This window comes from Streptomyces flaveolus (assembly GCF_044765825.1).
In the GTDB taxonomy this organism is placed as follows: Bacteria; Actinomycetota; Actinomycetes; order Streptomycetales; family Streptomycetaceae; genus Streptomyces; species Streptomyces flaveolus.
In genome coordinates this window covers 1-220,717 of sequence record NZ_JBIWKU010000007.1, presented here as the reverse complement: position 1 = coordinate 220,717, position 220,717 = coordinate 1, and the positions used below count along the sequence as shown (strand labels likewise).

212 protein-coding genes, 1 rRNA gene, 1 pseudogene and 1 riboswitch (1 of these 215 cut by a window edge) are annotated in these 220,717 nt (G+C 73.0%); of the genes and pseudogenes, 99 read left to right on the top strand and 115 right to left on the bottom strand.

The annotated features are described in order from the left end of the window. Positions 1 to 737: the 3' portion of an MBL fold metallo-hydrolase gene (locus ACIRG6_RS22650; RefSeq protein ID WP_403324268.1), read on the top strand. Its footprint begins 154 nt before the window's first position; the window shows 737 of its 891 coding nt (coding positions 155-891); its start codon lies beyond the left edge, outside the window; its stop codon occupies positions 735 to 737. A gap of 60 nt (positions 738 to 797) precedes the next feature. Here ACIRG6_RS22650 and ACIRG6_RS22645 read toward each other — a convergent pair. From ACIRG6_RS22645 to ACIRG6_RS22630, 4 genes and pseudogenes are all read right to left on the bottom strand, one after another. After that, positions 798 to 1,049, bottom strand: a pseudogene (locus ACIRG6_RS22645) (cytosine deaminase); the annotation flags it as partial. A gap of 75 nt (positions 1,050 to 1,124) precedes the next feature. Continuing rightward, positions 1,125 to 2,405 (bottom strand): amidohydrolase family protein, encoded by a 1,281-nt coding sequence (locus ACIRG6_RS22640; protein ID WP_364678431.1) that lies wholly within the window; start codon positions 2,403 to 2,405, stop codon positions 1,125 to 1,127. A 115-nt stretch (positions 2,406 to 2,520) separates the two neighbouring features. Continuing rightward, on the bottom strand, positions 2,521 to 3,687 hold the full coding sequence (locus tag ACIRG6_RS22635; protein WP_403324264.1) for an acyl-CoA dehydrogenase family protein: 1,167 nt from the start codon (positions 3,685 to 3,687) through the stop codon (positions 2,521 to 2,523). A gap of 44 nt (positions 3,688 to 3,731) precedes the next feature. Further along, a complete protein-coding gene (locus ACIRG6_RS22630) occupies positions 3,732 to 4,943 on the bottom strand; it encodes a CaiB/BaiF CoA transferase family protein (protein WP_364678426.1) in 1,212 nt (403 codons plus the stop codon). A 130-nt stretch (positions 4,944 to 5,073) separates the two neighbouring features. Here ACIRG6_RS22630 and ACIRG6_RS22625 point away from each other — a divergent pair, with 130 nt between their 5' ends. The 4 genes from ACIRG6_RS22625 to ACIRG6_RS22610 all read left to right on the top strand — a co-directional run bounded on the left by ACIRG6_RS22625 (position 5,074) and on the right by ACIRG6_RS22610 (position 9,253). Further along, entirely contained in the window at positions 5,074 to 6,027 is a 954-nt protein-coding gene (locus ACIRG6_RS22625) for a LysR family transcriptional regulator (RefSeq protein ID WP_350717640.1), read from the top strand. 119 nt (positions 6,028 to 6,146) lie between these two features. Then, the gene (locus tag ACIRG6_RS22620) at positions 6,147 to 7,517 is read left to right on the top strand and encodes an MFS transporter (RefSeq protein ID WP_403324261.1); all 1,371 of its coding nucleotides are present in this window, start codon (positions 6,147 to 6,149) and stop codon (positions 7,515 to 7,517) included. Between the two features lie 21 nt (positions 7,518 to 7,538). Next, positions 7,539 to 8,411 carry a hypothetical protein gene (locus ACIRG6_RS22615; RefSeq protein ID WP_364678420.1) on the top strand — a complete coding sequence of 291 codons (873 nt, stop codon included), beginning with the start codon at positions 7,539 to 7,541 and terminating at the stop codon, positions 8,409 to 8,411. Further along, positions 8,408 to 9,253, top strand: a complete 846-nt coding sequence (locus ACIRG6_RS22610; RefSeq protein WP_403324258.1) for an HpcH/HpaI aldolase/citrate lyase family protein — start codon at positions 8,408 to 8,410, stop codon at positions 9,251 to 9,253. Before ACIRG6_RS22615 ends, ACIRG6_RS22610 begins: the two co-directional genes overlap by 4 nt. A gap of 9 nt (positions 9,254 to 9,262) precedes the next feature. Here the strand turns inward: ACIRG6_RS22610 and ACIRG6_RS22605 are convergent, their stop codons facing one another. From ACIRG6_RS22605 to ACIRG6_RS22585, 5 genes are all read right to left on the bottom strand, one after another. Next, on the bottom strand, positions 9,263 to 10,822 hold the full coding sequence (locus tag ACIRG6_RS22605) for an APC family permease (RefSeq protein WP_403324256.1): 1,560 nt from the start codon (positions 10,820 to 10,822) through the stop codon (positions 9,263 to 9,265). Positions 10,823 to 11,057: 235 nt separating this feature from the next. Then, complete coding sequence (locus tag ACIRG6_RS22600) at positions 11,058 to 11,873, bottom strand: ABC transporter permease (RefSeq protein WP_364678412.1); 816 nt, start codon at positions 11,871 to 11,873, stop codon at positions 11,058 to 11,060. A 10-nt stretch (positions 11,874 to 11,883) separates the two neighbouring features. Further along, the gene (locus ACIRG6_RS22595; RefSeq protein WP_350717627.1) at positions 11,884 to 12,783 is read right to left on the bottom strand and encodes an ABC transporter permease; all 900 of its coding nucleotides are present in this window, start codon (positions 12,781 to 12,783) and stop codon (positions 11,884 to 11,886) included. A gap of 14 nt (positions 12,784 to 12,797) precedes the next feature. Further along, positions 12,798 to 13,994, bottom strand: a complete 1,197-nt coding sequence (locus ACIRG6_RS22590) for an ABC transporter substrate-binding protein (protein WP_364678410.1) — start codon at positions 13,992 to 13,994, stop codon at positions 12,798 to 12,800. A gap of 69 nt (positions 13,995 to 14,063) precedes the next feature. Continuing rightward, positions 14,064 to 15,101, bottom strand: a complete 1,038-nt coding sequence (locus ACIRG6_RS22585) for an ABC transporter ATP-binding protein (protein ID WP_239767789.1) — start codon at positions 15,099 to 15,101, stop codon at positions 14,064 to 14,066. A 114-nt stretch (positions 15,102 to 15,215) separates the two neighbouring features. On the opposite strand from ACIRG6_RS22585, the gene ACIRG6_RS22580 reads away from it, so the two are divergent. From ACIRG6_RS22580 to ACIRG6_RS22560, 5 genes are all read left to right on the top strand, one after another. Then, on the top strand, positions 15,216 to 15,971 hold the full coding sequence (locus tag ACIRG6_RS22580) for a FadR/GntR family transcriptional regulator (protein WP_365021104.1): 756 nt from the start codon (positions 15,216 to 15,218) through the stop codon (positions 15,969 to 15,971). Between the two features lie 32 nt (positions 15,972 to 16,003). Next, positions 16,004 to 16,795: a PDC sensor domain-containing protein gene (locus ACIRG6_RS22575; RefSeq protein WP_403324253.1), complete on the top strand. Its 792-nt coding sequence runs from the start codon at positions 16,004 to 16,006 to the stop codon at positions 16,793 to 16,795. Positions 16,796 to 17,084: 289 nt separating this feature from the next. After that, positions 17,085 to 17,540, top strand: coding sequence for a nuclear transport factor 2 family protein (locus ACIRG6_RS22570; protein WP_403324250.1), 456 nt, complete (start codon positions 17,085 to 17,087; stop codon positions 17,538 to 17,540). 81 nt (positions 17,541 to 17,621) lie between these two features. Further along, positions 17,622 to 18,242, top strand: a complete 621-nt coding sequence (locus tag ACIRG6_RS22565) for a dihydrofolate reductase family protein (RefSeq protein ID WP_364678397.1) — start codon at positions 17,622 to 17,624, stop codon at positions 18,240 to 18,242. A 134-nt stretch (positions 18,243 to 18,376) separates the two neighbouring features. Then, the gene (locus ACIRG6_RS22560; RefSeq protein ID WP_403324247.1) at positions 18,377 to 18,880 is read left to right on the top strand and encodes a MarR family winged helix-turn-helix transcriptional regulator; all 504 of its coding nucleotides are present in this window, start codon (positions 18,377 to 18,379) and stop codon (positions 18,878 to 18,880) included. A 60-nt stretch (positions 18,881 to 18,940) separates the two neighbouring features. Here ACIRG6_RS22560 and ACIRG6_RS22555 read toward each other — a convergent pair whose 3' ends face one another. The 4 genes from ACIRG6_RS22555 to ACIRG6_RS22540 all read right to left on the bottom strand — a co-directional run bounded on the left by ACIRG6_RS22555 (position 18,941) and on the right by ACIRG6_RS22540 (position 21,996). Then, positions 18,941 to 19,384 (bottom strand): anti-sigma regulatory factor, encoded by a 444-nt coding sequence (locus ACIRG6_RS22555; protein WP_364678391.1) that lies wholly within the window; start codon positions 19,382 to 19,384, stop codon positions 18,941 to 18,943. Beyond that, a complete protein-coding gene (locus tag ACIRG6_RS22550; protein ID WP_318217542.1) occupies positions 19,384 to 19,803 on the bottom strand; it encodes an STAS domain-containing protein in 420 nt (139 codons plus the stop codon). The genes ACIRG6_RS22555 and ACIRG6_RS22550 overlap by 1 nt, the downstream gene beginning before the upstream one ends. After that, positions 19,800 to 20,696, bottom strand: a complete 897-nt coding sequence (locus ACIRG6_RS22545) for an STAS domain-containing protein (protein WP_403324245.1) — start codon at positions 20,694 to 20,696, stop codon at positions 19,800 to 19,802. The genes ACIRG6_RS22550 and ACIRG6_RS22545 overlap by 4 nt, the downstream gene beginning before the upstream one ends. Before the next feature lie 127 nt (positions 20,697 to 20,823). After that, positions 20,824 to 21,996 carry a PP2C family protein-serine/threonine phosphatase gene (locus ACIRG6_RS22540; RefSeq protein WP_364678385.1) on the bottom strand — a complete coding sequence of 391 codons (1,173 nt, stop codon included), beginning with the start codon at positions 21,994 to 21,996 and terminating at the stop codon, positions 20,824 to 20,826. 184 nt (positions 21,997 to 22,180) lie between these two features. Here ACIRG6_RS22540 and ACIRG6_RS22535 point away from each other — a divergent pair, with 184 nt between their 5' ends. Next, the gene (locus ACIRG6_RS22535) at positions 22,181 to 22,618 is read left to right on the top strand and encodes a MarR family winged helix-turn-helix transcriptional regulator (RefSeq protein WP_239768571.1); all 438 of its coding nucleotides are present in this window, start codon (positions 22,181 to 22,183) and stop codon (positions 22,616 to 22,618) included. 344 nt (positions 22,619 to 22,962) lie between these two features. Then, positions 22,963 to 23,829: a LolA-like protein gene (locus ACIRG6_RS22530; protein WP_403324243.1), complete on the top strand. Its 867-nt coding sequence runs from the start codon at positions 22,963 to 22,965 to the stop codon at positions 23,827 to 23,829. Positions 23,830 to 23,868: 39 nt separating this feature from the next. On the opposite strand, the gene ACIRG6_RS22525 is transcribed toward ACIRG6_RS22530, so the two are convergent. Next, positions 23,869 to 24,399 (bottom strand): SRPBCC family protein, encoded by a 531-nt coding sequence (locus tag ACIRG6_RS22525; protein ID WP_403324241.1) that lies wholly within the window; start codon positions 24,397 to 24,399, stop codon positions 23,869 to 23,871. A 184-nt stretch (positions 24,400 to 24,583) separates the two neighbouring features. Between ACIRG6_RS22525 and ACIRG6_RS22520 the strand changes: the two genes are divergently transcribed. From ACIRG6_RS22520 to ACIRG6_RS22470, 11 genes are all read left to right on the top strand, one after another. Continuing rightward, on the top strand, positions 24,584 to 25,801 hold the full coding sequence (locus tag ACIRG6_RS22520) for a phospholipase D-like domain-containing protein (protein ID WP_364819100.1): 1,218 nt from the start codon (positions 24,584 to 24,586) through the stop codon (positions 25,799 to 25,801). Positions 25,802 to 25,852: 51 nt separating this feature from the next. Beyond that, positions 25,853 to 26,509 carry a maleylpyruvate isomerase N-terminal domain-containing protein gene (locus ACIRG6_RS22515; RefSeq protein ID WP_364678375.1) on the top strand — a complete coding sequence of 219 codons (657 nt, stop codon included), beginning with the start codon at positions 25,853 to 25,855 and terminating at the stop codon, positions 26,507 to 26,509. Positions 26,510 to 26,589: 80 nt separating this feature from the next. Next, positions 26,590 to 27,672 (top strand): DNA polymerase III subunit beta family protein, encoded by a 1,083-nt coding sequence (locus ACIRG6_RS22510; RefSeq protein ID WP_364678372.1) that lies wholly within the window; start codon positions 26,590 to 26,592, stop codon positions 27,670 to 27,672. 73 nt (positions 27,673 to 27,745) lie between these two features. Beyond that, positions 27,746 to 28,600 carry a DUF4132 domain-containing protein gene (locus ACIRG6_RS22505; protein WP_403324238.1) on the top strand — a complete coding sequence of 285 codons (855 nt, stop codon included), beginning with the start codon at positions 27,746 to 27,748 and terminating at the stop codon, positions 28,598 to 28,600. Beyond that, the gene (locus ACIRG6_RS22500) at positions 28,597 to 33,759 is read left to right on the top strand and encodes a hypothetical protein (protein ID WP_403324235.1); all 5,163 of its coding nucleotides are present in this window, start codon (positions 28,597 to 28,599) and stop codon (positions 33,757 to 33,759) included. The genes ACIRG6_RS22505 and ACIRG6_RS22500 overlap by 4 nt, the downstream gene beginning before the upstream one ends. A gap of 32 nt (positions 33,760 to 33,791) precedes the next feature. Further along, complete coding sequence (locus ACIRG6_RS22495) at positions 33,792 to 34,961, top strand: ATP-binding protein (protein ID WP_364678364.1); 1,170 nt, start codon at positions 33,792 to 33,794, stop codon at positions 34,959 to 34,961. A 5-nt stretch (positions 34,962 to 34,966) separates the two neighbouring features. Next, positions 34,967 to 38,515, top strand: coding sequence for a DUF5682 family protein (locus ACIRG6_RS22490; RefSeq protein WP_403324233.1), 3,549 nt, complete (start codon positions 34,967 to 34,969; stop codon positions 38,513 to 38,515). Further along, positions 38,512 to 40,443: a hypothetical protein gene (locus tag ACIRG6_RS22485; protein ID WP_403324231.1), complete on the top strand. Its 1,932-nt coding sequence runs from the start codon at positions 38,512 to 38,514 to the stop codon at positions 40,441 to 40,443. The genes ACIRG6_RS22490 and ACIRG6_RS22485 overlap by 4 nt, the downstream gene beginning before the upstream one ends. Positions 40,444 to 40,617: 174 nt before the next feature. Further along, a complete protein-coding gene (locus tag ACIRG6_RS22480; RefSeq protein ID WP_403324229.1) occupies positions 40,618 to 41,760 on the top strand; it encodes a GH12 family glycosyl hydrolase domain-containing protein in 1,143 nt (380 codons plus the stop codon). A gap of 179 nt (positions 41,761 to 41,939) precedes the next feature. Beyond that, positions 41,940 to 43,022: a lytic polysaccharide monooxygenase gene (locus ACIRG6_RS22475; RefSeq protein WP_364678354.1), complete on the top strand. Its 1,083-nt coding sequence runs from the start codon at positions 41,940 to 41,942 to the stop codon at positions 43,020 to 43,022. Positions 43,023 to 43,156: 134 nt separating this feature from the next. Next, positions 43,157 to 43,546, top strand: a complete 390-nt coding sequence (locus ACIRG6_RS22470) for a luciferase domain-containing protein (protein WP_364682249.1) — start codon at positions 43,157 to 43,159, stop codon at positions 43,544 to 43,546. A 49-nt stretch (positions 43,547 to 43,595) separates the two neighbouring features. On the opposite strand, the gene ACIRG6_RS22465 is transcribed toward ACIRG6_RS22470, so the two are convergent. Together ACIRG6_RS22465 and ACIRG6_RS22460 are read right to left on the bottom strand one after the other, a co-directional pair. After that, positions 43,596 to 45,191, bottom strand: coding sequence for an MFS transporter (locus ACIRG6_RS22465; protein WP_403324226.1), 1,596 nt, complete (start codon positions 45,189 to 45,191; stop codon positions 43,596 to 43,598). A gap of 129 nt (positions 45,192 to 45,320) precedes the next feature. Continuing rightward, the gene (locus tag ACIRG6_RS22460) at positions 45,321 to 45,794 is read right to left on the bottom strand and encodes a MarR family winged helix-turn-helix transcriptional regulator (protein ID WP_403324224.1); all 474 of its coding nucleotides are present in this window, start codon (positions 45,792 to 45,794) and stop codon (positions 45,321 to 45,323) included. Between the two features lie 120 nt (positions 45,795 to 45,914). On the opposite strand from ACIRG6_RS22460, the gene ACIRG6_RS22455 reads away from it, so the two are divergent. After that, complete coding sequence (locus ACIRG6_RS22455) at positions 45,915 to 46,283, top strand: DUF779 domain-containing protein (protein ID WP_189231236.1); 369 nt, start codon at positions 45,915 to 45,917, stop codon at positions 46,281 to 46,283. 34 nt (positions 46,284 to 46,317) lie between these two features. On the opposite strand, the gene ACIRG6_RS22450 is transcribed toward ACIRG6_RS22455, so the two are convergent. The 6 genes from ACIRG6_RS22450 to ACIRG6_RS22425 form a co-directional block, all read right to left on the bottom strand. Beyond that, the gene (locus ACIRG6_RS22450; protein WP_318217556.1) at positions 46,318 to 46,512 is read right to left on the bottom strand and encodes a hypothetical protein; all 195 of its coding nucleotides are present in this window, start codon (positions 46,510 to 46,512) and stop codon (positions 46,318 to 46,320) included. Positions 46,513 to 46,626: 114 nt separating this feature from the next. After that, positions 46,627 to 47,490, bottom strand: a complete 864-nt coding sequence (locus ACIRG6_RS22445; RefSeq protein ID WP_403324222.1) for a phosphatidylinositol-specific phospholipase C/glycerophosphodiester phosphodiesterase family protein — start codon at positions 47,488 to 47,490, stop codon at positions 46,627 to 46,629. A 182-nt stretch (positions 47,491 to 47,672) separates the two neighbouring features. Next, a complete protein-coding gene (locus tag ACIRG6_RS22440; protein WP_364682242.1) occupies positions 47,673 to 48,755 on the bottom strand; it encodes an acyl-CoA dehydrogenase family protein in 1,083 nt (360 codons plus the stop codon). Continuing rightward, positions 48,752 to 49,969 carry an acyl-CoA dehydrogenase family protein gene (locus ACIRG6_RS22435; RefSeq protein WP_364682240.1) on the bottom strand — a complete coding sequence of 406 codons (1,218 nt, stop codon included), beginning with the start codon at positions 49,967 to 49,969 and terminating at the stop codon, positions 48,752 to 48,754. The genes ACIRG6_RS22440 and ACIRG6_RS22435 overlap by 4 nt, the downstream gene beginning before the upstream one ends. After that, positions 49,966 to 50,937 carry an NADPH:quinone oxidoreductase family protein gene (locus ACIRG6_RS22430; RefSeq protein ID WP_403324219.1) on the bottom strand — a complete coding sequence of 324 codons (972 nt, stop codon included), beginning with the start codon at positions 50,935 to 50,937 and terminating at the stop codon, positions 49,966 to 49,968. The genes ACIRG6_RS22435 and ACIRG6_RS22430 overlap by 4 nt, the downstream gene beginning before the upstream one ends. A 90-nt stretch (positions 50,938 to 51,027) precedes the next feature. Continuing rightward, complete coding sequence (locus tag ACIRG6_RS22425; protein WP_403324216.1) at positions 51,028 to 51,600, bottom strand: helix-turn-helix domain-containing protein; 573 nt, start codon at positions 51,598 to 51,600, stop codon at positions 51,028 to 51,030. Between the two features lie 81 nt (positions 51,601 to 51,681). Between ACIRG6_RS22425 and ACIRG6_RS22420 the strand changes: the two genes are divergently transcribed. The 5 genes from ACIRG6_RS22420 (at position 51,682) to ACIRG6_RS22400 (ending at position 56,849) form a co-directional block, all read left to right on the top strand. Beyond that, a complete protein-coding gene (locus ACIRG6_RS22420) occupies positions 51,682 to 52,647 on the top strand; it encodes an NAD(P)/FAD-dependent oxidoreductase (protein WP_392146511.1) in 966 nt (321 codons plus the stop codon). Positions 52,648 to 53,130: 483 nt separating this feature from the next. After that, positions 53,131 to 54,669 (top strand): ATP-dependent DNA ligase, encoded by a 1,539-nt coding sequence (locus tag ACIRG6_RS22415; RefSeq protein WP_381685431.1) that lies wholly within the window; start codon positions 53,131 to 53,133, stop codon positions 54,667 to 54,669. Next, on the top strand, positions 54,666 to 55,124 hold the full coding sequence (locus ACIRG6_RS22410; protein WP_364682232.1) for an NUDIX domain-containing protein: 459 nt from the start codon (positions 54,666 to 54,668) through the stop codon (positions 55,122 to 55,124). Before ACIRG6_RS22415 ends, ACIRG6_RS22410 begins: the two co-directional genes overlap by 4 nt. 76 nt (positions 55,125 to 55,200) lie before the next feature. Then, positions 55,201 to 56,586, top strand: coding sequence for an NADP-dependent succinic semialdehyde dehydrogenase (locus ACIRG6_RS22405; RefSeq protein WP_403324213.1), 1,386 nt, complete (start codon positions 55,201 to 55,203; stop codon positions 56,584 to 56,586). Between the two features lie 26 nt (positions 56,587 to 56,612). Next, positions 56,613 to 56,849 carry a DUF6213 family protein gene (locus tag ACIRG6_RS22400; protein ID WP_161163792.1) on the top strand — a complete coding sequence of 79 codons (237 nt, stop codon included), beginning with the start codon at positions 56,613 to 56,615 and terminating at the stop codon, positions 56,847 to 56,849. Between the two features lie 11 nt (positions 56,850 to 56,860). Here ACIRG6_RS22400 and ACIRG6_RS22395 read toward each other — a convergent pair whose 3' ends face one another. Beyond that, positions 56,861 to 58,087: an acyl-CoA dehydrogenase family protein gene (locus tag ACIRG6_RS22395; RefSeq protein ID WP_350718178.1), complete on the bottom strand. Its 1,227-nt coding sequence runs from the start codon at positions 58,085 to 58,087 to the stop codon at positions 56,861 to 56,863. 169 nt (positions 58,088 to 58,256) lie between these two features. On the opposite strand from ACIRG6_RS22395, the gene ACIRG6_RS22390 reads away from it, so the two are divergent. Beyond that, positions 58,257 to 58,913, top strand: coding sequence for a TetR family transcriptional regulator (locus tag ACIRG6_RS22390; RefSeq protein ID WP_318217566.1), 657 nt, complete (start codon positions 58,257 to 58,259; stop codon positions 58,911 to 58,913). Positions 58,914 to 59,052: 139 nt separating this feature from the next. On the opposite strand, the gene def is transcribed toward ACIRG6_RS22390, so the two are convergent. Continuing rightward, the gene (def, locus tag ACIRG6_RS22385; RefSeq protein ID WP_350718180.1) at positions 59,053 to 59,592 is read right to left on the bottom strand and encodes a peptide deformylase; all 540 of its coding nucleotides are present in this window, start codon (positions 59,590 to 59,592) and stop codon (positions 59,053 to 59,055) included. 178 nt (positions 59,593 to 59,770) lie between these two features. On the opposite strand from def, the gene ACIRG6_RS22380 reads away from it, so the two are divergent. The 6 genes from ACIRG6_RS22380 to ACIRG6_RS22355 all read left to right on the top strand — a co-directional run bounded on the left by ACIRG6_RS22380 (position 59,771) and on the right by ACIRG6_RS22355 (position 65,965). Next, positions 59,771 to 61,009, top strand: a complete 1,239-nt coding sequence (locus ACIRG6_RS22380; protein WP_318217568.1) for a Mur ligase family protein — start codon at positions 59,771 to 59,773, stop codon at positions 61,007 to 61,009. A 23-nt stretch (positions 61,010 to 61,032) separates the two neighbouring features. Further along, positions 61,033 to 61,761, top strand: coding sequence for a type 1 glutamine amidotransferase (locus ACIRG6_RS22375; protein ID WP_350718183.1), 729 nt, complete (start codon positions 61,033 to 61,035; stop codon positions 61,759 to 61,761). Between the two features lie 166 nt (positions 61,762 to 61,927). After that, positions 61,928 to 62,953 carry a 6-phosphofructokinase gene (locus tag ACIRG6_RS22370; RefSeq protein ID WP_239770299.1) on the top strand — a complete coding sequence of 342 codons (1,026 nt, stop codon included), beginning with the start codon at positions 61,928 to 61,930 and terminating at the stop codon, positions 62,951 to 62,953. Positions 62,954 to 63,137: 184 nt separating this feature from the next. Next, positions 63,138 to 64,088, top strand: coding sequence for a cytochrome c oxidase assembly protein (locus tag ACIRG6_RS22365; RefSeq protein ID WP_318217569.1), 951 nt, complete (start codon positions 63,138 to 63,140; stop codon positions 64,086 to 64,088). A gap of 58 nt (positions 64,089 to 64,146) precedes the next feature. Next, the gene (locus tag ACIRG6_RS22360) at positions 64,147 to 65,781 is read left to right on the top strand and encodes a septum formation family protein (protein ID WP_403324208.1); all 1,635 of its coding nucleotides are present in this window, start codon (positions 64,147 to 64,149) and stop codon (positions 65,779 to 65,781) included. A 13-nt stretch (positions 65,782 to 65,794) separates the two neighbouring features. Continuing rightward, the gene (locus ACIRG6_RS22355; protein WP_225635017.1) at positions 65,795 to 65,965 is read left to right on the top strand and encodes a hypothetical protein; all 171 of its coding nucleotides are present in this window, start codon (positions 65,795 to 65,797) and stop codon (positions 65,963 to 65,965) included. Between the two features lie 16 nt (positions 65,966 to 65,981). Here ACIRG6_RS22355 and ACIRG6_RS22350 read toward each other — a convergent pair whose 3' ends face one another. From ACIRG6_RS22350 to ACIRG6_RS22335, 4 genes are read right to left on the bottom strand one after another with little or no spacing between them, the layout of a single operon-like run. Then, on the bottom strand, positions 65,982 to 67,187 hold the full coding sequence (locus ACIRG6_RS22350) for a sensor histidine kinase (RefSeq protein ID WP_364682224.1): 1,206 nt from the start codon (positions 67,185 to 67,187) through the stop codon (positions 65,982 to 65,984). Continuing rightward, positions 67,184 to 68,944, bottom strand: coding sequence for a sodium/solute symporter (locus ACIRG6_RS22345; protein ID WP_391984338.1), 1,761 nt, complete (start codon positions 68,942 to 68,944; stop codon positions 67,184 to 67,186). The genes ACIRG6_RS22350 and ACIRG6_RS22345 overlap by 4 nt, the downstream gene beginning before the upstream one ends. Further along, the gene (locus ACIRG6_RS22340; RefSeq protein WP_239770340.1) at positions 68,941 to 69,300 is read right to left on the bottom strand and encodes a hypothetical protein; all 360 of its coding nucleotides are present in this window, start codon (positions 69,298 to 69,300) and stop codon (positions 68,941 to 68,943) included. The genes ACIRG6_RS22345 and ACIRG6_RS22340 overlap by 4 nt, the downstream gene beginning before the upstream one ends. Before the next feature lie 2 nt (positions 69,301 to 69,302). Next, positions 69,303 to 70,061 carry a LytR/AlgR family response regulator transcription factor gene (locus tag ACIRG6_RS22335; protein ID WP_318217573.1) on the bottom strand — a complete coding sequence of 253 codons (759 nt, stop codon included), beginning with the start codon at positions 70,059 to 70,061 and terminating at the stop codon, positions 69,303 to 69,305. A 102-nt stretch (positions 70,062 to 70,163) separates the two neighbouring features. Here ACIRG6_RS22335 and ACIRG6_RS22330 point away from each other — a divergent pair, with 102 nt between their 5' ends. The 3 genes from ACIRG6_RS22330 (at position 70,164) to rocD (ending at position 72,850) form a co-directional block, all read left to right on the top strand. After that, the gene (locus tag ACIRG6_RS22330; RefSeq protein WP_189231215.1) at positions 70,164 to 70,667 is read left to right on the top strand and encodes an Lrp/AsnC family transcriptional regulator; all 504 of its coding nucleotides are present in this window, start codon (positions 70,164 to 70,166) and stop codon (positions 70,665 to 70,667) included. A gap of 126 nt (positions 70,668 to 70,793) precedes the next feature. Then, positions 70,794 to 71,633: a dimethylargininase gene (gene ddaH / locus ACIRG6_RS22325; RefSeq protein WP_403324204.1), complete on the top strand. Its 840-nt coding sequence runs from the start codon at positions 70,794 to 70,796 to the stop codon at positions 71,631 to 71,633. After that, entirely contained in the window at positions 71,630 to 72,850 is a 1,221-nt protein-coding gene (rocD, locus tag ACIRG6_RS22320; RefSeq protein ID WP_364819128.1) for an ornithine--oxo-acid transaminase, read from the top strand. The genes ddaH and rocD overlap by 4 nt, the downstream gene beginning before the upstream one ends. 9 nt (positions 72,851 to 72,859) lie before the next feature. On the opposite strand, the gene ACIRG6_RS22315 is transcribed toward rocD, so the two are convergent. Beyond that, positions 72,860 to 73,315: an RpiB/LacA/LacB family sugar-phosphate isomerase gene (locus tag ACIRG6_RS22315; RefSeq protein WP_364682215.1), complete on the bottom strand. Its 456-nt coding sequence runs from the start codon at positions 73,313 to 73,315 to the stop codon at positions 72,860 to 72,862. Between the two features lie 141 nt (positions 73,316 to 73,456). On the opposite strand from ACIRG6_RS22315, the gene proP reads away from it, so the two are divergent. Then, complete coding sequence (gene proP / locus ACIRG6_RS22310) at positions 73,457 to 74,971, top strand: glycine betaine/L-proline transporter ProP (protein WP_350718200.1); 1,515 nt, start codon at positions 73,457 to 73,459, stop codon at positions 74,969 to 74,971. Between the two features lie 69 nt (positions 74,972 to 75,040). Here proP and ACIRG6_RS22305 read toward each other — a convergent pair whose 3' ends face one another. The 6 genes from ACIRG6_RS22305 to ACIRG6_RS22280 all read right to left on the bottom strand — a co-directional run bounded on the left by ACIRG6_RS22305 (position 75,041) and on the right by ACIRG6_RS22280 (position 83,870). Beyond that, the gene (locus tag ACIRG6_RS22305; RefSeq protein WP_364682213.1) at positions 75,041 to 77,161 is read right to left on the bottom strand and encodes a PQQ-dependent sugar dehydrogenase; all 2,121 of its coding nucleotides are present in this window, start codon (positions 77,159 to 77,161) and stop codon (positions 75,041 to 75,043) included. Positions 77,162 to 77,545: 384 nt separating this feature from the next. Continuing rightward, the gene (locus ACIRG6_RS22300) at positions 77,546 to 78,763 is read right to left on the bottom strand and encodes a Gfo/Idh/MocA family protein (protein WP_364682211.1); all 1,218 of its coding nucleotides are present in this window, start codon (positions 78,761 to 78,763) and stop codon (positions 77,546 to 77,548) included. Positions 78,764 to 78,833: 70 nt separating this feature from the next. Beyond that, the gene (locus ACIRG6_RS22295) at positions 78,834 to 79,880 is read right to left on the bottom strand and encodes a substrate-binding domain-containing protein (RefSeq protein WP_364682209.1); all 1,047 of its coding nucleotides are present in this window, start codon (positions 79,878 to 79,880) and stop codon (positions 78,834 to 78,836) included. A gap of 100 nt (positions 79,881 to 79,980) precedes the next feature. Then, complete coding sequence (locus tag ACIRG6_RS22290; protein WP_350718208.1) at positions 79,981 to 81,015, bottom strand: ABC transporter permease; 1,035 nt, start codon at positions 81,013 to 81,015, stop codon at positions 79,981 to 79,983. Beyond that, positions 81,012 to 82,535: a sugar ABC transporter ATP-binding protein gene (locus tag ACIRG6_RS22285; protein ID WP_351136775.1), complete on the bottom strand. Its 1,524-nt coding sequence runs from the start codon at positions 82,533 to 82,535 to the stop codon at positions 81,012 to 81,014. The genes ACIRG6_RS22290 and ACIRG6_RS22285 overlap by 4 nt, the downstream gene beginning before the upstream one ends. 153 nt (positions 82,536 to 82,688) lie before the next feature. Continuing rightward, on the bottom strand, positions 82,689 to 83,870 hold the full coding sequence (locus ACIRG6_RS22280; protein ID WP_364682204.1) for an ROK family protein: 1,182 nt from the start codon (positions 83,868 to 83,870) through the stop codon (positions 82,689 to 82,691). Positions 83,871 to 84,111: 241 nt separating this feature from the next. Here ACIRG6_RS22280 and ACIRG6_RS22275 point away from each other — a divergent pair, with 241 nt between their 5' ends. Continuing rightward, the gene (locus tag ACIRG6_RS22275) at positions 84,112 to 84,834 is read left to right on the top strand and encodes a lysophospholipid acyltransferase family protein (RefSeq protein WP_239770339.1); all 723 of its coding nucleotides are present in this window, start codon (positions 84,112 to 84,114) and stop codon (positions 84,832 to 84,834) included. 67 nt (positions 84,835 to 84,901) lie between these two features. Then, positions 84,902 to 85,936, top strand: a complete 1,035-nt coding sequence (locus ACIRG6_RS22270; protein WP_364682202.1) for an NAD-dependent epimerase/dehydratase family protein — start codon at positions 84,902 to 84,904, stop codon at positions 85,934 to 85,936. Positions 85,937 to 86,006: 70 nt separating this feature from the next. On the opposite strand, the gene ACIRG6_RS22265 is transcribed toward ACIRG6_RS22270, so the two are convergent. The 7 genes from ACIRG6_RS22265 to ACIRG6_RS22235 all read right to left on the bottom strand — a co-directional run bounded on the left by ACIRG6_RS22265 (position 86,007) and on the right by ACIRG6_RS22235 (position 92,350). Further along, positions 86,007 to 87,638, bottom strand: coding sequence for an alpha/beta hydrolase (locus ACIRG6_RS22265; protein ID WP_403324200.1), 1,632 nt, complete (start codon positions 87,636 to 87,638; stop codon positions 86,007 to 86,009). A 112-nt stretch (positions 87,639 to 87,750) separates the two neighbouring features. Beyond that, a complete protein-coding gene (locus tag ACIRG6_RS22260) occupies positions 87,751 to 88,512 on the bottom strand; it encodes an urease accessory protein UreD (protein WP_239770281.1) in 762 nt (253 codons plus the stop codon). Continuing rightward, on the bottom strand, positions 88,509 to 89,186 hold the full coding sequence (gene ureG / locus ACIRG6_RS22255) for an urease accessory protein UreG (protein WP_239770280.1): 678 nt from the start codon (positions 89,184 to 89,186) through the stop codon (positions 88,509 to 88,511). The genes ACIRG6_RS22260 and ureG overlap by 4 nt, the downstream gene beginning before the upstream one ends. A gap of 138 nt (positions 89,187 to 89,324) precedes the next feature. Next, on the bottom strand, positions 89,325 to 89,999 hold the full coding sequence (locus ACIRG6_RS22250; protein ID WP_318217585.1) for an urease accessory protein UreF: 675 nt from the start codon (positions 89,997 to 89,999) through the stop codon (positions 89,325 to 89,327). 8 nt (positions 90,000 to 90,007) lie between these two features. Further along, a complete protein-coding gene (locus ACIRG6_RS22245; protein ID WP_318217586.1) occupies positions 90,008 to 91,729 on the bottom strand; it encodes an urease subunit alpha in 1,722 nt (573 codons plus the stop codon). Continuing rightward, a complete protein-coding gene (locus ACIRG6_RS22240) occupies positions 91,722 to 92,033 on the bottom strand; it encodes an urease subunit beta (protein ID WP_189231200.1) in 312 nt (103 codons plus the stop codon). The genes ACIRG6_RS22245 and ACIRG6_RS22240 overlap by 8 nt, the downstream gene beginning before the upstream one ends. 14 nt (positions 92,034 to 92,047) lie before the next feature. Next, positions 92,048 to 92,350, bottom strand: coding sequence for an urease subunit gamma (locus ACIRG6_RS22235; protein WP_189231199.1), 303 nt, complete (start codon positions 92,348 to 92,350; stop codon positions 92,048 to 92,050). Between the two features lie 828 nt (positions 92,351 to 93,178). Here ACIRG6_RS22235 and ACIRG6_RS22230 point away from each other — a divergent pair. Beyond that, complete coding sequence (locus ACIRG6_RS22230; protein ID WP_318217587.1) at positions 93,179 to 93,652, top strand: C40 family peptidase; 474 nt, start codon at positions 93,179 to 93,181, stop codon at positions 93,650 to 93,652. A gap of 523 nt (positions 93,653 to 94,175) precedes the next feature. On the opposite strand, the gene ACIRG6_RS22225 is transcribed toward ACIRG6_RS22230, so the two are convergent. After that, positions 94,176 to 94,679, bottom strand: a complete 504-nt coding sequence (locus ACIRG6_RS22225) for an ATP-binding protein (RefSeq protein ID WP_364682193.1) — start codon at positions 94,677 to 94,679, stop codon at positions 94,176 to 94,178. 213 nt (positions 94,680 to 94,892) lie between these two features. Between ACIRG6_RS22225 and ACIRG6_RS22220 the strand changes: the two genes are divergently transcribed. Next, entirely contained in the window at positions 94,893 to 95,753 is an 861-nt protein-coding gene (locus ACIRG6_RS22220) for a helix-turn-helix domain-containing protein (RefSeq protein ID WP_350718226.1), read from the top strand. A gap of 9 nt (positions 95,754 to 95,762) precedes the next feature. Continuing rightward, positions 95,763 to 96,002 carry a DUF397 domain-containing protein gene (locus ACIRG6_RS22215; RefSeq protein WP_189231194.1) on the top strand — a complete coding sequence of 80 codons (240 nt, stop codon included), beginning with the start codon at positions 95,763 to 95,765 and terminating at the stop codon, positions 96,000 to 96,002. Between the two features lie 42 nt (positions 96,003 to 96,044). On the opposite strand, the gene ACIRG6_RS22210 is transcribed toward ACIRG6_RS22215, so the two are convergent. Next, positions 96,045 to 97,172, bottom strand: coding sequence for an 8-amino-7-oxononanoate synthase (locus ACIRG6_RS22210; RefSeq protein WP_403324194.1), 1,128 nt, complete (start codon positions 97,170 to 97,172; stop codon positions 96,045 to 96,047). Positions 97,173 to 97,323: 151 nt separating this feature from the next. Here ACIRG6_RS22210 and bioB point away from each other — a divergent pair, with 151 nt between their 5' ends. The 4 genes from bioB (at position 97,324) to ACIRG6_RS22190 (ending at position 101,559) form a co-directional block, all read left to right on the top strand. After that, positions 97,324 to 98,505, top strand: a complete 1,182-nt coding sequence (gene bioB, locus ACIRG6_RS22205; protein ID WP_364819139.1) for a biotin synthase BioB — start codon at positions 97,324 to 97,326, stop codon at positions 98,503 to 98,505. Further along, positions 98,498 to 99,784, top strand: a complete 1,287-nt coding sequence (locus ACIRG6_RS22200) for an adenosylmethionine--8-amino-7-oxononanoate transaminase (RefSeq protein WP_403324192.1) — start codon at positions 98,498 to 98,500, stop codon at positions 99,782 to 99,784. The genes bioB and ACIRG6_RS22200 overlap by 8 nt, the downstream gene beginning before the upstream one ends. A 1-nt stretch (position 99,785) precedes the next feature. Then, a complete protein-coding gene (bioD, locus tag ACIRG6_RS22195) occupies positions 99,786 to 100,502 on the top strand; it encodes a dethiobiotin synthase (protein ID WP_403324190.1) in 717 nt (238 codons plus the stop codon). A gap of 364 nt (positions 100,503 to 100,866) precedes the next feature. Then, positions 100,867 to 101,559 carry a class I SAM-dependent methyltransferase gene (locus ACIRG6_RS22190; RefSeq protein WP_364682182.1) on the top strand — a complete coding sequence of 231 codons (693 nt, stop codon included), beginning with the start codon at positions 100,867 to 100,869 and terminating at the stop codon, positions 101,557 to 101,559. 16 nt (positions 101,560 to 101,575) lie between these two features. Here ACIRG6_RS22190 and ACIRG6_RS22185 read toward each other — a convergent pair whose 3' ends face one another. Next, positions 101,576 to 101,950 carry a fic family toxin-antitoxin system, toxin component gene (locus ACIRG6_RS22185; protein WP_318217595.1) on the bottom strand — a complete coding sequence of 125 codons (375 nt, stop codon included), beginning with the start codon at positions 101,948 to 101,950 and terminating at the stop codon, positions 101,576 to 101,578. Between the two features lie 4 nt (positions 101,951 to 101,954). Continuing rightward, entirely contained in the window at positions 101,955 to 102,182 is a 228-nt protein-coding gene (locus tag ACIRG6_RS22180; RefSeq protein WP_225634987.1) for a toxin-antitoxin system HicB family antitoxin, read from the bottom strand. Between the two features lie 132 nt (positions 102,183 to 102,314). Here ACIRG6_RS22180 and ACIRG6_RS22175 point away from each other — a divergent pair, with 132 nt between their 5' ends. From ACIRG6_RS22175 to mug, 7 genes are all read left to right on the top strand, one after another. Next, complete coding sequence (locus ACIRG6_RS22175; protein ID WP_364682180.1) at positions 102,315 to 103,208, top strand: LLM class F420-dependent oxidoreductase; 894 nt, start codon at positions 102,315 to 102,317, stop codon at positions 103,206 to 103,208. Between the two features lie 67 nt (positions 103,209 to 103,275). Further along, on the top strand, positions 103,276 to 103,701 hold the full coding sequence (locus ACIRG6_RS22170) for a GNAT family N-acetyltransferase (protein ID WP_403324185.1): 426 nt from the start codon (positions 103,276 to 103,278) through the stop codon (positions 103,699 to 103,701). A gap of 94 nt (positions 103,702 to 103,795) precedes the next feature. Beyond that, complete coding sequence (locus ACIRG6_RS22165; RefSeq protein ID WP_403324182.1) at positions 103,796 to 105,145, top strand: hemolysin family protein; 1,350 nt, start codon at positions 103,796 to 103,798, stop codon at positions 105,143 to 105,145. After that, a complete protein-coding gene (locus ACIRG6_RS22160) occupies positions 105,142 to 106,155 on the top strand; it encodes a hemolysin family protein (protein ID WP_318217599.1) in 1,014 nt (337 codons plus the stop codon). Before ACIRG6_RS22165 ends, ACIRG6_RS22160 begins: the two co-directional genes overlap by 4 nt. Positions 106,156 to 106,218: 63 nt before the next feature. Then, a complete protein-coding gene (locus ACIRG6_RS22155; RefSeq protein ID WP_364682176.1) occupies positions 106,219 to 106,998 on the top strand; it encodes an SGNH/GDSL hydrolase family protein in 780 nt (259 codons plus the stop codon). 88 nt (positions 106,999 to 107,086) lie between these two features. Continuing rightward, positions 107,087 to 108,529, top strand: a complete 1,443-nt coding sequence (purB, locus tag ACIRG6_RS22150) for an adenylosuccinate lyase (RefSeq protein WP_318217601.1) — start codon at positions 107,087 to 107,089, stop codon at positions 108,527 to 108,529. Then, a complete protein-coding gene (gene mug / locus ACIRG6_RS22145) occupies positions 108,526 to 109,077 on the top strand; it encodes a G/U mismatch-specific DNA glycosylase (RefSeq protein WP_364819232.1) in 552 nt (183 codons plus the stop codon). The genes purB and mug overlap by 4 nt, the downstream gene beginning before the upstream one ends. Positions 109,078 to 109,084: 7 nt before the next feature. On the opposite strand, the gene ACIRG6_RS22140 is transcribed toward mug, so the two are convergent. Genes ACIRG6_RS22140 through ACIRG6_RS22130 form a run of 3 tightly spaced genes read right to left on the bottom strand, consistent with a single transcriptional unit; the run spans position 109,085 to position 111,248 of the window. Continuing rightward, positions 109,085 to 109,525, bottom strand: a complete 441-nt coding sequence (locus ACIRG6_RS22140) for a hypothetical protein (protein ID WP_364819147.1) — start codon at positions 109,523 to 109,525, stop codon at positions 109,085 to 109,087. Positions 109,526 to 109,581: 56 nt separating this feature from the next. After that, a complete protein-coding gene (locus tag ACIRG6_RS22135; RefSeq protein WP_364682172.1) occupies positions 109,582 to 110,307 on the bottom strand; it encodes an ABC transporter permease in 726 nt (241 codons plus the stop codon). A gap of 2 nt (positions 110,308 to 110,309) precedes the next feature. Next, positions 110,310 to 111,248: an ABC transporter ATP-binding protein gene (locus tag ACIRG6_RS22130; protein WP_403324177.1), complete on the bottom strand. Its 939-nt coding sequence runs from the start codon at positions 111,246 to 111,248 to the stop codon at positions 110,310 to 110,312. A 108-nt stretch (positions 111,249 to 111,356) separates the two neighbouring features. On the opposite strand from ACIRG6_RS22130, the gene ACIRG6_RS22125 reads away from it, so the two are divergent. From ACIRG6_RS22125 to ACIRG6_RS22115, 3 genes are all read left to right on the top strand, one after another. Beyond that, a complete protein-coding gene (locus ACIRG6_RS22125) occupies positions 111,357 to 112,514 on the top strand; it encodes a sensor histidine kinase (protein ID WP_364819153.1) in 1,158 nt (385 codons plus the stop codon). Between the two features lie 14 nt (positions 112,515 to 112,528). Next, entirely contained in the window at positions 112,529 to 113,191 is a 663-nt protein-coding gene (locus ACIRG6_RS22120; protein ID WP_364682166.1) for a response regulator transcription factor, read from the top strand. A gap of 100 nt (positions 113,192 to 113,291) precedes the next feature. Next, complete coding sequence (locus tag ACIRG6_RS22115) at positions 113,292 to 114,446, top strand: ROK family transcriptional regulator (protein WP_239770256.1); 1,155 nt, start codon at positions 113,292 to 113,294, stop codon at positions 114,444 to 114,446. 394 nt (positions 114,447 to 114,840) lie between these two features. Here the strand turns inward: ACIRG6_RS22115 and ACIRG6_RS22110 are convergent, their stop codons facing one another. Further along, complete coding sequence (locus tag ACIRG6_RS22110; protein WP_239770255.1) at positions 114,841 to 115,602, bottom strand: GntR family transcriptional regulator; 762 nt, start codon at positions 115,600 to 115,602, stop codon at positions 114,841 to 114,843. 254 nt (positions 115,603 to 115,856) lie between these two features. Beyond that, positions 115,857 to 116,741 (bottom strand): RNA polymerase sigma factor SigJ, encoded by an 885-nt coding sequence (gene sigJ, locus ACIRG6_RS22105; protein ID WP_364682162.1) that lies wholly within the window; start codon positions 116,739 to 116,741, stop codon positions 115,857 to 115,859. A 179-nt stretch (positions 116,742 to 116,920) separates the two neighbouring features. Here sigJ and ACIRG6_RS22100 point away from each other — a divergent pair, with 179 nt between their 5' ends. Continuing rightward, positions 116,921 to 117,799 carry an alpha/beta fold hydrolase gene (locus tag ACIRG6_RS22100; RefSeq protein WP_364682160.1) on the top strand — a complete coding sequence of 293 codons (879 nt, stop codon included), beginning with the start codon at positions 116,921 to 116,923 and terminating at the stop codon, positions 117,797 to 117,799. On the opposite strand, the gene ACIRG6_RS22095 is transcribed toward ACIRG6_RS22100, so the two are convergent. Both ACIRG6_RS22095 and ACIRG6_RS22090 read right to left on the bottom strand, forming a co-directional pair. Beyond that, positions 117,751 to 118,620 (bottom strand): esterase/lipase family protein, encoded by an 870-nt coding sequence (locus ACIRG6_RS22095; protein WP_364682158.1) that lies wholly within the window; start codon positions 118,618 to 118,620, stop codon positions 117,751 to 117,753. The two genes, ACIRG6_RS22100 and ACIRG6_RS22095, sit on opposite strands and share 49 nt — an antisense overlap. A gap of 140 nt (positions 118,621 to 118,760) precedes the next feature. Then, positions 118,761 to 119,252: an SRPBCC family protein gene (locus tag ACIRG6_RS22090; RefSeq protein ID WP_403324440.1), complete on the bottom strand. Its 492-nt coding sequence runs from the start codon at positions 119,250 to 119,252 to the stop codon at positions 118,761 to 118,763. Between the two features lie 219 nt (positions 119,253 to 119,471). Between ACIRG6_RS22090 and ACIRG6_RS22085 the strand changes: the two genes are divergently transcribed. The 6 genes from ACIRG6_RS22085 to ACIRG6_RS22060 all read left to right on the top strand — a co-directional run bounded on the left by ACIRG6_RS22085 (position 119,472) and on the right by ACIRG6_RS22060 (position 126,031). After that, entirely contained in the window at positions 119,472 to 120,119 is a 648-nt protein-coding gene (locus ACIRG6_RS22085; RefSeq protein WP_364819156.1) for an HD domain-containing protein, read from the top strand. 49 nt (positions 120,120 to 120,168) lie between these two features. Beyond that, positions 120,169 to 121,926: an NAD(P)/FAD-dependent oxidoreductase gene (locus ACIRG6_RS22080; RefSeq protein ID WP_403324170.1), complete on the top strand. Its 1,758-nt coding sequence runs from the start codon at positions 120,169 to 120,171 to the stop codon at positions 121,924 to 121,926. Positions 121,927 to 122,075: 149 nt separating this feature from the next. After that, positions 122,076 to 122,600: an RNA polymerase sigma factor gene (locus ACIRG6_RS22075; RefSeq protein ID WP_350718274.1), complete on the top strand. Its 525-nt coding sequence runs from the start codon at positions 122,076 to 122,078 to the stop codon at positions 122,598 to 122,600. A 52-nt stretch (positions 122,601 to 122,652) separates the two neighbouring features. Then, positions 122,653 to 123,426 (top strand): hypothetical protein, encoded by a 774-nt coding sequence (locus ACIRG6_RS22070; RefSeq protein ID WP_364819158.1) that lies wholly within the window; start codon positions 122,653 to 122,655, stop codon positions 123,424 to 123,426. 96 nt (positions 123,427 to 123,522) lie between these two features. After that, a complete protein-coding gene (locus ACIRG6_RS22065; RefSeq protein WP_364819160.1) occupies positions 123,523 to 125,100 on the top strand; it encodes an ABC1 kinase family protein in 1,578 nt (525 codons plus the stop codon). 49 nt (positions 125,101 to 125,149) lie between these two features. Continuing rightward, a complete protein-coding gene (locus tag ACIRG6_RS22060) occupies positions 125,150 to 126,031 on the top strand; it encodes an SAM-dependent methyltransferase (protein ID WP_364682144.1) in 882 nt (293 codons plus the stop codon). Between the two features lie 63 nt (positions 126,032 to 126,094). Here the strand turns inward: ACIRG6_RS22060 and ACIRG6_RS22055 are convergent, their stop codons facing one another. From ACIRG6_RS22055 to ACIRG6_RS22015, 9 genes are all read right to left on the bottom strand, one after another. Continuing rightward, a complete protein-coding gene (locus ACIRG6_RS22055) occupies positions 126,095 to 127,336 on the bottom strand; it encodes a wax ester/triacylglycerol synthase domain-containing protein (protein WP_364682142.1) in 1,242 nt (413 codons plus the stop codon). A gap of 52 nt (positions 127,337 to 127,388) precedes the next feature. Then, positions 127,389 to 128,711 carry an NAD(P)/FAD-dependent oxidoreductase gene (locus ACIRG6_RS22050; protein WP_364682140.1) on the bottom strand — a complete coding sequence of 441 codons (1,323 nt, stop codon included), beginning with the start codon at positions 128,709 to 128,711 and terminating at the stop codon, positions 127,389 to 127,391. Continuing rightward, a complete protein-coding gene (locus ACIRG6_RS22045; RefSeq protein WP_365023326.1) occupies positions 128,708 to 129,298 on the bottom strand; it encodes a flavin reductase family protein in 591 nt (196 codons plus the stop codon). The genes ACIRG6_RS22050 and ACIRG6_RS22045 overlap by 4 nt, the downstream gene beginning before the upstream one ends. After that, positions 129,270 to 129,737, bottom strand: coding sequence for an aromatase/cyclase (locus tag ACIRG6_RS22040; RefSeq protein WP_351136853.1), 468 nt, complete (start codon positions 129,735 to 129,737; stop codon positions 129,270 to 129,272). Before ACIRG6_RS22040 ends, ACIRG6_RS22045 begins: the two co-directional genes overlap by 29 nt. Before the next feature lie 46 nt (positions 129,738 to 129,783). Then, complete coding sequence (locus ACIRG6_RS22035; protein WP_403324166.1) at positions 129,784 to 131,103, bottom strand: aspartate aminotransferase family protein; 1,320 nt, start codon at positions 131,101 to 131,103, stop codon at positions 129,784 to 129,786. 269 nt (positions 131,104 to 131,372) lie between these two features. After that, the gene (locus ACIRG6_RS22030) at positions 131,373 to 132,485 is read right to left on the bottom strand and encodes an SDR family oxidoreductase (protein WP_364682135.1); all 1,113 of its coding nucleotides are present in this window, start codon (positions 132,483 to 132,485) and stop codon (positions 131,373 to 131,375) included. A gap of 50 nt (positions 132,486 to 132,535) precedes the next feature. Further along, positions 132,536 to 133,669 (bottom strand): acyl-CoA dehydrogenase family protein, encoded by a 1,134-nt coding sequence (locus ACIRG6_RS22025; protein ID WP_364682133.1) that lies wholly within the window; start codon positions 133,667 to 133,669, stop codon positions 132,536 to 132,538. A 72-nt stretch (positions 133,670 to 133,741) separates the two neighbouring features. Continuing rightward, complete coding sequence (locus tag ACIRG6_RS22020; protein ID WP_364819167.1) at positions 133,742 to 134,704, bottom strand: bifunctional lysylphosphatidylglycerol flippase/synthetase MprF; 963 nt, start codon at positions 134,702 to 134,704, stop codon at positions 133,742 to 133,744. Next, positions 134,688 to 135,194 carry a hypothetical protein gene (locus ACIRG6_RS22015; protein ID WP_364682129.1) on the bottom strand — a complete coding sequence of 169 codons (507 nt, stop codon included), beginning with the start codon at positions 135,192 to 135,194 and terminating at the stop codon, positions 134,688 to 134,690. Before ACIRG6_RS22015 ends, ACIRG6_RS22020 begins: the two co-directional genes overlap by 17 nt. Positions 135,195 to 135,344: 150 nt before the next feature. On the opposite strand from ACIRG6_RS22015, the gene pdxR reads away from it, so the two are divergent. The 3 genes from pdxR (at position 135,345) to ACIRG6_RS22000 (ending at position 140,067) form a co-directional block, all read left to right on the top strand. After that, positions 135,345 to 136,802 (top strand): MocR-like pyridoxine biosynthesis transcription factor PdxR, encoded by a 1,458-nt coding sequence (gene pdxR, locus ACIRG6_RS22010; RefSeq protein ID WP_403324163.1) that lies wholly within the window; start codon positions 135,345 to 135,347, stop codon positions 136,800 to 136,802. A 126-nt stretch (positions 136,803 to 136,928) separates the two neighbouring features. Next, positions 136,929 to 138,515 (top strand): alkaline phosphatase D family protein, encoded by a 1,587-nt coding sequence (locus tag ACIRG6_RS22005; protein WP_364682125.1) that lies wholly within the window; start codon positions 136,929 to 136,931, stop codon positions 138,513 to 138,515. Between the two features lie 208 nt (positions 138,516 to 138,723). Next, complete coding sequence (locus ACIRG6_RS22000) at positions 138,724 to 140,067, top strand: GNAT family N-acetyltransferase (RefSeq protein WP_364819169.1); 1,344 nt, start codon at positions 138,724 to 138,726, stop codon at positions 140,065 to 140,067. Between the two features lie 142 nt (positions 140,068 to 140,209). Here the strand turns inward: ACIRG6_RS22000 and ACIRG6_RS21995 are convergent, their stop codons facing one another. After that, on the bottom strand, positions 140,210 to 141,430 hold the full coding sequence (locus ACIRG6_RS21995; RefSeq protein ID WP_351136869.1) for a trans-sulfuration enzyme family protein: 1,221 nt from the start codon (positions 141,428 to 141,430) through the stop codon (positions 140,210 to 140,212). 60 nt (positions 141,431 to 141,490) lie between these two features. Here ACIRG6_RS21995 and ACIRG6_RS21990 point away from each other — a divergent pair, with 60 nt between their 5' ends. Both ACIRG6_RS21990 and ACIRG6_RS21985 read left to right on the top strand, forming a co-directional pair. Beyond that, the gene (locus ACIRG6_RS21990; RefSeq protein ID WP_318217614.1) at positions 141,491 to 141,982 is read left to right on the top strand and encodes an Lrp/AsnC family transcriptional regulator; all 492 of its coding nucleotides are present in this window, start codon (positions 141,491 to 141,493) and stop codon (positions 141,980 to 141,982) included. A gap of 78 nt (positions 141,983 to 142,060) precedes the next feature. Beyond that, positions 142,061 to 143,749 (top strand): DUF885 domain-containing protein, encoded by a 1,689-nt coding sequence (locus ACIRG6_RS21985; protein WP_318217615.1) that lies wholly within the window; start codon positions 142,061 to 142,063, stop codon positions 143,747 to 143,749. 7 nt (positions 143,750 to 143,756) lie between these two features. On the opposite strand, the gene ACIRG6_RS21980 is transcribed toward ACIRG6_RS21985, so the two are convergent. The 3 genes from ACIRG6_RS21980 to ACIRG6_RS21970 form a co-directional block, all read right to left on the bottom strand. After that, positions 143,757 to 144,602, bottom strand: coding sequence for an SDR family oxidoreductase (locus ACIRG6_RS21980; RefSeq protein ID WP_350718308.1), 846 nt, complete (start codon positions 144,600 to 144,602; stop codon positions 143,757 to 143,759). Positions 144,603 to 144,664: 62 nt separating this feature from the next. After that, positions 144,665 to 145,183 (bottom strand): immunity 21 family protein, encoded by a 519-nt coding sequence (locus ACIRG6_RS21975; protein ID WP_239770244.1) that lies wholly within the window; start codon positions 145,181 to 145,183, stop codon positions 144,665 to 144,667. Positions 145,184 to 145,204: 21 nt separating this feature from the next. Next, positions 145,205 to 145,684 carry a rhodanese-like domain-containing protein gene (locus tag ACIRG6_RS21970; RefSeq protein WP_403324157.1) on the bottom strand — a complete coding sequence of 160 codons (480 nt, stop codon included), beginning with the start codon at positions 145,682 to 145,684 and terminating at the stop codon, positions 145,205 to 145,207. Positions 145,685 to 145,805: 121 nt separating this feature from the next. Here ACIRG6_RS21970 and ACIRG6_RS21965 point away from each other — a divergent pair, with 121 nt between their 5' ends. Continuing rightward, complete coding sequence (locus ACIRG6_RS21965; protein ID WP_364682118.1) at positions 145,806 to 146,252, top strand: Lrp/AsnC family transcriptional regulator; 447 nt, start codon at positions 145,806 to 145,808, stop codon at positions 146,250 to 146,252. 7 nt (positions 146,253 to 146,259) lie between these two features. Here ACIRG6_RS21965 and ACIRG6_RS21960 read toward each other — a convergent pair whose 3' ends face one another. The 4 genes from ACIRG6_RS21960 to ACIRG6_RS21945 form a co-directional block, all read right to left on the bottom strand. After that, the gene (locus ACIRG6_RS21960; RefSeq protein WP_403324155.1) at positions 146,260 to 149,253 is read right to left on the bottom strand and encodes an AAA family ATPase; all 2,994 of its coding nucleotides are present in this window, start codon (positions 149,251 to 149,253) and stop codon (positions 146,260 to 146,262) included. Further along, positions 149,250 to 150,413: an exonuclease SbcCD subunit D gene (locus ACIRG6_RS21955; RefSeq protein WP_364682114.1), complete on the bottom strand. Its 1,164-nt coding sequence runs from the start codon at positions 150,411 to 150,413 to the stop codon at positions 149,250 to 149,252. Before ACIRG6_RS21955 ends, ACIRG6_RS21960 begins: the two co-directional genes overlap by 4 nt. 211 nt (positions 150,414 to 150,624) lie before the next feature. Further along, the gene (locus tag ACIRG6_RS21950; RefSeq protein ID WP_318217620.1) at positions 150,625 to 151,251 is read right to left on the bottom strand and encodes a YigZ family protein; all 627 of its coding nucleotides are present in this window, start codon (positions 151,249 to 151,251) and stop codon (positions 150,625 to 150,627) included. Between the two features lie 53 nt (positions 151,252 to 151,304). Further along, a complete protein-coding gene (locus ACIRG6_RS21945; RefSeq protein ID WP_364682111.1) occupies positions 151,305 to 152,021 on the bottom strand; it encodes a hypothetical protein in 717 nt (238 codons plus the stop codon). Positions 152,022 to 152,149: 128 nt separating this feature from the next. Here ACIRG6_RS21945 and ACIRG6_RS21940 point away from each other — a divergent pair, with 128 nt between their 5' ends. After that, on the top strand, positions 152,150 to 152,557 hold the full coding sequence (locus tag ACIRG6_RS21940; RefSeq protein ID WP_364682109.1) for a CoA-binding protein: 408 nt from the start codon (positions 152,150 to 152,152) through the stop codon (positions 152,555 to 152,557). Positions 152,558 to 152,604: 47 nt separating this feature from the next. On the opposite strand, the gene ACIRG6_RS21935 is transcribed toward ACIRG6_RS21940, so the two are convergent. After that, positions 152,605 to 152,964: an ArsR/SmtB family transcription factor gene (locus ACIRG6_RS21935; RefSeq protein WP_350718323.1), complete on the bottom strand. Its 360-nt coding sequence runs from the start codon at positions 152,962 to 152,964 to the stop codon at positions 152,605 to 152,607. A 71-nt stretch (positions 152,965 to 153,035) separates the two neighbouring features. On the opposite strand from ACIRG6_RS21935, the gene ACIRG6_RS21930 reads away from it, so the two are divergent. Next, the gene (locus ACIRG6_RS21930; RefSeq protein ID WP_364686038.1) at positions 153,036 to 154,061 is read left to right on the top strand and encodes a cation diffusion facilitator family transporter; all 1,026 of its coding nucleotides are present in this window, start codon (positions 153,036 to 153,038) and stop codon (positions 154,059 to 154,061) included. A 14-nt stretch (positions 154,062 to 154,075) separates the two neighbouring features. Here the strand turns inward: ACIRG6_RS21930 and ACIRG6_RS21925 are convergent, their stop codons facing one another. Continuing rightward, positions 154,076 to 154,633 carry a YbaK/EbsC family protein gene (locus tag ACIRG6_RS21925; protein WP_364686035.1) on the bottom strand — a complete coding sequence of 186 codons (558 nt, stop codon included), beginning with the start codon at positions 154,631 to 154,633 and terminating at the stop codon, positions 154,076 to 154,078. 43 nt (positions 154,634 to 154,676) lie between these two features. Beyond that, positions 154,677 to 155,249 carry a helix-turn-helix domain-containing protein gene (locus tag ACIRG6_RS21920; RefSeq protein WP_225634957.1) on the bottom strand — a complete coding sequence of 191 codons (573 nt, stop codon included), beginning with the start codon at positions 155,247 to 155,249 and terminating at the stop codon, positions 154,677 to 154,679. A 97-nt stretch (positions 155,250 to 155,346) separates the two neighbouring features. Here ACIRG6_RS21920 and ACIRG6_RS21915 point away from each other — a divergent pair, with 97 nt between their 5' ends. After that, positions 155,347 to 156,204: a DMT family transporter gene (locus ACIRG6_RS21915; RefSeq protein WP_403324151.1), complete on the top strand. Its 858-nt coding sequence runs from the start codon at positions 155,347 to 155,349 to the stop codon at positions 156,202 to 156,204. A 186-nt stretch (positions 156,205 to 156,390) separates the two neighbouring features. Here ACIRG6_RS21915 and ACIRG6_RS21910 read toward each other — a convergent pair whose 3' ends face one another. Beyond that, the gene (locus ACIRG6_RS21910; protein ID WP_364819178.1) at positions 156,391 to 157,188 is read right to left on the bottom strand and encodes a DapH/DapD/GlmU-related protein; all 798 of its coding nucleotides are present in this window, start codon (positions 157,186 to 157,188) and stop codon (positions 156,391 to 156,393) included. Positions 157,189 to 157,295: 107 nt separating this feature from the next. Between ACIRG6_RS21910 and ACIRG6_RS21905 the strand changes: the two genes are divergently transcribed. Continuing rightward, entirely contained in the window at positions 157,296 to 157,823 is a 528-nt protein-coding gene (locus ACIRG6_RS21905; protein WP_239770337.1) for a gamma carbonic anhydrase family protein, read from the top strand. 22 nt (positions 157,824 to 157,845) lie between these two features. Here the strand turns inward: ACIRG6_RS21905 and ACIRG6_RS21900 are convergent, their stop codons facing one another. Together ACIRG6_RS21900 and ACIRG6_RS21895 are read right to left on the bottom strand one after the other, a co-directional pair. Beyond that, positions 157,846 to 158,481 carry a DedA family protein gene (locus ACIRG6_RS21900; protein ID WP_350718337.1) on the bottom strand — a complete coding sequence of 212 codons (636 nt, stop codon included), beginning with the start codon at positions 158,479 to 158,481 and terminating at the stop codon, positions 157,846 to 157,848. Positions 158,482 to 158,622: 141 nt separating this feature from the next. Further along, positions 158,623 to 159,060 (bottom strand): DUF4442 domain-containing protein, encoded by a 438-nt coding sequence (locus tag ACIRG6_RS21895; protein WP_189231437.1) that lies wholly within the window; start codon positions 159,058 to 159,060, stop codon positions 158,623 to 158,625. Between the two features lie 91 nt (positions 159,061 to 159,151). Between ACIRG6_RS21895 and ACIRG6_RS21890 the strand changes: the two genes are divergently transcribed. Further along, complete coding sequence (locus ACIRG6_RS21890; RefSeq protein WP_364686025.1) at positions 159,152 to 160,099, top strand: hypothetical protein; 948 nt, start codon at positions 159,152 to 159,154, stop codon at positions 160,097 to 160,099. 88 nt (positions 160,100 to 160,187) lie between these two features. Further along, complete coding sequence (locus ACIRG6_RS21885) at positions 160,188 to 161,216, top strand: hypothetical protein (protein ID WP_364686022.1); 1,029 nt, start codon at positions 160,188 to 160,190, stop codon at positions 161,214 to 161,216. 28 nt (positions 161,217 to 161,244) lie between these two features. Here the strand turns inward: ACIRG6_RS21885 and ACIRG6_RS21880 are convergent, their stop codons facing one another. The 3 genes from ACIRG6_RS21880 to ACIRG6_RS21870 form a co-directional block, all read right to left on the bottom strand. Further along, positions 161,245 to 162,090, bottom strand: a complete 846-nt coding sequence (locus tag ACIRG6_RS21880) for a spermidine synthase (protein WP_364686042.1) — start codon at positions 162,088 to 162,090, stop codon at positions 161,245 to 161,247. Positions 162,091 to 162,253: 163 nt separating this feature from the next. After that, positions 162,254 to 163,423 carry an elongation factor Tu gene (tuf, locus tag ACIRG6_RS21875; RefSeq protein ID WP_364819180.1) on the bottom strand — a complete coding sequence of 390 codons (1,170 nt, stop codon included), beginning with the start codon at positions 163,421 to 163,423 and terminating at the stop codon, positions 162,254 to 162,256. Positions 163,424 to 163,702: 279 nt separating this feature from the next. Further along, positions 163,703 to 164,395: a DNA alkylation repair protein gene (locus ACIRG6_RS21870; RefSeq protein WP_403324147.1), complete on the bottom strand. Its 693-nt coding sequence runs from the start codon at positions 164,393 to 164,395 to the stop codon at positions 163,703 to 163,705. Positions 164,396 to 164,474: 79 nt separating this feature from the next. On the opposite strand from ACIRG6_RS21870, the gene ACIRG6_RS21865 reads away from it, so the two are divergent. The 3 genes from ACIRG6_RS21865 to ACIRG6_RS21855 all read left to right on the top strand — a co-directional run bounded on the left by ACIRG6_RS21865 (position 164,475) and on the right by ACIRG6_RS21855 (position 166,520). Next, complete coding sequence (locus tag ACIRG6_RS21865) at positions 164,475 to 165,254, top strand: TVP38/TMEM64 family protein (protein WP_365022267.1); 780 nt, start codon at positions 164,475 to 164,477, stop codon at positions 165,252 to 165,254. 146 nt (positions 165,255 to 165,400) lie between these two features. Then, positions 165,401 to 166,276, top strand: a complete 876-nt coding sequence (locus tag ACIRG6_RS21860; protein WP_318217635.1) for an undecaprenyl-diphosphate phosphatase — start codon at positions 165,401 to 165,403, stop codon at positions 166,274 to 166,276. A gap of 64 nt (positions 166,277 to 166,340) precedes the next feature. Beyond that, positions 166,341 to 166,520, top strand: a complete 180-nt coding sequence (locus ACIRG6_RS21855) for a hypothetical protein (protein WP_189231143.1) — start codon at positions 166,341 to 166,343, stop codon at positions 166,518 to 166,520. Between the two features lie 57 nt (positions 166,521 to 166,577). Here the strand turns inward: ACIRG6_RS21855 and ACIRG6_RS21850 are convergent, their stop codons facing one another. Then, entirely contained in the window at positions 166,578 to 167,318 is a 741-nt protein-coding gene (locus ACIRG6_RS21850) for an SDR family oxidoreductase (RefSeq protein ID WP_403324144.1), read from the bottom strand. A gap of 262 nt (positions 167,319 to 167,580) precedes the next feature. Beyond that, positions 167,581 to 167,865, bottom strand: a complete 285-nt coding sequence (locus tag ACIRG6_RS21845; RefSeq protein WP_318217637.1) for a hypothetical protein — start codon at positions 167,863 to 167,865, stop codon at positions 167,581 to 167,583. 223 nt (positions 167,866 to 168,088) lie between these two features. Here ACIRG6_RS21845 and lnt point away from each other — a divergent pair, with 223 nt between their 5' ends. After that, positions 168,089 to 169,663: an apolipoprotein N-acyltransferase gene (gene lnt / locus ACIRG6_RS21840; protein WP_403324142.1), complete on the top strand. Its 1,575-nt coding sequence runs from the start codon at positions 168,089 to 168,091 to the stop codon at positions 169,661 to 169,663. Here the strand turns inward: lnt and ACIRG6_RS21835 are convergent. Together ACIRG6_RS21835 and ACIRG6_RS21830 are read right to left on the bottom strand one after the other, a co-directional pair. Then, positions 169,587 to 170,492 carry a Gfo/Idh/MocA family protein gene (locus ACIRG6_RS21835; RefSeq protein WP_403324140.1) on the bottom strand — a complete coding sequence of 302 codons (906 nt, stop codon included), beginning with the start codon at positions 170,490 to 170,492 and terminating at the stop codon, positions 169,587 to 169,589. The two genes, lnt and ACIRG6_RS21835, sit on opposite strands and share 77 nt — an antisense overlap. 13 nt (positions 170,493 to 170,505) lie before the next feature. Further along, positions 170,506 to 171,687 (bottom strand): FAD-dependent monooxygenase, encoded by a 1,182-nt coding sequence (locus ACIRG6_RS21830; RefSeq protein ID WP_364686003.1) that lies wholly within the window; start codon positions 171,685 to 171,687, stop codon positions 170,506 to 170,508. Positions 171,688 to 171,781: 94 nt separating this feature from the next. On the opposite strand from ACIRG6_RS21830, the gene ACIRG6_RS21825 reads away from it, so the two are divergent. The 3 genes from ACIRG6_RS21825 to ACIRG6_RS21815 all read left to right on the top strand — a co-directional run bounded on the left by ACIRG6_RS21825 (position 171,782) and on the right by ACIRG6_RS21815 (position 173,547). After that, positions 171,782 to 172,381 carry a TetR/AcrR family transcriptional regulator gene (locus ACIRG6_RS21825; RefSeq protein ID WP_403324138.1) on the top strand — a complete coding sequence of 200 codons (600 nt, stop codon included), beginning with the start codon at positions 171,782 to 171,784 and terminating at the stop codon, positions 172,379 to 172,381. Positions 172,382 to 172,430: 49 nt separating this feature from the next. Further along, the gene (locus ACIRG6_RS21820) at positions 172,431 to 172,943 is read left to right on the top strand and encodes a DinB family protein (RefSeq protein WP_350718358.1); all 513 of its coding nucleotides are present in this window, start codon (positions 172,431 to 172,433) and stop codon (positions 172,941 to 172,943) included. Positions 172,944 to 173,046: 103 nt separating this feature from the next. Next, positions 173,047 to 173,547 carry a hypothetical protein gene (locus tag ACIRG6_RS21815; protein ID WP_364819187.1) on the top strand — a complete coding sequence of 167 codons (501 nt, stop codon included), beginning with the start codon at positions 173,047 to 173,049 and terminating at the stop codon, positions 173,545 to 173,547. A gap of 12 nt (positions 173,548 to 173,559) precedes the next feature. Here ACIRG6_RS21815 and ACIRG6_RS21810 read toward each other — a convergent pair whose 3' ends face one another. From ACIRG6_RS21810 to ACIRG6_RS21775, 8 genes are all read right to left on the bottom strand, one after another. Then, positions 173,560 to 174,084: a hypothetical protein gene (locus tag ACIRG6_RS21810; RefSeq protein ID WP_364685994.1), complete on the bottom strand. Its 525-nt coding sequence runs from the start codon at positions 174,082 to 174,084 to the stop codon at positions 173,560 to 173,562. Between the two features lie 134 nt (positions 174,085 to 174,218). Beyond that, entirely contained in the window at positions 174,219 to 174,902 is a 684-nt protein-coding gene (gene ung / locus ACIRG6_RS21805) for a uracil-DNA glycosylase (protein ID WP_364819188.1), read from the bottom strand. Between the two features lie 104 nt (positions 174,903 to 175,006). Continuing rightward, positions 175,007 to 176,593 carry an ABC transporter substrate-binding protein gene (locus tag ACIRG6_RS21800; RefSeq protein ID WP_364819190.1) on the bottom strand — a complete coding sequence of 529 codons (1,587 nt, stop codon included), beginning with the start codon at positions 176,591 to 176,593 and terminating at the stop codon, positions 175,007 to 175,009. A 202-nt stretch (positions 176,594 to 176,795) separates the two neighbouring features. Next, entirely contained in the window at positions 176,796 to 177,557 is a 762-nt protein-coding gene (locus ACIRG6_RS21795; RefSeq protein WP_364685991.1) for an SDR family oxidoreductase, read from the bottom strand. A gap of 11 nt (positions 177,558 to 177,568) precedes the next feature. Beyond that, positions 177,569 to 178,330, bottom strand: a complete 762-nt coding sequence (gene fabG / locus ACIRG6_RS21790; RefSeq protein ID WP_189231130.1) for a 3-oxoacyl-ACP reductase FabG — start codon at positions 178,328 to 178,330, stop codon at positions 177,569 to 177,571. Between the two features lie 775 nt (positions 178,331 to 179,105). Further along, positions 179,106 to 179,489 (bottom strand): DUF3037 domain-containing protein, encoded by a 384-nt coding sequence (locus ACIRG6_RS21785; RefSeq protein ID WP_189231128.1) that lies wholly within the window; start codon positions 179,487 to 179,489, stop codon positions 179,106 to 179,108. After that, positions 179,486 to 180,241, bottom strand: coding sequence for a HipA family kinase (locus ACIRG6_RS21780; RefSeq protein WP_365022279.1), 756 nt, complete (start codon positions 180,239 to 180,241; stop codon positions 179,486 to 179,488). The genes ACIRG6_RS21785 and ACIRG6_RS21780 overlap by 4 nt, the downstream gene beginning before the upstream one ends. A 138-nt stretch (positions 180,242 to 180,379) precedes the next feature. After that, complete coding sequence (locus ACIRG6_RS21775; RefSeq protein WP_403324132.1) at positions 180,380 to 181,930, bottom strand: MFS transporter; 1,551 nt, start codon at positions 181,928 to 181,930, stop codon at positions 180,380 to 180,382. Positions 181,931 to 182,055: 125 nt separating this feature from the next. Between ACIRG6_RS21775 and ACIRG6_RS21770 the strand changes: the two genes are divergently transcribed. From ACIRG6_RS21770 to ACIRG6_RS21760, 3 genes are all read left to right on the top strand, one after another. Beyond that, complete coding sequence (locus tag ACIRG6_RS21770) at positions 182,056 to 183,666, top strand: amidase family protein (protein WP_403324131.1); 1,611 nt, start codon at positions 182,056 to 182,058, stop codon at positions 183,664 to 183,666. Between the two features lie 102 nt (positions 183,667 to 183,768). Continuing rightward, on the top strand, positions 183,769 to 184,215 hold the full coding sequence (locus ACIRG6_RS21765) for a Rieske (2Fe-2S) protein (protein WP_403324129.1): 447 nt from the start codon (positions 183,769 to 183,771) through the stop codon (positions 184,213 to 184,215). 52 nt (positions 184,216 to 184,267) lie between these two features. Continuing rightward, on the top strand, positions 184,268 to 184,735 hold the full coding sequence (locus ACIRG6_RS21760) for a pyridoxamine 5'-phosphate oxidase family protein (protein ID WP_403324126.1): 468 nt from the start codon (positions 184,268 to 184,270) through the stop codon (positions 184,733 to 184,735). Here ACIRG6_RS21760 and ACIRG6_RS21755 read toward each other — a convergent pair. Further along, positions 184,701 to 185,648 carry a LysR family transcriptional regulator gene (locus ACIRG6_RS21755; protein WP_350718378.1) on the bottom strand — a complete coding sequence of 316 codons (948 nt, stop codon included), beginning with the start codon at positions 185,646 to 185,648 and terminating at the stop codon, positions 184,701 to 184,703. The two genes, ACIRG6_RS21760 and ACIRG6_RS21755, sit on opposite strands and share 35 nt — an antisense overlap. Before the next feature lie 74 nt (positions 185,649 to 185,722). Here ACIRG6_RS21755 and ACIRG6_RS21750 point away from each other — a divergent pair, with 74 nt between their 5' ends. Next, the gene (locus ACIRG6_RS21750; RefSeq protein WP_403324122.1) at positions 185,723 to 186,694 is read left to right on the top strand and encodes a DMT family transporter; all 972 of its coding nucleotides are present in this window, start codon (positions 185,723 to 185,725) and stop codon (positions 186,692 to 186,694) included. 232 nt (positions 186,695 to 186,926) lie between these two features. Here ACIRG6_RS21750 and ACIRG6_RS21745 read toward each other — a convergent pair whose 3' ends face one another. Next, positions 186,927 to 188,258: an aminotransferase class I/II-fold pyridoxal phosphate-dependent enzyme gene (locus ACIRG6_RS21745; RefSeq protein WP_403324119.1), complete on the bottom strand. Its 1,332-nt coding sequence runs from the start codon at positions 188,256 to 188,258 to the stop codon at positions 186,927 to 186,929. Between the two features lie 35 nt (positions 188,259 to 188,293). Here ACIRG6_RS21745 and ACIRG6_RS21740 point away from each other — a divergent pair, with 35 nt between their 5' ends. Beyond that, positions 188,294 to 188,980: a pyridoxamine 5'-phosphate oxidase family protein gene (locus ACIRG6_RS21740; RefSeq protein WP_364685095.1), complete on the top strand. Its 687-nt coding sequence runs from the start codon at positions 188,294 to 188,296 to the stop codon at positions 188,978 to 188,980. Between the two features lie 69 nt (positions 188,981 to 189,049). Here the strand turns inward: ACIRG6_RS21740 and ACIRG6_RS21735 are convergent, their stop codons facing one another. From ACIRG6_RS21735 to ACIRG6_RS21720, 4 genes are all read right to left on the bottom strand, one after another. Continuing rightward, a complete protein-coding gene (locus tag ACIRG6_RS21735) occupies positions 189,050 to 189,991 on the bottom strand; it encodes a DMT family transporter (protein WP_364685093.1) in 942 nt (313 codons plus the stop codon). A 187-nt stretch (positions 189,992 to 190,178) separates the two neighbouring features. Continuing rightward, positions 190,179 to 191,183, bottom strand: coding sequence for an EamA family transporter (locus ACIRG6_RS21730; protein WP_318217656.1), 1,005 nt, complete (start codon positions 191,181 to 191,183; stop codon positions 190,179 to 190,181). Positions 191,184 to 191,304: 121 nt separating this feature from the next. Further along, entirely contained in the window at positions 191,305 to 191,844 is a 540-nt protein-coding gene (locus tag ACIRG6_RS21725; protein ID WP_364685091.1) for a Clp protease N-terminal domain-containing protein, read from the bottom strand. Positions 191,845 to 192,230: 386 nt separating this feature from the next. Next, positions 192,231 to 192,872, bottom strand: a complete 642-nt coding sequence (locus ACIRG6_RS21720; RefSeq protein ID WP_364685089.1) for a PadR family transcriptional regulator — start codon at positions 192,870 to 192,872, stop codon at positions 192,231 to 192,233. Positions 192,873 to 193,036: 164 nt separating this feature from the next. Between ACIRG6_RS21720 and ACIRG6_RS21715 the strand changes: the two genes are divergently transcribed. Beyond that, positions 193,037 to 193,846, top strand: coding sequence for a PhzF family phenazine biosynthesis protein (locus ACIRG6_RS21715; RefSeq protein ID WP_403324115.1), 810 nt, complete (start codon positions 193,037 to 193,039; stop codon positions 193,844 to 193,846). A gap of 40 nt (positions 193,847 to 193,886) precedes the next feature. Here the strand turns inward: ACIRG6_RS21715 and ACIRG6_RS21710 are convergent, their stop codons facing one another. Continuing rightward, on the bottom strand, positions 193,887 to 194,714 hold the full coding sequence (locus ACIRG6_RS21710; protein ID WP_364685085.1) for a CPBP family intramembrane glutamic endopeptidase: 828 nt from the start codon (positions 194,712 to 194,714) through the stop codon (positions 193,887 to 193,889). An 82-nt stretch (positions 194,715 to 194,796) separates the two neighbouring features. Further along, positions 194,797 to 196,314: a glutamate-cysteine ligase family protein gene (locus ACIRG6_RS21705; protein ID WP_239770196.1), complete on the bottom strand. Its 1,518-nt coding sequence runs from the start codon at positions 196,312 to 196,314 to the stop codon at positions 194,797 to 194,799. A 578-nt stretch (positions 196,315 to 196,892) separates the two neighbouring features. Between ACIRG6_RS21705 and ACIRG6_RS21700 the strand changes: the two genes are divergently transcribed. Both ACIRG6_RS21700 and ACIRG6_RS21695 read left to right on the top strand, forming a co-directional pair. After that, a complete protein-coding gene (locus ACIRG6_RS21700; RefSeq protein WP_364685081.1) occupies positions 196,893 to 197,477 on the top strand; it encodes a hypothetical protein in 585 nt (194 codons plus the stop codon). A 279-nt stretch (positions 197,478 to 197,756) separates the two neighbouring features. Next, positions 197,757 to 197,960: a DUF5999 family protein gene (locus tag ACIRG6_RS21695; RefSeq protein WP_225634918.1), complete on the top strand. Its 204-nt coding sequence runs from the start codon at positions 197,757 to 197,759 to the stop codon at positions 197,958 to 197,960. A gap of 92 nt (positions 197,961 to 198,052) precedes the next feature. Here ACIRG6_RS21695 and ACIRG6_RS21690 read toward each other — a convergent pair whose 3' ends face one another. From ACIRG6_RS21690 to ACIRG6_RS21675, 4 genes are read right to left on the bottom strand one after another with little or no spacing between them, the layout of a single operon-like run. Further along, complete coding sequence (locus ACIRG6_RS21690; RefSeq protein ID WP_403324113.1) at positions 198,053 to 199,141, bottom strand: endo-1,4-beta-xylanase; 1,089 nt, start codon at positions 199,139 to 199,141, stop codon at positions 198,053 to 198,055. Between the two features lie 56 nt (positions 199,142 to 199,197). Next, positions 199,198 to 200,037, bottom strand: coding sequence for a carbohydrate ABC transporter permease (locus tag ACIRG6_RS21685; protein WP_318217663.1), 840 nt, complete (start codon positions 200,035 to 200,037; stop codon positions 199,198 to 199,200). After that, complete coding sequence (locus ACIRG6_RS21680) at positions 200,034 to 201,032, bottom strand: carbohydrate ABC transporter permease (protein ID WP_225634915.1); 999 nt, start codon at positions 201,030 to 201,032, stop codon at positions 200,034 to 200,036. Before ACIRG6_RS21680 ends, ACIRG6_RS21685 begins: the two co-directional genes overlap by 4 nt. Before the next feature lie 6 nt (positions 201,033 to 201,038). Further along, positions 201,039 to 202,331, bottom strand: coding sequence for an extracellular solute-binding protein (locus ACIRG6_RS21675; protein ID WP_403324111.1), 1,293 nt, complete (start codon positions 202,329 to 202,331; stop codon positions 201,039 to 201,041). 281 nt (positions 202,332 to 202,612) lie between these two features. Between ACIRG6_RS21675 and ACIRG6_RS21670 the strand changes: the two genes are divergently transcribed. The 5 genes from ACIRG6_RS21670 to ACIRG6_RS21650 all read left to right on the top strand — a co-directional run bounded on the left by ACIRG6_RS21670 (position 202,613) and on the right by ACIRG6_RS21650 (position 206,436). Further along, positions 202,613 to 203,008, top strand: coding sequence for a TOBE domain-containing protein (locus ACIRG6_RS21670; RefSeq protein WP_318217666.1), 396 nt, complete (start codon positions 202,613 to 202,615; stop codon positions 203,006 to 203,008). A gap of 200 nt (positions 203,009 to 203,208) precedes the next feature. Beyond that, complete coding sequence (gene modA / locus ACIRG6_RS21665; RefSeq protein ID WP_364685075.1) at positions 203,209 to 204,045, top strand: molybdate ABC transporter substrate-binding protein; 837 nt, start codon at positions 203,209 to 203,211, stop codon at positions 204,043 to 204,045. Positions 204,046 to 204,089: 44 nt separating this feature from the next. Then, positions 204,090 to 204,908 carry a molybdate ABC transporter permease subunit gene (gene modB, locus ACIRG6_RS21660; RefSeq protein WP_364685106.1) on the top strand — a complete coding sequence of 273 codons (819 nt, stop codon included), beginning with the start codon at positions 204,090 to 204,092 and terminating at the stop codon, positions 204,906 to 204,908. After that, positions 204,905 to 205,990: an ABC transporter ATP-binding protein gene (locus ACIRG6_RS21655; RefSeq protein ID WP_403324109.1), complete on the top strand. Its 1,086-nt coding sequence runs from the start codon at positions 204,905 to 204,907 to the stop codon at positions 205,988 to 205,990. Before modB ends, ACIRG6_RS21655 begins: the two co-directional genes overlap by 4 nt. A gap of 26 nt (positions 205,991 to 206,016) precedes the next feature. Further along, positions 206,017 to 206,436, top strand: a complete 420-nt coding sequence (locus tag ACIRG6_RS21650; RefSeq protein WP_364685071.1) for a TOBE domain-containing protein — start codon at positions 206,017 to 206,019, stop codon at positions 206,434 to 206,436. 55 nt (positions 206,437 to 206,491) lie between these two features. On the opposite strand, the gene gcvP is transcribed toward ACIRG6_RS21650, so the two are convergent. Continuing rightward, entirely contained in the window at positions 206,492 to 209,377 is a 2,886-nt protein-coding gene (gcvP, locus tag ACIRG6_RS21645) for an aminomethyl-transferring glycine dehydrogenase (protein ID WP_364685069.1), read from the bottom strand. 174 nt (positions 209,378 to 209,551) lie between these two features. Next, positions 209,552 to 209,647: riboswitch (glycine riboswitch) on the bottom strand. 157 nt (positions 209,648 to 209,804) lie between these two features. Between gcvP and ACIRG6_RS21640 the strand changes: the two genes are divergently transcribed. Further along, positions 209,805 to 210,182 carry a PRC-barrel domain-containing protein gene (locus ACIRG6_RS21640; protein WP_239770187.1) on the top strand — a complete coding sequence of 126 codons (378 nt, stop codon included), beginning with the start codon at positions 209,805 to 209,807 and terminating at the stop codon, positions 210,180 to 210,182. A gap of 150 nt (positions 210,183 to 210,332) precedes the next feature. Here ACIRG6_RS21640 and ACIRG6_RS21635 read toward each other — a convergent pair whose 3' ends face one another. The 11 genes from ACIRG6_RS21635 to rrf form a co-directional block, all read right to left on the bottom strand. Then, on the bottom strand, positions 210,333 to 211,796 hold the full coding sequence (locus ACIRG6_RS21635) for a DNA polymerase IV (RefSeq protein WP_403324106.1): 1,464 nt from the start codon (positions 211,794 to 211,796) through the stop codon (positions 210,333 to 210,335). A 63-nt stretch (positions 211,797 to 211,859) separates the two neighbouring features. Then, positions 211,860 to 212,543 (bottom strand): MerR family transcriptional regulator, encoded by a 684-nt coding sequence (locus ACIRG6_RS21630; protein WP_364685064.1) that lies wholly within the window; start codon positions 212,541 to 212,543, stop codon positions 211,860 to 211,862. Between the two features lie 196 nt (positions 212,544 to 212,739). Continuing rightward, positions 212,740 to 213,213 carry a bifunctional nuclease family protein gene (locus ACIRG6_RS21625; RefSeq protein WP_030833746.1) on the bottom strand — a complete coding sequence of 158 codons (474 nt, stop codon included), beginning with the start codon at positions 213,211 to 213,213 and terminating at the stop codon, positions 212,740 to 212,742. An 84-nt stretch (positions 213,214 to 213,297) separates the two neighbouring features. After that, positions 213,298 to 214,035: a transcriptional regulator FtsR gene (gene ftsR / locus ACIRG6_RS21620; protein ID WP_365022300.1), complete on the bottom strand. Its 738-nt coding sequence runs from the start codon at positions 214,033 to 214,035 to the stop codon at positions 213,298 to 213,300. A 41-nt stretch (positions 214,036 to 214,076) separates the two neighbouring features. Next, on the bottom strand, positions 214,077 to 214,613 hold the full coding sequence (locus ACIRG6_RS21615; RefSeq protein ID WP_302898902.1) for an FHA domain-containing protein: 537 nt from the start codon (positions 214,611 to 214,613) through the stop codon (positions 214,077 to 214,079). 484 nt (positions 214,614 to 215,097) lie between these two features. Next, positions 215,098 to 215,958: a DUF881 domain-containing protein gene (locus ACIRG6_RS21610; protein WP_364685059.1), complete on the bottom strand. Its 861-nt coding sequence runs from the start codon at positions 215,956 to 215,958 to the stop codon at positions 215,098 to 215,100. Positions 215,959 to 215,963: 5 nt separating this feature from the next. After that, the gene (locus ACIRG6_RS21605; protein ID WP_003977440.1) at positions 215,964 to 216,296 is read right to left on the bottom strand and encodes a small basic family protein; all 333 of its coding nucleotides are present in this window, start codon (positions 216,294 to 216,296) and stop codon (positions 215,964 to 215,966) included. Then, positions 216,293 to 217,198, bottom strand: coding sequence for a DUF881 domain-containing protein (locus tag ACIRG6_RS21600; protein WP_350718424.1), 906 nt, complete (start codon positions 217,196 to 217,198; stop codon positions 216,293 to 216,295). The genes ACIRG6_RS21605 and ACIRG6_RS21600 overlap by 4 nt, the downstream gene beginning before the upstream one ends. 98 nt (positions 217,199 to 217,296) lie before the next feature. Then, the gene (locus ACIRG6_RS21595; RefSeq protein WP_318217676.1) at positions 217,297 to 219,792 is read right to left on the bottom strand and encodes a mannose-1-phosphate guanyltransferase; all 2,496 of its coding nucleotides are present in this window, start codon (positions 219,790 to 219,792) and stop codon (positions 217,297 to 217,299) included. 112 nt (positions 219,793 to 219,904) lie between these two features. Beyond that, positions 219,905 to 220,513: a CDP-alcohol phosphatidyltransferase family protein gene (locus ACIRG6_RS21590; RefSeq protein ID WP_189231095.1), complete on the bottom strand. Its 609-nt coding sequence runs from the start codon at positions 220,511 to 220,513 to the stop codon at positions 219,905 to 219,907. A gap of 109 nt (positions 220,514 to 220,622) precedes the next feature. Then, positions 220,623 to 220,717, bottom strand: a 5S ribosomal RNA gene (gene rrf, locus ACIRG6_RS21585); the annotation flags it as partial.

Genomic DNA, 220,717 nt, shown 5'->3' with positions numbered 1-220,717 from the left:
CACCGCCCGCGGACGTGGTCCTCGTGAGCCACGCGCACGAGGACCACGTAGCAGGTCTCGCCGACTACGACGTGCCCGTGCACATCCACGAGGAGGACCTGGCCGCGCTGCGGTCACGAGAGGTCATGGTCGAGGGCTACGGCCTCCCCGCGGACGCCGTCGAGCACACCCACACGATGCTGCGCGACCACTTCCACGTGCGGGACCGCCCGGATGCCACGGGGTTCGAGGACGGCACGGTGTTCGACCTCGGCGGCCGCACCGTGACCGTCGTACACCTCCCGGGCCACACGGCGGGACACAGCGGCTTCCTGATCGAGCCGGACGGCTTCCTCTTCGTGGCGGACATCGACCTGACATCGTTCGGTCCGTACTACGGAGGCGTCGGCAGCAGTCTCACCGACTTCGAGTCCTCCGTGCGACGATGCCGGCAGATCGGTGTCCGCTGGTACGGCACGGCTCACCAGAAGGGCGTGATCGAGGGCGCCACGGAGTTCTCCAGGCGGCTCGACGACTTCGCCGGGGTGGTGGAGAAGCGTGACGCTGCCCTCCTGGCCTTCCTCGACGAACCGCGGACCGTCGAGGAGATCACCGAGCACCGCCTGGTCTACCGCCCCCATGTCGAGGGCTCGCACGTGGAACCGGTCGAGCGCCGGACCGCCGTGCAGCACCTGGACCGGCTGATCGGCACGGGGCTGGTCACGGAGGTCGAGCGGGGAAGGTTCCGCGCAACATAGCCCTGCGCGACATAGCCCTGCGCGACCTCGCCGGCCCGCGAGCGCCCAGGCGTCGTGGCGGACGAGGCGTCCGTCGCGGGCCACGACGGCGCCACCGTGCACCACCATGTCACGCTGCGGCATGTCGACCACGACCTGCGGCACGCACTCACCCCGCACCAGGACGAAGTCGGCCGGGCTGCCCGGCGTGAGGCCGGCCCGGGTCGGGCCCATGACGTCGGAGCCCCCGTGCGTGGCGGTCCCGTAGCAGGCGGACAGTTCTTCGTCCAGCCGCACGTCCGTCACCCAGCCCAGGAGGTGTGCGCGGTGCATTGCGCACTCCTCGGCAGGGGGAGCGACGGAAAGGGCGCCGGCCGTGCCGGGCGGGGAGGGTGCCGCGGGACCGGTTCAGCAGATCCGGCCGGCGCGCACGACGCCGACGGGCCGGGACAGCGTCGAGACATCGCTCAGCGGGTCGGCGTCGACGACGAGGACGTCGCCCGCACAGCCGGGGGCCAGCCGGCCGACGGAGCCGGAGACACCCAGCAGCCGTGCCGCGTTCACGGTGGCCGTGCGGATCGCTTCGAGCGGCGACAGCCCTGCGGCGCGCATGAGCTCGATCTCGCGTCCGATGGGCGTCACCTCTCCACCGGACGAATCCGTGCCCGCGGCCAGGGGCACGCCCGCCTCGTGCGCGGCTCGTACGGCGTCCTTGAGGACCGGCAGATAGGTGCGGCCCCGCTCCGCCAGTACGGGGTCGGACGAGTCCGCCAGTCCCGCGATCGCGGTGAGGGTGGGCGTGAAGTACGTTCCCCTCTTCCCCATCTCGTGCAGGGTGCGCTCGGCGACGAAGACACCGTGCTCGAGGGACCGGATCCCGGCCCGGACCGCGTCGTGACAGCCCTGCTCGCTGTAGCTGTGGCAGAGCACGCCCTTGCCGTGGCGCCGGGCCGCCGCCACGATGTCGGCCAGCTGCTCGTAGGAGTACACCTGAGCCAGCGGGTCCTGGTCGGGCAGTCCGGCCCGCTCGTTGACGCGGGTCTTGATCACATCGGCGCCCCGGGCGACGTTCACCTCGACCACACGCCTGAGGGCCGCGCCGGTGCGCACTCCGCCGTCGAGGCCGACGAGGGGCGCCAGGTCGGGATCCGCGAGCACCGAGTCGCCCATGTCGGGCGTGACGAACACCCCGGCGGCGCGCAGCCGGGGTGCCTGGGCGGGCTGCCGCCGGGCGAGTTCCCGGACGGCGATGTCCTGGTAGAAGGTGGTGGATCCACTCCGCGCGCTGGTGGCTCCCTTGGTCACCGCCTCACGCGCCTCGGCGACCGTGCTGAGGTGGATGTGGGCGTCGACCAGGCCGGGCAGCACCCAGCGGCCCCGGGCGTCCAGCCGGGGAAGACCCGCGGGAACGGCTCCCCTGCCGCGCGGGCCCGACCGGTCCACCCTGCCCGAGCGGATCACGACGACCGCGTCTTCGGTCACCTCGCCCGTGGCCGGGTCGAGCAGCGTGCCGCCCTCGATCACCAGATCGCCGTCCGGAGCCGCCTCGCGCGCCGCGCCGTTCGGGCGAGCGGCGGCGTCGGGTGCCGTGGAGAGGACTGCCGCGGTTCCCGCGAGAGCCGCGGCGCCCGCGAGCACGCCGCGCCGCGTCAGACGGCTCGAAGGTGGAGGGGACGGCTCAAGACACATGACAACTCCGCAGTCCGAGGAAGAGCAACCAGCCCCCGTTTTGTATACCAAAGCTGCCCACCCGACAAGGTGCAGCTCGTGCACCTCCTCGACCTCTCCTCATTTGGTATGCGATTTATGCGTCGAGTCCGCCTCGCTTGACCAGCTGGCTCGCGATGACGTTGCGCTGGATCTCGTTGGTGCCCTCGCCGACGATCATCAGCGGCGCGTCCCGGAAGTAGCGCTCCACGTCGAATTCGGTGGAGTAGCCGTAACCGCCGTGAATGCGGACGGCGTTGAGCGCGATCTGCATCGCCGTCTCGGACGCGAACAGCTTGGCCATGCCCGCCTCCATGTCCACGCGCCGGCCGGCATCCGCCTCGCGGGCCGCGTGGAGGGTGAGCTGACGGGCCGCCGTGAGGGAGGTCGCCATGTCCGCCAGGTAGTTGCCGACGGACTGGTGCTTCCAGATGGGCTTGCCGAACGACTCGCGTTGCTGGGCGTAGGCGAGCGCGTCCTCCAGCGCCGCCCGGCCGACACCGAGCGCGCGGGCGGCGACCTGGAGGCGGCCGGTCTCCAGCCCCTTCATCATCTGGGCGAAGCCCCGGCCCTCGACCCCGCCCAGTACGGCGTCCGCCGGGGCGCGGTGGTCCTCGAAGGACAGCTCGCAGCTCTCCACTCCCTTGTAACCGAGCTTCGGCAGGTCGCGGGAGACCGTCAGTCCGGGACCGTGCTCGACGAGAAGGACGGAGATGCCCCGATGGGCCGGGGACGCCTCGGGATCGGTCTTGCACAGCAGGGCGATCAGCTGGGAGCGGCGGGAGTTGGTGATCCAGGTCTTGGCGCCGTTCACGAGGTAGCCCTCGTCGTCCCGGCGCGCGACCGTGCGTATGGCCTGGAGGTCGGAACCGCCGCCGGGTTCGGTGAGTGCCATGGTGGCGCGTACCTCTCCCGTGGCCATCCTCGGCAGATAGCGTCGCTTCTGCTCCTCGGTGCCGAAGTGCAGCAGCAGCTTGGCAACGACGGTGTGGCCGCCCATGGCGCCGGCGAGGCTCATCCAGCCGCGGGCCAGTTCTTCGGTGATGAGCACGTAGCAGGGGGTGGAGACGGGAGTACCGCCGTACTCCTCGGGCACCGCGAGGCCGAAGATGCCGAGTTCCTTCATCTGCTCGACGAGTGCCTCGGGGTAGGTGTCGGTGTGGTCGAGTTCCCGCGCGACGGGCTTGATGTCCTTGTCGACGAAGTCGCGCACCGTGGTGACGATGAACTGCTCGTCCTCGGACAGGATGTCGAGGGTGCTCATGGGGCCTCCTTGCTGTGGTCTCGGCAGGTGCACGGTCCGGGGCGTCAGACGGCGCCGGCCGTTCGCATCGCGTCGATCCGGGCGGTGTCGTATCCGAGCTGGGTCAGGATCTGTTCGGTGTGCTCGCCGAGAGCGGGGACCGCGTCCATGCGCGGAGCCGTACCGGCCAGGTCCACCGGCGGCAGCAGGGCCGCGACGGTCTCACCGCCCGGTATCCGCACCTGCCGCCAGCGGTCCCGGCCCGTCAGTACGGGATGGTCGAGGAACTGCTTGACGTCGTTGACCGGCGCGTTGGCGATGCCGATCGCGTCGAGACGCTTCATCACCTCGGCACCGTCCGACGCGGCGATCCGCTCCGCCAGGACGGCGTTCAGTTCCCGGCGGTTGCCGACCCGTGCCGGCCCGGTGGCGAAGCGCGGGTCGTCGATCAGATCCGGCGACCGCAGGAAGTGCTCGCACAGGGCCGCCCATTCGCGTTCGTTCTGCACGGAGAGGAGCACGTCCGTGCCGTCGGCGGCGGTGTACGTGCCGTAGGGAGCGATCGTGGCGTGCTGGGTTCCGACCCTCGGGGGCTGGGAGCCGTGGTACGCCGTGTAGTAGGCGGGCTGGCCCATCCACTCCGCCAGCGCCTCGAACAGTGAGACCTCGACGGCCCGGACGGACCCCTGCACGGCCCGCGTGAACAGGGCGGTGAGGATGCCGCTGTAGGCGTACATGCCGGCGGCGATGTCGGCGACGGACACCCCCACGCGGGCGGCTTCCCCGGCGCTTCCGGTGAGGGAGACGAGTCCTGTCTGGCACTGCACGAGCAGGTCGTACGCCTTGCGGTCGGCCCACGGGCCGCTGGTGCCGTATCCGGAGACCGAGCACGGGATCAGTGCGGGGAACCGCCGCGCCAGGTCGCCGGCACCCAGGCCCATGCGGGCCGCGGCGCCGGGGGCGAGGTTCTGGACGAAGACGTCCGCCCGCGCCAGGAGCCGCTCCAGGACCTCGCGTCCCTCTTCGGACTTCAGGTCGAGCGTCACCGACTCCTTCGAGCGGTTGAGCCACACGAAGTAGCTGGACTCGCCGTGCACGGTCGTGTCGTAGCGCCGGGCGAAGTCGCCGCCGCCGGGCCGCTCCACCTTGATGACCCGTGCGCCGAGGTCGGCGAGCTGACGGGTGGCGAAGGGCGCGGCCACCGCCTGCTCGACGCTCACGACGGTGATGCCGGACAGGGGCAGCCCGCCGGCCGGCGGCGCTGGGTTCTCGGCCATGTGTCGACCTCCGGAAAGGTGTCGGTGATCCGGACTGGCGTACCATCATGAACATTCATTCCCGACTTAGTGAAATAGCAATTCCTGATGGCCCCATGCGTGCCGTGGATGTCGAGGAGGGTTGGCCCGGATGGACGTCAAGCAGCTGAAGGCGCTGGTCACGGTCGCCGAGGTGGGCAGCGTGACGCGCGCCGCCGAGCTGCTGCACCTGGTGCAGCCCGCTGTCACCCGGCAGATCCGCACGCTGGAGGAGGAACTCGGCGTCCCCCTGTTCCAGCGCACCCGGCAGGGCATGCGCCCCACCGACGCCGGCCAGATCATGGTCGACCGTGCGCGCAGGGCACTGAACGAACTGGAGCGGGCGCGAGCCGAGGTGCAGCCCCGCTCGGGCCAGGTGACGGGCATCGTCACCGTCGGTCTGCTGGAGAGCACGAGCGACCTTCTCGCCGAGCAGCTCGTGTCGGCGGTCGGCCAAGCCCATCCCGGGGTGGAGCTGCGCCTGATGACCGGATACTCCGGCCACCTTCAGCAGTGGCTCGACGCGGGCGACCTGGACCTCACGCTGCTGTACAGCCTGGACAGCGGCCCGTCCCTCAACGCCCGCCCCCTCGTGCGGGAGCGCCTGTGGGCGGTCGCCCCCGCTTCGGCCGGGCTGCGCGCCGACAGCCCGGTGGCGTTCGCACAGGTCGCGGCGCGCCCCCTGGTCATGCCGGCCGCGGGGCACGCCCTGCGGACGCTGATCGACGCGGCGGCGGCCCGGTCGGGCGCCACCATGGAGATCGCCGTGCAGACCAACTCCATGCGGGTGCAGAAGCAGCTGGTGCTGGCGGGCCACGGCTGGACGGTCCTGCCCGGCGTCGGCATCGCCCAGGACGTGGCGAACGGCAGCCTCAGCGCCGCACCCCTGTGCGAGCCCGACGTCGAGCGGTCGATCGTCCTGGGGACCCCTCGGTACGGACGCGTGCCCCCGGCCGTCGCCGTCGTCGCCCGGGAACTGGTCCGCCGGATCACGGAGGCCGTCTCGCAGGAGCGGTGGCCTTCCGCGCAGATGCAGACGTCCGAGGAACCCGAGGCGCAGGCGTGACCCGGCAGGTCCATGCGGACCGGTCATGGCCCCATCACGCCTTTCTATTGTTCAGCGGGCTCCATCACTGCTCATGATGTGGGGCACTTCAGCCACCGAGCAGACGGAGGTCGCCACGGATGAGCCGCACCCCCGCTCCCCCCACCCCCGACCGACGGCGGGTCACCAGGAACGTCGTACGCGGTTGTCTGGGCAACCTCATCGAGTGGTACGACTGGTTCGCCTACGCCACGTTCAGCATCTACTTCGCCTCCGTGTTCTTCCCCGAAGGCGACCGCACGGCCCAACTCCTCTCGACGGCCGTCGTCTTCGCCGTCGGCTTCTTCATGCGCCCTCTCGGCGGCTGGCTGCTCGGCGCCTACGCCGACCGTTTCGGCCGGCGCCGCGCACTGACCCTGTCCGTCACCCTCATGAGCGCCGGCTCCCTCACCATCGCGCTGGCGCCGGGACATGACACCATCGGCTTCTGGGCTCCCGCCCTGCTGGTCCTCGCCCGGCTGGCCCAGGGCCTGTCCGTCGGCGGCGAGTTCGGCTCCAGCGCCTCCTACCTCTCCGAAGTCGCTCCCCCGGGCCGGCGCGGCTTCTACTCCAGCTTCCAGTACGTGTCGATCGTGCTCGGCCAGCTCGCCGCCCTGGCCGTGGCCATCGCCCTGCAGAACCTGCTCACCGAGGACCAGCTGCACGGCTGGGGGTGGCGGGTCCCGTTCGTGATCGGCGCCGCGGCCGGCCTGGTCGTGATGTACCTGCGCCGGACCATGGAGGAGTCCGAGCACTACGAACAGGAGCGGGCGCGCAAGGCCGTCCGGGACCCCGCCGCCCGGGAACGCAAGGGCCTGGTCGCCCTGTTCGCCGAATACCCGCGCGAACTCCTCGCGGTCTTCGGCCTGGCCATCGGCGGCACCGTCGCCTTCTACACGTACACCACGTACCTGCAGAAGTACCTGGTGAACACCGCCGGCATACCCAAGTCCACGGTCACCGTGATCGGCTTCGCCGCGCTGTTCGTCTACATGCTGATGCAGCCGGCCGTCGGTGCGCTCTCCGACCGCATCGGGCGTCGTCCGGTCATGTTCGCCTTCTCCGGCGGCTGCATGCTCCTGACGGTGCCGCTCATGACCCTCCTCGGCCGCACGAGCAGCCCGTGGATCGCGTTCCTCCTCATGACGGTGGCCCTGACCTTCGTCACCGGGTACTCCGCGCTGGCCGCCATCATCAAGGCCGAGATGTTCCCCACCAGGGTGCGGGCCCTCGGCGTGGGTCTGCCGCACGCCCTGGTCACCGCCACCTTCGGCGGCCTCACCGAGCCGGTCGCCCTGGCCCTCAAGAACGCCGGCCACGAAGACCTCTTCTTCTGGTACGTCACCGGATGCGTCGGGCTGACGTTCCTGGCCACCCTGGTCGTACGGGAGCCGTCCCGGACCTCCCGGCTGGACGCCGCCGAGACGCCCGCCCCTACCCCGCAACCGTCGAAGACCGCGCCCCTCACCTGAACCACGAGGTCACATCACACCATGCAGTCCGCCACCGCCCCTCTCGGCTCCTACGTGGAGACATGGCACCCCGAACCGGTCGTCGCACGCGACACACTGCGGCCGGACCCCGCCGCCGCCGTATCGGCCCTGCTGGACCTGCCCGGGCCCGCCGCGGCGGCCGGAGACCCGCTCCCCCCTCTCTGGCAGTGGTTCTACTTCCTGCACTGGCCCGCCCAGCGCGAGCTCGGCCCCGACGGCCATCTGCGTGACGCCCGCTTCCTGCCGCCCGTCCCCGACCGCCGGCGCATGTTCGCCGGGGGACGCTGCGAGATCGCCGCACCGCTGCGTCTGGGCGAACCCGCGGAACGGATCAGCAGCCTGGCCGCGGTGACGCCCAAGCAGGGCCGCAACGGTGAACTGCTCTTCGTCACCGAGCGCCAGGAGTTCCGCCAGTCGGGCCGCACGTGCCTGGTGGAGGAGCAGGACATCGTCTACCGCTCCGGCGGCAGCGGCGGCGGGCAGCACCCGACGTCCGTCGACGACCACGCCGTCCCCGACGGCGAGAGCCCCTGGCGGCTGCGCCTCCAGCCCGACCCCACGCTGCTGTTCCGCCTCAGTGCCCTCACCGCCAACGCCCATCGCATCCACTACGACGACCCGTACTGCCGCGAGACCGAGGGCTACCCCGGCCTCGTCGTCCACGGTCCGCTCCTGGCGCTGCTCATGCTCGACGTCGTACGGCGCAACGCGCCCGGACGCCCGGTACGCTCGCTCTCCTTCCGGCTGCACCGGCCGGCGTTCGCGGGCGAGCACCTGCTGGCCGAGGGCGCGCCCACCGGTACCGGCGTCCGGCTGCGGACGGCCACCCACCGCGAGGCCCGGCACGCCACCGCCGAGGTGACCTTCGCATGAGCACGCACATCGACGGGACCGAGGAACAGGCCCTGCTCGTATCGGCCGCCCGAACCCTGCTCTTCGTGCCCGGCGACCGCCCGGACCGCTTCGACAAGGCCGCCCGCAGCGGTGCGGACCTGGTCGTCGTCGACCTGGAGGACGCCGTCGCGCCCGAGGACAAGGAAGAGGCCCGACAGGCCGCCGCCGACTGGCCGGGCCTCGGCGGCCGGACCGTCGTGCGCGTCAACGCGCCCGGCACGCCGTGGTGCGAGGCGGATCTCGCGATGGCCGCCGACCGCGGCTGCCCGGTCATGGTGCCGAAGGCGGAGGACCCCGCCGTCCTCGGCGGCATCGCGGCGCGCACCGCCGGACGCTGTGCGCTGATCCCGCTCGTCGAGACGGCCCTGGGCGTCGAGCGCGCCCACGACGTGTGTGCCGTCCCTGGCGTCGTACGGATCGCCTTCGGCAACGTGGACCTCGCCGCCCGGCTCGGCGTCGCCCACGACGACACCCTCGCCCTGGCCCACGCCCGCAGCCGCCTGGTCCTCGCCTCCGCGGCGGCGGGCATCGGCCGCCCGGTGGACGGCGTGACCACGGCTGTACGGGACCTGGAGGCCCTGCGTGCCGACACCGCCCACGCCCGGCGGCTGGGCTACGCGGGCAAGCTGTGCATCCACCCCTCGCAGATCGGCCCCGTCGCGGACGGTTTCGCCCCCGGCGACGGCGAGATCCGCTGGGCCCGGGCCGTCCTCGGCGCCGGGGCGTCCGTCACCACCGTCGACGGCCAGATGGTCGACAGGCCCGTACTGGAGCGGGCGCGCGGCATCCTGGCCCTGGCGGACCGGCGCAGCCGCGACTGAGGCTCCGGCTCAGTCCTCGGCGACCAGGGCGGGCGTCGACTTCGTGAGCACCTCGCCCCGGAAGAAGGCGGGGCTGCGCCGGCGCATCACGCTCATGATCAGCACACCGAGGGCGAGCAGGCCCACGCCGATCACGAACACCGAGCCGACGCCGAGCACGGACGATCCGCTCCCGTAGGCGGGGTCCCACATGTCGGCGAGCGTCTTGGCGAAGACCGCCGTGAGCAGCACTCCGCCGAGGACGGGGAAGAACCCCTTGAACACGAGATCGCGTCCGGACTTCAGGAGATCGGCACGGAAGTACCAGGCGCAGGCGAAGGCCGTCAGCGCGTAGTAGAAGCAGATCATCAGGCCCAGCGCGTAGATCGTGTCGACCAGCACGTGCTCGCTGACCAGTGTCATCACCGTGTAGAAGACGCCGGTCGCGACGCCCGCGGTGACGGTGGCGCGGCCCGGGGTGCGGTAGCGCGGGTGGACCTGGGCGTACGAGGCGGGCAGCGCCTCGTACGTCGCCATGGCGAGGACCGTGCGGGCCACGGGGATGAACGTCGTCTGGAGGCTGGCCGCGGCCGACGCGAGGACCGCGACGAACAGCGCGACGCCCAGCACGGGCCCCATGACGGGCCCGGCGAGGGCGGCGAAGACGTTGTCGGAGGTGTCGGGGTTGGCGAGTCCGAGTCCCTGGTCGCCGGAGCCCACGATCATCTGCGCCGCGACGCCCGTCGCCAGGTACGAGCCGACGAGCACGATCATGGCGACGAGCGCCGCACGGCCCGGCGTGCGGCTGCTGCCGCTGGTCTCCTCATTGGCGGTGAGGCACGCGTCCCAGCCCCAGTACATGAAGATCGACAGGGACAGACCGGCCGTGAACGCCGCGAACGACTGGACGGCGAAGGGGTTCAGCCACGACCAGGAGAAGTGGGCCGACGTCGGGAAGCCGGCGCCTCCGGCCTTGGTGAAGGCCATGATCACGAAGACCGCCAGGACCACCAGTTGCAGCCCCACCAGGGTGTACTGCAGGCCCTTGGTCGCCGTCATGCCGCGATAGCTGATGACGGTGGCGAGGGCGATGAGGGCCAGACAGGTCACGATGTGGACGGCCTTGTTCCCGTCGAGGGCCGCCACCGAGTCGCTGCCGGTGATCTCGCCGGCGAGCAGCCAGAAGTAGGAGGTGGCCACGCCGGCCAGGTTCGACAGCACGATGATCGTGGCGATGACCAGGCCCCAGCCGCACATCCACCCCACGCGCGGCCCGAACGCCTTGACCGTCCAGGTGAACGAGGTGCCGCAGTCGGGCATGGCCTTGTTCAGCTCGCGGTAGGCGAAGGCGACGAGCAGCATCGGCAGGAAGCCGGCGAGGAACACGGCGGGCATCTGCACGCCGACCTCGCCGGCGGTGGAGCCGAGCGTCGAGGTGAGGCAGTAGACCGGGGCCACGGTGGAGACCCCGATGACCGCGCTGCCCAGCAGGCCCACGGAATTGCCGCCCAGGCCCTTGCTGCGCATGCCGTCGGCAGCGGCGCCGCCTTCTTTCGCGGTGTCCGGGGAGCGCGTGTCCAGCTGAGTCATGAACAAGACGTTAAATCCTGCGTTTTCCGTGGTGCGGCTGCTTGAGGTGAGGTAAAGGACGCCCCAATAACCTGGCATTCATGTCACCTGTCGACGGAATCACCTCACTTTCCAAGGCCGAAGCGCACCCATGATCACTCGTTCCAAAGCGTGAGCGATGAGTGTCCGATATTCGGTTACCGCATCACTGTCCGATTTACGACGCTCGGAGAATTCCGTGCGATCCGCGTCACACTCAGACCCGGCTGCTGGTCGCGGTGTCCGCCGACAGCCTCTGGGCGACGTAGATCGGGATCACCGAGAGCAGCACCAGCACGGCGGCCACGACGTTGACGACGGGTGCCTGCTGGGGACGCGTCATGTTGTTGAAGATCCAGACCGGCAGGGTCTCGACGCCGGGGCCCGCGGTGAAGGTCGTGACCACGATCTCGTCGAAGGACAGGGCGAAGGCGAGCAGTCCGCCCGCCAGGAGCGCGGCCCTGATCTGCGGGAAAGTCACGTCGACGAAGGCCCGGAAACTGTGCGCGCCGAGGTCGGTCGCGGCTTCCTCGAACGAGGTGGACGTGCGGCGCAGCCGGGCGACGACGTTGTTGAACACGACCACGATGCAGAAGGTCGCGTGGCCCACCACGACCGTGAAGAGGCCGAGTCCCACACCGAGCGGCTCCAGAACGGTACCGAAGGCGGAGTTGAGGGCGATGCCGGTGACGATGCCGGGCAGCGCGATCGGCAGCACCACCACGAAGGAGAGGGTGCCGCGGCCGAAGAAGCGGTGCCGGGCGACGGCGAAGGCGATCAGGGTGCCCAGGACCAGGGCGATGGCGGTGGCGCCGAGGCCGGCCTTCACCGACACCCACAGGGCCGACAGGGCGCCGTCGTTGCGGGCGGCCTCGGACCACCAGTGCAGCGTCAGGCCGGGCGGCGGCCAGCTCGCACTGCGGTCCGGGTTGAGGGAGTTGACCAGGACCAGCAGCAACGGGAAGTAGATCACCGCGAAGCCGAGTCCGGCGCCGAGCCGCAGCGCGATGCGCGCGGGACGGGACAGGTGCACAGCGCTCTCCTTACAGGCTGTTCAGGGCGCCGGTGCGTCGCATCGCCAGCAGGTAGAGCACGATGACGACGACGGGCACGGTGCCGAGGGCGGCGGCCATGGGCAGGTTGAGTTCGATGTTGGAGTAGACGAGGTTGCCGATCATCTGGGTCTTCCCACCGACGATCTGGACGGTGATGTAGTCGCCGAGACTGAGGGAGAACGTGAAGACCGAACCCGCGGCGACGGACGGCAGCACCAGGGGCAGCACCACCGAACGGAAGGTCCGCCCGGCGCGGGCTCCGAGGTCGGCGGAGGCGTCCAGGAGCCCGGCCGGGAGCTGCTCCAGGGCGGTGTGGATCGGCAGGACCATGTAGGGCAGCCACAGGTAGGTCAGCGTGATGACCACGGCCGGGAGTCCGTAGCCAGGGCCGGACAGGCCGAACGGCTTCAGCATCCAGTCGGCGACACCGCCCTCGGAGAGGATGAGCCGCCAGGCGTAGACCTTGACCAGGTAGCTGGCCCACAGCGGCGTGAGGATGGCGACCACCAGCAGGGGGCGCCACCTGGGCCGGGCGATGCGGGCGGTGTAGAAGGCCAGCGGAAAGGCGATGACGGCGCACAGGGCGGTCACCGCGAGGGCCACGCCCAGGCTGCGCCAGATCACCTGGCGGAAGACGGGCTGGGTGAACAGCTCGTGGAAGTTGTCGGCCGACCAGACCTTGACGACCTCGGAGGTGAAGGAGTCGGTCGTCCAGAACGCCGAGACGAACAGGACGGCGAGCGAGCCGAGGTAGAGCACGGCCAGCCAGAGCAGCGGGGCGGTCAGCAGCAGGGAGAGCCTCAGCCGGGGCCTGCGGTGCAGGACTCCGGCGAGCCGCCGGACGGTTCCCCGGGCGGGGCGTCCGGCGGCCGGCACGGTGGACGTCATGACGGTGTGGCTCCTCAGCCCTTGATCTCGGTCCAGGCCTGCACCCACTTGGCATAGGGCACGCACGTGACATCGGTGCGGCCGTCCAGGCACTGCTCGATGGGCGTGTTCCAGAAGGCGGTGTCCTTCCAGTAGGCCTCGTCGGCGGCGTGGTACGTGGCGCAGAAGTTCTTGTCGCTGGTCAGCTCGCACGACTTGGAGTTGGCGGGCGCCTCACCGAAGTACTCGGCGACCTGGGCGTTCACCTCGGGCGAGACGATCCAGTCGAGCCACTTGTAGGCGCAGTTGGGGTGCTTGGCCTTGGCGGACACCATCCAGGTGTCGGACCAGCCGGTGGTCCCCTCCTCGGGGATGACCGTCTTGACCTTGGCGCCCTCGTCCGCCGCGAGGTTGGCGATGACCTGCCAGGTGGTGCCCACCACGGAGTTGCCGCTCTTGAAGGCGGAGATCTCCTTGAGGTAGTCGCCCCAGTACTCGCCTATGTCGGCGTTCTGCTTCTTCACGAGGTCGACGGCCGCGTCGAACTGCTTCTGGTCGAGCGCGTACGGGTTCTGGATCTTCAGTTCGGGCCGGGCGCTCTTGAGGTACAGGGCGGCATCGGCGATGTAGATCGGCGAGTCGTAGGCGGTCACCTTGCCCTTGTGGGCGGGGGCGTCGTCGAAGACGGCGGACCAGGAGGTCGGAGCCGGCTTGACCGCGTCGGTGTTGTACATGAGCAGGTTGGCGCCGCGGCCGTGCGGGATGCCGTACATCTTCCCGTCGACGGAGTTCCAGGGTTTGTTCTTCAGACCGTCGAAGATGTCGGCGTAGTTCGGTACGAGCCCGGTGTTCACGGGGGCCGCGTCGCCGGAGGCGATCAGGCGCAGCGAGGCGTCGCCGGAGGCGGAGACCGCGTCGTACTGGCCGGTCTTCATCAGCTTGACCATCTCGTCGGAGGTGGCGGCGGTCTTGGCGTTGACCTGGCAGCCGGTCCGCTTCTCGAAGTCGCTGACCCAGTCGGTCTTCGGGTCGTTGGAGCCGTCCTCGACGTAACCGGCCCAGGCGACGAGGTTGACCTCGCCCTCCGTCGGGCCGAGCGTCGACTGCGCCTCGAGGTCCGGCGGGTCGAAGCCGGCCGAGGGGCCGGATCCGGGGTCGGAGGAGCCGCAGGCGGTGGCGGCGAGGAGCAGCACGGCGGCGGAGGCCGCCTGCAGTGCCCGGGCGATGCGCACGATGTTCTCCTACGTGGGCGTGAGGGTGCTGGGGACGAGGTGGGGCGGTGGACTCTGGGGTGCGCCGGGTCAGCGGCCGGCCGGGATGGCGACGCAGTGGTCGCGGTGCCACTGGAGGCGGACCCGGGTGCCGCGGTAGGCGGCGACGTCCGCGGAGGAGGTCCGCAGGTTCTGCTGGACGGCGGTGAGACGGCCGCCGGCGTCGAGGTCGACGAGGAAGCGGGTGGAGTCGCCCAGGTAGACCACCTCGGCGATGGTTCCCGTGGCACAGTCGTGCTCCGGTTCGTCGGCCGGCTCGTGCTCCTTGAGCACCCTGATCTTCTCCGGGCGGATGCTGTGGGTGCCCGCCGTTCCCACGATGCGCCGGGCGGCGTCGTCCGCGATCAGGTTGGACGTGCCGACGAAGGACGCCACGAACGCGGTCGCCGGGTGTTCGTAGATGTCGGCGGGGGTGCCGACCTGTTCGATGCGGCCCTCGTTGAAGACGGCGATGCGGTCGCTCATCGTCAGGGCCTCCTCCTGGTCGTGGGTGACGAAGACGAAGGTGATGCCGACCTCGCGCTGGATGGCCTTCAACTCGACCTGCATCTGTTCGCGCAGCTTGAGGTCGAGGGCGCCGAGCGGTTCGTCGAGCAGGAGCACCCTGGGGCGGCCGACGAGGGCGCGGGCCAGGGCGACGCGCTGACGCTGGCCGCCGGAGAGCTGGGCCGGGCGGCGCGCCGCGAGGTGGCCCAGGCGGACGCCGTCGAGTGCTTCCCGGGCCCGCCGCAGGCGTTCCTCCTTGGGCACCTTGCGGACCTTCAGCCCGTAGGCGACGTTCTGCTCCAGCGTCATGTGGGGGAACAGGGCGTAGTCCTGGAAGACGGTGTGCACGTCCCGTTCGAAGGGCGCGCGGCGTGTGACGTCCTGCCCGGCGAGTTCGATCCGGCCCGCGGTGGGGCTCTCGAAGCCCGCGATCATCCGCAGGACCGTCGTCTTGCCCGAGCCGGACGGGCCGAGCATCGAGAAGAACTCCCCCTCCGGGATCTCCAGGTCGACCCCGGACACGGCGACCGTCCCGGCGAAGGACTTCCGCAGGCCCTGCAGCCTGATCGCTATCCCATTCATGGGGCGGGAACCTTTCTGGCGCTCCGTAAGTTGAACGAAAACATATGAAGTCATAGTTCAAACTTCAAGACGCCGTTAAGGTAAAGCTTCAGTCAACAAGGCGAGGTGATGGTCGTGAGGCGCGACGAGCGGGGCGGGACCGGCGGCGGAGGCGGCACCCGGCAGGTCCTGTTCGCCCCCGTGGACAACACCGCTCGCGTCGACGCGGTGGTCCGCAGGCTGAGCGACGCCATCGAGCTCGGGCTGCTGGCCGACGGGGAGCAGCTGCCCGGCGAGACCGACCTCGCCACCCAGCTGGGCGTCTCGACGGTGACCTTGCGCGAAGCCCTGGTGGCCCTGCGCCAGCAGGGCATGGTCGTCACCCGGAGGGGCCGCGGCGGCGGCAGCTTCGTGTCCCTGCCGGAGGACCCCGGAGCGGACCGCATCGCCACCAGGCTCGCCGCCTGGAGCACCGACGGGCTACGGGACCTCGGTGATCACTGGGCCGCCCTCAGCGGGGCCTCGGCCCTGCTGGCGGCGGAGCGCACCGAACCGGAGGATCTCCAGCAGCTGCGCCGGTCCCGTGAGGAGCTGGTCACGGCAGCCGATGCCGCGGAGCGCAGCCGGGTCTACGGACGCTTCCACGTCGAACTGGCGGCCGCCTCCCAGTCCGCCCGCCTCACCCGGGAGCAGATCGCCATCCAGGCAGAAGTGGGCATCCTGCTGTGCCTTGTGCTGAGAGACGACGAATATCGTGCAGAAACCGCCGACCGTCACCGCTCCGTAATCTCAGCCGTGCAAGATGGGGCCCGCGAATCGGCCAGGGACCTGGCCGAACAGTGCGTGCGCGAGTCCACCGCCCGGCTCATCGGGGAGCGGCTCGCGCTGTAGTCGCCGCTCCCCCACCGTCGCCGGAGGCACGCATGAGCACGAGCCCCGCCTTCACCGGTACGACCGGCACCGCCGCCCCCGTGCTCCGGACTCCCGCGGAAGAACGCGCCCTGACCCGGGTGCGCCATGAACTCGAGGACGTCTTCCGGGAGGTCGCGGAGATCGCCGCGGCCACCACGCGGCTCCTGCACGGTGTGACCCGCGGCGGCCGCGGCGCCGTCAGCGCCGACCTCGCGGCTCTGCGACCGGAGTTCCACCGGCGCCTGCTGGCCGGGGAACTGATCTCGGGCCTGGGTTTCATCGCGGCCCCGGGCCTGCTGCGTGACGTACCTGCCTGGATGGAGTGGTGGCAGACCGACGTGGAGGGGTCGATCCACCCGCTGCTCCTCGACCTCGATCCGGCACGGTCGGCGCACTCCGACTACACGCACTGGGAGTGGTTCACCCGGCCGCGCGACACCGGGCAGCGGACCGTGGCCGGACCCTACGTGGACTACCTGTGCTCCGACGAGTACAGCCTCACGCTGTCGGCGCCCGTCCACCACGAGGGCCGCTTCGCCGGCGTGGCCGCCGCCGACATCTATCTGCGGCACCTGGAAGCCGCGGTCCTGCCCGTACTGCGGGAGCTGCCCACGCGGGCGCACCTCGTCAACGCCCGGGGACGCGTGATCAGTTCGGCCGATCCCGCGCACCTGGTCGGCGCCCTCACCAAGGGACCGGACTTCGCAAGCGTCCTGCTCGCGGGCCGACCCGACACCCGGCAGGGCCTTCGCCTGGTCCCGTGCCGGGGAGTACCGATCGTGCTGGTGCTGGCCGAGCGCTGACCCGTGTACCGGCAGGAGAGCGGGTTGCTCGCAGGCCGCGGAGACGAGGCCGTCCTGCCATGCCTGGGGGCCGTTGAGCACCGCCCGGGGCGACCGCGCCCGAGAGTGTCCGGACCGCACCTGCCCGACGTCGGTCACCAAGAAGGGTGTTCAGCGGCGGCTCCTCGGATGCGTGGGGCGACGGTCCGTGCCCTTACCCGGGAGGTAATCGCCCGGTCCGCAGGTCCCGACGAGAATGCAGACCTCACCGCGTCGGCCGGACGCGGACACCGGATCGGAGTGATGAGTCATGCCCACAGCCGCGCCCGCGACCACCCGCGCTGTCGTGGAGGAGTTGCTGCTCCGGATCGGCGGGGGCGACCCGGAGAGCATCGCCGCGCTGTACGCCGAAACGTGCGACTGGAAACTCGACTGGCCGGAGGCCGAGCACGGCCGGACCGCCACCCCTTGGATCCGGCACCGTTCGACCCGCGCCGATGTCGCCGCCCACTATCGCGAGCTCGCCGAGCACCATGTGCCCGGGCGCGCGGCGACCGAGATCGAGCGCATCCTCGTCGACGGCCGCGACGCGGTCGTACTCGGCGAGATCCGTCAGACCGCCCGCTCCACCGGACATGCCTATCGCGCCCGGTTCGCGCTGCACCTCACCGTCGAAGACGGCCTTGTCACCCGGCACCATGTCTACGAGGACAGCCTCGCCGTCGCCCGGGCATTCGACACGAAGGAGCCGAGTGAGGCCCGCTGAGGCCCAGGCCTCGGGCCGAGGGTGAGGATGCGGGAGGGAAACCGATCCGTTCGTCCGGTGTCGAGCGCGGAGGACACAGCGATGACCACACGCACGGGCAGGGTGATCTGCGACATCACGATCTCGGTCGACGGGTACTCGGCCGGGCTCCACCAGACCGAGGAACGCCCGTTCGGTGAGGACGGCGGCGACGGATCGGGGGCCGCGCTGCACGCCTGGATGTTCGAGACTCCCGACGAGAACCGGGCCGAGCGCGACCGGTTGTCCGCCGCCGGGGCGTTCATCATGGGGCGCAACATGTTCGGCCCGGTCCGTGGTGAGTGGGACCGGCGGTGGAACGGCTGGTGGGGCGACGATCCGCCCTTTCACGCGCCGGTGTTCGTGCTCACCCACCACCCGCGCGAGCCGCAGCCGATGGCCGGCGGGACGACGTACCACTTCGTCACCGACGGCATCGCGTCGGCGCTGGCCCGGGCGCGGGCGGCGGCCGGTGACGGCGATGTGCTGGTCCACGGCGGTGCGACCACCGTCAACCAGTACCTCGCCGCCGGCCTCGTCGACGAGCTGCGGCTGCACATCGTGCCGCTCACGCTCGGCGCCGGAACGCGGCTGTTCGAGGGCGTCCCGCCGCTGCAACTGGAGCAGGTGACCTCGCGGCCGGCGAGCCTGGTCACTCATGTGACCTACCGCGTACCGCGCTGAGCCGGAGGGCGTCGTCGCCCGACCGCGTCCCGCACTCGGCGGGGCGGCGGTGCTTGCCCGGTGACTCTTCGGGTACCGCGTGGGGGTGAGGACGGTGTTCGTACCGGCAGGTGATGATTGAAAGTGATGCCTTCGTGACGCGCCTCAGTGGCTCCGGGGACGACTCGGCAAGCGGATCGGGCGATGACCCCGTTGCTCTCGCGCTGGAGATCGCCGATGCCGTGGAGTCGCTGACGAACCTGTGGACCGTGGCCGCTCAGGGGGCGAGCCTGCGCCTGTCCGCGCACCAGTTGCGGGCCCTGCGCGTCCTGGAGGCGGAGCCGGGGCTCAACCTCACCGCTCTGGCGGAACGCATGGAGATGGGGCCGCCGACCGCCAGCCGGCTGTGCGACAGGCTCGAGGCGGCCGGTCTGCTGGAGCGTGTGCTGCATCCGCGCAAGCGGCGTGAGGTGCAACTGCACCTCACCGGGACCGGCCGGCAGATGCTGGACGAGGTGGCGTGGCGCCGAGCGCACGCGCTGGCCGCCGTGCTCGCGGCCATGGACCCGCCCGTCCGGGAGGCGCTGCACCGCGGCATGCCGGGCTTCCTGGCCGCACGCACCCGCGGCACTTCGGACGCGGACACCCCCGGGGCCTGAAGGGGCTCCGAGCGCGAAGACGCCTGCGCCGGCCGGGACCGGGTGCCCTCCGGTCCCGGCTCATGGCGACCCCGCGCGGGCCGAGGGGAAGCCGGCGACCCAGTCGGTGAGGGTGACGGTGGTGCCCTGGCCGGGACGGCTCTCGAGCGTGAACTCCTGGACGAGTCGCCTGGCGCCGCTCAGGCCCAGCCCCAGGCCGCCGCCGGAGGTGTAGCCGTCGGTCATGGCCAGCTCGACGTCGCGGATGCCGGGGCCGGCGTCGACGAAGGACAGCCGCAGCCCGCGAGCGGCGCCGTCCTCGAGCAGTGTCATCTCCAGGTGCCCTCCGCCGCCGTGCACCAGGGTGTTCCGGGCCAGTTCGCTGGCCGCGGTCACCAGCTTCGTCTGCTGCACCAGACCGAAGCCGAGCCTCGCCGCGGTCTGGCGCACCTGCTGACGCAGCCGGCCCAGATCCACGTCCGAGCCGATGGGCAGGCGGGTTGTCGGGACGAGTGGGGCGTGCATCACGCACCCTCTTCCGGGTGAGCGGGCGGGGCCGGCGAAGGAGCTCGGTCCAGCAGGGACAGTGCGGCGTCCACGTCCAGGGCCGTCACCAGGCCGGGCAGGGTGAGGCCCAGCTCGACGAGGGTGATGGCCACGGCGGGCCGCATGCCGGCCAGCACGGTACGCGTGGCCAGCAGGCTCGCGCTCGCCGCGATCTCTGCCAGGACCCGGCCGAGGAAGGAGTCGACGATGTCCACACCGGAGATGTCGATCACGACGCCGCCCACCGGTGCCGGGCCGGAGGCGATACGACGGGCGACGTCGTGCTGGAGTTGTCCGGCCGCCCCGTCGTGCAGTTCTCCCTGGAGGGTGACCAACAGGACGTCTCCCAGCGCGAGCACCGGCACCGGCACCGGGTGGGCGGCGAACACACCGGTCACCGCGGACTCGCTCCCGCGACCGGGCGCGGCGAGACGACGATGCCCTGCCGGTTGAGCGCGTAGGCCAGGGCGTCGGCCAGGCCGGCTCGCGTGACGACGGAGCCGAGGTCGATGCCGAGGTGGACGATGGTCTGCGCGATGGCGGGCCGGATTCCGGAGACGATGCACTCCGCGCCCATCAGACGGGCCGCGGCGACCGTCTTCATCAGGTGCTGGGCGACGAGCGAGTCGACGGTCGGTACGCCGGTGATGTCGAGGATGGCGTACTGGGACCGCTCGGCCACTATCGCTTCCAGCAGGTTCTCCATGACGACTTGGCTGCGGGCGCTGTCCAGCGTGCCGATCAGCGGCACAGCGACGATACCTTCCCACAGCTTGATGACCGGGGTGGCCACCTCCAGCAGCTGCTCGCGCTGACGCGCGATCAGTTCCTCACCCGCGCTCACCGTCGTCTGCATGACCACCAGGCGGAGTGTGCCCATCAGGACCGTCAGCGCCAGCAGGCACGCGTGCGCCCGCTCGCCGGCCGGCTCCTCGTACTCGGCACGCAGCAGCGCCGCGACCGGTTCGCGCAGGCCCGAGACCTCGTCGGCGATGTGCGACGGGGCGAATCCGGCCCGGCTCCGGGAGGCGGACATCCGGCCGAGCTGGTCCCGCACGGCACCGAACCCGGGAGCCCCGACGTCCTCCAGCCGCCCGGTGCGGGCCACGTCGGCCAGGGCGTCCACCACGGCCTTGCACGCCTCGACCGCCTCGTCCCTCGAGACGGTGAAGACCGCCCGGAACAGCGCGGCGTCCGCCCACCGCTGGGCGATCTGCTCACGGCGCGTTTCGAGAAAGCGGGTCAGGTCCTGCGCAATTCGGGGGGCCGTGTCGTGCTCCGCCACCTGCATCGTCTCCCTGTGTGACTATGGCCGACCGGACGGCAGACCATGAGGCAATTATTGCCAGATGACAAACGTGAGCGCGACGGAGTGAGGCGAACGACACGCGATCGCCACAACCCGCCGCACCCGGCCGTCAGTCGCCAGGCGACCTCCCGTGCCAGTCCAGGCACACGATCAGGGCGTCGTCCTCCGGTACGGCCTCGCCGCGGTGACCGGTCAGCTCCCGCAGGACGGCGCGCGGCACGTCGGCGGCGGGCAGCAACCGGGTCGAGTGGATGGCCCGGGCGAGGGCCGCCTCCCCGTACGCCTCTCCCTTCGGGGACGCCACGGCGTGGACGCCGTCACTGACGAAGACGAGCCGGTCACCGGGCTCGACGTCGAAGTCCTGCACCACGTAGTCGGTCTCCTCGAACATGCCCAGCGGCAGCTGGGCGTCGAAGGAGACGCGCTCCACGGTGCCGCCCCGCAGGCGCCACAGCTCCGGCGAGCCCGCGTCCACGACGCTCGCCCGGCCGGCGGCCAGATCGAAGTCGAACATGAGGACGGACAGGTAGCAGCGCCCCTGGTAGTGGGCGTAGACGGCCTGGTCGGCCAGGGCGGCCTGATCGGCGATGGAGATGCCGGCGCGCCGGGCGTTGCGCAGGGCGTTGATGGCCAGGTTCGTCAGCAGGGACGCCTCTATGCCCTCGCCCATGCCGTTGGTCACGTACAGCATCAGGTGGTCGGCGGTGGCGGACCAGTCGAAGTTGTCGCCGAAGATGGCGTAGGCGGGCTCCAGCTGAGCCGCCAGCTCGTACTCGGGGCGTGAGCAGGAGCGGCCGGGCAGCAGCTGCCACTGCATCTCCGCGGCCAGGGTCAGCCGGTCCTTGCGGCGCGCCTGCAGATACAGGTCCGTGTCGCGCTCCGCCACCATCACCTCGTGCCCCAGCACGTCGGCGATCTCGGCGAGTTCGGACTCCCACTGCCGCGCGGCGTCGGCCTCGGCCAGGGTGACGGACAGCACGCCGAGCCGGTCGCCGCGCACACTGACCGGCAGATGCAGGCGCGCCCGCCCGTCCCGGGTCTCCTCGCAGTACGGCTTCTGCGAGCCGAAGGCCCGGCCTGCCGGGCTGTTGTGCACCGACACCGGCTCCATGGTGTGCGGCAGTACGGAGACCGGCTGAAGCACGGTCAGGCCGTAATCGGCCATGAAGAGCTCGACGTCCTCCGCGCCGTACTGGTCGATCAGTACGGCACGGATGGCGTCGAGCAACTCGTGGGGAGCCGCTGTACGCAGAGCGCGTTCAGCGACCACAAATCTGTTCATGATGGGGGATACACCTGTCTTTCGCCGAATAGCGGACGCGCTCCGCTCACGGAGCCACGTCGGGCGCCCCGAGTCATAGGTGACCAGCGCGTGCGCCTAGTACGCTGGCAGGCACCCCAGTGCCTGCGAGAGTGTGATCGTGACTGCCTTCCGCCGCCGCCCGGAGCCCGACGAGGTCGCTCGTGTGACCACCACGGCCGTTGAGCTGCTGGAAGTCGTGTGGGGCCGGGCTTCCACGGCGCCCACCTCCGCGTCCCAGCTGCGCGTGCTGCATATCCTCGAGCACCACGACGGCATCAACCTGCGGACCCTGGCCGAGTCCCTGGCCTCCACACCGCCGTCGACCAGCCGACTGTGCGACCGGCTGCACGCGGCCGGATTCGTCGAGCGGGTGACGAGTCCGGCGGACAGGCGCGAGGTGCGGCTGCACCTCAGCAGCCGGGGCCGCGCGTTCCTCGCCGACCTGCGCGCGCGCAGGGAGAGGGAGTTGCGGAAGGTGCTGGCGGACATGCCCGCCGGCAAGCGGGTCGCCCTGCTGGAGGGGCTGGAGGCGTTCTGCGCCGCCGCGGCGGCGCAGACGCACGAGGACGACATCCCGGACTCCGGCAGCCGGACCGCCTGAACCACCGTTCGAGGCACCGGAGTCACTGCCGCCCTCGGGCAATCGTGACCAGCACACGGAGTGGTCTCCGTCCACCGGAGCATTCCTGGTCCTTCCCCACAGTCCGACACGGCCACTCTGTTGCCTCACGACCATTGTTGTCAAACGGCAACAATGGTGCTCGGCAACCCTTTCCGTCGGTCGGTTACCCCCTGAAGCGCATCTTCTGCACCGGTTGTGCGGAGATCTCGAAAATGAGCCAACCACCCCCTCCCCTGGCGTGTCCACGACCGCGCCGGGCACTCGCGGCGAAAGCCGACGGCACCACTGGGACGGTCGGCCATCGCGAGGAGAGAGGAACACGCATGGGGAGCAGGGGGATGAAGGCGGGCGCGATCGCGACCGCCGTCGTCATGGGGAGCGTCGCCCTGACGGGTTGCGGTGACGACAGCGAGCCGGCGGCCGGCGGGTCCACCGCCTCGACAACCGCCGGCAGCTCCGCCGGAGCCCGGCAGCAGGACACCACGGCCGTGCGCAACGCCTACGACCGGACGGCCGAGGCCGAGACGGCGAAATTGACGATCAAGGTGAAGGCCGACGCGAACGGCAAGTCGGTCACCGCCGACGGGCAGGGCGCCCTCGACCTGGCCGAGGGCGGCAGCACCATGACCATCACCGCCGAGGGCCAGAGCATCGAGCAGCGCGTGGTCGACCAGGTCCTCTACCAGAAGGCACCCGACCCGAAGGCCGCAGGCGGCAAGCCCTGGATGAAGATCGACCTGAAGCGGGTGGCAGGTCAGCAGGGCGCGAACCCGCAGCAGATCGGTGACCCCGCCCAGTCCGCCGCCTATGCCAAGGCGATCACCGACAGGGACGTCTCCGAGGTCGGCACCGAGAAGATCGACGGCGTCGACACCACTCACTACAAGGTCTCGATCGACGTCGCGAAGCTTCCCGGCGGCGCCCAGCTCGGCAAGCAGATCGGCCCGACGCTGCCCATGCAGATCTGGCTCGACGACGAGGGCCGCATCCGCCGCCAGCAGATCGACATGGCGCTCAAGGCCCCGGCTTCCGCCCAGCCGGAGGGCAGTGCATCGCCCCAGCAGGTGAAGGTCAGCACGCTGATGGAGTTCTCCGACTTCGGCATGGAGGTCGACGCCGAGGCTCCGCCGGCACGTCAGGTGACCGACGTGACGGGCCAGGTGACGCGGGGCGGCGGGACACAGAACTGAGCGCTCGGCAATGCCGGGGCCGGCTGCTCGGGACTCCGCTCAGCCGGCCCGCTCCGCCAGCGCCTTGATGCCGTGCAGCGTCTCCTCCATCCCGGCACGGAGCTCTTCCAGGCGGTGGGAGATGATCTCTTCCTTCCGGTCCGGGCGGGCTTCGACGGCGAGCGTGACGCCGCTGCGCCCCGGCCCGAGGACCGCCGTCTGGCGCAGCCGGGTGCCGTCGCCGTCGGCGTCGAGTTCGTAGCACCAGGAGGCCAGCGCCCGCGCGGGGTCACGTGCCGGCTCCCCGAAGCGGCCGTCCTCGTCCAGGACGGCCCAGGCGAACACGCGGTGCTCCTCCAGCCTCACCACCTGGGAGACGGTGCGCCACTCACCCAGCAAACGGTGACTGTTGTGCCCCTCGAAGCGCGCGCCGACCACGGGACGCAGCGCGCCGTCGAGCCAGGCGACCCGCTGGAGTTCCGGGCTGAGCCGGGCCGGCAGGTGGATGTCGGTCACCAGGTCCCAGACGCGCGGCAGGGCCGCCCGGACCCGCACGTCGCACCGCACCCGTGGAAGCTCCGCAGAGCCCATGTCGCCCCTCCTTATCCGCCGGGCACCGCCCCGCAAGGGCGGCCGGCGCCCGCAGCAGCCCGAGCTCGCAGGCTAGCCGAGGCCACCCTCCGTGAGCCCGGTGGCCAGGGGTGTGGGGGGCGGATTAAGCTTCCGGGGCCCCGGCAGCGCAGGGACGGCCGCGGAACATGCAGGTGGAGGACCGATGCCAGAGCAGGTTGCAGCGCCCGGGCGCACGAACACGACGGAACGGCGGCCCGGCGCCGGCCCGGCCGCTGTCCAGCGTCTGCGGCGCCGCCTGGAGCGGCTCATCGGCGTGGCCGCCACCGAGGGAAACGAGCTGACCGCGCTGCGCAACGGCGACGAGATCTTCCCGGCCATGCTGGAGGCGATCCGGTCGGCGCAGCACACGGTCGACATGATGACGTTCGTGTACTGGCGGGGCAGCATCGCCCACGACTTCGCCGCCGCCCTCGCGGAGCGGGCCCGGGCCGGGGTCCGGGTGCGGCTGCTGCTGGACGGGTTCGGCGCCAAGGAGATCGAGCAGGAACTGCTCGACAGCATGGACGCGGCCGGTGTGCAGGTGGCCTGGTTCCGCAGACCGCTGTGGCTGTCGCCGTTCAAGCAGAACCACCGCTGCCACCGCAAGGCGCTGGTGGTCGACGAGCACACGGCGTTCACCGGAGGTGTCGGCATCGCCCAGGAGTGGTGCGGCGACGCCCGCACCCCGGACGAGTGGCGCGACACCCACGTCAAGGTGCGGGGCCCGGCCGTGGACGGCATAGCCGCGGCGTTCGCCCAGAACTGGGCCGAATGCCACGACGACCTCTACGACGACCGGGACCGGTTCACCGAGCACACGCAGCCCGGCACGTCCGTGGTCCAGGTGGTGCGCGGCTCGGCCAGCTTCGGATGGCAGGACATGCAGACCCTGATCCGGGTCATGCTCACCTCCGCCGAGCACCGTTTCCGCCTGGCCACCGCCTACTTCGCCCCCGACACCTATTTCATCGACCTGCTGTGCGCCACCGCACGGCGCGGGGTGACGGTGGAGATCCTCCTGCCCGGCCCGCACACCGACCAGCGGGCCTGCCAACTGGCCGGCCAGTACCACTACGCACGGCTTCTCGACGCGGGCGTGTCGATCCGCCAGTACCAGCCGACCATGATGCACGCCAAGATCATCACGGTGGACGGTGTGGCCTCGCTGATCGGTTCCACCAACTTCAACCGGCGCTCCATGGACCACGACGAGGAGGTCATGCTCGCCGTGCTCGACGAGGAGTTCACCGCCGGCCTGGACCGGGACTTCGACGCGGACCTCGAGCGCAGCGTCGCGATCGACCGGACCCGCTGGAAGCGCCGCGCCGCACTGCAGCGGGTGAGGGAAGCCGCGGTCCTGCCCGTCCGGCGCTTCCTGTAGGCGTTCCGGGCGCGGCTTGTCCGTGCCCGGCCACCGCACTACGTTGCCGGCGTGGATCTCTTCTCACGCTCCTGGACGGCGCTGCGCGCCGCCGTCGCCGGACTCCGGGACGAGGACTTCGCCGAGCCGTCCGGCTGTGCCGGCTGGCTCGTGCGGGACCTGGTGTGCCATCTGGTCATCGACGCGCAGGACGTCCTGATCACTCTCGTCACCCCGGCCGGGACCGAACCGACCGTCGACGCGGTGTCCTACTGGAAGGCCGGGGACCGGCCGCCGACCGGTGAGGACCCCCTCGACGCGCTGACCGTCCGGCTGGCCGCCGCGTACGGGGACCCGCGACTGCTCGCGTTCCACCTCGACGACGTCGGTTCCGCCGCGGGCCGGGCCGCCGAACTCGCCGACCGCGGCGCCCGGGTGAGCACCCAGGGCGAGGTCCTCACCGCCGGCGACTACCTCACGGCGTACGTCCTGGAATGGACCCTGCACCACCTCGACCTGGTCGCGCACCTCCCGGACGCGGCGGGGCCGCCGGCGGAGGGCCTGGCCCACTCCCGCGCGGCGCTGGAGAAGATCGCCGGCGCCGTGTTCCCGGAGTCGTTCACCGACACGGACGCGCTGCTGGTGGGCACCGGCCGCCGGGCCCCGACCGGCGCGGAGGAGACCGCACTCGGCGGGCTCGCCGCGCGGCTGCCGTTCGTGCTCGGCTGACACCGGCCGGGCCCGGGCGGCGGGACGGAATTGACCCTCGACCTGGTCAAGGGCCCAGAGTCACGGGCGTGGAGAGCGAGATGCGCAGTATCGGTGAGACGGCCCGCGACAGCGGCCTGGGCGTGAGCGCCCTGCGGTTCTACGACCGTGCCGGTGTGCTGGTCCCCGCCCGGGTGGACCCGGTGACCGGCTACCGCTGGTACGCGCCGGAACAGGTGGAGGAGGCCCGGGTGCTGGCCCGATTGCGCCGGACCGGGATGCCGCTGGCCGACATCCGGCTGGTGCTGGCCGGCTGGTCCGGCCCGGATCCCGACCTGGTGCGGACCCTCCTCCGGGCGCATCTGCGCCGCCTCGAACAGGGGCTGTCCGATGCCCGCGGCGAGTTCTCCACGCTCCGTGTCCTGCTCGACCACAGGGAGAACCCCATGACATCGCTCCGTACCGGCACCGTGCGGCTTTCCGTCCCGGCGCCCGGCCTGGCCTCCGCGCTGGACGCGGTCCGTTTCGCGGCCGGCACCGACCCCGAACTGCCGGTGCTCGGGGGTGTGCTGTTCGACCTGGAGGACGGCGCGCTGCGCGTGGTGGCCACCGACCGGTACCGGCTCGCCGTGGCGCGCGTCGGGGCCGCCGGGCACGACGGGCCCCGCGTGCAGGCCGTCGTGCCCGCCCCGCTCGCCGACGCGATGCGGGCGCTGCTGACCGACGAGGGAACCGTCGGGCTCACGGTGGACGGTGACCGTGTGACGCTCGACAGCGGGGACCGGCAGGCGGCCGGTCAGTGTCTCGCGCACGACTTCCCCGACTACCGCCGTCTCGTCCAGTTGCCGTCCGGGCGCCGGACCGTCGTCGACGTGCCGGCGTTCCGGCGGGCATTGGAGACCGGTCCCGTCCGCCCGGACGAGGACGGCGGGCAGGACCGTGCTCCGACCGACCTCAGCGTGCTGCGCGTCGCGGACGACGGCACGGTGGCCGTCTGCGAGGACGGCGACGACGCCGCGGACCGCGTGGCCGTGAACCGCGCGTTCCTGCTGCACGCGCTGGACGCCGGCGCCCGGGACCGGCTGGTCCTGGAGTTCGGCGCTCCCACCGCGCCCCTCGCGATCCGCCGGACCGACGACGAGGACACGTTCTCGCTGCTGATGCCGGTCCGCCTGGAGAGCTGACCGGCGAACGGCGTTGTCAGTGGCCTGTCCTAGAGTTCCCGGCACTTGATCACTGCGGTGCGGGGAGGCACGTATGGGGTGGGTGACGGCCGGGGACTACGAGGTCGCCCTGGACGACGGGAAGGTGGTGTGCCGCAACGCGGCCGGACGGCGGCTGAAGTCGGTGCCCGCCAAGCTCGCGGACGATCCGTCCGTGGTCGGGCTGCGGCAGCTCGCCGAGTGGCTGGAGCGGCACGAACGCCAGTGCCTGACCGACGTGGAGCGGTGGATGGTGCGGTCGCTGCCCGTGCCCCTCGACGTCCTCACCCGGGTGTGGCCCGACCCCGCCTGGCGGTCCGCCCTGCGCGACCTCGTGGTCACCGGGGCGGACGGTGAGGTCGCCGGGTTCCTGCGGGACGCCGACCCCGAGCGCGGGCTCGGCCTCGTCGACCTCGACGGAGACACCGTGCGCATCGCCCCCGCCCTCGTGCGCCTTCCGCACCCGGTGCTCCTCGAGGAACTGGAGGAACTGCGGGAGTTCGCCGTCGAGCTCGGCGTCGAGCAGCGGGCCCAGCAGCTCTTCCGCGAGGTCTGGCACCGGCCCGCCGGCCTCGACCCGGAGGCCACCTCCGTCGAGGAGTACGCGGGCGGCACCTTCAGGGAGCTGCGTTTCCTGCACGGCCGGGTCACCCAGCTCGGCTACCGCGTGCGCGGCGGTTACGCCGTCTGTTCCGTGCGCGAGGAGGGGCACGGTGTCGAGGCCCGGGTCTGGGTCGGCGAATACGACGGCTACGAGGAGACGGAGACCGGTCCCCTGATGTGGACCGACGCCGCCGGGCAGGCGCTGAAGCTCGGCCGGATCGGGCCGGTGGCCTGGTCGGAGGGCATGCGCATGGCCGCGGCGCTGTACGCCGGGCGCGACATCGAGGACGAGGAGCGGGCGGCATGAACGGCACGCACGGGACGAACACCGCAGGCGGGCACCTGTCCGCCGCCCCGGGCTCCGGCGCGACCGGGTACGACGACGCGACGGCCGCCGCCCTGCTGGAAGCGGGCGCGATCCTGCCGTCCGGGAGCACCGGCCGCGAGGACGCCGACACCCTCACCGTCCGCACCTACGCGCACCCCGCCCTCGACGACCGCAGCGTCGTCCGCCTCGTGCCGGGCACCCTCGGCGACGCCGAGGACCTCGCGCTGGACTTCCTGGGACTGACCCGGGAGGCGGAGACGCCCGAGGTCGGTCAGGTGCGGCGGGAGACCCTCGGTTTCCCCGCCTGGGCCCTGGTCAACGACCCGGCGAACGGGCATCACGCCCTGGCCCTCGTCAAGGACGTCGAGCGGCTCGCCCGGCAGGCCAAGTCCCGTCCGGGCACGGCCAAGGAGGGCTTCGAGGAGCTCGGCGAACGGCTCGGCAGGGCCGTGCCGCACTTCCTGCCCACCTTCTACGAGCAGGCCGCCCGCATCTTCCTCCAGCACGACAACACCACTTACGCCGCCGCCTTCTTCGGCAAGGCCCGCGACGCCGAGCGGGTGCACGCGCTCGCCGTCGACGAGGAGCGGCAGCGGGCCGTCTTCCTGGAGTTCGCCTTCGCCGGGGCCCTGACGGTCAAGGCGCTCAAGCAGCACGTGAAGGACCTCACCGCCCGGCTCGACGGCGCTCACGCGTGGGACCAGTTCCGGCAGTTGACCGTGGAGCGCTGCGCGGCGGGCATGCCGCCGTACGCGTCGCTGCCGCAGGACGCGCGCACCCTCATCAAGGCCGCGGGGCTGCCCCGGGCCGAGGCCGAGTGCGCCCTCGTCGCCGACCTGATCGCCTCACCCGCCGCCGTGCGGGCGCCCGCCTCCTTCTGGACCGCCTACCGGGCCACCCTGACCCTCCTCGCCGAACAGCGGCCGGGCGTACGGGCCCGGCTGCTGGAGATCATGCCGGCCGGACTGGACCGCACCACCGAGGCCGACGAGTTCTGGCTGGAGCTGCTGGCCGAGTGCGGAGCCGACCGGCTGCTCACCGGGGAGACCGGCGGCGCCGACCAGGCGGACGGCGTCGCCGAGGGCGTGGACGCGGCCGACTGGCTGAGCCGGTGGGCCGCCCACCGCAAGCACGGCGGCACGGTCGGCGACCGCTCGCCGGCCACCCTGGACCTCGTCGCCCGGATGGCGCCACGGCTGCGCGCCGACGGACGGCCCGTCGACCTGATCACCGGCCGCCGGCACGCGGGCGCCGACGTCGACCTGCTCGACCTGTGCGCCGCCGAGGACATCCCCCTGGCCCTCCCGGACCCCGACACCGAGGTCCACCTGCGGGTGAACGAGTGGGTGCTCTCCGACCGGCCCGGACGGCGCGACCTGGCCGCGGTCGCGGCGGACCCGCGGCTGCGTCCCCTGCTGCTGCGCGCCGTCGGCGCGGTGGGCGGCGACCGGACCGGGTCCCGGGCACTGGAGCACGTCGCCGAACACCCGGTGCTCGGCGACGTGCTGCGCGAGTGGCTGGACGGCGCGGTCGGTGAACTCGCCGGCGCGACGGGCCTGCCCGGGGCCCGTGCGGCGCTGAACCGGCTGAGCCCCTTCCGTTCCGTGGCCCCGCGCGTCAATCCCGAGGCCGTCGCCCGGGTCGCCGGGTACGCGACGGCCCCCCTGCTCGGGCGCACCCTGCGGGCCGGCGTCCTGGACGAGCTGGGCTGGCCCGCGCTCGACGAGGCGCTGCGGCTGCTCGACGCCGAGATGCGCAAGGACCGCGACAACACGCTGATCGTGAACGAGGCCTGGCCCTGCCTGATCCTGAGCCGCGGGAACAAGGTGCTCGTCGTGGGTCCGGAGGGCATCGTGCTCGAACACGAGCTGCGGCTGCCGGTCGCTCTGGGCCGCTGGGAGCGCCCGCAGTTCCGCTACACCGACGGCGAGCTGCTGGTGGTGTGGTGGCACGAGGGCAAGCAGCGCGGCTACTGGTCGGCCCGGCCGTCCGAGGTGCACACGCTCACCGGTGAGCAGGTGGTCCACGGGTGGCACGGCGACCACACCGGCGCTCCGTCGCTCCCGCTGCCGGGCGGCGGCCGGGTCACCGGCGGCCGCACCCTGCACGCCGGTGACACCGTCCTGCCCGCAGGCCGGCCCGTCCTCGGGGACGGCACGCTGTTCTGGCGTCAGGGCAGGCAGGGACGGCAGCGGGTGTGGCTGGAGTACGACCCTGAGACCGGCACCCACGGACGCGCCTCCCTGCCGGCCTTCCTGCGCTCCGGCATCCGGGACGACGCGACGCTGCTGCAGGACCAGTGCGAGTCGCTGCCTCTGCAACCCGGCCTGGAGAAAAGCCCGTTCGGCACCGACGGAACCGTCGTCGGCCGCTGGGTGCGGTCCGAGGACGATGCCGAGGAACTGCGCACGACCACCGGTACGCCGGACGGGCGCACCGTCACGCTGCACACGCCACGGCGCGGGACGCGCGCCGTTCCGCTCGGCGCGCTGCGGCTGCCCGGCGGCGCCGAGCCGGTCGTGGCCCGGGCGCACCGGCGGATCTCCCTGTTCGCGCAGGACGACCCCACCGCGAGCGGTGAGCTCGGCCATGTCACGCCGAACGAGCGGGGCGGGACGTTCGCCGCGGGCACGCCGTTCGTGCCGCCGGTCGCGTTCTGGCACGCGCTGCGTCCCCGGGACGAGGCCGCGTCGGCCGTGCTGCGGTCCCTCACCGACGAGCGTGCGGCCGAGGTGCTGGGGGAGGCGGCACGGGCGCTGGCCGAACGCGAGGCCCAGGTGGCCGCGGCCGCTCGCTCCGGCGGGGCGGCGAACGGCCCCGCCGGGACGGCCGGTGGCACGGCCGGCGCCCAGGGTCCCGGTGGCCCGGGGGGCTCCGGTACGGCGGTGGACGCCGACGGCAAGCCCGTCGTGCCGAGCGCCGACGACGTCGTGCGCCGGGCCGTGTCCCGCTCGCTGCCCGAGCTCACCGACAAGGCGATGCTGACCGGCGTGGCGGGCCTGGTGCGGACGACGCTCCAGATCGCCGGCCAGGCCACCACGTTCGCGACACCGCCCGTGGAGAAGCCGGACCGCCGGCTGCTCGAGGGCATGTTCGCGGACTACCGCCCCGAGCACGGCACCGACGAGATCCTGCGTGAGGCCACCTCCGGCCTGACCCGGCTGTGGGGAGGCTACGGCGGGAGGGACCAGTGGCACACACTGCGTCAGATCCGCGCGGTGAACCACGTGCTGTCGGGGATGCCCGCCGACGGCAGGAAGCTGCCCGACCACGCCCGCCTCGCCGCCCTCGGCGACGGGTGGCGCAGCGAGGAGCACACGGTCCCCGGCATCGGCCTGGTCTGGCCGCCGCTGCTGGCCGTGCTGCGTCCGCTCGCCTACCGTGCCGCCACGCCGGCCCTGCCCGCCGCCGCACGCGAAGCCCTGCTGCTGCTGCTCGACGTACTCGCCGAAGGGATTCTCACCGCACCCGGGAACTCCCTGCGCGAGGTCGTGCTGAGCGAGCCGCGCGACAACCGGCAGCGCGTCGGGCAGGTGATGCGCCGCGACGGCCGTACCGTCGTCGTGCTCGGCTGCCAGAGCACCGACTACGCCCGCGACCGTGTCCACTGGCTCGCCCTGGACCACGATCCGACGGGCCGGTTCGGGGCCGTCGCCCACTTCGTCCTGGAGCGGGAGACCCGGTACGCCCCGGCGCTCACGGCCGACGAGCTCACCGCCGTCGTCCGGCTGGTCCGGGAGAAGGACGCCGCTCCCTGGCAGGCCGGGGCGCCCGCCGCGCTCACCGAGGCGACACACGGGGCCCTGGGCCCCCTCCAGGCCGCGGTGCTGCTCGCGGGACACCCGGCGGACGTCAGCGCCGACGCGCTGGCCGTGACCGGCCTGAAGCCGCGTCAGTTCGCCGCGGGCGAAGGCATGCTGCACTCGCTCACCCAGGAGGACCGGGCGGCGCTCATCGGCGCCCTGCTGCCCGAGACCCCGGCCGACCTGTGGACGTCCGGGCCCGACACCCGGGCGGCGGGCCGGGTGTGGGCCGAGCGCCTCGGCTCCCTCGTCCGCGTGCCCGAGGACCTGGCCGCCTGCCTCGACGGACTGCCGACCGGATACGCCGAGGCCGTCCTGAACCCGGCCCGCACCGCGTGGCTCTGCCGTACGACCGTGCAGCGGCCGGACAAGGACGGCCGGCTGGTCGCGGAGGACCCCGCCGCGCTGCCCGCAAGCCACGACCTGACCGGCGCGGTCGCCGCCCTCACCGCCCTGGCCTACGCCCTGCCCCACGGCCATCACCTGCGTGCGGTACTGCCGGACGGCCTGGCCGCGCTGCGGCGCCGCCTCGCCGACCCCGCGCTGCTGCTCGACGTGAACGTCGGGTGGACCGAGAAGGGCGGGTACACCGCCGGCGAGCTGCGCAAGGCGTACGGACTGCCCGCCGCCGGCGGCGCCGACGAGGACGGCACGACCTGGGCCGGGGAGGCGCTCGCGCTGCGCCCCTGGCACGGCGACGCGGAGATGGTCCTGATCCGCCCGGCCCGTCTCACCGGACCGGACGACGCCGTCTTCGGACTGCTCGAAGGACTCGTGGGCCCCGCCCGCGGAACGGGCCTGCGGGCGCTGCGGACCCTCCTCGGCGACGAGCCGGCCCGGGCCGTCGCCGCCGGCCGGGATCCCGACGGCCCCGTCGGCTACGCCCAGGACCCCACGGTCGGCGCGCCGGACCTCGTCGCCGAGGTCGCCGCGGCCCACGGCCTCGGCGAGGACGCGGCGGCGCTCTACCTTCAGCTGCTCGCCCTGCCCGATCCGACGGACCGCAACGTGGCCCGCTGGACCGGCTGGAAGCCCGCCCGTCTGAAGAAGGCCCGCGCCGAACTCGCCGCCACGGACCTGGTGGTGGAGGCCAAGCGGTCCCGTGCCGGGCGCTCGCTGTTCCTGCCCTGCGGCTGGCTCGACCTCAAGGCCCCCGCACTGCCGGTGGAGACGTGGAAGGAGGGCCTCTACCCGGTGCGCGGAGGGCTGCGGGCCGTGCCGCTGCTGCCCGTGCCCGAGCTGTTCGCCCGCGCCTGGGCCCGGGTCCGCGCCGGCGACGCGCCCGCCTACGAGGAACTCGTCACCCGGCCCGCGCGAAAGGGCCGCCGCCGATGACCACCGTCCCGAGCTCAACGGAAGACCCCTCGATGACCACCACCCTGTCCCCCGACACCGCCCGTCAGATCGTGCCGCCCGAGGACCGGTACGCCACCGAACTGGCCTTCCTCGCCGCGTACGACGCGGGCCCGCGCCCGCCCGCGTGGCGGCTCACGCCCCGGGCCGTCGTCACCTTCGTCATGGGCAGCGACGGCCGGGCCCTGCGCCTGCCCGACGACGCCGAGGTGCCCGAGGGTGTGCCGCGCCGGCTCGAGGTGGAGGGCAAGTTCGTCGGCGACCGGGCGCTGGTCGAGCGGTGTGTCGTCACCCTCGCCGGGGAGCGCGGCCTGCTGCTCGTGGGCGAGCCGGGCACCGCCAAGTCCATGCTGTCCGAGCTGCTGTCCGCCGCCGTGTGCGGCACCAGCGGCCTGGTCGTGCACGGCACGGCGGGCACGACCGAGGACCAGCTGAAGTACGGCTGGAACTACTCTCTGCTGCTGGCCCAGGGGCCCAGCCGGCAGGCGCTCGTGCCCTCGCCCGTCCTGACCGCGATGGGCCGTGGCGGCATCGCCCGGGTGGAGGAGGTCACCCGCTGTCTGCCGGAGGTGCAGGACTCCCTGGTCTCCCTGCTGTCCGAGCGGCGCATCGCCGTGCCCGAGCTGGCGGGCACCGACGACGCCCTGGCGCACGCGGCACCGGGGTTCAACCTGATCGCCACCGCCAACCTGCGCGACAAGGGCGTCTCCGAGATGTCCGCCGCGCTCAAGCGCCGCTTCAACTTCGAGACGGTCGGCCCCATCCCCGACCTCGACGCGGAGACGGCGCTGGTCCGCAGCCAGGCGCGGGCCTCGGTCGAGCGGGCGGGGGCGCCCTTCCGGGTCGACGACGCCGTACTGGAGGCGCTGGTCACCGCGTTCCGTGACCTGCGCGAGGGACGGTCGGCGGAGGGCTGGGAGGTCGAGCGTCCGTCCACCGTGATGAGCACCGCGGAAGCCGTGTCCGTCGCGGGCGCGCTCGGGCTGGCCGCGGCCTACTTCCCCGGCGACCGCGACGTGCTGGGGCTGCTGCCCGGGCACCTCCTCGGCGTCGTGCGCAAGGACGACCCCGCCGACGCGGCCCGGCTGCGGGGCTACTGGGACGGTCCGGTGCGGCGCCGCGCGGAGCAGGGTTCGGCCACCTGGCGCACCCTGTGGGACCTGCGCACGGTACTGGAGGCCTGACAGCCGTGTCCCTCTCCCCGCTCTCCTCCGCCGCACCGTCCCTGACACCCGGCGAGGCGGCCGACGCGCTCACGGATCCTGCGGCGCCCTATCTCATCGGCGTACGGCATCACGCGCCGTCCCTGGCCGCGGCCGTGCCCGCGCTGCTGGACGGGGCCGCCCCGGACGTCCTGCTGGTCGAGCTCCCCGCCGAGATGCAGGAGTGGCTGCCCTGGCTCGGCCACGAGGAGACCCGGGCGCCGGTCGCGCTGGCCGCGGCGCCCACCGAGGGGGGCGGGGGCCCGGCGTTCTATCCCTTCGCCGACTTCTCCCCCGAACTGGCCGCCGTGCGCTGGGCGGCCCGGCACGGGGTCCCGGTCGTCGCGTGCGACCTGCCGCTGGCCGACCGGGCGTGGAGCGGCGCCGGAGACCCCTCGCCGGAGTCCGGCCGACGCGGTCTCACCCGCGCCCTGCGGGCCCGGCTGACCGGCCGTCCCGGCGAGGACCTCTGGGACCGTCTCGTCGAGGCGACGGCTCCCGGCTCGGAACCCGAGGCACTGCGGCGTGCCGCGCTGCTGACCGGGTGGGCGCTGCGCGAGGAGGCGGCCGCCTCGGGCGGGGTGCCCGAGCTGGACCTGCGCCGCGAACGGTGGATGCGGGACCGGCTGGCCGCCGCCACCGCGCACGGGGAGCGGGCCGCCGTGGTCGTCGGCGCCTTCCACGCCCCGGCGCTGGCGCTCCCCGCCGGGGACGGGGAAAGGGAAGCCGACGCGGACGCCGGGGCCGGGGCCGGGCGGCCGGTGTGGACGACCTCGCTCATCCCGTACACCTACGCGCTCCTGGACGAGCGGTCGGGCTATCCGGCCGGCATCCGGGACCCGGAGTGGCAGCACCTGGTCCTGGGTGCGGCGGGCGATCCGGCCGCGCTGGAGGATGCGCTGACCGGGACGGCCGTACGGGTGTGCGCGCGACTGCGCGCGCTGGGGCATCCGTCGGGGCCCGCCGACGCACGTGAGATCACCCGGTTCGCCTCGGACCTCGCACGGCTGCGGGGGCTGCCGGCGGCGGGCCGGGGGGAGCTGGTCGAGGCGGTGCAGACGGTGCTCGCGCAGGGTGAGCCGTACGGCAGGGGGCGGGCCGTCGCGCGGGCGATGGAACAGGTGCTCGTCGGGACGCGCGCCGGCCGCCCCGCCCCGGGCGCACCGCGCAGCGGTCTCGCCCCGGCGGTGGAGGCGGAGCTGTCGGCCCTCGGACTGCCGGGTCCCGCGACCGACGGACCCGGCGGCTCGAAGGCCCGGGATCTGCGACTCGATCCTCAGCGCTCCGGCCTCGACCGCCGGCGCGACCTGCTGCTGCGCCGGCTGACGGTGTGCGGGGTGCCGTACGCGGAGCCGCGGGAGGTCGTCGGCGCGGGAGGCGCCGAGGCGCTGACCACCCGGTGGGAGGTGCGCTGGACACCGGCGACGGAGGCGATGCTGTCCGCGGCCGGCGTACGCGGTGTCACGCCCGCCCAGGCCGCCGAAGGGGTGCTGCGGGAACGGTGGCGGGCGGAGCGGGACGAGGGCGGGCCCACGCCCGCACAGACGCTGGAGGGACTGCGGCAGGCGGCGGAGTGCGGTCTGCCGGAGCTGACGGACGCGCGCCTCACGGAGGCCGCCGGGGTGCTGCCCGGCGCCGCGGCACTGTCCGAACTGCTGACCGGGCTGGGCCTGCTGGACCGGTTGCGGGCGGGGCACTTCGCCGGGCTCGGCACCGACGAGGACCGTACCGCCCGGGCCGCCGCCGTGGCCGAGCTGCTCACCGCGGCGGCGGTGCGTCAGGTGGACGGCCTGGCCGGCGCGGAGGACCCCGCGGACGCGCACGCCCTGCTGGAGCTCGCCCACCGGGCGGACCTCCTCGGCGGCGTCCGGCTGACCGACGCGCTGGCCCGGCTGGCCGAGGACGGTTCGCCCTTGATGCGGGGTGCCGCCGGAGCCGTCCGGGTGCTTCTCGGGCACGAGGACCCGCGGGTGCTCGGCGAGCGCGTCGCCGCGTGGGTCGACACGGCGAACGACCCCGCGTCCCGGGTCGCGCTCACCGCACGGCTGACCGGGCTGCTGACGGCCGCCGGCCCGTTGCTGGAGTCGGCGGCCCCGGCGCTGGAGCCGCTCCTGAACCGGGTGTCCGAACTGCCCGACCGGGACTTCCTCGAGCGCCTGCCCGCTCTGCGCGGCGGCTTCGACGCCCTCAGCCCGGCGGCCCGCGACCGGCTTCTGTCCACCGTCGAGGAGCAGTTGGCGGTCGGTCACCTGGGCGAGACGGGCACCGTGGACCCGGTCGCCCTCGCCCGGTGGACCGGCGCGGACCTCGCGGCCCGGGCCACCCTCGGCGCCCTCGGACTGCTGCCCCCGCCACCGGCCGGCGAGGCCGGAGCACCCGGGCCCGTCGCCGCGCAGGGGGCCGTGCCGCCCGTCGCCGGCGAGGAGCGCCGGCCGGCCCCCGCCGACCGCTGGCGGCTCGTGCTGGGCCGCCGGACCGACCGGCTGCCCCCGTCGGCGGCCGCACTGGCCACGGCGTTGGACGAGCTGTACGGCAGCGGACGGGGCGAGGGCAGCCGAGGCGACCTGAGCGGTCCCGGCCGGGCCGGCGGCCGGGAGGCTCCCTACCCCGGCGTGCGGGAGTGGTCGGAGGACCTGGCGGCGCTGTTCGGCCCGGGCATCCGCGAGGAGGTCCTGGCGGCCGCCGCCGCCTCGGGCCGGCCGGACGTGCTGGCCGAGCTTCACCCGGACAGCGCGCGGCCCTCCGTCGACCTGCTGCGGACCGTGCTCCGGCACGCGGGCGGCCTGCCCGAGTCCCGCCTGGCCGCCCTCCGGCCACTCGTCCGGAGTCTGGTCGACGCGCTGACCCGGCAACTGGCCACGCGGCTGCGTCCCGCGCTGCACGGTACGGTCCTGCCCCGCCCGAGCCGCCGGCCGGGCGGGGGCCTGGACCTGGCCCGTACGCTGCGGGCCAACCTGGCCTCCGCGCGCCGCGGCCCGGACGGCACCGTCCGGGTCGTCCCCGAACGCCCCGTCTTCCGCACCCGTGCCCGGCGCGCCGCGGACTGGCGGCTGATCCTGGTGACCGACGTGTCGGGGTCCATGGAGGCGTCCACGGTGTGGTCCGCTCTGACCGCCTCGGTGCTGGCGGGGGTGCCCACCCTGTCCACGCACTTCCTGGCGTTCTCGACGAAGGTCATCGACCTCACGGACCACGTCGACGACCCGCTGTCCCTGCTGCTCGAGGTCAGCGTGGGCGGCGGCACCCACATCGCGGCGGGCCTGCGGCACGCCCGCGAGCTCGTCACCGTGCCGTCCCGCACCCTCGTCGTGGTCGTCAGCGACTTCGAGGAGGGCTACCCGGTGGGCGGCCTGCTCGCCGAGGTCCGTGCCCTGGTCGGGGCCGGCTGCCACGTCCTGGGGTGCGCGAGCCTCGACGACGCGGGGCGGCCCCGGTACTCCACCGGCGTCGCGGGCCAACTCGTCGCGGCGGGCATGCCGGTCGCCGCCCTCAGTCCGCTCGAACTCGCCCGCTGGGTAGGGGAGAAGATCGCATGAACCCGCAACTCCCGCCGGTCGACCCCGCGGTGACGGCCGAACTCGTCGCGGCGCTGACGCCCCGGCTCCGCAAGCGGCTGGACGCGGGCGTCACCAAGGTGGCGGGACGGCCGGCGGTGCGCGAGGGCGACGTGGTGCGCATCGCCGTGGACGACGACACCGACCTCGAACTGCACGCCCCCGGCGGCGTGGTGAGCAGCGCGGACACGATCCGCTGCGGTTGCCTGCTCGCGCCCGACTGCCTGCACCGCGCCGCCGCGGCCTCGGCCGCACCGATCGCCGACCCGACCCAGCCGTCGTTCGCCGACGCGCCGGAACCCCCGGCCACGGACCCGACGCGCCCACCGGCCGCCGCCCCGACCGACCCACCGACCACGAACCCGACCCAACCACCGCCCGCCGCCCCGACCGACCCACCGCCCACGGCCCCGGCTCAGCCGCCGGCCGCCGCACCGGTACCGCCCAGGGTCACGCACCCGCCGCAGCGGCCGGACGGCGACCCCTCGGACACGAACCCCCCGTCGACAGCACCCGCCCCGGCCCCGGACAGGGCCACCCCCGAGCAGCGCGCCGCCGCCGCGGACCTGCGGGACGCCGCCGCCGCGGTACTGGAGGCCGGTACGGACGGCGCCGGTGCCGTGGTCCAGGCGGAGCTGCTGCGCGCGGCGCACACCGCGCGGCTCGCGGGGCTGCCCCGGGCGGCGGGCCGCGCGGTCTCCGTCGTCACGGCGTTGCGGGCCGCCCGGAGCGAGGACGCCGCCTACCGCCTCGCCGACCTCGCCGCCGCGCTCCGCGACGTCCTGCGGCTCGCCCACCGCCTCCCCGACGCCGAGGGACAGGAACTCTCCGCGTTGCGCGGCAGCGTGCGGCAGCCGTACGCCCCGAACGGTTCGCTGCGCCTGTACGGGCTGTTCTCCGAGCCCGTGCTCACGGCGACCGGATACGCGGGCGCCGTCACCTGGACCGCCGACGCCACGGGCAGACTCCACACCGTCTCCGACGTCGCGCCGGGCGGTGCCGGCCGGGCCACGGGCGCCGCCGACCGCGGCGTACGCATCGGCGACACGACCCTGACCCACCGTGAACTGTCGCGCGCCGGCCTCGTCGTGTCCGGTGCGACCGTCTCCCCGACGGGCCGCCTGGGCGCGGGGGCGGGCGTCCGGGCGGTCCGCGCGTCCGGTGCCGCGTGGCACGACGAGCCGCTCGACCGTCTGTGGGCGGTTCCGGCGGCCGAGCAGGTCTCCCGTGCGCTGACGACCGACCAGGACCTGCTGTTCCTCGACGTCACGCTCACCGGCACGGTGCGCGAGGCGGCGGGCGAGTGCCTGATCGCCGACTGCGCCGGACTGACGCTGCGTCTGGCCGCCGCCCACGACGATCCCGCGCTGCCCCACCGCGACAACCTCCGCCTCCTGGCGTCCGCCCGGGGGTCCCGCCTGCGGGTCGTCGCCCGTCTCACGCCGGCCCCGTTCCCCCGCGCGCTGCTCCTGGCCGTCAGCCACCCCACCGACCCCGGCGCCCGGGTCGACCTGGGCCTGGACCGGCTCCGCCGCGCGGATGTGCCCGCGCACGTCCCGCCGGCCACCGCGTCCGCGCCCGACACCGACGAGGCCCCGGTGCATCTGCTGCGCCGCAGGGTCCACCAGGCCGCCTCCGGTGGGCGCCGGGTGCTGGCGTTCCCCGGCGGCCGGGACGCCGACGGCCCGCGTCTGCGCCGGCACGGCCTGGTCACCGCGGGCGAACTCCTCGACGAGCTGCACGCCGCCGCCGCGGACCGCGCCCGGGACCCCTTCGGCCGGCTCCTCCCGGCGGACACCGGCCGCTTCGCCCGCGCCTGGCTCGCCGCCGCGGTCTACACGGAGGAACTCGACCGCGCGCTGTGCGCCGCCGCGTGGGGGGTGGACCCCGGCCTGCGTGGCGCCTCCTGACCTGGCCCTTCGAGATTCGTTCGACACCATCGGTGCGCACAGTCTTGTCAGGGACATGAGCGACTTCTACAGTCCTCAGCACACCGGTAAGTGGGAGCGCTCCCACCAGTGGGGAGTTGGGAGCGCTCCCGCACCGGCCCCTTCCCCCGCACCCCTCCCGGAGAGGCCCCCCACATGCGACCGTCACGGCACCAAGTCCGCCCCTTACGGGGCCTGCTGGGCGCGCTGCTCGCGGCTTTCGCCGTCGTGGCGTCACTCGTCACCGCGGCGGCGCCGGCCCAGGCGGACACCGCGATCTGCGAGGCGTTCGGCACGACGACGATCCAGGGCCGCTACATCGTCCAGAACAACCGCTGGGGCACCAGCGCGACGCAGTGCATCACCGTCACCGACTCGGGCTTCCGCGTGGACCGGGCCGACGGCTCCGTACCCACCAACGGCGCCCCGAAGTCGTACCCGTCCGTCTTCGACGGCTGCCACTACACCGCCTGTGCGCCGGGCACGCGCCTTCCGGCCCGGCTGAGCGACATCTCCAAGGCGCCCACCAGCGTGTCCTTCGGCTATGTCGACAACGCGGTCTACGACGCCGCCTACGACATCTGGCTCGACCCGACCCCTCGGACCGACGGAGTGAACCGTACCGAGATCATGGTCTGGTTCCATCACACGGGTCCGGTCCAGCCGGTGGGCTCCCGGGTGGGCACGGCCACCGTGGCGGGCCGCTCCTGGGAGGTCTGGTCGGGCAACAACGGCTCCAACGACGTCCTGTCCTTCGTCGCCCCGTCGGCGATCGCAGGCTGGAGCTTCGACGTCATGGACTTCGCCCGGCAGGCGGTCTCCCGCGGACTCGCCGGGAGCGACTGGTACCTGACGAGCGTCCAGGCGGGCTTCGAGCCCTGGCAGGGCGGCGCGGGCCTGGCGGTGACCTCCTTCTCGTCGGCGGTCGACACGGAGGGTGACCCCGGCGGGCCCGGCGACCCGGGCGGCCCCGGCGACCCGGCGGCGTGCGAGGTCGCGTACGCCACGAACGTCTGGCCGGGCGGCTTCACCGCGAACGTCACCGTCACCAACACCGCCGCCTCCCCCGTCGACGGCTGGCAGCTCGCCTTCGCGCTGCCCCCCGGACAACGCGTCACGAACTCCTGGAACGCCTCCCTGGCCCCGTCCACGGGCACCGTCACGGCGACCGGCCTGGACCACAACGCCCGGATCGCGCCCGGCGGCAGCCTGACGTTCGGCTTCCAGGGGACCTACGGCGGCTCGTTCTCCGCGCCGGACGCCTTCAGACTCAACGGCACCGCCTGCGCGACCGCGTAGCGCCGCACACCGTGGCCCACCGGCCGCACAGCGCTCTTCCCCCGCTTCCCCCCACTCCCCCGCCCGTCCGGTTGATTTCCTCCCCCGGCCGGGCGGGGGCTCCACCGCACGGCACACACCTCCTGGTTGTCATGCACGGATCATGAACAGCATCCACGGAACGAAACAGGAGACCCCCCATGGCTCGACGCAGCAGATATCTGTCCCTCGCGGCGGTACTGGCCACCCTGCTCGGCGCCCTCGGCGTGACCGTCCTCTTCGGACAGGGCCGGGCCGAGGCGCACGGCGTGGCGATGATGCCCGGCTCGCGCACCTACCTGTGCCAACTGGACGCCATCACGGGCACCGGCGCCCTGGACCCGACCAACCCGGCGTGCCAGGACGCGCTCGACGGCAGCGGGGCGACGGCGCTGTACAACTGGTTCGCCGTGCTCGACTCCAAGGCGGGCGGGCGCGGCGCCGGTTATGTGCCGGACGGCACGCTGTGCAGTGCCGGCGACCGTTCCCCCTACGACTTCTCCGCCTACAACGCCGCCCGCGCGGACTGGCCCCGCACGCATCTGACGTCGGGCGCGACGATGAAGGTGCAGTACAGCAACTGGGCGGCCCATCCGGGTGACTTCCGGGTCTATCTGACCAAGCCGGGGTGGTCGCCCACGTCCGAGCTGGGCTGGGACGACCTCCAGTTGATCCAGACGGTGACCAATCCTCCCCAGCAGGGCTCGCCCGGCACCTCCGGAGGCCACTACTACTGGGACCTGGCGCTGCCCTCGGGCCGCTCGGGCGATGCGCTGATCTTCATCCAGTGGGTGCGTTCGGACAGTCAGGAGAACTTCTTCTCCTGCTCCGACGTCGTCTTCGACGGCGGCAACGGCGAGGTCACCGGCATCCGCGGCTCGGGCAGCACACCGACCCCCACGCCGCCCCCGACCACGCCGCCGCCCACGCACTCCGGTGACTGCATGGCCGTCTACTCCGTACAGAACTCCTGGAACGGCGGCTTCCAGGGTTCCGTCGAGGTGATGAACCACGGGACGAAGCCGCTCAACGGCTGGGCCGTGCAGTGGCGGCCCGGACCGGGGACCACGCTGGGCGGTGTGTGGAACGGCTCGGTGTCGAGCGGTGGCGACGGCACGGTCACGGTCCGCAACGTGGACCACAACCGCGTCGTCCCACCGGACGGCAGCGTGTCCTTCGGCTTCACCGCCACCTCCACGGGCAACAACTTCCCGGTGGGGACGATCGGCTGCGTGACGCCGTAGTTCGGCGGTGGCGGGCGCCGCGCGACCGTGCGCGGCGCCCGCCCAGGACTCCGGGCGCGCCCGCCGGCCTCACGCCCCGGTTACGAATCGCTCAACCCCTGGTTGCGGCGCGGTGATCCGGCGACGATGGGGGCATGACTCTGGCCCAGCGCGCCTTTGAGCGGCTGCACGCCTGGCCCGACCTCACCAAGGGTCCGGCCAGTTGCGGAACCGGGCGGGCACTGCGCTCCGTCCATGACGAGATCGTCCACTTCCACTCGGACCGGGACGTGGACCTCCACCTGACCCACCGGGCCATCCAGCGTTTCCAGTACGACCTGGGCGGCTCCAGCGCCATACACCTCGTCCCCGGCTCCCGCTGGGTGACCGTGCACCTGGACTGCGACGCGGACGTCGACCTGCTGCTGAGCCTGGTGAGCATCGCCCTGAAGGCCCATCAGTCCCGGCCGGCCGCGGACCTGCCGTCGGGGTGCAACTTCCACCGCGTGACGGTGCTCCCCCGCTCGGCGGCCGGGGAGATCTGAGACGGCGGCGGCGGTGCCCCGAGCCGGAGGGGGCACCGCCGCGCGGGGTTCAGTGGTCCGCCGGCTGCTCCGCGGTGCGCCGGATGCCGACGGCGGCGACGGCCGCACCGAGCACGCAGAGAACGCCGGTGACGACCACGGCCGCGTGGACGCCGTTCATGAACGCCTGTGCGCTGCCCTCCACCACGGCGGCCCGCAGCCCGGCCGGCATGTCGCCGGAGACGGGTGCCACGCCCATCGCCACCGCGTCCTTGGCCTCGAGCAGCCCGTGGGCCATGGCCGGGGGCACGCCCGCGCCGGTCAGCTCCCCGGTGAGGGTGGCGCCGACCTTGCCGCTGATCAGGGAGACCAGCACGGACGTACCGAGCGCGCCGCCGATCTGCAGGGTCGTGGCCTGCAGACCGCCGGCCACACCGCCGTCCCGGACGGGAGCGTTGCCGACGATGGCGTCGGAGGAGGCGGCCATCACCATGCCGACGCCGAGGCCGAGCGCGACGAACGGGGGCCACATGGTGGCGTAGGAGGAGTCGGTCTGCCAGGTGAGCATGCCGAAGCACGAGGCGGCCTGGAGCAGCATGCCCAGCGGCATGGTCAGCCGGGCCCCGAAGCGCTGGGTGAGGGCCGCACCCAGGGGCGAGGCGACCAGCGAGGCCAGGCTGAGCGGAAGCGTCCGCACGCCCGCCTCGACCGGCGTGAACCCGCGCACGTTCTGCAGGTACAGCATGACGAAGAAGATCACGCCGAGCATCACGAAGAAGTTCAGCGCGGTGATGACCGCGCCGGTCGTCAGCGCGCGGCTGCGGAACAGGCGCATCGGCAGCAGCGGGTGCTCGACCCGGGTCTCGTGCCGGCCGAACACGATCAGCAGGACGAGCCCGGCGGCGACGGCGCCGAGCGTGCCCGCGGAGGTCCAGCCCCAGGTCTCGCCCTTGACGACGCCGAAGACCACGGCGAGCAGTCCGAGGGCGAGCAGGACGAGGCCGGGGATGTCGAAGCGTTCCCGTCCGGCGGTGTTGCGGCTCTGCGGGAGGACGAGGAGGCCGAAGGCGATGGCGACGACGCCGATGGGGGCGTTGACGTAGAAGACGGACTCCCAGTCGACGTGCTCCACGAGGAGGCCGCCGACGATGGGTCCGAGGGCCGTCGCGACGGCGGAGACCATGGCCCAGATGCCCACGGCCATGCCGAACTTCTTCGGCGGGAAAACGCTGCGGAGCAGTCCGAGGGTGTTGGGCATCAGCAGTCCGCCGAAGACGCCCTGCAGGGCGCGGAAGGCGACGACGCCCTCGATGGATCCGGACAGGCCGATGGCGACCGAGGCGAGGGTGAAGCCGGCGACGCCGGCGAGGTAGTAGGTGCGCCGGCCGAAGCGGTCGCCGAGCTTGCCGCCCAGGATGAGGGTGGCGGCGAGCGCGAGCAGGTAGGAGTTGGTGACCCACTGCAACTGGGCGGTCGACGCGTGCAGGTCGCTGCCGATCTCGGGGTTGGCGATGGCGACGACGGAGCCGTCGAGCTGGACCATGAACAGTCCGAACGCGACCGCCAGCAGGGTCAGCCAGGGGTTGGACCGCAGCCGGCGGCCGGCCGCCGGCGGGGCGGTCTCGGCCGCGGGCGTGAGGGGATGATCCACGGACGTGGACGGCATGGGTGAGCCTTCTCTTCCAGGTTCAGGGTGGTGCGGAGAAGGGGCGGGGCGGTCCGCGGGACGACGGCGGGCCGGCCGCGGGCACGACGGTGTGCCGGCGGCCGGCGGGAAAGCCTGGGCCCCGCCCGGTCAGCGGGCGGCGGGGTGGAGGTGCCGGGTGAGTGCCTCGAGGGCGCTGACTGCGGAGCCGAGCGCACCCTGCTCGCCCTCGGTGAGGGAGGTCAGGGCCTGGCGGATGAACGCGGTCTCCAGGTCCCGCACCTCGGCCACCCGCTCACGGGCCGTGGCCGTCAGGTGGAGGCGGGCGACCCGCTTGTCGGCGCTGTCCTGCCTGCGTTCGAGGTCGCCCCGCTCGGTGAGCTGGGAGACGAGGGCGCTCACGTTGTTCGGCTTCATCAGCAGCGCCTCGGCGGCCTCACGCACCGTGGCGCCCTCGTGCTGCGCGACGAAGCGCAGCAGGGCGAGCCGGCCCTCGGGGGGCTTGGGGTGCGGGTACTCCGCGCCGACCTGCCGGTCCAGCGCCCGGTACAGCGCGGGAAGGCACGCCGCGAGGCCACTGGCCACACGGTCGAGGTCCCGGTGGGGGGTGCTGGAGTCGGTCACCCGAGCAGAGTATGTATGGCGACATAGGTATGTCAAAAGAGGTTTCCGGGCGGACACCGGGGCGCGGGCACCGGGTCTCCGCAACGCACTCGCAACCTTGCTCGTGCTGACATGCACGGCATGCGCGACACATACGAGGAGATCCCACGCGTCGAGCTCACCGCCTCGGCGGCCGCCCTGCTGCGGCACCTGCGCGCGGCCCACGGGCCCCTGATGTTCCACCAGTCCGGCGGGTGCTGCGACGGCAGCGCACCCATGTGCTACCCGGCCGGCGAGTTCCGCACCGGCGCCGCGGACGTCCTGCTCGCGGAGCTGGTCGTGGAGGGCGTCGAGGAGCCGGTGGCGTTCTGGATGTCCCGCAGCCAGTTCGCGGTGTGGAGTCACACCCGGCTGATCGTCGACGTCGTCGAGGGGCGGGGCAGCGGTTTCTCGCTGGAGGCGCCCGAGGGGGTGCGTTTCCTCATCCGCTCCCGCGTCCTCGACGCGTAGCCCCTGTCCCCGCGGGCGCCGCCCCGGCCCTCCGTCACGGTCTGAGGCTGCCGACGACGTCCGCCGTGGCCATGAGACCGCTGTTGATGGTCGGGGCGATGCTCGTGCCGGCCAGGTAGAAGCCGAGCAGCAGGCAGACCAGCGCGTGCGAGATCTTCAGTCCTCCGTTGCGCAGGAAGAGCACCGCCAGGATCGTCAGCAGCAACACCACAGAGATGGAAATGGCCATCGTCAACCTCCTCCGCCACGTCCACTTCGCGGCGTTCGGCCGTAAGTGTGGCGTAACGGAGGGTTCCTCCGGGCGGCTGACCTGTCCGCCGAACGTGTGATGTTCCGACGGTGTCTACGCGCCGCGGCGGGCGTCGAGGAACGCCTCGAGCCCCGGGAGGTCGTCGGTGTTGAGGTGGTCGACGCCCGCGGCGAGCAGCTCGCCCCACACCGCGTCCCGGGCGGCGCCCGGCAGGTCGGGGGTGGCCCAGAAGCGCACCCGCTGCCCGCGTCCGTGCGCCGCGCCGACGATGTCCCGCAGCTTGCTCCGCTCGGCCTCAAGGAAGGCGCCGACGCCCTGCCAGGTGAAGTTGAGCGTCCAGTTGTCGCTGATCAGCGGCACGAAGGAGGCCGGGGCGGAGGTACCGAGGTCGGTGAGGCGGCCGTCGTAGAAGGCGCGGCGCGTGCTCTGGGCGGCCATGGGAACGCGGGCGGCGCGGTCGCCGGAGACCACCACCGTGACCGCGCCGGGGTGGACCCGGCCGTGGGCACAGGTGGTGAACAGGTGCTTGTAGCGGCGCAGATGACGGTCGAGTTCCCGATACGTCGCCGCCCCCTCGGTCTTGATGTCGACGAGGAGTTGCAGAGAGCGCCGCTCGCCCCGGTAGACCCGGCCGTGGTGGGCGCGGACGCGGGCGGCGAGCGGGTCGAGGTAGAGGGACTCCAGGGTGCGCGATGGGTCGAGGTCCTCGGGGTCGTGGGCGACGAGGAGCTGGTCACCCACGAGGTAGATGTCGGCCTCGACGCTGCCGAAGCGGTGGTCGAGGGCGTCGAGGAGGGGGCGGGGGTGCTCGTAGTCGTTGTGGGCGTGCGCACGCCACAACGGGCGGGGTCCGTGCGTGCCCTCGGCGGCCAGCGCGGTGCCGGCGGGCAGGGCGACCGCGCCCGCGAGGGCGGCGCCGAGGGTGGTGAGGGCTCTGCGTCGGGTGGTGCGGGCCATGCTCTGCCTCCCTGGAGGTGCCGTACGGGACGCCTGTGAGTATGGGGTCCCGGGGCGCTCGAGGAGCAGAGTCGTGCGGTGAGTTGGCCGGACGGCCGCCGGTCGTTCACTTCGCGGGAGAGGTGCGCCACAGGAAATGCCCGCCCCTCAGGGGACGGGCATCGCTCCTGCCGGGCTGGCCGTCAGGGGGCGCGCAGATCGGCCAGTTCGGCCAGCGCCTCCCGGTGGGCGCCCGCCGTGCCGTGGGCGATGGAGTCGGCCTTGGCCCGCTTCAGATAGAGGTGGACCGGGTGCTCCCAGGTCATCCCGAGGCCGCCGTGCAGCTGCAGCGCCTCCTCGGCGACGTGGACGGCGACCTGGGCCGCGTACGCCTGGGCCACGGCGACGGCCACGTCGGCGTCCTGGCCGGTCGTCAGCGCGTCGGCCGCGTTGCGGGCGGCGGCGCGCAGTCCCGCGACCTCCAGCCACAGCCGGGCGAGCCGGTGCTTGAGTGCCTGGAAGCCGCCGACCTGGCGGTTGAACTGCTTGCGCTCCTTGAGGTAGCGGACCGTCTCGGTCAGCAGCCAGTCGGCGAGGCCCAGTTGCTCGGAGGCCAGCAGTCCGGCCCCGGCCCGCAGGGCGCGCCGCACGGCGGGCTCCGCGTCGCCGAGCCGGCGTCCCGGCGCCCCGTCGAGGGTGACCGTCGCCACCGGCCGGGTCAGGTCCAGGGACGCGCGCGGGGTGACGGTCGCCGCGTCGGCGTCCACCGCGTACAGGGCGCCGTCGTCCGCCGGGACGAGCAGGACGTCGGCCACGGCGGCGTCGGCGATGCCGGTCAGCTCCCCGTGCAGCGTGCCGTCTTCGACCCGTACGGTCGCGAAGGCGGCGCCCGGCGCGGTGTGCAGGCCGACGGCCAGGGCGCCGATCCGGCGTCCGGAGGCCAGCTCGCCGAGCAGGTCCTCGGCGCCGCAGGCCAGCAGGGCCTCGGTGGCGACGACGGCACTCGTCAGGTAGGGCACGGGCGCGACGGAGCGGCCCAGTTCCTCCAGGGCGACGGCGGCCTCCCGGTGGGTGGCACCCTGTCCGCCCTGGGCCTCGGGCACCAGGAGCCCGGCCAGACCCATGCCCTCGGTCAGCGCCTTCCACAGTGCGCGGTCGTGGGGCGCGTCGGACTCGGTGCGCGCGATGACGCCCGCCGGGTCGCAGTGGTCGGTGAGCAGGTCCCGGACGGCGGCGCGCAGCGCCTCTTCCTCCTCCGAGTACAGCAGATCGGGCTGTGCGCTCATCGGGCCAGGTCCTTCCAGGCGACGTCCTTGTCGGTGCGCGGTTCGGCGGGCAGGCCGAGGACGCGCTCGGCGACGATGTTCAGCAGGACCTCGCTGGTCCCGCCCTCGATGCTGTTGCCCTTGGAGCGCAGGTAGCGGTACCCGGCTTCGCGGCCGGTGAAGTCCACCAGCTCGGGGCGGCGCATGGTCCAGTCGTCGTACAGCAGGCCCTCCTCGCCGAGGAGTTCGACCTCCAGGCCGCTGATCTCCTGGTTGAGGCGGGCGAAGTTCAGCTTCATGCCGGCGCCCTCGGGGCCGGGCTGGCCGGCCGACAGCTGCTGGCGCAGCCGTACGCCCGTGAGCCGGGCGACCTCGGCCTCGACCCACAGGCCGAGCAGCCGCTGGTGCAGGTCGTGGGTGCGCAGGTCGGGGCGTTCCCGCCAGGTCTCGGCGATCTTGCCGATCATGCCGCCCTCGCGGGGGATCGGGGTACCGCCGATGGCGACGCGTTCGTTGTTCAGCGTGGTCTGCGCGACCCGCCAGCCGTCGCCGACCTCGCCGAGGCGCATGGCGTCGGGGATGCGGACGTCGGTGAGGAAGACCTCGTTGAACTCGGCCTCGCCGGTGATCTGGCGCAGCGGCCGGACCTCCACGCCGGGGTCGGTCATGTCACAGAGGAAGTAGGTGATGCCCCGGTGCTTGGGCACGTCCGGGTCGGTGCGGGCGATGAGGATGGCCCAGCGGGCGAGGTGCGCGCTGGAGGTCCACACCTTCTGCCCGTTGACGACCCACGTTCCCCCACTCTCGGCTTCGCCCGAGCGGGAGGGGCCCCCATCCTCGCGGACGGCGCGGGTGCCGAGGGCGGCGAGGTCGGATCCGGCGCCGGGCTCGCTGAAGAGCTGACACCAGACCTCCTCGCCCGTCCACAGCGGGCGCAGCAGCCGGCGCTTCTGCTCCTCGGTGCCGTAGTGGAGGATCGTCGGCGCGGCCATGCCGAGGCCGATGCCGATGCGCCGCGGGTCGTTGTCGGGGGCTCCCGCGGCCGCCAGCTCGGCGTCGACGACGGCCTGGAGGGAACGGGGGGCGCCGAGTCCGCCGAGGCCCTCGGGGTAGTGCACCCAGGCGAGCCCGGCGTCGAAGCGGGCCCGGAGGAAGTCGAGGCGGTCGGTGCCGGCCGGCGGATGGGCGGCCAGCAACTCCTGTGCGCGTCGGCGCAGTTCGTCGGCGTCGGTCATTCGGCGGCTCCCTTCTCCAGGACGACGGCCACCCGGCCGGTCGTCTTCCCGTCGGCCACCCGCTGCACGGCGTCCGCAGCACCGTCGAGCGGCACCCGCTCGCTCACCAGCGGCTTGATGCCGCCCCGCGCGGCCAGTTCGGTGAGCTGCTCGTGGCAGTGCTGGACCAGCTCGGGGTTCTTGGTGTTGTACAGGCCCCAGTGCAGGCCGAGGACGGCGTAGTTCTTCACCAGGGCGTGGTTCAGCGCGGGGTTGGGGATGGTGCCGCTCGCGAAGCCGACGACGACGATCCGGCCCTCGAAGGCGACGGTCTTGGCGGACTGGGTGTAGGCCTCGCCGCCGACCGGGTCGTAGATCACGTCGGCGCCCCGGCCGCCGGTGGCCTCCTTCACGGCGGCGACGACGTCCTCGCTCCGCCGGTCGATCACCACGTCGCAGCCCAGCTCGCGGGCGACGGCGGCCTTCTCCGCGCCGCCGACGACACCGATGACCCTGGCCCCGGCGGCCTTGCCGAGCTGCACGGCCGCGCTGCCGACCCCGCCGGCGGCGGCGTGGACGAGCAGGGTCTCGCCGGTCTCCAGCCGGGCCCGGCGGTGCAGACCGAACCAGCCCGTCTGGTACCCGATGTGCAGGGCGGCGGCCTCGGCGTCGTCGAGGGCGTCCGGCGCGGGCAGCAGGGCGCGGGCGTCGGCCACGGCGTACTCGGCGAAGCCGCCGTGAGGCAGCGCCGGGTTGGCGATCACGCGGCGCCCGTCCTCGGTCTCGCCGCAGACCTCCACGCCGGGGGTGAACGGCAGAGGCGGCCTGACCTGGTACTGGCCCCGGCACAGCAGCGCGTCCGGGAAGTTGATGTTCGCGGCCCGGACCCTCAGCAGGACCTGGCCGTCGCCGGGCGTCGGGGGCGGCACCTCACCGAGGCGCATCGCCTCGCTCGGCTCGCCGTTCTCGTGCACCTGCCATGCCTGCATGCGGGGCCTCCACGCGACTGTCGGTCCGGGTTCTCCCGCATACTAAGCGGTCGCTTGCCGATCAGGGAACAGGTGACGGCAGGTCGTCCGTCACGGCCGGGCGGGCCGGGCGCGTACGTGCATCCGCTCCCCCTGCGGGCCGAACAGGCTGAGGAACTCGACCGGCCCCTCCCCCGTCGAGCCGAACCAGTGCGGCACCCGGGTGTCGAACTCGGCCGCCTCCCCCGCGCCGAGCACCACGTCGTGCTCACCGAGCACCAGGCGGAGCCGGCCGGAGAGGACGTAGAGCCACTCGTACCCCTCGTGGGTCCGCGGGTCCGGCTCCTCCTTCCGCTGCGGCTCCAGCACCTTGAACGCCTGGAGGCCGCCCGGCTGGCGGGTGAGGGGCCAGTGGGTGCGGCCGTGGCGCACGACGGGCCGGGCGCGTACCCGGGGGTCGCCGACGGGTGGGGCACCGACCAGCTCGTCCAGCGCCACCTGATGGGCCTGGGCGATCGGCAGCAGCAGTTCGAGGCTCGGCTTGCGCAGGCCCGACTCCAGCCGCGACAGGGTGCTCACCGAGATGCCGGTCGACTCGGACAGGGCGGCGAGGGTGACCTCGCGCTCCTTGCGGATCTGCCTCAGCCGCGGTCCGACTCCCGCGAGTACGTCGTCTGCAGTCATGGGTCCATTCTTGCAGGAACGGCAAATAGGTTTGTCGATCCGGTGGTCTCGGGGCGACCTTCTGACCAGGAGGTGGTCACCATGACCGAGAAGCAGGACCTGACCGGGAAGTACGACGTGATCGTCGTCGGCGGCGGCGCGGCCGGGCTGTCGGCCGCGCTCGTCCTCGGCCGGGCGCGGCGGCGCACCCTGGTCGTCGACGCCGGTGAGCCGCGCAACGCGCCCTCGGACCACATGCAGGGGTACCTCACCCGGGACGGCATGTCGCCCGCCGAGTTCCTGGCGCTCGGCCGGGAGGAGATCGCGCGGTACGGCGTCGAGCTCGTCCGGGACCGCGCGGTGGAGGTGACCCGGGGCGAGGACTTCGCCGTGGAGCTGGCGGGCGGGCGGACCGTGCGCGCCCGCCGGCTGATCGTCACCACCGGCCTGAAGGACGAGCTGCCGGACGTCCCCGGGGTCGCCGAGCGCTTCGGGCGGGACGTGCTGCACTGCCCGTTCTGCCACGGCTGGGAGGTCCGCGACGAACGCTTCGGCGTCCTCGCCACGAGCCCGCTCAGCGTCCATCAGGCGCTGATGGTGTCCGGGTGGTCGGACGACGTGACCCTGTTCCTGCACACGGTCGCCGAGGAGGAACTGTCCGACGACGACCTGCGCCGACTGTCCGCGGCCGGGGTGAAGGTGGTGCCCGGCGAGGTCGCGGGACTGCGCGTCGAGGACGACCGGCTCACCGGCGTCCGGCTGGCTGGGGGCGCCCCCTCCGGGGGAGGTTCCGTCCACGACCGCTCGGTGCTCTTCGTCGCCCCGCGCGCCGTGCCGCAGACCGGCCTGATGGAGCGGCTGGGCGCGGAGCTCCAGGAGACCCCGTTCGGCGCCTACCCCGTGGTCGACCCGACGGGCCGGACCACCGTGCCGGGCGTGTGGACCGCGGGCAACGCGCTGGGCTTCGCCGAGCAGGTCGTCCACGCGGCGAGCGGCGGCTACCGCGCCGCCTCCGCGATCGTCGGCGACCTGATCATGTCGGACCTGGACGCACGCGTCGACGGATAGCACGCGGACGCGCACCGCCGGCGGCAGGGCCGACCGCCCCCGGAAGGGCCCCCCGCGCCACGGACCGACGGCGTGGCAGCACCTGGTCCTGGATGCGGCGGGCGATCCGGCCGCAGCGCGGGGCACCGGGGCCGGCTCCGTGGAACCGGCCCCGGGGCTCGCACCGGCGCCCGGCACGCCGGCGGCAGGGCCGACCGCTCCCGGACGGGCCCCCCGCGCCACGGACCGACGGCAGCGCGAGCCCCGGGGCCCGGCTCCGTGGAACCCCGGCGCCCGGAGCGCCCTGAGCGGCCGGCGCCACGCTCGAGGCGCGGGCTTTCGGCTCCCGGGCTCCGGGCGGGCCGGATCACCGGCCGCGGTCTCCGCGCCCCGGTGGCGGCCGGGCCGTCCCGGGGGCTCCGCGGCGGGGCGTCGGCCGAGGAGGCCGTGCGTCCGTGCGTCCGTGCGGGTGTAGGCCCGGCCCTCCCGGTGCACCATGGCTGCATGCTGCTTGCCCGGCTGGCCCAGGTGTCACGGGAGGTCGCGGCCACGTCGGCGCGGTCCCGGAAGACCGCCCTGCTCGCGGAGCTGTTCCGGGAGGCGGAGGCGGAGGACGTACCGGTCGTCATCCCGTATCTCGCGGGACGCCTCCCCCAGGGCCGGATCGGCGTCGGCTGGAAGGTGCTCGGCGAGCGGGTCGCGCCGGCCGCCGAGCCGAGCCTGACCGTGCGCGACGTGGACGCCCGGCTCACCGAACTCGGCGCGGTCTCCGGTGCCGGTTCGCAGGCCGAGCGGTCGCGGCTGGTCGGCGAGCTGATGGGCGCGGCCACCGAGGACGAGCAGCGCTTCCTGCTGGGGCTGCTCACCGGCGAGGTGCGGCAGGGCGCCCTGGACGCGGTCGCCGTGGAGGGGCTGGCCCTGGCGACCGGCGCGCCGGCGGCGGACGTGCGGCGCGCGGTGATGCTCGCGGGCTCGTTGCAGGCCGTGGCCGAGGCCCTGCTCGCCGACGGACCCGACGCCCTGGCCCGGTTCCGGCTCACCGTCGGCCGCCCGGTGCTGCCGATGCTGGCGCACAGCGCGTCCTCGGTCGCCGAGGCGGTCGGCAAGCTGGGCGGCTGCGCCGTAGAGGAAAAGCTGGACGGCATCCGTGTGCAGGTGCACCGCGACGGCGGCACCGTACGGGTCTACACCCGCACCCTGGACGACATCACCGGCCGGCTCCCGGAGGTCACCGCGGCCGCCCTCGCGCTGCCCGGGGAGCGGTTCATCCTGGACGGCGAGGCGATCTCCCTCGACGCGGACGGGCGCCCCCGCTCGTTCCAGGAGACCGCCGGACGCGTCGGCTCCCGCACCGACGTGACCACGGCCGCGCGGGCCGTCCCCGTCTCCGCGGTGTTCTTCGACGTGCTGTCCGTCGACGGCCGCGACCTGCTCGACCTGCCGCTGACCGAGCGGCACGCGGAACTGGCCCGGCTCGTCCCGGAGCCGATGCGGGTGCGCCGCACCCTGGTGGCGGGGCCGGACGACACGCCCGCGGCCGAGGAGTTCCTCGCGGGGACGCTCGAGCGCGGTCACGAGGGTGTCGTGGTCAAGGGGCTCGACGCCGCCTACAGCGCCGGCCGGCGCGGCGCGTCCTGGCTGAAGGTCAAGCCCGTGCACACCCTCGACCTCGTCGTCCTGGCCGCCGAGTGGGGACACGGCCGCCGCACCGGCAAGCTGTCCAACCTCCATCTGGGCGCCCGCGCCGCGGACGGCTCGTTCGCCATGCTCGGCAAGACCTTCAAGGGCATGACCGACGCGCTGCTGACCTGGCAGACCGGGCGCCTGCGGGAACTGGCCGTCGAGGAGCACGGCTGGGGCGTGACCGTACGCCCGGAACTCGTCGTCGAGATCGCCTACGACGGCCTCCAGCGCTCCACCCGCTACCCGGCCGGCGTCACCCTCCGCTTCGCCCGCGTCGTGCGCTACCGCGACGACAAGCGCCCCGAGGACGCGGACACCGTCGAGACGCTCCTCGCCGCCCACCCCGGGGTGACCCCGTGAGGCGCAGCGCGGGCCTGCTGCTGCACCGCCCCGGCGACGGGGGCACCGAGGTGCTGCTGGGCCACATGGGCGGCCCGTTCCACGCCCGCCGCGACGCCGGGGCGTGGACGATCCCCAAGGGCGAGTACGACCCGGCGGAGCCCGCCTGGGAAGCGGCCCGGCGCGAGTTCGAGGAGGAGCTCGGCCTGCCTCCGCCCGACGGCGAGGCGGTCCCCCTCGGCGAGGTCCGCCAGTCCGGCGGGAAGGTCGTGACGGCATGGGCCGTCGAGGCCGACCTCGACCCGGCGACGATCGCCCCCGGCACCTTCCGCATGGAGTGGCCGCCGAGATCGGGCCGGATCGAGGAGTTCCCGGAGCTGGACCGGGTGGCGTGGTTCACGGTGGACCGGGCGCGCGAGGTGATCGTGAAGGCGCAGGCCGCGTTTCTCGACCGGCTGGCTGAGCACTCGCACTGACGAGACCCTCCGCGTTGCGGCACCCCCCGCCGCGCGCCAAGGTCGAAGCACGAGTCTGCACCCAGGGAGGTCGGCCATGCCCATCGCGACGGTGAACCCGGCGAACGGCGAGACGCTCAGGACGTACGAGGCCATGGGCGAGGAGGAGATCGAGCGCCGGCTCCAGCTCGCGGAGGCCACCTTCCGCACGTACCGGACGACGGCGTTCGAGCAGCGGGCCCGGCTCATGCACCGGGCGGCCGACATCCTGGAGGCGGACCAGGACGAGATCGGCAAGGTCATCACCACCGAGATGGGCAAGCCGGTCAAGCAGGCCCGCGCGGAGGCGGCCAAGTGCGCCAAGGCGATGCGCTGGTACGCCGATCACGCCGCGGAGCTGCTCGCCGACGAGGAGCCCGCCGAGGCGGACGTGAAGGACTCCGGCGCCTCCCGTGCCCTGGTGCGCTACCGGCCGCTCGGCCCGGTGCTCGCGGTGATGCCGTGGAACTTCCCGCTGTGGCAGGTGATCCGCTTCGCCGCGCCCGCGCTGATGGCGGGCAACGTCGGCCTGCTCAAGCACTCCTCGAACGTCCCGGGGACCGCCCTGTACCTGGAGGACCTGTTCCACCGCGCGGGCTTCCCCGAAGGCTGCTTCCAGACGCTGCTGATCGGCTCCGCCGCCGTGGACGACATCCTGCGCGACGAGCGCGTGCGGGCCGCCACCCTCACCGGCAGCGAGCCCGCGGGCCGCGCGGTCGCCTCCACCGCCGGGGAGATGGTCAAGAAGACGGTGCTGGAGCTGGGCGGCAGCGACCCGTTCGTCGTCATGCCGTCCGCCGACATCGACCGGGCCGCCGAGGTCGCGGTGACCGCGCGCACGCAGAACGCCGGGCAGTCCTGTATCGCCGCCAAGCGGTTCATCGTGCACACGGACGTGTACGACGCGTTCGTCGAGCGCTTCACCGAGGGCATGAAGGCGCTGACGGTCGGCGACCCGATGGACGAGGAGACCGATGTCGGGCCGCTCTCCAGCGAACAGGGCGTGACCGATCTGGTGGAGCTCGTCGAGGACGCGGTGCGCGGCGGCGCGACCGTGCTGTGCGGCGGCGAACGCCCCGACGGTCCCGGCTGGTACTACCCGCCGACCGTGCTGGCCGGCATCACCCGCGAGATGCGCATCCACCGCGAGGAGGCCTTCGGTCCGGTCGCCACGCTCTACCGGGCGGCCGACCTGGACGAGGCCGTGCTGATCGCCAACGACACGGACTTCGGGCTCAGTTCCAACGTGTGGACCCGCGACGGCGCCGATGTGGACCGCTTCGTCCGGGACCTGGAGGCGGGCGGGGTGTATGTCAACGGGATGACGGCGTCCCACCCGGCGTTCCCGTTCGGCGGGGTCAAGCGGTCGGGCTACGGGCGTGAGCTGTCCGGGCACGGAATCCGGGAGTTCTGCAACATCACCACCGTATGGCACGGGGCGTGAGGGTTCCGGGGCTACGATCCCTTTTTGTGACCCGCGAAGTGACCCTGCCTCTGATCGTCGACGACCGCGGCACCCTGCAGGTGTCCGCGGCCGACGTGAGCAAGCTGCTGCGCACGGTGGGCGGGCGATGGCTGAGGCTGGTGGAGGCCGGCGAGGAGGGTCTGGACGAGGACACCGTGGCGGCCCTCACCATCGAACTCGCCAAGCTGGCCGACCGCATCGACGTGGCGTGCATCGCCCACAGCAGCGGCCAGTCCTCCTGACGCCCGCCCCGCTAGCGGATCGGCATCCCCGCCAGGGTCCGCGCGATCACCAGCCGCTGGATCTCGCTGGTGCCCTCGAAAATCGTGTAGATCGCGCTGTCCCGGTGCATCCGCTCCACCGGGTACTCCCGGGTGTAGCCGTTGCCGCCCAGGATCTGGATCGCCTGAGCGGTCACCTTCTTCGCCGTCTCACTCGCGAACAGCTTGGACATCGAGCCCTCGGCGGCCGTGAACGGCTTGCCGTTGACGGCCATCCAGGAGGCCCGCCACACCAGCAGCCGCGCCGCGTCGATCGACGTGCGCATGTCGGCAAGCTGGAAGGCGACGCCCTGGTTGTCGATGATCGGGCGCCCGAACTGCTCGCGGGTCTGGGCGTACTCGAGGGCGACCTCGTACGCGGCGCGGGCGGTGCCGACCGCCATGGCGCCGACCGCCGGGCGCGAGGCCTCGAACGTGGCCATGGCCGCGTTCTTGACCCGCTCGCCGCCCTTCTTGGCCTTCTCCCGGGCGCGGGCCAGGCGCGCGTCCAGCTTCTCCTTGCCGCCGAGCAGGCAGGAACCGGGGACGCGCACGTGGTCGAGGACGACCTCGGCGGTGTGCGAGGCGCGGATGCCGTGCTTCTTGAACTTCTGCCCCTGGGACAGCCCCGGCGTGTTCGGCGGGACGATGAAGGAGGCGTGGCCCTTGGAGCCCAGCTCCGGGTCGACGACCGCGACGACCACGTGGACGTTGGCGATGCCGCCGTTGGTCGCCCAGGTCTTGGTGCCGTCGAGCACCCACTCGTCCTTGGCCTCGTCGTACACGGCGCGGGTGCGCATGGAGGCCACGTCGGAGCCCGCGTCGGGCTCGGAGGAGCAGAAGGCGGCGACCTTGACGTCGTTGGCGTCGCCGTACATCTGGGGGATCCAGGTGCCGATCTGCTCCTCGGTGCCGTTGGCGAGGACGCCGACGGCGGCGAGGCCGGTGCCGACGATGGACAGGGCGATGCCGGCGTCGCCCCAGAAGAGCTCCTCCATCGCCATGGGGATGCCGAGGCCGGTGGGGTCGAAGTACTGCTGGGCGTAGAAGTCGAGGGAGTAGATGCCGACCTTGGCGGCCTCCTGGATGACCGGCCAGGGAGTCTCCTCACGCTCGTCCCATTCGGCGGCCGCGGGGCGGATGACGTCGGCGGCGAAGCCGTGCAGCCAGTCCCGGACCTCCTTCTGTTCGTCGTTGAGCTCCATGGTGAACTCGGCCATGTCCCCTCCAGTGACGCACGTGCATGTTACTTGCGGTAACGCGAGTCTGTTACCGGCGGGTAGGAAAAGTCAACTCCCCGGGACCCCTCGCCCTCCCGTTCGATGCGCGGTGCCCGCCGGGTGTTAGTTTGCGCAGGCGTCACCGAATCAGCACGGGTGGGGAGAGCACATGGACACCACGCAGCGGACCGATCAGCAGCGGTCCGCCGACCGCCGACGGCGCGAGCTGCTGGAGGCCGCCGACCGGGTGGTGCTGCGCGACGGTCCCCAGGCCTCGATGAACGCCATCGCCGCCGAGGCGGGCATCACCAAGCCGATCCTCTACCGGCACTTCGGGGACAAGGGCGGCCTGTACGCCGCCCTGGCCCAGCGGCACACGGACGCCCTCCTCGCCTCGCTGCGGGCCGCCCTGGACGCCCCGGCGGACCGACGCAAGCGCGTCGAGGCCACGTTGGACACCTATCTCGCGGCCATCGAGGCACGCCCGCAGGTGTACCGCTTCCTGATGCATCCGGCGGAGGCGAGCACCGCCGCGGGCGACCAGACCGAGCAGGGCTTCGACGTGGGCAAGCACTCGGCGCCGCTGCTGCGCCGCATGGGCGAGGAGCTGGGCAAGGTCATCGAGGAGCGCCTCGACATGGGCCCCGGCAGCGAGCGGCTGGCCCGGGTGTGGGGGCACGGCATCGTCGGCATGATGCACGCCGCCGGCGACTGGTGGCTGGGCGAACGACCCTGCTCCCGCGCGGAGTTGGTGACGAGTCTGGCGGATCTGCTGTGGGGCCGGCTGTCCGCGGCCGGGGACAAGGTGGGCGGCCCGGGGTTCTGACACCCGGCGGGTGGCCCAGGCGTGCCCGAGGGCCGGGTCGCGGCGGAAGAGGGGCGCAGCAGCCGGGCGTACTGGTCGGCGCCGCACGGCACGTCCAGGTCCGTGTACGGGGTGGTGGTGAGCGCGCCGGCCGGCGCCCTCAGCGGCTCCAGGACGCCCGCGCCACCTGCCTCATCAGCTTGCGGTGGCGCCGGCCCGACAACCGGTCGGCGTAGATCCGGCCCTCCAGGTGGTCGCACTCGTGCTGGAGGCACCGGGCGAAGAATCCCGTCCCGTGCACGGTGACGGGCTCCCCGGTCACCGTGAAGCCCTCGACGACCGCGTGGTCGTGGCGCTCGGTGCCCGCCTCCAGGCCGGGCAGCGACAGACAGCCCTCCGGCCCGCGCACCACCACCCCGTCCGCCTCGACGAGCCGCGGGTTCACCACGTGGCCGAGATGACGCACGTCCTCGTCGTCCGGGCAGTCGTACACGAAGACGCGTACCGGTTCGCCGATCTGGTTGGCGGCCAGGCCGACGCCGTGGGCGGCGTACATCGTCGCGAACAAGTCCTCCACCAGCGCCGCGAGTTCCGGACCGAAGTCCGTCACCTCGTCGCAGGGGGTGTGCAGGACGGGGTCGCCGAGGAGACTGAGGGGCCGTACGCGCCCGTGGACGCCCGGGATGGAGCCGTGTCGCATGACGGTCAGAGTAAGGTCCCTGTGTTCCCCGACGGCACGCGCCCACCGTCGGGACCGTGTGGCCGGTGCCGCGATTCGGGAGTGCGAATGGATCTCGATAGGCTGAGGTCCACACCACGTGGCCGTCAGGCTTCCCAGCTTCAGGCGCGGCGCGTACGGCAAGGAGGATCGAGAACTGATGGCAGGCAACTCGGACCCGCTCACGCCGCGGGCCAAGATCGCCGTGACCGCGGGCAAGGCGGTCGCAGCGGCGTCCCGTGCCGCCGGGCGCGGCAGCGGTTCGGTGATCGGCGGCCGGGTCGCGCTGAAACTCGACCCCGACCTCCTCGCCCGGCTCGCCCAGCACCTGGACGTGACGCTCGTCTCGGCGACCAACGGCAAGACCACCACCACCCGGCTCATCGCCGAGGCGCTCAAGGCGGCCGGTCCGGTCGTGTCCAACGCGCTCGGCGCCAACATGCCGGCCGGCATCACCTCGGCGCTCGCGGGCGGCTCGGACGCCCGGTACGGCGTCATCGAGGTCGACGAGAAGTACCTCGTCGGCGTCGCCCAGGCCACCGACCCGAAGTGCATCGCGCTGCTCAACCTCTCCCGCGACCAGCTCGACCGCGCCGCCGAGACCCGGATGCTCGCCGAGAACTGGCGCGAGGGCCTGGCCGGTTCGAAGGCCGTGATCGTCGCCAACGCCGACGACCCGCTGGTGGTGTGGGCCGCCTCCTCCTCCCCCAACGTGATCTGGGTCGCCGCCGGGCAGATGTGGAAGGACGACGCCTGGTCCTGCCCGTCCTGCGGCGGTGTGATGCAGCGTCCGGGCGACGACTGGTTCTGCGGCGAGTGCGGCTTCCGCCGTCCCACGCCGAGCTGGGCGCTGTCCGGCGACCACGTGCTCGACCCGCACGGCTCCGCCTGGCCGATCCACCTCCAGCTGCCCGGCCGCGCCAACAAGGCCAACGCCGCCTCCTCGGCCGCCGTCTGCGCGGTCTTCGGGGTGCCGCCGCAGGTCGCCCTGGAGCGGATGTACCAGGTGCAGGCGGTCGCCGGGCGCTACGACGTCGTCCAGTTCGAGGGCCGCGACCTGCGTCTGCTGCTCGCCAAGAACCCCGCGGGCTGGCTGGAGACCTTCTCCCTGATCGACCCGCCGCCGACCCCGGTGATCCTCTCGGTGAACGCGCGCGGCGCCGACGGCACCGACACGTCCTGGCTGTGGGACGTGGACTACACCCGGCTGACCGGCCACCCGATCTGCGTGATCGGCGACCGCAAGCTGGACCTCGCGGTGCGCCTGGAGGTCGCGAACCAGCAGTTCCAGGTGTGCGAGAACCTCGACCAGGCGGTGCAGCTGTGCCCGCCCGGCCGGATCGAGGTCATCGCGAACTACACCGCCTTCCAGGACCTGCGCCGCCGCGTCGGCAACTGACCGCGAGACTTCAGGGGATTTTCGTGAGCGACAACCAACTGCGGATCGTCTGGATCTACCCGGACCTGCTCAGCACGTACGGCGACCAGGGCAACGCCCTCGTCGTGGAGCGCCGGGCCCGCCAGCGCGGCCTCGACGTGGCACGGCTCGACGTGCGCAGCGACCAGCCGATCCCGACCTCCGGCGACATCTACCTGATCGGCGGCGGCGAGGACCGTCCGCAGCGGCTCGCGGCCGAGCGGCTGCGCCGGGACGGGGGCCTGCACCGGGCGGTGGAGAACGGCGCGATCGTCTTCTCCGTCTGCGCCGGCTACCAGATCCTCGGCCACGAGTTCATCAACGACCTCGGCCAGCGCGAGCCGGGCCTCGGCCTGCTCGACGTGGTCTCGACCCGCGGCGAGGGCGCCCGGTGCGTCGGCGACGTCCTCGGCGACATCGACCCGCGCCTCGGCCTGCCCCCGCTGACCGGCTTCGAGAACCACCAGGGCGTCACCCACCTCGGCCCCACCGCCCGCCCGCTCGCCCAGGTGCGCTTCGGCAACGGCAACGGCACGGGCGACGGCACGGAGGGCGCGTACAACGACACGGTCTTCGGCACGTACATGCACGGGCCCGTGCTGGCGCGCAACCCGCTGATCGCGGACCTGCTGCTGAAGCTGGCCCTCGACGTGAACGCGCTGCCGCCGACCGACGACCGGTGGTACGAGGCGCTGCGCAACGAGCGCATCGCGGCGGCCCAGCAGCCTTCCTGACGCCCGCAAACCGGCCCGTCTGATGATGCATCCGCACAGGTGAGCGGGTACGTCCAGTAGGCGGACGCACGGTTCGGCCCCGCCCCCCTGTACCGCTAGGGTGGCGGGGAATCGAACCGGACAGCGCGGTCCGGACCCGTGCCACGTTGAGAAGGTAACTCGGGCTATGCGCATTGGTGTCCTCACGTCCGGCGGTGACTGCCCCGGCCTGAACGCCGTCATCCGGTCCGTCGTGCACCGCGCCGTCGTCGACCACGGCGACGAGGTCATCGGCTTCCGGGACGGCTGGAAGGGCCTCCTGGAGTGCGACTACCTCAAGCTCGACCTCGACGCCGTCGGCGGCATCCTGGCCCGCGGTGGCACCATCCTCGGCTCCTCCCGGGTCCGTCCCGAGCATCTGCGGGACGGCGTGGAGCGGGCCCGCGGCCATGTCGCGGAACTCGGACTCGACGCGATCATCCCGATCGGCGGCGAGGGCACGCTGAAGGCGGCCCGGCTGCTGTCCGACAACGGCCTGCCGATCGTGGGCGTGCCGAAGACCATCGACAACGACATCGCGGTCACCGACGTCACCTTCGGTTTCGACACGGCCGTCACCGTCGCCACCGAGGCCCTGGACCGGCTCAAGACCACCGCCGAGTCCCACCAGCGGGTGCTCATCGTGGAGGTCATGGGCCGTCACACCGGCTGGATCGCGCTGCACTCGGGCATGGCGGCCGGCGCCCACGCCGTCGTCGTCCCCGAGCGGCCCTTCGACATCGACGAACTGACCGCGAAGGTCGGCGAGCGGTTCTCGGCGGGCAAGCGGTTCGCCATAGTGGTGGCCGCGGAGGGCGCCAAGCCGAAGGCGGGCACCATGGACTTCGACGAGGGCGGCAAGGACGTCTACGGCCACGAGCGCTTCGCCGGGATCGCCCGCCAGCTCTCCGTCGAACTGGAGGAGCGGCTCGGCAAGGAGGCCCGGCCGGTGATCCTCGGACACGTCCAGCGGGGCGGGACGCCGACGGCGTACGACCGGGTGCTGGCGACCCGGTTCGGGTGGCACGCGGTGGAGGCCGTGCACCGCGGGGAGTTCGGGATGATGACGGCCCTGCGCGGGACGGACATCGCGATGGTGTCGCTGGCCGAGGCCGTGGAGACGCTGAAGACGGTGCCGGACGCGCGGTACGACGAGGCGGAGTGCGTGCTCTGACCCGCCGGGTCGAGCTCGGCCCGTGAAGTGGTCCGCGGGCTGCGGGCCGTGTGTGGCTTGTCGCGCAGTTCGCCGCGCCCCTGACGGGGCGCTGACGCGCCCCCGGTGACAGGAGTCGCCGGGGGCGGTTCTAGTCTTGGTCCGGACAAGCAGCGCTCAACCCCCACGAAACAGGAGCCGGCGGATGGATCACAGCGGGCACGGCATGATGATGGATCTGCCGCCGTTCACGCTGGGGCGAGGTCTCGGCTGGTCGCCGGACCCCTTCTTCCTGATCGCCTGCCTGGTGGGCCTGGCGCTGTACGGCTGGGGTGTCGTCCGGCTGACGCGGCGCGGTGACAAGTGGCCGGTGGGACGGACCGTCGGTTTCGTCGCCGGTGTGCTGAGCATCGGGCTGATGATGTGCACCAGGCTGAACGACTACGGCATGGTCATGTTCAGCGTGCACATGGTGCAGCACATGGTGATCAGCATGGTCTCGCCGATCCTGCTGCTGCTCGGCGCCCCGATCACCCTGGCGCTGCGGGCGCTGCCCACGGCGGGCCGGGGCCGCAAGGGGCCGCGCGAGCTGCTGCTGATGCTGCTGCACAGCCGGTACATGCGGATCATCACGCACCCGGTGTTCACCATCCCGCTGTTCATCGCGAGCCTGTACGCGCTGTACTTCACCCCGATCTTCGACTTCCTGATGGGCTCCAAGGTCGGGCACGTCGGGATGATGGTGCACTTCCTCGCCGTCGGCCTGGTCTTCTTCTGGCCGATCATGGGCGTGGACCCGGGCCCGCACCGGCCGGGCTACCTGATGCGGATGCTGGAGCTGTTCGCGGGCATGCCGTTCCACGCGTTCTTCGGCATCGCGCTGATGATGGCGTCCACCCCCATGGTCGACACGTTCCGGAACCCGCCCGCGTCGCTGGGCATCGACGCGCTCTCCGACCAGAACGCCGCGGGCGGCATCGCCTGGGCGTTCAGTGAGGTCCCGTCCGTGCTGGTGCTGCTCGCCCTGGTGGCCCAGTGGTACGCGTCGGACCAGCGGCAGGCGCGGCGCACCGACCGGGCCGCCGATCGCGACGGCGACAAGGAACTCGAGGCGTACAACGCCTATCTGGCCTCACTGAACGCACGCGGCAGCTGATCGGGAACCGGGTTCAGTAGCATGACGCCCGTCGGGGGAACCGCCCGGGGGGAGCGGTATGTCACGTCATGCGTCGCCGGAACCACCACCGTCCGAGGTGGGCCGCGTCATCGCCGGCCGCTACCTGCTGCTGCGCCCGCTCGGCGACGGCGGGCCGGTGCGGGTGTGGCTCGCCCACGATCAGAGACAGGCCCGCGAGGTCGTGCTCGAGGCCGTCCGCGCCGGCTGCCGGGTCACGCCACGGCCGCACGGCCGTCCGCACACGGTGACCGTGCACGACGCGGTGGAACACGAAGGCCGGTGCTGGGCCGTCACGGAGCACGTAGCGGGCGCGGTCGACCTGCGGCAGCTGGTGGCCCGGCGCGGCCCGCTGGCTCCGGCCGAGTGCGCCCGGGTCGGGCTGGCCGTGCTCGCCGCTCTCACCGCCGGGCACGCGTGCGGGGAGCCGTACCGGGGCGTGTCACCGACGGACGTCCTGCTCGCTCCCGACCGCGCCGGCGTGCCCTACGGGCGGATCCTGCTGACGGGGCACCGCGCCGCGGGCCCGGAGGGCGACGACGGCCTGTTCTCGCTCGGCCGCACGCTGTACTACGGCGTCGAGGGCCGTGATCCCTTCGATCCCGAGTCCGGGGTACCGCGTCCACCGGTGCGGGCCGGTGCGCTGCGTCCCCTGCTGGACCGGCTCCTCGCCCGCGATCCGGGGCTGCGGATCACCGCCGCCGAGGCGGAGGCGGAACTGGCGTGGATCGTCACCCCGCAGACCGATGCGGGCCTCCGGCCGGGGACCGACCCGGCATCCCAGCCGCCCTGGACCGCGGTGGCCCCGCCCGTGCCCGCGCCGGACGCGCCCGCCCCCGCGGCCCACAGACGCCGGCGTCCGCTCTCCCGGCCTCTGCGTGCCGCCCTGGCCGGGGCCCTCGGTGCGGCCCTGGCCCTCGGCGGCGTCTGGTACGCCCTGGCCGACCGCGCGGCCGAGGGGACGGGGATGCCGTACGGCGACGCCGTGGGGCTCGTGGCGCCGCTGGAGGACGGGGACTGCGTCCGCGCCGACTGGCCGGGCGGGGTCCGGTTCTCCGGCACGCCCCGTCTCACCCTCGACGCGGCCTGCCGGGGCGGGGCGCCCGACGGGCAGGTGATGGCGTTCGTGCCCGCGTCGTCCCCCGAGGAGGCCCGGGAGCTGGGGCCGGCGCGGTGCGAGCAGCGGACGCAGGAGGTCCGGGGGCGGCTGGCCGGGGTGCGCGGCGTCGCGGTGGTGCCGGCCGGGGACGGTTTCGAGGCCGCCGGGCGGCGCACCGCCTGCCTGGTGCTGGGCGCGTACGGGCCGGTCTACGGGCCGCTCGGCCGGCACCGCGAGCCGGGGTCGGTGTTCGCCGACACCGCAACCATGCAGCGGCGGGACTGTCTGGACCTGCGCTCCGCGCGGGAGGTACGGCTGGTGTCCTGCGCGGGCCCGTACGACGAGCAGGTGCTCGGCTTCACCCGGCCGGCCGCCGGCGTCACGCCCGCCGAGGCCCCCGCCGCGGCGGACGCGGCGTGTGCGCGGGACGTGCCGCCGCGTGACTACGGATTCGACCCCTCCCTGTACGAGGCGGGCTCCCGGATCTCGCCGCGGGCCGGGAAAAACGGTGCACATCTCGCCGTCTGCACCGTGCGACGGCGGAACGGGGGCACCATGGAGGGCAACGGACCATGAGGAGGGTGTCGCGATGCCCGGTTCCACGGACAGTTCCACGAAGACGATGGGGGCGCTCACCATCGGCGGCCTGGTCGCGGTGACGGCCTACACGGTGGCGCTCGGCAGCAACGGCTGGCTGTGGTTCGGCTGGGTCGTCCTCGGCCTGATCACGGTCGGGATGGTCGCCACGCGCAGCACCTGAGCAGCGCCGGCCGCCCTCATTCGCGGCCGAGCCGTCCGGCCGAGTGGACGCCCGGCTGGTACTTGGGCAGCCGGGCGGTGATCTTCATGCCGGCGCCGACGGCGGTCTCGATGACGAGGCCGTGGTCGTCGCCGTAGACCTGGCGGAGCCGGTCGTCGACGTTGGACAGGCCGATGCCGCCCGACGGGCTGACCTCGCGCGCGAGGATGCGGCGCAGCAGGCCGGGGTCCATTCCCGCGCCGTCGTCCTCGATGACGACCAGGGCCTCCGCACCCGCGTCCTGCGCGGTGATCTGGATGTGGCACTTGTCCGACTTGCCCTCCAGGCCGTGCTTGACGGCGTTCTCGACGAGCGGCTGCAGGCAGAGGAAGGGCAGGGCGACCGGCAGCACCTCGGGGGCGACCTGGAGGGTGACGGCAAGGCGGTCGCCGAAGCGGGCCCGCACGAGCGCCAGGTAGTGGTCGATGGCGTGCAGCTCGTCGGCGAGCGTGGTGAAGTCGCCGTGCCGGCGGAACGAGTAGCGGGTGAAGTCGGCGAACTCCAGCAGCAGCTCGCGGGCGCGCTCGGGGTCGGTGCGCACGAAGGACGCGATCACCGCGAGCGAGTTGAAGATGAAGTGCGGCGAGATCTGGGCCCGCAGCGCCTTGATCTCGGCCTCGATCAGCCGGGTGCGGGACTGGTCGAGGTCGGCCAGCTCCAGCTGGACCGACACCCAGCGGGCCACCTCCCCCGCCGCCCGGACCAGGACGGCGGACTCGCGGGGCGCGCAGGCGACGAGGGCGCCGTGCACCCGGTCGTCGACGGTGAGCGGGGCGACGACCGCCCAGCGCACCGCGCAGTCGGGGGTGTCGCAGGTGAGGGGGAAGGCCTCGCCGCGGCCGGTCTCCAGCGGGCCGGCGAGGCGCTCCATGATCTCGGCGCGGTGGTGGGCGCCCACGCCGTCCCAGACCAGGACCTCCTTGTGGTCCGCCAGGCACAGCGCGTCGGTGCCGAGCAGGGAGCGCAGCTTGCGGGCCGACTTGCGGGCGGTCTCCTCGGTCAGGCCGGCGCGCAGCGGCGGGGTGGCGAGGGAGGCGGTGTGCAGGGTCTGGAAGGTGGCGTGCTCGACCGGGGTGCCGAGCCCGCCGAGGTTCTGCGGCCGGGCCGTGCGCCGCCCCAGCCAGAAGCCCGCGGCCAGCAGGGGCAGCACGGCGACGATCAGGCCCGCCAGGAATCCGCTCACGGCGTCACCTCCTCGCGCAGGTCGTCCGCGCGCCGTTCCTCGGTGCGCAGTTCCTCGGTGCCGAGCTCCTCCGGCAGGTGGAAGCGGGCCAGTATCGCCGCCGTCCCGGCCGGTACCCGGCCCGGGGTGGCCAGCGAGACCAGGACCATGGTGAGGAAGCCCAGCGGCACCGACCACAGGGCGGGCCAGGCCAGCAGCGCGTGCAGCGCGCCGCCGCCGCCCGGGAAGCCGCCCATGGTCGCGGCGACGGCGAGCAGGGCGGAGCCGCCGCCCACCAGCATCCCGGCCGCCGCGCCGGGCGGGGTCAGCCGCCGCCACCAGATGCCGAGGACGAGCAGCGGGCAGAAGGAGGAGGCGGACACGGCGAAGGCGAGACCGACGGCGTCGGCCACCGGCAGCCCGCCGACCAGGGCGCTCGCGGCCAGCGGCACGGCCATGGCGAGCAGGGTGCCGAGCCGGAAGTGCGGGACGGCACGGGACGGCAGCACGTCCTGGGTGAGGACGCCCGCGACGGCCATGGTCAGCCCGGACGCCGTGGACAGGAACGCGGCGAAGGCGCCGCCCGCGACCAAGGCGCCGAGCAGGTCGCCGCCCACTCCCCCGATCACCCGGTCCGGCAGCAGCAGGACGGCGGCGTCGGCGTCGCCGGTGAGGGTCAGCTCGGGGGCGTAGAGGCGGCCGAGGGCGCCGTAGACGGGCGGCAGCAGGTAGAAGGCGCCGATCAGGCCGAGGACGGCGACGGTGGTGCGGCGGGCGGCGACGCCGGTCGGGCTGGTGTAGAAGCGCACCACGACGTGCGGCAGGCCCATGGTGCCGAGGAAGGTGGCGAGGATCAGCCCGTAGGTGGCGTAGAGCGGGCGTTCGGTGCGGCTCTCGGCCCGCGAGGGCGACAGGGCGTCGTCGGCGCCGCGTCCGGCGGCGGGGACCGGGGTGCCCTCGGTGAAGGTCAGGCGGGTGCCGGACCCGATGTGGTGGGTGCCGGTGGGGAGCTGGACCTGGGTGCCGTCGAGGGCGCGGCCGTCCACGGTGCCGTCCACGGTGACGGTGAGCGGCCGGTCGAGCTTGAGGGTGAGGGCGTCGCCGGCCCTGACCGACCGCTGCTCGCGGAAGGTGGCCGGTTCCTCGAAGGCGTGGCCGGGCGCGCCGTCGCCCTGCCAGGCCAGGACCAGGAAGAGCGCGGGGACGAGCAGGGCGGTGAGCTTCAGCCAGTACTGGAAGGCCTGCACGAAGGTGATGCTGCGCATGCCGCCGGCGGCGACGATGGCGACGACGACGACCGCGACGATCACTCCGCCGAGCCAGTCGGGCGCGCCGGTCAGCACGGTCAGCGTCAGCCCGGCGCCCTGGAGCTGGGGCAGCAGGTACAGCCAGCCGACGCCGACGACGAAGGCGCCCGCCAGCCGCCGTACCGCCTGGGAGGCGAGCCGGGCCTCGGCGAAGTCGGGCAGGGTGTAGGCGCCGGAGCGGCGCAGCGGGGCGGCGACGAACAGCAGCAGGACCAGGTAGCCGGCGGTGTAGCCGACCGGGTACCAGAGCATGTCGGAGCCCTGGACGAGGACCAGGCCGGCGATGCCGAGGAAGGACGCGGCGGAGAGGTACTCGCCGCTGATGGCGGCGGCGTTGAGGCGGGGGCCGACGGTGCGGGAGGCGACGTAGAAGTCGGAGGTGGTGCGGGAGACGCGCAGGCCGAACGCGCCGACCAGCACGGTGGCGACGGCGACGAGGGCGACGGCGGGTATCGCGTAGTTCGGGTTCATCGGTCCTCGACGAGGCGGACGAAGTCGCGTTCGTTGCGCTCGGCGCGGCGCACGTACCAGCGGGCGAGGAGGACGAGCGGGGCGTACAGGCCGAAGCCGAGGACGGCCCATTCGAGGCGGCGGGCGTCGGGCATCACCGCGAACAGCAGCGGCAGCGGGCCGACGAGCAGCCCGAGCACGGCGAAGGCGGCGAGTCCGGCGCGCAGTTGGCTGCGCATCAGGGAGCGGACGTAGGTGTGGCCGAGGGTGGTCTGCTCGTCGATCTCGGTGCGCGGGCGGTAGTAGCCGGAGGCCCCGAGGGTGCGCCTGGGCGGGCCGGTGACGGTGACGCGGCGTTCGGCGGGGTCCTGGGGCACGCTCACGGCCTCCGCATGAGCAGGTCCCGCAGTTCGCGGGCGTGGCGCCGGCTGACCTGGAGTTCCTCGGCACCGACCAGGACGCTGACGGTGCCGGCGTCCAGGCGGAGTTCGCCGATGTGGCGCAGGGCGACCAGGTGGCGGCGGTGGATGCGGACGAAGCCGCGGGCGCGCCAGCGCTCCTCCAGGGTGGACAGGGGGATGCGGACGAGGTGGCTGCCCTTGTCGGTGTGCAGGCGGGCGTAGTCGCCCTGGGCCTCGACGTGTGTGATGTCGTCGACGGCCACGAAACGGGTGACGCCGCCGAGTTCGACGGGGATGTGGCCGGGGTCCGGTTCGTGCACGGGTATGCGGGGGGCGGCGGTGGCGGTGCCGCGCTGTTCGACGACGCGGCGGACCGCCTCGGCCAGCCGTTCCGTGCGGACGGGTTTGAGGACGTAGTCGACGGCCTTGAGGTCGAAGGCCTGGACGGCGAAGTCCTCGTGCGCGGTGACGAACACGACCAGCGGCGGCCGGGCGAAGCCGGTGAGCAGCCGGGCGAGGTCCAGCCCGTCGAGGCCGGGCATCTGGATGTCGAGGAAGACGACGTCGATGGCCTCCGGGCCGTGCGGGCCGGACTCCAGGGCCCGGTTGATGCGGCGCAGCGCCTCGGTGGCGTCACCGGCGCCCTCCACGCTGCCGATCCGTGGGTCGGCGTTGAGCAGGTAGAGCAGTTCCTCCAGCGAGGGGCGTTCGTCGTCGACGGCGAGGGCGCGCAGCATGAACGTGGAGTGTAGGTGGAATCGGGACGCCTGGACATGTGCCCGGCGTGCGGGTTCCCGCCGGGCCGGGGCGGCCGGGCGCCGGCTGGCTACAGTGCGGGCATGAACAGCAGGCCCTCGCCCTTCGACGAGCTCGACCGGAAGATCGTCACCGCCCTGATGGCGAACGCCAGGACGTCGTTCGCGGAGATCGGCACCGGGATCGGGCTCTCCGCGACGGCGGTCAAGCGCCGGGTGGACCGGCTGCGCGAGACCGGCGTGATCACCGGGTTCACGGCGACGGTGCGGCCGTCCGCGCTGGGCTGGCGCACCGAGGCGTACGTGGAGGTGTACTGCGAGGGGGCGGCGCCGCCGAGGCGGCTGGCGGAGGTCGTGCGGGGCTATCCGGAGATCACGGCGGCGATGACGGTGACCGGCGGGGCGGACGCGCTGCTGCATGTGCGGGCGCGGGACGTGGAGCACTTCGAGGAGGTGCTGGAGCGGATCCGGGCGGAGCCGTTCATCCGGAAGACGATCAGTGTGATGGTGCTGTCGCACCTGCTGCCGGACAGCCCGGAGGCCGGAGCGAACCATCCGGCGCCGGAGGGCGCAGCAGACGTGCGCTGACCTGGCCAAGGACGCAGCGATCGTGCGCCGACACGCAGCTCTCGTCGCTTGTCGTCCGTCCGGATCGCTTCCTACCGTGGTGTCATCCCGCAGTCACCATCAGTTAGGAAGCGGAGGCACCCCTCTGTGTCCGACTCCCGTGTGCCGCGCCGGCGGCGCTTCCTCGTCTGCGAACCCAGACACTTCGCCGTGCAGTACGCGATCAACCCGTGGATGTGTTCCGGGGAGCCCGTCCACACGGGCCGTGCGCTGACCCAGTGGCGCGCGCTGATCGACACCTACCGCCTCCACGGGCACACCGTGGACACCGTCACGCCGGTCCCCGGACTGCCCGACATGGTGTTCGCCGCCAACGCGGCCCTCGTCGTGGCGGGCCGGGTCTTCGGCTCGCTGTTCCACGCGCCGGAACGCCGCCCCGAGTCCGTCCCCTACGAGACGTGGTTCAAGGGCGCCGGCTTCGACGTGCACCTTCCCGAGGCGGTCTGCGAGGGCGAGGGCGACCTCGTGCCGGTGGGCCGCTGGATCCTGGCCGGCACCGGTTTCCGCACCACGCCCGAGGCGCACCGCGAGGTGCAGGAGTACTTCGGGCGGCCGGTGGTGTCGCTGACACTGGTGGACCCGTACTTCTACCATCTGGACACGGCCCTGTTCGTGCTCGACGACGGTCACGACGGGGGCGACGGCAACATCGTCTACTACCCCGGGGCCTTCTCGCCCGGCAGCCGGGAGGTGCTGGAGCGGCTCTACCCGGACGCCGTGCTCGCCACCCGTGAGGACGCCATGGCGTTCGGGCTCAATTCCGTGTCCGACGGGCGGCACGTCTTCCTCTCGCCCGGGGCACCGGAACTCGCCGACCGGCTCGCGGGCCTCGGTTACGTCCCCGTCCCCGTCGACCTGTCCGAGTTCCACAAGGCGGGTGGCGGCATCAAGTGCTGCACCCAGGAGATCCGGGAGATCCGCTCATGACCGCACCCGCCCGTAGCCGTGGCTCGGAGGAGCTCATCCGCGCGGAGGAGCCCGTCCTCGCCCACAACTACCATCCGCTGCCCGTGGTCGTGGCCCGCGCCGAGGGCGCCTGGGTCGAGGACGTGGAGGGCCGCCGCTATCTGGACATGCTGGCCGGCTACTCGGCGCTCAACTTCGGTCATCGCCACCCGGCCCTGATCGAGGCCGCGCACCGCCAGCTGGACCGGCTGACGCTGACCTCGCGGGCCTTCCACAACGACCGGCTCGCGGGGTTCGCCGAGCGGCTGGCCGCGCTGACCGGCACGGACATGGTGCTGCCGATGAACACCGGCGCGGAGGCGGTGGAGAGCGGCATCAAGGTGGCCCGCAAGTGGGCGTACGACGTGAAGGGCGTCCCGGCGGACCGGGCGACGATCGTGGTCGCCGCGGACAACTTCCACGGCCGTACGACGACGATCGTGAGCTTCTCGACGGACGAGACGGCCCGCTCGGGCTTCGGTCCTTTCACCCCCGGCTTCCGGATCGTGCCGTACAACGACCTGGCGGCCCTGGAGGCGGCGGTCGACGAGACGACGGCGGCCGTGCTGATCGAGCCGATCCAGGGCGAGGCCGGTGTCAACATCCCGGACGACGGCTATCTGGCGGGGGTGCGGGAGCTGACCCGGCGGGCGGGCTGCCTGTTCGTCGCGGACGAGATCCAGTCGGGCCTGGGCCGTACCGGGCACACCCTGGCCGTTGAGCACGAGTCGGTCGTCCCGGACGTGGTGCTGCTGGGCAAGGCGCTGGGCGGCGGCATCGTGCCGGTGTCGGCGGTGGTCGGCCGCCGCGAGGTGCTCGGTGTGCTGCACCCGGGTGAGCACGGTTCGACCTTCGGCGGCAACCCGCTGGCCGCCGCGGTCGGCACGGCGGTGGTGGAGCTGCTGGAGACCGGCGAGTTCCAGCGCCGGGCGGCCGTGCTGGGCGCGGTGCTGCGCGAGGGCCTGGAGGCGCTGGTCGGCAAGGGCGTCGTCGGTTTCCGGGCGCGGGGGCTGTGGGCGGGCGTCGACGTGGACCCGGCGCTCGGCACCGGCCGCGAGGTCAGTGAGCGGCTGATGCGCGAGGGCATCCTCGTCAAGGACACCCACGGCTCCACGATCCGCCTGGCGCCACCGCTGACGGTGACCGGCGAGGAGCTGCGGGGTGCGCTCGGGACGCTGGAGAAGGTCCTGACCTCCTGAGCGTCCGCGTCAGGGAGCGGCTCGGCCCCGGTCGAGCCGCTCGACGTGGGTGACATTGCCGCGGTCCTCGGCGTCCTCGCTGGGTCCGGCCGCGAACCAGGCGTCGAGGATCTCCCGCAGCACCGGCGGGGAGGTGAGCCGCAGGCTGAGGGCGAGCACGTTGGCGTCGTTCCAGCGGCGTGCCCCGTCGGCCGTGTACGCGTCGGTGCACAGGGCCGCCCGTACGCCGGGGACCTTGTTCGCCGCGATCGAGGCGCCCGTGCCGGTCCAGCAGCACACCACCGCCTGGTCGGCCGTGCCGGCGGCGACGTCCCGTGCCGCCCGCTCCGAGCAGACCGCCCACTGGGGGTCCTCCCCGGGGCGCAGCGCACCGTGCGTCAGCACTTCGTGACCGCGTCCGCGCAGCTCCTCCACGAGGAGGCCGGCCACGGGTTCGTCCATGTCGGAGGAGACGGAGATCCGCATGTGCGAAGGGTACTCAGTGCGGCCGCTCACCTCATCGGCGCAGCCACATGACCGACGTCACGCCCATAACCAGCATGATCGGGGGAACGGTACGACCCGAGAAACGTACGACCGAGCAGTGCTCCACCGGAGTGTCTGCGCGTGGAAAGGGAGGCCGTCACGTCCCCCAACGAGAACGGCCCAGAGCCCGACGCCGCGGCGATCCGCCGCCATCCGGCGCTGTTCCGGGCCATCAGACGTCGGCAGAACCCCAGGCTCCGGCGGTCGGACATCACCGTCACGGACGAGGCCGCGGTCAAACGGGCCGTGAAGGCGGCCTCGCTGGGCAACGCCATGGAGTGGTTCGACTTCGGCATCTACGCCTACCTGGCCGGCACCATCGGCCGCGTGTTCTTCCCGTCCGGGAGCGACACCGCGCAGTTGCTGTCCTCGTTCGCCACCTTCGCCGTGGCGTTCCTGGTGCGCCCGCTCGGCGGCATGGTCTTCGGCCCGATGGGTGACAAGATCGGCCGCAAGAAGGTGCTCGCGCTGACGATGATCCTCATGGCGATCGGCACCGCCGCCATCGGGCTCATCCCCAGCTACGACGCGATCGGCTTCTGGTCCCCGCTCCTGCTGATCCTCTTCCGCCTGCTGCAGGGCTTCTCCACCGGCGGCGAGTACGGCGGCGCGTCCACCTTCATCGCCGAGTACGCGCCCGACAAGCGGCGCGGCTTCTTCGGCAGCTTCCTGGAGCTGGGCACCCTCGCCGGGTACACCGGCGCCGCCGGTCTCGTCACCGCGCTCACCGCGTGGCTCGGCAGCGACACCATGGACGCCTGGGGCTGGCGCATCCCCTTCCTGCTGGCCGCTCCCCTCGGCATCGTCGGTATCTATCTGCGGCTGAAGCTGGACGACACGCCCGCGTTCCTCAAGCTGGAGGACTCCCACGTCCACGTCTCCGAGGCGGCGAACGCGGTGGAGACCACCGCCCGGGGCGACCTCGCCAAGATCTTCCGCACGCACTGGCGCGCGCTGCTGCTGTGCATCGCCCTGGTCGGCGCGTACAACATCACGGACTACATGCTGCTCTCGTACATGCCGACGTATCTGTCGGACGAGCTGGACTACAGCGAGAGCCACGGTCTGCTGATCCTGGTGGTCACGATGGTGCTGCTGATGCTGATCATCAACCAGGTGGGCCGGCTCTCCGACCGCTTCGGCCGCAAGCCCGTGCTGATGACCGGCATGGTCGGGTTCTTCGTCCTGTCCGCCCCGGCCTTCGTGCTGGTGCGCGACGGCAGTCTGCTCGCCGTCTCGGGCGGCATGCTGCTGCTCGGCCTGTCCCTGGTCTGTCTGCTCGGCACGATGTCCGCGGCGCTCCCGGCGATGTTCCCCACCAACGTCCGGTACGGGTCCCTCTCGGTCGGCTACAACCTGTCGACGTCGCTGTTCGGCGGCACCACACCGCTGGTCATCACCGCGCTGATCAGCGTCACCGGCTCCGACATGATGCCCGCCTACTACTCGATGGCCGCGGCCCTGGTCGGTGTCGTGGCGGTGGCCTGCATGAAGGAGACGGCCCAGCAGCCGCTCGCCGGGTCCCCGCCCTCGGTGCAGACCCAGGAGGAGGCGGCTGAGCTGGTGGAGGCGCAGGCGCCGACGCCGAAGTTCTGAGCGACCGCAGAGCTGGACGGGGCGCCACCCGCAGGGGTGGCGCCCCGTTCTGCGTGGCTCCGCCGCCGGTCAGCCGGCCGGCGTCAGCGCGACCTCGGCGCTGCCCGAGAGGGCCGGAAGCCCGTCCGGGGGAGTGTCCGTGTAGGAGGCGTTGAAGACCGCCTTCAGGTTGTCCGCACCGGCGTGACCGCCGTCCACGAACGTCTCGAACGATCCGGAGCAGCCGGTGCTCGAGGAGAGCGGGTGGCCGTGCGTGTCGTGGCCCAGGATGAACGAGACGCTCACCTTCGAGCAGTCCACCGGCTGGTCGTCGGTGACGGTGACCTTCCAGGTGACCGTGTCACCCCAGTGGAACGGCGTGCCCCCGTGCGGGGCGGGGTCGGTCGTGAGGGACACGACCGGCGCCTTGTTGCCGACGACGACCGGGACCGAGGCGGCGGCCGAGCGGCCGGTGCTGTCGGTGACCTTCAGCGTGGCGTCGAAGACGGCGTTCTCGGTGAACGTGTGCGTCGGGTTGGCCTCCGTGGAGTCCACGGTGCCGTCGGCGTCGAAGTCCCAGGCGTAGCTGAGGGCGTCACCGTCGGCGTCCTTGGTGCCGGCGCTGGAGAACCGGACCGTCAGCGGGCTGGTCCCGTTGACCACGTCCGCGGCGGCCTTGGGCTCCGGGGTGCGGTTGCCCCGCGTGAAGTCGATGCGGGACAGCTGGGCCTCGGGCAGCTCCGCGAAGTACCCGGTGCCGTACTCGAGGACGTACAGCGCGCCGTCGGGGCCGAACTCGGCGTCGATCGGGCCGTCCGTCGTGATCGAGGGAAGCGCGTTCTCGATCTTCTCGACCTGATTCCTCTTGCCGACGGTGAGGGCGAGCATCTGGTCACGCGTCCACTCGTAGAAGAGCGGCTTGCCGTCGAAGTACGCGGGCCAGCGGTTCTCGGCCGTGTTCCGCTTGTCGTAGCGGTACGCCGGGCCGCCCATGGGGGCGATGCCGCCCGTGCCGAGCTCCGGGAACTCCTCGGAGGCCCCGTAGCCGTAGACGATCTCCGCGTCCGTGACCGGCGGCAGCTCCGTGCGGCCGGTGTTGCTGCGTGAGTCGTTGACCGGCTTGGCGCAGTCGAACGCGCCGCTCGACTTCTTGGTGGCGAAGTCGTAGTCCTGGTACGGCATGTCCTGGGTCACGCAGAACGGCCAGCCGTAGTTGGCGGGACGGTCGATGACCATCCAGCGGCCGTGGCCGGCGGGGCCGCGGTCGGGCTTCGCCGTGTTGGCGTCGGGAGAGTAGTCGCCGACGTAGACCTCGCCGGACTTGTCGTCCACCGCGAACCGGAACGGGTTGCGCAGCCCCATCGCGTAGATCTCGGGACGGGTCTTCGGCGTGCCGGGCCTGAAGAGGTTGCCGCCCGGGATCGTGTATCCGCCGTCCTTCTTGACCTTGATGCGCAGGACCTTGCCGCGCAGGTCGTTGGTGTTGCCCGCGGTGCGCCGCGCGTCGTAGACCGGGTTGCGGTCGGGACGGTCGTCGAGCGGGGCGTAGCCGTCCGAGGCGAACGGGTTGGAGTCGTCGCCGGTCGACAGGAACAGGTTGCCCTTGCCGTCGAAGTCGATCTTGCCGCCGACGTGGCAGCAGATGCCGCGGTCGGCCGGGACGTCGAGGATCTTCTGCTCGGAGGCGAAGTTCAGCTTGTTGCCCTCGAGCTTGAACCGCGACAGCCGCGTGACGCCCTTGTACTTGGCGAAGTCCGCGGCGGTGCCGTACTCGGGCGCGTCGCCCTCGTTCACGCCCGGCGTGGCCGGGTCGTCCATGGGGGTGTTCAGGCGGGGCGAGTAGTAGAGGTAGACCCACTTGTTCTTGCTGAAGTCGGGGTCGATCGCGATGCCCTGCACGCCCTCTTCGTCGTGCTGGTAGAGACCGGCGGGGCTCTTCTTCATGTCCGCGGCGAGGAAGTTCACCCCGCTCTTCGGGTCGTTGATCCGCACCTCGCCCGTCCGCGCGGTGTGCAGCACCCGTCGGTCGGGCAGGACGGCGAGGGCCATGGGCTCGCCCGGACGGTCGTTGAGGGTGACCTTCTGGAAGGCCGACGCGGCCGGCGGTGCCGGGTCCGACGGGGCGGCTTGGACCGTGGGGACGGTCAGGAGCCCGGCGGTCCCGGCCAGTACCGCTGCCCCCATCAGGGTGACGATCCGTCTGTTGCGCACTCGGAACTCCTTTGAGCTGGTCGGCGGCCACTGAGAGCCCGGTGGGCTGGTGCCCCGGCTGGCCGCTGCAGGTGAAACAGGTGAAAACCCGTGCGGAGTGAGTCGGTTGGACGCTAGAGCGCTCACTTTCCACTCGTCAAGGACAAAGACTGAACTTTCTCGGGGAAAGGCTGCTGGGGTTCCGACAGGATCAAGTCGGGCAGACTGTCCCGTACTTCGCGGGTTTCCGGGCACGCCTTGGGCCCGCCCGGCGCCGAGACGCCGGGCGGGTGACGCGGGGGACGCTCCCTTCCGCGGTGGTCGGAGACGGCGGGCGGGGGTACGGGGCCGGCCTCCCCGCCCACCGTCGGCTCAGGGGCGGACACTCCTGCGGCCCGCGGCAGTTCAGCTCCCGGCTTCGGCCCGGACCGCCTCGACAGGGGTGTAGACGGCGTTCTTCTGCGCGCTCTCCTCCACCGCGGCCAGCACCCGCTGCACCTGGAGTCCGTCGGCGAAGGACGGCGTCGGGTCGGAGCCGGACGCGATGGCCTCGACCAGGTCGCGGGCCTGGTGGGTGAAGGTGTGCTCGTAGCCGAGCGTATGGCCCGGCGGCCACCAGCCCTCCAGGTACGGGTGCTCGGCCTCGGTGACGAGAATCCTGCGGAACCCCGCCGTGGCGGCGGGCTCCCGGTGGTCGTGGAAGGACAGCTCGTTGAGCCGCTCCAGGTCGAAGGCGAGCGAACCCAGCTCCCCGTTGACCTCCAGCCGCAGGGCGTTCTTGCGCCCCGACGCCATCCGGCTCGCCTCGAACGTGGCGAGCGCCCCCGAGGAGAGCCGGCCGGTGAAGACGGCCGCGTCGTCCACCGTGACCGCCCCGCGCCGGACGCCGCCGGCAGCCGCCCGGCCGGCGGACGCCGCGTCGAGGCGGGGGCGTTCCTTGACGAAGGTCTCCATCTGGGCGGAGACCCCGACCAGCTGCTCCCCCGCCAGGTACTGGGCGAGGTCGACGATGTGCGCGCCGAGGTCGCCGAGCGCCCCCGAACCGGCGTGCTCGCGCTCCAGCCGCCACGTCAGCGGGAAGTCGGGGTCGACCAGCCAGTCCTGGAGGTAGGTGACCCGTACGTGGCGCAGCGTGCCGAGCCTGCCGTCGGCGATGAGCCGGCGCGCGAGGGTGAGGGCGGGGACGCGCCGGTAGTTGAAGCCCACCATGGCCACCTGCCCGCGTGCCCGGGCCGCTTCGGCGGCCCTGACCATGGCCTCCGCCTCGGCGACCGAGTTGGCCAGGGGTTTCTCGCACAGCACGTGCTTGCCGGCGTCCAGTGCCGCGATCGCGATCTCCGCATGGCTGTCGCCCGGTGTGCAGATGTCGACGAGCTGCACGTCGTCGCGGGCCAGGAGGGCGCGCCAGTCGGTCTCCGCCGCGGCCCAGCCGTGCTTGTCGGCCGCCGCCCGCACGGCGTGCGCGTCGCGGCCCGCGATCGCGGCGAGGACCGGCCGCAGCGGCAGGTCGAACGCGCGCCCGGCGGTGCGCCACCCCTGTGAGTGCGCGGCGCCCATGAACGCGTAGCCGACCATGCCCACGCCGAGTGGCGGCGGTGCGGTCCGGCCGTCCCTGTGTTCCATACGGATTCCTCCTCGTCGGAGTGTCACTGACTCATCGGTGCGCTCGTGGGGCACGGCCGCCCCGGACCGGTCACATGAACCCGGTCGGCAGGTACTGGTCGACGTTGTCCTGGGTGACCACGGCCGAGTACAGGGTCAGCGACGACGGGATCTCGAACTCGGCCATGCCGCCGACGCCCTTGCCCTGGCCGAGCGCGCGGGCGAGGTCGATGGCGGACGCGGCCATCGTCGGCGGGTACAGGACGGTCGCCTTGAGGACGGAGTTGCCGGCCTTGATGGCCTCCATCGCGGACTTGGCGCCCGCTCCGCCGACCATCAGGAAGTCGTCCCGGCCGGCCTGCTCGATGGCGCGCAGCGCACCCACGCCCTGGTCGTCGTCGTGGTTCCACAGCGCGTCGAACTGCGACTGGGCCTGGAGGAGTTGTGCCGTCTTCGCCTGGCCCGACTCGACCGTGAAGTCGGCCGCCTGGCGCGCCACCTTCCGGATGTTGGGGTAGTTCTTCAGAGCGTCGTCGAAGCCCTTGGTGCGCTGCTGGGTCAGCTCCAGGTTGTCCAGCCCGGCGAGTTCGACGACCTTGGCGTCCGGCTTGTCCTTGAGCTGTTCGCCGATGTAGTGGCCGGCGTTCAGGCCCATGCCGTAGTTGTCGCCGCCGATCCAGCAGCGGTAGGCCTGCTGGGAGGCGAAGACGCGGTCCAGGTTGATGACGGGGATGCCCGCCTTCATGGCCTGCAGGCCGACCTGGGTGAGCGCCTTGCCGTCGGCCGGCAGGATCACCAGGACGTCGACCTTCTTGTTGATCAGGGTCTGGACCTGGCCGATCTGTGCGGCCGTGTCGTTGGACCCCTCGGTGATCTCCAGGGTGACGTCCGCGTACTTCTCCGCACGCGACTTGGCGTTCTGGTTGATGGCGTTGAGCCAGCCGTGGTCGGCCTGGGGACCCGCGTAGCCGATGGTGACGGCCTTGCCCGGCTTGTCGTCCGCGACCGGGGCGTTGTTCGTGTCCTGCTGCTGGTTCTTGGGCTCGTTGCTGGTACAGGCCGTCAGCAGCGCGCCGGCCGAGACGGCAGCGGTGCCGAACAGCAGCCCTCTGCGGCTGGTGGCGGGGATTCTCGACATGTCGGACCGACCCTTCGATGGTGCGATGTGCGAAAGAGGAGGGAGGCGGTTGCCGGACGGCGGGGTCAGGTCCCGCCGTCCGGCGGTGTGCGGCGCGGCGTCAGGCGTCGCCGCCGCGCATCGAGCGGCGCTGGACCAGGACGGCGGCGACGATGATGGCGCCCTTCGCGATCTGCTGGACAGCGGTCTCGAGGTTGTTCAGGGCGAAGATGTTGGTGATCGTGGTGAAGACCAGGACACCGAGGACGGATCCGACGATGGTGCCGCGGCCGCCGCTGAGCAGGCTGCCGCCGATGATCGCCGCGGCGATGGCGTCCAGCTCGTAGAGGTTGCCGTTGGTGTTCTGTCCCGAGCCGGCCAGCACGATCAGCATGAACGCGGCGATACCGCAGCACAGGCCGGACAGCAGGTACAGGTACAGGCGCTGGCGGCGGACGTCGATGCCGGCGAGCCGCGCCGCTTCCGCGTTGCCGCCGACCGCGACGGTGCGGCGGCCGAACGTGGTGCGGTTGAGCAGCAGCCAGCCGATGACGGTGACCGCGGCGAACACCAGGACCAGGGGCGGGATGCCGAGGACGTAGGCGTCCCGGACACCGAGGTCGAGCACCGACTCGACGGTCACGACCTGGGTGCTGCCGTCGGTGATCTGCAGGGCCAGGCCACGGGCGGAGGCGAGCATGGCGAGGGTCGCGATGAACGGCACCATCCTGCCGTAGGCGATCAGCAGGCCGTTCACGAGACCGCAGCCCACACCGACGATCACGGCGGTGAAGAGGATGCCCGCGAAGCCGAACTCCTGCGTGGCGACGGTCGTCGCCCACACCGAGGCGAGCGCCACGATCGCGCCGACCGACAGGTCGATCCCGCCGCTGGTGATGACGAACGTCATGCCGACGGTGACGACACCGATCACGGACGCCTGGGTGAGCACGAGCTGCAGATTGCTCGTGGCCAGGAACTCGTCCGGCGCGGTGATCCCGCCGACCACGACGAGTACGGCGAGGACACCGAGCAACGACAGACTGCGCACGTCCCACCGGAGACCGAGCGGCCGGTGCGAACCGCCCTTGCCGGTGGCGGGTTCGGTGACGGACGTGGGCGGGTCCTGCTGTGCCGTAGAGGCCGGCTGCGTCATGGCGTCGGGCTCCCTTCCATTACGAGGTCGAGTACACGGTGCTCGTCGAGCTCCCGGGCGTCCGCGGTGTGCACGACGCTGCCTTCGCGGAGCACCAGCACCCGGTCGGCGAGGCCCAGGACTTCGGGCACCTCACTGGAGACGAGAAGTACGGCCAGGCCCTCGTCGGCCAGCCGGCGGATCACTGCGTAGAGCTCCGCCCGGGCGCCGATGTCGACACCCCGGGTCGGCTCGTCCAGCAGCAGCACCTTGCATCCGCGCAGCAGCCAGCGTGCGAGCACCGCCTTCTGCTGGTTGCCGCCGGACAGCGTCCTGATCGCGGCGTCGGGATTGTCGGGCCGCAGGGACAGCTCCCGGACCGCCTGATGCGTGGCGGCACGCTCGGCACGCCGGTCGAGCCAGCCGGCCCGGGCGAACCGGGGGAGGGTGGAGACCGAGACGTTGCTGCTGACGGACTCCAGCATCAACAGGCCCTGCGCCTTGCGTTCCTCGGGCGCGAGGCCGATGCCGGCGCGGACGGCGGCGCGGACACTGCCGGGGCGCAGCGGGGTGCCGTCGACGAGGACGCGACCCGAGTCGGCCTTGCGGGCTCCGTAGATCGTCTCCAGGATCTCGCTGCGACCGGACCCGACGAGTCCGGCCAGGCCGACGATCTCGCCGGGCCGCAGCTCCAGATCGACGGGTGCGAACTCGCCCCGCCGGGTCAGCCCTTCGACCGTCAGCACCGGCTGCCTCCCGGCGGCGAACCCGGCCCGGGCGCGCTCGGGGAAGACGTACGGGACGTTCCGCCCGGTCATCAGGGACACGACCTCGTGGGTCGGTGTCGATTCCGCGGGCAGGCCGCCGGCCACGGCCCGGCCGTCCTTGAGGACCGTGACCCGGTCGCCGATGCGCCGGATCTCCTCCAGACGGTGGGAGATGTAGACGACGGCGACGCCGTCGGCCGTCAGATCGCCCACGATCCGGAAGAGGTTGTCGACCTCGTCGGGGTCCAGTGCCGCCGACGGCTCGTCCATCACGATCAGCCGCACGTCGTGGGAGAGCGCGCGGGCCATGGAGACGATCTGCTGCTGCGCCGCGGACAGGTCGCCGACGAGCCGGGCCGGATCGATCTCCGGGTGCCCGAGCCGTTTCAGCAGGTCCGCGGTCGCCGTGCGGGCGGCGGAGCCGCGTACGACGAACCCGGCGGCCGTGGGTTCGTGCCCGAGGAAGACGTTCTCCGCGACGGACAGCCCCTCGATCAGGTCGAGTTCCTGGTAGATGGTGGCGATGCCCAGGCGCATGGCGGCGATCGGCGATCCGAGCGTCACGGGCTCGCCGCGCCAGGTGATCTCACCGCCGTCGGGCTGGTGGGCTCCGGCGAGCACTTTGATCAGAGTGGACTTGCCTGCGCCGTTCTGGCCGAGGAGGCAGTGGACCTCGCCGGCCTGGACGTCGAGGTCCACACCGTCCAGGGCGCGGACGCCCGGGAACGACTTGGTGATGCCGGACATGGTGAGCAAGGGTGGTTGTGGTGCCATGAGGATCCCCTCGGCGGATGTGGGCCGTGAGCGGGCAGGGCAGGGTGTTCGGGTACGTGGGCGGCTCTGCGGAGCCCCTGGCGTCCTGGGTGCCGGGGCGTACGGGTGGAGCGGTGCTCGGCGCTGCGGGCCGCGGTGCCGGGCCCGGCGGCGTCAGGCCGGTGAGAAGACGTGGTCGCTGATGAGCCGGGCGGCGCCGACGGTGCCGGCGAGCGGTCCCAACTCGCCCAGCACGATGGGCAGTCTGCCCGTGGCGAGCGGCAGCGACTGCCGGTACACCTGGGTCCGGACACTGGCCAGCAGGGTGTGCCCGAGCCCGGTCACACCACCGCCGAGCACCACCAGCGCCGGATTGAAGAAGCTGACAAGCCCGGCGATGACCTGGCCCAGGCGCCTGCCGCCCTCTCGGATCAGCTCCAGCGCCACCGTGTCGCCCGCCGCCGCGGCAGCCGACACGTCCAGTGCCGTCAGACGCCCTGCGCTCTCGAGCCGGGCGGCGAGCTGCGCCGACCGGCCCGTGCGCGCGGCCTCCTCCGCGTCACCGGCCAGGGCGACACCGCTGAAGTGCGCCTCCAGGCAGCCCCGGTTGCCGCACGAACACGCACGGCCTCCCGGTTCCACCTGGATGTGGCCGATGTCGCCGGCACTGCCCGTCGTCCCCCGGTAGACGCCGCCACCGGCCACGATCCCGCAGCCGATGCCGGTGCCGATCTTGATGCACAGGAAGTCGCCCACGGATCGCGCCACGCCCGCGTGCTGCTCCCCCACCGCCATCAGGTTCACGTCGTTGTCGACCATGACCGGACAGCCGAGTTCCTGGCTGAGCGCCTCCCGCACCGGGAAACCGCCCCAGCCCGGCATGATCGGCGGTGCGACCGGCACGCCCTCGGGGAAGCGGACCGGTCCCGGGACGCCGATCCCGGCGCCGTCGAAGCCCTCCGCGAGCCCCGAGGCCCGCAGCTTGGCGGCCATCGACAGCACCTGCTCGAAGACCGCCACCGGCCCCTCCCGGACGTCCATCGGATGGTTCAGATGGCCCAGGACCTCCAACTCCGCGTTGGTCACGGCGACATCGATCGACGTGGCACCGATGTCGACACCGAGGAACCGCAGGGCCGGCGCGAGCCGGACGCTGGGCGAACGCCGCCCCCCTCGTGAGGGGGCGAGTCCGTCCGCGGCGACGAGACCCGTCTCCAGCAGCCGGCCCACCTCGACGGCCAGCCTCGAACGGGACAGGTCCACCAGGTCGCCCAGCCGGGCGCGGGAGGCGGGGCCGCCGTCACGCAGTGACCGGAGAAGCAGTGCCTGATGCGCGTTCTCAGGCCGAGCGGTCATCCGTCTCACGAACCCCTCCCCTCCCTCGCCTGCGGCTGGGCGCCGGGCGCCTGTCCCCCGCGGGGGCCGGCTCGCCGGGCTTTCGGGGAGGAACGTAGCAGCGTTTTACCGGGCACGGAAGAACTTACGCAGGACCTGAGCAAACTTTTTCCACACACAGGACAAAGCCGGTTGGCGCTGGTGATGACCCGTCAGGTGACTCAGCATGGGAGCAGCATCAATCCGGGTGAGAGGGCGAACCATGTTCTACTACGTGCTCAAGTACGTACTGCTCGGCCCGCTGCTGAGGCTGGTCTTCCGCCCCCGGATCGAGGGCCTGGACCATGTGCCGGACTCGGGCGCGGCCATCGTCGCCGGGAACCATCTGTCGTTCTCCGACCATTTCCTGATGCCCGCCGTGCTGCGGCGCCGCATCACCTTCCTCGCCAAGGCCGAGTACTTCACCGGTCCCGGCCTCAAGGGCCGGCTGACCGCGTTCTTCTTCCGCAGCGCGGGACAGATCCCGGTGGACCGCTCCGGCAAGGAGGCGGGGCAGGCCGCGATCCGCGAAGGGCTCGGCGTGCTGGGCCGGGGTGAGCTGCTCGGCATCTACCCGGAGGGCACGCGCTCGCACGACGGCCGGCTGTACAAGGGCAAGGTCGGCGTCGCGGTGATGGCGCTCAGGGCCGGGGTGCCGGTCGTGCCGTGCGCGATGATCGGCACCTTCGAGGCGCAGCCGCCCGGCCGGAAGATCCCGAAGGTGCACCCCGTGGTGATCCGTTTCGGCCGGCCGCTGGACTTCTCCCGCTACGCGGGCATGGAGGGGGAGAAGGCCGTACTGCGCGCCGTGACCGACGAGATCATGTACGCGATCCTGTCGCTGTCCGAGCAGGAGTACGTCGACCGGTACGCGGCCGACGTCAAGGCCGAGGAGGCCGAGAGGGCGGCGAAGGGCCGGCGGTTCCCCCGGCTGCCGCATCGCTAGGCACTCGGTGTCTGCCCTCGGCAGAAGGACGTGGCCCGGCGGGAGGGTGTGCGCCTACGGTCCCCCTATGACACGAGCTGTGGTGATCGGAGCGACGGGACAGATCGGACGGGCGGCCGTGGGGTCGCTGGCCCGCGACGGCTGGGAGGTGACGGCCGTCTCGCGCGGCGGCGGCCGCGACGCGGACTGGCCCGGGGACGTACGGGTGGTGCGCGCGGACCGGGAGGACGACGGGGCGCTGTCCGCGGCTGTCGGCGACGGCTGTGACGTCCTGGTGGACATGGTGGCCTACGGCGCCGAACACGCCCGGCAGCTGGTCTCGCTCGCCGAGCGCGTCGGCTCGGCGGTGGTGATCTCCAGCGTGTCGGTCTACGAGGACGCGAAGGGCCGGAACTTCGACACGCAGGACGAGCCCGACGGGTTCCCCGAGTACCCGGTGCCGCTCACCGAGGAGCAGCGCACGGTCCGGCCGGGCGACACGTCGTACAGCACCCGCAAGGCGGCCCTGGAGAACGAACTCCTCGCCGCCGGGGACCGGTTGCCGGTCACGCTGCTGCGCGCGGGAGCGATCCACGGGCCGCACTGCCGGACCCCGCGCGAACTGTACTTCGTCAAGCGCAACCTGGACGGCAGGCGGCGGCGCGTGCTCGCGTACGGCGGTGCGAGCCGTTTCCATCCGGCGAGCGTGCACAACATCGCCGAGCTGATCCGGCTGGCCGCCCCGCGGCCGGGAACGCGCGTGCTCAACGCCGTCGATCCCGACGCGCCGACGGTTTCGGAGATCGCGGCGGCGATCGACGCGGTGATGGGTGTGCGGGCCGAGGACGTCCTGGTGGACGGTCCGCCGCCGGTGGAGGGTCTGGGCGACACTCCGTGGTCCGTGCCCGCGCCGGTCGTGTGCGACATGACGGCGGCTCAGCGACAGCTGGGCTACCGCCCGGTGGCCCGGTACGCCGAGACCCTGCCGGACACGGTGGCCTGGCTCGAGGAGCGTCTCGCCGGGCGGGACTGGCGGGAGGCCTTCCCGAAGATGGCGCAGAACTACGGCGAGCTCTTCGACTACGCGGCGGAGGACGCCTGGCTGGCGGCCCGGCCGGTCTGACGATGCCGGCGGACGACAGGAAGAGGGGGCGGCCGGTTACCGGCCGCCCCCTCGGTTCTCCCTGCGGTGATTACGGCTTGGGCGTGGCGTGCGGGGCGCAGGTCACGTCCCGGGCGTCCAGCTTGCCGGTGAGCAGGTAGGCGTCCACCCGGTCGTTGATGCACGGGTTGACCAGGCCGGTGACGCCGTGGGAGCCGGCGTCCCGCTCGGTGATCAGGCGGGAGCCCTTGAACCGCTGGTGCAGTTCGACGGCGCCCTCGTACGGGGTGGCCGCGTCACGCTCGGACTGGACGATCAGCACGGGCGGGAGCCCCTTGCCGGTCTTCACGTTCAGCGGGGTCTGCTGCTTGACCGGCCAGGTGGCGCACGGCAGGTTCATCCACGCGTTGGCCCAGGTCATGAACGGGTGGTCGCGGTGCAGCCGGGTGTTGTCCCGGTCCCAGGTGCGCCAGTCGGTGGGCCACTTGGCGTCCGCGCACTCGACCGCCGTGTACACGGCGTTGCCGTTCTCCGAGGACGCGTTGCCCACGGTGTCGGACAGGTCCGGCGCGGCGGCGTCGACGAGGGCCTGGGTGTCACCGGCGACGTACTTGCTGAAGACCGCCGCCGTGGGGGCCCACGCCGAGTCGTAGTACGGAGCGCTCTGGAAGAAGGAGATCAGCTCGGCCGGGCCGACGACGCCACCGAGAGGCGCCTTCTCCGCGGTGGCGCGCAGCTTGAGCCACTGCTCCTGGACCTCGGCGCGGGTGTCCCCGAGGTGGTAGGTCGCGTCGTTCTTCGCGACCCAGTCCTGCCAGTCCTTCCAGCGGCCTTCGAAGGCGACGTCCTGGTCCAGGTTGGCCTCGTACCAGATCTTGTCGCGGGACGGGTTGACGACGCTGTCGACGACCATCCGGCGCACGTGGTCCGGGAAGAGGGTGCCGTAGACCGCGCCCAGGTAGGTGCCGTAGGAGACGCCGAGGTAGTTGAGCTTCTTCTCGCCGAGGGCGGCGCGGATGACGTCCAGGTCGCGCGCGGTGTTCGGCGTGGTCATGTGCGGCAGCATGGCGCCGCTGCGCTCGAAGCAGCCCTCGGCGTACTCGGCGGCGAGCTTGCGCTGGGCGCGCTTGTCGGCCTCGGAGCGCGGCACCGGGTCCGGCTTGGGGGCCTTGACGAACTTCTGCGGGTCGACGCAGGAGATGGCCGCGGACCGGCCGACGCCGCGCGGGTCGAAGCCCACGAAGTCGTAGGCCTTGGCGGTGTTGGCCCACACCGCGCTCTTGTTGGTGACGCGGGCCGGGAAGCGCAGGCCGGAACCGCCGGGGCCGCCCGGGTTGTAGATCAGCGCGCCCTGGCGCTCGGACGCCGTACCGGTGTTGCCGATGCGGTCGACGGCGAGCTTGATCTGCTTGCCGTACGGCTTGGCGTAGTCGACCGGGACGGTGACGTAGCCGCACTGGATCGGCTTCGGCAGGTTCCAGTCGGCGGGGCAGTCCTGCCAGTCGATGCCGGCCTGCGCCGCGCGGGCCGCGGCGATGGCGGCGCCGCGCGCTTCGCGGTCCCCGCCCTGCCCGTGCCCCCGGCCGGCGGCCGGACTGGCACTGGCCACCGGCGCGGTGACGGCGCCGGCTATCAGCGTGGCGGTGACGAGTGCTCCGGCCGAGCCGAACGCCGCGGCTCTCCGGTGCAGCCTGGTCTTCCTCAAGTGGCCCTCCCCGTACATGATGTCGACAAGTACGGGGATCCTCGCGGCTGTGCGTTCCCTGGGAACAGGGGTGGCACCACTTCTTTGCCAATCCGATAAACGGAGAGGCGTGTCCGAGGGGCGGATCAGCTCAGTCCAGGGAGGCCAGCGCCTCGTCCAGCAGCCGCCGCAACCGCAGCGCGTCCGGCGCCACCGCGGTCACCAGTACGGCCGGTCCGGCGAGCGGCATGACGGCCGCGCCCTCCCCGGCCATGCGGGCGGCCGGCGGCCGGGTCGCGAACGACGGCCGGACGACGACGGCTTGGCCGACGGCCCGGTGACCGGCCAGCCCGGCGGGGCCGTCCCAGCCTCCCGGGGCGCCGGGGCCGCAGGACAGTTCCTGGTCGAGGACGGTGCGGCCCGCGATCCGTACGGCAAGACGGCTGGTGAGCCGCCCCGGTTCCTCACCGGACCGCCCGAGCACCTGTTCCTCCCGCAGCACGAGCCGGGCCGTGGGCGCGAGGTCGGCGTGTGTGGTCACGTGCAGGTCACTGCCGTTCGCGGAGATCAACTGTTCGGGCAGCCAGTGCAGTTCGGCGTCGTCGGCGACGCCGAGCCGGACGTCGTAGCGGGCCCCCGCCTTGTCCTGGCCCGGCAGTGCGAGGGTGGCGGCGGCGGAGCCGACCCGCAGCCGGGCGCCCTGCACCGCCTCGGCGGTCACCGTGAAGTGGTCGCCGCCGAGCGGCCCGCTCATCGCGCCGACCAGCAGCACCCGGGCCTCGGCGCCGCTCCCCCGGGTCCGCCGGACCGCGAGCGGTCCCTCGCCCTCCAGTACGGGCAGGCTGGTGCCGCCGCGTCCGTCGCCGCGGGCGAGGATCCGCGCCCTCGCCCGGACGCCGCCGGGCGCCGTCATGCCGTCCACGCGGCGAGCCGGGCGCGCACCCAGTCGGCGACCTCCCCCACGCCTGCCTCGCTCCTGAGCGACTGGAGGACGACCGGCAGTTCGCCGCGCTGCGCCTTGGCGTCGGCGGCCATTCGCGCGAGGTCGGAGCCGACGTACGGGGCGAGGTCGGTCTTGTTGACGATGAGCAGGTCGGCGGTGGAGACACCGGGGCCGCCCTTGCGCGGGATGTCGTCACCGCCCGCCACGTCGATCACGAAGATCTGGGCGTCGACGAGTCCCCGGGAGAAGGTGGCGGTGAGGTTGTCGCCGCCGGACTCCACGAGGACCAGGTCGAGCGGTCCGACCTCCTCCTCCAGGTCCTCGACGGCCTCGAGGTTGGCGGAGATGTCGTCCCGGATCGCGGTGTGCGGGCAGGCGCCGGTCTCGACGGCGCTGATCCGCTCCGGCGGCAGCACGGCCTCGCGGAGCAGGAACTCGGCGTCCTCGCGCGTGTAGATGTCGTTGGTGACGACGGCGAGGGACAGTTCCTCGCGCAGGGCGCGGCAGAGCGCGGCGACGGTCGCGGTCTTGCCGGACCCGACGGGCCCGCCGAGCCCGATACGCAGCGCGCGGCGGCTCCCGTCGGGCCGTCGGGCATCGGCGGACACGGCGGCGGGCCCGTCGTGGTGGTGGTCGAGGTGCATGGGTGACTCCTGAAAACTGGGGGTCGGCTCTCAGCCCGTCCGGCGTTCGAGGACCAGGCCGTTCAGGCCGAAAGGGGATCCAGGGGGCGGAGCCCCCTGGAGTCGGGAAAGGGAAGGGGCGGCGGGGGCGAGAACCCGCTAGGAGGCGAACAACCGCACAGCCCAGGCGGCATGCGCCTGCGCCCCGATCTCGAGCAACGGCGCGGACCGCGCCGGCAGCACGTCCACCCCCTCGCTCACGGCCCGTCGGGCCGCCTCCACGGCGTCCTGGGCCACGCGGTCCACGTCGGGCGCCAGCCGCGCGAGGACGGCGGTGGCGTCGAACGGGTCGAGGCCGAGCAGCCGCACGACCGCGGTCGCCGGTCCGCTCACCCCCTCGTAGGCGGAGCAGTACGCCGCGTCCAGGGCTTCGAGCCCGGCCGCTCGGGCGGCGAGCCCGAGGACGACGGGCTGATGGGCGCCCTTGGGGAAGCGCCCGGCCAGCGCCTCCAGTCCGGGGTCCGGCCAGGTGGCGCGGGCGGCCCGCATGAGCTGCCGGCCGAGTCTGCGTGCCACCGCCCGCAGCGCGGGTGACGGCGTGCGGGCGTCCGCGGCCCGGTCGAGTTCCTCGGGGTCGACGCCGAGGGCCGCGGCTGCCGCGAGGGACGCCGTCACGGCTCCGCTCGTGTGCAGCCGCCCTCGGCAGAAGTCCTCCAGGCTCGCGGCGTCGGTGATGCGCCCGGCCTTGACGGCGGCCTCCGCCCCGCCGGAGTGGGCGTGCCCTCCGGCGGGGAATCGGCCGTCCGACAGGACGAGCAGTGCTGCGCGGCTCATGACGGCGCTCAGAACAGGAAGTACCGCTGCGCGAGCGGCAGTTCCGTGGCGGGTGCGGGCTCGACGAGTTCGCCGTCGATGGTCACCGCGAAGGAGTCCGCGGCGACCTCGACGCGTGGCAGGGCGTCGTTCTCGCGCATGTCGGCCTTGGTGCGGCCGCGGGTCGAGCGGATGGGTACGAACTCCTTCCCGAGGCCCAGGCGTTCCGGCAGTCCGTCCTCGATCGCCGCCTCGGCCACGAAGTTCAGCGAGTTCATGGCGGGCGCCCGGCCGAGAGCGCCGTACATCGGGCGCGGCAGGACGGGCTGCGGGGTGGGGATGGAGGCGTTGGCGTCGCCCATCTGCGCGTAGGCGATCTGTCCGCCCTTGAGCACGACCTGCGGCTTCACGCCGAAGAAGCCGGGCTCCCAGATGACCAGGTCGGCGAGCTTGCCGGACTCGACGGAGCCGACCTCGTGCTCGATGCCCTGGGCGACGGCCGGGTTGATGGTGTACTTGGCGACATAGCGACGGGCGCGCCGGTTGTCGGCGCGGGTGTCGCCGGGCAGGAAGCCGCGGCGCCGCTTCATCACGTGCGCGGTCTGCCAGGTCCGCAGGATCACCTCGCCGATGCGGCCCATGGCCTGGGAGTCCGACGACATGATGGAGATGGCGCCCATGTCGTGCAGGATGTCCTCGGCCGCGATGGTGCTCGGCCGGATGCGGGACTCGGCGAAGGCCAGGTCCTCGGGCACCGCGGGGTTGAGGTGGTGGCAGACCATCAGCATGTCGAGGTGTTCCTCGACGGTGTTGACGGTGTGGGGCCGGGTCGGGTTGGTGGACGCCGGCAGCATGTTCGGCAGCGACACCGCCGTGATCATGTCGGGTGCGTGGCCTCCGCCGGCTCCCTCGACGTGGAAGGCGTGCAGGGTGCGCCCGGCGACCGCGTCGAAGGTGTCGCCGACGAATCCGGCCTCGTTCAGGGTGTCCGTGTGGACGGCGAGCTGGACGCCGGACTCCTCGCACACGTCCAGGCAGGCGGAGATCACGGCGGGGGTCGCGCCCCAGTCCTCGTGGATCTTGAAGCCGAGGATGCCGGCGCGCAGTTGGTCGCGCATCGACTCCTTGGACATGGTGCTGCCCTTGCCGAGGAAGCCGATGTTGACGGGGCTCGACTCCAGGGCCGCGTACATCCGGGCGAGGTGCCACGAACCGGGGGTGACCGTGGTCGCCTTGCTGCCCTCGGCCGGGCCCGTGCCGCCGCCGATGAGGGTGGTGATGCCGGAGGCGAGGGCCTCGTCGACGATGCCCGGCGCGATGAAGTGGACGTGGGTGTCGATGCCGCCGGCGGTGACGATCTTGCCGTTGCCCGCGATGACCTCCGTCTCAGGCCCGATGACGAGCTCGGGGTGGACGCCGTCCATGGTGTCCGGGTTGCCGGACTTGCCGATGCCGGTGATGCGGCCGTCGCGGATGCCGATGTCGGCCTTGACGATGCCCCAGTGGTCGATGATCACGGCGCCGGTGATCACGGTGTCGGGGGCACCCTCGGCGCGGGTGGCGCGCGACTGGCCCATCGACTCGCGCAGCACCTTGCCTCCGCCGAAGACCGATTCGTCGCCGGAACGTCCGGGGCCGCCGGAGCGGTCCTCCTCGATCTCCACGAAGAGGTCGGTGTCGGCCAGGCGGATGCGGTCGCCGGTGGTCGGGCCGAACAGGTCGGCGTAGGCGGCGCGGGACAGTTCAGGCATCGAGGGCACCTCCGGTCGCTCCGCGCAGACCCACGACGACGCGAGCACCCGCGAGGGGGATCAGCTCCACGTCGACCGGGATGCCGGGCTCGAACCGGACGGCGGTGCCGGCGGCGATGTTCAGCCGCCTGCCGTGCGCCGCGGCGCGGTCGAAGTCGAGACCGGGGTTGGCCTCGGCGAAGTGGTAGTGGGAGCCGACCTGGACGGGCCGGTCGGCGGTGTTGAGCACGGTCAGACGGACGCTCGGGCGGCCCTCGTTGAAGGCGACCGGCTCGTCGGCGAAGAGGATCTCTCCGGGAATCATGGCTGCGGTTCCCGTCAGATGATCGGTTCGTGGACGGTGACGAGCTTGGTGCCGTCGGGGAAGGTCGCCTCGACCTGCACGTCGTGGATCATCTCGGGAATGCCCTCCATGACCTCGTGGCGCTGGATCAGCTTGCGGCCCGACGCCATGAGTTCACTGACCGTGCGGCCGTCGCGTGCACCTTCGAGGATGTGCGAGGTGATCAGCGCGACGACCTCGGGGTGGTTGAGCTTCACTCCTCGTGCGCGGCGCTTCTCGGCCACGTCCGCGGCCACATGGATGAGCAGTCGTTCCTGCTCGTGCGGGGTCAGTTGCACGTACCACCTCACAGAACGTCACGCCGGGACCGAACGGTTCCGGCTGCCGCGTCCACCGCGACGGCTCTAGGTGTAACACACAGCAACGGGCCCGAACGCACACGCCGATGTACGCAAAACCGCAGGTGGATCGGGGTGCAGAGTAGGGCTACAGTGTTTCTGCCACGTCACAGGGTTTTGACCGACTGATTACCGGTTTGACCGACCGATTACCGGTGCTGTCGGCGGCCTTCCGCATGCCCGCGAACAACTGGACGCCCCCACCGCCCCCCAGGGCTGTCCGGAAGTCGCCTCCGGTCGGCGGTCTCGGTCGCCCGGAGCCCAAACCGGCCGAACGGCGTACCACCTTTCGGCGTAGGAACACCTCGGATTTCCGACCCCTCGGGCTTGCGCAATGCGCGCACCCGAACGGCGGAATATGTCATTCCGCCGCTGGTCCCGGGGTCGTCACGGCATGCGACAGGGGATCGAACACCGACATGTCCACCCGAACGGGTGAGTGGTGAGTAACCACACAAGGGCCCGGTTCCGTTGGGATTTTCCGACTTCTATGCGACAAGATCCATGACTGACGACAAGCCCCCGCCGCAGCGGCGGGGCGGTCCGGGCGGACGCCGAATCCTGCCGCCGCCCGGACGACCGGTCGACAGGAGTGGATCGGCAGGAGTGGAGGACCCAAGCACGACGGGTCGCCGGAACGGTCGCCCCCGAGAGGGAGGCACCGGGCCGAGCAGCCCTTGGGGTGAAGCCGCACCCGTGCGGCCGGGCAACTTCGCCAGCCCGAATCCGACAGGTCATCCTTCACAGGCGGCTGACGAAGGGTTGCGCATGACTGCGCTCAATCGCGTCCCGTCACTGATGGCCCGTGCCGGCACGGCCTCGGCCCTGACCATCGCCGCCGTGGGCGGCTCCATCGTGGTTCCCGGCGGCGCCTCCGAGTCCGCCGCGGCGAGCCTCTCGACGAAGGCCCTCCACATCGCGGCATCCAAGAAGGGCTCCCCCTACGCCTGGGGAGCAGTCGGACCCCGCAGGTTCGACTGCTCCGGACTGACGCTGTACTCGTTCAAGAAGGCCGGCAAGAAGCTGCCGCGGACCGCCGCGCAGCAGTACAACAAGACCCGGCACATCTCCGCCAAGAGCCGCAGGGCCGGAGACCTCGTGTTCTTCCACTCGGGCCGGAGCGTGTACCACGTCGGCATCTACGCCGGGAAGGGCAAGATCTGGCATGCCCCGAAGACCGGGGACGTGGTGCGGCTGCAGAAGATCTGGACCAGCAACGTCTGGTACGGCCGGGTGAAGTGACCCGCCCGGGGCGGTGACGGCGTCCTGACGCGCCGTCACCGTCCCGGGTGCGTGCCGCGGTGCGTGACACGGCCCTGAGCGGTTGCCCGTCAGGACATGGCCGGCACCGCGCGCGACGACCCGCCACTGGGGCGCGCCGACCGCGACTTCGAGCTGCTCCAGGAACTGCGCGTTCACCCGGACCGGGGTGCGGATCCTCTTCGCCTTCCCGCTGTCCCTGGCCTTCACCTCGCGCTTCCCGGAGCTCGACAAATTCGCGTTCACCGGCTCGGTGATGCTCATGGTCGACGTGACCAACGGCCGGGCCGGCGGTACGGCCGCCGGTGCGGCGACCCTGCTGGGCTGTCTCGGCCTGTGGTGGCTGCTCCCCGGCCTGGTCCGGCGGACCCGCCTGACCGGTGAACGCCGCTCCGCCGAACGGCGTACGGCGGCGGAACCGGTCGGCCCGGCGCGGGGCCCGGGCGGCGCGGGGCCGCACGGCCCGGCGGGCGCCGTCCGCTGCGCGCCGGGCGCCGTCCACGCCTCACCGCTGAGGCTCCTGCCGCCCCACGGCCTCGACCGGGGGACGGCCCACGACCGTGACCTGCTCGGCGGGCACCACCGGGCCCGGTGCCGTCCAGGGCAGTTCGATGGAAACGGTCTTGCCGCCCTCTCTCGTGGGCCGCACTCTCAGCCTGCCGCCGCACTCCGCCGTCAGCCAGCGGATGATCACCATGCCCCGGCCGTTGTCCTGCTGCACGGCGGCGGGCAGCCGCTTGGGGAAGCGCGGGTGGCTGTCGGTCACGCCGATGCACAGCCGTTCGTCGCAGTCGAGCACGAGGTCCACCGTGAAGGTCGGTGACTGCCCGAACGTGTGCTGGACCGCGTTGGTGGCCAGCTCGGAGACGATGAGCCGGACGGTCTCGGACACCTCCGCGTCCGCGGGCAGGCCCCACTCCGCCAGGGTGCCCACCACATAGGTGCGCGCGGCGGCCACCGAGGCGGGATCGCTCGGCAGAGTGACGGATGCTTCCAGATGGTCTGCCATGGCGACGTCGTCCCTTTCCCACGGGACCGCAGCCGGACACGGAGCGGATGGTTCGAGTACGGTCCCGGACTGGTGCTTCGCCGCCAGACTGCCATCACCGCCCGGTGAAGGGCGGCGATCCACCAAGATATGCATATATCTGTCGCTCGAAGCGGTGAACTCTGCGACGGCAGACCGCATTCGGGCGGCTCATGGGGAGTAGAGGAGTGGCCCATGCAGCACGGTCCGGTGGTGCGCCGCCGCAAGCTGGGCGCGGAGCTGCGCGCCCTGCGCACGTCGGCGGGGATCACCAGCGGCGAGGCGGCCCGGCTGGTGGGCTGGCACCAGTCGAAGGTCAGCCGGATCGAGACCGGGACGAGCGGGGCGAAACCGGCCGACGTGCGGTTACTGCTGGACGCCTACGGGGTCGAGGACCGGGAACTGCGGGAGCTTCTGGTGGTGCTGGCGGGCTCCGACGACGCGGGCGGCCGGCACCACTGGTGGCACGCCTATCGCGGGGTACTGCCGCCGACGTACCGGGACTTCATCAGCCTGGAGTCGCAGGCGAGCGCCATGCGGACCCTGGAGACCACCGTCGTGCCCGGACTGCTCCAGACACCGGAGTACGCCCGCGCGGTCACGCGGGCCGCGGTGGACGGGCTGCCGGAGGAGCGGCTGGACACGCTGGTGGAGGTCCGGCTGGCCCGGCAGGACGTGCTGCGGGCCGACCCGCCGCTGGAGCTGAACGCGGTCCTCGACGAAGCGGTGCTGCGCCGGGAGGTGGGCGGACCGGGGGTGATGGCCCGGCAGCTGACCCGGCTGGTGGAGGCCGCGCGGCTGCCCCATGTCCGGCTCCAGGTACTGCCGTTCTCCGCCGGGGCGCACATCGGTGTCACCGGCCCTTTCGTAATCTTCTCATTTCCGAGCACTTCTGATCTCGACGTGGTTGTTCTCGACCACTTGACGAGTAGCCTCCACCTCGAACGGAAAGAAGACCTAGAGGCCTACACCGAGGCCTTCAACGCTCTCCTGCTCCATGCCCTTTCGCCCGAGGACTCGTTGGACTACATCGCCGCGACCGCGGCCGGCGCGTAAGGAGGCACCATGTCCGCACTTCCTCGGAACACCCCCGCGAGTACCGATCTGCACGGTGTGCGATGGCTGCGCAGCAGCTACAGCACGGGAGCCAACAACTGCGTGGAGACGGCACGGCCGTCGGCCGGCCCCTGGGCCGGACTCCTCGCCGTGCGCGACTCCAAGGACCCGGCCGGGCCCGCGCTGCTCTTCTCCCCCGGGAGCTGGGCGTCGTTCACGGCCGCGGTCCACGTCGGCCGGACCGGCTGACCCGACCGGGTGCCGCGCGACGCACGGCCGTGCCACGCCGACTCATGGCCGCGTTTCGCCGATCACCCGTACAGCGCGTTCGATCTGTTCCCCGGAGAGGTCCGCACGAGCGGTCAGCCTGAGCCGTGAGATGCCATCGGGCACCGACGGAGGGCGGAAGCAGCCCACGGACAGGCCGGCCGCACGGCAGTCGGCCGCCCACCGCACGGCCCCCTCCGGGGAGGGAGCGCGCACCGAGACCACCGCGGCGTCCGGGCGTACCGCCGCCAGACCCGCGGCGGTCAGGCGTGCGTGCAGCTCGGCCGCCACCTCGCGCGCCCGTGCCGCCCGCCCGGGCTCACGGCGCAGCAGCCGCAGTGCCGCGAGGGCGGCGCCCGTCGCGGCGGGGGCGAGTCCGGTGTCGAAGATGAACGTCCGGGCCGCGTTCACCAGGTGGTCGATCACCCGCGCGGGGCCGAGCACGGCGCCGCCCTGGCTGCCGAGCGACTTGGACAGCGTGACCGTCACGACGACGTCGCCGGCGCCCGCGAGGCCCGCGGCGTGCGGGGCGCCCCGGCCGCCGTCGCCGAGGACGCCGAGGCCGTGGGCGTCGTCGACGACCAGCCCGGCGCCGTGTTCCCGGCACGCCTCGGCCAGGGCGGCCAGCGGCGCCGCGTCGCCGTCCACCGAGAACACCGTGTCGGAGACGGCGACGGCGGGTCCGTCGTGCGTCGCCAGCGCCTTGCGCACCGCGTCCGGGTCGGCGTGCGCCACCACCTGGGTGGTCCCCCGGGCCAGCCGGCAGCCGTCGATCAGCGAGGCGTGGTTGCCCGCGTCGGAGACGACGAGGGAGCCGTGCGGGGCCAGCGCGGTCACCGCGGCGAGGTTGGCCGCGTAGCCGGAGGAGAAGACGAGCGCGGCCTCGAAGCCGCAGAAGGCGGCCAGTTCACGCTCGAGTTCGGCGTGCAGTTCGGTGGTTCCGGTGACGAGCCGGGAGCCGGTCGCGCCGCCGCCCCAGGTCCGCGCGGCCCGCGCCGCGCCCTCGGCGACCTCCGGGTGCCGGGCCAGACCGAGGTAGTCGTTGCTCGCCAGGTCCAGCAGGGGCGAGTCGGCCGGGCGGGGCCGCAGTGTCCGTACGAGTCCGGCCCGGCGGCGCGCCCCGGCCTGCTCGTCGATCCAGCCGAACGCCATGGCTTCGCCCTCCCGGGGTTTTGTAGGCAGTGGACAGACACTAGCGGCACGACGAGCTGCCCGAGGTGTGGCGATACCCACACGGTGATCTGTCACTGTTGTGCGAACTCTCCTTGGCCCCGGGTGGCCCCGTAGGACAGGATCGGCTCTCATGGACCTGCTGAACACGCTGGTGGACAAGGGGCTTCGGCGCGAGACGCCGACCCGCGAGGAAGCGCTGGCCGTCCTCGCCACTTCCGACGACGACCTGCTCGATGTGGTGGCCGCGGCCGGCAAGGTACGCCGTCACTGGTTCGGCCGACGGGTGAAACTCAACTACCTCGTCAACCTCAAGTCGGGCCTGTGTCCCGAGGACTGCTCATACTGCTCGCAGCGGCTCGGCTCGAAGGCGGAGATCCTCAAGTACACCTGGCTCAAGCCCGGCCAGGCCTCCGAGGCCGCCGCCGCGGGCGTGGCCGGCGGCGCCAAGCGGGTGTGCCTGGTGGCCAGCGGGCGCGGTCCGACCGAGCGGGACGTGGACCGGGTCTCCGAGACCATCCGGACCATCAAGGAGCAGAACCAGGGCGTCGAGGTCTGCGCCTGCCTCGGGCTGCTCTCCGACGGTCAGGCGGAACGGCTGCGCGAGGCGGGCGCCGACGCCTACAACCACAACCTCAACACGTCCGAGTCGACGTACGGGGACATCACGACCACGCACACGTACGCCGACCGGGTGGACACGGTCAACAAGGCGCACGCGGCCGGGCTGTCCGCCTGCTCGGGGCTGATCGCGGGCATGGGCGAGAGCGACGAGGACCTGGTCGACGTGGTCTTCTCGCTGCGCGAGCTGGATCCCGACTCGGTGCCGGTCAACTTCCTGATCCCGTTCGAGGGCACGCCGCTGGCCAAGGAGTGGAACCTCACCCCGCAGCGGTGCCTGCGGATCCTGGCGATGACGCGGTTCGTCTGCCCGGACGTCGAGGTGCGCATCGCCGGCGGTCGCGAGGTGCATCTGCGCACGATGCAGCCGCTCGCCCTGCACCTGGCCAACTCGATCTTCCTCGGCGACTATCTCACCAGCGAGGGCCAGGCCGGCAAGGCCGACCTGGAGATGATCGCGGACGCCGGTTTCGAGGTGGAGGGCACCGGCGAGGTGACCCTGCCCGAACACCGGGCGGCGGGCCGGGGCGGCTGCGGGTCGCACGAGGACGGCGGGGTATGCGGTTCCGCCCCGGCGCAGGGCGGGTGCGGCTCCGCCCCGGCCGCGCAGGCGCCGGTGACGGGCGAGGCGCGTACGGACCTGGTCGCCGTACGCCGCCGTGGTGCCGGAACGGACCTCGCGCCCAATGCCTGAGCCCGCGCTGACCGTGGACGAGCTGCTGGCCCTGGACCGGCGGCACGTCTGGCACCCGTACGGCCCCATGCCCGGCCGGCAGGACCCGCTCGTCGTGGAGTCGGCGAGCGGGGTGCGGCTGCGGCCGACCGACGGCTCGGGCGAGCTGGTCGACGGGATGTCGTCCTGGTGGTCGGCGATCCACGGCTACAACCACCCGGTGCTGAACGAGGCCGCGCGCGAGCAGCTGGACCGGATGAGTCACGTCATGTTCGGCGGGCTCACCCACGAGCCCGCCGTGCGGCTGGCGAAGCTCCTTGTCGACATGTCCCCGGAGGGCCTGGAGCACGTGTTCCTCGCCGACTCCGGCTCGGTGTCGGTCGAGGTGGCGGTCAAGATGTGCCTGCAGTACTGGCGTTCGCTGGGCCGCCCCGCGAAGCAGCGGCTGCTGACCTGGCGCGGGGGCTACCACGGCGACACCTGGCAGCCCATGTCGGTGTGCGACCCCGAGGGCGGGATGCACGAGTTGTGGAGCGGGGTGCTGCCGCGTCAGGTGTTCGCGGACGCCCCGCCCGCCGAGTACGAGGAGTCGTACGCGGACCATCTGCGCGCGACGGTCGAGCGGCACGCCGACGAACTGGCCGCGGTGATCGTCGAGCCGGTGGTGCAGGGCGCGGGCGGGATGCGGTTCCACTCCCCCGCCTATCTGCGGGTGCTGCGCGAGGTGTGCGACGCGCACGACGTGCTGCTGGTGTTCGACGAGATCGCCACCGGGTTCGGGCGTACGGGCGCGCTGTTCGCCGCGGAGCACGCGGCCGTGACGCCGGACGTGATGTGCGTGGGCAAGGCGCTGACCGGCGGTTATCTGACGATGGCGGCGACGCTGTGCACCTCGCGGGTGGCGGACGGCATCTCGCGGGGCGAGGTGCCGGTGCTCGCGCACGGGCCGACGTTCATGGGCAATCCGCTCGCCGCGGCGGTGGCGTGCGCCTCGATCGGGCTGCTGCTCGGCCAGGACTGGCGCGCGGAGGTCAAGCGCATCGAGGCGGGCCTCACCGAGGGGCTCGCGCCCGCCGCCGGGCTGCCGGGCGTGACCGACGTGCGGGTGCTCGGCGCGATCGGCGTGGTGCAGCTCGACCACGCCGTCGACATGCGGGCGGCGACCGAGGCGGCCGTGCGCGAGGGCGTGTGGCTGCGGCCGTTCCGCGACCTGATCTACACGATGCCGCCGTACGTCACGGGCGATGCGGACGTGGCACGCATCGCCCGCGCGGTGTGCGCGGCGGCACGGGAGGGATGACATGCCGGTACTGGTGATCACGGGGACGGGCACGGAGGTCGGCAAGACGGTCGCGACCGCCGCCGTGGCCGCGGCGGCGCTGGCGGCCGGCCGGTCGGTGGCCGTGCTGAAGGCCGCTCAGACGGGCGTACGGCCCGACGAGCCCGGGGACGCGCAGGAGGTCGCGCGCCTCGCGGGCGCCGTGACGGCGGCCGAGGTCGCCCGCTATCCCGAGCCGTTGGCGCCGGGCACGGCCGCGCGGCGGGCCGGGCGGGCGCCGGTACGCCCCGGGGAGGTGGCGGAGGCCGCGGCCAAGCTGGCCACCGAGCACGACCTGGTGCTGGTCGAGGGGGCGGGCGGGCTGCTCGTCCGGTTCGACGAGGCGGGCGGCACCCTGGCGGACGTCGCGGCGCTGCTGGGCGCGCCGGTGCTCGTGGTGGCGTCGGCGGGGCTGGGCACGTTGAACACGACCGAGCTGACGGCGCGCGAACTCGCCGCGCGCGGGCTGGAGTTTTCGGGGGTGGTGATCGGCAGCTGGCCCGCGGACCCGGACCTCGCCTCGCGCTGCAACCTCGCGGACCTGCCGGAGGTGTCCGGGGCACCCCTGCTCGGCGCCCTGCCCGCCGGCGCCGGCGCCCTCGCGCCGGCCGCCTTCCGGTCGGCGGCACCGCACTGGCTGGCCCCCCGCCTGGAGGGCACATGGGACGCGGACGCGTTCCGCCTCCGCGAGGCCCCCTGACGGGCACGGGGTCCGCACAGCGGCTCCGGGGGGATGCGAGGCACGCCGGTGACGCGGGCGGCGGGGGCCGTCGGTGCGGGGCACCCGCTGTACGCACACGGGCGGGCGGCGGCCCGGTCGCGGGCCGAGCGGCGCCGTAGGCCCGCCACCGGGCCGCCCCGACCGCTGCCGGGCACACCGGTGACCCGGGCCGCGGGACAGGCGGGAGCGGCGGCCCGGTGTGCCCACGCCGGTCACTCGGCCCGCAGGGGCAGTTGGGGCGGGTGCGGTGCCCGCCACGCGGAAGTGGGGTGCCGGCGGGCGGGTGCGCCGTGCTCGTGCGGGGGACAATCGCGGTAAGGCACCACCTCGTGAGGGAGGTCCCATGCCGTTGCGATCCGCCCGTTCCCGCTCCGTGCCCCCGGACGCCGTGCACCATCCGCTCTTCGCCCGCTACTACGCCCGGTTCAGCACGAGCGCCGAGACCCGGATGGGCATGGCGCGGGTGCGTGAGCGGCTGCTCGCAGGGCTGTCCGGGCGGGTGATCGAGGTCGGCGCGGGCAACGGCCTGAACTTCGCGCACTATCCGGGCGCCGTCTCGGAGGTCGTCGCCATCGAACCGGAGCGTTCCCTGCGGCACATGGCCGTGGACGCGGCGCTGCGCGCCCAGGTGCCGGTCGACGTGGCGCCGGGTGCGGCGGAGGCGCTGCCGGTCAAGAGCGAGGCGTTCGACGCGGCCGTCGTGTCGCTGGTGCTGTGCAGTGTCCGGGACGTGCCGCGGGCGCTCGGGGAGCTGCGGCGGGTGCTGCGGCCCGGCGGCGAGCTGCGCTTCTTCGAGCACGGGCGGGGCGGGGGACGGGTGATGACCTTCACCCAGCGGGCGCTGGACCGGACGGTGTGGCCGGCGCTGGCGGGTGGCTGCCACGTGTCCCGCGACCCGGTCGCCGCGCTGCGGGACGCCGGGTTCACCCTGGGCCCCTACCGGCGGATGCTGATGCCGGAGAACGGGCCGGCGCTGCCGATGTCGTACTGCGTCCTCGGCACGGCCTGGCGACCGCCCGGGGACGACACCCCCTAGGCGCGGTGCGCGGCCGTCACACGCTCCACTGGCGCAGTTCGTGCGCGATGTCGTCGACCGACGCCTCGCCGCTCTTGACCAGCAGGGCCAGGTCCCGTACCTGCTCGGGCGTGGTGGCGACCTTGACGCCGCTGGCGACCAGGTAGGCGTAGGCGACCGCGGAGGCGAACAGGGCGTTGGAGCGCTCCAGCGCGGGGACGTGGATCAGGAGCTGGAGCAGCGCCGCGGCGCGGGCGTAAGGGCCGTCGTAGACGGGGACGTCGAATATCTCGGCGCGGTGGCGGGCGACGGCGGCGACGAGAGCGCCCCAGTCGGTGACCTGGGGGTCTCCCGGGGTGCGCTGTTCGGCGAGCATCAGCAGCCAGGCGAGGTCGATGGTGAGTTCGTTCACCGGCTCAGCGGCGGCGCTCGCCGACCTCCTCCGCGAAGACCTTCTCGTACTGCTGCATGAAGTCGGCGGCGGCCTCCACGAAGGTGCGGCCGGCCTCGCCGGTGTCCTGCCGGACCAGTTCCTCGATGTAGCGGTTGACGCTCATCCCCCGGGCCATGGCCCGTTCGCGGGCGGCCCGGGCGGTGCCCTCGTCCACCCGCACATTCAGCTGGGCCTTCTGGGTCTTCGCCATACCCCGACGCTAGCGCCGGAACGCTAGCAGGGGCAAGGGCGGCATCCGGCGGACCGGTACCGCGGGAGGATTCCGGTGTGCGCCGGGGCGCCCTAGTCTGGCGCCGGCGCGCAGACCACCGAGGAGGCCCTCTTGTCCACTCCACCCTTCCGCTTCGGCGTCAACCTGACGGCTTCCGCCCCGGCCGCGGAATGGAGTGCGAAGTGCCGGCGGGCCGAGGAGCTGGGCTACGACGTGATCCTGGTACCGGACCATCTCGGCACGGTGGCCCCCTTCCCGGCGCTGGTCGCGGCGGCCCGGGCCACCCGGCGGCCCCGGGTGGGCACGTTCGTGCTCAACGCCGGTTTCTGGAACCCGGCGCTGCTGGCCCGGGAGGTGGCGACCACGGACGCCCTGACGGACGGGCGCCTGGAGCTGGGGCTCGGCACCGGCTACGTACGGGCGGAGCACGACGCGGCGGGGCTGCCCTTCGGCTCACCCGGCGAACGGGTGGATCATCTGCGGCGCACGGTGGAGGAACTGCAGCGGCTGCTCCGCGACGAGGAGTACCGGCCGCGGCCGGTACAGCGGCCCGGGGTGCCGCTGCTCATCGGCGCCAACGGCGACCGGATGCTGGAACTGACCGCACGGCACGCCGACATCGCCGCGTTCACGGGCGGCCGTACGGTGCCGGGGAGCCCAACGGGACAACTGGCGCCCATCACCGCCGAGGAGCTCGACGAACGCGTGGCGCGCTACCGCGCGTCGGCGGCGGACCGCGAGAAACCGGCCGAGCTGAACCTGCTCATCCAGCTGGTGGCCGTCACCGGCGACCGCGAGGCCGCCGTCCGCCCCCTGCTGGAACGCGTCCCGCACCTGACCGCCGGCCAGGCGCTCGACCTGCCCCTCTTCCTGATGGGCACCCTCGAGGAGATCACCGCGCAGGTGCGCGCGCAGCGCGAGCGCTACGGGTTCACGTACCTGACGGTCCTGGAGCCGTCCATGGAGGCCTTCGCCCCGGTGATGCGGGCACTGCGCGACGCCTGACGGCCGCATGCCGTCCGTATGCCGGAATTCGCGTTCGGCCCTCTGCGGCGCGTGGTGGGATCACCGCATGAATGATCTTCGGATACGGGCCGCCGGGCCCGAGGACCTGGATGCCGTGCTGGCCTTCTGGAAGGTGGCCGCGGAGGGGACGAGCATCAGCGACGACCGGGACGGCGTGGAGCGTCTGGTCGCCCGCGACCCGGACGCGCTGATCCTTGCCGAGTGCGACGGCACGCTGGTGGGCACGGTGATCGCCGGCTTCGACGGCTGGCGCTGCCACCTGTACCGGCTGGCGGTGCACCCCGGCCACCGCCGCCGGGGGATCGGCTCGGCCCTGCTGGACGCCGCGGAGGAGCGGTTCGTACGGCTCGGCGGGCGGCGCGCGGACGCGATGGTGCTGGTGCGCAACGAACGGGCGCAGCATGCGTGGCGGGCCGCCGGGTACGCGCCCCAGGAGCAGTGGCGACGCTGGGCCAAGCCCCTCACCGACTGAAAGGCAGTGAGCACCGGCACATGAGCGAGTGTCCCGGCGCACGACATCGCGCGAACCTCCACGTCCTGTCCGATCATGGAACCGAGGTGACCCGATGACGGAAGTGCTCCTGCTGCTGGTGGCGATCCTGCTCTCGCTCGCGTGCGGCGCCTTCGTCGCGGCCGAGTTCTCGCTGACCACCGTCGAGCGCGGCGAGCTGGAGCGTGCCGCCGCGCGCGGCGAGCGGGGCGCGGCGAGCGCGCTGAAGGGCGTACGGAATCTGACGTTCCAGCTCTCCGGGGCGCAGCTCGGCATCACGGTCACCAACCTGGTGGTCGGCATGCTCGCCGAGCCGTCGGTCGCGGCGCTCATCGCGGGCCCGCTGGAGGACGCCGGGATGTCCCGCTCGGCGGCCTCCTCGCTGGCGCTGGTGCTGGGCACGGCCCTGTCCACGGTCTTCCTGATGATCGTCGGCGAGCTGGTGCCGAAGAACTGGGCGATCTCCTCGCCGCTGGCCGTCGCCAAGCGGGTGGGCGGTCCGCAGCGCTGGTTCAGCTCGGCCTTCCGGCCCTTCATCACCCACCTGAACAACTCGGCCAACCGCGTCGTGCGCCGCCTCGGCGTGGAGCCCGCGGAGGAGCTCGCGTCCGCGCGCGGGCCGCAGGAGCTGGCGGCGCTCGCCCGGCACTCCGCCAGGGAGGGAGCCCTGGAGCCCGACACCGCCGAACTGTTCGTGCGGACCCTGAACCTCGCCGACCTGACGGCGGAGAACGTGATGACCCCGCGCGTCCAGGTCATCGCCCTGGACTGGCGGGCGACCTGCGAGGACGTGGCGAACGCGACGCGGGCGACCGGGCTGTCCCGGTTCCCGGTCTTCCGGGACACCCTCGACGCGGTGGTGGGGACGGCCCACGTGAAGGACGTGCTGGCGGTGCCCGCCGAGCGCCGGCCCCGGGTGCCGGTCGCGGAGCTGATGCGCGAGCCGCTGCTCGTCCCGGAGACCCTGACCGTCGACCGGCTCCTGGACCGGCTGTCCGGGCGGCGCACGATGGCCGTCGTCATCGACGAGTACGGCGGGACGGCGGGGGTGGCCACGCTGGAGGACATCGTCGAGGAGGTCGTCGGCGAGGTGCGCGACGAGCACGATCCGCACGAGATCCCCGAGCTGGACGCGGCCGGCACGGACGAGCAAGGCCACGCGCTGTACTGGGCCGACGGCGCGGCGCGGGTGGACCGGCTCGCCCGCCTGGGCCTGCGGGTGCCGGAGGGTCCGTACGAGACGGTCGCCGGCCTGGTCGCGGCCCGGCTGGGCCGCATCCCCGCCGTCGGCGACACCGTCGACGTCGAGGGCTGGCGGCTGGACGTCGTGGACGCGGCGGGGCGCCGGGCGGCCAGGGTGCTGCTGCACGCCCCGCTCGACGACGAACGGACCGGTGACGGCGAGGACGGGGAGGCCGGACGGTGACCGCCGTACAGCTGCTGATCGGTCTGGCGACGCTCGTCGTCAACGCCTTCTTCGTGGGCGCCGAGTTCGCGCTGATCTCCGTGCGCCGCAGCCAGGTGGAGCCGTACGCCGAGGGGGGCGACCGGCGGGCGAAGAGCGTGCTGTGGGGCCTGGAGCACGTGTCCGCGCTGCTGGCGGCGGCCCAGCTCGGCATCACGCTGTGCACGCTGGTCCTCGGCATCGTCGCGGAACCGGCGATCGCGCATCTGCTGGAGCCGGTGTTCCACGCGGTGGGCGTGCCGTCGGGGGCGGGGCACGCGGTGTCCTTCGTGATCGCCCTGGCCCTGGCGACGTATCTGCACATGCTGCTCGGCGAGATGGTCCCGAAGAACATCGCGCTGGCCGAGCCGGTGCGCAGCGCGCTGCTGCTCGGGCCGCCGCTGGTGGGGCTGTCCCGCGCGCTGCGCCCCGTGATCTTCACGGTGAACGCCTTCGCGAACGCGCTGCTCAAGCTGCTCAGGGTGGAGGCGAAGAGCGAGGTCTCGGCGACCTTCACGGACAGGGAGCTGGCCGAGATCGTCAAGGACGCCAGCGAGGCCGGGCTGATCGACGACCGCGCCCAGGAGCGGCTGCACGACGCCCTGGAACTGGGCCGCCGGCCGGTGCGGGACGTGGTGCTGCCGCTGGAACGCGTCGTGCACGCGCGCGTGGGCATCACGCCGGAGCAGTTGGAGCGGCTGTCGGCCGAGTCCGGGTTCTCCCGCTTCCCGGTGGTGGACGACGGGCGGCGGATCGTCGGCTACCTGCACGTCAAGGACGCCCTGGACGCCTCCCCCCGGGACCAGCCGTTCCGGCTGCGGGACATGCGGCCCATCGCCCGGGTGCGGGAGGCCACACCGCTGGACGACGTGCTCACGGCGATGCGCGGCAGCCGTACGCATCTGGCGGCGGTCCTGGGCTCCGACGGGCGGCTGGCGGGGCTGGTGACCATGGAGGACGTGCTGCGGGAGCTGTTCGGCCGGCGGACCTGACCTGCCGCCCCGCGGAGGGCGACCGACCGGCGGGTATGGAGTCGGGTTACCATCTTCGTCGCCATGCAGACGAATCCCACCCACACCAGCCTCGTCGCCGTCGGCGACTCCTTCACCGAGGGCATGTCCGACCTGCTGCCCGACGGTTCCTACCGGGGCTGGGCCGACGTCCTCGCGGCCCGGATGGCCGCCCGCTCCCCCGGTTTCCGGTACGCGAACCTCGCCGTGCGCGGGAAGCTGATCGGGCAGATCGTCGACGAGCAGGTGGACGTCGCGGCGGCCATGGGGGCCGACGTGATCACGCTGGTCGGCGGGCTCAACGACACCCTGCGGCCCAAGTGCGACATGGCCCGGGTGCGGGATCTGCTGACGCAGGCCGTGGAGCGGCTGGCCCCGAACTGCAAGCAGCTCGTGCTGATGCGCAGCCCCGGCCGGCAGGGCCCGGTGCTGGAGCGGTTCCGGCCGCGCATGGAGGCGCTGTTCGCGATCATCGACGACCTCGCCGGGCAGCACGGCGCCGTGGTCGTGGACCTGTACGGGGCGCAGTCGCTGGCCGACCCGCGCCTGTGGGACGTGGACCGGCTGCACCTGACCGCCGACGGTCACCGCCGGGTCGCGGAGGCGGTGTGGCAGTCGCTCGGCTACGAACCCGAGGATCCCCAGTGGCACGCGCCGATCCCGGCGACGCCGCCGCCGGGCTGGATCACGCGCCGCACCGCGGACGTCCGGTTCGCCCGGCAGCACCTGCTGCCCTGGATAGGCCGCAGGCTGACGGGCCGCTCGTCCGGCGACGGCCTGCCGGCCAAGCGCCCGGAGCTGCTGCCGTACGAGGAACCGGCGTGATCCTTCCCGGGTCCGCGCGGCGTTCGTAGCTTCCGACGAACAACCCCGCGGCGCTGGCCTGCACGAATCGCCAGTAGAATCCGTTTACGTGACTTCCGCTCCCGCCAAGCCCCGCATCCCGAACGTCCTCGCCGGACGCTACGCCTCCGCCGAGCTCGCCACGCTCTGGTCGCCCGAGCAGAAGGTGAAGCTCGAGCGGCAGCTCTGGCTCGCCGTGCTGCGTGCCCAGAAGGACCTGGGCATCGAGGTGCCCGACGCCGCGATCGCCGACTACGAGCGCGTCCTCGACCAGGTCGACCTGGCCTCCATCGCCGAGCGCGAAAAGGTCACGCGGCACGACGTGAAGGCGCGGATCGAGGAGTTCAACGACCTCGCCGGGCACGAGCACGTGCACAAGGGCATGACCTCCCGCGACCTGACGGAGAACGTCGAGCAGCTGCAGATCCGGCTGTCGCTGGAACTGATCCGCGACCGTTCGGTGGCCGTCCTGGCCCGCCTCGGCAAGCTGGCCGGCGAGTACGCCGAGCTGGTCATGGCCGGCCGCTCGCACAACGTGGCCGCGCAGGCGACGACGCTGGGCAAGCGGTTCGCCACCGCCGCCGACGAGCTGCTCGTGGCCTACGGCCGGGTGGAGGAACTGCTCGGCCGCTACCCGCTGCGCGGCATCAAGGGCCCGGTCGGCACCGCCCAGGACATGCTGGACCTGCTCGGCGGCGACGCCGGCAAGCTCGCGGAGCTGGAGCAGCGGATCGCCGGGCACCTCGGCTTCTCGCAGGCGTTCACCTCCGTCGGCCAGGTCTACCCGCGCTCGCTGGACTACGAGGTCGTCACCGCGCTGGTGCAGCTGGCGGCGGCGCCGTCCTCGCTGGCCAGGACGATCCGGCTGATGGCCGGGCACGAGCTGGTCACCGAGGGCTTCAAGCCCGGCCAGGTCGGCTCCTCGGCGATGCCGCACAAGATGAACACCCGCTCCTGCGAGCGCGTCAACGGCCTGATGGTGATCCTGCGCGGCTACGCCTCGATGACCGGCGAGCTGGCGGGCGACCAGTGGAACGAGGGCGACGTGTCCTGCTCGGTGGTGCGCCGGGTCGCGCTGCCGGACGCGTTCTTCGCACTGGACGGCCTGCTGGAGACGTTCCTGACCGTGCTCGACGAGTTCGGCGCCTTCCCCGCCGTCGTGGCCCGCGAGCTGGACCGCTACCTGCCGTTCCTCGCCACCACCAAGGTGCTGATGGGCGCGGTGCGGGCCGGGGTCGGCCGGGAGGTCGCGCACGAGGCGATCAAGGAGAACGCCGTCGCCTCCGCGCTGGCCATGCGCGAGCAGGGCGCCGAGCGCAACGAGCTCCTCGACAAGCTGGCCGCCGACGAGCGCATCCCGCTGGACCGTGCCGGGCTGGACGCCCTGATGGCCGACAAGCTCTCCTTCACCGGCGCCGCGGCCGACCAGGTCGGCGTCGTCGTCGGCCGGATCGAGGAGATCGTCAAGCAGCACCCGGCGGCGGCGGGCTACACCCCCGGAGCGATCCTCTGACCCGCTTCACCCGGGCCGAACTGGAGGCCGCCCGCGACCGTCTCGTACCGGACGTCGTCGCGGACGGCCTCCACGTGCTGTTCTGCGGCATCAACCCCGGCCTGTTGTCGGCGGCGACGGGACACCACTTCGCCCGCCCGGGCAACCGGTTCTGGCCGGTGCTGCATCTGTCCGGCTTCACTCCGCGGCAGCTGAAGCCGTCGGAGCAGCAGGAGCTGCTGTCGTACGGACTCGGCATCACCAACGTCGTGGCCCGGGCGAGCGCGCGGGCGGACGAGCTGACCGCCGAGGAGTACCGGGAGGGCGGCCGGCAGCTTGCGCTGAAGGTGGCGCGGCTGCGGCCCCGTTGGCTGGCCGTCGTCGGTGTCACCGCGTACCGGGCGGCGTTCGACGACCGCAAGGCCCGGGTGGGCCCGCAGGAACGGACGATCGGGGGCACCCGGGTGTGGGTCCTGCCCAACCCCAGTGGGCTGAACGCGCACTGGACCGCGCAGACGATGGCGGAGGAGTTCGCGCGGCTGCGGGTCGCGGCGGACCCTCAGGCGTAGGCGGCGGTCACGGCGGGGCCTGCTCCGTGACCACGGCCAGCAGCTGCACCTCGTCCGTCTCGTCCCGGTCGGCGACGGCCACCGCGATCCAGCGGCCCGTCCCCTCCGCGTCCCAGAGGTGGGCCACGCGGGCGCGGGCGCAGAGGGTGGCCCACGGCTCGGGTATCTCCTCCGCTTCGGTCCGCAGCAGGACCGTCTGCAGGTTCCAGGGGTCCGTCTCCCCCCAGCGCGGGGCGAGGCGCTCGTAGAGAGCGTCCCTCCACTTCTCGTACTGCTCGACCGTCACCACCCGCTGTGCCCGGTCGCCGCCGCGCAGGCCGTGGCTGCTCTCCAGCACCACGACGACTCGGCCCGGGCCCCCTGTGCCGTCGCCCGACGGGCCGTGCTCCGCCGGGAAGGGCCGGAAGCACAGCTCGTCGATGAGCGCGATGTGCTGCGCGATGTTCATGCGATCCAGTAAACCGGCCGCCACTGACAATTGGCGGGGCGTCAGCCGCGCCTGGCTCAGGCGTCCCGGTGGCGCAGCCGCCAGGCCCCCGCGAGGACGGCGGCGGCCGCCCACAGTGCGGTCACCGCGAGCCCCGTCCACGGGCCCAGGGACCCGTCGTGCGCCTGGTACAGGACGACTTGACCCGCCTTGTCCGGCAGGAAGTCGGTCGCGCCGCCCGCCGCGTCCCCGATCACGAACGAGACGACGAGGATGAACGGGATGACGGTGGACAGGGTGGCCATGCCGCTGCGGAACAGGGCGGTCAGGCCGGCGGCGAGCAGGGCCATCAGCATCAGGTAGATCCCGCAGCCCACGACGCCGCGCACCTGCTCGCCGCCGGTGAGTCCGCCCGCCGCCGGGCCGAGGCCCGCCCGGGCCGCGACGAGGGCGGCGCAGGCGGTGAGCAGCCCCACCACCAGGACCGGTACCGCGACGACCACGAGCTTCGCCGCGAACCACCGGCCGCGCTGCGGTACCGCGGCCAGGGAGAGCCGGATTCCGTTGCCTTGATACTCCGACGACACGGCCAGGGCCCCGAAGGCGATCGCGGCGATCTGTCCCGGCCAGACACCGGACAGCGCCGTGAACAGTGGGTCGAAGTCCGGGTCGGAGGTACCGGAGGAACCGGCCAGCGCGGAGAACGCCGTGGTGACCGCGAACAGGGCCGGCAGCGTGCCGCACAGCGAGCGCAAGGTGCGGATCTTGAGCGCCTCGGAGCGGAGTACGGGCGTGAAGTGCATGGTCAGGCCTCCTGAGACGGTGCGGGCTGTGCGGGCTGTGCGGTGAACTCGGTCTCGGCGGCCGTCAGGTCCAGGTAGGCCTGCTCCAAGGTCCCCTCGTCCGAGGCCAGTTCGAGGATCGGGACGCCAGCCCCGGAGACGGCACGGCCGATGTCGTCCACACGCGCGTGGTGCACGGTCCAGTACCCGTCGTCGTGTTCCACGGCGTCGTGGCCGTGCCGGGCGAGTACGGACTTCAGGGCGCCGGCGTCCGAGGTGCGGATGCGGACACGCGGCCGCACGCGCGCGTCGATGAACTCCCGCATCGAGGTGTCGGCCAGCAGACGGCCTCGGCCGAGGACCACCAGGTGGTCGGCGAAGGACGCGGTCTCGTTCATCAGGTGACTGGAGACCAGAACCGTGCGGCCCTCGGCCGCGAGCCGCCGCAGCAGCTCCCGGATCCAGATGATGCCCTCGGGATCCAGCCCGTTGGAGGGCTCGTCCAGCATCACCACCCCGGGGTCGCCCAGCAGCGCGGCGGCGATGCCCAGCCGCTGGCGCATGCCCAGGGAGTACGTCCTCACCCGGCGGCGGGCCGCCGACGCGATACCCGTCTCCTCCATCACCTCGTCGACCCGCCGGACCGGGACCCGGTTGCTCGCCGCCAGCACGCGCAGATGGTCCCGGGCGGTGCGCGAGCCGTGCGCGGCCTGCGCGTCGAGCAGGGCGCCGACGTGCCGCAGCGGCTCGTGGAGCGTGGCGTAGGGGCGCCCGCCGACGGTCGCGGTCCCGGAGGTGGGCCGGTCCAGGCCGAGCACCAGCCGCATGGTGGTGGACTTCCCGGCGCCGTTGGGGCCGAGGAATCCGGTGACGCGGCCGGGGCGCACGGTGAACGTGAGGTCGTCGACGGCTCGCCGGGTGCCGTACTCCTTGGTGAGGTTCTGGACGTCGATGCTGGTCATGACAGCAGCGTGCCCTCTCGTACGGGGGCGGGTCCTCCCCCGTCGGTGGAGAGCGTCTCCCCCGGGCGGGGGAGGCCGGTGGCCGGTGGCGGCTGGCACGATGACGAAATGGTCCGCCTGCTGCGCCCCTTGGCCCGGGGCACGACGTACACACGGTTGCTGCACCTGTGGGTGCCCATGCTCGTGGTGAGTGTGTGGGCGCTCATCGACGACGGGAGCCTGTGGGTGCCCGCGGCGGTGCTGGTCCCCCTGGGGTTCGTCCCGGCGGTGCGGACCGGCGAGGGCGTGCAGGCACGCCTGCTGCTCACGCCCGGCCAAGAGGACGCGGCCTTCTCGGTGGCCCCCTCGGCGAACCTGCGGGACCGGCTGCGCACGGTGGTGTGGCTGGAACTGCGCATGGTGCTGGGCGGCTTGACCACGGCCGCGTGCGTCTGGCTGCCGATCCTCACCGTCGAGCTGCTCCGGCTCGCCCTGGGGCACCGGATCGACGACATGGCGCTCCTGCGGGATGCCGCTCCGCACTGGGCGTACGCGCTCCTCGCGCCGATCCCCGTCCTCGCCCTGTACGGCGCCGTGGTCGGACTCGGGGTGCTGGCGACGGCGGGAGCCCGCGCGCTCCTCGGCCCGTCCGCCGCGGAACGGCTCAGTGTCCTCGAGGAACGCACCGAGCAACTCCTGGAACGCAACCGCATCGCCCGCGAGCTGCACGATTCCATCGGCCACGCGCTGACGGTCGCCGTCGTCCAGGCGGGCGCCGCGCGGGCGGCGGGCGACCCCGCCTTCACCGACCGCGCCCTGACCGCGATCGAGGAGACCGGCCGGGCGGCCCTGGAGGACCTGGAGCGGGTGCTCGGCGTGCTGCGGGAGGCCGAGCGGCCGGTGAGCAGCCGGCCGACGCTCGTGGACGCCGGCCGGCTGCTGGAGTCCGCCCGTGCCTCCGGGGCGAAGGTCGACGCCGAGGTGACGGGACCGCTGGAGACGCTGCCGGGTCCGGTCTCGCGGGAGGGCTACCGCATCCTTCAGGAGGCGCTGACCAATGTGCTGCGGCACGCGGGGGCGGTCCCCGTGCGGGTCCGCGTCCGGGTGGCGGACGGCAGCCTCGGTCTGGAGGTGCGCAATCCGCTGCCGGACGGGAGAGCGGGGCCGGGGCGCGGCAGCGGCCTGCGCGGCATGCGCGAGCGGGCCGCGCTGCTGGGCGGGCGTGCGCACACGGGGCCCGACGACGCCGGTGACTGGCAGGTGCACGTCGAGCTGCCGCTCAGCTGATCTACGCTGGGCGGATGCCGGTCAGAGTTCTCCTCGTCGACGACGAGCCCCTCGTACGCGCGGGTCTGCGTGCCGTGTTGGAGGCGCAGCCCGACATCGAGGTGGCCGGGGAGGCGGCCGACGGGGCGGCGGTCGTTCCGCTGGTGCGGCAGCTGCGGCCGGACGTGGTCGCCATGGACGTCCGCATGCCGCTGCTGGACGGCATCGAGGCGACGCGCGCGCTGCTGCGGACGGTGCCCGAGCCCCCGAAGATCCTCGTGGTGACGACCTTCGAGAACGACGAGTACGTGTACGAGGCGCTGCGCGCGGGCGCCGACGGGTTCCTGCTGAAGCGGGCCCGGCCGGCCGAGATCGTGCACGCGGTACGGCTGATCGCCGAGGGCGATTCCCTGCTGTTCCCCGCCTCGGTGCGGCAACTGGCCGCCGAGTACGGCGACAACGGCGGGAACCGCGCGGCCCGCGCGGAGCTGGAGCGTGCGCGGCTGACCGAGCGGGAGGGCGAGGTGCTGCGGCTGATGGCGCGCGGGCTGTCGAACGCGGAGATCGCCGCCCGGCTGGTCGTCGGTACGGAGACGGTCAAGTCGCATGTGAGCGCGGTGCTGGCGAAGCTGGGGGCGCGGGACCGCACGCAGGCGGTGATCACGGCGTACGAGTCCGGGTTCGTGGCCCCGGGTTGAGGCGCGCCTGCGGGCCGGGGACGGGCGGACCGGCGCTCGCCCGCGGGGAGCGGGCCGAGTACGATCCGGCCAACACGCGCACGAGCTGGGAGGACGGACGTTGGGCGGGCTGACCGGCGGGGATCCGTCGCTGTTGCGGAGGATCAACTCCGCGGTGGTGCTGCACGCGCTGCGTGCCACGGACTGCGCGACGCTGACCGAGATCACCCGGGTGACGGGGTTGTCCCGGCCGACCGTCGAGGGCGTCGTCGAAGGGCTCATCGAGGCCGGTCTGGTCGTCGAGACGGCCGCCGACGACGGCATGGCCCGGCGGCAGGGGCGGCCCGCGCGGCGGTTCCGGTTCCGGGCGGAGGCGGGGCATCTGCTGGGGCTCGAGATCGGGCCGCACCGGGTCGCCGCGCTCCTCGCCGATCTGGACGGACGGGTGATCGGCGCCCAGGCGAAGGACGTCGAGGAGACCGCCCCGGCCGACGAGCGGCTGGAGCGGCTTCGCACCGCGGTCGCCGAGCTGCTGCGCCGGGCCGGTGTCGCGCGCGGTTCCCTGCGGGCCGTGGGGGCGGCCACGCCCGGGATCGTCGAGGCGGACGGCACGGTGCGGCTGGGCACCGCGCTGCCGGAGTGGACGGGGCTGCGGCTGGGCGAGCGGCTGCGCCGTTCCTTCAAGTGCCCGGTGCTGGTGGAGAACGACGCGAACGCGGCGGCCGTCGCCGAGCACTGGAAGGGTGCCGCCACCGAGTCCGACGACGTGGTGTTCGTGCTGGCCGGGCTGAGTCCCGGGGCCGGCGCGCTGATCGGCGGGCGGCTGCACCGGGGGTACGGCGGGGCGGCGGGCGAGATCGGCGCGCTGCACCTGCTGGGCCGGGACGTGACGCCGGAGACGCTGCTGTCCACCACCGACCAGCCGCTGCATCCGCTGGACGAGCAGGCGGTCGCCAAGGTCTTCGCCGAGGCGCGGGACGGCGACCAGCGGGCCCGCGCGGCCGTCGAGCGTTTCCTCCAGCGGCTGGTGCACGACGTGGCGGCGCTGGTGCTGGCCCTGGATCCGGAGCTGGTCGTCATCGGCGGCTGGGCGGCCGGGCTGGACGGCGTACTGGAGCCGCTGCGGCGGGAGCTGGCCCGCTACTGCCTGCGGCCGCCGCGGGTGACCCTGTCGCTGCTCGGCGAGGCCGCCGTGGCGACCGGCGCGCTGCGGCTGGCCCTCGACCATGTGGAGGAGCAGCTGTTCGCGGTGGAGGGCGCGACGGCCCGCCGCTGAACCGCTCGCCGCGGGGCCGCCCATGTCGCTCCGGCGGGCCGCTTCCGTCCGCCGGTACTGCGGCCCGGTGGCCCGGGTGACCCCTCCGTCTCCGGATCCGGCGGTCGCCGGGCGACCGCCGTACGGAGCGACGGCGTGTCCCGGCGCGGGACGAGTCGGAGGCCGGCGGGGCCCGGTGCGCGACAGCCGGAGCTCGGCGCGGACCCGGTACGGACACCCGGAGCCGGGCGCCGGCCCGATGCGGAACAACCGGGGCTGGGCGCGGCCCGGTGGGGGGGCGGGCCGGAGACCCGGCCCCGGCCCGGTGCACGGCCCGGTGGTGCTGCCCGACCCGCGGCCGGCCCTTCGCGCGGGCACCGCTCATGGCAGGGCCCGCCGCGTCGCGGGCCGCGGGTCAGGAGGCCCGGGTCTCGGGGCCGTGGTGGATCTCCATGTCGCCCGAGTCGCCGAAGGTCAGCCGGCAGGTGTCCGCGCGGTAGGTGGCGACGGAGAGCGCCGCGGTGCGGCCGCCGGCGAGGTAGCGGGTGGTGACGACCAGGACCGGCGCCCCGGGGAGGCGGTCGAGCTCCTTGGCGTCCTCGGCGCCGGCCGAGCCCAGCTCGACGGCGTTCTCCCGGCGCTCCAGCTCCAGCCGCTGCAGCTCACGCAGCACGGCACGCGCGCGTGCGGCACCGGAGGGGGCGTCGATGGCGGTGAGGTCGGGCACCGACGCCGAGGGGATGTACAGCAGCTCCGCCGCGACGGGCCGGCCGTGGCTCACGCGGGAGCGGCGGACGGTGTGCACGGGCTCGTCGCGGCCGGTCCCCAGGGCGTCGGCGACGGCCGCGGGGGGTGCCGCGGCGACGCAGTCGGCCGGCTGCCAGGCGTCGTCGGCGGTGCCGGGCCAGGCGTGCTGCCGGGGGCCGACGGCCACGCCCACGCGCGGCGGCGCGACGGTGGTGCCGACGCCGCGGCGGCGCTGGAGCCTGCCCTCCAGTTCGAGCTGTTCCAGGGCCTGGCGGAGCGTCGCGCGGGCGACGCCGAAGCGTGCGGCGAGGTCGCGCTCGTTGGGCAGGACCTCGCCCACCGAGAACTCCGAGTCCAGGGCCTCGCTGAGCATGGTCCTGAGGTGCCAGTACTTCGGCTCCGGTACCGATTCCAACTGCGTGGTCCCCACCCTGTCCTCCGCAATCGCCGTGGTCCGGCGGCGTTTTGGCGCCCTTGTTTATTAAAGGTTGTTGAAGTTCTCTGCGACGATAGGACGGCCCACCCCCTTGGTCAAGACCAATCCTCGATCCCTTGCGCCCGGCAGGGGCGCGGAGCGGGACGGTGTTCACGGGGTGTTCGTACGGGGACGCGCACGTGACACGACGGCGAAGCCCCCGTCGCACGGACGGGGGCTTCTGCCGTGGCGGCCGGTGGCGACGGCCGTCAGTCGGTGGGCAGGGACCGCAGCTTGTCGGGGTTGCGGACGACGTACACCGACTGCACGCGCCCGTCGGCGATGTCCAGCTGGAGGACGAAGTCGGGCTTGCCCGCCGCCAGCACCAGCGCGGCCGGGCCGCCGTTGACCTCCAGGAAGCGCACGGTGGTGTCCGGGGCGTTCTTGCGGGCGGCGCCGACGAGGAAGCGCCCCACCTTGTCCGCGGTCTCCAGCACGCGCAGCGGTGCCTTCGACTTGCCGCCGCTGTCGCCGACCAGCCGAACGCCGGGGGCGAGCATGGCCATGAGCCCTTCGAGGTCGCCCTCGGCCGCCGCGGCGAGGAACCGCTCGGTGAGGTCGCGGCGCTGCGCGGGGTCGACGTCGTAGCGGGGCCGGCGTTCGTCGACGTGCTTGCGGGCCCGCGCGGCGAGCTGGCGCACGGCGGACTCCTCGCGCTCCAGCACGGCGGCGATCTCGGCGTACGGGTAGCCGAACGCCTCGCGCAGCACGAACACCGCCCGTTCCAGCGGTGACAGCGACTCCAGGACGACGAGGACGGCCAGCGAGACGGAGTCGGCGAGCACGGCCCGCTCGGCGGTGTCCGGCACCACGTCGCCGAAGTCGGTGACGTAGGGCTCGGGCAGCCAGGGGCCGACGTACGTCTCGCCCCGCGACGTGATCCGGCGCAGCCGGTCGACGGCGAGGCGGGTGGTGACGCGCACCAGGTAGCCGCGCGGCTCGCGGACGTCGGTCCGGTCGGCCCGGGACCAGCGCAGCCAGGCCTCCTGGACCACGTCCTCCGCGTCGGCGAGGCGGCCCAGCATGCGGTAGGCGACACCCAGGAGGACGGGGCGGTGCTCTTCGAAGACGTCGGTCGAGGCGTCGGTGGTCATCAGCCCATCCCAGCGGACGCGTCCGGTCGTGTCCAGGTGGAACCGACGACGCCACGGGGCCCGTCGGGGAACGGCGGCGACCGGGGGCTACCCGTCGGTAGCTATTGCTGACAGTCTGTCTACGCAACGCCGGCACCGCTCGCGCGTTCCGGCACCACGTGTTCCCGACAAGGAGCCCCATGTCCGCAACGCTCTCCTTCACGGCCCCCACCGAGCACGGTCCGCAGGACATCACCCTCGCCTACGCGCGCGTGGGCGCCGGCGAGCCGCTGCTCCTGCTGCACGGCATCGGTCACCACCGGCAGGCCTGGGACCCGGTGGTCGACATCCTCGCGACGGAGCGTGAGGTGACGGCCGTGGATCTGCCGGGCTTCGGGCAGTCGCCCGCACTGCCGCACGGGCTGCCGCACGACCTGCCGACGACGAACGCGGTACTCGCCGCCTTCTGCGCCGCCCTGGGGCTGGACCGGCCGCACGTGGCGGGCAACTCCCTGGGCGGTCTGCTGGCCCTGGAGCTCGGGCGGGAGAATCTGGCGCGGTCGGTGACGGCCCTGTCCCCGGCCGGATTCTGGTCGCAGGCCGAGCGGCGCTACGCCTTCACCGTGCTGGCGGGGATGCGCCGGACCGCCCGGAGCCTGCCCCTCCCCCTGGTCGAGCGTCTGTCCCGCACGGCCGCCGGACGCACCGCTCTGACCAGCACGATCTACGCCCGTCCCGGCCGCCGCTCCCCCGAGGCCGTGGTCGCCGAGACGCTGGCACTCGCTCACGCCGAGGGGTTCGCCGAGACACTCCGGGCCGGCCGGACCGTCCGGTTCACCGACGACGTCCCCGGCATCCCCGTGACCGTGGCGTGGGGCGACCGGGACCGGCTGCTCCTGCCCCGGCAGGGCATACGCGCCAAGCACGCCGTTCCGCGGGCCCGGCTGGTGCGGCTGCGCGGCTGCGGTCACGTCCCGATGAACGACGACCCGGCGATGGTCGCGCGGGTGATCCTGGACGGCAGCCGCGCTCAGGACGCGAGCGCCCTGAGGACCTCGTTCAGCACGGTCGGGTTGTAGGGCATGCTCACGTGCGGCGTGCGGTCGTCCGGGTCGATGTCCTGGAGGACGATGTTGTTCACGTGGCGGCCCTCGGCCGGTTCGAGGGCGCACGAGGTGTACGGGGTGACCACGTCGTCGTAGCGGGTGGCGATCACGGTGTGCCGGACGCCCTCGGTCGTCTCGCCCAGTTCGGCCAGCTCGCGCTGGAAGGGGTGGTCGTGCTGGAGCTGCGGCCAGGCCGGCACGACCTCGCCGACGCCGCCCTGTTCGACGAGTTCCACCGCACCGGGGATCTGGCGGGCGAGGTTCATCAGGCCCTGGGCGGTGACCCCGTGGTTGCTGGGCGCGATGCCGACGAAGTTGTGCACCTTGGGCCCGCCGCCCAGGGCGTTCAGGTAGTAGCGCGGCATCATGCCGCCCTGTGAGAAGCCGACGATGTCGACCTGCTGCGCGCCCGTGCGCCGCAGCACCTCGTCTACGAAGTCCGCGAGCTGGCGCGCGGAGTGCTTGATGTCGCCGAGGCCGAAGATCACCGGGTTGCCGTGCTGGCCGTAGTCGAGCCGGAAGACGCGGTGGCCGTGCTGCCGCAGCAGGGGGGCGGCCGAGGACCAGGTGTAGCCGCGGTTGCCGAAGGTGCCGTGCACCAGCACCACGGGGCGCGGATGCTCCTCGGTCGCCGGAGTGTTCCAGTCGTCCTCGCCCGCCGGTACGTCGACGGTGGCGATGACCTGGGCGGAGCCGGCCCGCGCGACGGCGGCCGCACGGTGCGGGGCCTCGGTGAGGTCCGTGACGACGTCGTCCGAATTGACGCCGGGAATACGGGGGTTCGGGAAACTCACGACGCTCTCCCTGTCGTTGGGAATACCGCTGGGGTCGCTCTGACTTCCCAGTCTCGCGTCCACGTAATTCCGCAACGATCCCTCGATCGGGGTAAAGAATTCCTTCCATCGAGTAAATAGGGTTCGTTCATTCGAATAGTTCAGACGGCCACTCGCGCGGCGGCGCGGCGCAGCAGGCGCACGTACCGGCCGCACGTGACGGGATCGGCGACCCGCCCGGTCAGGGCCCGCTCGGCGCAGTCCAGACTGTGCCGGAACGCCGCGTCGTGCAGCGGCCGGACGATCAGCGCCCAGGCCACCCAGCGCACCCCGCGGGGACGCACCACGAGCGTGTTGCGCAGCACGCTCCGCCCCGCGTCCAGGCGTTCGACGCTGAACTCGTGGAAGCCCTCGAACCCCCGCGGACCGGTGAACCGGAACCGCACCCAGCAGCCGGGCACATAGTGGCTCACCACATAGCGCACCGGCCCGTGGCCGCCGGGGACGCCGACCGCGAGCGGTCCTTCGAAGCGCACGGGCGGCCAGCCGGGCGGCCAGAGGAGGTCGTTCTCGCTGCCCAGTGAGTCGATCAGGGCGCCCACCCTTTCGGGCGGGGCGGGCAGCGAGCGTTCATGAACATTGAGCACGGCGATCACGGAATTCAGCATGCCCGTACGCGTTCGGCCGATGTCCCCCCGAAAGACAGCCGGACATGCGCGCTCGGAGCGCGCGTTCCGGGCCGCGCGCCGCCGCACACGCGCCAACGCGCGGTCAGGGACGGGTTGTTGCGCTTGGGGGTCCGGTGGGGCCCCGAGCGTAAGGACAGATGAGACGGACACAGCCGTACGGCTTACCGCGAGGGGGAGTGGGTCATGACCGCAGGGGGCGAAACGCCCGAGCCCGGTGACGGCGGGGCCGGTCGGTCCTCCGTTCCGCCGGACGCGCTGCCCGGGGCATGGCAGCCCCTGCTCGGCCGGCCCGCCCTGGCGGAGCTGCTCGGCCATCCCCTCGTGGGTGCCGCCCTGACGGAGATGTGCCGGCTGCCCCCGCACGTCGCCGTGCACTCGCTGCGGACGTTCCTGCTGGCCGACGCCTGTGCGCGGACCCGGGGGACGGCCTGCGACCGGGTCGGGCTGCTGGCCGCGGCGGCGTTCCACGACGCCGGGCTGGTGGAGCGCGGGCCGCTGAGGCGCGGCGGATTCCCTGGCCGCGGCGCCGAGTTGCTCGACCGCTTCCTGGCCGGTCACCGGGTGGGTGCGGGACGGCGCGAGGCCCTGACCCGGGCGGTGCGCGAGCACATGCGGCCGTTCCCCGCGCGCGACGCCGGGCCCGAGACGCGGCTGCTGCACTTCGGTGCGTGGCTCGACGTCACCGGGCGCGGCGAGCGCCTCGTGCCGGGCGACCGGCGCCGGTTGTCCGAGCTGGCGCCCACTCCCTGGTTCGCCGTCTCCTTCTGCGCCCGCGTGGCCGCCTGCGGGCTGCGCCGGGTACTGCCGGGTTCCCCGGTCGCCCACCGGTGACCGGGCAGCACGGCAACTCGCTCTTCCCGTCGCGAAAGGAACCTCAGACATGCAAGAGGACCAGCGTGTTTTCGATGTCGCCATCGTCGGTGGCGGCATCGGCGGGACCATGCTGGGGGCCGTGCTCGCACGTCACGGCGTGCGCGTGCTGCTGCTGGAGGGCAGCGGACACCCCCGCTTCGCCATCGGAGAGTCCACCGTTCCCGAGACCACGTTCGGCCTGCGGGTGCTGGCCCGCCGCTACGGCGTACCGGAGATCGAGCACCTGGCGACCAACGGGGCGCTGCGCCGGCACGTGTCGTCGAACTGCGGGGTCAAGCGCAACTTCAGCTTCGTCTACCACCGGGAGGGCGAGCCGACCCGGCCCGACGAGTGCACGCAGTACCCCACCTGGGGGCCGCCCCTCGGCCCGGACTCGCACTACTTCCGGCAGGACGTGGACGCGTACATGTTCCACGTCGCCGTGTCCTACGGCGTCACCGCGTACACCCACACCCTCGTCGACGACGTGAAGTTCGAGGAGGACGGCGCGACCCTGGTCACCCGGGAGCGCGGCACCTTCCGGACGTCGTACGTCGTCGACGCCGGCGGGATGCGCGCCGTGCTGCCCGAGCGGCTCGGGCTGCGGCAGGATCCGCCGTACCGCACACGGTCGCGCACCATCTTCACGCACATGGTGGACGTACGGCCCTTCGACACCGTGGCGCCGCCGCGTGAACAGCACGGCATGCCCAGCCCGTTCAGCCAGGGAACGCTGCACCACATGTTCCGGGGCGGGTGGCTCTGGGTCATCCCGTTCGACAACCGGTCGACGAGCACCAGCGAACTGTGCAGCGTCGGCGTCAATCTCGACCTCGACCACCATCCCCGCCCCGACGACGTCTCGGCGGAGGACGAGTTCTGGCAGCACGTGCGCCGGTTCCCCAGTGTGGCGCGGCAGTTCGAGAAGGCGCGGGCGGTGCGGCCGTACGTGTCCACCGACCGCACCCAGTTCGCCTCGCAGCAGGTGGTCGGCGACCGGTGGTGCCTGCTGCCGCACGCCAGCGACTTCATCGACCCGCTCTTCTCCAGCGGCCTCGCGGTCACCGTGATGGCGCTCAACGCCCTCGGCCACCGGCTCATCGAAGCCGTGCGCCAGGACGACTTCGACACCGCCCGGTTCGCGTACCTGGACCACTGGACCAAGCGCATGTTCCGGTTCTACGACGACCTGGTGTCGTGCAGCTACATCGCGTTCGACGACTTCGACCTGTGGAACGCCTGGAACCGGGTGTGGACCATCACCACGCTGTACGGCACCAACGCCCAGAACCAGGCCGCCGTGGCGTTCGAGAGGACCCACGATCCCGCGTGCTTCGACGCGTTGGAGCTGCCGCCGTACCGGGGTCTCCAGGGGGTCGACAACCCCTGGGTGGAGCGGCTCTTCGACCAGTCGAGGGACGCCGTACTCGCCTACCGGGCAGGCGAGTGGACGAAGGACCGGACGATCGCCCGCATCTACGAGCTGCTGCGCGAGAGCGGGCTGTGCCCGGCGGTGTGGGGCACGCTGGACCCCGAGGACCGCTGCCCCTCCGGCGTGTTCACCCTGTGGCCGCTGATGAAGATCCTGCTGTGGGGCAGGTTCCGCTCACCGCGGCACGTCCGGGGGTCCTACTTCACCGGCGGTGCGCGGATGGTGGGGAAGGAGGCCGTCCAGGCGTACACCACCGAACTGCGCGCCGGGGGCTCCCAAGTGCACCAGACCGTGCGGGACATGTGGGTCAACTGGAACCGCGACTGGGCCCGGCGGCCGGCGCCGCGGAAATGACGGCGAAGAATCATCCCTTCCGACCGGCGGAGGCACACATTCCGGTTTGCCGCTCCAATGCCTCGGGTAGGAAAACCACACGGTCGGCAAATGGAAAGTCGACCGAGGTTCTCCCTGCTCGATCCGAGAGACAACGGGCTGCAATCCAAATGGTGCGACATTCCACCTTTCAATCGCCCGCTGAATGCTCCTGGGAAGACATCTTCCAACATCAGGACCGCCTCATGCGGTTGGTTCGGCGAAGACTGCCAAGTTTTCAGGACGCCGAGGACTGCGTTCAGGAAACGATGGCCCGCGCAGCCGCCCACGCAACGTTGGACAGGAATCGGCTCGGTGCCTTCCTGACGTCCGTGGCGCTTCGCCTCTGCATCGATTTCTACCGTGAAACGGAGCGCCGCAGCAGACTCCTGCAGCGTGCGGCGCCCCTGGACGCCTCCGGCACCACCGAGGAGGACGTCTGCGACGAGGACTTCGGCAGATGGCTGCTGGGCCAGGTACAACATCTGCGCGGACGGGAGCAAGAAGTCATACTGGCCCGCGCCAAGGGGATTTCCACTGCGGAATTCGCCCGCATGCACAACATCTCCGTCAAAGCGGCCGAGGCCGCCTTCACCAGGGGCCGCGCACGGCTGAAGAATGCCTGCGCAAAAGCCTTGGAAGGCTGCGCCCGATAACACCGGAAGCAGCTTTCCGGTCATCCCAGAGAAACGGAAAGGAACCCCAGTCATGTCCAACAACAAGAACATTCAGGATATCTTCAAGGACCTGGTCGGAAATATGGCCGACAGCGGGAAGGAGGCGTTCGACGACATTCTCAACCGGCCGGACAAGCCCGGGTCGTCCTGCTCCGGCAACCCGGTCGACACCCTCGCGGGACTGCCCGCCAACGCGCTGGGCGCGCTGGCCGGCGCGGTCAACCCGGCCACCGCGCTCGCGGGCGCCGCGAACCCGCTGGCGGTCCTCGCGGGCGGCGCCAACCCGCTGGCCGCGCTGGCCGGCGGCGGCGGCACGGGCAACCCGTTCGCGGGCCTCACCCAGGGAGCCGCGAGCCAGCTGGGGAACATCGCCCACGCGGCGCAGAACCCCCTGGCCGCGCTCACCGGCGCCGCGGGAGGGGCCAACCCGCTCGCGGCCGTCGTCGGAGCGGCCAATCCGCTCGCCGCGCTCAGCGGAGCCGGCAACCCGCTGGCGGCGCTGGGCGGTGCGGCCAACCCGCTCGCCGCGGTCGGCGGCGCGGCCGGAGCCCTGGGCGGCCTCGGTCAGCCGGCCGGAGGTCTCGGACACGCCGCCGGCGGGGTCGGCGACCTGATGTCGCTCCCCTCCCAGCTCACCCAGCTCCTCCAGGTGCTGCCCAAGCTCATCGAGGCGCTCCAGGGCCTGCAGAACCTGACCAACCTGCCGGCCCAGGCCGGACAGCAGGGGCTCGCGGCGTTGCAGGGCCTGACCGGGCAGCAGGGCGGCGGCCATGCCCCGGGCGGACCGTCCTCGTCGCCGAGCTGAACCGGCCGTGCCGCCGTCCCGCCCGGCCGGCTCCGCTCCGCGGAGCGCGCACCGCCGTGCCGTACCCGGCTCCCGATCTGAGGAGGATCACACACGATGACGTCTGTCGTCGGCGACCGGCTGCGTCTCGTGGTCAAGGTCCTGGGCAGCCTCGTCGCCGACGAGGTGGGGCAGGCGACGCGGCTGCGGAGACGTGCGCGACGCGACGCGTGGTCCCCGGCGGAGGGTGCCCCCGCCTCCGCCGGGCCGGGTGCCGGCGTCCCGGCCGGGTCCGAGCAGCGCCGCGCCAAGGCGGTGCGGCAGGCGCTGGAGAGCCTCGGCCCCTTCTACGTGAAGCTCGGCCAGATCCTCTCCACCCGGCCGGACATGGTCCCGCAGTCGATCCGGGACGAGCTGCAGAACCTGCACGACCAGGTGGACGTGCAGCCCTTCTCGGTGTTCGAGCCGGTGCTGGCGCGGGACCTCGGCCCCGACTGGAAGCTGCGCTTCGACGACGTCGAGACCGTCGCCCCGCTCGGGGCGGCGTCCCTCGCGCAGGTGTACCGGGTGACACTGCCCGGCGGACGTCCGGCCGTGGTGAAGATCCAGCGGCCCGGCATCCGCGAGGGCGTCCTCGCGGACATGGCCCTGATGCGCCGGGCGGCGAGGATCGTGGCCCGCGTCGCGCCCCGCTTCAACGAGGTCATCGACATCGAGGCGATGCTCGGCTCCGTCTTCGACGCGATGGAGCCGGAGCTGGACTTCAACGGCGAGGCCCGCAACATGGACGAGGCCCGCGAACACATCCGGCCGTTCCGCTCGCTGGAGGTGCCCCGGGTGCTGCACTCCAGTCCCCGGGTCCTCGTCCAGTCGCTGGCCGGCGGGACGTCGGTGCGGCACATCGACCGGAGCCACTTCACGGACGACGAGCGCACCGAGATCGGCAAGGACCTGCTGCGCTTCATGTACCACGGGTACTTCGTGCACCGCTTCTTCCACGCGGACCCGCACGCGGGCAATGTCTTCGCCGCGCCCGGCGGGCCCGCGACGGTGATCGACTGGGGCATGGTCGGCCGCCTGGACCGGCGCACCAGTCTGCAACTCCTGCCGCTGTTCATGACGTTGGCGCAGAACGACGGCGCCGGGCTCGCGCAGCACTGGGCGGAGATGGGCCGGATGACTCCGTGGGCCAACATGCCGGCGTTCGCCGCCGACATGGCGGCCTTCGTGCCCAAGGTCTCCCATCTGTCGCTGGAGGACATGAACTTCGGCGTCTCGCTCACCACCGTGCTGGCCAAGGCGACCAAGCGGGGCATCGGTTCGCCGCCGGCCGTCTCGCTGCTGGGCAAGTCGTTCGCGAACCTGGACGGCTCGGTGCGCTGTCTGGCTCCCGAGATCACGCTGCCGGAGGTGTTCCAGGGCGAGGTGCCGAAGATCCTCCTCTCGCTGGGCCGCGAGTTCCTCGGCCGCAACCAGTTCGCCCGCAACTCCATGGAACTGCTGCTGGCCGCCGTCACCAGCCCCGAGCAGGTCCGCGGAGTGCTGTCCGACTTCGCCAACCGGCAGTTCGCGCTGAACATCCACGAGCCGCGGACCCCCGCCGCGATGGGCGGCCAGCGGCCCACCCGCCCCTCCGGCGGACTGCTGGCACTGGGCGCGCTCGCGGTCCTGCTCAGCCGTCGCCGCTCCCCCTGACCGGGCCCCGCGCGCCGACGGACCGACACCACTGACACGGAGGTTTGCCATGCCGGACACCGCACGGCCCACGCCCCCGCCCGCACCGGGCGCCCTCCTGCCGCCGGACGGACTCTCCCGCGTCGCCCTCTGGACGGCGTCCGCGCACGCCGCGGAGTACGGCCGGACCGCGCCCTGCGTCCGCGACCCCTGGGCCGCCGGCTTCCTGCGAGCGGCCGGCTTCACCGGAGGCCCCCCGGGCGACGGCCCGCTCCAGCGGCTGCTGCCCGACTGGGCGGTGGTGCGCACCCGCTTCTACGACGAGCACCTGGTGGCCGCGGCCCGTGCGGGCTGCCGCCAGGTGGTATTGCTCGGAGCCGGTCTCGACACCCGCGCCTTCCGGCTCGACTGGCCCACGGGGGTGCACGTCTTCGAGGTCGAGGACCCGGCGCTGCTGGCCTTCAAGGAGCACGTGCTGGACGACGCCCCCGCGTCCTGCGGGCGCCGCAGCACCGTCGGTGCCGACCCGGCCGGTCCCTGGGGCGAGGACCTGCTCGCCGCGGGCCTGGATCCGCGCCGGCCCACCGCGTGGCTGTGCGAGACACACCTCTACCACCTGCCTCCGCGCACGGTGGAGTCCATCGTCGGCACGATGACGGAGCTCTCCGCACCCGGCAGCACCTTCGGCGCGGAGTGCGTGAACGCCGGGTCCGTCTCCTCGTCGTTCGTGGCGCCGTTCCTTCAGGCGCTGTCGGCCACCGGCATCTCCTGGCACTGGCAGCTCGCCGACCCGGAGGGCTGGTGGGCGGAGCACGGCTGGGACGCGCGGGTGGCCGACCTGTTCACCCTGCCGTACGTGATCCAGCGGCTGGCGCCGTATCTGCCGCTGCTCGGCGAGGCCGCGGCGAGGTGCGTGTTCCTGACGACCGGGACGCTGGGCGGGCCCCGCTGACCGGACGGCACGGCGGGGCCCCGAGCACATACGCCCGGGGCCCCGCCGTGCCTCCCTCGGGCGCTATGGCCGTTCCAGTTCCAGCAGCGCCGCGAGCCACAGGTCCGGGAGCTCGTCGGCCGTCGACAGCGCCTCGTCGTGGATCACGGCGAGGCAGGCCGTGTCGTGCTGGCTGGTCAGCGTGGTCAGGCAGCGGATGCCGGCGCCGAGCCCGGAGTAGACGACGGCCCGGCGGGCGGTGTTGCCCTGGTGGACGAGGGCGCTGCCGAAGTTCACGCTGCTCACCGGTCCGGCGACGGACCGGCCGTTCACCATCCGGGTCCCGATCCGGGCGCCGACCGCCCGCGGTCCGGTCGTGAGCATCAGGCGCAGGGCCTCGCGCTGCCGGCCGGTGCGCAGTGCGTCGGTGCGGGCCTTGACGCGGTGCAGGGCGTGCCGCGGGGACGGCGCGTCGCAGGGCAGCAGGACGCGTGCCACGACGAGCCGGTTGCCCGGGGCGCACTCCTCCCCGGGGCCCCGCACCGACATCGGGACGGCGACCGGCAGCGGCGGATGACCGGAGCCGGTGTTCTTGCGGTGCCACGTGCCCACCGCGTGGGCGAGTGCGGCGAGGAAGACGTCGTTCACCGTGGCGCCGTGGGCACGGCCGACGGCCCGCAGCCGCGCCACCGGGACGACCGCCTGGCACATGTCCGTCCGGCCGTCGGGCGGGACGTCGAAGCCCGGTTTGCGGACCGGGCGGAAGGAGGCCGTCACGTCGCCGACGGCACCGGCGAGGCCGCTGAGGGCCGGCCAGCCGCGGCGGTGGGCCGGCGGCCCGCCGCCGGGGTCGTCGTCGAGCAGGGCCCGCGCGGTGTGCGCCGCTCCCACACCGTCCTGGAAGGTGTGGTCGGTGCGGTAGCACAGGCTGTGCCCGCCGTTGGGGCCGTGCACGAGCCACACGTCCCAGGGAGGCCGGACGTCCCCGCCCATGGGACGGGAGAGCATCAGCCGCCCGGCCCCCGAGCCGTCGTCGTCCCCGGGCAGCCATGCCTCGTGCACGTGCTGCTCCACGGCGATCCGTTCGACCCTGGAGAACGTCCGGTTCGCCCGGTCGATGCGGTAGCGCAACGCCGGGATGCGGTGGGCGCGTTCGGCGACCCGGGCGCGCACCGAGTCCAGGGTGGGGGCGCGGCCCGGGAACCCGAACAGGAAACCGGCCGGCAGGGGTCTGCCGCCCATGGCCAGGTGATAGGCGACGTCGGCGGTGCCCATGGGCAGGGACGCCGGCAGACCGCCGTCCGTGCCGAAGCGGGGGTGGCGCATCGGGGACCTCTCTGTGGGTTGCAAGGACATGGCTACCGTCCCGGGCGGGCCGTCAGCACGCGTGACGCGCGGCGTGCCCGAGCACGTCCACGTACGCGCGCAGCAGGGGCCGGGCGGGTCCCCGCACGGGCAGGCGCGGGGCCCTGGAGCGGTGCCAGGGCAGCGGTTCGCCGGGCTCCGGTTCGCGCAGCAGGGCCGCGGCCACGTGCGCGCCGTGCGCCACGGACAGGGCGAGGCCGTGCCCGCAGCAGCCGCCGATGTACCAGACGTCCTCGTGGCCCGGGACCGGCCCGACCACGGGCAGGTCGTCGCCGGTCATGCCGATGCGGCCGGACCAGCGGTGGGTGACCCGTACCCGGGCCAGGTCGGGGTGCAGGGCCCGCAGCCACCTCTCCAGCCGGCCCCAGGCGCGCTCCCGCAGGGCCTGGAGCCGGGGGGCACCGAGCCCGGCCGGGACCGTGGCGGTGCCGCCGCCCGCCACCAGGCCCCGGTCCGGGAGCAGCCGGAAGTACGGCGCCATCGGCACGGCGTCGACGACGGCGTGCCCGGCCTGCCCGCCCAGTGCCTCGTACGCCGGGGCGCTCAGCGGCTCGGTGGCGACGGCGTACACCTCCAGCGGGAGGATCGTGCCGACCGGCAGGTCCAGGGCCCCGGCGGCGGAGTTGACGGCCAGCACCGCCTGACCGGCGTAGAGCCGGCCGTGCGGGAGGACCAGTTCGGGGCCGACCAGGTCGCCGGGGCGCAGGGCGAGCAGCGGGCTGCGGCCGTAGAACCGTACGCCCTTGTCGGCGCAGGCCCGGGCGAGGGCGCAGGTCAGGGCGGCCGGGTCGAGGGTGGCGGCGGGGCGGTGCAGGAGAGCGGCGCGGTAGGGCACGCCGACGCGGTCGCGGATGCCGGCCCCCGTGAGGACGGGGACGTCCAGGCCGAGTTCACGGCACGCGCGGGCCTGGCGGGCGAGTGCCACCAGGCCGGCTGCGGAGCGCGTGGCCATGAGCTGCTCGCCGGTGCGCAGTCCGCAGGGCACGTCGAGGCGGGCGCACAGGTCGAGGACGTCCCGCACCGCCCGCTCGCCGGCCCGGTGCATCCGGCGGGCGGTGTCCGGGCCGAAGCGGCGCACCGCGCGGTCGACGGCGGGGCCGGCCCGGGGACCGAGCAGGCCGGTGCCCCGGCCGCTGGCCCCGGCGACGGGCTGCTCGGCGTCCACCACGGCGATGTCGAGCCCGGGGGCGCGTTCCGCCAGGTGGTAGGCGCAGGACAGCCCGGCCAGACCGGCCCCGACGACGGCCACGTCCGCGGTGACCACGCCGTGCAGCTGGGGGTACGGCGGCAGCTCCACCGGGTCCCAGTACGGCGTTCCGGCCGGCAACCCGGTCATCCGGCGGCGTCCGGCACCGGCTCGGTGAGGGAGCCGAACCGGCGGTCGTGCCACAGCAGCGGCCGTCCGCCGCCGACGTGCACGGCGGCTACCCGGCCGACGACGAGGTGGTGGTCGCCGTAGCGGCGCACGTCCTCGGTCAGGCAGACCGACCAGGCGAGCGCGCCGGCCAGCACGGGGACGCCGAGCACCTGCCGGGTGCCGGTCCCGGCGAACCGCTCGGCCGCGGTCGTCGTCGGGGACGCGAACCGGCCGGCCAGCTCCTGCTGCTCCTCGCGCAGCAGGTGCACGGCGAAGGCCCGGCGGGCGTGGACGGCGGCGAGGGTGCGGGAGCCGTCGCGCAGACAGGCCAGCAGCAGCGGCGGGCGGGCGGAGAGCGAGGTGACGGCGGAGACGGTCATGCCGAGCGGGCCGTCCTCGCCGCGGGCGGTCACGACGGTCACCCCGGCGGCCAGTTTGGCGTAGAGGCCGAGGCAGCGGGCGGCGCCCGGTCCCGGTTCCTCGTGCAGTGGATCGGCGGCCGGGGGCGGGGCCGCCGTCCCGGTGGTCGCCGTCCGGTCAGCCACGAGCCGCAGCCGCGCGCTCATCGATCACCTCCGCGCCCGCCAGGCCCCGCAGCACGTGGGCGATGTTGGTGCGCACGGTCGACTCCGCCACCGGGTCGAGGATCTCCGCCAGGGAGGGGATGCCGAGGTCGAAGGCGGCGGTGAAGACGACGAGCGTGCCGCCGTCCCGCGCCTCGCAGCGCCAGCTCCCCTCGAAGGTCTGGAAGTCGCCGCTGAGCTGCTCGAAGGCGAGGGAGTACGTCTCGGGCGAGTAGGTGTCGCGTTCCCGCCAGCGCATCAGGCCGCCCCGGAACTCGACGGTCCAGTCCGAGAGGGTGGACCCGTCGGGCAGCGGCGGCTCGACGGACACCTCGCGGAAGGTGTCGCTGTACTCGGGGTAGCGGCGGAAGTCGCTGATGCGGCGGTAGACGTCGGCGGGTGCCAGTCCGTCGGCCAGGGCGTGCAGGACCACATGGCGCATGGGTCGTTCGGTTCCTTCCCGGAGGGTGGTTGTCCAGACGCTGGTGTCACCCGGCCATGCGGCCGGCCGTGCTGTGCAGGGCCTCGGCGAGGGTGGTGAGGAACAGGTCGAGCTCGGTGTCCTCGACCACGGCCGGCGGGGTCAGCCGCAGCACCCGGGTGGAGTTGAGGGAGTGGTTGACGAGCACGCCGCGGGAGATCAGCTCCAGCAGGAGTTCGCCGACCGCCTGTTCCTCGGCGAACTCGATGCCGATCAGCAGTCCCCGGCCGCGCACCTCGCGGACCAGTCCGCCCTCGTACGGCGCGCACACGGCACGTACGCCGGCGAGGATGCGCAGACCGAGCGCCGCCGCCCGGGCCACGGTGTTCTCCTCCTCCATCGCCCGTACGGCGGCGAGGGCGGCGGCGCAGGCGATCGGGGAGGCGCCGAAGGTGGAGGTGTGCAGGTAGGGGTCGCGGCTGAAGGGGCCGTAGGCCTCGGCGGTGGCGGCCATGGCGGCGACGGGTACGACGCCGCCGCTGAGGCCCTTGCCCGCCAGCAGCACGTCGGGGCACACGCCCTCGGCGTCGACGCCCCACCAGGTGCCGAGCCGTCCCATGCCGGTCTGGATCTCGTCGACGACCAGCAGGGCGCCGTACGCCCGGCACAGGGCCCGCACCTGGCTCAGGTAGCCGGGGCGGGGGATGCGTACGCCGCCCTCGCCCTGGACGGGTTCGACGATGACGCAGGCCCGGTCGCGGCGGGCGGCAAGGGCCTGTTCGAGGTCGGCCGGATCGTCGTAGGCGACCTGGGTGACGTCCGGGAGCAGGGGCTGGAAGGGCGTCTGGTAGGTGTCGTTGGCGGTGACGCTGAGGGCGCCGAGGGTCTTGCCGTGGAAGCCCTTGCGGGTGGTGATCACGGAGGTGCGTCCGTGGGCGCGGGCCAGTTTCAGGGCGGCCTCGGTGGCCTCGGCGCCGGAGTTGACGAAGTGGACGTGGTCGAGGCCGGGCGGGGTGTGGGCGGCGAGGGCCTGGGCGGCGAGGGCGGCGACGGGTTCCAGGAAGACGCGGCTGGCCAGCGGGTGGATGTCGATCTGGCGGTGCACCGCCTCGACGACGGCCGGGTGGCGGTGGCCCAGGATGAAGACGCCGTAGCCGCCGAAGTCCAGGAAGCGGCGGCCGTCGTCGGCGTGGATCCAGGCACCCTCGGAACGGACCTCGGCCATGCCGCCCATGACCCGGCCCATGACGGCGCGGCCGGTGCCGATGTGCTTGAGGTAGAGGCCGACGACGTCGATCCGGCCGGACGGCGGGGTGGAGCTCCGGACCGGGGGGCCCGCTTGGCCCGCGGACGCGGAGCACGGCGGCCCGGCCACCTCGGCGGACACGGAGCACTGAGGCCCGGCCGCCTCGGCAGACGCGGGGCCGGTGGATACGGAGCACTGCGGCCCGGAGGCCTCGGCGGAGACGCGGCCCGCGGACGCGGAGCACGGCGACCCGGCCACCTCGGCGGACACGGAGCACTGAGGCCCGGCCGCCTCGGCAGACGCGGGGCCGGTGGATGCCGGGCACGGCGGACCTGTCACCTCGGTGGAGACGCGGCCCGCGGGCGCGGGGCGTGGCGGGACGGCGGACTCGGTGGGTGGGGGTGACACCGTCATGACGCCACCTCCGTCGGGGCGGCCCGGTGCCGGCTGAGCAGGCCGGCTCTGTCCGCGGCCCAGCTCTCCGCGTTGCGGGCGAGCGCGGCACGGATGTCGGTGCGGGTCGGGCGGGGGCCGCAGCCCGGCTCGCCGAGGGAGCTGTCGAACGGCAGCTCCCGCTGGAACACCAGCAGCAGTTCCGCGTAGTGCTCCAGGCGCCGGCGGACGGTGGCGGGCAGCGCGGTGCCCTCCAGCATGGGCAGGAGCAGCCGGTGCACCGCCTCGACGGGGATGAGCCGGGGCCGCTGCGGCCGGGGCAGGCCGTGGCGTACGGCGACGTCCGCGCAGATGTCGGCGAACTCCCGCAGCTCGATGGCCTCCTTCCCCGCCGTGAGCCAGTACTCGCCGTCGGCCGTGCGGCCCCGGATCAGGTCGCCGACGGCCCGCGCGACGTAGTCCTGGGGCACCATGTCGATCCGGGCGTCCGGGGCTCCGGGCAGTACGGGCACCTGGCCCAGCACCATCGACCCGATCGTCTTGGTCAGGCCCTGCTGTCCGGCGATCCGCCCGGTGACGGAGTCGCCCATGACGACCGAGGGCCGCACGATGGCGCCGGGCACGCCCGCGTCGCGGGTCAGCCGCTCGGCCCGGGCCTTGGAGTCGAGGTAGGCGGCGGCACCGGGGAAGCGCCGGTGGTCCTCCTCGGTGGGGGCGTTGGCCACGAACGCGGTGCTCACCAGGTACAGCGGGGCGTCGGCCCGGGCGGCCAGGTCGAGCATGGTGTCCGCGCCGCGCAGGTTGGTGCGCGCGATGTCCTCGGGCGGAGTGCGCCAGTTGGTCTCGGCGGCGGAGTGCAGCACCACGTCCACCTGGAGGGCCAGCTCGTGCCAGGCCAGCGGGCTCAGACCGAGCCGGGGAGCGACGAGGTCGCCCTGGAGTTCCCGCACCCGCGGATCGCGCAGCGGTGTGTTGCGGCGCAGGCAGAGCAGGTCGAAGTCGGGCGCCAGCTCGTCGATCAGGGCCCGTCCGAGCACTCCGGAACCGCCGGTGAGCAGCAGGGTGGGACGGTCGGGCGGTCCGCTGCGGCCGGCGGGCAGGACGGCGGGACGCGGGTCGTCTGACGGCATGGATGGGGTCTCCCAACGGGTCTCGGCCACCGGTGGTCGGTGGGAGGAGGTCAGGCGATGGCGAGGGGCCGGTCGGCCAGGTACGCGGAGAACGGGCCGGTCATCCGGGAGCGCGCCGGCGGGTGCAGGGACAGTCCGTTGGCGCAGGCGGCGAGGTGGCCCACCTCGTCGGAGGTCATGAAGTTGAGCCCGCCGAGCAGTTCGACCGCGCGCGGGACGATCCGGGCGATGGCGTCCTGGACTCCGTAGCGCACGCACAGTGCCTGCGCGAGCGCCGACTCGCCGAGGTCACCGGCGTCGACGCGGCGCGCGACGCCCTCGGCGGTGGCCATGGCGGCCTCGGTCTCGACGAAGAGGCGTACGCGCTCGTGCTCGGGGATGCGGTCGTTCAGCAGCACCCGTTCCACCAGCGCGCTCGCGGCCCCGAGGTAGCTGCCCGTCATCAGCACCTGGAACCAGATCAGGCCGGCCGTCTGCAGCTCGTCGAGCCGTTCGCCCGAGGTCGTCGCGGTGCGCAGCAGGAGTTCCGGCGGGACGAGGACGTCGCAGAGCGTGACCTGTTCGCTCTCGGCGCCGGCCAGGAAGGCGCTGGACCAGAAGCCGCTGACGCTCAGGCCCTCGCTGTCGGCGGGCACGAGGGCGACGGCGAGTTCGTCGCCCTGGCCGTCCTCGCGGGGGATCAGGACGCTCGCGGTGAGGACGTCCATGGAGTGGGCGAGGCTGCACGGCCGTTTGACGCCGTTGACGCGGATGCCTTCCCCGGTCACCGTGGCGGTCATCGACGGGTCGAGGATGCCGGCGCCGCTGCGGCCCTCGGCGAATCCGGAGGCGATGAGGCGGTTGGTCGAGGCGACGCCCTCGATCAGCATCCACTCCAGGCCGTCGCCGAGCGCGCCGAGTCCGACCAGGGTGGCCATGGAGAAGTGGTGCATGGTGGTGGCCACGGCCAGGGAGGGTGAGCGGCTGCCGATGGCCCGCTGCACCCGCAGCGCGTCCAGCGCGGTGGCGCCGCGCCCCCGGTGCGACTCCGGGACCAGGAGTCCCGGGCCCCCGCTGTCACGGAAGTGCCGGATGCCCGGGCTGCCCGGCCGTTCCAGCTCCATCAGCGGGGTCTCGCGCAGTGCGGGGTCCAGGTCGGGCAGCAGCTTGGCGAGGGTGGTGCGTTCACGTTCGAGGAATCTCATGGTGGTGCGGTCCTCCAGGGTGGGACGGGTGCGGGACGCGCGCGGCGCGTGCGGGGCCGTGGTGGCGGTGGTTCACACGGCGTTCGTGGCGCGCAGCAGCTGCCAGACGGCGCCGGTGCGGGGCCTGCCGCGGAAGGCGATGTACTCCGGGAGGACCACGTGCGGGGCCCACTTCTGCTTGTACTCGAGCTGGGAGGCCGCGGGGTAGATCGCGTCGCCGTGCTCGGCCAGCAGCCGGGCGAACCGGGTGAACGTCCGGCTGGCTCCGGGGAGTTCGTGCTGTGGGTCGAGTCCGGTGAAGGGGGTGAAACCGAAGTGCAGCCAGCCGGCGCCGTCGGCGGTCAGCCGTTCCACGACGGTGGCGTTGAGCGCCTCCATCACGCCGGGCGGCGCGTCGGGGCGGCGCCGGCTGAGGTCGTGCAGCCAGCCGGGGCGGCTGCCGTAGACCGGCGAGTAGTTGATGTACCCGACCACCTCGCCGTCGACCCGGCCGGCGAACAGGCGGCGGTGCTTCTGCAGACCGCCGTCGCGCTGGCCGACGAGGAACCGCAGCTCCTTGACGTGCCTGCCCTTCTCCCGCAGCCAGCGCCGGTCGAGGCGGTCCAGTTCGGCACAGTCGTCGCCGTCCCGTACCTCGGTGACCTCCAGGCCGGCCCGCCGGGCGCGCGAGATCTTGTTCCGCAGCCGGACGAACCGGGAGCCGCGCAGGGTGAACCGGGTCAGGTCGACGGCGTACGACGCTCCGATCTGGTTGACCGTGAAGCCGCGCGCCGCGTACAGCTCGGCGTCCGCCCGTTGCAGCTGTACGGCGACCAGGCGGCGTCCGGCGTGGGCGGCGAAGGCGTCCAGGAGGCGCTCACGGTGTTCGGGCGCCGTGAAGGGTCCGCCGAATTGCAGGACGTAGCGGCCGGAGGTGCGATAGGCGCAGGTGCCCTCGAACCGTTCGTCGTGGAAGTACTCGTTCCCGCTGTTGAGGGCGAGAAAGGAACTGGGGTTGTCGCTGTGCGCGGCGAGGGTGTCAAGCACGGACGGCATCGGTGTCCTCCACGGAAGTCCGCGGTGTGCCGTTCCCATCGGAAATGGACGCCGACCGATACCGCTGCTCGAACGCCCGGAAGGCCGGCGTGGTTTCCGGTTCGAAGGCGACGCCGAAGGGTTTGAGACTGTTCCCGAACAGCGCCCGGTCGCCCATGAGATGGATCGGAAGGGCGAGCAGTGCCCATTCCGGCCGGACGAACAGCGCCCACGCCCCGGCCAGGACACCTGCCGTGACCAGGCTGTGCATCGTGTTGTAGGCCACGTAACAGCCTCGCGGAACGCGTCCGTCCGGGCTGCGTCGGAAGGCGATCGCGCCGGGCAGGTACCCGACGACGTCGATCACCGCGAACAGCAGCGCGAACACGCCCCAGCGGATTTCCGTCCGGTGCTGGAATGCGAGCACGAGCGATACGGCGAGAATTCCCAGCCATTCGAGTCGGGTGAGAGCGAAGGTGGTCTTCGTCTCGAAACGGTTCTTGGCGTCCACGGGCGCTCCTGGATTGCGCGTACGATTCCGGGACCCGGCATCGGCCTGCCCCCTCGCTGTGGTCTGTCACCCCGGTTTACGCACCGGCGGGTCCAACCCCTCGTAAAGTGGGGGCGATTGGGGAGACGCGATGTTCGGGGGGCTGCTTTCATGACGCCGTCGACCGGTCCGGACGGCCGGCCGGGTTCCGCCGACCGCAGCGCCGCCTGGGAGCTGCTGCTGCCCGCCGCCTCGGCACCGGCCCGCGCGCGGGGCCGCGCCCTCCAGGCGGCGCTGCGGGACGCGGTCCGTTCGGGCCGGCTCGCCCAGGGCACCCGCCTTCCGTCGAGCCGGGACCTCGCGGCCGACCTCGGGGTGTCGCGGGGGCTGGTGACGGAGGCGTACGAGCAACTGACCGCCGAGGGCTATCTGCGCAGCGGGCGGGGTGCGGGGACCTGGGTGGGCGACGCCGTGCGGGCCGCCCGCCCCCGCGCCCGTGATCTCGCCCCGCGCTCCCCCGGCGCCCGCGTCGACTTCGTGCCGGGGACGCCGGACCTGTCGCTCTTCCCCCGCTCGGCGTGGGCGGCCGCGCAGCGGAGCGTGCTGACGGAGCTGCCCCACGAGGGCCTCGGCTATCCGGACCCGCGCGGTCTCCCGCGGCTGCGGACCGCGCTGGCCGAACTGCTCATGCGGCGCCGGGGCGTGGTGGCGGATCCCGAGCGGATCGTGGTGGTCTCCGGGGTGGCGCAGGCGTCGGCACTGCTCGGCGGCGTCCTCCACGCGCGCGGGTCGCGTACGGTCGGCGTGGAGGATCCCGGCAGCCCGCAGCACTCCGCCCTGTACGCGTCGGCGGGCGTGCGCACCGTGCCGCTGCCCCTGGACGAGGAGGGGCTCGCCGTCGGCCCGCTGCGCGCCTCGGGCGTCCGCGCGGTCGTGACGACACCGGCCCACCAGTTCCCCACCGGCATCGCCTACTCGGCACGGCGGCGCGCCGAACTGCTGGACTGGGCGCGGTCCGTGGGCGGGCTCGTCCTCGAGGACGACTACGACGGCGACTTCCGCTACGACCGCGCCCCCGTGGGGGCGCTCCAGGGGCTCGACGCGGAGCACGTCGCCTACACGGGCTCGGTGAGCAAGTCCCTCGCCCCGGGGCTGCGGCTGGGCTGGCTGCTGGTGCCCGCGTCGCTCATGGACGAGGTGGTCGAGCGCAAGCGGACCACGGACCTCGGGCATCCGGCCCTCGACCAGGCGGTGTTCGCCCGGTTCCTGGAGCGCGGCGACTACGACCGTCAGCTGCGCCTGTGCCAGCGCGCCTACCGTGAGCGGCGCGACGCGCTGGTGGCCGCGCTGGAGGAGTACTTCCCCGGCGCACGGGTCTCCGGGATCGCCGCAGGACTCCATGCCATCGCCGCGCTGCCCGGCCGGCACGGTCCCGAGGAACGCTTCCTCGCGGGCGTGGCCGAGGCCGGTGTCGCGGTGCGGCCCCTGGCGGCGTACGGGCACGCGGACGGCGGTGGCGGGGCGGGGCCGGGGGTGCGGCTGGTGCTGGGCTACGCGCATCTGCCGCCGGCCCGGATCCGCGAGGGGGTGCGGCTGATGGCCGGGGCGGTGCCGCCCGGCGACCGGTGAGGCCGCCCGTCACCTCCACCGTGGCCCGGGCGGCCGGTTGTTCACCCGGGGTTTGCGTGCGCGCCGTGCCGTCCCAGTAGGTCTTGCTGCGCACACCGGCCGGATCCCGTCCCTGGAGGCGCATCCATGTCCCACCGTCCGTTCCCCGGTCGCCGCAGCGTGCTGCGCGGCTCCCTCGCCGCGTCGGCGGCCCTGACCCTGCCCACCGCCCTCGGGGCGGCACCGGCGTTCGCCCGCTCCGGCCGGCCGGCCGCGGGCTGGGGCGTGCAGACGGGCGATGTGACGGCGCACTCCGGTCTGGTGTGGGTGCGCTCCGACCGGCCGGCCCGGATGGTCGTCGAGACGTCAGCGACCGAGTCGTTCCGCAACCCGCACCGGTGGCACGGACCGCTGCTCGGCCGGGACACGGACTTCACCGGCACCACCCGGCTGCGCGGACTGCCGCCGGGCGAGCAGATCCACTACCGCGTGCTGCTCGCCGACCCGGACGACCCGCGCCGCACCGGCGAACCGGTCACCGGCACGTTCCGCACGGTGCCGGTCCGCCGCCGCGACGGTGTCCGCTTCGTATGGTCCGGCGATCTGGCGGGCCAGGGCTGGGGCATCAACCCGGACCTCGGCGGCTACCGGATCTACGACGCGATGGGCGCCCTGGACCCGGACTTCTTCCTGTGCAGCGGCGACAACATCTACGCCGACGGTCCCATCCCGTCGACGGCCGCCCTGCCCGGCGGCGGCACCTGGCGGAACGTCACCACCGAGGAGAAGTCCAAGGTCGCCGAGACCCTCGCCGAGTTCCGCGGCAACTTCCGCTACAACCTCCTCGACGAGAACCTGCGGCGCTTCAACGCGCAGGTCCCGTCCGTCGTCCAGTGGGACGACCACGAGGTGCGCAACAACTGGTACCCGGGACAGGTGATCGCCGACACCGACAGCCGCTACACCGAGAAGAGCGTGGACGTGCTGGCCGCCCGGGCCCGGCGCGCGTTCGCCGAGTACTTCCCGGTATCCACCCTGCGGCCCGGCGCGCGCGAGGGGCGTGTGCACCGGGTGCTGCGCCAGGGCCCGCTGCTGGACGTGTTCGTGCTGGACATGCGCACGTACCGCAACGCCAACTCGCCCGACGACCAGGCCGTGGACCCGCAGGGCATCCTGGGCCGCGAACAGCTGGAGTGGCTCGAGCGGGAGCTGTCGCGCTCGCGTGCGGTGTGGAAGGTGATCGCCGCCGACATGCCGATCGGCCTGGTCGTGCCCGACGCCACCGAGGGGAAGGCGAACATCGAGGCGGTGGCGCAGGGCGACCCCGGCGCGCCGCTGGGCCGCGAACTGCAGATCGCCGAGCTGCTGCGCTTCGTCAAGCACCGGCGGATCACCGGCACGGTGTGGCTGACGGCCGACGTGCACCACACCTCGGCCCAGCACTACCAGCCCGCGCGGGCCGCGTTCACCGACTTCGAGCCGTTCTGGGAGTTCGTGTCCGGGCCGCTCAACGCGGGGGCGTTCCCGGCCAGCGCCCTCGACGGCACCTTCGGCCCGGAGCGGGTGTTCGTGAAGGCGCCGACCGCCTCGAACGTCTCGCCCGCCGGCGGCTACCAGTTCTTCGGCGAGGTCGACATCGACGGCGACAGCGCCGAGATGACGGTGCGGCTGCGCGAGCAGGACGGCACGGTGCTGTTCACCAAGGTGCTCCGGCCGGGGCTGGTCGGCCAGTAGCTCACGTAACCTGTCCGATGTGCCGCGCACCGGCGTCATCCCCCGGTGCGCGGCCCGGTGTTGGGCCCGCGGGGCGCCGTCCTGCGGGAATCCGCGGCACCCCGCCCGCCGAGACCCGAATGTCCCGGAAGCGCTCTTTACCCATCGGTCACAGGGCGTTCGTGATCAGGCAACACGGTTCCTTCACAGTGGTCGCATGAGTCGAGACATGTCTGACGTGGCCGGTGCCCTGGCGCTGGCGATCGAGCACGACCTCGGAACACCGGGCCTCATGGTCCTGGCCTCGATGGCCGCCCTGCTCGCCACGGCGGGCTTCCACACCTGGTGGGCACGGCGTCACGGGCACGCCCCGCCGGCGGAGGATACCGGCGCCCGGCCGCCGTCCGCCGGGCTGCGGGCCGGGCCGTCCGACCAGGTCACGGCGGAGTCCGGGCCGGACCAGGTGGCGGCGGCCGGCTCCGGGGACAGCGCGCTGTGGCGGATGCGGACGACGGTGCGGGACGCGCCGGGATCGCTGGCCGTCCTGTGCGCGGCCCTCGCCGACCGGCGGGTGGACATCCTGAGTCTCCAGACGCATCCGCTGGCCGACGGCACGGTGGACGAGTTCCTGCTCCGCGCCCCGGGCGGGCTGAGCGGGTCCGAGCTGGCCGGGGTGGTGTCGGCGGCGGGGGGTGCCGACACCTGGACCGAGCGGGCCGACGCCCACGACCTGGTCGACGCGCCGACCCGGGTCCTGGGGCTGGCCGCCCGTACGGCCCTGGACGCCGCGGAACTGCCCTTGGCACTGCGTCAGTTGCTGGGCCGGTGCACGATCCGGTCGCTGCCCGCCGGAGCACGCAGGGACGCCGGGGTCCCGGCGGAAGGCGCCCTCGAGGGCACCGTGCTGCGACTGCGCGCCCCGGAGGGCGGGGTGATCAGCGTGGAGCGGCCGTATCTGCCGTTCACCCCCGCCGAGTTCGCCCGGGCGCGGGCGCTGGTCGAACTGGACGCCCGGCTCGGTCCGCGCCTTCCGCGCGGCCGGGACGTGCTGACGCTGCCCGAGGGCCACGACATCACGGTCCGCCGCGCCGACACCCGTGACCTGCGGGCGGCGAAGGCGATGCACCAGCGGTGCTCGGACCGGACCCTCGGGATGCGCTACCACGGCCCGGTCGGGGACACCGACCGCTATCTGAACCACCTGCTCAGCCCGCGCTACGGCCGGACCCTCGCGGTGCAGACCGCTTCGGGCCGGATCGTCGGCCTCGGTCATCTGCTGTGGGACGGGGACGAGACGGAGGTCGCCCTGCTCGTCGAGGACTCCTGGCAGCGCCGGGGCATCGGCGGCGAACTGCTCGGACGGCTCGTGGCGATGGCGGCGGAGACGGGCTGCGCGAGCGTATACGCCGTCACGCAGGCGTCGAACACCGGCATGGTCGCCGCGATGCGCGGCCTGGGCCTCCCCCTCGATTACCAGATCGAGGAGGGGACCCTGGTCATCACCGCCCGCCTCGACGCGGCGGCCCGTGCGGCGGCGCGACTGCCGCACGGGGAGCGGATCGGCAGGGACTAGGGCCTGTCGTTCGGATCATGCCGACCCGAGCGGGGCGTGGCACGCACCACGCCCCGCTCGGGTCGGCCGACGGGCGCTGCCTCTCTCGGCCGACCTGATCCGAACGACAGGCCCGAGCCGACCGGACCGCGAGGGGGTGCCGTCACTCGGCCCGTGACAGCGCCTCCCGCAGCGGGATCGCTGCTACCCGCTCCCCGAGCGCCGCGTCCAGGTCGGCCCACAGGTCCTCGACGTCCTCCAGGCCGACCGACAGCCGCAGCAGCCGGTCGCTCACGCCGGCGCCGCGGCGGTCGTCGGCGTCCACGATGCGGTGGCTGATGGACGCCGGGTGCTGGATGAGCGTGTCGACACTGCCGAGGCTCACGGCCGGGGTGATCAGGCGGACGCGGGCGATGACGTCGTGCGGGTCGCCGTGCACCTCGAAGGAGACCATCGCGCCGCCGATGCGCGGGTAGTGGACGCGGGCCACGCGCGGATCGTCGGCGAGGCGCGCGACGAGTTCCGCGGCGTTCGCGGAGGCGGCGCGCACGCGCACCGGCAGCGTGGACAGTCCGCGCAGCAGCAGATAGCCGGCCAGCGGGTGCAGGACGCCGCCGGTGGCGAAGCGGACCTGCCGCAGCCGCCCCGCGAACTCCTCGTCGCAGGCCACCACGCCGGCCAGCACGTCCCCGTGCCCACCGAGGTACTTGGTGGCACTGTGCAGCACCAGGCGGGCGCCGTGCTCGGCGGGCCGCTGGAGCACGGGCGTGGCGAAGGTGTTGTCCACGAGCAGCGGCACGGACCCGCAGGCGTGGGCGACGGCCCGCAGATCCACCTCGGCCAGCGTCGGGTTGGCCGGGGACTCCACGATCACCAGGCCGGTGTCCGGGCGCAGCGCGTCCGCGATGCCGGCCGGGTCGGTCCAGGTGACCTCCGAGCCGAGCAGCCCGGCGGTCAGCAGATGGTCGCTGCACCCGTACAGGGGCCGCACGGCGACGACGTGCCGCAGCCCCATCGAGGCGCGCACCAGCAGCACGGCGCTCAGGGCGGCCATGCCGCTGGCGAAGGCGACCGCGGCCTCGGTGCCCTCCAGCCGGGCCAGCGCGGTCTCGAAGCGGGCGACGGTCGGGTTGCCGAGGCGGCCGTAGACCGGCGGGCCGTCCGGGTCGGCGCCGGTGGCGGCGAAGGCGTCGATGCGGGCGGCCTCGCCGCGGCTGTCGTACGACGGGTAGGTCGTGGACAGGTCGATGGGCGGGGCGTGCAGTCCCTGGCGGGCGAGGTCGTCGCGGCCGGCGTGCACGGCCTCGGTGGCCAGTGCCCTGCTCCTGGGTGCGGGGGTGCGTACGTCGTCGGATGGTGACGTGGGCATGCGCGCAGAGTCCATGGGCGGAAGAGTGAACAGTGAACGGGCTGCCGGGGTCGAATCCCGTGTTACGTTCGGCGCATGGCCGAATCCGTCGTACTGGATCCGGTGGATCTCCAGCTGCTGCGGCTGCTGCAGAACGACGCCCGGACCACCTACCGCGATCTCGCCGCCCAGGTCGGGGTCGCGCCGTCGACCTGCCTCGACCGCGTGGCCCGGCTGCGGCGGGCCGGGGTGATTCTCGGCCACCGGCTGGAGCTGGACCCGGCGAAGCTGGGGCGGGGGCTCCAGGCGTTGCTGTCGGTGCAGGTGCGCCCGCACCGGCGGGAGCTGGTCGGCCCGTTCGTGGAGCGGATCCGGGCGCTGCCCGAGTCGCGCACCGTCTTCCATCTGACCGGCCCTGACGACTACCTCGTGCATGTCGCGGTCGCGGACATGGCGGACCTGCAGCGGCTGGTCCTGGACGAGTTCACGTCCCGCAAGGAGGTGGCCCGCGTCGAGACCCGGCTGATCTTCCAGCAGTGGGAGTGCGGCCCCCTGCTGCCGCCCGCCTCCCCCGGGGCCACGCCCTGAGCGAAATCCGGCCGCCCGCGGTACCGGGCCGGGCGAAGCGGGCTGACGCGGCACCGGTATCCGTATGAGGATGTCCGCATGTCAGAGACCAAGAGCCCGCTTCCCCGCGAGGTCGCCGACGCCTACGTCGACGAGCTCATCGCCCTCGACCCGGTCACCGGTACGTATCTCGGTGTGGCCGAGAGTTCCAGCCGTCTGCCCGACTTCTCCCCGGCGGGTCAGGAGGCCCTCGCGGAACTGGCGCGGGCCACCCTCGCCCGGCTGGACGAGGCGGAGCGCCGGCCCGGCGGCGACAGCGACGTGGAGCGGCGCTGCGCCCGGCTGCTGCGGGAGCGCCTGACCGCGGAACTCGCGGTGCACGAGGCCGAGGAGGGCCTGCGCTCGGTCGGCAACATGGGGACGGCCGCGCACTCGGTGCGTGAGGTGTTCACGGTGACGCCGACCGGGACGGACGAGGACTGGGCGCGGATCGCCGAGCGGCTGCGCGCGGTGCCGGCCGCGCTGGCGGGCTACCGCGAGTCCCTCACCCTGGGCCTCGAGCGCAAGCTGTACGCGGCTCCGCGCCCGACCGCGACCTTCGTCGAGCAGCTCGGCGAGTGGGCGGACACGGGTGAGGGGCGCGGCTGGTTCGAGGACTTCGCCGCCGCCGGCCCGGAGGCGCTGCGCACCGAGCTGGACGAGGCGGCGCGGGGTGCGACCGCGGCCGTGGTGGAGCTGCGGGACTGGATGCGCGACGTGTACGCGCCGGCGATCGAGGGCGCCCCGAACACGGTGGGCCGCGAGCGCTACGCCCGCTGGTCGCGCTACTACAACGGCACCGACCTCGACCTGGACGAGGCGTACGCGTACGGCTGGGCCGAGTACCACCGGCTGCTCGCCGAGATGAAGCGGGAGGCGGAGAAGATCCTGCCGGGCGCCGGGACGCCCTGGGTGGCGCTGGCGCACCTGGACGAGCACGGCAAGCACATCGAGGGCGTGGACGAGGTCCGCGACTGGCTCCAGGGCCTGATGGACCAGGCGATCGAGGCGCTGGACGGCACCCACTTCGAACTCGCCGAGCGGGTACGGAAGGTGGAGTCGCGCATCGCCCCGCCCGGCAGCGCCGCGGCCCCGTACTACACGCCCCCGTCGGAGGACTTCTCGCGCCCCGGGCGGACCTGGCTGCCGACGATGGGCCTGACCCGCTTCCCGGTCTACGACCTGGTCTCCACCTGGTACCACGAGGGCGTCCCGGGCCACCACCTGCAGCTCGCCCAGTGGGCGCACGTCGCCGAGAACCTCTCCCGCTACCAGGCCTCGGTCGGCATGGTCAGCGCCAACGCCGAGGGCTGGGCGCTGTACGCGGAGCGGCTGATGGACGAGCTCGGCTTCCTGACGGACGCGGAGCAGCGGCTCGGCTATCTGGACGCGCAGATGATGCGGGCCGCCCGGGTCATCGTGGACATCGGCATGCACCTGGAGCTGGAGATCCCGGCGGACTCCCCGTTCCACCCGGGTGAGCGGTGGACGCCGGAGCTGGCGCAGGAGTTCTTCGGCGCGCACAGCAGCCGCCCGGCGGACTTCGTGGAGAGCGAGCTGACCCGGTACCTGACGATCCCGGGCCAGGCGATCGGCTACAAGCTCGGTGAGCGGGCGTGGCTGCTGGGCCGGGAGAACGCCCGCAAGCGGCACGGCGACGCCTTCGACGCGAAGGCGTGGCACATGGCGGCGCTCTCCCAGGGCTCGCTGGGCCTGGACGACCTGGTGGACGAGCTGTCGCGGCTCTGAGAGCCGGTCAGCGCCGGAAGCCGCCTTCGGAGTCCACGACCTGGCCGGTGACCCACTCCGCCTCGTCCGTGGCGAGCCACGCGATGAGGCGGGCGGGGTCGTCGGGCATGCCCCACCGCCCGGCGGGGAAGAGCGCGGCGACGGCCTCGTGGTCGTCGCCCGTGAGGTAACCGGTGTCCACGGGGCCGGGGTTGACCGCGTTCACGGTGATCGCCTGCTCGGCGAGGGTCGTCGCCAGGGAGCGGGTGATGGAGGCGAGCGCGCCCTTCTGCAGCGCGTAGGCGATCTCGCCGGGCATGCCGCCGGCGATGTCCTGTCCGGAGGTCATCATCACGACGCGTCCGCCCGGGGTGCGGGGCGGCAGCGCGGCACGCAGCCGGGCGTAGGCCTGGACGAGCAGCAGCACCGAGCGGGTGTCGACGGCCCAGTGGGCGTCGAGCATCGCGGCGTCGATCGTGCCGAGGGTGCCGTCGGAGCCGCTGAGGGCGTGGTTGGCGACCAGGATGTCCAGCCGTCCGCCGAGGGCGTCGGCGGCCCTGGCGAGGAGTTCGCCGGGTACGGCGGGGTCGGCCAGATCGCCGGGCCCGGCCTGCACGGTGGCGTCCGGGTCGCCGAGTGCCGCGCGCACCGAGGCGACCACATGGTCGATCCGGTCGGCGCCCCAGGGCATGGCGGCGTCGTGCGGGACGTGGTGGTGCAGGTAGACGCTCGCGCCGTACGCGGCGAGCCGCCGGGCCACGGCGTGGCCGATGCCGGCGCGCCTGCTGGCGCCGGTGACGAGGGCGGTCCGGCCGCGCAGGGGCAGGGGGTCGCGGCGCAGGTCTTCGGGTGCGGGGTGCTCAAGTCGGGGCATGGGCACCCATGATGCGTGGCCCGCCACCGGTGACGCACGCCGATATCGCGGCGGGCGGCGGCCTACCGGTCGGTGAGCCGCCGCAGTTGGACGACGTTCAGCCATGTCTCGGGGCCGGGCCGGACGTCGGCCGCGCGCACCGCGTACCGGCCGGGTTCCAGGGCCACCCGGACGTGGTCGGCCCGCTCGCAGGCGGTGCCGGGCCAGGCCGCGTCGAAGAGGAACACCGGACCGGGCACCTGCCAGGTCACCTCGGGCTCCCAGTCGGCCGTGTCGAGCGCGCCGGGCACGCCGGCCAGCACCTCGTCCTCGGAGTCGGCCGCGCACCAGCGGACGAAGGCGCCGTGGCCCGGCAGGTAGGCGGTGGAGGCGGGTTCGTCGCCGAGGACCAGGGCCGCCGAGTCGCCGACCGGGAGGAGGCCGACCTGGCCGTCGACCTCGCAGGCCCGGTCGTAGTCGGAGGCCGTCTCCTCGCCGTCGGCGCCGGTCCAGAACGGCAGGACCGTCTCCGGCACCGCTATGAGCGGACCGCCGCCCGACTCCACCCACTCCACCGCGCCCGGCTCCGCGTATCGCACCATGCGGCAGAACCTACACGCCCGTCAGCAGCCGCAGTCGTCCGCGTCCACCGGGGCGGTCAGCGGATCGGCGGGGCGGTTCTCGGCGCCCTGCCAGGTCTCGTACGCGAAGCCCTCGCGCACCCAGTACTCGAAGCCGCCGAGCATCTCCTTGACCTGGTAGCCGAGTTCGGCGAGGGCGAGCGCGGCGCGGGTGGCGCCGTTGCAGCCCGGGCCCCAGCAGTAGGTGACGACCGGCACGGACCTGTCGAGGAGGTGTCCGGCCTGTTCGGGAATGAGCGCGGTCGGCAGGTGGACCGCGCCGGGGACGTGGCCCTGGTCCCAGGACTCGGTGGAGCGGGAGTCCACGACGACGAACCCCGGGTCGCCGCCGGCCGCCAGCGCGGCGGCGACGTCGGAGACGTCGGCGTGGAAGGCGAGGCTCGCCCGGAAGTACGCGGCGGCTTCGGCGGGGGCCGCGGGCGCGACGCGCAGCACGGGGTTGGCGGTGGTGGTGGCAGTCATGGTCCGGCCTTTCTCGGTGGATCTCCTGGCCAGAAATCTACGGGCGGCGCGCGCCTCTCAGAAGGGACGATCCCCGGCCTTCCTCTTGATCTGCCGGGGATTCCCCTGCTATTCATCCGGGATGACCACGTATTCCCCGGACGCCACCGACTGGCTCATCCTGGACGTCCTCCAGCGGGACGGGCGGACCGGTTTCGCCGAGCTGGCCCGGACCGTCTCCATGTCGGCGAGCGCGGTGACCGAGCGGGTGCGCCGCATGGAGGAGGCCGGGATCATCCAGGGGTACGCGGCCGTCGTGGACCCGGACCGGCTGGGGATGCCGGTCCTGGCGTTCGTGCGGCTGCGGTACCCGACCGGAAACTACAAGCCCTTCCACGACCTGGTGGCCGTGACGCCCGAGATCCTGGAGGCGCATCACGTCACGGGCGACGACTGCTTCGTGATCAAGGTCGCGGCCCGTTCGATGCGGCACCTGGAGGAGGTGGCGGGCCGGATCGGCGCGCTGGGGTCGGTGACCACGAGCGTCGTGTACTCCTCACCGCTGCCCCGCCGTCCCCTGGGACGCTGAGACCGGCTCAGCCCACGCCCCGCTGCCGCAGCACGGAGCCCGACCTGCCCTTGACGACCTCCAGTTGGGCGTGGACACGGCGCCGCAGGTCGGCGACGTGGCTGACGATGCCGACGCTGCGGTCCCGCTCGCGCAGCGAGTCCAGGACGTCGAGGACCTCGTCGAGGGTCTGGTCGTCGAGGCTGCCGAACCCCTCGTCGATGAAGAGGGTGTCCAGGCGGACCCCGCCCGCCTCGTCCGTGACGACGTCGGCGAGACCCAGTGCCAGGGCGAGGGAGGCGAAGAACGTCTCGCCGCCGGACAGGGTCGACGTGTCCCGCTCCCGGCCGGTCCAGGCGTCGACGACGTGCAGTCCGAGGCCGCTGCGTCCACGACCGGTGCGGTCGTCGGAGTGGACGAGGGTGTAGCGGCCCGAGGACATCCGCTGCAGCCGTGCGGTCGCCGCGGCGGCGACCTGTTCGAGTCGGGCCGCCAGCACGTACGACTCCAGGCGCATCCGTCGTTCGTTGTCCGCCGAGGTGCCCGCGGCGAGGGACGCGAGGCGGGCGACGCGGTCGTACTCCTCGCGCAGGGGGGCGAGCCGGCGCACCGAGGTGGTGGCGTGCGCGGACAGCCGGCCGAGTTCGGCGCAGCGCCGGGCGGCGGCGTCGCGCGCGGAGGCGGCGTCCCGCAGCCGCCGGCCCGCGTCGGCCGCGTCGCGTTCCGCGGCGGCGAGGTCGGCCGGCGGCTGCCGGGCGGCGTCGGCGGTGTCGGCCTCGGCGAGGACCGCGCGGACGGCGGCCTCCTCGGTACCCCAGGCGTCCAGCCGTCGCTGGAGGTCGCGGTGGGCGGCGTCGTCGAGGAGTGCGTCGGCCGCCTCCCGCGGTGTGTCGAACCCGGCCCGGAAGGCGGCGTCGGCGAGGCGGGCGTCGGCGTCCTTGAGCCGCTGGGCGGTGTCCTCGGCGACACGTGCGGCGTCGGCGGCCTCGGTGAGCAGGGCGGCCCGCCGCTCCAGTTGGGCGGCCCGCGCGGCGACGCTGTCGGCCGTGCCGCGCGCCTGGGCCAACTCCGCCTCCAGAGCGGCGTGTTCGCGCTGCAGCCGTTCCCGGTGGGCCACGCGGGAGGCGGCCCGGACGGCGGCCTCCTGCTGGGCCGCGATGCGCTGTTCCCGCTCCCGCTCCGCCCGGCGCAGCTCCTCCTGCGCGGCGTGCAGTCCGGAGGCGAGGGCCCGCGCCCGCGCGTACCGGCGCTCCAGGGCCTCGGCTTCTTCGGCCAGTTGCCCGGTGGGGGTGTCCCCGGCCTCCGCCGTGGCGGCGGCGAGCGCCTCCCGTACGGAGCCGAGGCGCCGTTCGGCCTCCGCGCGCCGCTCCTCCGCCTCCTGGTGGCCGGCGAGGGCCCGTTCCTCGGCCTCCCGGTCGACGTGCCCGGCGATCCGGCGTGCGGGGGCGGGGTGTTCGGTGGCGCCGCACACCGCGCAGGGCGCGCCGTCGGTGAGGTGTGCGGCGAGTTCGGCGGCGATGCCGTTCAGCCGCTGTTCCTTGAGGTCGAGCCAGTGGGCGCGGGCCTCGACGGCGTCCTGCGCCGAGGCCAGCGCCTGCCGCTCCGCCGTGTCCGCCGCGACGGCGAGCCGGTCCCGCTCCCGGGCCGCGTCCAGCCGCCGCTGCGCCGGGTCGCGTTGCACGGCGAGCTGTTCTGCCTGGGTCGCGGCCTCCTGCGCGGAGTCGACGCGGGCCTGGAGACCGGCGCGGTGGGCCTCCCAGTCGGCCAGCCAGGCCTCCGCCTCGTGCAGGACGTCCTCGTCGGCCCGTTCCTGCCGGTCGAGGCCCGCGCGTTCCGCGGCGAGTTCGGCGAGTCGCCCTTCCGCCCGCCGGGCCGACTCCAGCGAGCCCAGTTCCTCGGCCGTCCGGCGCGCCGCGGCGGCCAGTCCGGCGGCACCGGCGTCGGTGAGGGCCTCGGGCAGCAGGGCGCGTGCCCGTGCCTCCGCGTCGGCCGCCCGCCGGTGTTCGGCGTCGGCGGCGTCCCGCAGCTCCAGGGCGGGGGCGACCGCCCCGGCCTTGCGGGCCCGCTCCATGCGCCGCTGCGCGGCGCGGTGGGTGTCGGCCCGTTCTTCCAGCCGCGCGGCCCGCTGCCGCGCCTCGGTGTACCGGCGTTGCAGCCGGTCCCGTTCGCGTGTGCCGGCGAGGTCGCGCTCGGCGGCGGCCTGGGCGGCCTCGGCGGCGGTGAGCCGGCAGTCCGCCACGGTCAGCAGTTCCTGGGCGGTGCTGCGGGCGACGGCGGCCGCGCTCAGCACGGCCTCGGCGAGGCCCGGGTCGCCCGGTGCCAGCTCCGGCAGGACCATGGCGTCGCCGGCGGCCTGCTGCATCCGGTGGGCGTCCGCGAGCAGCGCGGCGTCCCCTTCCCGCACCTGGGCCTCGGTCGTGCGGCGCCGCTCGGCGAGGCGCTTCTCGACCTCGGCGAAGCGGCGGGTGTCGAAGAGCCGGCCGAGCAGCTTGCCGCGGGCCTCGGCGTCGGCGCGCAGGAAGCGGGCGAAGTCGCCCTGGGGCAGCAGCACGACCTGGCAGAACTGTTCGCGGCTCATGCCGAGCAGCTGGGTGACCTCCTCGCCGATCTCCTGGTGGGAGCGGCTGAGGTCCTTCCAGGCCCCGGCCGTCGCGTCGTACTCGCGCAGCCAGGTCTGGGCCTTGTCCACGGTGGTGCCCTTGCCGCGCAGCTTGGGGCGTTCCCACGGCGGCTGCCGGGTGATCTCCAGCCGCCGTCCGGCGACGGTGAGTTCGAGGCGCACCTCGGTGCGGGTGCCGACGGCGGCGTGGTCGCTGCGCAGGGTCATGCCCTGACCGGTCTGCCGGGCGCCGGGGACGGAGCCGTACAGCGCGTAGCAGACGGCGTCGAGGACGGACGTCTTGCCGGCACCCGTCGGTCCGTGCAGCAGGAACAGTCCGGCCGCCGACAGGTCGTCGAAGTCGACGCTCTGCGATCCGCCGAAGGGCCCGAAGGCCGTGATGTCGAGCCGGTGCAGCCTCACCGGGCCACCTCCCGCACGGTCTCGTCCGCGCGCACCGCGTCGAAGGCGTCCCGCAGCACGGTCTGCTCGCGGCCGTCGGGTCCCACGCCGCGCACGTGCGCCACGAAGTCCTCCGCGATCTGCTGGTCGCTGCGGCCCGCGAGGCGCCGGGCGTAGGACACCGCCGGGTCGTCCGGGGCCCGGTCGGGTTCGAAGACGAGGCTGAGGGTGTGCGGGAAGCGCTCGGTGAGCCGGGCCATGGGGTCGGCCGGCCGCACGGGATCGGTGAGGGTCGCCTCGACCCACGCGTCCTCGTGCCGGGTCAGCTCCGGGTCGGCGAGCAGCTCCTCCAGGGTGCCCCGCAGCCGGGCCAGCGGGCGCGGGACCGGGCAGTCGACGCGCTCGGCGGTGACCGAGCCGCCGGCGTCGAGGTCGACGAGCCACATGCTCTTGCGGTGGGCGGCCTCCGAGAAGGAGTACGGCAGCGGGGAGCCCGAGTAGCGGACGCGCTCGGTGAGGGTCTGGCAGCCGTGCAGGTGGCCCAGCGCCACGTAGTCCACGCCGTCGAAGACGCCGGAGGGCACGGCGGCGACTCCGCCGACGGTGATGTCCCGCTCGCTGTCGCTCGGCTCGCCGCCGGTGACGAAGGCGTGCGCGAGGACGACGGAGCGGGTGCCCGGCGCGCGGCCGGCGAGGTCGGCGCGGACCCGGTCCATGGCAGCCGCGAGCACGCTCTCGTGCCCGGCCTTCTCCACCGCGAACTCGGTCTTCACCAGGGCGGGTTCCAGATAGGGCAGCCCGTAGAAGGCCACGTCCCCGTGGCGGTCGGCCAGCACGACCGGGGTGCCGCAGCCCGCCGGGTCGGTGCGCAGGTGGATGCCGGCGCGGTCGATGAGGCCGGCGCCGACGCCGAGACGGCGGGCCGAGTCGTGGTTGCCGGAGATCATCACCGTCGGCACCCCCAGGCGAGCGAGACGGTGCAGGGCGTCGTCGAACAGCTCGACCGCGGCGAGCGGCGGCACCGCCCGGTCGTACACGTCCCCCGAGACGACCACGGCGTCGACGTGGTGCTCGCGCACCGTTTCGACGAGGTGGCCGATGAACGCGGACTGGGCGCCGAGCATGTTCACCCGGTGGAACGCCCGGCCGAGATGCCAGTCGGACGTGTGCAGCAATCTCACGAGTCAGCTCCGCCCCGCACGCCCACTCCCACCGCACCCTCACAGCCGGCACGACCGACCACCCGAGCGTGGTCGGCCCGGACCACGCTAGTACGTCCGCGCACCTCTCCTCCCACGCATGTCCGCCCACCCTGCGCATCGGCGCCCGGATTGCCCGAGAACAGGAGCTTTCGCGTACCGGGCGGGTCCGGCGGAGTGTGGGGTGTCCGACTCAGGCGTCCCCGTACGCCTCTCCCCCGAGCTCGAACCCGGCCGTTCCCGCCGTCGCGTCCGCCAGCCAGCCCCGGAAGGCGCCGACGTCGGCGTCCGGCAGGCCGATCTCGATGGTGACGGCCTCGGCGTACCGCACGTCGCGCACCTCCCGCCCGGTCGCGCGCAGCTCGTTCTGGAGCTTGCCGGCCCGCTGGTGGTCGACGGTCACCGTGGCCAGGCGGAACCTGCGGCGGGTGAGCGTGCCGAGGTCGTCCAGGGCCTCGCCGACCGCTCCCCCGTAGGCGCGGATGAGGCCGCCCGCGCCGAGCTTGACGCCGCCGAAGTAGCGGGTGACGACGGCGACGACGTACCGCATGTCGCGGCGCAGCAGCATCTGGAGCATCGGGACGCCCGCGGTGCCGCCGGGCTCCCCGTCGTCACTGGCCTTCTGCACGGCGGCGTCGGCACCGATGACGTACGCCCAGCAGTTGTGGTTGGCGTCGGCGTGCTGCTTGCGCACGGACGCGATGAACGCCTGGGCCTCCTCCTCGGTGGCCGCCGGGGCGAGGGCGCACAGGAAGCGCGAGCGGTTGATCTCGGTCTCGTGCACGCCCGCGCGGGGCACCGTGCGGTACTCGTCCTGCATCCGGCCAGCCTAGTCCGTGGCCGGGAACGTGCCGGGCGCCGCCCGGCACACGGTCAGGCCGGGGACCCCACGTCGCGGGTGAGGGCGAGACCGAGAAGCCGGTCCGCGTAGGCGAAGGTCTCGAAGCGGGCACCGTCCGCGACACCCGGGTCGGTCTCCACCCGGCGCAGCACCCGGAGGAGAGCGGGGGTGTCGAGGTCGTCCTCCCAGGCGGCCCGGAGCCGGTCGCGCACCTCGTCGGGAACGGGGCGGGAGGGCTGCCGTGCCCAGGCGGCGACCGCGCGGCGCAGGCGGGTGAGGGTGGCGCCGGCGTCGCCCAGCGCGGTCGCGTCGAGCCGCACGCGCGTGCTCCGGTGCCGTTCCAGCAGGGCCAGGCGCAGGGCGTAGGGGTCGGCGCCGGCCACGGGGTCCGGCCGCGCCGGGTCGACGGGGGCGACGGCGACCGTCACGCCGTCGGGAGCCGCGGCACCCTCCCCCACCACATGGAGGGCCTGGGAGGCACCCGGGCCGCCCGGGCCCTCCTCGAAGGGATGGATGCCGAGGGCGGCGGCGTCCGCCCGCAGCCCGTCCCGCTCCCCCGCGCCGCCCAGCAGCGCCCACACGGGCGTGCCGCCGACTTCCAGGGCACGGACGAGGACGTCGGCGACGAGCAGCACGCGCAGGCCGGTGGTGTCCCGGTCCGGCACGTGCGCCTCGACACGGGTGAAGCCCCGCCGGACGGGGGCGGCGGGGACCGGTTCGCCGGTCCGGGCGTCGATGATGCGCAGCACGGGGTGAGCGTAGGCGGGCCGCGTCTCCGGCGCACCGTGGGCGCGCGCCGGAGGTGGCGGGGAATCACCGCCCGCCGTCCTCGGTTGTCGCCGACGACCGTCCGTTCAGGAGTCCGAGGAGGCCGCCGGTGTACGGCGACGAGGCAACCGTCCGCAAGATCCTCACCGAGCTGGGTGACACCTGGGCCGTGGTGGGCCTGTCGTCGAACCGGCAGCGCGCCGCGTACGGCGTCGCCGAGGTGCTCCGGCGCTTCGGCAAGCGGGTGGTGCCAGTGCATCCCAAGGCGGAGACGGTGCACGGCGAGCGGGGGTACGCCTCCCTCGAGGACATCCCGTTCGACGTGGACGTGGTCGACGTGTTCGTCAACAGCGACCTCGCCGGGGCCGTGGCCGGCGAGGCGGTCGCCAAGGGGGCGAAGGCGGTCTGGTTCCAGCTCGGCGTCGTCGACGAGGCCGCGTACGAGCGGACCCGGGCGGCGGGCCTGGAGATGGTGATGGACCGCTGCCCGGCGATCGAGATCCCGCGGCTCGGCTAGGGCCTGTCCTGCGGATCAGGTCGCAGGGACGTCAGGGCACCTTGTCCTCAGTCGTGGGGCGGCCGGCCCCCGAGCCTGTGGTCGGCCACGTTCAGCGCCTCGCCGACCAGGCGGCGCAGATGTCCGTCCCGGAGCGAGTAGACGACGCGGCGGCCGTCCTTGCGGGTGCTCACCAGACCGGCCAGCCGCAGCCGGGCCAGGTGCTGGCTGACCGCGGGCCGGGCCGCACCGCACACCTCGGTGAGCGTGCCGACATCGGCCTCGCCGTCGGACAGGGCGTGCAGCAGGGTGAGGCGGGTGCGGTCGCCGAGCAGGGCGAGAAGGTCGGCGGCGAGCGCGAACCGCTCCTCGCCCGGGGGGTGCGGATGCGCATCGTGCGCAGGTGAGAGGTGCATGCGTGCGCTCATACGCACATAATGGCGCCGTGGGCCGGCACACGTCCACCCGGCCGCACCGGACCCACCGGAAGGGGAACCTCATGAGCGACCCGCACCGGCACCACCGCCACCCTGCCGAAGCCTCCCGACGTCACCGGCTCGCGCACCTCCTCGCCCCGCACTCCCACGAGAGTGCCGACAGGATCGACCCCGCCCTGGAGTCCTCGGCCCGCGGCCTGCGCGCGCTGTGGGTGTCGTTGGCGGTGCTCGGCGCGACCGCACTGGCGCAGGCGGTCGTGGTGGCCGTCTCCGGATCGGTGGCCCTGCTCGGGGACACGGTGCACAACACGGCGGACGCCCTGACCGCCGTCCCCCTGGGCATCGCCTTCGTCCTGGGCCGGCGTGCGGCCACCCGCCGCTTCACGTACGGCTACGGGCGGGCGGAGGACCTGGCGGGCGTCGTGATCGTACTGACGATCGCCGCGTCCGCCGTCTTCGCGGCGTGGACGGCGGTCGACCGGCTGCTCGACCCGCGCCCGGTCGCACACGTCCCGGCGGTGGCCGTGGCCGCCCTGGTCGGTTTCGCCGGCAACGAGTGGGTGGCCCGCTACCGGATCCGCGTCGGCCGGGCGATCGGCTCCGCGGCGCTGGTGGCCGACGGGCTGCACGCCCGCACGGACGGGTTCACGTCCCTGGCCGTACTGCTGGGCGCCGGGGGCTCGGCGCTGGGGTGGCGGCTCGCCGACCCGGTCGTGGGGCTGGCGATCACGGCCGCGATCGTGCTCGTCCTGCGGAACGCGGCCCGCGAGGTGTTCCGGCGGCTGATGGACGCCGTCGATCCGGCGCTGGTGGACCGGGCCGAGCGGGCACTGACCGAGGTCCCCGGCGTGCGCGCGGTGGGTGAGCTGCGGCTGCGCTGGATCGGGCACCGGCTGCGCGCCGAGGTGGCGGTGGTCGTGGACGGCGATGCGACGGTCCGCGAGGCCCATCGCATCGCCGTCGAGGCCGAGCACGCCCTGCTGCACGCCGTGCCGAGGCTCACCGCCGCCCTGGTCCACGCGGACCCGGCGCCGGCCCCGGGCGAGAGGGACCCCCATCTGGCGCTGGCCCACCACGCCACCGCGTGACCGGGCCGAGGACGTCAGGCGACGCCCAGCCCCTCCAGCACCACGGCCCCGGGCAGCTCCGCGAGGGCCTTGCCCGGGACCAGCAGCTTGCCGCGCCGGCGTCCGCTGCCGACGAGGACGTAGGGCAGGTCGACGACGGCCGAGTCCACCAGCACCGGCCAGTCGGCGGGCAGGCCGACCGGGGTGATCCCTCCGTACTCCATGCCGGTCTCGCCGGTCGCCGTGTCCATCGAGGCGAACGACGCCTTGCGGGCGCCGAGATGACGGCGCACGACTCCGTTGACGTCGACCCGGGTCGTGGAGAGCACCACGCACGCGGCGAGCGTGCTCCCGCCGCCCCGCTTGCCGGCGACCACCACGCAGTTCGCGGACCGCTCCAGCAGTTCGCGGCCGTAGTGCTCGACGAAGACCGCCGTGTCGGCCCACTGCGGGTCGGTGTCGACGTAGACGATCTGCTCGGCGGGGACGCTGCCGCGCCAGTGGCGCACGGCGTCGGCGACCGGGGCGGTCAGCTCGTCGAGGCGGTCCGGAGCGGGAGTGGCGCTGTCGAAGCGTCCGATGGGTGCGCGCATGGCCGCACGCTAACAACTCCGGGCCGCCCCGAGGCCGGTCGTCTCAGCGGACGGGCGGCACCGACACCGCCATGATCATCTCCATCGGTTCCCCGCCCTCGTTGGCGTACGTGTGCGGGGTGGCGGCCTCGAAGGAGGCGCTCGCGCCCGTCGGCACGCGGTGGGCCACGCCGTCGACGGTGAGCGTCAGTTCCCCGGACGTGACGTGGACGAGTTCGACCGTACCGGCGGGGTGCGGGTCGGAGGGGCTGCTCTCGCCCGGCATCAGCCGCCAGTCCCACATCTCCAGGGGGCCGGGGGCCTCGGCGCCGGCGAGCAGCCGGTTGTAGCTGCCCGCGTCGGTGTGCCAGAGCCGTACGGCCTGCTCGGCGGGGACGATGCGGACCGCCGGGCCCTGTTCGTAGTCGAGCAGGGTGGTGATGCTGACGCCGAGCGCGTCACCGATCTTGACGACCGTGCCGAGGCTGGGATTGGTGCGCGCCTGCTCGATCTGGATGAGCATGCCGCGGCTGACACCGGCCCGCGCGGCCAGCGCGTCCAGCGTGAAGCCGCGCTCGGTGCGCCAGCGTTTGACGTTGCGCGCCAGGGACTGGGTCAGCAGGTCGAGGTCCGACACATTCCGTCCATTATTTTGGATGACGTGGTGCAGTTGATTGAACTACGGTGGACTGCACCTGATCGTTCACTGAACTGTACTGCGAGGCGACCGGATCATGACAGCGCTCTTCGCCCTGGCCACCAGTCTCCTGTGGGGCCTGGCCGACTTCGGCGGCGGCACGCTGACCCGGCGCACGCCCGCGCTCACGGTGGTCGTCGTGTCGCAGTCGATCGCCGTCGCCGTGCTCGGCACGGTCGTGGCCCTCACCGGCGCCTGGAGCGAGGCCTCACCGCACCTGTGGTTCGCCGTCGCCGCCGGACTGGTCGGACCGGTGGCGATGCTCGCCTTCTACAAGGCCCTGGCGCTCGGCCCGATGGGCGTCGTCTCGCCGCTCGGCTCGATCGGCGTGGCCGTCCCGGTCACCGTCGGCCTGGTCCTGGGCGAACGCCCGGGGCTGCCGCAGTTCGCCGGCATCCTGATCGCCCTCGCCGGAGTCGTCCTCGCCGGCGGGCCCCAGCTGCGGGGCGCCCCGGTGCAGCGCCGGGCGGTCCTCCTCACGCTGGTCGCGGCCTTCGGTTTCGGCACGGTGATGGCCCTGATCGCCGAGGCGTCGACCACGCTCACCGGTCTCTTCCTCGCCCTGTTCGTGCAGCGCGTCACCAATGTCGCCGCGGGCGGCCTCGCGCTGTGGGCGTCCGTCCGGCGCGGCGCCCCCGCGCTGCCGTCGGACGGCTTCGCCTGGGGTGCGCTGCCGGCGCTGGCCTTCGTCGGGCTCGCCGACGTCGCGGCGAACGGCACCTACTCGATCGCCGCCCAGCACGGCCCCGTCACGGTGGCCGCGGTGCTCGCCTCGCTCTACCCGGTGGTGACGGCGCTGGCGGCACGCGGCTTCCTGAGCGAACGGCTGCGCGGCGTCCAGGCGGCGGGCGCGGGCCTCGCCCTGGTGGGCACGCTGCTGCTGGCGGCGGGCTGAGACGGACGGGGCGTCACCCGAGGGCCGGGCTCAGCGGCGTCGAGCGGGCCCGCCTCCGCGGCGACACCGGCCGGCGATCCGGCCCAGGACCCACGTCGACATCAGCCGACGGTGCGGCCCGGGACCCACGTCGGCCCCCGCGGACCGGCGCGCCTCACGCATGCCGGAGGCCGCCTCACCCGCGGCTCAGCCCTCCGCGGCCGGCTCCGCGAGCTGTTCCTCGGTCGGGTCGTCCAGCTCGGCCAGCCGGGCCACCGTCTCCTCGTCCAGCCGTGCCAGTGCCCGCAGTTGCTCCGGAGTGACGCCGTCGGGCACCGGCACGGGGGCCGGGGTCCGCAGTGGCGGCTGCCAGCCCTCCGCGGGCGTCCAGCGCCGCACGACGCGGGCGGGTGCGCCCGCCACCACGGCATGGTCGGGGACCGTGCCGCGGACCACGGCACCGGCGGCGACCACCACGTTCCGTCCGATGCGCGCGCCGGGCAGGATCACCGCGCCGGTGCCGATCCAGCAGCCGGAGCCGACCTCCACCGGCTCCATCCGGGGCCACTGCTTGCCGATGGGCTGGTGCGGATCGTCGTACGAGTGGTTGGTGGAGGTGACGTAGACGTACGGGCCGAAGTAGCAGTCGCTGCCGATGGTGACGGTGGTGTCCGCGATGACGTGGCTGCCGCGGCCGAGGACGACTCCGTCGCCGATGCGCAGGATCGGCTCGGGGCCGAGGTCGAGGTCGGGCATGAGCCCGGCGGTCAGGGTGACCTGCTCGCCGATGATGCAGTGGGCGCCGAGGTGGATCCATGGCTCGCCGAAGACCGTGCCGAGCGGGAAGGCCAGCCGGGTGCCCGTGCCCAGTGCGCCGAAGCGGAAGCGCCCGGGGTGCGCGGCGGTGACGGAACCGGTGCGCTGCACCCAGGCCCACCCCGCGTGGACGGCGCGCTGCGCGAGGCGGGTGGACCAGGACGAGAACGTGTTCTTGCGCTTCGGCACCCGCTCACGGTACTCAGCACGCGGCGCGGGGAAGGAGCCGGAGGCCTGTGATCTTCACCCCACCGGGTGGCGTACGGTGCACTGCATCACCGGACCAGGAGGCGATGATGACGCACAAGGCGCTGATCAAGGGCATCGGCGGCAAGGACCCGAAGGTGGACGCGGAGGCCTTCGTGGCGCCGACGTCCTCGGTCATCGGGGACGTGACGCTGCACGCGGGCGCGAGCGTCTGGTACGGGGCGGTACTGCGCGGCGACGTCGAACGGATCACCGTCGGGGCGAGCAGCAACGTCCAGGACAACTGCACGCTCCACGCCGACCCGGGCTTCCCCGTCACGGTCGGCGAGCGCGTCTCCATCGGGCACAACGCGGTCGTGCACGGGGCGACCGTCGAGGACGACTGCCTGATCGGCATGGGCGCGACCGTGCTCAACGGCGCGGTGATCGGCGCGGGATCGCTGGTGGCCGCCCAGGCGCTCGTCCCGCAGGGCATGCGGGTGCCGCCGGGCTCCCTGGTCGCCGGTGTGCCGGCCAAGGTGAGGCGGGAGCTGACGGAGGAGGAGCGTCAGGGCGTCACGCTGAACGGGACGATGTACGCCGAGCTGGCGAAGGCCCACGGCGAGATCCACGACTGAGCGGGGAGACCGCGGGGGCGCGTCAGTCGCCCGCGGTGACAGGGTCCGGTTCCGGCCGGGCCTTCGCCGCCTTGCGCTTGACGACGAGCATGGAGGCGACGCCGATGAGGACGGCGATCACCAGACCCAGCCACGAGAAGCGCTTGAGCCAGGACTCGGCGACGACACCGACGTAGTAGATGACGGCGGTGGTGCCGCCCGCCCAGACGATGCCGCCCAGGACGTTGGCGATCAGGAACTTCCAGTACGGCATCCGCAGCACGCCGGCCAGCGGCCCGGCGAAGATGCGCAGCAGGGCGACGAAGCGGCCGAAGAACACGGCCCACATGCCCCACTTCTGGAAGGACCGCTCGGCGGTGGCTATGTGTCCCTCGCCGAAGTGCTTGGGGAACTTCCTGCCCAGCCAGGCCAGCAGGGGCCGGCCGCCCTTGCGGCCGATGGCGTACCCGATGGAGTCGCCGATCACCGCGCCCGCACTGGCGCAGACACCGAGGACGACCGGGTCGACGCCGCCGTGCTGTGAGGAGAGCAGGGCCGCCGAGACCAGGATGATCTCGCCGGGCAACGGGATGCCGAGGCTCTCCAGACCGATGACCAGTCCGACGACGGCGTAGACAGCCGCCGCGGGCACCGTGTCGAGCCACTCCTGGACGTGCAACGCCACATCCTCCGATTCGCGTCCCTGCCGCGTGCGGGGGTGCCCCGCCGCTTCCCGGGTGCGCCTCGATGGAGGCGCACCCGGGAAGCCTACCGGTCCGCGCGGCCGTTCCGGCCAGGGCCCTGACCGCCGGCCCCCGGCTCAGCCGTTGGGCCGCAGGGTCCACACCACCGTCATCTCCCCGGTCACCGCCCCGTCCTCGCGCCGGATGGCGACGCTCACCGGGAACTCGGGTCGCTTGCCCTCGTCCAGTTCCGCGACGACCTCGCTGATCGGCCGGCCGAGGGTCGCGGTGGCGGTGACCGGGCCCAGGGCGATCTTCTTGAACGCGATCTCGGCGGTGACCGGCAGCGGCACGGCGCGGGAGAGCTGGTCGCCGAAGGCGGCCAGGACGATCGCCCCGCTGGCGGACTCGCCCAGCGTGAACATGGCTCCGGCGTGCGGCCCGCCGACGTGGTTGCGGTACTCGCTCTGGTCCGGCAGGGCCAGGACCGCCTTCTCCGGGGTGGTCTCCAGGTACTCGAGGTTCAGGGTCCGGACCATCGGCACCGTGGCGGCGAGCAACTCGCCGATCGACATCTGATCTGCGCTCATGGCAGCAGGTTACCCATGAGTAGCATGCGAGGGCCAGGGCCGGACGCTTCCGATGATCGCCGTAAGCTTGCCGCCCATGTGGCCAGGAGAGCAGTCATCCGCCGGGAGCCCGCACTCCGGGCAGCCGAACCCGTACCAGCAGCCGGGCCACCAGCAGCACGCCGCGCACTCCGGTCAGCAGCCGCCCGCTCCGTGGAACGCCCCCACGGTCACGGCGGGTCCGCCGCCCGGCGGCGGACCGGGCGGACGCCGCGCGACGGTGGCGGCGGTCGTCGCCGCCGCGGCCGTCGTGGTCGCCGCCGCCGTGACGGGGGCCGTCCTCCTGGGCGGCGGCGAGGACGACCGGGCCGAGCCGGACCCGGTCGCGTCGTCCGCGTCCGCTCCCTCGCCCTCGGGCGGCTCACGGAACGCGGACGGCGCCCCGCGGCCGACCGTCCCCGGCTGGAACACCGTGGTGAACCCGGATCTCGGTGTCGCCTTCGACGTACCGGCCTCCTGGGAGCGGCAGTCGGCCGACTGGGTCGACTTCGTCACGGACGACGAGGATCCCGACGGCACACCGCTGATCGCCATGAAGGCCCCCGCCGTGCTCGAGGCGGAGTGGTGCGCCTCGGACGACGACAAGGACGGCTCGGTGGACCACACACCCCTCGCCTCCGCCGGCACCCGGGGCAACAACGGGGCGCGGAGCACCGAGGAGATCGCCCGGTCCGACTCGGCGGAGTGGGTGTACGGCGCGTTCACCCAGCCCGACCGGAAGAAGGTCACGACGGAACCGGTGGTCTCCTTCACCACCGCCTCCGGCATCACCGGCAGCCTGGCCACCTCCCGGTCGGCCGGGGTGGCGAGGACGGGCACGTGCGACGTGGACGGCAAGGCCACGACGTTCGCCTTCAAGGCGGCCGACGGCGACCTCGTGTCCTGGTCGTTCGTCGGTCCCGCGCGGGTCGGTGACGAGGTGCCGGACGCCACCGTGCGGAAGATCGCGGGCACCGTACGGGAGTTCACGCCCTCGGACTCCTGAGGAATCGCGGCCCGGCCCCGGCTTCGGTACGTCCCTGACAAGGGGCAGTGACCGAATCGTGTCCGGCGCCGCACTAGGGTGACTGCTCATGTGGCCAGGACAGCAGCCGCCCGGGGGCGAGCAGAATCCGCAGAACAACCCGTACCAGCAGCCGGGGTACCAGCAGCCGAATCCGTACCAGCAGCCCGGCTACCAGCAGCAGCCCGGTCCGTACGGGCAGCAGCCGCAGTGGGGCGCCCACCAGCCCCCCGGCAGGCCGGAGCCGCCGACCGTCGTCGGCGGCGGTGGCGGTGGTGGCAACCGGACGAAGCTGGTCGCGATCGTCGCCGCGCTCGCCGTGGTCGTCGCCGCCGGCGTGACCGGATTCCTGGTGCTGGGCGGTGACAAGGACGACACGGCGGACGACGGCAAGGACAAGCCGACCGCGAGCGCGTCCGCGGACAAGTCCGCGTCCCCGACGGCCGAGCCGAGCGCGTCCGGTGGCGGGGACGACCCGCGCGGCGGCGGCGAGCTGAAGCCGACCGTCGAGGGCTGGAAGGTCGTCGCCAACCCGCGCTTCGGCACCATGTTCGACGTGCCCGCCGACTGGGAGATCGACAGCACCGACACGAGCGTCGGCTTCGAGTGGGAGGAGGACGGGAAGACGGACCGGACCACCGTCACCGCCCCGGCCTACCTCAAGTCCGAGTGGTGCACCGAGGACTCGAACAAGGACGGGCGCAAGGAGAGCACCGCCCTCGCCACCGCCGGTACCCGAGGCGAGGACGGCGCCAAGGACGCCGCCATGGCGGCGGAGACCCGGGTGCCGTGGTGGATCTACGGCGGCTACACGGAGCCGGACAAGAAGAGCGTCAAGTACGACAAGCCGAAGGACTACACCACGGCCTCCGGCATCAAGGGCAGCGTCGCCACGGCCCACTCGGAGGGCACCCCGCAGAAGGGGAAGTGCGACAGCGAGGGCAAGGCGATCACCTTCGCGTTCAAGAACGGCGCGGGCGACTTCGTCACCTGGAACCTCTACGGCGCCAAGGGCGTCAAGGACGAGATCCCCGAGGCGACGGTCCAGAAGATCCTGAGCACCGTACGCCTGACCGAGGACCCGCCGACGGAGGCCTGAGCCCCGCTCGGCGTGCCGCGCCCGCCGCTCAGCCGATGCCGAACGCCCCGGCCGGAGGCTCGGGCGACGGCACGGCGTCCTCGTCCCGCACCGGTCGCGCGTCGCCGATGAAGTCCCGCAGGGCGGGCCCGTGTTCGACGCGGGCAGGGAAGGCGTCGGCGGCGGTGCGCCGGGCCAGCGCCGCCGTGTCGAGGGGCCGGTGCGCGGCGACGAGGACGGCGTTGCCGAAGCGGCGTCCGCGCAGCACCCCCGGTTCGGCGACGAGCGCCAGCTCCTCGAAGAGCGTGGCGAAGGCGGCGAGTTGCGAGCGCAGGAACGCGAACGGCGCCGCGTCGGCGAGGTTGGCCAGGTAGACGCCGTCGCCCCGCAGGACCCGCTCGGCCTCGCCGGCCCAGGCGAGGGTCGTCAGGTGCGCGGGCACGCGGGAGCCGCCGAAGACGTCGGCGACGACGACGTCGGCCGAGTCCGCGGGCGCCGCCTCCAGCCAGGCGCGGGCGTCCGCGCCGTGGGCGGTGACGCCGGCGCCGTCCGGCAACGGAAGGTGCTCGGCGACCAGGTCCAGCAGGCCGAGGTCGGCCTCCACGACGTGCTGCCGCGAGCCGGGCCGGGTCGCGGCGACGTACCGGGGCAGGGTGAACGCGCCCCCGCCCAGGTGCAGCACGTCCAGCGGACGGCCCGGCTCCGCCACGGTGTCCAGGGCGTGGCCGAGCCGCCGCGCGTATTCGAACTCCAGGTGCGCCGGCTCGTCCAGGTCGACGTACGACTGCGGCGCCCCGTCGACGGTGAGCAGCCAGGCCCGCCGCCGGTCGACGTCGGGCATCAGCTTCACGGTGCCGTGGTCGGTGACGCGGCTGACGGGTACGGCTTCGTGCACTCCCTCGTGGTTCACCCCTCCATTGTGCGGCCCGGTGGTGCCGCCGGGGGCGCGGGGCCGCGGCGAGGTGCGGCCCCGCCCCGTGGGCGCGACCGGCCACAACGGCCCCGCGGCCCCCGCTCACCGCCGTGTCCCCGGCCCGCGGACCGGGGACACGGGGCGCTCACCCGACGGCCGTCACCGTCCCCGCCCCCACCGTCCGCCCGCCTTCGCGGACGGCGAACCCGAGGCCGGTCTCCAACGGCACGTCCCGCCCCAGCTCGACCGACATCGTGACGGTGTCCCCGGGCCGGGCGACGGCGGTCTCCCCGAGGTCCACGTCGCCGACCACGTCCGCGGTGCGGATGTAGAACTGCGGCCGGTATCCGGTGGTGAGCGGCGTCGAGCGCCCGCCCTCGCGCGCCGACAGCACGTACACCCGCGCCGAGAAGCGCCGGGCGGGCACGACACTGCCGGGCGCGGCGACCACGTGGCCGCGGCGCACCGTGTCCCGGGGGACACCGCGCAGCAGCAGCGCCACGTTGTCCCCGGCCTGCGCCTCCTCCATCGGCTTGCCGAAGGTCTCCAGGCCGGTCACGACCGTCTCGACGGACGCCCCGAGCACCTCGACCCGGTCACCGACGCGGACGGTGCCGCGCTCGACGGCGCCGGTGACGACCGTGCCGCGGCCGGTGATGGTGAGCACGTTCTCCACGGACAGCAGGAACGGCGCGTCCAGATACCGCTCGGGCATGGGCACATAGGTGTCCACCGCGTCGAGCAGCGCCTCGACCGAGGCCGTCCAGCGCGGGTCGCCCTCCAGGGCCTTCAGCCCCGAGACCCGTACGACGGGCACGGCGTCACCGCCGTAGCCGTGCGCGGTGAGCAGTTCGCGGACCTCCAGCTCGACCAGGTCGGTCAGCTCCTCGTCACCCGCGTCGGCCTTGTTGAGGGCGACCACGATGTGGTCGACGCCCACCTGCCGGGCGAGCAGCACGTGTTCGGCGGTCTGCGGCATGATCCCGTCCAGCGCGGAGACGACGAGGATCGCCCCGTCGAGCTGGGCGGCGCCGGTGATCATGTTCTTGACGTAGTCGGCGTGGCCCGGCATGTCGACGTGCGCGTAGTGCCGGGTGTCCGTCTCGTACTCGACGTGCGCGATGTTGATGGTGATGCCGCGCGCCGCCTCCTCCGGGGCGCGGTCGATGCGGTCGAACGGCACGAAGGTGCCGGCGCCGCGCTCGGCGAGGACCTTGGTGATGGCGGCGGTCAGGGTGGTCTTGCCGTGGTCGACATGGCCCATCGTGCCGATGTTCAGATGCGGTTTGGTGCGGACGTACGCCGTCTTGGACATGGCGGTACCTCGAAGCCTCGTGGCGGTGGTGGGGACCCCTGGGGCCGGCCGACCCTCCCCCTGCGGGGTCCGCCGGACGATCCGGGGAGGGTCAGCCTCGGGCGCCGTCGGCGGCGGCCGGGAAGAAGAGGACGGCAGCCTTCGGGGCATCCGCGACCGCGGATGCTGCGAGGTGGAAGGCGTACCGGAACATGACGCCGATCATCGCCGACGCTTTGCCCCACGTCGAATGCTTTTTTATGGCACGGGAGTTCGATCGACGCTGCTCCCGCCCCGGCGCTACGGACCGGTGTTCCGCAGCGCCTCCCGCGCGGACAGCGGGGCGAGGGCCTGCCCGTGCGCGGCCACGAAGGCGCGTACGGCGCCGGGGTCGGTCTTCGCGTACGCGCGCAGGCACCAGCCGATGGCCTCGCGGACGAAGAAGTCGGGGTGGCCGGACCGGCGCGGGCGGTAGCCGAAGAGGCGGTCGGTGTCGGTGCGTTCCCGGTAGCGCGGTTGGTGGAGCAGGGCGGTGCGCACCAGCCAGAGGTCGTCGTCCGCGATCCGGGCGTCCATGCCGGCCGTCAGGCCGCGGTCGGCCGCGACCGGCCCTCCGACGACGTGTGCGGCGAGCACGTCGACGGTGTCCCACCGGGGGACGGTGGTGAGCAGATGCCGGACCACCGGCAGGAAACCGGAGGAGCAATACGTCACATGACGGCGCAGGAGATCGACGGCGCAGTAGTGGTACTCGCGCTCGGGCAACCGCCGGCAGCGCAGCGCGATCGCGGTGCGGTCCGCCCCGCCGGGGCGGGGCAGCCCGTCGCGGACCGTGCGGGACAGGCCACGGCGAACAGGCGTGGTCAGGCCCAGGAAGGGGGCCATGTCCCTCATGTACGCCCGCATCGCCCCGGCCCGCCCGGGCTCGGCCGCGGCGGCGTACACGACGGTCGGCCGGTCCGTCACGGTGTCGGCGAGCGGGCTGTGCGGCACGTCCGGAATTCCCGCGTCTGTGACGCTCGTGAGACGCACCCTACGGCGATCACACACATATGTCGGTTAGTGTCACCGGATGCTCGATGCCACCACCCGCTCTGGGGGCACCATCACGGCCTCTCCCCGGGCCGCCGCGACGGAGCTCTCCGTCGCCACGGCCGCCGGGCCCGTCGCACCGACCGGTTTCACCGCCCGCGTGACGAGAGTTCTGCTCTCCCCGTGGTCCCGTTTCTCCCTGCTCGTCGCCCTGCTCGCCTCGGCCGGGACGGCTGTGGTGCTGTTCCAGCCGCAGCAGTTGCTGACGAACGGCTGGCCGCCACAGCTCGGGGGCGCCGCCGCGGCGCTCGCCTACGCGGTGGCGTACGGACTGTGCACCGTCGCCTTCGTACCGCGCCCGCTGCTCAACCTGGCCGCGGGTGCCCTGTTCGGCTCGCAGCTCGGCCTCGCGTCCGCCCTGGCGGGAACGGTCCTGGGCGCCGGGGTCGCCTTCTGCCTGGGCCGGGTGCTGGGCCAGGAGGCGCTGCGTCCGCTGCTGCGGGGCAAGTGGCTGAAGGCGGCGGACGGGCAGCTCAGCCGGCACGGCTTCCGCTCGATGCTGGCGGCGCGGCTGTTCCCGGGGGTGCCGTTCGCCGCCGCCAACTACTGCGCGGCCGTCTCCCGCATGGGCCTGCTGCCGTTCCTGCTGGCGACGGCCCTCGGGTCGATCCCGAACACCGCGGCCTACGCCGTCGCCGGGGCCCGCGCCTCGACGCCGACCTCACCGGCCTTCCTGATCGCCCTGGCCTGCATCGCCCTGCCGGGTCTGGCGGGCGCGGTGGTGGCCTGGCGCAGGCGTCACCAGCTGCGCGGGCGCTGACCGAGGCCCGCCCCGGGCCCCTGTCGTCCGGCCGTCATTTCGGGGCGCTACGCTGCCCCTCGACACGCCTGATCCTGATCACCGCGGACGGTGGCTCGGTGTGTCCGTAGACCGTTCCTCGATCGGCACTTGGACTCCGTAACTTCATGTCTTGGTTTGAATCCCTCGTCCTCGGACTCGTCCAGGGGCTGACCGAGTTCCTCCCCGTGTCCTCCAGCGCGCACCTGCGCCTGACCGCGGCGTTCTCCGGCTGGCACGACCCGGGTGCGGCCTTCACGGCGATCACCCAGATCGGCACGGAGGCCGCCGTCCTCATCTACTTCCGCAAGGACATCGGGCGGATCATCTCGGCGTGGACCCGCTCGCTCACGAGCAAGGAGATGCGCGGCGACCCGGACGCCCGCATGGGCTGGCTGGTGATCATCGGCTCGGTCCCGATCGGCGTGCTCGGCCTGACGCTGAAGGACCAGATCGAGGGGCCGTTCCGCGACCTGCGCGTCACCGCGACCATGCTGATCGTCGTCGGCGTGATCATCGGCATCGCGGACCGGCTGGCGGCACGCGACGAGAAGGGCGGCCGGCACCGCGCGCCGAAGCAGCGCAAGGAACTGGACAACCTGGGCGTCCGGGACGGCCTGATCTACGGGCTCTGCCAGGCCATGGCCCTCATCCCCGGTGTCTCCCGCTCCGGCGCGACCATCAGCGGCGGCCTCTTCATGGGCTACCGGCGCGAGGCCGCGGCCCGGTACTCGTTCCTGCTCGCGGTCCCCGCGGTGCTCGCCTCCGGCCTGTTCGAGCTCAAGGACGCGATGGAGAGCGACCATGTCTCCTGGGGCCCGACGCTGTTCGCGACGGTCATCGCCTTCGGCTCGGGGTACGTGGTCATCGCCTGGTTCATGAAGTTCATCTCGACCAAGAGCTTCATGCCGTTCGTCTGGTACCGCATCGCGCTCGGCGTCCTCATCATCGCCCTGGTCGCGGCCGGTGTCCTCAGCCCGCACGCCGCCGAGTCCGCCGGCTGACGGGCATATGCCTGCGTAGCCGTCCGGTAGCGCAGTGTCAGTGCTTGCCCCTAGGCTTGTCCGCATGTCCCCCGATTACGTGACCCCTGGTTCCGTGCGTTCCGCCGCGGAGCTGAACGACCAGATCCGCGCCCTGTGGCGACGTGCGGGCGGATCCCTGTCGGCTCAGGAGCGCGTGGAGTACGAATTGCTGGTGGTCGAATGGGCCGCCGCGATCCGCTGCGAGATCATCGAGGCCGCCTGAGCGGCCGGGGAGGCCGGCCCGCGAGCAACCTCCCTCAGCACGCGCGGCGTTGACGCCTCAGCGGCCACCCGCGACGCGCAGCACCGTCCCCGTCGTGTACGACGCGTCCGGCGACATCAGCCAGGCGATGGCCGCGGCGACCTCCTCGGCCCGGCCCGCGCGCCCGAGCGGCACGGCCGCGCCCATCCGCCGGGCCCGGTCCGGGTCGCCCATGGCGGCGTGCATGTCGGTGTCGGTGACGCCCGGCGCGACGGCGTTGACGCGGACGCCCGACGGGCCGAGCTCCTTGGCCAGGCCCACGGTCAGGGCGTCGACGCCCGCCTTCGACGCCGCGTAGTGGACGTACTCCCCCGGGCTGCCGAGGGTCGCGGCGCCCGACGACACGTTGACGATCACGCCGCTCCCCCGCCCGGTCATCAGCTGCGCGGCACGGCGGGCGCACAGCAGCGCGCCCAGCAGATTGACGTCGAGGACCCGGCGCAGGTCCGCGGTGTCGCTGTCGGCGAGGCGCCCCAGCGGGCCGGTCACCGCCGCGTTGTTCACCAGGCCCGTCACCGGGCCGAGCGCCCGCTCGGCCGCGTCGAAGAGGTGCTCGACGTCGGCCTCCACCGATGTGTCCGCCCGCACGGCGAGGGCACGGCCGCCCGCCTCCCGCACCCCGGCCGCGACCGCCCCGGCGGCCGCCTCGTCACGGACGTAGCCGATGACGACGTCGTGGCCGTCGGTGGCGAGGCGCAGGCAGGTCGCCGCGCCGATCCCCCGGCTGCCTCCGGTGACGACGGTGACGGGACGCGTCATGAGAACCTCCTGCGACAGGTGTTTGATCGATCATCGATCATCCTAGGCGCGAAGTGTCCCGTGTCCACAGGGCAAGGTCGGCACCACGGGGGCCGCGAGCAGCCGGTCCCGCATCGCCCTCCGGTACGCCGGGAGTTCCGGCTCGTGTTCCGACTGCCCGACCGGGGCCACGCTCTGCGTCCGCTGTCTCACGCCCCCATGATCCCTGTTCCGCCGGGCCGGCCCGGCGGAATCGGCGGCACGGCCGGACAGCCGTGCGCCGTCACACGGAAGCCACCACCTCGCCTGCCATGACCTCGGGCGGGTGGGGGAGCACCGACGCGAGGTTGTCCCGCACGAAGCCCGCAGCCCTCAGGACCGACTCCTCGGCACCGGCCCGGTCCTGGAAGATGCTGGTCGAGACCATCACCCCGCCCCCGGCATCGATCCAGTAGTAGGCCACGAAGCCGGAGACCTGGCGCAGGAGCGGCAGGAACCCCTCGTTCACGAGGCGCGCCGCCTCGGCCGGATCGGTCACCCCTTCGTACCGCCGGACTGCTGCGTACATCCCCGAGCTCCTCACGCCATTCCGGGTTCGTCCTCTGCTGGGCTGTCGTACCCCTGCGACGGCTGTCCGGCTCACGAGGCGTCCGGCAATCACCTGAAGGGCCACCTCGGATGATCCGAACGGCGGCGGACGCCTGCCCGGCCGGCGCGCTGCCGGTGTGATCAACTGAACGGGTCCGCGCCGAGAGCGCACACTGAAGGCACCACGGGGTAGGGAGCCGCCCATGAAGACGCTCGGCCACTGGCTCGTCTCCCCCTGGCGGCGCTCGGCCGTCGCCGTACTCGCCGGCGCGCTGCCCGTCCTCGCCTTTCCCGCCCCCTCGCTGTGGTGGTGGGCCTGGGCCGCGCTGGTGCCGTGGCTGCTGCTGGCCCGCGGCGCGCCGACCGGCAGGCGGGCCGCGTACGACGGCTGGTGCGCGGGGTTCGGGTTCATGCTGGCCATGCACCACTGGCTGCTGCCCAGCCTGCACGTGTTCACGTTCGTCATCGCCGCGCTGCTCGGCGCCTTGTGGGCGCCGTGGGGATGGCTGGTGCGGCGGCTGCTGGGCGGGGCCCCGTCGGGCGGCCGGGTCGCGGCGGCGCTCCTGGTGCTGCCGTCGGCCTGGCTGGCCGTGGAGCTGGTCCGGTCCTGGCAGGGTCTCGGCGGCCCCTGGGGCATGATCGGCGCCAGCCAGTGGCAGGTCTCGCCGGCGCTGCGGCTCGCCTCGGTCGGCGGGGTGTGGCTGCTCAGCTTCCTGGTGGTGGCCGTCAACGTGGCCGTCGCCGTCCTGGTCGCCGTCCGCCGGGCCCGGGTGCCCGCCGTGGCCGGGCTCGTCGCCACCGCCGCCGCCACCTCCGCGGCCTGGGTGTGGGCCCCGCGCCCCGACACCGGCGAGCGGGTCGCCGTCGCCGTGGTGCAGCCGGGTGTCGTCGCCGGCCGTGACAGCGCCGACCGGCGCTTCGACCGGGAGGAGCAGCTGACCCGCGGGCTGGCGGACCGGGGCGCGGACCTGATCGTCTGGGGCGAGAGCAGCGTCGGCTTCGACCTGGACGACCGGCCGGACCTGGCCCGGCGGCTGGCGGCCCTGTCCCGGGAGACGGGTGCGGACATCCTGGTCAACGTGGACGCCCGGCGCTCGGACAAGCCCGGCATCTACAAGAGCTCGGTGCTCGTCGGCCCGGACGGCCCGACCGGCGACCGCTACGACAAGATGCGGCTGGTGCCCTTCGGGGAGTACGTTCCGGCGCGTTCACTGCTCGGCTGGGCCACCTCCGTCGGCAAGGCGGCGGGCGAGGACCGCAGGCGCGGCTCGGAGCAGGTCGTGATGGACGTGGGGAAGGGGTTGCGGATCGGCCCGATGGTGTGCTTCGAGAGCGCCTTTCCCGACATGAGCCGGCATCTGGCCGCCGACGGCGCCGAGGTGCTGCTCGCCCAGTCGTCGACGTCGACGTTCCAGGACACCTGGGCGCCCGAGCAGCACGCGTCGCTCGCCGCGCTGCGCGCCGCCGAGACCGGCCGCCCGATGGTCCACGCGACGCTGACCGGGGTCTCCGCCGTGTACGACGCGACGGGTGCGCGGATCGGCCCCTGGCTCGGCACCGACGCGAGCACGGCGCGGGTGTACGACGTGCCGCTCGCCCACGGGACCACCCTGTACGTCCGCTTCGGCGACTGGACGGTGCACGCGGCGCTGCTGATCCTCGCGGCCTGGGCCGCCACCGACGGGGTGCGGACGCTGCGGCTCAGGCGGTCGGATCCAGCACCGCGCGTACCACCCGCTCGCACAGTTCATGGGTCTCCAGCGCGTCCCGGGCACTGAGCACCGTGCCCGCCCGCACGGCGTCGAGGAAGGTGAGCACCGCCTGCTCGATGCCGCGCTGCCGGGCCACCGGCACCCAGTCGCCGCGCCGCCGCACGGTCGGCTGGCCCTTGTGGTCGATCACCTCGGCGAGGTTGACCACCTGGCGCTTGGTGTCCTGACCGGAGACCTCGAGGATCTCCTCGGCCGAGCCGCTGAGCCGGTTCATCACGCCGAGCGCGGTGAAGCCGTCCCCGGCGAGCTGGAGCACGACGTGGTGGAGCAGGCCGTTCTCGACGCGGGAGCGCACGGTGATGTCGTCGACCGGTCCGGGCACCAGGAACCGCAGGGTGTCGACGACGTGGATGAAGTCGTCGAGGATCATCGTGCGCGGCTCCTCCGGGAGCCCGGTGCGGTTCTTCTGCATGAGGATCAGCTCGCGCGGGTGCTCGGCGCACTGCGCGTACCCGGGGGCGTGGCGCCGGTTGAAGCCGACGGCGAGGCTCGTGCCGCGCTGCTCGGCGAGCTCCACCAGCTGCTCGGAGTCGGCGAGTTCGTAGGCGAGCGGCTTGTCGACGTAGGTCGGTACGCCGGCTTCCAGGAGCCTCGTCACGATCTCGGGGTGGGCCGCCGTCGGCGCGTGCACGAAGGCGGCGTCGAGGTCCTGGGCGAGGAGGGAGTCGAGGTCGGCGTGGCGCTGCCCTTCCGGGATGCGCAGGCCCTCGGCGACGCGGGTGAGGGTCGCGGGGGTGCGGGTCTGCAGGTGCAGCTCGGCACCGGGCAGGACGGCGAGCACCGGCAGATAGGCCTTCTGCGCGATGTCGCCGAGTCCGATGCAACCGACCTTCACGGGGTGTACTCCTCTAGCGCTCGCCTGCCCGGGTCCGCTGCGAAGCATACGGCGCCTGCGGAGGCCGCCAGTCGGCGATGCCGTCGAAGCTCCGCAGGAACAGCGCGGGGCCGGTCCTCGACAGCGCGGCGATCGCGGCGTCGCGTACGGCGGTCACGGCGCGGCCGCCCGCCATGTTGAGCCGGGCGACCTTGACGGCCTGCCGCGCGACGGCGGTCGTGCGGGGCAGCCGGGCGGCCGTGTAGGCGGCGAGGTCGTCCCTGTGGTGGGCGAGCACGATCGCGTCCTCGATCGCCTGGTTGCCGCCCTGGCCGAGGGTCGGCGGCATGGCGTGGGCCGCGTCCCCGAGGAGGGCGACCCGGCCGCGGTGGTAGGCGGGCAGCGGCTCGGCGATGTGGTGCACGTCGTGGCGCAGGACGTCCTCGGGGCGGGCGGCGGCGAGGACGGCGGGGATCGGGTCGTGCCAGTCGCCGTACCGGTGCAGCAGCTCCGCCCTCTCGTCCGCGGCGTGCCCGCCCGCCGGGGTGACGGCGGCGGCGTACGCGTAGACCCGGCCGTCCCCCAGCGGGTGCGTGCCCCAGATGCGGCCCCGGCCCCAGGTCTCGTGCGGGGCGAACTCGACACCGGGCAGCGGGATGACCACCCGCCACGTGGTGAAGCCGGAGTAGACGGGTCCGGGGTGGCCCGGGAACAGCGCCCTGCGTACGGCGGAGCGGATGCCGTCGGCGGCCACGACCAGGCCGGCCTCCAGCTCGCCGTCGGGTGTGCGTACGCGGGCCGGCCGGTCGCCGTCGCCGGGGTCGGCGAGGGTCGCGGCGGCGCCCGTGCGGACCGTGCCGGGCGGCAGCTGTGCGGCGAGGCGGTCGATGAGGGTGGCCCGGTGCAGCAGTACGAGCGGGCCGCCGAACCTGGCCGCCGCGGCCTCGGCGCTGGAGCGGGAGAGCCAGCGCCCGCCCGGGGTGCGCAGGCCTCCGTCGCCCTGCCAGGCGGCGAGACCGCGGACCTCGTCGCCGAGGCCGATGACGTCCAGGGCGCGCAGGGCGTTGGGCGACAGGGAGATGGCCGCGCCGACGGGCTCCAGGGTCGGGGAGCGCTCCAGGACGGTGACCCGCAGGCCGGCGGCGTGCAGGGCCGCCGCCGCGGTGAGTCCGCCGATCCCGCCGCCGATCACGACCGCCCGCCCGGTCCTGTCCATGGCTCCTCCTCGCGTCCGCCGACTGTCACTACAACTGTAGTGAACCGATGCCTCGACTGTACTACAGCCGTAGTGCGCCAGGTAGGTTGGGCGCATGTCCGCCCGCACCGCACCCGCCACCGGCGCCGCCCGCGCCGGCCTCGTCGCCGACGCCGCGCTCGCCCTGCTCGCCGAGCGCGGGATGCGCGGGCTCACGCACCGCGCGGTCGACGAGGCGGCCGGGCTCCCCCAGGGCTCCACGTCCAACCTCGCGCGGACCCGGCAGGCCCTGCTGGAGCTGGCCGTGCGGCGGCTGGCGGAGCGGGAGGCGCGGGTACTGGCCCTGGACGAGATGCCGGACCCGCGCGGCGGCCTCGACGCCCTGGTGGACGCGCTGGCGCTCGCGACGCACCGTGCCCTGACCCGCAACCGCGAACTCACCCTGGCCCGCTACGAACTGGCCCTGGAAGCCACGCGCCGCCCCGAACTGCGGGCCTACTTCGACGCCACCGGCGCCCGCTTCCGCGAGCAGCTCGGCGCCCTCGTCACGGCGATGGGCTCGGCCGACCCGGCCCGTCATGTGCTGTCCCTCGTCGCCTGGGCGGACGGGCTGATGTTCTCCTGCGTGGCCGGGTCGTTCAGTGCCGAGGTGCCGGGACCGGAGGAGGTGCGGGCGGGTCTGCGGGAGCTGATGGACGGGATGCTGGGCCGCTGACCCGCACAAATCCCTGGTGGATCACGCGGGGTTGGGCAAGGATGCGGACATGAGTACCGACCGCCGCGAACCCGCGACCGACGCCGACGAACGCGCCATGGTGGAGGGCTGGCTGGACTACCACCGGCAGACCCTCGCCTGGAAGTGCGAGGGCCTGACCGACGCACAGCTGCGGACCGCCGCCGTGGCTCCCTCGTCCCTGTCCTTGATGGGACTCGTGCGGCACATGGCCGAGGTGGAACGGAGCTGGTACCGCAGGGTGCTGGCGGCCGAGGAGGCCGAGCCGATCTACTACAGCGACGAGGACCCGGACGGCGAGTTCCACCTGACCGAGGCGGACACCTGGCAGGAGGCGTACGCCACCTGGCAGGCCGAGATCGAGGCCGCCCGGCGCCATGCGGCCGCCTTCCGCCTCGACGAGATGTCCCGGGGGAAGCACCGGCGTACCGGCGAGCGGTACAACCTGCGCTGGATCCACACGCATCTGATCGAGGAGTACGCGCGGCACAACGGCCACGCCGACCTGATCCGTGAGTGCCTCGACGGCGCCACCGGCGACTGACGTCACCCGTCGCGGGCGCGGGGCCTCCGTACGGGGCCGGAGATCACCCGTGCGGAGCAACCTCCGCTCATCCGCCGTCGCGGAGCGGGTCCGACCCGCCAGAGTGACGCGCGTGCATCGAACGACGACCACCGCAACGCTTCTGCTGACCGTGGCTGTCTCGGCCCTGTCCGGCTGTACGACGGTCCAGCCCGCCTCCGGCCCGGCGGGCGGCGCCCGCCCGTCCGCGCCCCGCCCGGACGGCCCGGCCGAGCCACGGGTGGTGCAGGCCCCGGCCCGTGAGGCGCTGGAGATGATCGGCCCCTCCCCGTCCCCCGGCCGCGCCTCGGAGGGACCACGCCGCACGGCCGGCCCGACGGCCCCGGCGCGGAGCGAACCTCCGGCCGCCCGCCCGGAGCCGCGGCCACGGCCCGCCCACCCCGAGGCGCCCCGGCAGCCGGGCGGCAGCTCCCGGAAGCCACGCGCCGGCGTCCCCGACGTTCCGAGCCTGACCGGAGGAGGCACCGGCACGGAGGCGGACGTGTGTTCCCTGGGCAGGCAGTACGGGGGCTGGCGGCCGGGCAGCCCGGAGGCGGCCATCTGCGAGCAGACGTACGGCCGCTGAGACCTTGCCCGCCTACGGCCGCCGGCGCGGTGGCCCCCACGGACCGTCCGTCGCGGGGCCCGAGTCGCCGAGTCGCGTCTCCAGCCGGCGGATCGCCGCCCGCACGCGCTCGCCGTAGCGGTCGTCGGCCAGCGCATCGGCCGCGCTTCGGGCCCGCCGCAGATGCAGCCGGGCGGCCTCGCGGTGGCCGAGCCGGTCGTAGTCCGCGGCCAGGTTCAGGTGCAGCGAGGGATACAGGGCGCGTGCGGCGAGCCTGCTCGCGTGCTGCTCGGCGGTGTCGTCCTGGGCGAGTTCCTCGGCGGCGGACAAGGCCCTCAGGTCCCACGCCAGTTCGTCCCCCGGGTCGTCCTGGGTGTCGGCCAGGTAGTGGGCCAGGGTGCAGCGGTGCAGCGGGTCGCCGTGCTCACCGATCTCCGCCCACAGGACGAGATAGCGGTGCCGGGCCTCCTCGCGGTCGCCGGCGTGGTGCAGCATGACGACCTGCCCGATCCGCGTCAGTACGGCGTCCGGCGCCGCCTGCTCCTGTCCCTTGGCCACCACGTCCTCCGTGCCCCTCGTCGGCTGTCCCCGACGACGCTAACGGCAGGCGCCGGTCTTCCAGGTCAGGCGGCCCGTGACGCGCGGGCCGGCCGACGGACGACCGGCCCCCGTCCGCCGGGGCGTCCCCCGGGTCAGCCCAGGTTCGGGACGGTCCAGTCGATCGGCTCGTGCCCCTGCTTGGCGACCGCCTCGTTGATCTGCGTGAACGGGCGGGAACCGAAGAACTTCTTCGCCGACAGCGGAGAGGGGTGCGCGCCCTTGACCACCACGTGCCGCGTCTCGTCGATCAGCGGCAGCTTCTTCTGCGCGTAGTTGCCCCACAGCACGAACACCGCCGGATCGGGGCGGCCGGCCACCGCGCGGATCACCGCGTCGGTGAACAGCTCCCAGCCCCGGGACTTGTGCGAGTTCGCCTCGCCGGCCCGGACCGTGAGCACCGCGTTGAGCAGCAGGACGCCCTGCTTCGCCCAGGGCATGAGGTAGCCGTTGTCCGGGATCGGGATGTCCAGCTCCGCGTGCATCTCCTTGTAGATGTTGCGCAGCGACGGCGGCACCTTCACCCCCGGCCGGACCGAGAAGCACAGCCCGTGGCCCTGACCCTCGCCGTGGTACGGGTCCTGCCCGAGGACCAGCACCTTCACCTGGTCGTACGGCGTGGCCTCCAGCGCGGCGAAGACCTCCTCGCGCGGAGGGTAGACCGGGCCGTTCGCCCGCTCCTCCTCGACGAACTCCGTCAGCTCCTTGAAGTAGGGCTTCCGCAGTTCGTCGCCCAGCACCTCGCGCCAGGACTCGGGCAGCATGGCGATGTCGGTCACGTCAACTTCCTTACGATGTGCGGTCGCTTCCAGTCCTCAGAACCTACCGGCGACCACTGACAATCAGCTCCCGGGGGCGCTCGGCCGGGCCGGGAGCGGGTCGCCTACCAGCTGGTCTTCCGGGACAGCTGCCACATCATCATGATCGTCGACGGGTCCAGCGCCCGCTCCGCACCCGAGATCTCGTTGCTGGCGGCCACGTACTGCTTGCCCTGCCACAGCGGCAGCAGCCGCGCGTCATCGACGAGGATCTGCTGCGCCCGCTCGAAGTCCTTCTCCACGTTGGCGCGGTCGCTCTCGCGCCGGGACCGGGGCAGCAGCTCGCCGGTGATCTCCGGGGCCGGGTACGGCGTGCCGAGCGCGTTCTGCTCGCCGACGAAGGGGGCGATGAAGTTCTCGGCGTCCGGGAAGTCCGGGGACCAGCCGCGGCCGAACACCGGGTACTCGCCCTTCTGGTACCCCTCGACGTACGTCTTCCAGGGCCGGCTCTTGAGGGTCACCGTGAACAGGCCGGAGTCGTCGAGCTGCCGCTTGAGCTCCTTGAACTCGCCCTCGGTCTCCGAGCCGTAGCGGTCGGTGGTGTACCAGAGGGTGAGCGGGACGGGCTCGGTGATGCCCGCGTCGGAGAGGATCCCGCGGGCCTTGGAGATGCTGGGGTCGCCGTAGTCGTCGAAGAAGCCCGTGGTGTGCCCCGTCAGTCCCTTGGGGACCATGGAGTACAGCGGGTCGACGGTGTCCTGGTAGACCTTGTGCGCGATCACCGCGCGGTCGATCACCTGGGCGACGGCCTGGCGCACGGCCTTGCGGCCCGCCCACGGGTCCTCCGGGTTGAACACCAGGTAGCTGATCTCCGCACCGGTGCCCTCGACCAGCTGGAGGTCCTCCTCCTTGGCGGCCTTGCCCTGGAGCGTGATGATGTCGTCGGCCGCCAGACCCCGGTAGGTGGCCTGGATCTCATGGTCGCGCAGCGCCTTCACCATGCCGGCGGAGTCCTTGAAGTACCGGATGGTCACCGCGTCGTTGTGGCGCTCCGCGTACCCCTTGTAGCGGTCGTTGCGGACGAGTTCGGCCCGCTCCCCGTCCTGGTACGACCGGAGCGTGTACGGACCGGAGCCGGCGATCCCGTCGCCCTTGCGCAGCGCGTCCGCCGGATACCCGGTGGGGTCGACGATCGACATCGCCGGCGTGGCGAGCACGAACGGGAAGGTGGCGTCGGGCTTGTTGAGGTGGAAGACCACCTCGTGCTCGCTGGGCGCCTGGACCCGGTCGAGGCTGCCCAGCAGACCGGCGGGACCGCCGTTGACGTTGATCTGCTTGATCCGGTCGATGGAGTACTTGACCGCTTGGGAGTCCAGCGCGTGCCCGTTGGAGAAGGTCAGGCCGTCGCGCAGCTCGCAGCGGTAGACCTGGTTCGCCGCGTCGGTGAACGCGCAGCTCTTGGCGGCGTCGGGCTGGGGCGTGGTCGCGCCGTTGGGGTAGCTGAGCAGCGTCTGGTAGATGTTGCGGAACAGCTCCCAGGAGCCGTCCCACGAGGCCGCCGGATCCAGCGTGCTGGGCGCGCTGGTCGTACCCACGACGATCGGTCCCTCGTCCTGCGAGCTGTCGGACGACAGGATGCCGCATCCGGTGACCAGCGAAGATATGGACGCGATGGCCGCGACTCTCCGCAGGCATCGGTTCCGGTTGAACACGCGCACGCTCCTCGATCGGCCGTACCAAGGGTCGGCAGACCATACCGCAGCACCAGGCTCCCTGAACTCCCCTGTGAACAGGGGTTTTGATCATTTTCGCGATGACTACGTTGTCATGGCCCGGATGATCTCAACACGCGGACACGGGCGCCATTCCTGTCCATGGCGCCCGTGCTGCGGTGACGTGCCGCGGGGGGTCGTGTCAGGCCACGCCGGCGTTCAGGAAGATGCCGCCGTCGACCACGAGGGTCTGGCCGGTGACCCAGGCGGACTGCTCCGAGGTGAGGAACGCGGTGGCGCCGCCGATGTCGGAGGGCACGCCGAGCCGGCCCAGCGGGTAGGCCGCGGCGGCCTCCTCCTCGCGGCCCTCGTACAGGGCGGCGGCGAACTTGGTCTTCACGACGGCCGGGGCGATCGCGTTGACCCGGACCCCGGGCGCGAACTCGTGCGCCAGCTGCGCGGTGAGGTTGATCATCGCGGCCTTGCTGACGCCGTAGGCGGCGATGAAGGGCGAGGGCGACAGGCCCGCGACGGAGGCGATGTTGACGATCGTGCCGCCGTTGTCCTTCTGCCAGGCGTGCCAGGTGCGCTGGGCGAAGCCGAGCGCCGAGATCACGTTGGTCTCGAAGACCTTGCGCGCGACGTTCAGGTCGAGGTCGGCGATCGGCCCGAACACCGGGTTGGTGCCGGCGTTGTTGACCAGGTGGTCGACGCGGCCGAAGGCCTCCATCGTGCGCTCGACGGCGGCGGCCTGGTGGGCCTCGTCGTGCGCCTTGCCGGCGACACCGATGACGCGGTCGGCGCCGAGCTTGTCGACGGCCTCCTTCAGGGCGTCCTCGTTGCGGCCGGTGATGCAGACGCGGTCGCCGCGCGCGACGAGCGCCTCGGCCACGCCGTAGCCGATGCCGCGGCTGGCGCCCGTGACGAGCGCGACCTTGCCGGAGAGTGCGGGGAGTTCAGTCATGTCCGTGTTCCCTAGTCGAGCGGTCCGCCGGCCACGTACAGCACCTGGCCGGAGACGAAGCCGGCGGCCTCGCCGGTGAAGAAGGCGATGGCGTTGGCGATGTCCTCGGGCTCACCGACGCGCGCGACCGGGATCTGGGTGGCGGCGGCGGCCTTGAAGTCGTCGAAGCCCATGCCGACGCGGTCGGCGGTGGCCTTGGTCATCTCGGTGGCGATGAAGCCGGGGGCGACGGCGTTGGCGGTGACGCCGAACTTGCCGAGCTCCTTGGCGAGGGTCTTGGTGAAGCCCTGCAGACCGGCCTTGGCGGCGGAGTAGTTGACCTGGCCGCGGTTGCCGAGCGCGGAGGAGGAGGAGAGGTTGACGATGCGGCCGAAGCCGGCGTCCACCATGTGCTTCTGGCAGGCCTTCGACATCAGGAAGGCGCCGCGCAGGTGCACGTTCATGACGGTGTCCCAGTCGGAGACGCTCATCTTGAACAGCAGGTTGTCGCGCAGCACGCCCGCGTTGTTGACGAGGATCGTGGGGGCGCCCAGCTCCTCGGCGATCCGGGCGACGGCCGCCTCGACCTGCGCCTCGTCGGAGACGTCGCAGCCGACCGCGATCGCCTTGCCGCCGGCCGCGGTGATCTTCTCCACGGTGTCCTTGCAGGCGGCCTCGTCGAGGTCGATCACGGCGACGGCGCGGCCTTCGGCGGCCAGTCGTACGGCGGTGGCGGCACCGATGCCGCGCGCGGCTCCGGTGACGACGGCGACCCGCTGCTCATTGGTGGACATTGCTGCTTCTCCTCGTCCTGGGGATGCGGCCCGTGCGGGGCCCCTCGGCACGCCCATGGGTGAGCGACCGCTTAGTACCTTCCGCAGACGTGACGCTAGAAGCCCTGGCACCCGGTGTCAACGGGACACCGGGCCGGTGTGATCCATTACCTGGGTTCCCCGGCGCGCCGGCCACGCCGGACTCCCCCGGACGGCCCAGCGCCAGGGGCCCGCGCGGCGCCGGGCCCCTGGCGTCGGAGGCCGAGCCCTTCGTGGCCGGAAGGGAGGCGTCCACGCGCCGTCGTACCGGTGCCGCAGGCACAGCCGTCGCGGTCGCCGCGATCGTGCCGCCGGCCTACCCCGCACACGCTCAGCGCCGACGGGCGTTTCGATCAGGGCGGAAACGGCTTCGGCGGAAACGGCCAGGGGAAACGGCCTGGGCGGAGGCGGTCCGGGCGGGAACGGCCAGGGTGGCAACGGCCTGGGCCGGGTCGACGCCGCCGGGGAGGCCGACCGCGGGGCGGCCGGTGGGGCGTCGCCCCGGCGGAACTCGTTCCCGACGGTCTCGGCGACCGCCGCACCGCGTCCCGCCCGCACCACCGCCGTATCGGGTCCCGCGACCTCCCCGGCCGTCACGCCGACACTCGGCACCCGGGGCGGACCGGGCGCTGCCTCGGGTACCGGGCCGAGCGGCGGGGACGTCGGCATCGGCGCGCTGCGTGGCGAGCGCCGCGCTCGCCACGGCCTATGTGCTGAGGCGCCGCCGACGCGACTGCCCCCCGGGCACGCGGGCCGCCTACCGCACCAGCAGGCCGAGGAGCCGTTCCGTCTCGGCGGCCGGGTCGGTCGTGAGGCCGGTGTGCACGGGGCCCGGCTGGACGATCGTGGAGCGGGGGGCGATCAGCCAGCGGAAGCGGCGGCCGGGGTCGTCGGGGGCCGCCTGCCCCGCCGCGGTCCCGCCGGCGCACACACCCTCGACGGCGCGCAGCGCGGCGCGCACGCCGGGCAGGTCCACGTGCGGGTCGAGGGCGAGCAGCCTGCCCTCGTCGAGATGGGTGCGGGCACCGACGTAGGACTCGGCGCGGCAGTACACGAGCACTCCCGCGTTGACGCACTCCCCGCGCTCGATCCGCGGCACGACACGCAGCAGCGCGTACTCGTAGACGTGGCGGTCGTTCACCGGCCCCCCTCGATGCGGTCGTGGATCGTGGCGGCCCGCGCGAGCAGCGGCCGGGCGTAGGCCCGCCTCAGGTCGTCGGGCGTCGCGAAGCCGGGCTCGTCCGTCAGCCAGACGTCCGGGATCTCGGCGGTGACCTCGGCGAGGAGTTCCTCGGTGACGAGGGGCGCGAGCGCGGCGGCGGCCGAGCGGACGTCGGGCGCGAACGGCGCGAGGGCGTGGTCGCGGGCGTCGTAGGGACGGGCGGCCGAGGCCTCGGCGCCGGGCCAGTTGTGGTGCCAGATCATGGTGGCGCCGTGGTCGACGAGCCACACGTCGCCCCGCCACCGCAGCAGGTTCGGGTTGCGCCAGGACCGGTCGACGTTGTTCACCAGCGCGTCGAACCACACGATCCGCCCGGCCTCCTCCCGGCTCACCTCGAAGGCCAGCGGGTCGAAGCCGAGCGCGCCGGAGAGGAAGTCCATGCCGAGGTTGGTGCCGCCGCTGGACTTGAGGAGTTCCTGCACCTGCTGGTCCGGTTCGCCGAGCCCCAGCACCGGGTCGAGGTGGACGGTCACCAGCCGCGGCACCCGGAAGCCGAGGCGGCGGGCGAGTTCGCCGCAGACCACCTCGGCGACGAGTGTCTTGCGGCCCTGCCCCGCGCCGGTGAACTTGAGGACGTACGTCCCGAGGTCGTCGGCCTCGACGAGCCCCGGAAGCGAACCCCCCTCACGCAGGGGCGTGATGTAGCGGGTCGCGGTGACCTCTTTCAGCATTCTCCCGGGCCATCCGTCTCTTCAGCCGTGCAGCCGTCACAGGCCGTCGGCCCCTTGCTTCCGGCCTCGGGCATGAAGTGAGCATAGTAACCGAGGGTGATCACCGGCGAGGACGGTGCGCGTGGGCGCCGAGCCCCCTCACCGGCCCGCCCCGCTCCCGCGCCGCCCGTCCTCCTGCCGCTGCCGCCGGGAGGCGTCCGGCCCGGGTTCCAGAGGCGGGCAGGTGAGGGAGAGGTGGGAGCGGCAGACGGGACGCGGGGCGGTCTCGACCCGGTGGCGTACGTGCCGGGGCCGCACGAACAGGGCAGCCGTCGCCGAGGCGGCGAGGAAGAGCACGACGGTCACGACGGCGGCGCGGTGGAAGGAGCGGTTCACCGCGGCACCGGAGGTGTAGGCGTCGCCGGAGAGACCCACCAGGAGCGGCAGCGCGGCGACGATCAGCAGTTGGGCCACGCGTGCCGCGGTGTTGTTCACCCCGCTCGCCAGCCCGGCGTGCTCGGCGTCGACGGAGGCCAGGACGGTCGCCGTGAGCGGCGCCACGAACAGGCTCATGCCCAGGCCCATCACCAGTACCGCAGGGAGGATGTCCGGTACGTAGGCGGAGTCGGGCCCGACCCGGAGCAGCAGCGACGCTCCGGCCGCGGCCACCAGTGGCCCCGCGATCAGGGGAACCGCGGGCCCGATGCGCTTGGCCAGTGCGCCCGTCCGGGCGGAGAGCAGGAGCATCAGCACGGTGATGGGCATCGTCGCGAGGCCGGCCTGCAGCGCGTCGTACCCGAGCGCCGTCTGCAGTTGGACGGGCAGCAGGAACAGGACTCCGCCGATGGCCGCGTACAGAAACACCGTCATCCCGTTGGTCGCCGAGAAGAGCCGGGAGGAGAACAGGGAGAGCGGCATCATCGGGGTCCTCGCCCGGCGTTCGACCCCGAGGAAGGCCGCCCCGGCGGCTGCGGCGACCACCGCCGCGAGCACGACGCGGACGGCCGGGCTGCCCGACGAGGCACTGATCAGCGCATAGCTCACGCCGCCCAACGCCACGGCCGCGAGACACGCGCCCAGCGTGTCGAAGGGCCGTCCGGCCGCGGCGGGGTCACGGCTCTCCGGTACGAAGGCGACGGCGATCAGCACGACGGCGACCGCGATGGGCACGTTGATGAGGAAGATCCACCGCCACCCCGGCCCGTCGATCAGCCACCCGCCGAGGAACGGGCCGAGGGCGCCCGCCACACCGGTCAGGCCGGACCAGGCTCCCACCGCACGCGACTGGTCGTCGGGATGGAAGGACGCCCGTACGAGCGCCAGCGAGCCGGGGGTGAGCAGCGCGCCGCCCACGCCCTGGAGGGCCCGCGCGCAGATCAGCACGTACTCGTTGGGCGCGACGCCGCACAGTGCCGAGGCCCCGGCGAACCAGGCGACGCCCAGCAGCAGGGTGCGCCGTCTGCCCATCCGGTCGCCGAGCGCGCCGCCCCAGAGGATCAGCGCGGACAGCGTCAGCATGTAGGCGTTGACGACCCACTGGAGCACGGACAGCGAAGCGCCGAGGTCACGCCCCATCCTGGGCAGGGCCACATTGACGACCGTGCCGTCGAGCATGGCCATGCCGGACGCGAGCACGACACAGGCCATGACCCAGCGCCCGCGCGCCGACGCCAGACGCAGACCGTCCGCGCCGTCTCCGTTTCCGCTCACGCCTCCAGCCTGCCGCCGACTGCCAGCAAGCGCTCGCGGGAAGCGGCAAGGGGCGTCATCGGACCGGCGGCGGCGAAGTGGCGGCCTCTTGCGCCGCGATGAACCCATGCAGTGGGCTGTCGCCCATGAGCAGAAGAAGCCTCGCGCTACTGACCACTGCCCTGGTGATGCCCGCCCTTCTGGCGGGCGCGCCCGGCCACCGCGCCGAAGCCGCCGAACCGGGTGCCGGCGGCTCCCCCGGACCTTCCGCAACGCCCCTGCCCCGGGGAGTGGACCTCGACACGGTCACCATCCCCGAGTTACAGGCGCGCATGAACCGCGGGTCACTCACCTCCTCGGCACTGACCCTGGAGTACCTCCGACGGATCAAGGCCATCGACCCGAAGATCAACGCGGTGCTGCGCACCAGTCCGACCGCCCTGCGTCAGGCCGCTGCCAGCGACGTCCGGCACCGGCTCGGCAGGACCCGCGGCCCGCTCGACGGCATCCCCGTTCTGCTGAAGGACAATGTGAACACCCGCGACATGCCGACGACGGCCGGGTCGACGGCCCTCGCCGGCAATCCGCCGGACAAGGACGCGGATCTGGTCCGCAGGCTGCGGGAGGCGGGCGCGGTGGTCCTCGGCAAGGCCAATCTGTCCGAGTGGGCCAACTTCCGCGCGGCGAAGCCGACCTCGGGCTGGTCGGCGGTGGGCGGCCAGACGAACAACCCGTACGTCCTGGACCGCAATCCGTGCGGATCGTCCTCCGGCTCGGCCGCCGCGCTCGCCGCGTCGTTGACGCAGGTGGCGATCGGCACCGAGACGGACGGCTCCATCGTGTGCCCGGCCGGGATGAACGGAGTGGTGGGACACAAGCCGAGCCTCGGCCTGGTCAGCCGGTCGGGCGTCGTCCCGATCTCCGCCGAGCAGGACACGGCGGGCCCCATGGCACGCACCGTGGTCGATGCCGCGCTCACCTTCTCGGTGCTCAGTGGTCACCGCACCGCCGGCACCTCCGGCCTCGTGGACGCGGCCACGCGCCCCGGCGCTCTGCGCGGCAAGCGGATCGGGCTGTGGCGGCTGCCGTCACTCGGCACCTCGGTGGACGCCCTGATGACCCGCACCGCGGCGGACCTGCGTGCCGCGGGGGCCCAGGTCGTCGAGGTGACGCCGCCCTACCAGGACAGACTCGCCGCACTCGAATTCCCGGCGCTGCTGAGCGAGTTCCACCGGGGCATCGACGCCTACCTCGCCACCCGCGGCGGGCCCCGCGACCTCGCCGAGCTGATCGAGTTCAACCGCACGCACCCGGCCGAGCAGACGTGCTTCGCCGGCCAGGAACTGTTCGAGCAGGCCCTGGCCGCGCCGTCGACCACCGACCCGCGCTACCGGGCCGTGCGAGCCGAGCTGCGGGACCTGTCCCGGCGGTCCATCGACGAGACGATGGACGCTCACGACCTGGACGCCATCGCTTCCCCCGCGAACCCGCCCGCGTGGACGACCGACTGCGCACGCGGCGACAACGACGTGATCCCGTCCTCCACCCCGGCCGCCGTCGCCGGGTACCCCTCGCTGTCCGTGCCCGCCGGGTTCGTGGACGAGTTGCCGGTCGGGCTGCTGCTGATGGCCGGCGACCATGAGGACGCCGATCTGCTGTCGCTGGGCGCGGCGGTGGAGCACCGGCTGGACGCCTGGCGGGCTCCCCGTTACCTGCCCTCCGTACCGGCCGGCGCGGCCCCGCGAAACGGCCGGTGACAACGGACCCGACGGCATCACGACAGGACTGAACAGCACGTGCCCCGCGGCCGTACCTCTCGGCAGATCACGCATCCAGCCCCGGAAGGGAACGTCATCAGCATGACCAGCGCATCGTTTCACCCCGCGTCGGGACCGGCTCGTCGTACGGTCGTGGCGGCGGCCGGGGCCGCGGGACTCGCCGCCGCCCTGACCGCGTGCGGCGGTTCCGACGACGACGCGTCGAGCGAGTCCGCGACCGGCGGCGAGAACGCCGGAGCCGGTGGCGCGCTCGCGGCGACCGCGGACATACCTGAAGGGGGCGGGAAGGTCTTCGCCGACCAGAAGATCGTGGTCACCCAGCCCACGGCGGGCGAGTTCAAGGCCTTCTCGGCCGTCTGCACCCATCAGGGCTGCGCCGTGAAGGACGTCTCCGACGGCGTCATCAACTGTCCCTGCCACAACAGCAAGTTCTCCATCACGGACGGCAGCGTGCAGGGCGGCCCGGCCCCCGAGCCGCTGCCCGCCGTGCAGATCACGGTCAGCGGGGACTCGATCAAGCGGGCGTGAGGGCAGCAGGGGACACACGGTCGACCGACACGAGGTGTGAAGAAGGGATCGCATGACCGTCGCGCAACGCCGGGGCCGGAAGATCATGATGACGCCCGGTGAGCTGGACGCGTTCCTCACCGTCCAGCGCACCTGCCGGGTCGCCACGGTCTCGGCGGACGGCGCGCCGCACGTGAGCACGCTCTGGTTCGCCTGGGACGGCTCCTCGATGTGGCTGTACTCGGTCGTGCGCAGCAGGCGCTGGGCGGACCTGCGGCGCGACGCGCGGGTGGCGGTCGTGGTCGACACCGGGGAGGAGTACGACGAGCTGCGGGGCGCGGAGCTGTCCGGCCGCGTTGAGTTCGTGGGCGAGGCACCGCGCACCGGCGAGCTGTGCGCCGAACTGGACCTTCCCGAGACGCTGTTCGCGCGGAAGAACTTCGGCCTGGACGAGATGCCGCACGACGGCCGCCACGCCTGGCTGCGGCTGACGCCCGAGAAGATCGTCACCTGGGACTTCCGCAAGCTGTCGTCCCTGTAGGACGGGAGGGCCGGCCGAGCCGTCCCGCCGCCGCCCGCAGCGCCTCCACCGCCGCCCGGATCGACGGGCGGCGGTCGGCGTCCGCGCGCCAGACGACGTACACGTGCCGGCGCGCCCGCTGACGCAGCGGCACGGTGACGACGCCGGAGGGCATCGGATGGCGCCCGAGGAGCGGGGCGATGCACACCCCGAGCCCCGCGGCGACCAGGCCGAGCTGGGTGTGGGTCTCGGCGGCGCGGTGGCCGATGATCGGTTCGATGCCCTTCGAGCGCAGTGTGAACATCAGCCACTCGTGGCAGAACTCGCCCTCGGCCCACGTGATCCACTCGTCCTCGGCGAACTCGGCGAGGTCCACCTCGTCCCGTCCGGCGAGCCGGTGGCCGGCCGGCATGGCCACGTCCGCGGGGTCGTCCAGGAGCGGCGCCTTGACCAGGCCGTCGGGCAGCGGCATCGGCTTGTTGTACCAGTCGAGCACGACGGCCAGGTCGAGGTCGCCGCGCACCACTCCCCGGATGCCGCGTTCCGGTTCCAGTTCGCTGGAGCGGATGCGCAGCGCGGGGTGCTCGGCGCGCAGGGCGGACAGTGCGGCGGGGAACAGCCCGCGGGCGGCGGTCGGGAACGCCGACAGCCGGAGCTCGCCCACCACCTGCCCGCGGTGGGCCTCGAGGTCGGACTGGGCGAGCTCGACCTGGGAGAGGATGCGCGCCGCGTGCTCGGCGAGGAGGCGGCCCGCGTCCGTCAGCCGCACGCCCCGGCCGTTCTTGGCCAGGAGCTGCTGGCCGACCTCGCGCTCCAGCTTGGACATCTGCTGGGAGACGGCCGAGGTGGTGATGTGCAGGCCCTCGGCGGCCCCGCTGACCGATCCGTGCCGGGCGAGGGCGTCGAGGGTGCGCAGGCGCTCCAGGTTCAACATATAAGCGATGCTACGATATACCGGGCGTCAAATATCGATTGTGCTACGAGAAAAGCTGCAGCATCGTTGCCTCCATGAGCAGCGTCACGTCCTCCCCCGCACCCCTCCGGGTCCGCCGCGTCCTCGACTGGCGGCTGCGCTTCGGCGTCCTCGCCCTGATCTGGGGTTTCAGCTTCCTCTTCATGAAGGTGGGCACGGAGAGCTTCGCCCCGTTCCAGGTCACGCTGGGCCGGCTGGTGTTCGGTACGGCGGTGCTCGCCGTGGTGATGGCGGTGAAGCGGGAGCGGCTGCCGCGCGGGGCGCGGACGTGGGCGCATCTGGCGGTCGCCGGTTTCCTGCTCAACGCACTGCCGTTCTCCCTCTTCGCCTACTCCGAGCTGACGATCCCGTCGTCCCTGGCGGGCATCTGCAACGCGACCTCGCCGCTGTGGGGCATGGCCCTGTCGCTGGTCGCCCTGTCCGAGGACCGGCCGACCCGGCTGAGGGTGGCCGGCCTCGGCATCGGCTTCCTGGGTGTCCTGACGGTGCTGGGTGTCTGGCAGGGCTTCCACGGCCTGGACGTCACGGGCACGGCGCTGGCACTGCTCGCCTCGCTGAGCTATCCGGTCGGCTGGATCTACGTCCGCCGCACCCTGGCCGGCTCGAGCCACTCGCACCTGTCCCTGACGGGAGCGCAACTGCTGCTCGCGACGCTGCAACTGACGTTCGTGACACCGCTGTTCACCTCCGTGCCGACGCACTTCCCGGTGCTGCCCGCGCTGGCGGTCGCGGCGCTGGGCGCGCTCGGCACCGGGCTCGCCTTCCTGATCCAGTACGACCTGGTCGCCGAAGTGGGCCCGACGACGGCCCAGATGGTCACGTACTTCACCCCGGTCATCGCCACGGCCGCGGGCGTCGCGCTGCTGGGCGAGTCGCTGTCCTGGTCGACCCCGGTCGGCGCGGTCGTCGTCCTCGCGGGCGCGGCTCTGACCCAGGCGCGGCCGAGGACACCTCGCCCCGCCGAGCCGGCCCGTCCGGCCCGGGAACCCCGGAAGGCGGCGGCCTAGCCGCGCGCCGGCTGCCCGCGGCGGACGCGGCCCCGCCCCGGCCCGGACATGCGGGACCCCCTGCATTGTTCGGGATACGCCGACACAGCACCCCGGTCCGGCCGTGCGGCGCACGGCGTTGCCCCGGCACGGCCCGGACACGCGGGCCCCGGCACTGTTCAGGACCGGTCCGACGGAGCGCCGCCCGGCCCGGTCCGGCCGCGTAGCGCGTAACGCCCCGCCCCCGGACACGTCAGACGTAGTACCGCCCGGGCCCCGGCCCCAGCGCCGCCGCGACCACGTCAGCCAGGGGCCGTTCCTCTCCGTCGGCCAGGGTCGAGACGGTGATCCGGATGCCGGGCGGGGCGCCGATCCTGAAGCGGGCGCCGGGGGCCACGGCCCAGCCGGCGTGCAGCAGGCGGGCGACAGCGCCGGTCTCGTCCGGCACGGGGATCCACACGTTCATGCCGCTGCGTCCGTGCGCCTGGACACCGCGCTGTCCGAGCGCGCCGAGCAGCGCGTCCCGGCGCCGCCCGTACGCCGCCGCCACCGCGCGCGCGTCCACCGCACCCTCGGCCCACAGCTGCGCCACGGCCCGCTGGGTGATGCGGCTGACCCAGCCGGGGCCCAGCCGCTGGCGGCCGCGCACCCGGTCGAGCGTGACCGCGTCGCCGGTGAGCACGGCGAGCCGCAGGTCGGGCCCGTAGGCCTTGGCCGCCGAGCGGACGAAGGCCCAGCTGTGCGTCGTCCCGGCGAGCGGGTGCAACGGCAGGTCGACGATGTGATGGCCGTGGTCGTCCTCGATCAGCAGCGTCTCCGGGTGGTCCCGCAGGATGGACCGCAGGGCACGCGCGCGCGTGGCACTGAGCGCGGCGCCGGTCGGGTTCTGCGCTCGGTCCGTGACGACCAGCGCGCGGGCACCGGCGGCCAGGGCCCGGTGCACGTCGTCGGGCAGCGGCCCCTCGTCGTCGACGCCGACGGGGACCGTGCGCAGGCCGAGCGCGGGCACGAGGTCGAGCAGGCTGCCCCAGCCCGGGTCCTCCACGGCGACGGCGTCGCCGGGCCTCAGGTGTGCCGCGAGCACCCGTTCCATCGCGTCCAGGGAGCCGGACGTGACGGCCACGGGCCCGTCCGGCACCCCGTCGGCGTCCAGTCCGGCCCGCGCCATCCGCTCCAGCTCCGGTTCCACGGGTGCGTGCCCGTACAGCACCGGATCCCGGTCGCTCTGCTCGGCGGCCGCGGCGAACACCGGGCCGAGCGCGGGCAGCAGTGCCGGATCCGGATTGCCGCCGGACACGTCGCGCACACCCTCGGGCACCTCGACGCCGATGAACTCGCGCCCCGTGGTGGCCGGTTTCGCGCGCACCCGGCTGCCCCGGCGCCCGGCGGTCTCGATGACCCCGCGCTCCCGCAGGGTGCGGTAGGCCGCGGCCACGGTGTTGGGATTCACCCCCAGCCGCTCGGCCAACTCCCGCATCGGCGGCAGCGGTTGCCCCGGCTCCAGCTCGCCCGCGCCCACCGCGCGTTCGACGCTCGCGGAAATCTCCGCTGCACCACGTCCCGTGATCCGATACTCTCCTAGCACAAACCCGATTATGCACTAGTGCAATGGAGAGCGCCATGCAGGGGACCACGCAGACGCCGTCGCAGCCCGCCACCGCCTACTCGCCCACCGACCGCACCGTCCCCACCCGCTCCCCCGACCGGGCCTCCTACGACAAGGAGCTGGTGCACGCGATACTCGACGAGGGCTACGTCTGCCACCTCGGTTTCGTCCGCGACGGGGCCCCCGTCGTCCTGCCCACGCTGTACGGCCGGGTCGGCGAACGCCTCTACGTGCACGGCTCCACCGGCTCGCGCCCGCTGCGGATGACGGGCCAGGCGGACCCGGGCCTGCCCGTGTGCCTGACGGTGACGCACGTGGACGCGCTGGTGCTGGCCCGCTCGGCCTTCCACCACTCGATCAACTACCGCTCGGTCGTGGTGCACGGCACGGCCTACGACGTGACCGACGCGGAGGAGAAGCGCACGGCTCTGGACGCCCTGGTCGACCATGTCGTACCCGGCCGCTCGCACGACTCCCGGCCGGCCAACAAGAAGGAGCTGGCCGCCACCGCCGTGATCCGCCTCGACCTGGACGAGGTCTCCGCCAAGCTCCGCACCGGCGGCGTGAACGACGAGCCGGAGGACCTCGCCCTCCCCCACTGGGCCGGCCTCGTCCCGCTGCGCAAGGGCTACGACGCCCCGGTCGCCGACCCGGGCCTGGAGCCGGGCACCGGGCTGCCCGCCTACCTGACCGCGCCCTGATGCCGGTCCACCGGCAGGACCCGCCGCGCGAGGGTGCCGAGTGGAACCCCCGCGCGGAAGGATCCGCCGTCAGGCGAGCGCCGTGGGGGTCCGCGCCTGCCGCGCCTCCGCCACCGCGAGTCCCGCGACCGAGCCGAGCATCAGCACGGTGCCGGCCAGGGTCGCCGCGGTGAGGTGCTCACCGAGCAGGACGACGGCCAGCGCCGCCGCGCTGACCGGTTCGAGCAGCATGATCACGGACACGGTGGCCGACCGGACGACGGCCGCGCCGGCGAAGTACAGGCCGTAGGCGAGGGCGGTCGGGACGGCCGCGACGTACACCAGGAGCCACAGCAGCCGGACCGGTTCGGCGCTGTGCGGCACCAGTCCCTCGGCGAGGGCGAAGGGCAGCAGGCACAGGCTCGTGACGGCGAACGCCCCGACGGACGTGCTGGCCGCGTCCGCCGAACCGTCGCGCCCCCACCAGCGGGTGAGGAGCGTCATCGCGGAGTACCCGGCCGCCGACACCAGGGCGAGGAGTACGCCCACGGGCTCGACGGACGTGCTGCCGTCGCCGAGGACGAGCACCCCGAGCCCGGCGAGGGCGCCGACGACCGCGGCCGCCCCGCCCCCGCCCAGCCGCTCCCCGAGGGCCTGGCGCGCGCCGAGCGCGATGAACACCGGGCCGGCGCCGAGGGTGACGACGGTGGCCACGGCGAGCCCGGTCGCCTGCACCGCGGCGAAGTAGGCGGTCTGGAACACCGCGAGACCGAGGCCCGTGAGGACGGCCCGCAGCACTTTGCGGCGCAGCGGCTCCGCTACGGCGGGCCGCACCCGCGGGCGCAGCGGGCGGGCGGCGAGCAGCAGCACGAGACCGGCGGCGCAGCGCCAGAAGGACAGGGTCACGGGCCCCATGTCACTGGTCCGGTAGACCAGCGAGGCGGCGGCACCGGCAGTGCCCCACGCGGCACCGGCGACGATCAGATAGAGGAGGCCACGCCCTACGGGCAGGCCGGAGACGGCATTCGACACGAGTTCTCTCCGCAGACGCGCACGGGGCGCGGACGTCGGGGGCCACCCCTCGGACAGGGGTGGGTGGACTGGCGTCTGCGGGCAGCACCGACCGGCCCGGCTACCACGCGCCGGGCGGCTTCCGGAGGGCCCGCCTCAGGCGGCCGGAGGCGGAAGGACGAGTGCGGTCGAATGCATGATCGGCACTCTAGGTCGCCGTCCCGCGGCTGGACAACTCCCTTTCGGGCCCGCCACTGGCCACCGGGTCCGCGGAGCCCTTGGCGGGCGCCGACGACTGGGCGATGAAGGCGCCCACGAGGACCACCACGCCCCCGACGATCTGCGGCGCCGAGAGGTGTTCGCCGAGCAGGACCCAGGCCAGGACGGTCGCGATGACCGCCTCCAGGCACGCCACGACGCCCGCGACCTGCGGTGACAGGCGGCGCACGGAGAGCACGCCGGTGACGTAGGCGAGGACCGTGGCGACGAGGACGATCCAGGCGAGCAGCAGGGCGGCGGCGACGGGCGTGCCGTTCATGGGCGCGGTGTCCGCGAGGAGGGACCAGTCCATGGTCCAGGGCCGGGCGATCACGGTGAGCACGGCGGCCCCGACGAGCAGCCCGTACGCGATGACGCCCAGCGGATCGGGCGCGTCGTCGCCCGCGTCGCTGCCCTGGTCGGACAGGACGAAGTAGCCGACCTGGCAGCAGGCCGCGCCCAGCGCGAGCAGCAGCCCGAGGGCGTCGAAGCCGAGACCGGACCAGACCTCCACGACGCAGGCGAGCCCGCCGACCGCGAGGACCACGCCGAGCGCGGCCGCCCGCGTCACCGGCCGGCGCTGCACGAACCGCACCCACCCGAGGACCAGGGCGGGTGCCAGGTACTCGACGAGCAGGGCGACGCCGACGGGGATCCGGGAGAGCGCGGCGAAGTAGCAGGCCTGTACGCCCGCGACGGCGAAGAGGCCGAAGCCGGCCAGCAGCCCCGGGCGGCGGCGCAGCAGGGCGCGGTGGCGCACGGCGAGCGGCAGCATCACGAGGGCCGCGCCGGCCACCCGCAGCCAGACCACGTGGAGCGGGTCGAGGCCCGCCTCGATCAGCGGCTTGGCCGCGACACCGGAACCTCCGAAGGCGACCGCCGAGGCGAGCGCGAGTCCGAGTCCGGCGCCCTTTCCATGGCTGCCGCGAGGGCTGTCAGTCGTCTGCACCGGCACATGATGACAGGGGACGACATGACCGTCACCCCCGATGACACCTGTCTCACCGGCTGGACATGCGGCGCGAGGCCGGCCGCGGGACCGGGGTGCGGGTCAGGGCCCGGGTCAGTGCGCGGGGTCAGGGCGTCGGCTCGACGTGGTTGTCCACCCGGGCGAGGACCGCGCGGGGATCGACGGCGGCACGGCCGAGCACCTCCACGGCCCGGGCCTGCGGATCCGCGACGAGGGCGGCGAGCAGGTCGATGCCGCACGCCTCGGCCGCTCCCCGCCGGGCGGCACGGGCGCGGGCGTCCTCCATGGCCGCCGCGGCCAGCGGCGAGAACCCGGCGGCCCCGCCCACCACGGGCACGGCGCCGGAGTCCTCGACGGTGCTCTGCCAGCGCAGGCCGTATCCGATGCTGCGCTGCACGAGGTAGCCGAGCAGGCGGGCGAGCGGCGGCCCCTCACCGAGAACGGCCCGCGCCTTCGGGTCGTACTCCAGGAGCGAGTGCAGCAGGTGGGCCGTGTCGATCTGCCGGTCCCCGTCCCGCACCGCTCTGCGGCGGGCACCGGAGACCACCGGCGCCAGTTCCGCGCTGAACCGGGTGTCGGCGTCGACACCGTCCGGGCGCCGGTCGCCTTGCTCACCGGCCGACTGCCGGGGGATACGGGGTTGCACATCACCCAGCACATCAGCCCCTGCGACGCGGGGCATCCCCGAAGGGGAGCATTTCCGCGTCCCACACAGAGTGGACCCGGCGAGCCGGAATCTCCTCCTTACGGATGAGATCACGCCGTTCCTCCCCTGCGGGCGCGCGCCGCCTTGCGACACGTGCGCGGGTACAACCCCAGCGTGCCGTCGGGGGGCCGACAGGGGCATGAGGAGCAGGTGCGAGTGCCGGCTGGTGGGGCTGCCGGCGGTCGACGGCCGGCAGTACGTGCACCGGGTGTACGCCCCCGCGGACGCGGCGGTGATACGGCGGATGGACCGAACGCGACGCGTCGGCACGGGCACGGGGGCGCCCCGCGGATCACTCCGCGGGGCGCCCGGCCGTGCCGTACCGGTCAGTCCTCGTCGGCGAGGATCAGGTACAGCTTCTTGCGGGCGTCGCCGATGACGGCGAGCGCCTTCTCCCGCTGCTCCTTGCTGCCGGTCTTCCAGACCTGGCCGAAGGCCTCCATCAGACCGAAGCCGGCCTGCCGGATGTCGTTCAGCGCCTCCCAGTCGACGCCGCGGGAGGCCTCCTCCCAGGGCGCCTCGGGGCCCTCCTCGGCCGCGGTGCGGCCCGCCTCGGTGAGCGAGAAGAGCTTCTTGCCGCCCTCGCTCTCGCTGACGATCAGGCCCTCGTCCTCCAGCAGCTGGAGGGTGGGGTACACCGAACCGGGGCTGGGCTTCCACGCCCCGCCGCTGCGCTCGGCGATCTCCTGGATCATCTCGTAGCCGTGCATCGGACGCTCCTTGAGCAGGGCGAGGATCGATGCCCGTACGTCGCCGCGCCGCGCCCTCCCCCTGGGTCCGCCCCGCCCTCGGCCACCCCACGGGCCGGGACCGAAGCCCGGTCCGAAGGGACCGCCGGGTCCGCCCGGGCCGCCGGGCCCGAAGGGCCCGAACGCCGAGCGCCGGCCTTCGAAGCCGCCGTGGCCGAAGGGACCGCCCCCGCCGCGCCCGTGTCCACCGTGTCCACGCTCGTATCCGTGGGTACGCATCGCCATCACTCCATTCAGTCGTTGATCTGTCGCGATGCTTCAACGATATATCGGAAGCTGTCGGTCGACAAGCCCCTGCCGACAGCCCGACGCACCGGAAGTCGGGCCAGAACTCCCGAATTGGCCTTGGCCCGCTGCTCGGCCGGGCACCTAGCGTCAGGGGCATGCGCATCCGAATCGTCGACGCCTTCACCGACCGGCCCTTCGCCGGCAACCCCGCCGGGGTACTCCTCCTCGACGCCTTCCCGGACGACGACCGGCTCCAGAAGGTCGCCCTGGAGGTCAACCACGCCGAGACCGCGTTCGCCCACCCGCTGCCCGCGGGCGGCGAGGCCGACTGGGCGCTGCGCTGGTTCACGCCCGCCACCGAGGTCGCGATGTGCGGCCACGCGACCCTCGCCACGGCCCACGTCCTGCACACCACGGGGACCCACGAGGGGCCGGTGCGGTTCGCCACCCGCAGCGGTGTCCTGATCGCCACGCCCCGCGAGGACGGCTCGATCACCCTCGACTTCCCGACCGCACCGCTCACGCCGGTCGAGGTCCCCGAGGGCGTCGCCGAAGCGCTGGGCGCACAGCCGCACGCGGCCCTCGACACCGGTCCGGACGTGGGTGACCTGCTGGTGGAGGTCGCCGACGAGAAAACCGTCCGGGGACTGGCCCCGGACCACAAGTCCCTGGCCGCCCACTCCCGGCGCGGCATCATCGCCACGGCCCGCGCGGAGGACCCCGCCCGCGGCTACGACTACGTCTCCCGCTGTTTCTTCCCGAACGTCGGCATCGACGAGGACCCGGTCACCGGCAGCGCCCACACGGCGCTCGCGCCCTACTGGGCCGAGCGCCTGGGCAGCCCCGTCCTCACCGGCCTGCAGGCCTCGCCCCGCTCCGGCCGCGTCCGTACGGAGGTGCGCGGCGACCGCACGCTGCTGAGCGGACGCGCGGTGACGGTGATCGAGGGGGAGCTGCTGGCCTAGGACCCGCGTGGCGGGGGCGCGGGAGGCTCCCCGGTCCCCGTCACGCCGTCGGCAGCCAGTCGACCTTCCCGGCCAGCAGCGCGTAGCCCACGAAGGCCCCGATGTCGAGCAGCGAGTGCGCCACCACCAGCGGACCCACCCGGCCCCAGCGGCGGTACAGGTACACGAACACCACGCCCATCACCATGTTGCCGACGAAGCCGCCGATGCCCTGGTAGAGGTGGTACGACCCGCGCAGCACCGAACTCGCCGCCATCGAGGCGCCCCGGCTCCAGCCCAGCTGGTCGAGCCGGCGCAGCAGATAGCCGACGACGACGACCTCCTCCAGGACGGAGTTCTGCACCGCCGAGAGGATGAGCACGGGGTACTTCCACCACACCTCGGGCAGCGCCTCGGGCACCACGGTCAGGTTGAAGCCGAGCCCCCGGGCGGCCAGGTAGAACGCGATGCCGGTACTGCCGATGACGGCGGCGACGGCGGCCCCGCGAGCCAGATCCGGCCACGGGCGGGTGCGGTCGAAGCCGAGGGTGCGCAGGCTGCGGCCCTCGCGCAGCAGGAAGTGCGCGACCAGGGCGACCGGGACCAGGGCGGTGGTGATCCCGAAGAGCTGCCAGGCCAGGTCCAGCCAGGGGCGGCCGGGCGCCGCCGAGGCGTTGAGGGTGGCCGCCTGGTCCTTGAGACCGCCGGGCCGGGTGAGCGAGCCGATGAAGCTGATGAGGGCGGAGACCCCGCTCGCGCCGAGCGAGAGCGCCAGGACGAGCAGCGTCTCGTCACGCAGGATCCGCCGCGAGAGCCGCCCCTCGCGAGGGGGTTCCTCGTCGAGTGGCTGCTGAGGGAACGCATCGTCCACCGGGCCCGCCTCCGCCATGCACACCTGCCTCCAGCTGGGACGTCACAGCTTGCCCGATCAGTATGAGGCGGCGCGCGGCGGGGGCGGGCCCCGGTGAGGGTCAGCCCAGCGGCGCCGGCTCCGGCAGGCCCACCGGCCACAGGTGCACGGGGTCGCCCTGGTGCATGAGCTCGACGTAGCGCCTGGTCGTCGCGGCCAGCGCCGCGTCCCGGGACAGACCCGCCTCCAGCGCCCGGTGGAACGTGGCCGCCTGCCAGGACGCGCCGTTGACCCGGCGCCGGCACCGCTCCTCGATCACCCCGAGGTACAGGTCCCGGTCGGCGGGCTCCACGCCCCACGCGTCCAGCCCGGCCTCGGCGAGCGGCAGCAGTTCGTCGCGTACGAGGACGGCGGCGTCGACCTCGGTGGTGCCGCCGAGCCTGCCGCGCCTGGGCCACTCGAAGCGGGCGTCGATGCCGTGGCGGCACGCGGCCTCGAAGTTGGCGGCGGCGGCCTCGAACGGCAGCCGGGTCCACACCGGCCGGGGCTCCTCGGCGAGCGCGCGGACGACGCCGTAGTAGAAGGCCGCGTTGGCGATGACGTCGGTGACGGTGGGGCCGGCGGGCAGGACGCGGTTCTCCACCCGCAGGTGCGGGACGCCGTCGGCGATGTCGTAGACGGGGCGGTTCCAGCGGTAGACCGTGCCGTTGTGCAGGACGAGTTCCGCGAGCTTGGGCACGCCGCCCGCGTCCAGGACCTCCAGCGGGTCCTCGTCGTCGCAGATCGGCAGCAGTGCCGGGAAGTAGCGCCGGTTCTCCTCGAACAGGTCGTACGCCGAGGTCACCCACCGTTCTCCGAACCAGGTTCGGGGACGCACCCCCTGGGCCTGGAGCTCGGGCGGGCGGGTGTCGGTGGACTGCTGGAACAGCGGGGGCCGCGACTCGCGCCACAGCTCGCGGCCGAACAGGAAGGGCGCGTTGGCGCCGAGGGCGATCTGTGCGGCGGTGACCGCCTGGGCCGCGTTCCACACGTCGGCGAAGCGGTCCGGGGTGACCTGGAGGTGCAGCTGCACCGAGGTGCAGGCGGCCTCCGGGGCGATGGACTTGGACGTGCAGGTGAGGCGCTCGACGCCCTCGATGTCCAGCGTGAAGTCCTCGCCGCGGGCCGCCACGATCTGTTCGTTGAGCAGCGCGTAGCGGTCGACGGCCGAGAGGTTGGACGAGACCAGGTCGTCCCGGTCGAGGGTCGGCAGAATTCCGATCATCGCGATTCCCGCGTCGACCTCGCCGGCCTTCCGGTCCGCATAGGCCAGTGACGTGCGGATCTCCTCGGCGAGCCGGTCGAATACCCGGCCGCCCAATCGGTGTGGTGCGATGTTGACTTCCAGGTTGAACATGGCGAGTTCTGTTTGGAAGTCGCGGCTCGCGATGCGCTCGAGGACTTGCGCATTCAACATTTTCGGCATCCCGTCGGCGCCGACGAGATTCAATTCGATCTCCAGCCCCATCAGGTTCTTCGGACGGTCGAACCGCTTCTCCGCCAGCAGTCGCTCCAGGCCCGTCAGGCACCGCTGGAGCTTGTCGCGGTAGCGCTGGCGATCGGACAGGTCGAACTGACCTGCCACGACCTTCTCCCCCATGGAAGAGTCCCTTCTCGGAGCGGTGGGTTGAAGATCCGGCCGCCGGTGTGCCGGTCAGGTGGGATGATGCCCAGCCGAAGCGATCGATAACGTCCCCGCGCGGCCCCGGCACCCGCTACGCTGAACCGATGTGACCGGTGGCACATTCACCGGGCATGGCGCACCCCGCAGTTTCGGGGCCCGGCAACTCGTGAAAAACGCCGACGAGAATTGGCCGACCGCTCGGTGAGGATTCCCCGAGGTCAGCGCCGTGCTCCGGGTACGAAATCCGGAGGATTACCGCATTTCAACGTCCGAATGTGCCCTTGTTCTGCTTGCCGCGGACAGCTAGAGGAAACACAGTCTGAACACATGTCGTATAAACTCCGCGAACAAGGCAGAAGACCGGCGTCCACGGTCGATGGATCCTGCCGCCGAGCTGACGCACGGCAGGCCTCACTCCACTTCTCGGTTCTCGGACCCCGGCCCCTGCCTCTCCACCCCGTGAGCTGACAGCGTCGTCCGCCCCGCATGCCCCACCCCGCCCTGTCACGCACCGCCCTCGCGCCACCGTGCCTTCGAATGAGAGGCGACCCACCATGCCGCTGCATGTCCCCCCGGCTCCCGCGCCCGCCCTGCGCTCCGTCCTGACCGCTCTCTCGTCTCCCACCGCGGTCCGCGAGGCCCGGACCCCGTCCCTGCTCGGCGCCCAGGGGCCGACCACCCCCGAACTGCCCCTGCCCGTGCACGTCCTGGACGGGGTGTCCGCCGAGGGCGTGACGGCCACCCGGCTGACGGGCTGGCGGTTCCTGATCCGCTCCGGCGACCGGGCCGTGGCGGCCGCGGAGACCATGCCGACCCCGGACGGGTGGGCCTTCTCCCGCTTCTTCGAGGGCCCCTACATCGCCTCGACCGAACGGGCACTGCGCCAGGCGGAGACGCTGCCGCAGCCCTACCAGCCGCGTCTCCTGTCGGTGCCCGGCCTCTACATGCTCACGCTGTGGCTGCACGGCGACTGCGCCGCTGACCCGGCCGAGGGGTACCCCGCCGGCTCCGACCTGCTGGTGCCGCTCGCGCCGGCACCGCCCGGTATCGCGGCCCACCGGCCGCACCGGGTGGCCGAGTTGCTCCCTCTCCTGACCCACCGGGCGACGCCGACGCGGCTGCTGCGCTCCCCCGCCTGACCCGCTCGTCCGCCCGGGCCGTGCCGGGCGGACTAGTCCCATCCGGCCATGCGGAATCATCCGAAGTGACAGTGCCGTTGCGATGAACCGTCCGCGTGGGTGACGCGTCTCCAACCCGTGAGAAGCGGTGCTGCGAAATACCTGCGGATCGGCGCCCGTGGGGCAACACTGGGTTCGGACCGACCTATCAAACGGGGGGCGGCCATGGACGACGTTTCACGCCGCGGGACAGACCAGACAGCGCACTCATCCATCACGACGGACCGAGAGACCCCACTCATGTGTCAGCACCAGCCACCGTGTCCTCCAGCCGACTCCGCCGACCGGGAATCCGCCCGTCTCGTGGCGCACCACCCGGAACAGGGGTGGAGCCTGCTGTGCAACGGCGTCGTCCTCTTCGAGGACACCGGTGAGCTTCTGCCGGACGGCCGGGTCATCGCTCCGCACCGTCCGCTCGGCACCGGGCTGATGACCGCCGCCTGAGCACCCGCCGGGCGGCAGGGCGCCGCTCCGCCCGGCACTCCGGGGCCGGCCGCGGGAGCATCCGCGGGCCGGCCCCGACGCGTACGGACCGCTCACCTCCCGCCGAGTGCCTCCCTGATCGCGTAGTACGCCGGCTTCGGACGCAGGTCCTCGTCCCAGGGCAGGGCCGCCCCCTCGCCCTCGAAGAACGCCGGGATCCACGAGTACTTGTCCGTGTAGTCCCACAGCGTGATGCCCACGCACCGCCGCACGGCCAGGCAGTCCTCGGTGAGCTGCCGGTACCAGTCGGCCTGCGTGGCGAGCTTCGTCTCGTCCGCGGGGATTTCCATGCGGATGTCGACCTCGGTCAGGGCGGTGTCCAGGCCCAGCCGCGCGAAGCGGCGGAGGTTCTCCTCCAAGCTCGTCGGATAGCCGTACTGCAGGGCCAGGTGGGTCTGCAGACCGATCCCGTGCAGCGGCACGCCCTCGGCCCTCAGCTCCTTCGCGAGACGCAGGTAGGCGTCGCTCTTCGGGCCGACGGCCTCGATGTTGTAGTCGTTCAGGTAGAGCTTGACGTGCGGGTCGGCCTGGTGGGCCCAGCGCAGCGCGTCGGCGATGTAGCCGGGGCCGAGTGTCTTGTAGAAGACGGTCTCCCGGTAGGTGCCGTCCTCGTTGAAGGCCTCGTTGACCACGTCCCAGGCGAAGACCTTGCCCCGGTAGTGCCGTACCTCGGCCTGGATGTGCTTCTTCAGTACGGCCCTGAGCTCGTCGACCGTCCAGTCGCGGTCCGTGATCCAGCCCGGCAGCTGGCTGTGCCAGACCAGGGTGTGGCCGCGCACCTTCTGATGGCCGGCGCGGGCGAGGTCGACGATCTCGTCGCCCGCCGACCAGTCGAAGACGCCCTGCTGCGGCTCGGTGGCGTACCACTTCATCCCGTTGCCGGGCGTGATCTGGTCGAACTCGCGGCCCAGCAGCGCGGTGTAGGGGCCGTCGGTGAGCTCGGGGTTGTCGGTGGCGCTGCCGAAGTACCGGCCGTGCCGCTGGGCCAGGTCGGCGAGGGTACCGCGGTCCTTGCCGTGCCGCTCCTCACCGGCACTGGCCGCGGGCCCGGTGGCGACGCCGGCCGCGACCAGCGCGACGGCCAGGGCGCCGGCGAGTCTGAGCCGGGTACGGGAGCGGATGGTCGTACGGGACGTACGCATGCTGCGACTCCTCACGTTCGGGTGCGGGTGTGACGCGTTTGCGTCCGCGGCGCGTGTCATCCCTTCGTGGCGCCCGCGGTCAGGCCGCCGACGAGCTGGCGCTCGGCGACGGAGTAGAAGGCGAGGGCCGGCACCATCGCCAGGACCAGGTAGGCGAAGACACGGGCCGTGTCGGCCGAGTACTGCCCCTGGAACTGCTGGACGCCGATCGGGATCGTCCACCACGTGGAGTCGGTGAACACCAGCAGCGGCAGGAAGAAGTTGTTCCAGCTGGTGACCACCGCCAGGACCGAGACGGTGCCGAGCGCGGGCCGGGCCATGGGCAGCAGCACCCGCCAGAAGAAGCCGAACGGACCGCAGCCGTCGAGCGTGGCCGCTTCCTCCAGCTCCCCGGGGATCTCCCGGAAGAAGCCGCGCAGGATGATGATCGTCATCGGCAGCCCGAAGGCCGCCTGCGGCAGGATGACGCCCAGCGGGTTGTCCAGCAGGCCCAGGGAGCGCAGCAGCAGGAACAGCGGCAGGGCGGCGACCGCGAAGGGGAACATCAGCCCCATGGTGAACAGGGTGAACAGCAACTCCCGCCCGCGGAAGGCGAACCGGGCGAAGGAGAAGGCGGCCAGCGCGGACACCACGACCACGAGGACGGTCGTCGCCACCGCGATCAGCGTGCTGCTGCCGACCAGCCGCCAGAAGGAGCCCGACGCCAGGATGTCGGTGTAGTTGGAGGTCACCCACGGGTCGGGCAGCCCGACGGGGTTGCTGGAGAGCTGATCGGTGGACTTGAAGCCGGACAGCACCGCGTACAGCAGCGGTACGGCCATCACGGCGCCGACGACGATCAGGACGGCGTGCACGGGAAGGACCCGCCTCGCACGGGACTTGGAACGCACGGTCACTTCCCGCCTCCTCGCATGGTCGTGGTGGCTCCCTCCAGGTCGCGCCGGAGCACGAACCGCTGGTAGGCGAGGGCGAAGACGAGGCTGATGCCGAACATGACCACGCTGATCGCGCTGGCGTAGCCGACCTGGTAGCGCTTGAAGCCGAACTGGAACATGGTCACGGCCATGGTCTCGGAATGGTGGTCGGGGCCGCCCTGGGTGATCACCCAGACCAGGTCGAACAGCTGGATCGCGCCGATGACCGACAGGAAGACGCTGATGCGCAGGGTGGGTGCGAGCAGCGGCAGGGTCACGCCGCGGAAGCGCTGCCAGGCGTTCGCGCCGTCGATGAGCGCCGCCTCGTTCAGCTCCTTGGGGATCGACTGGAGCCCGGCCAGGTAGAGCATCATGTGGAAGCCGAAGTACTTCCAGGTCATCGCCAGGAAGAGGGTCGCCATGACCATCGACGGGTCGGCGAACCACTCCCCGCCGAGCCCTTCCAGGCCGATGCCGCCCAGGATGTGGTCGGCGAGGCCGTCGCCGGGAGCGAAGATCATGGCGAACAGCACGCCGGTGATGGCCTCGGAGAGCACGTACGGTGCGAAGAAGAGCATCCGGTACACGGCCCGGCCGCGCATCCTCTGGTTCAGCAGCACCGCCATGGCGAGAGCGAACGGCAGTTGCAGCACGAGGGAGAGCACGACCAGGAGCAGGCAGCGCCACAGGTCGCCGAGGAAGACCGGGTCGTCGAACGCGCGGGTGAAGTTCTCGGTGCCGATGTACTCCGAGGGCATCCCGAAGCCGCCCCAGCGGAAGAAGGCGGCGTACAGGGCGAACAGGATGGGCAGCAGCACCAGGACGATGAACAGCACCAGCGCGGGCACCTGGAAGCCGACCGCGGTGAGCCAGTGGTACGTACGGCGCCGGGCCCGGCCCCGGCCCGCGTCGGCGGGCGGGGGCGGGCGGTCGGCGTCGGGGCCGGTCCGCTTGTCCGGCAGGAACGTGGAGGTCATCGGGGCCTACTGCTCTTCCTTCGCGGTCTTCGTGATCGACTCGGCGACCTGTTGCGGCGACTTGGAGCCGGCGACGAGCGCGGCGACGCTGTCGTTGATCTCCTGGCCGAGGGCGGGCGCGTAGGCCTGGTCGAGGTAGAGCTGGAAGCCGGTGGTTTCCTTGAGCTGCTTCTGCACGGCCTGGAGGTTGGGGTCGGCCAGGGCGTCCTCGGCGGCCGGGACCACCGGGAGGACACCGGTCTTCTTGACCAGTTCACGGTCGGTGGCGGCCGAGGCGAAGAACTTCAGGAAGTCGACGGCGGCCTGCGGGGCGCCCTGGCGCAGCGCGTGTGCGCCGCCGCCGCCGAACACCTCGGTGATCGTGCCCTTGCCGCCCTCGACGGCCGGGAACGGGAAGAAGCCGAGGTCCTTCCCGAGGCCCTTGCCCGAGTCGGCCTCCACCACCGGGGCCCACTGGCCCATCAGTTCCATCGCGGCCTTGCCGTTGCCGACGGCCGCGGCCTGACCGCTGGGGGTGGAGTAGGCGGCCCCGAGGAAGCCCTTCTGGAACGGCTGGAGGTCCACCAGCTCCTGCAGGTGCTGCCCGGCCTGGACGAACTCGTCCCCGGTGAAGTCCTTGTCGTCGTTGGCCTTCTCCATGGCACCGGCTCCGGCGGTACGCATCGCCAGGTACGCCCAGTAGTACATCCCGGGCCACTTCTCCTTGCCGGCCAGGGCGATGGGTGTGATCTTCGCGGCCTTCAGCGCGCGCACGGCGTCGAGGAAGCCGCTCCAGGTGGTCGGCGGCGCGGCGATGCCCGCCGTCTTGAAGTGCGCCTTGTTGTACCAGAAGCCGACCATGCCGATGTCGAACGGGATGCCGTACACCTTGTCGTCGATGAGGTACGGCTCCTTGGCGACCGGCAGCAGGGCGTCGCCCCACTCCTTCGTCCGGTCCGTGAGGTCCTCGACGAGACCGGCCTCGACCTGCTGCTTGAGGACGCCGCCGCCCCAGGTGTGGAAGATGTCGGGGAGCTTCCCGGAGGCGGTGAGCGCCGTCATCTTGGACTTGTAGGCGTCGTTCTCCAGCTGGACGATCTTCACCTTGACCTTGGGGTTCTGCGCCTCGAACTGCTTCGCGAGCGCTGCCCAGACGTCCTTGGTCGGCTGGGTGGTGGAGATGTTCCACCACTCGATCGTGGTCGTTCCCGACGAACCTCCCTCGGAGTCGCCGCCACAGCCGCTCAGTGCCGTCATTCCCAGACCGGCCGCGGCGGAGGCCGCCATGAAGCCGCGGCGGGACAGTGCCGGGTCGCCCATCTTGCGCTCCTCGAGTAATTCCGAAAGTTTCGGAAGGAATTCAGAAAGCTGCGTTGTTGCCGCACCCTAGAGACAGCCCATAAACGGTGGCAAGCCCTTGTACCGAAGGAATCTGCGATCGGCCCCACTTGAGGGGATCGCACGAGCGTCAGGAGCCTGGGCGATGGCCGAAACATTCGGCTGTCATCGCGAACGTTCGTCGCCACCTGCCGCCCACCAGCGGGGCGGCTGCGCGGCCCCCTGCGCGCACCGGCCCGCCGCCGCCACCTATCGTGACCGGCATGCAGTCCTACACGATCGGCCAGGCGGCGCGGCTGCTCGGCGTCAGCCCGGACACCGCCCGCCGCTGGGCCGACGCGGGCCGGATCACCACACACCGCGACGAGGGCGGACGGCGGCTCGTCGACGGGCGGGACCTGGCCGCCTTCTCGGTCGACCTGGCCCGGTCGGGCGGCGCCGACGACGACACCCCTCACACGTCGGTGCGCAACGCCTTCCCCGGGATCGTGACCGCGATCAAGCTCGGCGACGTCGCGGCCCAGGTCGAGATCCAGGCCGGCCCGCACCGGCTCGTCTCCCTGCTGACCCGCGAGGCGGTCGAGGAACTCGGCCTGGAGGTCGGGATGGAGGCCACCGCCCGCGTGAAGTCGACGAATGTCCATATCGACAGGGCGTGACGCGTCCCGGTGAGCCGCGGCTGGGCGCCCGTACGAACGCACATGCAAGCCTTTCGATCACATGGGCTTGCTCATGCGATGAGACAGGAGACTTATCCCTCGCAGATGCGGAAGTATGATCCCCGCATCGGGGAGTCCGACGTGCGCCCGGCCGCCGGGCCCGCCGGGCTCCCGCCCCGTGACAGAGGGAGTGGCCCGTGATGACCCGTTCCGTGCGCAGGACCCGCAGCATCCGCCGGACCTTGCCGGTGACCGGCGCGGGAGTCGCCGCGCTGCTGGTCCTGAGCGCCTGCTCCTCGTCCTCCGGTTCGGACTCCGGCTCCGACGCCGCCGGTTCCTCCTCGTCCTCGTCCACGAAGGTGTCCGGCACCGTCACCGTGTTCGCCGCCGCCTCGCTCAAGGAGAGCTTCACCGCGCTCGGGAAGACGTTCGAGAAGGAGCACCCGGGCACCCGGGTCACCTTCAACTTCGGCGGCAGCGACACCCTGGCGGCCAGCATCACCGGCGGCGCGCCCGCGGACGTGTTCGCCTCCGCCAGCCCCAGGACGATGGCGACGGTGACCGACGCGGGGGACGCGGCCGGCGCCCCGGCGACCTTCGTCCGCAACCAGTTGGAGATCGCCACACTGCCCGGCAACCCCGACAAGATCTCCTCCCTCCAGGACCTCACCCGCTCCGGCCTGAAGGTCGTGCTCTGCGACAAGACCGTGCCGTGCGGCGCCGCCGCGCAGAAGGCCCTGGACGCGAGCGGCATCGAGCTCACCCCCGCCTCGTACGAGCAGGACGTCAAGAGCGCCCTGACAAAGGTCGAGCTGAAGGAGGCCGACGCCGCCGTCGTCTACAAGACCGACGTGCAGGCGGCCGGTGACAAGGTGGAGGGCGTGGACTTCCCCGAGTCGGCCAAGGCCGTCAACGACTATCCGATCGCCCTGCTGAAGCAGGCGCCCAACGCGGACGCGGGCAAGGCCTTCATCGAGCTGGTGAAGTCCGCCGAGGGTCAGAAGGTGCTCACCCGGGCCGGGTTCCGCACGCCGTGACGAGGCCGGTCGTGACCAAGTCCGCGGGGCCCGGGGCGGACACCGTGGAGGGCGGGCCGCGCCGCGAGCGTTCCCGCCGGGGCACCCGTACCGTGCCGGTGCCCCTCCTGGTGCCCGCCCTCGTCGGCCTGGCGTTCCTGCTGCTCCCGCTGATCGCCCTGCTGGTGCGGGCCCCCTGGCGGAGCCTGCCCGATCAGCTGACCAGCGCCGAGGTGTGGCAGGCCCTGCGGCTGTCGCTGGTGTGCGCCACCTCGGCGACCGCGCTGAGCCTGCTGATCGGCGTCCCGCTGGCCTGGCTGCTGGCCCGCACGGACTTCCCCGGCCGCGGCCTCGTGCGCGCGCTGGTGACGCTGCCGCTGGTGCTGCCCCCGGTGGTGGGCGGCGTGGCGCTGCTGCTCGCCTTCGGCCGCAACGGCGTGATCGGGCAGTGGCTGGACGCGTGGTTCGGGATCACACTGCCGTTCACCACGACGGGCGTCGTCCTCGCGGAGACGTTCGTGGCGATGCCGTTCCTGGTCATCAGCGTGGAGGGCACCCTGCGGGCCGCCGACCCGCGCTACGAGGAGGCCGCCACGACACTGGGCGCCTCCCGCTTCACCGCGTTCCGCCGGGTCACGCTGCCGCTGATCGCGCCGGGCATCGCGGCGGGCTCCGTCCTGGCGTGGGCGCGGGCGCTGGGCGAGTTCGGGGCGACGATCACGTTCGCGGGCAACTTCCCCGGGCGGACCCAGACCATGCCGCTCGCGGTCTACCTCGCGCTGCAGAACGATCCGGCGGCGGCGATCGCCCTCAGCCTGGTGCTGCTGGCCGTCTCCATCGCCGTACTGGCCGGTCTGCGGGACCGGTGGATGAGGGCGGCATGAACGAACCGGAGCCCACCACCGCGGCCACGGGCACCGCGCCCGGCGACGGCCTCGACGCGCGGCTCGTCGTGGACCGCGGCGGCTTCCGCCTGGACGTGTCGCTGGCCGCCGCGCCCGGCGAGGTCGTCGCCCTGCTCGGCCCCAACGGCGCCGGCAAGACCACCGCGCTGCGCGCCCTGGCCGGCCTGCTGCCGCCCACCGGTGGTCATCTGCGTCTCGACGGGGTCGCACTGGACCGTACGCCGCCCGAGTCCCGCCCGGTCGGCGTCGTCTTCCAGGACTACCTGCTCTTCCCGCACCTGACCGCGCTCGACAACGTGGCCTTCGGCCCGCGCTGCCGGGGCGCGACCAAGGCCGAGGCCCGGGCCCTGGCCGCCGCCTGGCTGGACCGCATGGGCCTGGCCGAGCACGCGGGCGCCAAGCCGCGCCGCCTCTCCGGTGGCCAGGCGCAGCGCGTCGCCCTCGCCCGCGCCCTGGCGACCAACCCCCGGCTGCTGCTCCTGGACGAGCCGCTCGCCGCGCTGGACGCCCGGACGCGGCTCGAGGTGCGCGCCCAGCTCCGCCGTCACCTGGCCGACTTCGAGGCCGTCGCGGTCCTGGTCACCCATGATCCGCTGGACGCCATGGTGCTGGCGGACCGTCTGGTGGTCGTCGAGCACGGCACCATCGTCCAGGAGGGCGGCCCCGCCGACATCGCCCGCCGGCCCCGCACCGACTACATCGCCCAGTTGGTCGGCCTGAACCTCTACCGGGGGCGGGCCGAGGGCCACACCGTCCGGCTCGACGCCGGTCCGGCCCTCACGACGACCGAGGACCTCTCCGGACCGGTCTTCGTGGCGTTCCCCCCGGGCGCCGTGACCCTGTACGGGGAGCGCCCCGCCGGCTCCAGCGCGCGCAACCTGTGGCGGTGCGAGGTCGCGGGCCTGGAGACCCACGGCGACCAGATCCGCGTGGACCTGACCGGTGAACTCGCACTCGCCGCCGACCTCACCACGGTCGCTGCGGCCGAACTCGGCCTGCACCCGGGCGCACCGGTGTGGGCGACGGTCAAGGCGACGCAGACCCACGCATACCCGGCATGATGGCGTCACCGGGCTACGGTGCCTCCATGAGCCTGAGCATCCGCAACCAGCTCCCCGGCACCGTCACCGGCGTCACCCCGGGCGAGGCCATGGCGACGGTCAGGGTCCGCCTGACGGGGGGCCAGGACCTCACCGCGGCCATCACCCGGGAGGCCGCCGACGATCTCGGCCTGAGGGCCGGAGCGGCCGTCCGCGCCCTGGTGAAGTCGACGGAGGTCTCCCTCGCCACCGGCCGGACCGACGGCCTGTCGATCCGCAACCGGCTGCCCGGCACGGTCACCCGCCTTGTGCTCGGCGAGGCCATGGCGGCCGTGCACGTCACCATGGAGGACACCGAGCTCACCGCGGTGATCACGAAGGAAGCGGCCGAGGACCTGGGCCTCTTCGTGGGTTCCGACGTCGTCGCCCTGATCAAGGCGACCGAGGTCGCGCTCGCCACGGCGTGACAAGGGCGAAGGCCCCGCCCCCGGAAAGGAGGCGGGGCCTTCACCGCGGACCGGCTCAGTCCTCGTAGGCGTCCAGCGGCGGGCAGGAGCACACGAGGTTCCGGTCGCCGAAGGCCTGGTCGATGCGGCGCACCGGGGGCCAGTACTTGTCGGCCACCGACACTCCGGCCGGGAACACGGCCTCCTCGCGCGTGTACGCGTGGTCCCACTCACCGCCCAGCGCACCGGCGGTGTGCGGGGCGCCGCGCAGCGGGTTGTCCTCGGCGGGCCAGGCGCCGGAGCCGACCTTCTCGATCTCCGCGCGGATGGCGATCATCGCGTCGCAGAACCGGTCCAGCTCGGTCAGGTCCTCGGACTCGGTCGGCTCGATCATCAGCGTGCCGGCCACCGGGAAGGACATCGTCGGCGCGTGGAAGCCGTAGTCGATCAGCCGCTTGGCGACGTCGTCCACGCTCACGCCGGTCGCCTTGGTCAGCGGACGCAGGTCGACGATGCACTCGTGCGCGACCAGCCCGGCCGGGCCGGTGTACAGCACCGGGAAGTGCGGCTCCAGGCGCTTGGCGATGTAGTTGGCGGACAGCACGGCCACCTGGGTGGCGCGCTTGAGGCCCTCGCCGCCCATCAGCCGGACGTACGACCACGAGATCGGCAGGATGCCGGCCGAGCCCCACGGCGCCGCCGAGATCGGGCCGACGCCGGTCTTCGGACCGGCCGCGGGCTGCAGCGGGTGGTTGGGCAGGTACGGCGCGAGGTGCGACCGTACGGCCACCGGGCCGACGCCGGGGCCGCCGCCGCCGTGCGGGATGCAGAACGTCTTGTGCAGGTTGAGGTGGGAGACGTCGCCGCCGAAGTGACCGGGCTTGGCGAGGCCGACCAGGGCGTTGAGGTTGGCGCCGTCCACGTACACCTGACCGCCGGCGTCGTGCACCTGGGCGCAGATGTCGGCCACGTGCTCCTCGAAGACGCCGTGCGTCGAGGGGTACGTGATCATCAGCACGGCCAGCTCGTCGCGGTGTTTCTCGATCTTGGCGCGCAGGTCCTCGACGTCGATCTCGCCGTCCTCGGCGGTCTTGACGACGACGACCTTCATGCCGGCCATGACCGCGCTCGCGGCGTTGGTGCCGTGCGCGGAGGACGGGATGAGGCAGACGGTCCGCTGGTCGTCGCCGTTGGCGCGGTGGTAGCCGCGGACGGCGAGCAGTCCGGCGAACTCGCCCTGCGACCCGGCGTTCGGCTGGAGCGACACCTTGTCGTACCCGGTGACCTCGGCGAGCCGCTCCTCCAGCTCACGGATGAGCGTGAGGTAGCCCTGCGCCTGCTCGGCGGGCGCGAAGGGGTGCAGCTGCCCGAACTCGGACCAGGTGACCGGCTCCATCTCGGTGGTCGCGTTGAGCTTCATGGTGCAGGAGCCCAGCGGGATCATGCCGCGGTCCAGCGCGTAGTCGCGGTCGGCGAGGCGGCGCAGGTAGCGCAGCATCGCCGTCTCGGAGCGGTGCGCGTGGAAGACCGGGTGGGTCAGGAAGTCGTCCGTGCGCAGCAGCGCGTCGGGCAGCGCGTCCTCGGCGCTCGCGTCCAGGGCCTCGACCTCGCCCTCGACGCCGAACGCGTTCCACACGCCGCCGACCTGGGCGCGCGTGGTGGTCTCGTCGCAGGCGAACGACACGTGGTCGGCGTCGACGAGGCGCAGGTTGATGCCGTTCTCGCGGGCGGCGTGCACGATCTCCCCGGCCCGGCCGGGCACCCGGGCGGTGACCGTGTCGAAGTAGGCGCCGTGGACGATCTCGACGCCGCCGGCCGCGAGGCCCGCGGCGGTGACCGAGGCGTACCGGTGGGTGCGGCGCGCGATGGCCCGCAGCCCGTCCGGCCCGTGGTACACGGCGTACATGCCGGCCATGACGGCGAGCAGCACCTGCGCGGTACAGATGTTGCTGGTCGCCTTCTCGCGGCGGATGTGCTGCTCGCGGGTCTGCAGGGCGAGGCGGTAGGCCTTGTTGCCGTCGGCGTCCACGGAGACGCCCACGAGGCGGCCGGGCAGGCTGCGCGCGAACTTCTCGTGCACGGCCATGTAGCCGGCGTGCGGCCCGCCGAAGCCCATGGGCACGCCGAAGCGCTGGGTGGTGCCGACGGCGATGTCCGCGCCCAGCTCGCCGGGCGAGGTGAGCAGCGTGAGGGCGAGCAGGTCGGCGGCGACGGTGACGAGCGCGCCGCGTTCGTGCGCCTGGTCGATGACCGGTTTGATGTCGCGGACGGCACCGGAGGCGCCCGGGTACTGGATCAGGACGCCGTTGATCTCCCGCTCGGCGACCTCGGCCGGGATGCCGTCGCTCAGGTCGGCGACGACGACCTCGACGCCGGTCGGCTCGGCGCGGGTCCGGATCACGGCGATGGTCTGCGGCAGCGCGTCCGCGTCGACCAGGAACAGGCCCTTCTTGTTCTTGCCCATGCGCCGGGACAGGGCCATCGCCTCGGCGGCCGCCGTGCCCTCGTCGAGCAGCGAGGCGCCGGAGGTCGGCAGGCCGGTGAGGTCGGCGACCATGGTCTGGAAGTTCAGCAGGGCCTCCAGGCGGCCCTGGGAGATCTCCGGCTGGTACGGCGTGTACGCGGTGTACCAGGCCGGGTTCTCCATGACGTTGCGCAGGATGACCGGCGGGGTGAAGGTGCCGTAGTAGCCCAGGCCGATCATGGAGTCGAGGACCTGGTTGCGGTCGGCCAGTGAGCGCAGCTCGGCCAGTACCTCGGCCTCGGAGCGGGCGCCCGGCAGGTCCAGCGCGTCGGCGTTCTTGATCACATCCGGTACCGCGGCGGCCGTCAGCTCGTCGAGCGAGCCGTAGCCGACCTGCGCGAGCATCTTGGCCTGGGCCTCGTGGTCGGGGCCGATGTGGCGCTGCTCGAAGGGTGCTGCCTGTTCGAGCTCGGAGAGCGGAATGCGAGGGGCGGTCATTGCGGAGGCCTCCTGGTCTGACGACCTTCGAGGGGCACCACGGCACGGGTGCCCGGACGGCCTCCCCCTCTGTCATCTCGACCTGAGAGCTTCACCGGGCCGCCCGAGGGCTGCCGGCTTTCACCGTCGGTGAGAGCAGGGGCCGTCGGCACCCGCTCTGCTTTCCAGAGTGACCTCGTCCGTGCGGTACGTGTGCCTGAGAGATTCCGGGGAGGATTTGCTCCTTCGGCGCCTCCGATGATGTCTGGAGGACTCTCCCGCACGGGGTCAGCAGCCGTTTGCCAGCCTACCAGCGAGGCGGACGCACAGGTCTTCGAGTGACTGAGCGCACCTTCGAGTGGCCGCTCACCCCAATGTGCCCTTTTGTAGTACTGACGGATGATTCGCCGGATGGTTTGCGACCGGAGTGCGACCTAGTGGAGGGCCCGTGCGTACCGACATCGATCCGCGGAATCTGATAGGCCGCAAGGCGTTCGACCGCAACGGCACCAGGATCGGCACCGTCGACGAGGTCTACCTCGACGATGCCACCGGCGTCCCCGAGTGGGCCGCCATCCGCACGGGCCTGTTCAGCAGGGACGCTTTCGTGCCCCTGGAGCCGAGCGAGCTGGTCGACGGCGCCCTGCGCGTGCCCTTCGACCGGTCCCTGATCAAGGAGGCGCCCGACTTCGGAGTCGGACGTCATCTCTCGCCGGAACAGGAACTGCAGCTCTACCACCACTACGGCCTCGACGTGGCCGCCGCTCCCCCGCTCCCCGACCACGACTTCGGCAAGCTGGCGGGCACGGGGAACGAGGAGGGCTGAGGCCCCGGCACCCCGGCGCCGACCGCGGACCTGCCGCCGGGCACACCACCCGACCGGCCCCCGCGCGGGGACCTTCACGCCCACCGCACCGACGACCACGCATCTCACCTCGAGTCTGGGCGCCTCACACCACGATCCGACAGCCGCGGCTCACGGGGCCGCCCCCGCACCCCCCGGGTCGGCGACCCCGGCGGCTGAACGGGCCGCCGGGGTCGAGGCGCCCGCGGCCCCCTCTCCGGCGGAGGCCGCCGTCGCCCCGTCCTCCTCGGGTCTTCGCGGTGCCGACGCGACCAGCGGCAGCGGCTCGGCCGGTGTCAGCCGCGGATCGTCGACGGGGAAGGTCCGCACCCGGCCGGGCTCGGAGTACGGCGTCTCGAAGCGCACCGTGACCCGCCCCAGACCGCTGCCCTGCACCCACCCGTGTCCGAGCTCCGCGTGCCGCACGTCGTGCCCCGAGGGCCAGCGGCGCTCGACGGGCGCCTGCCGGTGCTCCTCGGCGGCCTCGTCGCCCGGCTCCTGTGCGAGCTCCTCGACCCGTTCCCCCGCGGCCTGCGCGAACAGGTCCTCCTGCGTGTAGTCGGCGAGCCCGCTGACGCCGACCCCGAGCAGCCGCACACCGCCCGTGGTGTCCACCGAGTCCAGCAGCCGCGCCGCCGCCTCCCGCACCACCCCCGGGTCGTCCGTGGGCCCGCGCAGGGTCTCCGAGCGCGTCAGCGTGGAGAAGTCGTACCGCCGCACCTTGAGCACGATGGTCCGGCCGGACAGCCCGGACCCGCGCAGCCGCCGCACGCACCGGTCGGCCAGCCGCGCCACTTCCACCCCGACCCGCACCCGGTCGTGGATGTCCACGTCGTACGTGTCCTCGACCGACACCGACTTGGTCTCCCGCTCGGCCACCACGGAACGGTCGTCACGCGCCAGCGCCATCGCGTACAGGGCGTGCCCGTGCGCCTTGCCGAGCAGCCGCACCAACTCGTCCTCGCCCGCCTCGGCGAGCTCCTCGACGGTCGTGATCCCGGCCCTCCGCAGATGGTCGCCCGTCGCCGGTCCCACCCCGGGGAGGATCCGGACGGACTTCGGGCCGAGCATGGCCCGCTCGGACCCGGGATCGATGAGCACCATCCCGTCCGGCTTGGCCTCCTCCGAGGCGATCTTGGCGAGCATCTTGGAGGCGGCGAGCCCCACCGAACCGGTGAGGCCGGTGACGGCCCGGATGTCCGCGCGCAGCTTCGCCCCCACCAGCCGCGCCGAGTCCGCGTCCCAGGCCGCCCCGCCGGCCTCCAGGTCCACGAACGCCTCGTCCAGGCTCAGCGGCTCCACCAGCGGTGACAGCTCCCGCAGCAGCCGCATCACCTGCTCGCTGATCGACCGATACAGCTCGAAGCGCGGGACGAGATAGGCGGCGTTGGGCGCGAGCCGACGGGCCTGGCCCATGGGCATCGCCGAGTGGACACCGAAGACCCGCGCCTCGTAGGAGGCCGTGGCGACCACTCCCCGCGGCCCGAGCCCGCCGACGACGACGGCCTTCCCGCGCAGGCTCGGCTTGGACGCCTGCTCCACCGAGGCGAAGAAGGCATCCATGTCGAGATGCAGGATCGTGGGCGCGGTTCTCACATCTCCGATGCTGCCCTACGCCACTGACAATGCGCCGACGATGCCCCGCGGGCCGGGCGGTGTTCAGACCGCCCGGTTGCGGCGCCGCGCCAGTTCGTCGGCGGGATTGGGCCCGACCAGGGTCTCCCCCGTGTCGATCCGCTCCCCGTGCAGCTGGGACAGCGCGCTCTCGACGTCCCGCCACACCACGCCGACGGCGATCCCGAAGATGCCCTGGCCGCCCTGGAGCAGGGCGTGGACCTCGTCGGGCGAGGTGCACTCGTAGACCGTGGCGCCGTCGCTCATCAGCGTCATGCGCTCCAGGTCGCGGAAACCGCGTTCGCTGAGGTGCTGGACGGCGGTGCGGATGTTCTGCAGCGACACCCCGGTGTCGAGGAACCGCTTGACGATCTTCAGTACGACGACGTCGCGGAAGCTGTAGAGGCGCTGGGTGCCGGACCCGTGGGCGGGCCGCACACTGGGCTCGACGAGACCCGTACGGGCCCAGTAGTCGAGCTGCCGGTAGGTGATGCCTGCGGCGGCGCAGGCCGTCGGCCCGCGATAGCCGATCTGCTCGGACGCCATGGACGTCGCCCCTCCGCTGCTCGGCACGGCCGCCGGCCGCTGAAGAGCATGTTCGGCCGCGCTGCCGTGCTGGGGATAGCCCCCGCTCGAGCGGAGCCGAGAGCTCGGGGAAGGGTACGAGCCGCCCACCCCGAGGCCGCGTCCGGGGCCACCCCCAGCCGTACCGTCGCCGCTCATTCTCACGCCGACCTCCGTCCTTGACCTGCCTCCTCGACGGTAGGCAGTCACCAAGGGTGCGTCAACGATCGCCACACTCGGCACGCCGAGTGATAATCACCCTAAGAGTGGTTTCGCGTGCCCCGTCGCGGGGAAAGGCTAGCCGAATGCGCTGGGACGGGGCCGTACGACGGTGACACCCGTTCGCGGACCGCGTGCGTGACTACTGGTTGCTGCTGCCGAAGTCCTCCGGCGAGATCTGGTCGAGGAACTCGCGGAACTTCTCCACCTCGTCCTCCTGCTCGTCCGGAATGGCGATGCCCGCGTCGTCGAGCACCGTGTCGCTGCCGTAGATCGGCGTTCCGGTGCGCAGCGCCAGCGCTATGGCGTCGGACGGCCGGGCGCTCACCTCGACGCCGCTGGCGAAGACCAGCTCGGCGTAGAAGACCCCTTCACGCAGATCCGTGATGCGTACTTCCGTGAGCTCCTGGCCGACGGCCTCCAGCACGTCCTTGAACAGGTCGTGGGTCAGCGGCCGCGCGGGAGCCATGCCCTGCTGGGCGAAGGCGATCGCCGTCGCCTCACCCGGCCCGATCCAGATGGGGAGGTAGCGGTCGCCTCCCACTTCGCGCAGCAGCACGATCGGTTGGTTGGAGGGCATCTCGACCCGGACACCTACGACATCGAGCTCGTTCACACAGCAACCCTAGGCCGTGCCCGGGACGTTTGGGTAGTCGGGCCGGGAACGGGTGGGCGATCCGGGTCCCCGACGGCGCCCCTTTCAGGGCAGCCGCACCCCGAGGGCGGTCTGCACCAGCGCCGCGTGCAGCTTCACCGCCAGCCCGGCCAGCTCCTTGGTGCGGGCCTCGGCATGGGCCCTGGTCTGCGGGTTGCGGTGGCGCCTGAGCGGAGCCACCACCTGGTCCACCAGCCCGGCCTCCCGGTCGGCGGCGGCCTTCATCAGCCGCAGGTGCCGTGGCTCGATCCCGAACTGTCCCAGCTGGACCACGAGCGAGGCGACGGTGACCGCCTCGGCGTCGTACACGCCCTCGGCCAGTGGAGCGACGAGCCCGTACGACTCCCACTCCGTGAGCTCCTGCTCACCGATACCGGCGGCGGCGAGCAGCTCGTCCCGCCCGATCCGGGCCGCCGTGGGCCCCTCGTCGGGCTCCGGCACGGCCTCCCCGTCGCGCTGCCGGCCCACGCTCGGCAATCGCACCGCCTCACCGCGCTCCATGGCGTCCAGATGCTCGCGGATCACCTTGAGCGGCAGGTAGTGGTCCCTCTGCATGCGCAGGACATGACCGAGACGCTCGACGTCGTTCGCACTGAACTTCCGGTACCCCGCCGGGGTACGCCGCGGCTCGACCAGCCCCTCCGACTCCAGGAAGCGGATCTTGGAGATCGTGATGTCGGGGAACTCGTCACGCAGCGTGTTCAGTACCGAGCCGATGCTCATCAGCCCACTGTCCGTGGCGGCGGTGCCGGGCACGGCACCGCCGCTCGGTGTTCGAAGCATGGACCTTCCCTGGGACTCCCCCGGAACGAGTCCGGGGACGGTCAGTAGCCCCGCTGGCTCGCATAGAAGACCAGCCGGTACTTGCCGATCTGCACCTCGTCGCCGTTCGACAGCGCGACCTGGTCGATCCGCTCACGGTTGACGTACGTGCCGTTCAGGCTGCCGACATCGGCCACCGTGAACGAGCCGTCCGGACTGCGGCGGAACTCCACGTGCCGGCGCGAGACCGTCACGTCGTCCAGGAAGATGTCGCTCTGCGGGTGACGCCCCGCCGTGGTCAGCTCGCCGTCCAGCAGGAAGCGGCTGCCGGAGTTCGGGCCACGGCGCACGACCAGGAGCGCCGAACCCAGCGGCAGCGCGTCCACGGCCGCCTGCGCCTCGGGGGAGAGCGCCGGCACCGCCGTCTGACCGGTCATTTCGGCGTCGTACGCCTCCAGGCCGGAGATGGAGATCGTCGAGGTCGTCTCGGACGCGCGCTCCGGAACCGCCCCGGGGCGCAGGGGGGCGCCACAGTTGGAGCAGAAGCGGCTGTTCTCCGCGTTGCGGTTGCCGCACCTCGTACACACCAGGGCCGACATGGACGGATCCTCCTGCCGCGGCTGCCCCGCCGGGGCGTTCGACGCGTACGGGTCGCGGGGGGACCCTCCACCCGTGCCCGAGGCCGAGGGCTGGCCGAAACCTATGCCGCCGGACTGCGCAGGGTCAACAGACGGCGCGCCCTGACCACCCGGAATGTCACCGCCCGGACCAGCCACCTGGTCCCGGAACATCGGGCGCGGGCCCTCCGCGTCAGGCTGTGCGCGATGGCGAGCGGTCGCGTTGTCGCTGCCCTCTCGCGCGCTCTTGCCGAACAACTTCGCAAACAACTTCACGGGCGATTCCCCTTGACCGAAACAGACCCGCCCGTGGGGCAGGACGAACCCTGACTGAACCTACTGACCGACCCGGACACCTTCACAACGTCCGTCTCCACCGGACAGTTTCCACCACGCACCACCCAATCGGTGCGCCGACCCCCCGCAACCTCATGCCCTCGCCGGACGCCCCCCATGCACCGTCGGTTCACTGGGAGGACGACCGAGCGTAGTCAGGCCGCTTCGCCGCTCGCAAGGCGTCCACGACGATCTTGCTCGACCGCTCCACAGTAACGGTGGCCTGTTCCTTCTCCAGACTCTGCACCACGCCCCCAGGGATGTTCAGCGCCGGCTCGAGGTCCTGCGGCTTGCCGATGACCTGGAAACGATAGGGCGCGTTGATCTTGTTCCCGTCGACGCTCACGCTCTTGTCGGCGTCGGTGAGGTAGGTGCCCGCGACGACCCGGACGCCGTTCACCTGAATCGCCTCCGCCCCCGCCGCGCGCAGTTCCTGGACCGCGTCGAGCAGCATGTCCGCCTCGACCGTTCCCTTCGTGTCCTCGATCGTCACCGTGATGCCCGGCCCCTGCGCGGCCACCGTGCCCGCCAGGATGCCGAGTTGCCGCTCCTTCTCCAGCGTCTGCCTGCGGGCCTCCTCGGCCTGGTCGGAGCTGTTCTCCAGCTCGTCCCGCTGCTTCTCGAGGCCCTGCTTCTCGTCTTCAAGACGCTGAGTACGGTCGTCCAGTTCATCGAGGATGCGGACGAGATCCTCCTGCCGGGCGCCGCGCAGCGCGCTGTCGCTGTCGCTGTTCGAGGCGACCTGGACCGCGAGACCGAAACCCAGGCCGAACAGCAGCAGCGCGACGATGAGTTGTGCCCGAGTGACACGCGGTGGCCACAGCCCCTTCACCAGCCGCTGCCGGCCGGTGAGCCCGGTCCGCGTCTGCGTCCGCTCCTCCTGCGGGGCGTCCCCGGCGGGCACGTCCGCAGCCGGGGAGTCCGCCGGAGGCACCTCTTCGGGGAGTTCCCTGCGCAGCCTGTTCGCGGGCTGCTCGTCGTGGTCGCTCATCTGCCTCACGCCCGGAAGACGTGCCGGCGGATCGCCGCGGCGTTGGAGAAGATGCGGATGCCGAGGACGACCACGACACCGGTGGACAGCTGGGCGCCCACGCCCAGCTTGTCGCCCAGGAAAACGATCAGTGCGGCCACGACCACGTTCGACAGGAACGACACCACGAAGACCTTGTCGTCGAAGATGCCGTCGAGCATGGCCCGCAGACCGCCGAACACGGCGTCGAGCGCCGCCACGACGGCGATCGGCAGATAAGGCTCGACGGCCGCCGGCACCTCGGGCCGGACCAAGAGGCCGGCCACGACTCCCACGACGAGGCCCAGTACGGCGATCACGATGTGCCCTTCTCGGATATCGGTTGTGCTGTTCGTACGATCACACTCGGTGCAGCCGGAAGCCGGACCTCGTCCTCCGTGGAGAGCGCGGTCCGGATGCCGTAGCTCTCCTGGAGGGCATGCAGATACAGCCCGTCCGCGCTGTCCTGGAACCTGCTGCTGAGCTGCTTGCCGTCCCCCACCGCGAGCACCGTGTACGGCGGCACGAGCGGCCTGTTGTCGACCAGTATCGCGTCGCCCGCGGCGCGGATCGCCGACAGTGCGGTCAGCCGCTGCCCGTTGACGGAGATCGCCTCGGCCCCCGACTCCCACAGTCCGTTGACCACGCGCTGCATGTCCCGGTCACGCACCCGGCCGGTGTCGGAGAACCCGGAGGTGCCGCGCGGCTGGCCGTCGCTGCCGGTGCCGACCTCCTTGGCGTCGTTCACCACGAGCTTCACGCCGGGACCGTGCACTTCGACCGCCCCGGCCAGGACGCTCACCAGGTCGGCCCGCTCGCCGTCGCCGCTCTTCTCCAGCGCCTCGCGCTGCCGCGCGCTCACCTCGTCGCGCAGTTCGTCGACGTTCTCCTCGAGTTTGTCGGCCGCCGAGGTCTCCCCCTCGATGCGGTCGATCAGCTCTTCCCGCTCCTTGGCGACGACGGGGGCCGCGACGCGTGCCTGGGCCGCTCCGACCGTGACCACCAGGGCGGCGAGCACCAGTCCCGCCGCCAGGGCGAGCTTGGCGCGGAGCGTCCTGGGCATACCACCGGCGCCCTCGGCCTTCTTCCGCGCCGCGGCCTCGGCGTATCCGTCGTCGAGACTGTGGTCCATCACGTTGGTGAGCAACGACATGGACGCGTCCGGGCGTGCGGGCCGCGTGGATGTGCTCCGAACGGGGGGTTGCTGCGGCATGCCGCACATCGTCGCACGCCACGGCCACTACCTCCGAATGGCCCCACCGGCGTGCCGGACAGGCCCCCTTGGGGACACTTGTCCGGCACGCGTGCGTGCGGTGTGTTTTACCGGCCGGCGCTGTCCACCACCGCGGACCACTCGTCGAGCAGCGCCTGCGCGGAGGCGTCGTCGGGTCCCTCGGCCCACAGGTGGGTGACGGCTTCGGCCGGGTCGGGCAGCACCATCACCCAGCGCCCGTCGGTCTCCACCACGCGAACGCCGTCGGTGGTGTCCACGAAGCGGTCTCCGGCCGCCTCGACGACCCGCCGCATCACGAGCCCCTTGACGGCCCACGGGGTGGCCAGGTCCCGCTTGAGGACGTGCGCCCGCGGGATCCGCGCGTCGATCTGGCTGAGCGTGAGCTGCGTCCGCGCCACCAGGCCGATGAGCCGCACGAACGCCGCCGTGCCGTCGTAGACACTGCTGAATTCCGGGACGATGAAGCCGCCCTTGCCGTCACCGCCGAAGATCGCGCCTTCCTCACCGCCGACCCGTGTGAGGTCGTCCGGCGAGGTCGTCGTCCACTCGACCTGGGTGCCGTGGTACGCCGCCACCTGCTCGGCGATCCGGGTGGTCGTCACCGGCAGCGCGACCCGGCCGCTGCGCCGCTCGGCGGCGATGAGGTCGAGCATGACGAGCAGCGCCCGGTCGTCCTCGATGATGCGGCCCTTCTCGTCGACGAGCGAGAGCCGCTCGCCGACCGGGTCGAACCGCACGCCGAACGCGGCCCGCGAGGACGCCACGATCTCCCCGAGGCGCACCAGGCCCGACCGCCGCATGTCCGCCGACTCGGTCGGCCTGGACTCGTCGAGACCGGGATTGATGGTCAGCGAGTCGACGCCGAGCTTGCCGAGCAGGCTGGGCAGGACGAGCCCCGCGCTTCCGTTGGAGGCGTCCACGACCACCTTGAGCCCGGATTCGGCGATCCCGGTGGTGTCGACGTTCCGCAGCAGGGACCCGGTGTACGAGTCGAAGACGCTGGACGGGAAGTGCAGGTCCCCGATCTCGCCGGGGAACGCGCGCCGGTACTCCTGCCGCGCGAACACCCGGTCCAGCTTCCGCTGGCTGCCCTGCGAGAGGTCGGCGCCCTGTCCGTCGAAGAACATGATGTCCACGGAGTCCGGCACCCCGGGCGTGGTCCGGATCATGATGCCGCCGGCACTGCCCCGCGCGGTCTGCTGCCGCGCCACGGGCAGCGGTACGTTCTCCAGGTCGCGTACGTCGATGGCGCTGGCCTGCAGCGCGGAGATCACCGCCCGCTTCAGCGCACGGGCACCGCGGGAGTGGTCGCGGGCCGTGGTGACGGTGGAGCCCTTCTTCAGCGTGGTCGCATAGGCGCCGGCCAGTCTCACGGCCAGCTCCGGTGTGATCTCCACGTTGAGGATGCCGGACACCCCGCGGGCGCCGAAGAGATGGGCCTGCCCGCGCGACTCCCAGATGACCGAGGTGTTGACGAAGGCGCCGGCCTCGATCGTCTTGAACGGGTACACCCGCACATTGCCCTGGACGATCGATTCTTCACCGACCAGGCATTCGTCGCCGATGACCGCACCGTCCTCGATCCGCGCGGCACGCATGATGTCGGTGTTCTTGCCGACGACGCAGCCCCGCAGATTGCTGTGCGGCCCGACGTACACGTTGTCGTGGACGACGGCCTTGTGCAGGAAGGCGCCGCTCTTGACGACGACGTTGGACCCGACGACCGTGTGCTCGCGGATTTCGGCGCCGGCTTCGACCTTGGCGTAGTCGCCGATGTAGAGGGGGCCGCGCAGCACGGCGTCGGGGTGCACCTCGGCGCCCTCGGCCACCCATACGCCGGGAGAGATCTCGAAGCCGTCGATGTCGACGTCGACCTTGCCCTCGAGGACGTCGGCCTGGGCCTTGACGTAACTCTCGTGCGTGCCGACGTCCTCCCAGTAGCCTTCGGCGACATAGCCGTAGACCGGCTTGCCTTCCTTCATCAGCTGCGGGAAGACGTCGCCGGACCAGTCGACGGGCACATCGGGGTCGACGTAGTCGAAGACCTCGGGCTCCATGACGTAGATGCCGGTGTTCACGGTGTCCGAGAAGACCTGTCCCCAGGTCGGCTTCTCGAGGAAGCGCTCGACCTTGCCCTCTTCGTCGACGATGGTGATGCCGAATTCCAGCGGGTTGGGCACGCGCGTCAGACAGACGGTGACGAGCGCACCCTTTTCCTTGTGGAAGTTGATCAGGTCGGTGAGGTCGAAGTCGGTCAGGGCATCGCCGGAAATAACGAGGAAGGCATCGTCCTTCAACGCCTCCTCGGCGTTCTTGACGCTTCCGGCGGTACCGAGTGGCTTCTCCTCATTGGCATAGGTGAGCTCCATTCCGAGCTCTTCGCCGTCACCGAAGTAGTTCTTGACCAGGGAGGCCAGGAACTGCACGGTGACGACCGTCTCGTTGAGCCCATGCCTTTTGAGCAGCCTCAGAACGTGCTCCATGATCGGCCGGTTGGCCACCGGCAGGAGCGGCTTGGGCATGCTCGAGGTCATCGGGCGAAGGCGTGTGCCTTCGCCTCCGGCCATCACGACGGCCTTCATGTCGGAAGCGTCCTCCTCTAAGAGATGACGGTTTAGCCGACTTCACCCGTCCAGCGTGCCGCACTTTTGCAGCGCGGGCCATCCGGCCAGGGCGGCCGCGCAAAGGGCGAGTTCAATCGGCCATGGTGTCCGCACGGACCAAGCGGCGGACCTGAACCACGTAGAGAACACCTGCCCACCAGTACAGGGTTGTACCCCATCCGGCGAACGCCCATCCGAAAACTGCGGCGAGTGACGCGATCCATCCGCTGCCGTCGCTGAGCAGAAGCAGGGGGAAGGCGTACATGAGGTTGAACGTGGCGGCCTTCCCCAGGAAGTTCACCTGCGGCGGCGGATAGCCGTGGCGCCGGAGGATGCCCACCATCACCAGCAGCACCGCTTCGCGGGCAAGCAGTACAAGGGTCAACCAGAGCGGAAGGATCTCCCGCCAGGTGAGGCCCACCAGGGTCGACAGAATGTAGAGCCGGTCGGCCGCGGGGTCCAGGAGCCGGCCGAGGCTGCTGATCTGGTTCCAACGGCGCGCGAGCTTTCCGTCCAGGTAGTCGCTGACTCCGCTCAGGGCCAGCACCAACAGCGCCCAGCCGTCGCTCTCCGGGCCGCCGAACTCGGGCCGGAGGATCAGCCACAGGAAGAGGGGCACGCCGGCGAGGCGTGCCATGCTGAGGATGTTCGGGATGGTGAGGACCCGGTCAGTCTGCACGCGGGTCTCCTGGACCTCCACGCGGGGGCCTCCTGGAAGAAACGAACCAATGATGCTTCCCGACCCTACCTCAACGCAAAAAAGCTCTGGCTCTTGGGCTGCGTGCCCAAGAGCCAGAGCTCTAAAAGGAGTTCGGCGGCGTCCTACTCTCCCACAGGGTCCCCCCTGCAGTACCATCGGCGCTGAAAGGCTTAGCTTCCGGGTTCGGAATGTAACCGGGCGTTT

What these genes read in the sequence shown, in the direction of transcription:
- ACIRG6_RS22135 (WP_364682172.1), bottom strand. Translation starts at nt 110,307, where the DNA reads ATGCACTTCACGCCCGTACTCCGCTCCGAGGCGCTCAAGATCCGCACC.
- ACIRG6_RS21740 (WP_364685095.1), top strand. Translation starts at nt 188,294, where the DNA reads ATGCAGGGGACCACGCAGACGCCGTCGCAGCCCGCCACCGCCTACTCG.
- ACIRG6_RS22625 (WP_350717640.1), top strand. Translation starts at nt 5,074, where the DNA reads ATGGACGTCAAGCAGCTGAAGGCGCTGGTCACGGTCGCCGAGGTGGGC.
- ACIRG6_RS22500 (WP_403324235.1), top strand. Translation starts at nt 28,597, where the DNA reads ATGAACGGCACGCACGGGACGAACACCGCAGGCGGGCACCTGTCCGCC.
- ACIRG6_RS22370 (WP_239770299.1), top strand. Translation starts at nt 61,928, where the DNA reads ATGCGCATTGGTGTCCTCACGTCCGGCGGTGACTGCCCCGGCCTGAAC.
- ACIRG6_RS22620 (WP_403324261.1), top strand. Translation starts at nt 6,147, where the DNA reads ATGAGCCGCACCCCCGCTCCCCCCACCCCCGACCGACGGCGGGTCACC.
- ACIRG6_RS21760 (WP_403324126.1), top strand. Translation starts at nt 184,268, where the DNA reads ATGACCGTCGCGCAACGCCGGGGCCGGAAGATCATGATGACGCCCGGT.
- ACIRG6_RS22605 (WP_403324256.1), bottom strand. Translation starts at nt 10,822, where the DNA reads ATGACTCAGCTGGACACGCGCTCCCCGGACACCGCGAAAGAAGGCGGC.
- ACIRG6_RS22045 (WP_365023326.1), bottom strand. Translation starts at nt 129,298, where the DNA reads ATGAGCGCGCGGCTGCGGCTCGTGGCTGACCGGACGGCGACCACCGGG.
- ACIRG6_RS21975 (WP_239770244.1), bottom strand. Translation starts at nt 145,183, where the DNA reads ATGGTGCGATACGCGGAGCCGGGCGCGGTGGAGTGGGTGGAGTCGGGC.
- ACIRG6_RS21905 (WP_239770337.1), top strand. Translation starts at nt 157,296, where the DNA reads ATGACGCACAAGGCGCTGATCAAGGGCATCGGCGGCAAGGACCCGAAG.
- ACIRG6_RS21820 (WP_350718358.1), top strand. Translation starts at nt 172,431, where the DNA reads ATGAGTACCGACCGCCGCGAACCCGCGACCGACGCCGACGAACGCGCC.
- ACIRG6_RS22290 (WP_350718208.1), bottom strand. Translation starts at nt 81,015, where the DNA reads ATGACGCAGCCGGCCTCTACGGCACAGCAGGACCCGCCCACGTCCGTC.
- ACIRG6_RS22570 (WP_403324250.1), top strand. Translation starts at nt 17,085, where the DNA reads ATGCCCACAGCCGCGCCCGCGACCACCCGCGCTGTCGTGGAGGAGTTG.
- ACIRG6_RS21935 (WP_350718323.1), bottom strand. Translation starts at nt 152,964, where the DNA reads ATGAGCGCACGCATGCACCTCTCACCTGCGCACGATGCGCATCCGCAC.
- ACIRG6_RS22360 (WP_403324208.1), top strand. Translation starts at nt 64,147, where the DNA reads ATGTCACGTCATGCGTCGCCGGAACCACCACCGTCCGAGGTGGGCCGC.
- ACIRG6_RS22245 (WP_318217586.1), bottom strand. Translation starts at nt 91,729, where the DNA reads ATGCCTGAACTGTCCCGCGCCGCCTACGCCGACCTGTTCGGCCCGACC.
- ACIRG6_RS22240 (WP_189231200.1), bottom strand. Translation starts at nt 92,033, where the DNA reads ATGATTCCCGGAGAGATCCTCTTCGCCGACGAGCCGGTCGCCTTCAAC.
- ACIRG6_RS22140 (WP_364819147.1), bottom strand. Translation starts at nt 109,525, where the DNA reads ATGAACATCGCGCAGCACATCGCGCTCATCGACGAGCTGTGCTTCCGG.
- ACIRG6_RS21615 (WP_302898902.1), bottom strand. Translation starts at nt 214,613, where the DNA reads ATGTCGGCCCTGGTGTGTACGAGGTGCGGCAACCGCAACGCGGAGAAC.
- ACIRG6_RS21655 (WP_403324109.1), top strand. Translation starts at nt 204,905, where the DNA reads ATGAACGAACCGGAGCCCACCACCGCGGCCACGGGCACCGCGCCCGGC.
- ACIRG6_RS22520 (WP_364819100.1), top strand. Translation starts at nt 24,584, where the DNA reads ATGCCAGAGCAGGTTGCAGCGCCCGGGCGCACGAACACGACGGAACGG.
- tuf (WP_364819180.1), bottom strand. Translation starts at nt 163,423, where the DNA reads ATGTCCAAGACGGCGTACGTCCGCACCAAACCGCATCTGAACATCGGC.
- ACIRG6_RS21885 (WP_364686022.1), top strand. Translation starts at nt 160,188, where the DNA reads ATGTGGCCAGGACAGCAGCCGCCCGGGGGCGAGCAGAATCCGCAGAAC.
- ACIRG6_RS21890 (WP_364686025.1), top strand. Translation starts at nt 159,152, where the DNA reads ATGTGGCCAGGAGAGCAGTCATCCGCCGGGAGCCCGCACTCCGGGCAG.
- ACIRG6_RS21990 (WP_318217614.1), top strand. Translation starts at nt 141,491, where the DNA reads ATGGCCGAATCCGTCGTACTGGATCCGGTGGATCTCCAGCTGCTGCGG.
- ACIRG6_RS21720 (WP_364685089.1), bottom strand. Translation starts at nt 192,872, where the DNA reads ATGCGTACCCACGGATACGAGCGTGGACACGGTGGACACGGGCGCGGC.
- ACIRG6_RS21925 (WP_364686035.1), bottom strand. Translation starts at nt 154,633, where the DNA reads ATGCGCGCACCCATCGGACGCTTCGACAGCGCCACTCCCGCTCCGGAC.
- ACIRG6_RS22545 (WP_403324245.1), bottom strand. Translation starts at nt 20,696, where the DNA reads ATGCAGGTGGCGGAGCACGACACGGCCCCCCGAATTGCGCAGGACCTG.
- ACIRG6_RS22030 (WP_364682135.1), bottom strand. Translation starts at nt 132,485, where the DNA reads ATGCCGTCAGACGACCCGCGTCCCGCCGTCCTGCCCGCCGGCCGCAGC.
- ACIRG6_RS21915 (WP_403324151.1), top strand. Translation starts at nt 155,347, where the DNA reads ATGACAGCGCTCTTCGCCCTGGCCACCAGTCTCCTGTGGGGCCTGGCC.
- ACIRG6_RS21705 (WP_239770196.1), bottom strand. Translation starts at nt 196,314, where the DNA reads ATGGGGGAGAAGGTCGTGGCAGGTCAGTTCGACCTGTCCGATCGCCAG.
- ACIRG6_RS21755 (WP_350718378.1), bottom strand. Translation starts at nt 185,648, where the DNA reads ATGTTGAACCTGGAGCGCCTGCGCACCCTCGACGCCCTCGCCCGGCAC.
- ACIRG6_RS22435 (WP_364682240.1), bottom strand. Translation starts at nt 49,969, where the DNA reads ATGACCGACGCCGACGAACTGCGCCGACGCGCACAGGAGTTGCTGGCC.
- ACIRG6_RS22610 (WP_403324258.1), top strand. Translation starts at nt 8,408, where the DNA reads ATGAGCACGCACATCGACGGGACCGAGGAACAGGCCCTGCTCGTATCG.
- ACIRG6_RS22585 (WP_239767789.1), bottom strand. Translation starts at nt 15,101, where the DNA reads ATGAATGGGATAGCGATCAGGCTGCAGGGCCTGCGGAAGTCCTTCGCC.
- ACIRG6_RS22595 (WP_350717627.1), bottom strand. Translation starts at nt 12,783, where the DNA reads ATGACGTCCACCGTGCCGGCCGCCGGACGCCCCGCCCGGGGAACCGTC.
- ACIRG6_RS22280 (WP_364682204.1), bottom strand. Translation starts at nt 83,870, where the DNA reads ATGACCGCTCGGCCTGAGAACGCGCATCAGGCACTGCTTCTCCGGTCA.
- ACIRG6_RS22300 (WP_364682211.1), bottom strand. Translation starts at nt 78,763, where the DNA reads ATGGAACACAGGGACGGCCGGACCGCACCGCCGCCACTCGGCGTGGGC.
- ACIRG6_RS22050 (WP_364682140.1), bottom strand. Translation starts at nt 128,711, where the DNA reads ATGACCGGGTTGCCGGCCGGAACGCCGTACTGGGACCCGGTGGAGCTG.
- ACIRG6_RS22485 (WP_403324231.1), top strand. Translation starts at nt 38,512, where the DNA reads ATGAACCCGCAACTCCCGCCGGTCGACCCCGCGGTGACGGCCGAACTC.
- ACIRG6_RS21845 (WP_318217637.1), bottom strand. Translation starts at nt 167,865, where the DNA reads ATGTACGCAGCAGTCCGGCGGTACGAAGGGGTGACCGATCCGGCCGAG.
- ACIRG6_RS22295 (WP_364682209.1), bottom strand. Translation starts at nt 79,880, where the DNA reads ATGTCGAGAATCCCCGCCACCAGCCGCAGAGGGCTGCTGTTCGGCACC.
- ACIRG6_RS22190 (WP_364682182.1), top strand. Translation starts at nt 100,867, where the DNA reads ATGCCGTTGCGATCCGCCCGTTCCCGCTCCGTGCCCCCGGACGCCGTG.
- ACIRG6_RS21700 (WP_364685081.1), top strand. Translation starts at nt 196,893, where the DNA reads ATGCCGCTGCATGTCCCCCCGGCTCCCGCGCCCGCCCTGCGCTCCGTC.
- ACIRG6_RS22025 (WP_364682133.1), bottom strand. Translation starts at nt 133,669, where the DNA reads ATGAGATTCCTCGAACGTGAACGCACCACCCTCGCCAAGCTGCTGCCC.
- ACIRG6_RS22440 (WP_364682242.1), bottom strand. Translation starts at nt 48,755, where the DNA reads ATGAGCGCACAGCCCGATCTGCTGTACTCGGAGGAGGAAGAGGCGCTG.
- ACIRG6_RS22100 (WP_364682160.1), top strand. Translation starts at nt 116,921, where the DNA reads ATGTCCGCAACGCTCTCCTTCACGGCCCCCACCGAGCACGGTCCGCAG.
- ACIRG6_RS21680 (WP_225634915.1), bottom strand. Translation starts at nt 201,032, where the DNA reads ATGACCTCCACGTTCCTGCCGGACAAGCGGACCGGCCCCGACGCCGAC.
- ACIRG6_RS21985 (WP_318217615.1), top strand. Translation starts at nt 142,061, where the DNA reads ATGTCAGAGACCAAGAGCCCGCTTCCCCGCGAGGTCGCCGACGCCTAC.
- gcvP (WP_364685069.1), bottom strand. Translation starts at nt 209,377, where the DNA reads ATGACCGCCCCTCGCATTCCGCTCTCCGAGCTCGAACAGGCAGCACCC.
- ACIRG6_RS22125 (WP_364819153.1), top strand. Translation starts at nt 111,357, where the DNA reads ATGGTCCGCCTGCTGCGCCCCTTGGCCCGGGGCACGACGTACACACGG.
- ACIRG6_RS21860 (WP_318217635.1), top strand. Translation starts at nt 165,401, where the DNA reads ATGTCTTGGTTTGAATCCCTCGTCCTCGGACTCGTCCAGGGGCTGACC.
- ACIRG6_RS21995 (WP_351136869.1), bottom strand. Translation starts at nt 141,430, where the DNA reads ATGGACTCTGCGCGCATGCCCACGTCACCATCCGACGACGTACGCACC.
- ACIRG6_RS22450 (WP_318217556.1), bottom strand. Translation starts at nt 46,512, where the DNA reads ATGGCCATTTCCATCTCTGTGGTGTTGCTGCTGACGATCCTGGCGGTG.
- ACIRG6_RS22020 (WP_364819167.1), bottom strand. Translation starts at nt 134,704, where the DNA reads ATGCCGTCCGTGCTTGACACCCTCGCCGCGCACAGCGACAACCCCAGT.
- ACIRG6_RS22180 (WP_225634987.1), bottom strand. Translation starts at nt 102,182, where the DNA reads ATGGCGAAGACCCAGAAGGCCCAGCTGAATGTGCGGGTGGACGAGGGC.
- ACIRG6_RS21795 (WP_364685991.1), bottom strand. Translation starts at nt 177,557, where the DNA reads ATGACTGAACTCCCCGCACTCTCCGGCAAGGTCGCGCTCGTCACGGGC.
- ACIRG6_RS21715 (WP_403324115.1), top strand. Translation starts at nt 193,037, where the DNA reads ATGCGCATCCGAATCGTCGACGCCTTCACCGACCGGCCCTTCGCCGGC.
- ACIRG6_RS22260 (WP_239770281.1), bottom strand. Translation starts at nt 88,512, where the DNA reads ATGACGGCGCCCGGCGGCGTCCGGGCGAGGGCGCGGATCCTCGCCCGC.
- ACIRG6_RS22480 (WP_403324229.1), top strand. Translation starts at nt 40,618, where the DNA reads ATGCGACCGTCACGGCACCAAGTCCGCCCCTTACGGGGCCTGCTGGGC.
- ACIRG6_RS22085 (WP_364819156.1), top strand. Translation starts at nt 119,472, where the DNA reads ATGACCGCAGGGGGCGAAACGCCCGAGCCCGGTGACGGCGGGGCCGGT.
- ACIRG6_RS21650 (WP_364685071.1), top strand. Translation starts at nt 206,017, where the DNA reads ATGAGCCTGAGCATCCGCAACCAGCTCCCCGGCACCGTCACCGGCGTC.
- ACIRG6_RS21610 (WP_364685059.1), bottom strand. Translation starts at nt 215,958, where the DNA reads ATGAGCGACCACGACGAGCAGCCCGCGAACAGGCTGCGCAGGGAACTC.
- ACIRG6_RS22000 (WP_364819169.1), top strand. Translation starts at nt 138,724, where the DNA reads ATGTCTGACGTGGCCGGTGCCCTGGCGCTGGCGATCGAGCACGACCTC.
- ACIRG6_RS21980 (WP_350718308.1), bottom strand. Translation starts at nt 144,602, where the DNA reads ATGCCCCGACTTGAGCACCCCGCACCCGAAGACCTGCGCCGCGACCCC.
- ACIRG6_RS21595 (WP_318217676.1), bottom strand. Translation starts at nt 219,792, where the DNA reads ATGAAGGCCGTCGTGATGGCCGGAGGCGAAGGCACACGCCTTCGCCCG.
- ACIRG6_RS21965 (WP_364682118.1), top strand. Translation starts at nt 145,806, where the DNA reads ATGACCACGTATTCCCCGGACGCCACCGACTGGCTCATCCTGGACGTC.
- ACIRG6_RS22390 (WP_318217566.1), top strand. Translation starts at nt 58,257, where the DNA reads ATGGACACCACGCAGCGGACCGATCAGCAGCGGTCCGCCGACCGCCGA.
- ACIRG6_RS22055 (WP_364682142.1), bottom strand. Translation starts at nt 127,336, where the DNA reads ATGCGCCACCCCCGCTTCGGCACGGACGGCGGTCTGCCGGCGTCCCTG.
- ACIRG6_RS21950 (WP_318217620.1), bottom strand. Translation starts at nt 151,251, where the DNA reads ATGCAGGACGAGTACCGCACGGTGCCCCGCGCGGGCGTGCACGAGACC.
- ACIRG6_RS22540 (WP_364678385.1), bottom strand. Translation starts at nt 21,996, where the DNA reads ATGAACAGATTTGTGGTCGCTGAACGCGCTCTGCGTACAGCGGCTCCC.
- ACIRG6_RS22130 (WP_403324177.1), bottom strand. Translation starts at nt 111,248, where the DNA reads ATGACCAGCATCGACGTCCAGAACCTCACCAAGGAGTACGGCACCCGG.
- ACIRG6_RS22210 (WP_403324194.1), bottom strand. Translation starts at nt 97,172, where the DNA reads ATGGCGTTCGGCTGGATCGACGAGCAGGCCGGGGCGCGCCGCCGGGCC.
- ACIRG6_RS22215 (WP_189231194.1), top strand. Translation starts at nt 95,763, where the DNA reads ATGTCCGCACTTCCTCGGAACACCCCCGCGAGTACCGATCTGCACGGT.
- ACIRG6_RS22475 (WP_364678354.1), top strand. Translation starts at nt 41,940, where the DNA reads ATGGCTCGACGCAGCAGATATCTGTCCCTCGCGGCGGTACTGGCCACC.
- ACIRG6_RS21770 (WP_403324131.1), top strand. Translation starts at nt 182,056, where the DNA reads ATGAGCAGAAGAAGCCTCGCGCTACTGACCACTGCCCTGGTGATGCCC.
- ACIRG6_RS22220 (WP_350718226.1), top strand. Translation starts at nt 94,893, where the DNA reads ATGCAGCACGGTCCGGTGGTGCGCCGCCGCAAGCTGGGCGCGGAGCTG.
- ACIRG6_RS22285 (WP_351136775.1), bottom strand. Translation starts at nt 82,535, where the DNA reads ATGGCACCACAACCACCCTTGCTCACCATGTCCGGCATCACCAAGTCG.
- ACIRG6_RS21710 (WP_364685085.1), bottom strand. Translation starts at nt 194,714, where the DNA reads ATGGCGGAGGCGGGCCCGGTGGACGATGCGTTCCCTCAGCAGCCACTC.
- ACIRG6_RS22470 (WP_364682249.1), top strand. Translation starts at nt 43,157, where the DNA reads ATGACTCTGGCCCAGCGCGCCTTTGAGCGGCTGCACGCCTGGCCCGAC.
- ACIRG6_RS22065 (WP_364819160.1), top strand. Translation starts at nt 123,523, where the DNA reads ATGACGTCTGTCGTCGGCGACCGGCTGCGTCTCGTGGTCAAGGTCCTG.
- ACIRG6_RS21930 (WP_364686038.1), top strand. Translation starts at nt 153,036, where the DNA reads ATGAGCGACCCGCACCGGCACCACCGCCACCCTGCCGAAGCCTCCCGA.
- ACIRG6_RS22155 (WP_364682176.1), top strand. Translation starts at nt 106,219, where the DNA reads ATGCAGACGAATCCCACCCACACCAGCCTCGTCGCCGTCGGCGACTCC.
- ACIRG6_RS21865 (WP_365022267.1), top strand. Translation starts at nt 164,475, where the DNA reads ATGCTCGATGCCACCACCCGCTCTGGGGGCACCATCACGGCCTCTCCC.
- pdxR (WP_403324163.1), top strand. Translation starts at nt 135,345, where the DNA reads ATGACGCCGTCGACCGGTCCGGACGGCCGGCCGGGTTCCGCCGACCGC.
- ACIRG6_RS22250 (WP_318217585.1), bottom strand. Translation starts at nt 89,999, where the DNA reads ATGAGCCGCGCAGCACTGCTCGTCCTGTCGGACGGCCGATTCCCCGCC.
- ACIRG6_RS22615 (WP_364678420.1), top strand. Translation starts at nt 7,539, where the DNA reads ATGCAGTCCGCCACCGCCCCTCTCGGCTCCTACGTGGAGACATGGCAC.
- ACIRG6_RS22635 (WP_403324264.1), bottom strand. Translation starts at nt 3,687, where the DNA reads ATGAGCACCCTCGACATCCTGTCCGAGGACGAGCAGTTCATCGTCACC.
- ACIRG6_RS22405 (WP_403324213.1), top strand. Translation starts at nt 55,201, where the DNA reads ATGCCCATCGCGACGGTGAACCCGGCGAACGGCGAGACGCTCAGGACG.
- ACIRG6_RS22170 (WP_403324185.1), top strand. Translation starts at nt 103,276, where the DNA reads ATGAATGATCTTCGGATACGGGCCGCCGGGCCCGAGGACCTGGATGCC.
- ACIRG6_RS21675 (WP_403324111.1), bottom strand. Translation starts at nt 202,331, where the DNA reads ATGGGCGACCCGGCACTGTCCCGCCGCGGCTTCATGGCGGCCTCCGCC.
- lnt (WP_403324142.1), top strand. Translation starts at nt 168,089, where the DNA reads ATGAAGACGCTCGGCCACTGGCTCGTCTCCCCCTGGCGGCGCTCGGCC.
- ACIRG6_RS22225 (WP_364682193.1), bottom strand. Translation starts at nt 94,679, where the DNA reads ATGGCAGACCATCTGGAAGCATCCGTCACTCTGCCGAGCGATCCCGCC.
- ACIRG6_RS22330 (WP_189231215.1), top strand. Translation starts at nt 70,164, where the DNA reads ATGAACAGCAGGCCCTCGCCCTTCGACGAGCTCGACCGGAAGATCGTC.
- ACIRG6_RS21690 (WP_403324113.1), bottom strand. Translation starts at nt 199,141, where the DNA reads ATGCGTACGTCCCGTACGACCATCCGCTCCCGTACCCGGCTCAGACTC.
- bioB (WP_364819139.1), top strand. Translation starts at nt 97,324, where the DNA reads ATGGACCTGCTGAACACGCTGGTGGACAAGGGGCTTCGGCGCGAGACG.
- ACIRG6_RS22355 (WP_225635017.1), top strand. Translation starts at nt 65,795, where the DNA reads ATGCCCGGTTCCACGGACAGTTCCACGAAGACGATGGGGGCGCTCACC.
- ACIRG6_RS22345 (WP_391984338.1), bottom strand. Translation starts at nt 68,944, where the DNA reads ATGAACCCGAACTACGCGATACCCGCCGTCGCCCTCGTCGCCGTCGCC.
- ACIRG6_RS21670 (WP_318217666.1), top strand. Translation starts at nt 202,613, where the DNA reads ATGCAGTCCTACACGATCGGCCAGGCGGCGCGGCTGCTCGGCGTCAGC.
- ACIRG6_RS22380 (WP_318217568.1), top strand. Translation starts at nt 59,771, where the DNA reads ATGGCAGGCAACTCGGACCCGCTCACGCCGCGGGCCAAGATCGCCGTG.
- ACIRG6_RS22575 (WP_403324253.1), top strand. Translation starts at nt 16,004, where the DNA reads ATGAGCACGAGCCCCGCCTTCACCGGTACGACCGGCACCGCCGCCCCC.
- ACIRG6_RS22505 (WP_403324238.1), top strand. Translation starts at nt 27,746, where the DNA reads ATGGGGTGGGTGACGGCCGGGGACTACGAGGTCGCCCTGGACGACGGG.
- ACIRG6_RS22495 (WP_364678364.1), top strand. Translation starts at nt 33,792, where the DNA reads ATGACCACCACCCTGTCCCCCGACACCGCCCGTCAGATCGTGCCGCCC.
- ACIRG6_RS21970 (WP_403324157.1), bottom strand. Translation starts at nt 145,684, where the DNA reads ATGACTGCCACCACCACCGCCAACCCCGTGCTGCGCGTCGCGCCCGCG.
- ACIRG6_RS22230 (WP_318217587.1), top strand. Translation starts at nt 93,179, where the DNA reads ATGACTGCGCTCAATCGCGTCCCGTCACTGATGGCCCGTGCCGGCACG.
- ACIRG6_RS22275 (WP_239770339.1), top strand. Translation starts at nt 84,112, where the DNA reads ATGTTCTACTACGTGCTCAAGTACGTACTGCTCGGCCCGCTGCTGAGG.
- ACIRG6_RS22265 (WP_403324200.1), bottom strand. Translation starts at nt 87,638, where the DNA reads ATGTACGGGGAGGGCCACTTGAGGAAGACCAGGCTGCACCGGAGAGCC.
- ACIRG6_RS21855 (WP_189231143.1), top strand. Translation starts at nt 166,341, where the DNA reads ATGTCCCCCGATTACGTGACCCCTGGTTCCGTGCGTTCCGCCGCGGAG.
- ACIRG6_RS22070 (WP_364819158.1), top strand. Translation starts at nt 122,653, where the DNA reads ATGTCCAACAACAAGAACATTCAGGATATCTTCAAGGACCTGGTCGGA.
- ACIRG6_RS22120 (WP_364682166.1), top strand. Translation starts at nt 112,529, where the DNA reads ATGCCGGTCAGAGTTCTCCTCGTCGACGACGAGCCCCTCGTACGCGCG.
- ACIRG6_RS21695 (WP_225634918.1), top strand. Translation starts at nt 197,757, where the DNA reads ATGTGTCAGCACCAGCCACCGTGTCCTCCAGCCGACTCCGCCGACCGG.
- fabG (WP_189231130.1), bottom strand. Translation starts at nt 178,330, where the DNA reads ATGTCCACCAATGAGCAGCGGGTCGCCGTCGTCACCGGAGCCGCGCGC.
- ACIRG6_RS21750 (WP_403324122.1), top strand. Translation starts at nt 185,723, where the DNA reads ATGAGCAGCGTCACGTCCTCCCCCGCACCCCTCCGGGTCCGCCGCGTC.
- ACIRG6_RS22075 (WP_350718274.1), top strand. Translation starts at nt 122,076, where the DNA reads ATGGTGCGACATTCCACCTTTCAATCGCCCGCTGAATGCTCCTGGGAA.
- ACIRG6_RS22430 (WP_403324219.1), bottom strand. Translation starts at nt 50,937, where the DNA reads ATGCAGGCATGGCAGGTGCACGAGAACGGCGAGCCGAGCGAGGCGATG.
- rocD (WP_364819128.1), top strand. Translation starts at nt 71,630, where the DNA reads ATGACCGCACCCGCCCGTAGCCGTGGCTCGGAGGAGCTCATCCGCGCG.
- ACIRG6_RS22335 (WP_318217573.1), bottom strand. Translation starts at nt 70,061, where the DNA reads ATGCTGCGCGCCCTCGCCGTCGACGACGAACGCCCCTCGCTGGAGGAA.
- ACIRG6_RS21895 (WP_189231437.1), bottom strand. Translation starts at nt 159,060, where the DNA reads ATGTCGATCGGCGAGTTGCTCGCCGCCACGGTGCCGATGGTCCGGACC.
- ACIRG6_RS22420 (WP_392146511.1), top strand. Translation starts at nt 51,682, where the DNA reads ATGACCGAGAAGCAGGACCTGACCGGGAAGTACGACGTGATCGTCGTC.
- ACIRG6_RS22465 (WP_403324226.1), bottom strand. Translation starts at nt 45,191, where the DNA reads ATGCCGTCCACGTCCGTGGATCATCCCCTCACGCCCGCGGCCGAGACC.
- ACIRG6_RS22005 (WP_364682125.1), top strand. Translation starts at nt 136,929, where the DNA reads ATGTCCCACCGTCCGTTCCCCGGTCGCCGCAGCGTGCTGCGCGGCTCC.
- ACIRG6_RS22530 (WP_403324243.1), top strand. Translation starts at nt 22,963, where the DNA reads ATGGGGAGCAGGGGGATGAAGGCGGGCGCGATCGCGACCGCCGTCGTC.
- ACIRG6_RS22525 (WP_403324241.1), bottom strand. Translation starts at nt 24,399, where the DNA reads ATGGGCTCTGCGGAGCTTCCACGGGTGCGGTGCGACGTGCGGGTCCGG.
- ACIRG6_RS22270 (WP_364682202.1), top strand. Translation starts at nt 84,902, where the DNA reads ATGACACGAGCTGTGGTGATCGGAGCGACGGGACAGATCGGACGGGCG.
- ACIRG6_RS22200 (WP_403324192.1), top strand. Translation starts at nt 98,498, where the DNA reads ATGCCTGAGCCCGCGCTGACCGTGGACGAGCTGCTGGCCCTGGACCGG.
- bioD (WP_403324190.1), top strand. Translation starts at nt 99,786, where the DNA reads ATGCCGGTACTGGTGATCACGGGGACGGGCACGGAGGTCGGCAAGACG.
- ACIRG6_RS22455 (WP_189231236.1), top strand. Translation starts at nt 45,915, where the DNA reads ATGCGCGACACATACGAGGAGATCCCACGCGTCGAGCTCACCGCCTCG.
- def (WP_350718180.1), bottom strand. Translation starts at nt 59,592, where the DNA reads ATGCGACACGGCTCCATCCCGGGCGTCCACGGGCGCGTACGGCCCCTC.
- ACIRG6_RS22040 (WP_351136853.1), bottom strand. Translation starts at nt 129,737, where the DNA reads ATGCGCCATGTGGTCCTGCACGCCCTGGCCGACGGACTGGCACCCGCC.
- ACIRG6_RS22415 (WP_381685431.1), top strand. Translation starts at nt 53,131, where the DNA reads ATGCTGCTTGCCCGGCTGGCCCAGGTGTCACGGGAGGTCGCGGCCACG.
- ACIRG6_RS22425 (WP_403324216.1), bottom strand. Translation starts at nt 51,600, where the DNA reads ATGACTGCAGACGACGTACTCGCGGGAGTCGGACCGCGGCTGAGGCAG.
- ACIRG6_RS21825 (WP_403324138.1), top strand. Translation starts at nt 171,782, where the DNA reads ATGTCCGCCCGCACCGCACCCGCCACCGGCGCCGCCCGCGCCGGCCTC.
- ACIRG6_RS21780 (WP_365022279.1), bottom strand. Translation starts at nt 180,241, where the DNA reads ATGCTGAAAGAGGTCACCGCGACCCGCTACATCACGCCCCTGCGTGAG.
- sigJ (WP_364682162.1), bottom strand. Translation starts at nt 116,741, where the DNA reads ATGACCACCGACGCCTCGACCGACGTCTTCGAAGAGCACCGCCCCGTC.
- ACIRG6_RS22060 (WP_364682144.1), top strand. Translation starts at nt 125,150, where the DNA reads ATGCCGGACACCGCACGGCCCACGCCCCCGCCCGCACCGGGCGCCCTC.
- ACIRG6_RS21830 (WP_364686003.1), bottom strand. Translation starts at nt 171,687, where the DNA reads ATGGACAGGACCGGGCGGGCGGTCGTGATCGGCGGCGGGATCGGCGGA.
- ACIRG6_RS22555 (WP_364678391.1), bottom strand. Translation starts at nt 19,384, where the DNA reads ATGCACGCCCCACTCGTCCCGACAACCCGCCTGCCCATCGGCTCGGAC.
- ACIRG6_RS22445 (WP_403324222.1), bottom strand. Translation starts at nt 47,490, where the DNA reads ATGGCCCGCACCACCCGACGCAGAGCCCTCACCACCCTCGGCGCCGCC.
- ACIRG6_RS21850 (WP_403324144.1), bottom strand. Translation starts at nt 167,318, where the DNA reads ATGACGCGTCCCGTCACCGTCGTCACCGGAGGCAGCCGGGGGATCGGC.
- ACIRG6_RS22640 (WP_364678431.1), bottom strand. Translation starts at nt 2,405, where the DNA reads ATGTGTCTTGAGCCGTCCCCTCCACCTTCGAGCCGTCTGACGCGGCGC.
- ACIRG6_RS21765 (WP_403324129.1), top strand. Translation starts at nt 183,769, where the DNA reads ATGACCAGCGCATCGTTTCACCCCGCGTCGGGACCGGCTCGTCGTACG.
- ACIRG6_RS22080 (WP_403324170.1), top strand. Translation starts at nt 120,169, where the DNA reads ATGCAAGAGGACCAGCGTGTTTTCGATGTCGCCATCGTCGGTGGCGGC.
- ACIRG6_RS22565 (WP_364678397.1), top strand. Translation starts at nt 17,622, where the DNA reads ATGACCACACGCACGGGCAGGGTGATCTGCGACATCACGATCTCGGTC.
- ACIRG6_RS22630 (WP_364678426.1), bottom strand. Translation starts at nt 4,943, where the DNA reads ATGGCCGAGAACCCAGCGCCGCCGGCCGGCGGGCTGCCCCTGTCCGGC.
- ACIRG6_RS22165 (WP_403324182.1), top strand. Translation starts at nt 103,796, where the DNA reads ATGACGGAAGTGCTCCTGCTGCTGGTGGCGATCCTGCTCTCGCTCGCG.
- ACIRG6_RS22315 (WP_364682215.1), bottom strand. Translation starts at nt 73,315, where the DNA reads ATGCGGATCTCCGTCTCCTCCGACATGGACGAACCCGTGGCCGGCCTC.
- ACIRG6_RS22395 (WP_350718178.1), bottom strand. Translation starts at nt 58,087, where the DNA reads ATGGCCGAGTTCACCATGGAGCTCAACGACGAACAGAAGGAGGTCCGG.
- modA (WP_364685075.1), top strand. Translation starts at nt 203,209, where the DNA reads ATGACCCGTTCCGTGCGCAGGACCCGCAGCATCCGCCGGACCTTGCCG.
- ACIRG6_RS22510 (WP_364678372.1), top strand. Translation starts at nt 26,590, where the DNA reads ATGCGCAGTATCGGTGAGACGGCCCGCGACAGCGGCCTGGGCGTGAGC.
- ftsR (WP_365022300.1), bottom strand. Translation starts at nt 214,035, where the DNA reads ATGCTTCGAACACCGAGCGGCGGTGCCGTGCCCGGCACCGCCGCCACG.
- ACIRG6_RS21600 (WP_350718424.1), bottom strand. Translation starts at nt 217,198, where the DNA reads ATGTGCGGCATGCCGCAGCAACCCCCCGTTCGGAGCACATCCACGCGG.
- ureG (WP_239770280.1), bottom strand. Translation starts at nt 89,186, where the DNA reads ATGCACCTCGACCACCACCACGACGGGCCCGCCGCCGTGTCCGCCGAT.
- ACIRG6_RS22365 (WP_318217569.1), top strand. Translation starts at nt 63,138, where the DNA reads ATGGATCACAGCGGGCACGGCATGATGATGGATCTGCCGCCGTTCACG.